The organism is uncultured Dysosmobacter sp. (assembly GCF_947631635.1).
GTDB lineage: Bacteria > Bacillota > Clostridia > Oscillospirales > Oscillospiraceae > Oscillibacter.
The window spans coordinates 168,895-335,571 of sequence record NZ_CANRMB010000001.1 but is presented as its reverse complement, the minus strand read 5'-3'; the positions used below and the strand labels follow the sequence as shown (position 1 = coordinate 335,571).

159 protein-coding genes, 4 pseudogenes and 1 other annotated feature are annotated in these 166,677 nt (G+C 62.1%); of the genes and pseudogenes, 81 read left to right on the top strand and 82 right to left on the bottom strand.

Features of this window, described 5'->3' with window-relative positions:
- Positions 1–157: 157 nt before the first annotated feature.
- Positions 158–1,738 carry a peptide chain release factor 3 gene (locus Q0Z71_RS01690; RefSeq protein WP_298017281.1) on the top strand — a complete coding sequence of 527 codons (1,581 nt, stop codon included), beginning with the start codon at positions 158–160 and terminating at the stop codon, positions 1,736–1,738.
- A 217-nt stretch (positions 1,739–1,955) separates the two neighbouring features.
- Here the strand turns inward: Q0Z71_RS01690 and Q0Z71_RS01685 are convergent, their stop codons facing one another.
- The 11 genes from Q0Z71_RS01685 to murI all read right to left on the bottom strand — a co-directional run bounded on the left by Q0Z71_RS01685 (position 1,956) and on the right by murI (position 13,636).
- Positions 1,956–3,077, bottom strand: coding sequence for a YgcG family protein (locus Q0Z71_RS01685; RefSeq protein ID WP_298017278.1), 1,122 nt, complete (start codon positions 3,075–3,077; stop codon positions 1,956–1,958).
- A 668-nt stretch (positions 3,078–3,745) separates the two neighbouring features.
- The gene (locus Q0Z71_RS01680) at positions 3,746–4,933 is read right to left on the bottom strand and encodes a toxic anion resistance protein (protein ID WP_298017275.1); all 1,188 of its coding nucleotides are present in this window, start codon (positions 4,931–4,933) and stop codon (positions 3,746–3,748) included.
- A gap of 261 nt (positions 4,934–5,194) precedes the next feature.
- Positions 5,195–5,908 carry a 5-bromo-4-chloroindolyl phosphate hydrolysis family protein gene (locus Q0Z71_RS01675; RefSeq protein WP_298017272.1) on the bottom strand — a complete coding sequence of 238 codons (714 nt, stop codon included), beginning with the start codon at positions 5,906–5,908 and terminating at the stop codon, positions 5,195–5,197.
- A gap of 317 nt (positions 5,909–6,225) precedes the next feature.
- Complete coding sequence (locus Q0Z71_RS01670) at positions 6,226–6,756, bottom strand: DUF6512 family protein (protein ID WP_298017269.1); 531 nt, start codon at positions 6,754–6,756, stop codon at positions 6,226–6,228.
- A gap of 311 nt (positions 6,757–7,067) precedes the next feature.
- Positions 7,068–7,475 carry a hypothetical protein gene (locus tag Q0Z71_RS01665; protein WP_298017266.1) on the bottom strand — a complete coding sequence of 136 codons (408 nt, stop codon included), beginning with the start codon at positions 7,473–7,475 and terminating at the stop codon, positions 7,068–7,070.
- Positions 7,476–7,549: 74 nt separating this feature from the next.
- Positions 7,550–8,686: a hypothetical protein gene (locus tag Q0Z71_RS01660; protein WP_298017263.1), complete on the bottom strand. Its 1,137-nt coding sequence runs from the start codon at positions 8,684–8,686 to the stop codon at positions 7,550–7,552.
- 231 nt (positions 8,687–8,917) lie between these two features.
- Entirely contained in the window at positions 8,918–9,253 is a 336-nt protein-coding gene (locus tag Q0Z71_RS01655) for a branched-chain amino acid transporter permease (RefSeq protein ID WP_298017259.1), read from the bottom strand.
- Complete coding sequence (locus tag Q0Z71_RS01650; protein WP_298017256.1) at positions 9,244–9,951, bottom strand: AzlC family ABC transporter permease; 708 nt, start codon at positions 9,949–9,951, stop codon at positions 9,244–9,246. Before Q0Z71_RS01650 ends, Q0Z71_RS01655 begins: the two co-directional genes overlap by 10 nt.
- A gap of 262 nt (positions 9,952–10,213) precedes the next feature.
- Positions 10,214–11,959: an arginine--tRNA ligase gene (gene argS, locus Q0Z71_RS01645; protein WP_298017253.1), complete on the bottom strand. Its 1,746-nt coding sequence runs from the start codon at positions 11,957–11,959 to the stop codon at positions 10,214–10,216.
- Between the two features lie 431 nt (positions 11,960–12,390).
- Positions 12,391–12,834 carry a DUF1934 domain-containing protein gene (locus Q0Z71_RS01640; protein WP_298017250.1) on the bottom strand — a complete coding sequence of 148 codons (444 nt, stop codon included), beginning with the start codon at positions 12,832–12,834 and terminating at the stop codon, positions 12,391–12,393.
- Complete coding sequence (gene murI / locus Q0Z71_RS01635; RefSeq protein ID WP_298017246.1) at positions 12,821–13,636, bottom strand: glutamate racemase; 816 nt, start codon at positions 13,634–13,636, stop codon at positions 12,821–12,823. The genes Q0Z71_RS01640 and murI overlap by 14 nt, the downstream gene beginning before the upstream one ends.
- Before the next feature lie 204 nt (positions 13,637–13,840).
- On the opposite strand from murI, the gene Q0Z71_RS01630 reads away from it, so the two are divergent.
- Both Q0Z71_RS01630 and Q0Z71_RS01625 read left to right on the top strand, forming a co-directional pair.
- Complete coding sequence (locus Q0Z71_RS01630) at positions 13,841–14,254, top strand: hypothetical protein (RefSeq protein WP_298017242.1); 414 nt, start codon at positions 13,841–13,843, stop codon at positions 14,252–14,254.
- 52 nt (positions 14,255–14,306) lie between these two features.
- Positions 14,307–15,428, top strand: a complete 1,122-nt coding sequence (locus Q0Z71_RS01625; RefSeq protein ID WP_298017239.1) for a DUF362 domain-containing protein — start codon at positions 14,307–14,309, stop codon at positions 15,426–15,428.
- Positions 15,429–15,486: 58 nt separating this feature from the next.
- On the opposite strand, the gene Q0Z71_RS01620 is transcribed toward Q0Z71_RS01625, so the two are convergent.
- Both Q0Z71_RS01620 and Q0Z71_RS01615 read right to left on the bottom strand, forming a co-directional pair.
- Positions 15,487–16,095 carry a DUF4358 domain-containing protein gene (locus tag Q0Z71_RS01620; RefSeq protein ID WP_298017236.1) on the bottom strand — a complete coding sequence of 203 codons (609 nt, stop codon included), beginning with the start codon at positions 16,093–16,095 and terminating at the stop codon, positions 15,487–15,489.
- 403 nt (positions 16,096–16,498) lie between these two features.
- Complete coding sequence (locus tag Q0Z71_RS01615; protein WP_298017233.1) at positions 16,499–16,795, bottom strand: hypothetical protein; 297 nt, start codon at positions 16,793–16,795, stop codon at positions 16,499–16,501.
- A gap of 241 nt (positions 16,796–17,036) precedes the next feature.
- Between Q0Z71_RS01615 and Q0Z71_RS01610 the strand changes: the two genes are divergently transcribed.
- From Q0Z71_RS01610 to Q0Z71_RS01580, 7 genes are all read left to right on the top strand, one after another.
- Complete coding sequence (locus tag Q0Z71_RS01610) at positions 17,037–17,423, top strand: BlaI/MecI/CopY family transcriptional regulator (protein WP_298017230.1); 387 nt, start codon at positions 17,037–17,039, stop codon at positions 17,421–17,423.
- Positions 17,420–19,786 carry a M56 family metallopeptidase gene (locus Q0Z71_RS01605; protein WP_298017226.1) on the top strand — a complete coding sequence of 789 codons (2,367 nt, stop codon included), beginning with the start codon at positions 17,420–17,422 and terminating at the stop codon, positions 19,784–19,786. The genes Q0Z71_RS01610 and Q0Z71_RS01605 overlap by 4 nt, the downstream gene beginning before the upstream one ends.
- A 240-nt stretch (positions 19,787–20,026) precedes the next feature.
- Complete coding sequence (locus Q0Z71_RS01600; protein ID WP_298017221.1) at positions 20,027–20,392, top strand: hypothetical protein; 366 nt, start codon at positions 20,027–20,029, stop codon at positions 20,390–20,392.
- 178 nt (positions 20,393–20,570) lie between these two features.
- Complete coding sequence (locus tag Q0Z71_RS01595; protein WP_298017217.1) at positions 20,571–20,891, top strand: hypothetical protein; 321 nt, start codon at positions 20,571–20,573, stop codon at positions 20,889–20,891.
- A 39-nt stretch (positions 20,892–20,930) separates the two neighbouring features.
- Positions 20,931–21,689 (top strand): 4Fe-4S binding protein, encoded by a 759-nt coding sequence (locus Q0Z71_RS01590; protein WP_298017214.1) that lies wholly within the window; start codon positions 20,931–20,933, stop codon positions 21,687–21,689.
- A 435-nt stretch (positions 21,690–22,124) separates the two neighbouring features.
- Positions 22,125–22,508 (top strand): PH domain-containing protein, encoded by a 384-nt coding sequence (locus Q0Z71_RS01585; protein ID WP_298017211.1) that lies wholly within the window; start codon positions 22,125–22,127, stop codon positions 22,506–22,508.
- A gap of 111 nt (positions 22,509–22,619) precedes the next feature.
- Positions 22,620–23,234, top strand: a complete 615-nt coding sequence (locus Q0Z71_RS01580; RefSeq protein ID WP_298017208.1) for a sugar O-acetyltransferase — start codon at positions 22,620–22,622, stop codon at positions 23,232–23,234.
- A 61-nt stretch (positions 23,235–23,295) separates the two neighbouring features.
- Here the strand turns inward: Q0Z71_RS01580 and mreB are convergent, their stop codons facing one another.
- From mreB to Q0Z71_RS01550, 6 genes are all read right to left on the bottom strand, one after another.
- Positions 23,296–24,321, bottom strand: coding sequence for a rod shape-determining protein (mreB, locus tag Q0Z71_RS01575; RefSeq protein ID WP_298017205.1), 1,026 nt, complete (start codon positions 24,319–24,321; stop codon positions 23,296–23,298).
- A 450-nt stretch (positions 24,322–24,771) separates the two neighbouring features.
- Positions 24,772–25,428, bottom strand: a complete 657-nt coding sequence (locus Q0Z71_RS01570) for a ComF family protein (RefSeq protein WP_298017202.1) — start codon at positions 25,426–25,428, stop codon at positions 24,772–24,774.
- A complete protein-coding gene (locus Q0Z71_RS01565; RefSeq protein ID WP_363316661.1) occupies positions 25,425–25,682 on the bottom strand; it encodes a helix-turn-helix transcriptional regulator in 258 nt (85 codons plus the stop codon). Before Q0Z71_RS01565 ends, Q0Z71_RS01570 begins: the two co-directional genes overlap by 4 nt.
- A 1,052-nt stretch (positions 25,683–26,734) precedes the next feature.
- Positions 26,735–28,939 carry an ATP-dependent RecD-like DNA helicase gene (locus tag Q0Z71_RS01560; RefSeq protein WP_298017197.1) on the bottom strand — a complete coding sequence of 735 codons (2,205 nt, stop codon included), beginning with the start codon at positions 28,937–28,939 and terminating at the stop codon, positions 26,735–26,737.
- A 21-nt stretch (positions 28,940–28,960) separates the two neighbouring features.
- Positions 28,961–29,284 (bottom strand): hypothetical protein, encoded by a 324-nt coding sequence (locus Q0Z71_RS01555; protein ID WP_298017195.1) that lies wholly within the window; start codon positions 29,282–29,284, stop codon positions 28,961–28,963.
- 1,102 nt (positions 29,285–30,386) lie between these two features.
- The gene (locus Q0Z71_RS01550) at positions 30,387–30,593 is read right to left on the bottom strand and encodes a helix-turn-helix domain-containing protein (protein WP_298017192.1); all 207 of its coding nucleotides are present in this window, start codon (positions 30,591–30,593) and stop codon (positions 30,387–30,389) included.
- 88 nt (positions 30,594–30,681) lie between these two features.
- On the opposite strand from Q0Z71_RS01550, the gene Q0Z71_RS01545 reads away from it, so the two are divergent.
- The gene (locus Q0Z71_RS01545; protein ID WP_298017189.1) at positions 30,682–30,891 is read left to right on the top strand and encodes a hypothetical protein; all 210 of its coding nucleotides are present in this window, start codon (positions 30,682–30,684) and stop codon (positions 30,889–30,891) included.
- Between the two features lie 4 nt (positions 30,892–30,895).
- Here the strand turns inward: Q0Z71_RS01545 and ybeY are convergent, their stop codons facing one another.
- From ybeY to Q0Z71_RS01520, 5 genes are all read right to left on the bottom strand, one after another.
- Complete coding sequence (ybeY, locus tag Q0Z71_RS01540; protein WP_298017185.1) at positions 30,896–31,387, bottom strand: rRNA maturation RNase YbeY; 492 nt, start codon at positions 31,385–31,387, stop codon at positions 30,896–30,898.
- Positions 31,388–31,399: 12 nt separating this feature from the next.
- Entirely contained in the window at positions 31,400–31,795 is a 396-nt protein-coding gene (locus Q0Z71_RS01535) for a hypothetical protein (protein WP_298017181.1), read from the bottom strand.
- Positions 31,785–32,768, bottom strand: a complete 984-nt coding sequence (locus Q0Z71_RS01530) for a PhoH family protein (protein WP_298017178.1) — start codon at positions 32,766–32,768, stop codon at positions 31,785–31,787. The genes Q0Z71_RS01535 and Q0Z71_RS01530 overlap by 11 nt, the downstream gene beginning before the upstream one ends.
- 103 nt (positions 32,769–32,871) lie before the next feature.
- Entirely contained in the window at positions 32,872–34,074 is a 1,203-nt protein-coding gene (locus Q0Z71_RS01525) for a sporulation protein YqfD (protein WP_298017173.1), read from the bottom strand.
- A gap of 4 nt (positions 34,075–34,078) precedes the next feature.
- Positions 34,079–34,369 carry a YabP/YqfC family sporulation protein gene (locus Q0Z71_RS01520; RefSeq protein ID WP_298017170.1) on the bottom strand — a complete coding sequence of 97 codons (291 nt, stop codon included), beginning with the start codon at positions 34,367–34,369 and terminating at the stop codon, positions 34,079–34,081.
- 90 nt (positions 34,370–34,459) lie between these two features.
- Here Q0Z71_RS01520 and Q0Z71_RS01515 point away from each other — a divergent pair, with 90 nt between their 5' ends.
- On the top strand, positions 34,460–35,383 hold the full coding sequence (locus Q0Z71_RS01515; RefSeq protein ID WP_298017167.1) for a nucleoside recognition domain-containing protein: 924 nt from the start codon (positions 34,460–34,462) through the stop codon (positions 35,381–35,383).
- A gap of 155 nt (positions 35,384–35,538) precedes the next feature.
- Here the strand turns inward: Q0Z71_RS01515 and Q0Z71_RS01510 are convergent, their stop codons facing one another.
- From Q0Z71_RS01510 to Q0Z71_RS01495, 4 genes are all read right to left on the bottom strand, one after another.
- On the bottom strand, positions 35,539–36,480 hold the full coding sequence (locus Q0Z71_RS01510) for an ABC transporter permease (protein ID WP_298017164.1): 942 nt from the start codon (positions 36,478–36,480) through the stop codon (positions 35,539–35,541).
- Positions 36,477–37,619: an ABC transporter permease gene (locus tag Q0Z71_RS01505; protein ID WP_298017161.1), complete on the bottom strand. Its 1,143-nt coding sequence runs from the start codon at positions 37,617–37,619 to the stop codon at positions 36,477–36,479. The genes Q0Z71_RS01510 and Q0Z71_RS01505 overlap by 4 nt, the downstream gene beginning before the upstream one ends.
- 3 nt (positions 37,620–37,622) lie before the next feature.
- Positions 37,623–39,131: an ABC transporter ATP-binding protein gene (locus Q0Z71_RS01500; protein ID WP_298017303.1), complete on the bottom strand. Its 1,509-nt coding sequence runs from the start codon at positions 39,129–39,131 to the stop codon at positions 37,623–37,625.
- A gap of 164 nt (positions 39,132–39,295) precedes the next feature.
- Positions 39,296–40,459, bottom strand: a complete 1,164-nt coding sequence (locus Q0Z71_RS01495; RefSeq protein WP_298017157.1) for a BMP family protein — start codon at positions 40,457–40,459, stop codon at positions 39,296–39,298.
- Positions 40,460–40,830: 371 nt separating this feature from the next.
- Between Q0Z71_RS01495 and Q0Z71_RS01490 the strand changes: the two genes are divergently transcribed.
- Positions 40,831–41,814 (top strand): hypothetical protein, encoded by a 984-nt coding sequence (locus Q0Z71_RS01490; RefSeq protein ID WP_298017154.1) that lies wholly within the window; start codon positions 40,831–40,833, stop codon positions 41,812–41,814.
- Between the two features lie 234 nt (positions 41,815–42,048).
- Here Q0Z71_RS01490 and deoD read toward each other — a convergent pair whose 3' ends face one another.
- Entirely contained in the window at positions 42,049–42,765 is a 717-nt protein-coding gene (gene deoD / locus Q0Z71_RS01485) for a purine-nucleoside phosphorylase (protein ID WP_298017151.1), read from the bottom strand.
- Between the two features lie 4 nt (positions 42,766–42,769).
- Entirely contained in the window at positions 42,770–43,426 is a 657-nt protein-coding gene (deoC, locus tag Q0Z71_RS01480; protein ID WP_298017149.1) for a deoxyribose-phosphate aldolase, read from the bottom strand.
- 170 nt (positions 43,427–43,596) lie between these two features.
- Here deoC and Q0Z71_RS01475 point away from each other — a divergent pair, with 170 nt between their 5' ends.
- On the top strand, positions 43,597–44,886 hold the full coding sequence (locus tag Q0Z71_RS01475; RefSeq protein WP_298017145.1) for a trypsin-like peptidase domain-containing protein: 1,290 nt from the start codon (positions 43,597–43,599) through the stop codon (positions 44,884–44,886).
- Between the two features lie 35 nt (positions 44,887–44,921).
- On the opposite strand, the gene Q0Z71_RS01470 is transcribed toward Q0Z71_RS01475, so the two are convergent.
- The 6 genes from Q0Z71_RS01470 to rlmB form a co-directional block, all read right to left on the bottom strand.
- Positions 44,922–45,584 (bottom strand): HAD hydrolase-like protein, encoded by a 663-nt coding sequence (locus Q0Z71_RS01470; protein WP_298017142.1) that lies wholly within the window; start codon positions 45,582–45,584, stop codon positions 44,922–44,924.
- A 37-nt stretch (positions 45,585–45,621) separates the two neighbouring features.
- Positions 45,622–46,620, bottom strand: coding sequence for a helix-turn-helix domain-containing protein (locus Q0Z71_RS01465; RefSeq protein WP_298017139.1), 999 nt, complete (start codon positions 46,618–46,620; stop codon positions 45,622–45,624).
- 284 nt (positions 46,621–46,904) lie between these two features.
- Positions 46,905–47,471: an NADH peroxidase gene (locus Q0Z71_RS01460; protein ID WP_298017135.1), complete on the bottom strand. Its 567-nt coding sequence runs from the start codon at positions 47,469–47,471 to the stop codon at positions 46,905–46,907.
- A 221-nt stretch (positions 47,472–47,692) separates the two neighbouring features.
- Positions 47,693–49,765: an elongation factor G gene (locus Q0Z71_RS01455; RefSeq protein ID WP_298017132.1), complete on the bottom strand. Its 2,073-nt coding sequence runs from the start codon at positions 49,763–49,765 to the stop codon at positions 47,693–47,695.
- A 745-nt stretch (positions 49,766–50,510) separates the two neighbouring features.
- Positions 50,511–52,658 (bottom strand): hypothetical protein, encoded by a 2,148-nt coding sequence (locus Q0Z71_RS01450; RefSeq protein WP_298017130.1) that lies wholly within the window; start codon positions 52,656–52,658, stop codon positions 50,511–50,513.
- A gap of 23 nt (positions 52,659–52,681) precedes the next feature.
- Complete coding sequence (gene rlmB, locus Q0Z71_RS01445) at positions 52,682–53,452, bottom strand: 23S rRNA (guanosine(2251)-2'-O)-methyltransferase RlmB (protein ID WP_298017127.1); 771 nt, start codon at positions 53,450–53,452, stop codon at positions 52,682–52,684.
- A gap of 189 nt (positions 53,453–53,641) precedes the next feature.
- Here rlmB and ftsH (Q0Z71_RS01440) point away from each other — a divergent pair, with 189 nt between their 5' ends.
- Both ftsH (Q0Z71_RS01440) and Q0Z71_RS01435 read left to right on the top strand, forming a co-directional pair.
- Positions 53,642–55,804, top strand: coding sequence for an ATP-dependent zinc metalloprotease FtsH (gene ftsH / locus Q0Z71_RS01440; protein WP_298017124.1), 2,163 nt, complete (start codon positions 53,642–53,644; stop codon positions 55,802–55,804).
- Between the two features lie 157 nt (positions 55,805–55,961).
- A complete protein-coding gene (locus Q0Z71_RS01435) occupies positions 55,962–57,191 on the top strand; it encodes a helix-turn-helix domain-containing protein (protein WP_298017122.1) in 1,230 nt (409 codons plus the stop codon).
- A 44-nt stretch (positions 57,192–57,235) separates the two neighbouring features.
- On the opposite strand, the gene Q0Z71_RS01430 is transcribed toward Q0Z71_RS01435, so the two are convergent.
- The 3 genes from Q0Z71_RS01430 to Q0Z71_RS01420 all read right to left on the bottom strand — a co-directional run bounded on the left by Q0Z71_RS01430 (position 57,236) and on the right by Q0Z71_RS01420 (position 61,312).
- Positions 57,236–59,044 (bottom strand): ABC transporter ATP-binding protein, encoded by a 1,809-nt coding sequence (locus Q0Z71_RS01430; protein ID WP_298017300.1) that lies wholly within the window; start codon positions 59,042–59,044, stop codon positions 57,236–57,238.
- Between the two features lie 70 nt (positions 59,045–59,114).
- Entirely contained in the window at positions 59,115–60,878 is a 1,764-nt protein-coding gene (locus Q0Z71_RS01425) for an ABC transporter ATP-binding protein (protein WP_298017119.1), read from the bottom strand.
- A complete protein-coding gene (locus Q0Z71_RS01420) occupies positions 60,875–61,312 on the bottom strand; it encodes a MarR family winged helix-turn-helix transcriptional regulator (RefSeq protein ID WP_298017114.1) in 438 nt (145 codons plus the stop codon). The genes Q0Z71_RS01425 and Q0Z71_RS01420 overlap by 4 nt, the downstream gene beginning before the upstream one ends.
- A gap of 448 nt (positions 61,313–61,760) precedes the next feature.
- Between Q0Z71_RS01420 and Q0Z71_RS01415 the strand changes: the two genes are divergently transcribed.
- The 9 genes and pseudogenes from Q0Z71_RS01415 (at position 61,761) to Q0Z71_RS01380 (ending at position 66,430) form a co-directional block, all read left to right on the top strand.
- Positions 61,761–61,940, top strand: coding sequence for a hypothetical protein (locus Q0Z71_RS01415; protein ID WP_298017111.1), 180 nt, complete (start codon positions 61,761–61,763; stop codon positions 61,938–61,940).
- A gap of 213 nt (positions 61,941–62,153) precedes the next feature.
- Positions 62,154–62,747: a DUF2975 domain-containing protein gene (locus Q0Z71_RS01410; RefSeq protein WP_298017108.1), complete on the top strand. Its 594-nt coding sequence runs from the start codon at positions 62,154–62,156 to the stop codon at positions 62,745–62,747.
- Positions 62,748–62,758: 11 nt separating this feature from the next.
- Positions 62,759–63,127 (top strand): DUF2975 domain-containing protein, encoded by a 369-nt coding sequence (locus Q0Z71_RS01405; RefSeq protein WP_298017105.1) that lies wholly within the window; start codon positions 62,759–62,761, stop codon positions 63,125–63,127.
- Between the two features lie 18 nt (positions 63,128–63,145).
- A pseudogene (locus Q0Z71_RS17050) lies at positions 63,146–63,334 on the top strand (DUF2975 domain-containing protein); the annotation flags it as partial.
- Positions 63,335–63,345: 11 nt separating this feature from the next.
- A complete protein-coding gene (locus Q0Z71_RS01400) occupies positions 63,346–63,567 on the top strand; it encodes a helix-turn-helix transcriptional regulator (RefSeq protein ID WP_298017102.1) in 222 nt (73 codons plus the stop codon).
- Positions 63,564–63,914, top strand: coding sequence for a hypothetical protein (locus Q0Z71_RS01395; protein WP_298017099.1), 351 nt, complete (start codon positions 63,564–63,566; stop codon positions 63,912–63,914). Before Q0Z71_RS01400 ends, Q0Z71_RS01395 begins: the two co-directional genes overlap by 4 nt.
- A gap of 46 nt (positions 63,915–63,960) precedes the next feature.
- Entirely contained in the window at positions 63,961–65,481 is a 1,521-nt protein-coding gene (locus Q0Z71_RS01390; protein ID WP_298017096.1) for a DUF4153 domain-containing protein, read from the top strand.
- 13 nt (positions 65,482–65,494) lie between these two features.
- A complete protein-coding gene (locus Q0Z71_RS01385; protein ID WP_298017092.1) occupies positions 65,495–66,001 on the top strand; it encodes a hypothetical protein in 507 nt (168 codons plus the stop codon).
- Between the two features lie 15 nt (positions 66,002–66,016).
- A complete protein-coding gene (locus Q0Z71_RS01380) occupies positions 66,017–66,430 on the top strand; it encodes a hypothetical protein (RefSeq protein WP_298017090.1) in 414 nt (137 codons plus the stop codon).
- A 102-nt stretch (positions 66,431–66,532) separates the two neighbouring features.
- Here the strand turns inward: Q0Z71_RS01380 and Q0Z71_RS01375 are convergent, their stop codons facing one another.
- Positions 66,533–67,426, bottom strand: a complete 894-nt coding sequence (locus Q0Z71_RS01375) for a GDSL-type esterase/lipase family protein (protein ID WP_298017087.1) — start codon at positions 67,424–67,426, stop codon at positions 66,533–66,535.
- A gap of 238 nt (positions 67,427–67,664) precedes the next feature.
- Complete coding sequence (locus Q0Z71_RS01370) at positions 67,665–68,582, bottom strand: sugar phosphate nucleotidyltransferase (protein ID WP_298017084.1); 918 nt, start codon at positions 68,580–68,582, stop codon at positions 67,665–67,667.
- A gap of 345 nt (positions 68,583–68,927) precedes the next feature.
- Between Q0Z71_RS01370 and Q0Z71_RS01365 the strand changes: the two genes are divergently transcribed.
- From Q0Z71_RS01365 to Q0Z71_RS01310, 12 genes are all read left to right on the top strand, one after another.
- Entirely contained in the window at positions 68,928–69,344 is a 417-nt protein-coding gene (locus Q0Z71_RS01365; RefSeq protein WP_298017081.1) for a Fur family transcriptional regulator, read from the top strand.
- Positions 69,331–70,044, top strand: a complete 714-nt coding sequence (locus Q0Z71_RS01360) for a metal ABC transporter ATP-binding protein (RefSeq protein WP_298017078.1) — start codon at positions 69,331–69,333, stop codon at positions 70,042–70,044. Before Q0Z71_RS01365 ends, Q0Z71_RS01360 begins: the two co-directional genes overlap by 14 nt.
- Positions 70,041–70,850 (top strand): metal ABC transporter permease, encoded by an 810-nt coding sequence (locus Q0Z71_RS01355; protein ID WP_298017075.1) that lies wholly within the window; start codon positions 70,041–70,043, stop codon positions 70,848–70,850. The genes Q0Z71_RS01360 and Q0Z71_RS01355 overlap by 4 nt, the downstream gene beginning before the upstream one ends.
- A 239-nt stretch (positions 70,851–71,089) precedes the next feature.
- Complete coding sequence (gene rimP / locus Q0Z71_RS01350) at positions 71,090–71,551, top strand: ribosome maturation factor RimP (protein WP_298017072.1); 462 nt, start codon at positions 71,090–71,092, stop codon at positions 71,549–71,551.
- A gap of 61 nt (positions 71,552–71,612) precedes the next feature.
- A complete protein-coding gene (nusA, locus tag Q0Z71_RS01345) occupies positions 71,613–72,773 on the top strand; it encodes a transcription termination factor NusA (RefSeq protein ID WP_298017068.1) in 1,161 nt (386 codons plus the stop codon).
- 23 nt (positions 72,774–72,796) lie between these two features.
- Positions 72,797–73,078 carry an RNase P modulator RnpM gene (locus tag Q0Z71_RS01340; RefSeq protein ID WP_298017064.1) on the top strand — a complete coding sequence of 94 codons (282 nt, stop codon included), beginning with the start codon at positions 72,797–72,799 and terminating at the stop codon, positions 73,076–73,078.
- On the top strand, positions 73,065–73,730 hold the full coding sequence (locus Q0Z71_RS01335; protein WP_298017060.1) for a 50S ribosomal protein L7: 666 nt from the start codon (positions 73,065–73,067) through the stop codon (positions 73,728–73,730). The genes Q0Z71_RS01340 and Q0Z71_RS01335 overlap by 14 nt, the downstream gene beginning before the upstream one ends.
- A gap of 57 nt (positions 73,731–73,787) precedes the next feature.
- A complete protein-coding gene (gene infB, locus Q0Z71_RS01330; protein ID WP_298017057.1) occupies positions 73,788–76,175 on the top strand; it encodes a translation initiation factor IF-2 in 2,388 nt (795 codons plus the stop codon).
- Between the two features lie 307 nt (positions 76,176–76,482).
- On the top strand, positions 76,483–76,872 hold the full coding sequence (gene rbfA / locus Q0Z71_RS01325) for a 30S ribosome-binding factor RbfA (RefSeq protein WP_298017054.1): 390 nt from the start codon (positions 76,483–76,485) through the stop codon (positions 76,870–76,872).
- 2 nt (positions 76,873–76,874) lie between these two features.
- Positions 76,875–77,831, top strand: coding sequence for a bifunctional oligoribonuclease/PAP phosphatase NrnA (locus Q0Z71_RS01320; RefSeq protein ID WP_298017051.1), 957 nt, complete (start codon positions 76,875–76,877; stop codon positions 77,829–77,831).
- A 191-nt stretch (positions 77,832–78,022) separates the two neighbouring features.
- Positions 78,023–78,889, top strand: a complete 867-nt coding sequence (gene truB / locus Q0Z71_RS01315; protein ID WP_298017048.1) for a tRNA pseudouridine(55) synthase TruB — start codon at positions 78,023–78,025, stop codon at positions 78,887–78,889.
- A gap of 5 nt (positions 78,890–78,894) precedes the next feature.
- Positions 78,895–79,800, top strand: coding sequence for a bifunctional riboflavin kinase/FAD synthetase (locus tag Q0Z71_RS01310; protein ID WP_298017044.1), 906 nt, complete (start codon positions 78,895–78,897; stop codon positions 79,798–79,800).
- Between the two features lie 91 nt (positions 79,801–79,891).
- On the opposite strand, the gene Q0Z71_RS01305 is transcribed toward Q0Z71_RS01310, so the two are convergent.
- The 3 genes from Q0Z71_RS01305 to Q0Z71_RS01295 form a co-directional block, all read right to left on the bottom strand.
- Positions 79,892–80,164 (bottom strand): hypothetical protein, encoded by a 273-nt coding sequence (locus tag Q0Z71_RS01305; protein WP_298017042.1) that lies wholly within the window; start codon positions 80,162–80,164, stop codon positions 79,892–79,894.
- A 133-nt stretch (positions 80,165–80,297) separates the two neighbouring features.
- Positions 80,298–82,340: a SpoIIE family protein phosphatase gene (locus Q0Z71_RS01300; protein WP_298017039.1), complete on the bottom strand. Its 2,043-nt coding sequence runs from the start codon at positions 82,338–82,340 to the stop codon at positions 80,298–80,300.
- Between the two features lie 195 nt (positions 82,341–82,535).
- Complete coding sequence (locus Q0Z71_RS01295; protein ID WP_298017036.1) at positions 82,536–82,751, bottom strand: hypothetical protein; 216 nt, start codon at positions 82,749–82,751, stop codon at positions 82,536–82,538.
- A 181-nt stretch (positions 82,752–82,932) separates the two neighbouring features.
- Here Q0Z71_RS01295 and dusB point away from each other — a divergent pair, with 181 nt between their 5' ends.
- From dusB to Q0Z71_RS01275, 4 genes are all read left to right on the top strand, one after another.
- Positions 82,933–83,901, top strand: a complete 969-nt coding sequence (gene dusB / locus Q0Z71_RS01290; RefSeq protein WP_298017034.1) for a tRNA dihydrouridine synthase DusB — start codon at positions 82,933–82,935, stop codon at positions 83,899–83,901.
- The gene (locus Q0Z71_RS01285; RefSeq protein WP_298017032.1) at positions 83,898–84,512 is read left to right on the top strand and encodes an RNA polymerase sigma factor; all 615 of its coding nucleotides are present in this window, start codon (positions 83,898–83,900) and stop codon (positions 84,510–84,512) included. The genes dusB and Q0Z71_RS01285 overlap by 4 nt, the downstream gene beginning before the upstream one ends.
- Positions 84,509–85,315, top strand: coding sequence for an anti-sigma factor (locus tag Q0Z71_RS01280; RefSeq protein WP_298017030.1), 807 nt, complete (start codon positions 84,509–84,511; stop codon positions 85,313–85,315). Before Q0Z71_RS01285 ends, Q0Z71_RS01280 begins: the two co-directional genes overlap by 4 nt.
- Before the next feature lie 384 nt (positions 85,316–85,699).
- A complete protein-coding gene (locus Q0Z71_RS01275; protein ID WP_298017028.1) occupies positions 85,700–86,218 on the top strand; it encodes a QueT transporter family protein in 519 nt (172 codons plus the stop codon).
- A gap of 50 nt (positions 86,219–86,268) precedes the next feature.
- Here Q0Z71_RS01275 and Q0Z71_RS01270 read toward each other — a convergent pair whose 3' ends face one another.
- The 4 genes from Q0Z71_RS01270 to Q0Z71_RS01255 form a co-directional block, all read right to left on the bottom strand.
- The gene (locus tag Q0Z71_RS01270; protein ID WP_298017024.1) at positions 86,269–88,572 is read right to left on the bottom strand and encodes a polysaccharide pyruvyl transferase family protein; all 2,304 of its coding nucleotides are present in this window, start codon (positions 88,570–88,572) and stop codon (positions 86,269–86,271) included.
- Between the two features lie 18 nt (positions 88,573–88,590).
- Positions 88,591–89,091: a deaminase gene (locus tag Q0Z71_RS01265; protein ID WP_298017022.1), complete on the bottom strand. Its 501-nt coding sequence runs from the start codon at positions 89,089–89,091 to the stop codon at positions 88,591–88,593.
- 228 nt (positions 89,092–89,319) lie between these two features.
- A complete protein-coding gene (locus Q0Z71_RS01260; protein ID WP_298017020.1) occupies positions 89,320–90,321 on the bottom strand; it encodes an XdhC family protein in 1,002 nt (333 codons plus the stop codon).
- Between the two features lies 1 nt (position 90,322).
- Positions 90,323–91,663: a sodium-dependent transporter gene (locus tag Q0Z71_RS01255; protein ID WP_298017019.1), complete on the bottom strand. Its 1,341-nt coding sequence runs from the start codon at positions 91,661–91,663 to the stop codon at positions 90,323–90,325.
- 185 nt (positions 91,664–91,848) lie between these two features.
- Here Q0Z71_RS01255 and Q0Z71_RS01250 point away from each other — a divergent pair, with 185 nt between their 5' ends.
- The 4 genes from Q0Z71_RS01250 to Q0Z71_RS01235 are packed head-to-tail and all read left to right on the top strand — an operon-like array spanning position 91,849 to position 94,048.
- Positions 91,849–92,367 carry an RNA polymerase sigma factor gene (locus Q0Z71_RS01250; RefSeq protein WP_298017017.1) on the top strand — a complete coding sequence of 173 codons (519 nt, stop codon included), beginning with the start codon at positions 91,849–91,851 and terminating at the stop codon, positions 92,365–92,367.
- Positions 92,348–92,824 (top strand): hypothetical protein, encoded by a 477-nt coding sequence (locus Q0Z71_RS01245; RefSeq protein WP_298017015.1) that lies wholly within the window; start codon positions 92,348–92,350, stop codon positions 92,822–92,824. Before Q0Z71_RS01250 ends, Q0Z71_RS01245 begins: the two co-directional genes overlap by 20 nt.
- On the top strand, positions 92,821–93,429 hold the full coding sequence (locus Q0Z71_RS01240; protein WP_298017012.1) for a hypothetical protein: 609 nt from the start codon (positions 92,821–92,823) through the stop codon (positions 93,427–93,429). The genes Q0Z71_RS01245 and Q0Z71_RS01240 overlap by 4 nt, the downstream gene beginning before the upstream one ends.
- Positions 93,416–94,048, top strand: coding sequence for a hypothetical protein (locus Q0Z71_RS01235; RefSeq protein ID WP_298016995.1), 633 nt, complete (start codon positions 93,416–93,418; stop codon positions 94,046–94,048). The genes Q0Z71_RS01240 and Q0Z71_RS01235 overlap by 14 nt, the downstream gene beginning before the upstream one ends.
- 171 nt (positions 94,049–94,219) lie before the next feature.
- Here the strand turns inward: Q0Z71_RS01235 and Q0Z71_RS01230 are convergent, their stop codons facing one another.
- The 3 genes from Q0Z71_RS01230 to Q0Z71_RS01220 are packed head-to-tail and all read right to left on the bottom strand — an operon-like array spanning position 94,220 to position 99,252.
- Entirely contained in the window at positions 94,220–96,382 is a 2,163-nt protein-coding gene (locus Q0Z71_RS01230; protein ID WP_298016991.1) for a Tex family protein, read from the bottom strand.
- Entirely contained in the window at positions 96,361–97,716 is a 1,356-nt protein-coding gene (locus Q0Z71_RS01225; protein ID WP_298016989.1) for a hypothetical protein, read from the bottom strand. Before Q0Z71_RS01225 ends, Q0Z71_RS01230 begins: the two co-directional genes overlap by 22 nt.
- Positions 97,717–97,767: 51 nt before the next feature.
- Positions 97,768–99,252, bottom strand: a complete 1,485-nt coding sequence (locus Q0Z71_RS01220) for a DUF1846 domain-containing protein (protein WP_298016986.1) — start codon at positions 99,250–99,252, stop codon at positions 97,768–97,770.
- A gap of 305 nt (positions 99,253–99,557) precedes the next feature.
- Between Q0Z71_RS01220 and Q0Z71_RS01215 the strand changes: the two genes are divergently transcribed.
- The 7 genes from Q0Z71_RS01215 (at position 99,558) to Q0Z71_RS01185 (ending at position 109,364) form a co-directional block, all read left to right on the top strand.
- On the top strand, positions 99,558–100,832 hold the full coding sequence (locus Q0Z71_RS01215; protein WP_298016983.1) for an adenylosuccinate synthase: 1,275 nt from the start codon (positions 99,558–99,560) through the stop codon (positions 100,830–100,832).
- 14 nt (positions 100,833–100,846) lie between these two features.
- Positions 100,847–101,278, top strand: coding sequence for a hypothetical protein (locus Q0Z71_RS01210; RefSeq protein WP_298016980.1), 432 nt, complete (start codon positions 100,847–100,849; stop codon positions 101,276–101,278).
- 20 nt (positions 101,279–101,298) lie between these two features.
- On the top strand, positions 101,299–102,714 hold the full coding sequence (gene purB / locus Q0Z71_RS01205) for an adenylosuccinate lyase (protein WP_298016977.1): 1,416 nt from the start codon (positions 101,299–101,301) through the stop codon (positions 102,712–102,714).
- A gap of 138 nt (positions 102,715–102,852) precedes the next feature.
- A complete protein-coding gene (locus tag Q0Z71_RS01200; protein WP_298016973.1) occupies positions 102,853–103,212 on the top strand; it encodes a BlaI/MecI/CopY family transcriptional regulator in 360 nt (119 codons plus the stop codon).
- A gap of 4 nt (positions 103,213–103,216) precedes the next feature.
- The gene (locus tag Q0Z71_RS01195) at positions 103,217–105,103 is read left to right on the top strand and encodes a M56 family metallopeptidase (protein WP_298016970.1); all 1,887 of its coding nucleotides are present in this window, start codon (positions 103,217–103,219) and stop codon (positions 105,101–105,103) included.
- A gap of 507 nt (positions 105,104–105,610) precedes the next feature.
- Positions 105,611–107,191 carry an asparagine synthase B gene (asnB, locus tag Q0Z71_RS01190; protein WP_298016966.1) on the top strand — a complete coding sequence of 527 codons (1,581 nt, stop codon included), beginning with the start codon at positions 105,611–105,613 and terminating at the stop codon, positions 107,189–107,191.
- 85 nt (positions 107,192–107,276) lie between these two features.
- Positions 107,277–109,364 (top strand): glutamine synthetase III, encoded by a 2,088-nt coding sequence (locus tag Q0Z71_RS01185; RefSeq protein ID WP_298016963.1) that lies wholly within the window; start codon positions 107,277–107,279, stop codon positions 109,362–109,364.
- An 86-nt stretch (positions 109,365–109,450) separates the two neighbouring features.
- Here Q0Z71_RS01185 and Q0Z71_RS01180 read toward each other — a convergent pair whose 3' ends face one another.
- On the bottom strand, positions 109,451–110,140 hold the full coding sequence (locus Q0Z71_RS01180; RefSeq protein WP_298017297.1) for an LrgB family protein: 690 nt from the start codon (positions 110,138–110,140) through the stop codon (positions 109,451–109,453).
- The gene (locus Q0Z71_RS01175) at positions 110,140–110,511 is read right to left on the bottom strand and encodes a CidA/LrgA family protein (protein ID WP_363316664.1); all 372 of its coding nucleotides are present in this window, start codon (positions 110,509–110,511) and stop codon (positions 110,140–110,142) included. The genes Q0Z71_RS01180 and Q0Z71_RS01175 overlap by 1 nt, the downstream gene beginning before the upstream one ends.
- A 328-nt stretch (positions 110,512–110,839) precedes the next feature.
- On the opposite strand from Q0Z71_RS01175, the gene Q0Z71_RS01170 reads away from it, so the two are divergent.
- The 9 genes from Q0Z71_RS01170 (at position 110,840) to aroQ (ending at position 119,896) form a co-directional block, all read left to right on the top strand.
- Complete coding sequence (locus Q0Z71_RS01170) at positions 110,840–111,388, top strand: zinc dependent phospholipase C family protein (RefSeq protein WP_298016958.1); 549 nt, start codon at positions 110,840–110,842, stop codon at positions 111,386–111,388.
- A gap of 321 nt (positions 111,389–111,709) precedes the next feature.
- Positions 111,710–112,723: a 3-deoxy-7-phosphoheptulonate synthase gene (gene aroF, locus Q0Z71_RS01165; RefSeq protein WP_298016955.1), complete on the top strand. Its 1,014-nt coding sequence runs from the start codon at positions 111,710–111,712 to the stop codon at positions 112,721–112,723.
- Between the two features lie 4 nt (positions 112,724–112,727).
- Entirely contained in the window at positions 112,728–113,564 is an 837-nt protein-coding gene (locus tag Q0Z71_RS01160; RefSeq protein WP_298016952.1) for a prephenate dehydrogenase/arogenate dehydrogenase family protein, read from the top strand.
- A 46-nt stretch (positions 113,565–113,610) separates the two neighbouring features.
- A complete protein-coding gene (gene aroB, locus Q0Z71_RS01155) occupies positions 113,611–114,681 on the top strand; it encodes a 3-dehydroquinate synthase (protein WP_298016950.1) in 1,071 nt (356 codons plus the stop codon).
- A gap of 1 nt (position 114,682) precedes the next feature.
- On the top strand, positions 114,683–116,017 hold the full coding sequence (gene aroA, locus Q0Z71_RS01150; RefSeq protein ID WP_298016947.1) for a 3-phosphoshikimate 1-carboxyvinyltransferase: 1,335 nt from the start codon (positions 114,683–114,685) through the stop codon (positions 116,015–116,017).
- On the top strand, positions 116,007–117,098 hold the full coding sequence (gene aroC, locus Q0Z71_RS01145) for a chorismate synthase (protein ID WP_298016944.1): 1,092 nt from the start codon (positions 116,007–116,009) through the stop codon (positions 117,096–117,098). Before aroA ends, aroC begins: the two co-directional genes overlap by 11 nt.
- Positions 117,085–118,221: a bifunctional chorismate mutase/prephenate dehydratase gene (locus Q0Z71_RS01140; protein ID WP_298016940.1), complete on the top strand. Its 1,137-nt coding sequence runs from the start codon at positions 117,085–117,087 to the stop codon at positions 118,219–118,221. Before aroC ends, Q0Z71_RS01140 begins: the two co-directional genes overlap by 14 nt.
- Positions 118,222–118,224: 3 nt before the next feature.
- A complete protein-coding gene (locus tag Q0Z71_RS01135; RefSeq protein ID WP_298016937.1) occupies positions 118,225–119,469 on the top strand; it encodes a shikimate kinase in 1,245 nt (414 codons plus the stop codon).
- The gene (gene aroQ, locus Q0Z71_RS01130) at positions 119,450–119,896 is read left to right on the top strand and encodes a type II 3-dehydroquinate dehydratase (RefSeq protein ID WP_298016934.1); all 447 of its coding nucleotides are present in this window, start codon (positions 119,450–119,452) and stop codon (positions 119,894–119,896) included. The genes Q0Z71_RS01135 and aroQ overlap by 20 nt, the downstream gene beginning before the upstream one ends.
- Positions 119,897–120,187: 291 nt before the next feature.
- On the opposite strand, the gene Q0Z71_RS01125 is transcribed toward aroQ, so the two are convergent.
- Complete coding sequence (locus Q0Z71_RS01125; protein WP_298016931.1) at positions 120,188–120,871, bottom strand: FadR/GntR family transcriptional regulator; 684 nt, start codon at positions 120,869–120,871, stop codon at positions 120,188–120,190.
- Between the two features lie 184 nt (positions 120,872–121,055).
- Between Q0Z71_RS01125 and Q0Z71_RS01120 the strand changes: the two genes are divergently transcribed.
- The 6 genes from Q0Z71_RS01120 to Q0Z71_RS01095 all read left to right on the top strand — a co-directional run bounded on the left by Q0Z71_RS01120 (position 121,056) and on the right by Q0Z71_RS01095 (position 125,820).
- Positions 121,056–121,733 carry a hypothetical protein gene (locus Q0Z71_RS01120; RefSeq protein WP_298016928.1) on the top strand — a complete coding sequence of 226 codons (678 nt, stop codon included), beginning with the start codon at positions 121,056–121,058 and terminating at the stop codon, positions 121,731–121,733.
- A 33-nt stretch (positions 121,734–121,766) separates the two neighbouring features.
- Entirely contained in the window at positions 121,767–121,979 is a 213-nt protein-coding gene (locus tag Q0Z71_RS01115; RefSeq protein WP_298016925.1) for a 4Fe-4S dicluster domain-containing protein, read from the top strand.
- 17 nt (positions 121,980–121,996) lie between these two features.
- The gene (locus tag Q0Z71_RS01110) at positions 121,997–123,067 is read left to right on the top strand and encodes a 3-methyl-2-oxobutanoate dehydrogenase subunit VorB (RefSeq protein ID WP_298016922.1); all 1,071 of its coding nucleotides are present in this window, start codon (positions 121,997–121,999) and stop codon (positions 123,065–123,067) included.
- 1 nt (position 123,068) lies between these two features.
- Complete coding sequence (locus Q0Z71_RS01105) at positions 123,069–123,818, top strand: thiamine pyrophosphate-dependent enzyme (RefSeq protein ID WP_298016919.1); 750 nt, start codon at positions 123,069–123,071, stop codon at positions 123,816–123,818.
- A 1-nt stretch (position 123,819) separates the two neighbouring features.
- Positions 123,820–124,356 (top strand): 2-oxoacid:acceptor oxidoreductase family protein, encoded by a 537-nt coding sequence (locus tag Q0Z71_RS01100; RefSeq protein ID WP_298016916.1) that lies wholly within the window; start codon positions 123,820–123,822, stop codon positions 124,354–124,356.
- A 390-nt stretch (positions 124,357–124,746) separates the two neighbouring features.
- On the top strand, positions 124,747–125,820 hold the full coding sequence (locus tag Q0Z71_RS01095; RefSeq protein ID WP_298016913.1) for a branched-chain amino acid aminotransferase: 1,074 nt from the start codon (positions 124,747–124,749) through the stop codon (positions 125,818–125,820).
- A gap of 84 nt (positions 125,821–125,904) precedes the next feature.
- Here the strand turns inward: Q0Z71_RS01095 and Q0Z71_RS01090 are convergent, their stop codons facing one another.
- Positions 125,905–126,471, bottom strand: a complete 567-nt coding sequence (locus Q0Z71_RS01090) for a GNAT family N-acetyltransferase (protein ID WP_298016910.1) — start codon at positions 126,469–126,471, stop codon at positions 125,905–125,907.
- A 56-nt stretch (positions 126,472–126,527) separates the two neighbouring features.
- Positions 126,528–126,959, bottom strand: a complete 432-nt coding sequence (locus Q0Z71_RS01085; protein WP_298016905.1) for a hypothetical protein — start codon at positions 126,957–126,959, stop codon at positions 126,528–126,530.
- 181 nt (positions 126,960–127,140) lie between these two features.
- Here Q0Z71_RS01085 and htpG point away from each other — a divergent pair, with 181 nt between their 5' ends.
- A complete protein-coding gene (gene htpG / locus Q0Z71_RS01080; RefSeq protein ID WP_298016902.1) occupies positions 127,141–129,024 on the top strand; it encodes a molecular chaperone HtpG in 1,884 nt (627 codons plus the stop codon).
- Positions 129,025–129,075: 51 nt separating this feature from the next.
- On the opposite strand, the gene Q0Z71_RS01075 is transcribed toward htpG, so the two are convergent.
- From Q0Z71_RS01075 to Q0Z71_RS01055, 5 genes are all read right to left on the bottom strand, one after another.
- Positions 129,076–129,615, bottom strand: coding sequence for a GNAT family N-acetyltransferase (locus tag Q0Z71_RS01075; protein WP_298016899.1), 540 nt, complete (start codon positions 129,613–129,615; stop codon positions 129,076–129,078).
- A gap of 35 nt (positions 129,616–129,650) precedes the next feature.
- Complete coding sequence (locus Q0Z71_RS01070; RefSeq protein WP_298016896.1) at positions 129,651–129,944, bottom strand: NifU family protein; 294 nt, start codon at positions 129,942–129,944, stop codon at positions 129,651–129,653.
- Positions 129,937–131,469 (bottom strand): AAA family ATPase, encoded by a 1,533-nt coding sequence (locus tag Q0Z71_RS01065; RefSeq protein WP_298016893.1) that lies wholly within the window; start codon positions 131,467–131,469, stop codon positions 129,937–129,939. Before Q0Z71_RS01065 ends, Q0Z71_RS01070 begins: the two co-directional genes overlap by 8 nt.
- A gap of 177 nt (positions 131,470–131,646) precedes the next feature.
- The gene (locus Q0Z71_RS01060) at positions 131,647–133,011 is read right to left on the bottom strand and encodes a DUF2201 family putative metallopeptidase (RefSeq protein ID WP_298016890.1); all 1,365 of its coding nucleotides are present in this window, start codon (positions 133,009–133,011) and stop codon (positions 131,647–131,649) included.
- Between the two features lie 125 nt (positions 133,012–133,136).
- A complete protein-coding gene (locus tag Q0Z71_RS01055; protein WP_298016887.1) occupies positions 133,137–134,114 on the bottom strand; it encodes a hypothetical protein in 978 nt (325 codons plus the stop codon).
- Between the two features lie 149 nt (positions 134,115–134,263).
- On the opposite strand from Q0Z71_RS01055, the gene Q0Z71_RS01050 reads away from it, so the two are divergent.
- Genes Q0Z71_RS01050 through Q0Z71_RS01035 form a run of 4 tightly spaced genes read left to right on the top strand, consistent with a single transcriptional unit; the run spans position 134,264 to position 136,339 of the window.
- Complete coding sequence (locus Q0Z71_RS01050; RefSeq protein WP_298016884.1) at positions 134,264–134,641, top strand: GntR family transcriptional regulator; 378 nt, start codon at positions 134,264–134,266, stop codon at positions 134,639–134,641.
- Positions 134,641–135,495, top strand: a complete 855-nt coding sequence (locus Q0Z71_RS01045; RefSeq protein ID WP_298016881.1) for an ABC transporter ATP-binding protein — start codon at positions 134,641–134,643, stop codon at positions 135,493–135,495. The genes Q0Z71_RS01050 and Q0Z71_RS01045 overlap by 1 nt, the downstream gene beginning before the upstream one ends.
- The gene (locus tag Q0Z71_RS01040; RefSeq protein ID WP_298016878.1) at positions 135,492–136,103 is read left to right on the top strand and encodes an ABC-2 transporter permease; all 612 of its coding nucleotides are present in this window, start codon (positions 135,492–135,494) and stop codon (positions 136,101–136,103) included. Before Q0Z71_RS01045 ends, Q0Z71_RS01040 begins: the two co-directional genes overlap by 4 nt.
- Positions 136,104–136,117: 14 nt before the next feature.
- On the top strand, positions 136,118–136,339 hold the full coding sequence (locus Q0Z71_RS01035; protein WP_298016873.1) for a hypothetical protein: 222 nt from the start codon (positions 136,118–136,120) through the stop codon (positions 136,337–136,339).
- Positions 136,340–136,548: 209 nt separating this feature from the next.
- Here Q0Z71_RS01035 and Q0Z71_RS01030 read toward each other — a convergent pair whose 3' ends face one another.
- The 6 genes and pseudogenes from Q0Z71_RS01030 to Q0Z71_RS01005 form a co-directional block, all read right to left on the bottom strand.
- Positions 136,549–138,165 carry a putative manganese-dependent inorganic diphosphatase gene (locus Q0Z71_RS01030; protein ID WP_298016870.1) on the bottom strand — a complete coding sequence of 539 codons (1,617 nt, stop codon included), beginning with the start codon at positions 138,163–138,165 and terminating at the stop codon, positions 136,549–136,551.
- Between the two features lie 117 nt (positions 138,166–138,282).
- A pseudogene (locus tag Q0Z71_RS01025) lies at positions 138,283–138,408 on the bottom strand (TipAS antibiotic-recognition domain-containing protein); the annotation flags it as partial.
- 183 nt (positions 138,409–138,591) lie between these two features.
- Entirely contained in the window at positions 138,592–138,753 is a 162-nt protein-coding gene (locus Q0Z71_RS01020; protein WP_298016867.1) for a TipAS antibiotic-recognition domain-containing protein, read from the bottom strand.
- A 19-nt stretch (positions 138,754–138,772) separates the two neighbouring features.
- Entirely contained in the window at positions 138,773–139,846 is a 1,074-nt protein-coding gene (locus tag Q0Z71_RS01015) for a Xaa-Pro peptidase family protein (RefSeq protein ID WP_298016864.1), read from the bottom strand.
- Between the two features lie 395 nt (positions 139,847–140,241).
- On the bottom strand, positions 140,242–141,849 hold the full coding sequence (locus Q0Z71_RS01010; RefSeq protein WP_298016861.1) for a CTP synthase: 1,608 nt from the start codon (positions 141,847–141,849) through the stop codon (positions 140,242–140,244).
- 17 nt (positions 141,850–141,866) lie between these two features.
- Positions 141,867–142,091: a hypothetical protein gene (locus Q0Z71_RS01005; protein ID WP_298016858.1), complete on the bottom strand. Its 225-nt coding sequence runs from the start codon at positions 142,089–142,091 to the stop codon at positions 141,867–141,869.
- A gap of 451 nt (positions 142,092–142,542) precedes the next feature.
- Between Q0Z71_RS01005 and Q0Z71_RS01000 the strand changes: the two genes are divergently transcribed.
- From Q0Z71_RS01000 to Q0Z71_RS00970, 7 genes are all read left to right on the top strand, one after another.
- Positions 142,543–143,562 (top strand): ABC transporter substrate-binding protein, encoded by a 1,020-nt coding sequence (locus tag Q0Z71_RS01000; protein ID WP_298016855.1) that lies wholly within the window; start codon positions 142,543–142,545, stop codon positions 143,560–143,562.
- A 104-nt stretch (positions 143,563–143,666) separates the two neighbouring features.
- Entirely contained in the window at positions 143,667–144,590 is a 924-nt protein-coding gene (locus Q0Z71_RS00995) for an ABC transporter permease (protein ID WP_298016853.1), read from the top strand.
- Positions 144,583–145,377, top strand: a complete 795-nt coding sequence (locus Q0Z71_RS00990) for an ABC transporter ATP-binding protein (protein WP_298016851.1) — start codon at positions 144,583–144,585, stop codon at positions 145,375–145,377. The genes Q0Z71_RS00995 and Q0Z71_RS00990 overlap by 8 nt, the downstream gene beginning before the upstream one ends.
- A 501-nt stretch (positions 145,378–145,878) precedes the next feature.
- Positions 145,879–146,125: a binding site (T-box leader), on the top strand.
- 144 nt (positions 146,126–146,269) lie between these two features.
- Positions 146,270–147,289: an ABC transporter substrate-binding protein gene (locus Q0Z71_RS00985; protein WP_298016849.1), complete on the top strand. Its 1,020-nt coding sequence runs from the start codon at positions 146,270–146,272 to the stop codon at positions 147,287–147,289.
- A gap of 23 nt (positions 147,290–147,312) precedes the next feature.
- The gene (locus tag Q0Z71_RS00980; protein ID WP_298016847.1) at positions 147,313–148,173 is read left to right on the top strand and encodes a fumarylacetoacetate hydrolase family protein; all 861 of its coding nucleotides are present in this window, start codon (positions 147,313–147,315) and stop codon (positions 148,171–148,173) included.
- Positions 148,174–148,195: 22 nt separating this feature from the next.
- The gene (locus tag Q0Z71_RS00975; protein WP_298016845.1) at positions 148,196–149,134 is read left to right on the top strand and encodes an ABC transporter permease; all 939 of its coding nucleotides are present in this window, start codon (positions 148,196–148,198) and stop codon (positions 149,132–149,134) included.
- A complete protein-coding gene (locus tag Q0Z71_RS00970) occupies positions 149,127–149,900 on the top strand; it encodes an ABC transporter ATP-binding protein (protein ID WP_298016843.1) in 774 nt (257 codons plus the stop codon). The genes Q0Z71_RS00975 and Q0Z71_RS00970 overlap by 8 nt, the downstream gene beginning before the upstream one ends.
- 122 nt (positions 149,901–150,022) lie before the next feature.
- Here Q0Z71_RS00970 and Q0Z71_RS00965 read toward each other — a convergent pair whose 3' ends face one another.
- The 4 genes from Q0Z71_RS00965 to Q0Z71_RS00950 form a co-directional block, all read right to left on the bottom strand.
- A complete protein-coding gene (locus tag Q0Z71_RS00965; RefSeq protein WP_298016841.1) occupies positions 150,023–151,228 on the bottom strand; it encodes a dicarboxylate/amino acid:cation symporter in 1,206 nt (401 codons plus the stop codon).
- A gap of 74 nt (positions 151,229–151,302) precedes the next feature.
- Positions 151,303–152,496 carry a threonine ammonia-lyase gene (gene ilvA / locus Q0Z71_RS00960; RefSeq protein WP_298016838.1) on the bottom strand — a complete coding sequence of 398 codons (1,194 nt, stop codon included), beginning with the start codon at positions 152,494–152,496 and terminating at the stop codon, positions 151,303–151,305.
- Between the two features lie 498 nt (positions 152,497–152,994).
- Positions 152,995–153,186, bottom strand: a complete 192-nt coding sequence (locus tag Q0Z71_RS00955) for a helix-turn-helix transcriptional regulator (RefSeq protein ID WP_363316660.1) — start codon at positions 153,184–153,186, stop codon at positions 152,995–152,997.
- A 95-nt stretch (positions 153,187–153,281) separates the two neighbouring features.
- A complete protein-coding gene (locus tag Q0Z71_RS00950; protein ID WP_298016834.1) occupies positions 153,282–153,530 on the bottom strand; it encodes a helix-turn-helix domain-containing protein in 249 nt (82 codons plus the stop codon).
- A gap of 107 nt (positions 153,531–153,637) precedes the next feature.
- On the opposite strand from Q0Z71_RS00950, the gene Q0Z71_RS00945 reads away from it, so the two are divergent.
- The gene (locus tag Q0Z71_RS00945) at positions 153,638–153,829 is read left to right on the top strand and encodes a hypothetical protein (protein WP_298016833.1); all 192 of its coding nucleotides are present in this window, start codon (positions 153,638–153,640) and stop codon (positions 153,827–153,829) included.
- Positions 153,830–153,881: 52 nt separating this feature from the next.
- Here the strand turns inward: Q0Z71_RS00945 and ftsH (Q0Z71_RS00940) are convergent, their stop codons facing one another.
- From ftsH (Q0Z71_RS00940) to Q0Z71_RS00910, 7 genes and pseudogenes are all read right to left on the bottom strand, one after another.
- Positions 153,882–155,687, bottom strand: coding sequence for an ATP-dependent zinc metalloprotease FtsH (ftsH, locus tag Q0Z71_RS00940; RefSeq protein ID WP_298017293.1), 1,806 nt, complete (start codon positions 155,685–155,687; stop codon positions 153,882–153,884).
- 126 nt (positions 155,688–155,813) lie between these two features.
- Positions 155,814–155,894 (bottom strand): annotated as a pseudogene (locus Q0Z71_RS00935) (hypoxanthine phosphoribosyltransferase); the annotation flags it as partial.
- Positions 155,895–156,046: 152 nt separating this feature from the next.
- Positions 156,047–156,127: pseudogene (locus Q0Z71_RS00930) on the bottom strand (hypoxanthine phosphoribosyltransferase); the annotation flags it as partial.
- Between the two features lie 152 nt (positions 156,128–156,279).
- The gene (gene hpt, locus Q0Z71_RS00925) at positions 156,280–156,831 is read right to left on the bottom strand and encodes a hypoxanthine phosphoribosyltransferase (protein WP_298016831.1); all 552 of its coding nucleotides are present in this window, start codon (positions 156,829–156,831) and stop codon (positions 156,280–156,282) included.
- Positions 156,821–158,185 carry a tRNA lysidine(34) synthetase TilS gene (gene tilS / locus Q0Z71_RS00920; RefSeq protein ID WP_298016829.1) on the bottom strand — a complete coding sequence of 455 codons (1,365 nt, stop codon included), beginning with the start codon at positions 158,183–158,185 and terminating at the stop codon, positions 156,821–156,823. Before tilS ends, hpt begins: the two co-directional genes overlap by 11 nt.
- Positions 158,175–159,527: a replicative DNA helicase gene (dnaB, locus tag Q0Z71_RS00915; protein ID WP_298016827.1), complete on the bottom strand. Its 1,353-nt coding sequence runs from the start codon at positions 159,525–159,527 to the stop codon at positions 158,175–158,177. The genes tilS and dnaB overlap by 11 nt, the downstream gene beginning before the upstream one ends.
- 1,295 nt (positions 159,528–160,822) lie before the next feature.
- Positions 160,823–161,032, bottom strand: coding sequence for a helix-turn-helix domain-containing protein (locus tag Q0Z71_RS00910; protein ID WP_298016825.1), 210 nt, complete (start codon positions 161,030–161,032; stop codon positions 160,823–160,825).
- 68 nt (positions 161,033–161,100) lie between these two features.
- On the opposite strand from Q0Z71_RS00910, the gene Q0Z71_RS00905 reads away from it, so the two are divergent.
- Positions 161,101–161,355, top strand: a complete 255-nt coding sequence (locus Q0Z71_RS00905; protein WP_298016822.1) for a hypothetical protein — start codon at positions 161,101–161,103, stop codon at positions 161,353–161,355.
- Position 161,356: 1 nt separating this feature from the next.
- Here Q0Z71_RS00905 and rplI read toward each other — a convergent pair whose 3' ends face one another.
- The 4 genes from rplI to Q0Z71_RS00885 form a co-directional block, all read right to left on the bottom strand.
- Complete coding sequence (rplI, locus tag Q0Z71_RS00900; RefSeq protein WP_298016819.1) at positions 161,357–161,806, bottom strand: 50S ribosomal protein L9; 450 nt, start codon at positions 161,804–161,806, stop codon at positions 161,357–161,359.
- Positions 161,807–162,041: 235 nt separating this feature from the next.
- Positions 162,042–164,036 (bottom strand): DHH family phosphoesterase, encoded by a 1,995-nt coding sequence (locus Q0Z71_RS00895; protein ID WP_298016816.1) that lies wholly within the window; start codon positions 164,034–164,036, stop codon positions 162,042–162,044.
- 144 nt (positions 164,037–164,180) lie between these two features.
- Positions 164,181–165,386: an MFS transporter gene (locus tag Q0Z71_RS00890; RefSeq protein ID WP_298016813.1), complete on the bottom strand. Its 1,206-nt coding sequence runs from the start codon at positions 165,384–165,386 to the stop codon at positions 164,181–164,183.
- Positions 165,387–165,474: 88 nt separating this feature from the next.
- Positions 165,475–166,500, bottom strand: a complete 1,026-nt coding sequence (locus Q0Z71_RS00885; RefSeq protein WP_298016809.1) for a substrate-binding domain-containing protein — start codon at positions 166,498–166,500, stop codon at positions 165,475–165,477.
- Positions 166,501–166,677: the final 177 nt, after the last annotated feature.

The window sequence follows — 166,677 nt, the reverse complement described above, 5'->3', positions numbered from 1 at the left end:
CGCTCCAAACATCCAGGGATTGCTGTGCCATTTTCTCTCTTTGACTTCCTTTAACTGCGTGTTTGGACACTCCCGAGCAATGCGCTGCGCTTGCAAACTTCCCCCTTTTGTGGTAAATTATATAAATCTGTACATTTGTAAACAAGGAGGCGCTTTTATGCCCACCCTGAATGAAGAGATCTCCCGGCGGCGGACGTTTGCCATCATCTCCCACCCCGACGCCGGCAAGACCACACTGACTGAAAAATTTCTGCTGTACGGCGGCGCCATCGCCCAGGCCGGCGAGGTCAAGGGCAAGCGTGCCCGGGCCGCCACCAGCGACTGGATGGAGATCGAAAAGCAGCGCGGCATCTCCGTCACCTCATCCGTCATGCAGTTCCAGCACAACGGCTTCTGCATCAACATCCTGGACACCCCCGGCCACCAGGACTTCTCCGAGGACACTTACCGCACGCTGATGGCGGCGGACTCCGCCGTGATGGTCATCGACGGTGCCAAGGGCGTGGAGCCCCAGACCCGGAAGCTCTTCAAGGTCTGCGCCCTGCGGCACATTCCCATCTTCACCTTCATCAACAAGATGGACCGGGAGACCCGGGACCCCCTGGAGCTGTGCGAGGAGGTGGAGCGGGAGCTTGGCATCGACACCTACGCCGTCAACTGGCCCATCGGCTGCGGCAAGGAGTTCCAGGGCGTCTATGACCGGGAAAAGCAGCGCATCCTCTTCTTCCAGGCCGAGGAGCGGGGCAAGAAGGTCAGCTCCGCCGAGGTGGCGCTGGACGATCCCGCCCTGGAGGACATGATCGGCGAGGCCAAGGCCGCCGCCCTGCGGGACGAGGTGGAGCTGCTGGGAGCCGGACGGGAGTTCGACCTGGAGGCCGTTCGGAACGGCACCCTCTCCCCGGTGTTCTTCGGCTCCGCCCTCACCACCTTCGGCGTGGAGCCGTTTTTGGAGGAGTTTCTCCGCATGACCACCGCCCCTCTCTCCCGCGTCTCCGACCAGGGCGAGGTGGATGTGTTCTCCCCGGACTTCTCCGCCTTTGTCTTCAAGATCCAGGCCAACATGAACAAGGCCCACCGGGACCGTCTGGCCTTTATGCGCATCTGCTCCGGCAAGTTCCAGCGGGACACCGAGTACTTCCACGTCCAGAGCGGCAAAAAGCTGCGGCTCTCCCAGCCCCAGCAGATGATGGCCGCGGAGCGGGAGATCGTGGAGGAGGCCTACGCCGGCGACATCATCGGCGTGTTCGACCCCGGCCTCTTCTCCATCGGAGACACCATCACCGTGCCGGGCAAGAAGTTTCGCTTCTCCGGCATCCCCACCTTTGAGCCGGAGCACTTCATGCGGGTGGCCCCCAAGGACACCATGAAGCGCAAGCAGTTCATCAAGGGCACGGAGCAGATCGCCCAGGAGGGCGCCATCCAGATCTTCAAGATCCCCGGCGCAGGTCTGGAAGAGGTCATCGTGGGCGTGGTGGGCACCCTGCAGTTCGACGTGTTCGAGTACCGCATGAAAAACGAGTACGGCGTGGACCTGTATATGACCGGCCTGCCCTACGACCACCTGCGGCTCATCACCAACTGCCCCTGCCCGCCGGAGGACCTGGTGCTGTGCACCGGCTCCGCCATTCTGGAGGACTTCAAGGACCGCCTGCTGGTGGCCTTCGGCGGCGAGTGGAGCGTGGGCTTCCTCACCAAACACAACCCCGGATTGGAGCTGGCGGACTCCCTGTCCGTCTGACCGGGAACCGATATACGGAAAACAGCGGTTTGAGCCCATCGTCTCAAACCGCTGTTTATGTTTTCATCCCGTCGATCAGATGGAGCAGGGCCTCCGTCTGATCTTCCGTCCGGGCGGCGATGCGGACCGCCTGCCGCGCCGATTCCGCTATCACCTTTGGCGCAAAAAAGCCCGCCCGGAAGCATGTGCTTTCAGGCGGGCCACTCTGATGCGATTTTTATCGGCGTCCGCCGAAGCCCCCGCCGCGGGAGCCTCCAAAGCCGCCTCCCCGGGAGCCGCCGAAGGAGCCGCCTCCGCCGAAGCCGCCCCGGCTGCCGCCGAAACCGCCGCCGAAGGAGCCTCCCCCGCCAAAGCCGCCGCGGGAACCGCCGAAGCCGCCGCCAAAGGAGCCGCCGCCAAAGCCGCCTCCCCGGGAGCCGCCGGTGGGCGGCCTGCGGCTGCCGCCGCTGCGGGGCGGCTGGGGCGGGCGTCCGCCTCTGGGCGGCTTGGGACCTCTCCCGCCAGTGGGCGGTCTGCGGGGCGGTCTGCGCCGCCGGGGCCGCCCCCAGAACACCGGGTAATACCGCCGGGTGGGGATGCCCATGCCGGGCATCATGTACCGCCGCCGGTAGCGTCTGTACCGCATGCCGTCCAGGATCACCCAGATGACCAGCAGGACCACCAGCAGAACAATCAGCTGCGCCACCAGTGTTCCGAAGGCGGGGGCGATATAGCCGGTGGTCTGGGTGTGATACCCGCCATTGGTGGAATAGCTCTCCCGGACGGCGGGGATGTAATTTTCCCGGATGGTCACGTCGTAAAAGTCCGCGAACCAGTCGATGTAGGCGTCAAAGGTCCGCTTTACGCCGGCGTCATAATCCCCCGCCGCGAAGTCGGCCTCCATATAGGTATACAGCAGACCGGTCAGCTCCTGGCCGTAGTCATACAGTCCGTCGCCGCCGGAGACGCCATAGTCTCCCCGCAGGCCGTTCTGGGCGATATCGTCCAGCGCCAGCACCAGCACCAGGCCGTTGTTCCGCTCCTTGGAGCCTACGCCGTACTGGTTGCCCAGGTCTGTGGCGTACTCCACGATGTCGGTGCCGTTGGTGCTGTCCACCGTCACCACCATGATCTGCGCGCCGGTCTGGGCAAACAGGGAGGCGTTCATGGCGTCGATATGTTTCATGGTCTTGTCGGTCAGCACACCGGCATGGTCGTAAACATAGGTGTAGCTGCCCACGATGGCCGTGGACGGCTCGCTGGTGCTGTCAGGCTTTTTGGCCTGGCCCAGCAGGAGCCCGGCCACAATGGCCAGCACCATGACGGCTGCGGCCACCGGGCGTTTTTGGAAAATTTTCATAGGCAATACCCTTTTTGAATTAGGAATGGAACCGAAGATAAGAGATAAAGGATATCGGAATCCCGCGCCCGCAGGCGCTCAAGGGAAAGGGCCAGGGAAACCCGTAGGTTTTCCAGTTCTTTCGCCGGAGGCGAAAGAAGCAATTCCAATCATTTTCGGCAGGACATGTGCCTACCGAAAATTCCCCGACCCAGCCGCCTTGGGCGGCGTCCACCAGTGACCGACGTCACTGGTGAGGGGGAATCTAAAGGGGGGACGAAGTCCCCTCTTTAATTGTGCAGCTCCATCAGTTTCTGCTTCAATTCACCTTCAATGCGGCCCGCGGCGTCACTTGCTCCATATCCCTCGATCCCGCCTTCCGGCGAGATCTCGCTCATTCCGCTGCTCCGCCTTCCCCAGCCAAACCCGCTCCGCTGGGCTTTGGCCGGGAACCCTTGGAACTGGGCCGGCGAGCCGTTCAATGTCCTTTTTTAATTGTGCAGCTCCATCAGCTTCTGCTTCAATTCACCTTCAATGCGGCCCGCGGCGTCACTTGCTCCATATCCCTCGATCCCGCCTTCCGGCGAGATCTCGCTCTTTCCGCCGCTCCGCCTTCCCCAGCCAAACCCGCTCCGCTGGGCTTTGGCCGGGAACCCTTGGAACTGGGCCGGCGAGCCATTCAATGTCCCTTAATTGTGCAGCTCCATCAGTTTCTGCTTCAATTCACCTTCAATGCGGCCCAGTTCCGCTTCGGCGGCTTTGCGCTTGGCCGCGCCGTCCCGCTGGATGGTCAGCACCTCGTCCAGGGTGGAGATCAGCTGCTGGTTCGTGTGCTGGAGGGTCTCAATGTCCACGATGCTGCGCTCCGCCTCCTTGGCGGTCTGGATGGTGCCCATCTTCAGCATGTCCGCGTTCTTTTTCAGCAGCTCGTTGGTCATCTCCGTGACGGCGCTCTGGGCGGCGGTGGCCTGACGGCCGTGCTCCAGCCCCAGGGCCAGCACCATTTGGCTCTTCCACAGGGGGATGGTGTTCACCAGGGAGGACTGGATCTTCTCCACCATCAGGGTGTCGTTGTTTTGCAGCAGGCGGGTCTGGGGGCCCATCTGGATGGAGATCATGCGGGTCAGCTCCAGGTCGTGGAGCTTTTTCTCAAAGCGCTCGCACATCTGCACCATGTCGTTGTACTTCTGGGCGTCCTCCTGGGCGCCGGTCTGCTCCGCCTTGGCTTTCAGCACCGGCAGCTCGTTGGCCCGGACATCCTCCAGCTTCTTTTTGCCCGCCAGGATGTACATGGTCAGTTCCTTGTAGTACTTCAGGTTCAACTCATACATCTGGTCAAACATCGCCACATCCTTCAGCAGCGTCACCTGATGCTGCTCCAGCTCCCGGGCGATCTTGTCCACGTTGGTCTCCACCTTGGCGTACTGGGCCTTCATGGTCTCCAGCTTGTTGCCGGTCTTTTTGAACATGCCGAAGAGGCCCTTCTTCTCCTCTTCCTCGCCGAAGCCCTTCAGCTCCACCACCAGCTCGGAAAGGGACTTGCCCACCTCGCCCAGGTCCTTGGTGCGGACGGAGGACAGTGCGCTTTCGGAGAAGCCGGCCACGTTCTTCTGGGCGGCGGCGCCGTATTGCAGGATCATGTTCGAGTCCATGATGTCAATCTTCTTGGAGAAGTCCGCCACCGCCTGCTTTTCCGCCTCGGAGAGCAGGTTCTCATCCATCTGGACAGGGGTGACTTCGGGCTTTGCGGGCTCGGGAGCGGGCGCTGCGGGCGTGGCCGGGGCCACAGGCTCCAGGGTCAGTTCCGGAACGGCCTCCGCGGCAGCGGCGGCCGTATCCGGGGTCAGGGTCAGCTGGGGGATGTTGTTCTCACTCATGGCGTTTTCCTCCGTTTATCATACATGATTTGTTTCATCAGTTGTCTCTTCCGCTTTTTTCTGGAACTCCCGCGCGGCACGAACGGCCCAGATCACGGCTCCGGCCAGCCACGCGCATCCCAGAACCACATAGAATATCCGTCTCTGCGTGAACGCCTTGTACAGCCAAATGGCTCCACAGCCCCCATAACAGGCTATACAAAGAATATTTCCGGCAGTATGCAGGCCGTCTTTCACCCTTTGCCGCACAGTGGACCTCCTTTACAGCTCCAGCTTGATATCCGGGTCCTCCCTGGGCAGGGTCTCCGCTTTCAGCTGGTCCCCGGCCAGGCCCTCCCGGGCCATCATGGTCTCCAGCACGGTGATGTCCGTGGAGATGTCCAGGGCCTCGGAACCGTACAGACTGTCCAGCTGCTTTTCAAAGGCCGCCACGATGGTGCGCATCATGCCCTCCACCTTGGCCTTGGTGGCGTCCACGTTCTCACCGGAGATGCCGGCGGCGCTGGCCCGGTCATAGGCGTTCAGCAGCTTCAGGGTGGTGGGCAGGTAGTAATCCAGGAACCGCCGGATCTGGGACAGCTTCTTGGGGTCCCGCTTCACCTCGTCGAAGATCTTCTGGGACACCTGCTCCAGCCGCACGATATCGGCGGAGATGCCGGGGTCCGCGATGTTGTTGTCCAGCCGCTTCATCTCCGCGATGGCCAGGCGGCCGTCCTTCAGCATCTTGTCCAGCTCGGCGTTGCCGGTGGTCTCCTCCTTGGGCTTCTCCGCGGCCTTGGGGGCCGCCTGCTCCGTGCCGCCCACGGTACCGGCATTTTGACAGACGGCGTTCACCCCGAAAAACACCGCCGCCGACACCGCCGCCAGCAGGGCGTAATGGACAGGCGCGTACAGGGGGAACAGCAGGCCGTATGCCAGCCACAGCACCGCCACCGCGTAAAACGGCGCCACGGGCTTCCGTTTGCTCGTCTCCATAAGCAGACCTCCTTCGGGTCCGGAGACCCATAATAAAGATATTATACCTCTCCACAGGCGGCGCGGTCAAGGCGGGAAGGCTGTAAAATATCGTCAATTCACTTGAAAAATAGAAAAGCTGTTTTTCAAGCGGGCAATGCCCGCTGTGCGCGAAGCGCACGGTGAATGACTATGAAATCTAAATCAAGGCCGCTTTCGCGGCCTGTCACAGCGCAGGCGCTGTGACACTTGAAAAGTGGTTTTACCACTTTTCAAGTTATTTGATTATAGTTGTGAACAGAAAAAAGCGCCTCTTCTGCAAGAGGCGCTTTTTTCTTTCAGATGCCCAGCCGCCCTGTCAGCGGGTCCCGCCACAGCGGCAGCGCCACCGGGCGGAAGGTGCACCAGACGAAGCAGAAGGCCAGCCCCCACAGCACCACCAACCCCAAAATCTGCTGCCACAGGGAGGTGAAGCGGCCCCTGCCCAGCAGGTGGAAATCCAGGGCAAAGGCTCCCAGGTCCGCCAGGAAGAACACCGCGATGTCCGCCCACATCACATGAAAGCCCAGGGCGCCGGTATAGGTATAGAACAGGATGGGAACCAGGGCTACCCCCGCCAGGGTGCTGACCGCCCGCACGGCCAGAAAATTGGGATAGTTCTTCCCCATGACGCACACCTGGACCACGGAAAACAGAAACAGCGGGACAAACAGCAGCTTCATGTGCTCCCAGGTGGACTCGTTGACAGCGGAGAACGCTGCCGCCAATACGCTGCCGCCGCTCCACTCATATACGAAGTGCAGCAGCGTCCCCGCCGCTCCCGTGAATACAAAACCCGCCAATTCCCAGAAAAACAACCGTTTTCGCATAGTGACCTCCCCATCGGCAAACAAAGACCACGGCGGTATGCCGTGGTCCCAGTTTGTGCGGAGTTTTCCAGATTTATTCTCTTTATTTTTACCTCCAAAGCGCCTTGCGAAAACGGATCAGGAGCGGGTTCGATCCCCGGCGCCGCCCAGTCACCTGGAAAAGCGCATGGGATCTTTCAGGCGGGCGATGCCCGCTGTGTGCTAAGTGCGCAGGGACGGACAATGAAACGCAAACCAAAGCCGCGGCCTGTCACAGCGCACATGCGCTGTGACACCTGAAAAGTGAATGGACGATAAGGTCCCGTTTCTCTTCAACCATATCCCCAGGTCTGCAGGGTCCATCTTTCATCGGCGTTCCGCGTCAAGATCCACTGCCAGCCGTCATATGTGGTATTGGGATTCAGGCTGCCGTCTCCACCCGAGGCATCCACATCGAAAGAGGAGGTCAAAACGATCGCCTGTTCCGCGTCATACTGCTCAGCCCACTCCGCGAACACCTCGGCGGAATCATCCCCCATATATCGCATCTCCGTCAATACGCATCCGCCAAAATGATCCTCAAAGTATTTCACAACCGTATCAGCCGCCGCGTCGATCTCAGACTTCGTATACAGTTCAGAATCCGCGCCGATAACATCCACGTTTTTCACAGGATTTCCGCACGCCGCCAGGGACAGCAGGGAAACAGCCACGATCAGGGAAGCCAATATCTTTTTCATTTGTTTTCTCCTTTTTTGTTTTTGCTGCAAGCCCTCGAAGATCCGAGCCATGCGCGGGGATCTGAAGGATGCCATTACTCCACATAGGCGGCGTAGCGCCCCATGACGCTCTTCAGGCTCTCCGGTGTCCAGCCGCCTTCATACAGGCCGTTTTCCATGGCGGCAGCCAGAGCGCGGCAGAGCCGGCGGGCCTCTCCGTCCGTCCGCTTTTCCAGCAGCTGGGGCAGAACCCGCAGGCTGTCCGCAGGCCTTTGCAGGATGTAACCCGGCAGGACGCTGTCGTGGGCCAGACCCTCTGTCAGATAGAAGGCCTCCACCAACTCCTCCAGCAGGGCGTCCTCCCCCCGCGCAAAGGGCAATTCCACCCGGCAGCCGCCGGTGCCCCAATCCACGCAGCGCCAGTCCCCGTTTTGATCCTTCATCACCCGGACCTCATGGTCCCAGTGCCAATATCCGTCCGGCTCCCGGTCCCGGATGCCCGCGCCCCCGTTCCAGTAGACGCTGCCCAGCGCCGCCGGCTCTTCCAGCAGGACCAACAGGTCCATGTCAAAGCAGAACTGTTCCGGCTCTCCCCGGTAGACGTCGTACACCCTGCACCCGCCAGCCTGTACATCCAAGGGCTTCCATACCACCCAGTCCGGCACGTTCCGGTAGTTCTCCGCCACCTGCTCCGCCAGCTCCGCCGCCGCTTTTTCCAGATCCGTCCCGCTCCCGTCCGCGGCGGCGTTCCAGACACCGGCGCTGACCGCATCCCGGGCGATAATCTCCAGAGCGTCGTAAAGCTTGCCCTCCAGCGGCTCCCCCTCCCTGGGATTCACCGCCCGGACATAGGTCTCCGCGCCGTTTTGGGACAAAAAGACGATGTCGCCGCCGGAGCAGCACTGCAGCATGGTCTTGCCATCCGGGGACCGCAGGGTCAGCAGGCGGCCCCGCTCTTCCCCCATCTGCGCCTCCCAATCCGCCCTGTCCGCGGCGGACCATTCATAGCTGACGGCGAAATACTCCTCCCGCCCCGCTGCGTTCCGGGCGTTTTCCGGGGTGACGTCCAGTGCGGTCACGGTGCCGTCCGGCTCCTCCACCTCCACAGTAAAGGTCTCGTTTTCGGAAATGGCCTCATAGACCTCCGCCGCCAGCGCCTCCGGCGTCTGGTGCGGCCCGCATCCGGCCAGCAGAACGGCCAGTATCAGCATCCACATGCAGCAGCGTTTCATGGCAATATCCTCCTGTCCTCGATCCAGTCCGATCATGATGAAGCTGGGAGTAATCAGGCCCGCTTTCCTCAGTCCGCCGCGGCGGCCGGAAAAGCGGTGAACCCTTTCCACCTGTTTGCTCACAGATACAGGATACACGTTTTCCGCTGTCAATTCCCGTCAATTCTGCTACAAATAGTAACAATTTAAAAACAAAAATCCGGAGCGGTTCCCCCGCTCCGGATCACAGCGTCACACAAATACCACGCGGATCAGCAGCATATAGAGGGCCGTGCCCCCGGCGATGGACAGCAGCACATTGTCCTTCCACTTGTGAAGGACCACCACCGCCGCGATGCCCAGCAGCTCCGGCGCGCCGTGGGGCGCCGCCAGCCAGGCCACGCTCTTCAAGCAGTAGACCACCAGCAGGCCCATCATGGCCGCCGGAAGCACCCGCCCCAGGTATGTCACGATGACCGGCGGCTGCTTGCTCTCCGGGAACAGCCAGAAGGGCAGCCAGCGCGTCAGCTGCACACCGGCGGCCAGCGCCAGAATGGTGATCAGGGTCTCAACAGGCGTCAGATGCACAGCTTTTTCCTCCCTCCCAGCAAGACGATCAAAATCAGGACCATGGCGGGGATCACCAGATTGTCCGCGCCGAATACCGCCAGACTGACGCCGGTGCAGACCAGGCCGATCACTCCGGCGGGACGATTCTCCGCATGCTTCCACTGCTCCATGAACAGCACCACGAACAGCGCCGTCAGCGCAAAGTCCAGTCCCGTGGAGTCAAAGGTCAGCACGGAGCCGATGACCCCGCCCAGCACGGAGCCAACGGCCCAGTAGCCGTAATCCAGCAGGGAGATCCAGAAGTAAAAGTCCTTCCGCTCCACGCCGGCGGGCGGCTCCAGGGTGGATACCAAGGAATAGGTCTCGTCCGTCAGGGCAAAGATCAAAAACGGGCGCACCTTTCCCATACCGCGGTACTTTTCCAGCAGGGACAGTCCGTAAAACATATGCCGGGCATTGACCATGATGGAGATCAAAAGCGCCTGCACGGGGGCAAAGGCCGTGGTCAGCAGGGTGATGGCCACGTATTGGATGCTGCCGCCGAAAACCAGCAGGCTCATCAGCAAGGCCCACAGCGGCCCATAGCCGTTGGCCGCCATCAGCAGTCCGTATGCCATGCCCAGGCACAGATATCCCGTCATTACCGGAATGGTGGCGGGAAACGCGGCACGCAGCGCCGGATTTCCCCGCCGCCCCATATGTTCGATTTGTTCCATTGTGTCCTCCTTTTTCTGATCCTCGTCTGTATGGGCCGATCAGCAGCCCGCCCCAACAGGGCAAAACCAGCGCCGTGAAACCGGCAGACACCCGTCAGGTGCAACGCCATGGTCCAAGAGGCCGGTGCGATAACATTGTATATAAGGTCAGCCGCTTCCGCGGCCCGCAGAGCCGCCAGACGCTTCTGGTATTTCGGAGCCAGCTTTTTCACAGGCGTCCCTTCAAGTGGGGAGCCGCGCCGCACGCGGCGCGGCTCTGGTCTTACATCTTCTCCGGCGCGTCCACGCCAATGAGCTTCAGGCCGTTTTTCAGCACCGTCCGGGTGTCGTCCGCCAGCTTCAGCCGGGCTGCCTGCACGGCAGGCTCCTCGCCCTTGATGCGGCAGGCGTTGTAGAACCGGTGGAAGCAGGCCGCCAGCTCCTGGAGATAGCGGTTGATGTGGCTGGGGTCGTAGTCCCGGGCCGCCAGCTTGATCTCCTCGCAGAACTGGGCGATCTGCTTGATGAGGGCCCGCTCCGTCTCGCCGCTGAGCAGGGACATGTCCACATCGGCCTGGGCGGGGACGGACACGCCCTCCTCCCCCAGTGCCCGCAGCAGGGAGCAGATACGGGCGTGGGCGTACTCCACATAGTAGATGGGGTTCTCGCTATCCTCCCGGACAGCCAGCCCCAGGTCGAATTCCATCTGGGTGTCCGGCTTGGCGTTGAAATACCAGCGGGCGGCGTCCACGCTGACCTCGTCCAGCAGGTCGGAGAGGCTGATGGCCTTGCCGGTGCGCTTGGACATCCGGACCACCTCGCCGTCCCGCAGCAGCTTCACCAGCTGCATCAGCACAATGTCCAGCCTCTCGCTGCCGTTGAGGCCCAGGGCGTCCAGCGCGCCCTTCAGGCGGGCCACATGGCCGTGGTGGTCGGCGCCCCAGACGTTGATGACCTTGTCAAAGCCCCGGACGGCGAACTTGTTGCGGTGGTAGGCGATGTCGGCGGCAAAGTAGGTGTAGAACCCGTTGGCCCGACGGAGCACGTCGTCCTTCAGCTCCAGCTTTTCGATGTCCTTCTCCTTTTTGCCCGCCTTCAGCAGGTTCTCCCGCATGATCTCGGCGGTCTTGAGCCACAGCGCGCCGTCCTTCTCGTAGGTCCAGCCCTTTTCCGTCAGCAGGTCCACGGTCCCGGCTACGTAGCCGCTCTCGTGGAGGGTGGACTCGTAGAACCAGTTGTCGTACTCGATCTTGTACCGCTGGAGGTCCGTCTTCATCTTGGGCAGGTTCACGCCAAGGCCGAACTGGGCCAGGGCCGCCTGCCGCTCCTCCGGGGAGACGTTCACCAGCTTGTCCCCGTTCTGGTCATAGTAGGCCCGGGCCAGGTCCCGGATGTCGCCGCCCTGATAGCCGTCCTCCGGGAAGGGCACCGCGTCCTCGCCCTGGATGATCTGCAAGTACCGGGCCTCGATGGAGTGGGCGAACTTGTCGATCTGGTGTCCCGCGTCGTTGACGTAGAACTCCCGGGTCACGTCCGCGCCGCAGGCGGCCAGCACGGCAGCCAGGGTGTCTCCCAGCACGCCGCCCCGGGCGTTGCCCATGTGCATGGGGCCGGTGGGGTTGGCGGAGACGAACTCCACCATGTACCTCTTGCCCTTCAGCCCATCGTTGGTGCCGTAGTCCCCGCCCTCGCGCTCCACGGCGGCACAGACGCCCTCGTACCAGCTGTCGTTCAGGCGGAAGTTCAAAAAGCCGGGCCCCGCGATCTCCGCGGAGGCAAAATAGGTGCCGTTCAGGTCCATGTGGTCCAGCAGAGCCTGGGCGATGTTCCGGGGCGGCTGGCGCAGGGCCTTGGAGGCCGCCAGGGCAAAGGTGGTGGTGAAGTCGCCGTTGGCGGTGTCCTTGGGGATCTCCACCGGGGCGGTCTTCACCGCCGCCTGGGGCAGGGTGCCGTCCTTTACCGCGGCCTCGTAGGCGGCCATCGCCAGGGAGGCCGCCTGGTCTTTTGCGTTCTGGATCATGTTGATCATATTGTCATATCCTCTTCCGTTGATATTGATTTCAGCTTTTCCGCCTGACGCGGATCTTAAAACAGTTCCGCCCTGTAACGGTGTGTTTTCCCATGGCGCCTGCGCCATGGGAGCCCTTTGATGGAACATCCTCGGCAGGCAAAGCCCGCCTCCGGCAAGATTTCGGCTCTGCCGAAATGTTTGGACGCGCGATCGCGCGGCGGAACACACTCTGCCAGCAAGCTTCCAGGTCTATGCCTTTCTTTTAACGCGGATCTTAAAACAGTTCCGTCCCGTAACGGTGTGTTTTCCCATGGCGCAGGCGCCATGGGAGCCCTTTGATGGAACATCCTCGGCAGGCAAAGCCCGCCTCCGGCAAGATTTCGGCTCCGCCGAAATGCTTGGACGCGCGGTCGCGCGGCGGAACACACTCTGCCAGCAAGCTTCCAGGTCTATGCCTTTCTTTTAACGCGGATCTTAAAACAGTTCCGTCCCGTGACGGTGTGTTCCACTGCGATGGAGTACTTGATCTCCAGCACGCCCCCCCGCTGGGACAGGTTGTGCTTCAAGACGCTGGTCTGGATATCCACCGTCAGTTCCCCAAAGGGCGTCTCATAGAGGGACGTATGCTGCCGCCCCTCCTCAAAGATCATCTGGGCGTTCACCTTGCCCATGCGGGTCAGAACCACCCGGGGGCCCTTCACCTCAAAGGTCGTGGTGGTCCCCTCCATCCCCGTCAGCTCCGTCTCCTGGTAGGACAGCACCATTCCCTCTTCGGTCAGCTCCATGGTGCCCTCCGTCATCAGCTCCGTGGCGTCGGGGTCGATGCCGTCAAAATACTGCTCGCCCCGGATGGACAGCAGGACCGGCAGCTTTTCCTGTTCAATACTGGTCAATGTCGATCCTCCGTGCCGCGTGGCGCAGGTCCTCCTGAAGGAACACCGACGCGATGCGCTCAAAATCCTCTGTCCGTTCGCTGACATAAAACTCCGCCTCGCCCTGGCGGCTCTCGTCCGCCCGCAGGTCCCGGGCCTTCAGCATCCGCTTCAATTCAAAGGCGGACTCCTCCCCGGCGGAGACCAGCGTCACCTCCGGTCCCATGATATCCGCGATGATCTCCGTCAGCAGCGGATAGTGGGTGCAGCCCAGGATCAGGGTGTCGATGCCCGTCTCTTTCAGCGGCTCCAGATACTCCCGGGCCACGGTCTCGATCACCGCGTCGCCCCGGCGGATGCGTCCGTTCTCCACCAGAGGCACGAACAGCGGGCAGGGCTTGCCGACGACCTCCACCGCGGGGTCCAGCCGGCGGAGGGCGGCCTCATAGGCGCCGGAGCGGATGGAGGCCAGGGTGGCGATGATGCCCACCTTCTTCGCCCTTGTCACCTGCACGGCCCGGCGGCAGGTGGGTTCCACCACGCCGATGATGGGCAGGTCGTTCTCCGCCTGGAGCACGTCCAAGGACGTGGTGGAGATGGTGCCGCAGGCGATGACCATGGCCTTCAAGTCAAAGGAGCGCAGAAAGCGCACGTCCTGCCGGGCATATTTCAGGATGGTGTCCCGGCTCCGGCCGCCGTAGGGGACCCGGGCCGTATCGCCAAAGTAGATCAGGTTTTCCTCCGGCAGGATCTGCCGGAGGGCGCGCACCGCCGTCAGACCGCCGAGGCCGGAGTCAAACACGCCGATAGGCCGTATATCCATAGTCGTTCCATGCTCCTTATCCGTTTTCTGGGTGCTGTTTGCACCCGGTTGACATCCGAGTTATATATTATACTATGACAGCGGTTGCGCCGCAAGACAGATTTTAGTCTTTTTACCCTGTTTTTTATATGGAATTTCGCGCAGGACTTTGTTATAATCTTTGCTGTAAGCCCATCGCATAAACTGTCTGGGAGGTGTTTGCCCATGAAGATCGAATTGACGGAGCAGCAGTACCGGTATCTGCTGGACCTTGTGTACATAGGAAACTGGGTGATGAACTCCACCCGGGAGAACGACCGCATCCAGGAGTATGACCAGGTGGAGAGCCTGGTGTTCTCCCACTGTCTCCAGCACAAGATGAGCAAGCTGGTGGAGCTGTACCGCGGGGAGCTGATCCCCTCCCGTGCCTTTGCCGACGGCGGCATCCACGAGGCCATTGAGAATTACGAGGATGTGGTGTTCTACGAGATCCTGGCGGAGGAGCTGGCCCTGCGGGACATGGACGGGGAGCCCCTGACGCGGGAGAACTACGGCGCCCTGATGGACCGCATTGACACCTACCTCTCCGAGTTTGACGAGCACGGCACGGACAATATCTCCGTGGACCTGGACGAGTAAACGGCGGCGCCGACGGCTGCCGCATCTATAGAGAGAAAAAGGAGAAACGACTATGGCCGAGAAATCGAAAGTCTATTTCGCGGACTTCCGCTGCCCCAGCTGGCGGGAGAACCTGCCCCAGAAGCTGGCCCGCCTGATGATGACCGCCGGATTCGGCGACATCGACATGGAGGGCAAATACGTCGCCATCAAGATGCACTTCGGAGAGCCGGGGAATCTGGCCTACCTGCGCCCCAACTGGGCCAAAGTAGTGGCGGACCTGGTGAAGAGCCAGGGCGGCAAGCCCTTCCTGACGGACTGCAACACCCTGTACGTGGGCGGACGGAAAAACGCCCTGGACCACATCGAGTCCGCCTATGTCAACGGCTTCACCCCCTACTCCACCGGCTGCCACATCCTCATCGCCGACGGCTTGAAGGGCAACGACGAGGTGGAGGTCCCGGTGGCGGGCGGCGAATATGTGAAGGCCGCCAAGATCGGCCGGGCCATCATGGACGCCGACGTGTTCGTCTCCCTCACCCACTTCAAGGGCCACGAGCAGGCGGGCATGGGCGGCACGCTGAAAAACATCGGCATGGGCTGCGGCTCCCGGGCCGGCAAGATGGAGCAGCACAACTCCGGCAAGCCCTTTGTCAAGCAGAAGAACTGCGTGGGGTGCAGAGCCTGCGCCAAGATCTGCGCCCACGGCGCGCCCCAGTTCGGCCCCGACGGCAAGGCCTCTATCGACACGGACAAATGCGTGGGCTGCGCCCGGTGCATCGCCGTGTGCCCCAAGGACGCCATCCAGTGCATGTACGACGAGGCCCCCGCCATCCTGAACAAGAAGATCGCCGAGTACACCAAGGCGGTGGTGGACGGCCGCCCCTGCTTCCACGTGTCCCTGGTGGTGGACGTGTCCCCCAACTGCGACTGCCACGGGGAGAACGATGTGCCCATCGTCTCCGATGTGGGCATGTTCGCCTCCTTTGACCCCGTGGCCCTGGACCAGGCCTGCGCCGACGCGGTGCTCTCCCAGACCGCCGCTCCCGGCTCCGTGCTGTTCGACAGGGAGTGCGCCTGCAACGAGGGCGATTTCTTCAAAAAGGCCCATCCGGACACGGAGTGGCAGGTCTGCCTGGAGCACGCGGAAAAGCTCGGCCTCGGCAGCCGGGCATACGAGCTGGTGAAGATCTGACCTCCATACTGCGCCAAAAAAAGAGGCTTCCGTTGGAAGCCTCTTTTTTGATGCCGGATCAGGTGAACAGGCCGTTGAAAGCGGACACGATGTCGTCCGACTTCTCATAGGTGGCCGCCAGCATGACGTAGTTCCCATGGGAGACGATGCGGGAGCCGCTCTTCCAGCCCTCGATGGTGTCGGGATACCAGGCGCCGCCGGGGTTGTTCTCGTCGCCCACCTGGTAGTCGATGCGGGCCTGGAAGATGTCCTTCACCTTCTGCACGTCGTCGGCGTTCTGGACCTCCACCAAGGCGATCTCTCCCACTGTGGCGGAGATCATGGCGGTGTACACCACGCACTGGTTGGCGGCAATGTCGGACAGGCCGGGATAAAAGCTGTCCAGCACCTCGCCCTCGGCCTCCATCATGGCGGGCCACTCCTCGTCGCCCTCCCCCAGCGTCTCATAAAAGGCCGCCAGGTCCACATGGGGCGCAGGCTTGCTCTGGCTGTCCTCCGGCTCCTGGGCGGCGCCGTCCTCCGGTGCCTCCTGGGGCGCATCCGTGGTCCCGTCCTCCGTGATCGCTTCCTCCGGCTTTCCCGCATCCTCCTTCTTCTGACTGCCGCAGGCGGCCAGGGACGCCAGCATCACCAGCGCCAGGAGCAGGGAAATTCCTCTTCTTTTCATATACGTTCTCCTCTTTGTCGTTCTTTCAGAAGGCGGTCCTGTGCGCCTTCTTTGGTCTTTTGGACGGAAAGGCCGGAGAAAAAGTTCCCCCTGCCTCCGCCGATTTTTCCGCACAGCATTAACGTTGCCGCCGGCCCGTGATATCATACGCCATGCATAAACGATTTTGCGGAAAACCACCCTCCCTTTTGCGGCAGCGCCTGTTCCCGCCATGAACCGCCGGCACCTGCCGGCGGCTTTTTCCGCTCCGGTCCGGAGCTTTCATCCCGTTTACCCTTCGTGCCACTGCTGCCCGGTCCTCCAAAAACCCTCGTCGAAATATCCAAAGAGGCGGCTATCCAACATGGATAGCCGCCTGGCCAACCGGAAGCCGGCGAGTGCGCCTTATGCCAATAAGGCGTACTTACACATTTGAGGTGCTTTTAAATTCGTGAATTAGACTAAAAAATCTCTCGATTAAATTGCAATCTGCTTCATTTTCTTCAATAAGCGAGGCCCAATCAAGACTGCGACAATCTTTGTATTTTTCGGATAAAAAGACCGTAAAATCTGAAAAAAGCCAATCCTGATATGTAGGAAGATGCTCTTTTTCTGACATAATATAGCCACACAAAAAATGCCTAAGTCCACGTATCCCATCATTTCCGACAAATAGCTCTGGACGAGCTTCTATTGTGCGTAAAAGAGTATCTAACTTCATTTCTTTACCTCCAAATAACCGTCTTATCCGTCAAAGGCGCACAAAGTAACCCCCGGTTTATCGCACCAATTTTATCACAGCCGGTTCCAAGGGTCAAAGTACAATTCGTAAAATCGCCGGTGTCCCGCATAAACAACGCAAAAGGGAAAAGAAAGGATTTTTCTGCAAAGCCTCTTGACAATTATACGGTTGTATAATATTATTCAATTATACGAGCGTATAATATCAACAGGAGGTACTTATGGAACAGGAGATCAAACGGCTGGGCGACGCCGAATTGGAGATCATGCAGGCCATCTGGGCGGCTGGGGAGCCGGTCTCGTCCACCTGCGTGCAGTCCGCCCTGCGGGGCAGGCGGAATTGGGCCCTGGCCACCCTGATGACCGCGCTGAACCGTCTGTGCGACAAGGGCTTTCTCCGCTGCGAGAAGCAGGGCCGCAACAACCTTTACACCGCCCTCATCGACCGGGAGGCCTATCAGCAGCAGGAGGGCCGCACCATGCTGGAAAAGCTGTACGGCAACTCCGTCACCGGCCTGGTGGCGTCCCTGTACGCCGGAAAGTCCATCAACGACGCGGACCTGGCGGAGCTGCGCCGGTTTTTGGCGGACTGGGAGGAGCGCCTATGAGCCGGGAGCTGTTTTTCGACCTGCTCCGCACCTCTGCCGCGGTGGGTGCCGCCGCACTGGTGCTGGCCCTGCTCTCCCCCCTGTGGGACCGGAGGTTCGCCGCCCGCTGGAAAAGCTGGCTGTGGTGCGTGCTGGCGGCGCTCCTGCTGGCGGGTCCCTTCCTGCACCTGCCGGCGGGAACGGCCCCCTGGACCATCTCCGTGCCGGAGGAGGTGCTGGTGGAGCGGGCGACCGGGGATTATGAGCCTGTCCCCGCCGAGCCCTCTATCCACCCCGAGGATATCGTCAAAAAGAACCCGGACGGCACCATGCTGGTCTTTCCGGTGGGACATGATGTGCCCTATCCCGCCCTTCCGGTCCTGTCCCCGGTGACGGAGACCGTGGACCTGCTGTCCTTGGCGGAGCTTCTGTGGGCGGCAGGCGTGCTGGCATTCATTCTTTGGCAGGCGGGCGGCGAGCTGGTCTTTCGCCGCCGGGTCCGCCGGTGGGCCAAGCCCGCAGGGGACAGCGCCCTGCTGGCGCTTTATCAAAACACCCTGCCGGAGGTCTCCCATCCCCCGCTGTATATCTGTCCCGGCATCGAGACCCCCGTGCTGGCCGGGCTGCTGCGGCCCAGGCTGTTCCTGCCCCGGGAGGACTATGCCCCCGGGGAGGCGAACTGTATCCTCCGGCATGAGCTGACCCATGGGCGCCGGGGCGATCTGTGGCGAAAGCTCCTGCTCCTGGCCGCCAACGCGGTCCACTGGTTCCATCCCGCCGTCTGGCTGCTGCGCCGGAAGGCGGAGCAGGACATGGAGCGGGCCTGCGACGAGCAGGTGGTGCGGGGCGCGGCGCCGGAGGAACGGCGGGCGTATGGCGCGGTCCTGCTGTCCATGGCGGGCGCCGGAACGGCTCCGGCCCTGTCCACCCATCTCTCCGGCAGCGGGAAACAGCTGAAACGGCGGCTGGAAAACATTCTCTCCGGCGACAAGCGCCGGGGCGCTGTCCCGGCGGCGGTCTGTGCCCTGCTGGCGGTCTGCGCCGTCGGATTGGCGGCCTGTACCAGCGCTCCGGCGGAGACCACACCAGACGCCCGCTTGCCGGAGACGGAGGCAACGGAGGCCTATCACATTCTGGTTTTGGGAAGCACCGATCCTGAAAGCTTCTATGACACGATCCTTCTGCTCACCTATGACCCGGCGGCGCCGTCCCTGGACGTTTTGAGCATCCCCCGGGACACCTATGTGGCGGAGCTGCCCTGGGATATCAAGAAAATCAGCACCACCCGGCCCGGAGAGGCCCAGGCGGGCGCTCCCTCCATGGAGACGGCGGTCTCCGCGCTGACAGGCCTCCCCGTGGACCACGTTGTTCAAATTGGCCCCGCAGCGGTGGAACGGCTGGTGGACGCCATCGGCGGCGTGGACTGCGAGGTGCCCATGCGGATGGACTATGACGACCCCTATCAGGATCTGTCCATCCATCTGGCGGCTGGCCCGCAGCATTTGAATGGGGAACAGGTCATGGGCCTGCTCCGCTACCGAAGAGGCGCCGCCCCGGCCGACAGCTATCCCCGCGGTGATCTGGACCGCATCGCCGCCCAGCAGATGGTCATGCGGGCTCTGTTGGAGAAGCTGCTGGACAACGGCGGCTCCCTCTCCGAGCTTTCCGATTTGGCAAAGCTGTTTCAGGAGTCCGTTACCACGGATCTCTCCGCCCAGGATCTTCTGCGGCTGGGCAAATCTTTGCTCTCCGGCGGCCTTGCGGATGTCACCTTCCGCACGCTGGAGGGCCGGTATGGGGCCCTCTGGTGCGAAACCCTTCAATGTGACCTAGCCTATTGGGTCCCCGCCTCCTATGCCTACGATCTCGCCATCGGGGAGGATGCCTATCTGGAGCTGGCGCAGCAGCTTCTGTCAGCGGCCTTCTCCTTTGACGCCAGCCAGCTCACTCCACAGGCCGACGCCGGTCCCGGCCAGCTGACGCTCTCCTATAAGCAGGCGCAGTCCCATGCGTCCTACCTGGTGGAATTCGCCCAGGATTCCCCCTATCCCACCATCCTGTATCACTTCTGCCATCCAGTCCCGAACGGGGCGCCCGCCGGGGATGCCACCGGCCTGTCCATGGACGCCGAATTCCTCAGTCAGGCCGCCTCCCGTGCCCGGGACTTTGTAAAAGCCGTCTACGGCGTGGACTGCTCCCAGATCGAGGCTGACCTTTACGGGAACGGATACAAGATCTCCGTTCAGCTCCCCGTTGCGGAGGATCAGATCTTCGATGTCCGCTTTTGTGACGGTCCGGACCCTGTGGGCATCCTCTTCTTCACCACCCCCGAGGCCGCCGCAGGCGCCCGGGAATCGGCAGCATACGCCGGACTGCTTTCCTGAAATTTGTACCCCCGGCTGCCTCGCCATAAAACACCTTTTCGCAGCGGTCTCGCCTGACTGCACCGCCAATACAGCGGGGCAAATCACATGCGGAAGCTCAGAAATTCCCTGTTTGGCACGAAATCCCATTTTGCGGTGGGGCTTCTCAGCCAAGCAGGGAATTTTTGAGCTGTCCTATATTGCCGAAGAAGATATACCAAATTTTGATATTTTATTCTATGGCTCCATGATGGAGACTTTATGGTTGATCAGGAAGCGGAGCCGGAGCACGGCGAAAATGACGGCAGCCAGTTCTGGCAGCCAAATGAAGTGTCAAACAAAGCCGATCCGGTCGATTCCTGGCAGCAAATAGGCGCAGGGAATCAGCGGAACGAACTGCCGCAGGAACGCTCCGGTCATGTTTGTTGCACCATCCTCAAGCCCGGAAGCAAAGCAGCCGGTGAGCATCGTGACGGATGCCGCCGCAAAAGAAACGGAAATGATCCGCAGAACAGGGACACCCAGCGCCAGCATTTCCCTGCTGACAGAAAACAGATGGAGGAACTCCGCGCCGAAAAGCCGGAATATCGCGGTGCCGTCCAACGAAATAACGGCCTTGCCGAATAGACCGCGGCCTGAAGGATGCGCTCCTTGTTTTGGGCGCCGGCCTTCTGACAAATGACACACGGCAGATCAGGCAGGCTGTATCAATCTCGATGAACCCAATTTGCTTTATCAATGTTGCCGTGATCGTCCGGGACTGATATAATGGTCCACAGAAATTGACCATAGGGGGGTGGATCGCATGACGGTTTCTACCTGTGGACAGGCAGAGCAGCGGCAGCGTTTCCTCGAGCAATTCAAATTGTGTCAGCCGGTTCTATCGGCACTGGGTGATCCAAATCGGCAGTTGATCATTCGAACCCTCATAGAGAACTGCGACAAAGGCGGACTACGGGTCGGAGAGATTCAGAAAAGCTCCCATATCTCCCGCACAGCGGGCATCGCCCTCTTGAAAAATTGCGTGCGTTTTTTCAAGTTAATGGACTATATTACCACATCCATGCAGAAAGCAGCGGCTTGCGCCACATGGCGTCACTTTGGCAGAATGCGGTGGCTGTCATGAACCTCTGTCCGCTTGCGCAAAAATGGAAGGAGGAGCACAATGGTATATCATGTGATATTCAGCCCAACAGGAGGAACCATGCAGGCAGCGGAGCTGTTGGCCGACGCATTTCAAGAGCCTGCAGCGCAAATCGATCTAACGGATGTTTCCGTGGATACACAACAGTATCCGTTTTCTGAGGGGGATATCTGCATCGTGGCTGTACCCTCCTTTGGCGGGCGGGTACCCAATGCCGCAATTGCGCGGCTGGGCCGGATGCGTGGGAACGGCGCCCGAGCGGTTCTTCTTGTGGCCTATGGGAATCGCGCCTACGAGGATACGCTTCTGGAGCTGAAAAACACGCTGACAGACGCTGGCTTCTGCTGTGTCGCGGCAGTGGCGGCAGTAGCGGAACACTCCATTATGCGGCAGTTCGCCTCTGGCCGCCCTGACCGCCAGGATGAAGCGGAATTGCGGAACTTTGGCCGGAAGATCTGGCAGAAACTTCAGGCAGGAACAAAAACGATCGTATCTGTTCCGGGAAACTTCCCTTACCGGGAGTATGGCGGCCTGCCCATGAAGCCAAAAGCCGGAATGTCCTGCACAAAATGCGGCCTTTGCGCGGAGAAGTGTCCAGTCGGTGCGATCCCCAAAGAATCGCCTGAAAAAACAGACACTGCCGCATGCATGACCTGTATGCGCTGTGTCTCTATCTGCCCACAGCACGCCAGAAAATTAAACTCGCTGCTGGTAGCGGCAGGCGCTCAAAAGCTGAAAAAGGTCTGCATGGAGCGAAAAGTGAACGAGTTATTTCTGTGAGCCGGTCCATATGATATAGTCAATTCACTTGAAAAATCGCATGGGATTTTTCAAGCGGGCGATGCCCGCTGTGCGTAAAGCGCACAGCGATTGACTATGAAATGCAAATCAAGGCCGCGGTCCGCGGCCTGTCACAGCGCATATGCGCTGTGACACTTGAAAAGTGAATATCACTTTTCAAGTGATTTGATTATAAAAGTGGTCACAAACCACGGCGCGCAGTACGGATCTGTATGGATCGCCCGTACACCCGGCCGGGATCATTGCGGCGGCATAGTTCAGATGAGGCAGGTCGTTTCATCTGCATGAATCCCCCTTGTTGGAAGCCGCTCCGTGTGGTAGAATCAACATAATGGTCCCCCCATGTACCAAGAGAATAAGAATCATGCAGGGAATGGCGGGAACATCCCCTGTGCGGAATGGAGACGGAATAGCATGAAAGACGCAAAATTGGAAAAGCAGAAAAAGAACTTGATGGAACTGGGCCTGATGGAAGAGACAGATACACTGGTCGATTTCTTCCAGGCCAATTATGTGGAGCGGCTCATTGGAAAGTGGGGCAAATGGAAGCAGGGCTGGGCCTATTTTACGGAGGAACGGCTGATCGTTATAACAGGGCTCCTGGAGGATAACATCGTGATCCCCTACCAGAAGATCCAGACCATGGAAAAATGCTCCCAGGGCGTGATGCCGCTCGGCATTGCCATCACCTATACCCATGCAGAGACCGGCGAGACGGTGACCGACAAGGTCTCCATGATGAAGCGGGAAAAATGGATGGCTTTCATGGCGGAACGGGCGCATATCGCGGCGGATTGATCCGTGTGGCGATGGCGCCGCCTCTTCCGGCGGAAGTTGCGAAAGCCTTGAAGCCAACGGGAATATTCAGAGTGATTTCAGCGAAATACACGAAAAAAGAAGGGATACCCTATGACGGAGCGGGAGAAGATGCTCGCCGGAAAATTATATGACGCCGGAGATCCGGAGCTGTGCGCCGGCCGGGACCGGGCCAAACATCTGACCTGGCGCTACAACCAATTGGCCCCCACCGACTGGACTGGCCGGACCGCCATCCTGCAAGAGCTGCTGGGCCATCTGGGGGAGGACAGTTGGATCGAGCCCAGCTTCCGCTGTGACTACGGCACCCAGATCTCTATCGGAGACCATTTTTTCGCCAACTATGACTGTATCTTTCTGGATGTGGCCCCCATCACCATCGGGGACCATGTGCTGTTCGGCCCCCGGGTATGCCTTTACACCGCCGGACATCCCACGGTACCGGAGGTCCGGGACACGGGTCTGGAATATGGCCTGCCCATCACCATTGAGGACAGCGTGTGGATCGGCGGCAGCACCACGGTCCTGCCCGGCGTCACCATCGGCAGAGGTTCCCTGGTGGCCGCCGGCTCTGTGGTGACCCGGGATATCCCCGCCGGGGTCATCGCCGCCGGTGTCCCCTGCCGGGTCCTCCGCCCCCTGACGGAGGTGGACCGGGCCAAGTGGGAAGCCCGGCGCCGGGAATACGAGGCCGGACGGGAGCGCTGACCGCAGCCAGAAAAAGGAGAAGCCCCATGGGGCTTCTCCTTTTTTGTCATGGTTTCTAAAATCAGTTCATCTGCTTTCTGCGGGACAGGTTCATGGTGCCGTCCTGCATACTGTTCAGAGAGTCCAGGCTCTTGCCGGTGCCCAGCGCCACACAGGAGATCGCGTCCTCCGCGATCTCGGTGTGGATACCGGTGCGGGCGGTGACCAGCTTGTCAAAGCCGGAGACCAGACTGCCGCCGCCGGTCATGATGATGCCGTTGGTGGAGATATCCGCCACCAGCTCCGGGGGCGTGCGCTCCAGCACGGCGTGGATCGCCTCCATGATGCGCTCCACAGGCTCCTCAAAGGCGTCCATCATCTCCGTGGAGCTGACCGTGACCACCTTGGGCAGGCCCGTCAGCAGGCAGCGGCCCTTGACGTCCATGGTCTCCTCTTCCTCCTTGGGGAAGACACAGCCGATCTGCTTCTTCATCTCCTCGGCGGTGCGCTCGCCCACCAGCAGGTTGTGCTTGCGGCGCATATACTTGACCACAGCCTCGTTCAGCTGGTCGCCGGCGATCTTGATGGAGGCGGACTCCACCACGCCGCTGAGGGAGATGACGGCGATATCCGCCGTGCCGCCGCCGATATCCACCACCATGTGGCCGTCGGGCTTGGCGATATCGATGCCCGCGCCGATGGCGGCGGCCACAGGCTCCTCGATGAGATACACCTTCCGGGCGCCGGCCTGGATGCCCGCGTCGATGACGGCGCGCTCCTCCACCTCGGTGATGCCGGAGGGCACGCAGATGATGACCCGGGGCTTGAAGAAGGACACGCCGGCCACCTTGTGGATGAACTCCTTCAGCATCTTCTCTGTCATGTCATAGTCGGAGATCACGCCCTCCCGCAGGGGACGGATCGCCACGATATTGCCGGGTGTGCGGCCCAGCATGGCCTGGGCCTCGGTGCCCACCTTCAGCAGCTTGCCGGTGTTCTTGTCCAGCGCCACCACGGAGGGCTCGTTCAGCACGATGCCCTTGCCCTTTACAAATACCAAAACCGACGCGGTACCCAGATCGATACCAATATCCTTTGCCATGGACATATATTCCACCTCATTGATCTTTCTGTCATGATCCTTATTATGAACGGTTTTCCCGTATGCAATCATACAGTATGTATTATACTGGTACTTTTTTACGATTGCAACCCTATTATGTTTCGTTTTCCCCTGTTTTTGCCGCCCCAAAGGCGTCCAGGTCCCGTTCCGCCTGGTCCTGAAACGATCCCGCCGTATCTCCGGTGCGTCCGGCAGAGGCCGCAGCCGCCCGGGGTTCCCGCCGGGACAGGTCCGGGCCATGGGCCAGCCTCTGGGCGCAGTCCTCCGGGAACAGGTGCTGGAATAGCAGTACCCGGCAGCGGTCCGCCTTTCAGAGCACACGCATTGCACGCATACGCTCCCTTTCGGGTATGGGGCGAATCCAGGTATGATAACAGATCCCGCTACTCATCCGCATCCATCAGCTCCGCTCCGAAAAAGGGCGGCAAATATCGTTTATTTCTTCTCCCTGGTCAATGCCACGGCGGCGCACACCACATCCGCCGCTCCGGCATCCTTCAAAACCCGGGCGCACTCTGTCAAAGTGGCTCCGGTGGTGCAGATATCGTCGATCAGCAGGACCCGCTTTCCCTGAATCTTCTCCGGTCCCACCGCCTCGTAGACGCCCAGGACATTGGCCCGGCGGGCGGCGGCGTCCTGGATGCCGGACTGGGGCGGGTTGTTCGTCGTCTTGTTCAGCAGGCGCACCGGCTCCGTGTCCCACAGGCGGCAGGCGCTCTCCGCCAGCAGCTCCGCCTGGTCGTATCCCCGCTTCCGCAGGCGCCTGCGGCTGACAGGCACCCAGGTCACCGTGTCGAACTCCCCGGAAAACTGCTCCGCCGCGCACCGCGCGATCAGCTCTCCCATGGGTCCCGCGGCTGCGGAGACGCCCTGGAATTTGAGGCGCAGAAGGCCGTCCCGGACTTTTTCCTCATACCACAGCGGCGCGGCACACCGCAGGCCGCTGGAGAGCCTCCGCAGGCTGTCGGCGCCCTCTGTCCAGGGGAGCTCCTTTTCACATGGGCCGCAGATGCCGTGGGTGTCCTGGACTTTGCCGCAGAAGGGGCATTTGGGCGGGAAGAGCAGGTCCAGAAGGGATTCCAGCAGATTCATGACTGCCTCCGCCTTCTGGGATATGGACTTGGCTCGTCCGTCAGCCCAACAAGGTAGTCTACACTGACATCATAGTATTCTGCCAGTTTAATGACTAAATCCAGCGGATAGTTGATGATCCCTGTCTCATATTGGCAATAAGTATTCTGTTTTACATTCAGAATTTTCGCTATATCAGTCTGTGTCAGTCCCCTGTCATTACGCAAATCTCGAATTCTGCCATATTTTAAAATTTCTGTTTTCAAGATAATCACCCAAAGCGAGTATATGTATCTTGAAAACAGATAATTGTGAAAAATCTGAAATTCAGATAATTGCAGATATCACCATTTTCTCTTCGAAATGCGACTGACAGTCACGGGGGAATGCACCCCCCATTTTCTTTGGTTGCGCCAAAGAAAACGGGCCGTGCACGGTCCAAAAGAAAAACGCTTTTGGGTGTCCAACTTTGCCCTCTGGGGCAAAGTTGGACGGACGGGGGTTGGTGGTTAGATGTGCCACCAAGCCCGGAAATTTTCTGCTGGGTGCGCTATACCGGATACGAGGGCAGAAGTACGTGCCCGCATTTGGGGGCGCGGGTGCAAATCTGGGGCGGTTGTCGAAAGGCTTTTACCACTGGCCCCGTGTGTTCCGCTTCGCTGCACACTACCTGGGCGGTCAAATTGGCCTCTGCCGAGGGCGTCGGAATTGGTACGAGGGTAGGAGTGCGTGCCCATATTTGGAGGCTTGGGTGCGGATTTGGGGTGGTCATCGAAAGGCTTTCAGCAACAAGCCCTGTGTGTTCCGCTTTGCTGCACACTACCTGGGCAGTTGAATTGACCTCTGCCAGGTGCGCCGGACTTGGTACGGGTTTAGAACTGCGCCGCCGCAAGTTAGGGTGTGGATGCAAATCCGGGTTGGTCATCAAAAAGCTTTCAGCAATGTCTGATCCCATATAAGGCCCACACGCAGGCGCTTCCGCAAGGAACCAAAGAGCGGCAGCGACAGGAGCCGCTGGTCCTTTCAGTCTTTGCCCGACCTCGCAATTCCGATTCGCGTGGCTAAAAACCGAAAGATTCAGCAAAACCATGCCCGCGCCCAACGCTGAATTTGCCCTCGACCACCAACGGTTTCTTTCTGAGACCCCACGTCTCGTCCACAGTTGACCCATTGGGCCAACTGTGGACACCAAAGCGCCTTTTCTTTTGACCGTGAACGGCCGTTTTCTTTTCGGCGCAACCGAAAAGAAAATGGGGGTTCATTCCCGTGCCGCAAAGCGGCACACTCCCCCGTCCCCGCCCGTGGGCGGAACCCGCCGCATAACCCCTTACTCTCCGCTGTGGGCCAGCCGCCACCGCAGGCCGGAATACCGCCTCTGCTGCCGGTCATTCGCCGCCATAGTCCGAATGGCCGCGTCGTCTCCCACCACGATCAGCAGCTCCCGCGCCCGTGTCAGGGCCGTGTACAGCACCCCGCGGGCCATCAGGGACTGCGCCGCCGGCATGGCGGCCATCACCACCGCCCGGTACTCACTGCCCTGGGCTTTATGGACTGTCATGGCATAGGCCAACTCCACCTCGTTCAGCATCTCCACGCCGTAAAGAGCCCCGCGCCCGTCGAAGTCCACCGCCAGCCACTCGCCGGAGGGATCGATCTGCACGATCTTCCCCACATCGCCGTTGAACATGCCGGTGCCTATGGCGCCGTCCGCTTTTTCCCAGACCACATCGTAGTCGTTCCGCGTCTGCATGATGCGGTCGCCCTCCCGGAACAGCCGCTCGCCCCACATGATCTCCCGCTTGTCCGGTTTTGGGGGATTCAGCGCCTCCTGCAAACACCGGTTCAGGTGAATGGTGCCGCTGGCGCCCTTTCGCGTGGGTGTCAGGACCTGGATCTGGTCCGCCGGAATGCCCATTTTCTCCGGCAGGCGGGTCCTGCACAGCTCCACCACCGTGGATACGGTCCGCTCGGCGTCCCGGCGGCACAGGAAGAAGAAATCCCCCTGATTATTGGTCAGTGACGGTGCCTCCCCTATATTCACCGCGTGGGCGTTGCGGATGATGGCGGACTGCTCCGCCTGGCGGAACACCTCCCGCAGGAAGACCGTCTCCACCCGGCCGCTGCGGATCAGGTCGGAGAACACGTTCCCCGCTCCCACGGAGGGGAGCTGGTCCGCGTCGCCCACCAGCACCAGCCGGGTGCCGGGCCGCAGCGCCCGCAAAAGCGCCGAAAACAGGGCAAGGTCCACCATGGACATCTCGTCCACGATCACCGCGTCCGCCTCCAGCGGCTCCTTTTCCGATTTTGTAAACGTCACCTGCCGGGCGGACTCACTCCAGCTCATGCCCAGCAGACGGTGGATCGTCTGGGCCTCCATACCGGTCAGCTCGCTCATGCGTTTCGCCGCCCGGCCAGTGGGCGCCGCCAGCACGATGTCCAGTCCCATTTTTTGAAACAGCGCCACGATGCCCCGCACCGTGGTGGTCTTGCCGGTGCCGGGGCCGCCGGTCAGGATCAGGACGCCCTCCCGGGCCGCCGCCTGCACCGCCTGCCGCTGCTGGGGCGCGTACGTGATGCCCTGCTCCCGCTCGATCTCCGCCACGGTCCTCTCCGCCTGCCGGCTCTCGTCCGCCTCCATCGCCAGCAGATGGTTCAGCCGCACGCAGGCGGAGACCTCCGCCTCCCACAGCCGCCGCAGATAGCAGGCCTCCACATTCGCCACCTGCTCCTGCACCACTGCCCGCCGCTCCACAAGGTCGTCCAGCGCCTGTTCCACCAGCTCCGGCGGGCAGTCCAAAAGCTGGCAGGTGGCGGCCACCAGCTTGTTCCGGGGCAGGAACACATGGCCGTTGTTCTCATTGTGGGACAGCTCAAAGGTCACAGCCGCCCGGAGCCGCTCGCCGCTGTCGGCGGCGATGCCCATGCTCATGGCGATCTCGTCTGTAATGGAAAACTCCACGCCGCAGGCGTCGCTGGACAGCAGATAGGGATTCCCCCGCACCATCTCCAGCGCCGCGTCGCCGTACTGCTGCCGCAGCTGCATGGCAAGCACCGGCGGCAGCTGATACCGCGCCAAAAAGGCCATCAGCCGCCGCAGGCCCATGTGCTGCCGGAACCCGGCGGCGATCTCCTGGGCCTTTTTGGCGGTAATGCCCTTGATCGTCTGCAGGCGCTCCGGCTCCTGTTCCAGGATATCCAGCGTCTCCACGCCGAAGCGGTCCACGATGCGCCGGGCGATGGCTGGGCCGACGCCCTTGCAGACGCCGGAGGAGAGGTAGCTGAAGATCTCCTCCTCATCCTCCGGCAGGGCCCGCTCCAACTCCAAAGCCCGCAGCTGCTCCCCATGCTGGGGGTGGGTCTCCCACTCGCCGGACACCGTCAGGCGCTCTCCCGGCGCCACGCAGGGGATGCAGCCCACCACGGTGATGACCTCGCCCTCCTCCGTCAAAAGGCGGAGGACAGTATAGCCATTTTCAGCGTTTTGAAAAATGACGCTATGTACGGTTCCCTCACAGCAGGTCAGCTCTTCCATGTATGTCCTCTTTCAGGGAATTCATCCCACGTAAAATTCTTTTGCGTTTACCAGATCCGCGTTCCGCTCCCGGTCTGCCAGATACTGGGCCAGTCCCCGGGCGTCCTCCGTCAGCCCGCAGTCCGCCAGAACGATCTTCGCTCCCGGCAGCTGTCCCTGAACGCGCCGCAGCTCCCGCACGTCCGCCTCCATGGCCAGGGCCTCTCCCCGCAGGGGCAGGACCAGCAGCAGGCCTGGGATCGCAGGCCGTCCGGCGTGCAGAAGCGCTCCCGCCACGAACCACACCACGGTTGTCACGCCTACGGCGGAGAAGAATGCCAGTAATCCATCTTGCAGCAATACCATTCCGATCACCTCGAAACAGTCTATGCCGCGGGGGTCGTCCGGGGTTATCCCCTGTGATCGTGCCGCATTCTGGGGAATGGAAGGAGGAGTTCGCCTGCGGGCGGGGCGGGGATTTTGCGCTGCGGGCGGGGGATGGGGATTTTTCCGCCCACGGGGCGGGGACGGGGGTTTGCCGCTTTGCGGCACGGGAATGCGCCCCCATTTTCTTTGGGTCTTGCCCAAAGAAAACCCTCCAGAGGGCCTTCTCGCCGCTGTGCGGCTCACCTTGACGGCCGCGCCCGGTCAAAAGAAAGGCGCTTTTGTGTCCACAGTTGGCCCCTAGGGCCAACTGTGGACAAGACGTGGGGTCCCAGAAAGAGACCGATGGTGGTCGAGGCTGGATTCAGCGTTGGGCGCGGGCACAGTCTTGCTAAATCTTTCGGTTTTTAGCCACGCGAATGGGAATTGCGAGGTCGGTCAAAGACTGAAAGGACCAGCGGGCTCCTGTCGCTGCCGCTCTTTGGGTCCTTGCGGAAATGCCTACAGCGGCGCAGTTCTAAACTCGTACCAAGTCCGGCGCATCCGTCGATGGCCAATTTAACCGCCCAGGTAGTGTGCAGCGAAGCGGAACACACGCGGCCAGTGGTAAAGGTCTTTCGACGACCACCCCGAATCTACGCCTAAGCCGCCAACTTGCAACAGCACAGTTCTAAACTCGTACCCGGCCCGGCGCACCCGTCGATGGCCAATGTAACTGCCCAGGTAGTGTGCAGTGAAGCGGAACACACGGGGCTTGTTGCTGAAAGCCTTTTGTCGACCACCCCAAATTTGTACCTAAGCCCCCAAATGCGGGCACGCACTCCTACTCTCGTACCCTGTATAGCGCACCCAAAAGAAGATTTCCGGGCTTGGTGGCACATCTAACCACCAACTCCCGTCCGTCCACAGTTGGCCCGATGGGCCAACTGTGGACACAAAAAGCGTTTTTCTTTTGGACCGTGCACGGCCCGTTTTCTTTGGCGCAACCAAAGAAAATGGGGGGTGCATTCTGCGGTGATGCACCGCATTCCCCCACGGCAAAGCCGTGCAATCCCCTGTCCCCGCCCGCAGGCGGAACAATTCCTCACCGCTGGTCGGAGCGCCCCACCAGATAGTCAATGGAGACGCCAAAATGGTCCGCCAGCTTCCAGGCGCTTTCCAAATTCGGCAGGTTTGCACCTCTCTCCAACCTTTGATAATGCTGTTCTACCATTTCAACTGCCTCTGCCACCTGGACTTGTGTTTCGCCTTTCTCTTTTCGTAATTCCCGCAATCTGATTTTAATCGTCATATTTTTCTTCCTCTTGACACACCTAACGAGGTGTGTTACTATATAATAAACACATCTAGTTAGGTGTCTATTGAAAGGTGGTAATCAAATGTCCGAATTCATGCTATGGCTCTATACCCATTACATCTCTCCCCATCTGGAGACCATCCCACAAGGCGACTACGAGATCTATTTCGACTCGTTCTTTGAAGAGACGACCTTTCGGGGTGAGCAATACTACAACAAGATCACGGAGTTTACCGCCATCCACGCCTTTCTGCTGGGCCTGCGCACCGGGCGCGGCCTGCCCCAGGCATAGCCCCTCACCGGGTGATGCCCAGCTCCGTCAGAATGGCTTCCTCCCTTGCCCGCATCTGGGCCTTCATCGGCCCCTCGTCCAGGTGGTCATAGCCCAGCAGATGCAGGATGGAATGTGTCACTAAGTACGCCAGCTCCCGGCGGCTGGAGTGTCCATACTCCCTGGCCTGTGCCGCCACATGCTCCATGGAGATCACCATGTCCCCCAGGGGGATCAGCCCGGTGCCGGGGTCGGCGTCCTCCTCCCCCGGCAGTTCGCCGGGATGGAGGTCGAACTCCGGAAAGCTCAGCACATCCGTGGGCCGGTCCACCTTCCGCATATCCCGGTTGATCTGGTGGATGTTCCCATCGTCCGTCAGCAGCACGTCCACCTCGCAGGGGAGCTCCATGCCCTCCGCCGCCAGGGCCGTGCGGATGACCCTGCGGATCAGGGCGCAGTTTCGCTCGTTGGCCGCCCCCGGCACATCGGCGGTGATGGGAATATAGTGGCGTTTCATCTCTCTCCCTCCTCAAAGTCCTTCGGCGATCCAGTCGGGCAGGTTGTCCCAGTCCCAAAAGTCCCCCCCGCCGCAGTCCACGATCCGGGCGTCCAGCAGGTCGCACAAAAATTTCAGCGGGTAGGCCCAGCGCTCCCCGCAGCCGGGGCGGCTGAACATGATGCCGGTCAGGGGCTCGTCCTCGCTGTCCACGGCCAGGTTGAACTCCAGCGCGTAATCCGGGGAAGAGAGAACGGGAAAGTCGATCCCCTCGTCCAAAGCTGCGTAGCCGCTGACAAGGTCCGGAAAGCGGCCCCGGAGCAACCCTTTCAGCTCCCGCCAGCAGGGCATGGGAGCCGCCTCCGTGACCTCGCTCAGGTCCTTCTCCCGGTTCGTGGGGGTTTTCATCAGATAGACCTCATAGCCCATTTTTTCTGCCCTTCTCCCGCTTCCCGCGGTTCTCGTAGTCCTCATAGGCCGCCACGATGCGCTGGACCATCACATGGCGCACCACGTCGGCGTTGGTCAGCTGGCAGATGCCGATGCCCTCCACCCGGCTCAGCACCCGCATGGCCTCCTTCAGGCCGGAGGCCTTGCCGTCCGGCAGGTCGATCTGGGTCACGTCGCCGGTGATGACGATCTTGGAGCCAAAGCCCAGACGGGTCAGGAACATCTTCATCTGCTCCCGGCTGGTGTTCTGGGCCTCGTCCAGAATGATGAAGCTGTCGTCCAGGGTGCGGCCCCGCATGTATGCCAGGGGCGCCACCTCGATGTTGCCCCGCTCCAGGTATTTCTGATAGGTCTCGGCCCCCAGCATGTCGAACAGTGCGTCATACAGGGGCCGCAGGTACGGGTCCACCTTGCTTTGCAGGTCGCCGGGCAGGAAGCCCAGCCGTTCGCCGGCCTCCACCGCCGGGCGGGTGAGGATGATGCGGTTCACCTGCTTGTCCCGGAAGGCCTGGACAGCGGCGGCCACCGCCAGATAGGTCTTGCCGGTGCCCGCCGGACCCACGCCGATGGTAACGGTATTTTTCAGAACGGACTGGATATATTCCTTCTGGCCGATGGTCTTGGGCTTGATGGGGCGGCCCTTGGCGGAGATGCACAGCACGTCGCCGGTCAGTTCCGTGATCTGCTCCTCCCTGCCGGCGCGCACCAGGCCGATGACATAGCGGACGTTCTGCTCGCCGATGGACTCCCCCCGGGAGGAGAGCGTCAGCAGGGCCTGGATGGCCTTTGCCGCCAGCATGGTGTTCTCCGCGTCGCCCTCCACCCGCAGTTCTCCGTCCCGGTTGACCACAGTGACGGAAAATTCCTGCTCCAGCAGGCGGATGTTCTCATCAAACGAGCCAAAGATGTTCACGGCCTGCTCCAGCCGCTCGATGCTGATCCTCTGTTCCAAATGATCGTCACTCCTATACTTTTCACATCCACACGGCGGAGGCACGCATCCCGTGCCGCCGCCGGTCTCATTTTTCAGGATATGCGTTTCCATGGGGCACCGCTCACGTGTCCCCGTCGGACGCCTGCGTGTAAATGGGGACGCTCTCCCCGATCTGCTCCTCGCACTCCGCTTTCAAGGTCACCAGCAGGGTATCCCCCTTCTGGCGGGCTGAGCAGAGGGTGGACTTCACCGTGCCGTAGGGTCCTGCCAGACTGTTCAGGTATTCGGTCAAAACCGCTTCCGCGGCCTTTTCCGCCTGGGCGGGGGACTGTTCCACCAAGTCCGTCTCATAAAAGCGATACCGTTCCGTCACCAGTGTCACCGGCAGGGACACGCCCAGCAGGGACCAGGGATGTCTGTTGGTTATTTTATCATATTCCGCCCCTTCGATGCTACTGTTTCTGAAGAATTTTACGCGGTGGGTGCCGAATATCAGGGAAACGCCCAGTTTTTCCTCCCCGGTATACCGCTTCTCCTCCGCCCGCAGAGGCACGGCGGTGTCCAGGGAGTACCAGGTCCGGGCGGTGACAGTGCCCATTCCCGTCAGGATGCGGGCGCCCACGGTCTCCGTGTCCTCCACGCCGGAGATCAGGATCTGTCCCTCCGCCACAGAGGTCCCCGGCAGCACGCAGGCCACGCCGTCCAGCGCCCGGACTTTCAGCACAAGGCCCGCCCGCCTTGCCACCACGTTGGCGGGCTTCTGCTTGCTCACCAGCTCCGGTACCGGCGTGCGCTCCCGCACCTGAACATTGGCCCGGCAGCCGGAGACGTTGACGGCGATCCAGCTCAATTCCGGAATGTCCAGCAGCACGTGATTGCGGATGTCCTCCCCGTTCAGGGACAGGCCGAAGGTCCCCATCCCCACGCCGTTTTTCTCCAGCGCCCGCAGGATCTGCTCTGTGGGGACCGTCTCATTTCCCTCCACGGAAAAGTCCCAGATAAAAAAGGAGCCCAGAAACAGGCTCAGGGCGCAGGCCACCAGGCCGGTCACCAGCGCCGTCCGGTGGCGGAAGCGGAACAGGAAGTAGGGCGCTCCCTCCCGCCGCACCACCGTCAGCGTGCAGTCCAGATTTTTTGCCGCCCGCCGCAGGGCGTGCCAGTCTCTCCGGCTGAGGCGGCAGGTAAAGGCCGTGGGGGACTCCCACTCCAGATCCCAGAAGGACAGATCTCTGGCGCCGCACAGGTTCAGGATCCGCTCTGGAAAGGCGCTCTCCGCCCGCACGCGGAGCTGTCCCCGCAGGCGGTTGACGATCTCGTTCAGCATGGCGCTACCTCACCCACTCCACGGCGTCGATCCGGCCGCCGATCCGCAGCTCCTCCCCTGTCATGGCAAGGAGCGTCAAGCGCTCCCCTTTCACACGGAGGACCCCCGCGGAGGTATTGGCGTCGATCAGCTCCTGGCTGTATGCCAGGATGCCGGTGTGGTGCTCCAGGTACAGCTGACGGCTGCCCACCATCTCCAGGCGCGGCAGGCCCGCCACCACATCCGCCGGCAGGTCGAACAGCTCCGCCACGGTGCTGAGAACACCGCCCTCTTTTTCCTTCCTGTTTCGTTCCATACAGTTCACCCCATCCCGACTGTATGAGACAACGGCCGAAAACTTGCATGGCATCTGCCGCAGGCGCATAGAAATCTTCTGGTGATGTGTATGAAGCTCCATCGGCGGACCGACATCTGTCTGATCTTATGCGGTGTTTTGATCTGGTTTTTGACCGATGCCGCCCGTGTCCGGGCGGCCGCCGCCGAGGCCCTGATCCTCTGCGGGCGGTCTGTGATCCCAGCGCTGTTTCCCTTTCTGGCGGTTTCCAACCTGCTGATCGCTCTGGGTTTTGGACCTTGGGTGTCGCCCCGCCTGTCCGGCCTGATGGGGCCGCTGTTCCGCCTGCCGGGGCAGGCCAGCAGCGCCCTGCTGCTGGGACTGGTGGGCGGCTATCCCATCGGCGCCAAAACGGCGGCGGATCTCTACCGGGAAAGGCTGCTGACCGCGGAGGAAGCGGAGCGCCTGCTGGCCTTCTGCAACAATTCCAACCCCGTGTTCCTGGTCAGCGTTTTGGGAGCCGGGGTCTTTGGCGATGTGCGGGTGGGGGTGTGGCTGTGGCTCATCCATCTGCTCTCCGCCCTGCTGACCGGGATCCTCTTTCGCGGAAGCGGAAAGCATACCGTTCGAAGGCCCATGACAAGGGGATTCACCTGTCAGACAGTCTCCTTTTCAAGCGCCTTTGTGGAGGCCGTCCGAAACGCCGCCTCCGGAATGCTCTCCGTCTGCGCCTTCGTGGTGCTCTTCTATGTACTGGCCAGTCCGCTGGCGGCCATCGGGGGACGGCTTGGGACCGTGCTGGTGGGGCTGACCGAGCTGTTTTCTCTGACACCGCTGCTCCCGGCCAGCCGGTTCGGCTTTATTCTGGCCTCCGGCTGCGCCGGATGGGGCGGACTTTCCGTCCTCAGCCAGACAGCGGCGGTGCTGGACGGCACCTCGCTCTCTCTGAAACCCTGCTTCTGGGGCAAGGCCATGCAGGGACTGCTGGCCGCGCTGCTGGCGGCCCTCCTGGCCGGATACGTGCTGCCCGGCTGAGATAGCCAACGCAGTTGAAAAGGCGCACAGCAGCGCTGCATGGAAAAGAATTTTTTGGATCCTTTTCCACTGCGGCGACTATAAAACACCCCCTGTTGCCGCCAAATTCGACAACAGAGGGTATTTTTTAGATTCGATATTACAAATTGTTGCTTTTATCGCTGTCCCTTGTCGTAGGGGATGCCCTCAGCCTTGGGCGCGCAGGACTTCTTGGAAGTGAACGCCAGAACGACCAGGGAGATGATATAGGGCAGCATATTGTACACCGCACTGGGCAGTTCCAGAGCTTTCAGGAAGTCAAAGCCGGTATAGACGTTGCCCAAAGCCCGGAAGAAGCCGAACAGCAGCGCCGCCAGGGCGATGCGGGTGGGCTTCCACTGGCCGAAGATCATGACCGCCAGGGCCAGGAAGCCGAAGCCGGCAACGCCGTTCTCAAACTTCCACTCGCTGACGCCGGCGGTGATGTACACGATTCCGCCCAGGCCGCCCAGCACACCGGAGATCAGCACGCCGGCATAACGCATCTTGTACACGTTGATGCCCACGCTGTCCGCCGCCTGGGGATGCTCGCCGCAGGCGCACAGCCGCAGGCCGAAACGGGTCTTATACAGCACCACATAGGACACCGCCAGCGCAACGGCGGCCACCAGCATGAACCAGTTGAATTCAAAGCTCCCGATATTCACCAGGAACGCTTTTTTCGGCTCGATATACTGGATGATGGAGGACACGTTGTCCACGCTCTCGGCGGTGTTCATGGCCTTGACGAACACGGTGGCCGCCGCGGTACCCAGCAGGTTCATGGCGGTGCCCACCAGCGTCTGGTCCGCCTTGAAGTTGACGGCGGCCACGGCCAGCAGCAGGGAGTAGAGCACGCCCAGAGCGATGGCGGCCAGTATCACCAGCAGGATGATCCCGGCGGCCGGCATCCCGGCGGGCATGAATTTCATCATCAGCGCGCCGCCCAGGGCGCCCATGACCATGATGCCCTCCAAACCGATATTGATGACGCCGGAGTGCTCCGAGAAGCAGCCGCCCAGGGCCACCAGCATCAGCACAGAGGCAAAGATCAGTGTATATTGCAGCAGGAGGATCATTCCGCGTCCCCTCCTTCCTGAGCAGTCTGCTCGGCTCTCTTGCGTTTTTCATCCCGGCGGTCCAGATAGCCGTTCAGTGTGACCTTGAAGAACAGCACAAAGCCGCACAGATAGATGATCAAAGCGGAGATAAAGTCAGAGATCTGGGCGGAGTACATGGTCTTGTCCACGTAAGCGCCGCCGTTGGTGATGTGCTGGATGAAGTAGGAGGAGAGAATGGAACCCAGGGGGTTCAGGCCGCCCAGGAAGGCCGCGGCGATGCCGTTGAAGCCCATGGCGGGCACCGCGGACTGGGTGCACTGCCACTGCTCGAACCCGGTGAGGTACAGCAGCGCCGCGCCCATGGAGGCCAGCGCGCCGGAGATGGCCATGGTCAGGATCAGGTTCTCCTTCTCCTTCATGCCGCAGTACTTGGCGGCGAACTTATTGCAGCCGGTGGCCCGCAGCTCGTAGCCCAGCTTGGTCTTTTCCAGAATGACCCACACCACGACAGCCACGAGGATGGCCAGGGGGATCGCCACCGTCACATACTGGTTTTTGCTGAACAGTGCGCCCAGCCCCAGGGAGGGCATGATCGCGCCGGGGTTGGTGCTGGAAAGCGTCAGGGTATAGGGGCTGGCCTCCTCCTTCACCGTGCTCAGCAGCATGTTCACCAGATACAGGCTGATCCAGTTCAGCATGATGCAGGAGATGACCTCGTTGACATTGCAGTAGGCCTTTAAAAGGCCGGAAACCGCGCCCAGCAGAGCACCGGCCACGATGGCCGCCAGCAGGCACACATACCAGGGCATCCCCCAGGCCAGCGCGCAGTACAGGCTGGCGCCCACGCCCGCCACATACTGTCCGGCGGCGCCGATGTTGAACAGGCCCGCCTTGTAGGCAAACAGGACGGACAGGCTGCACATCAGCAGAGGCGCCGTCTTGACCAGCGTGCTGCCCAGGTATTTCAGCTGGGCGGTGGACTTGGAATAGGTCATGAAGTTCTTGATGATCGTCAGGATCGCTTCGCCGGCTCCGGCGGGGTTGATCACAAGCAGCGCCACATAGCCGACCACCAATCCGATCAGGATGCACAGCAGCGAGGCCAGCAGAGACTGGACCGCACCGTTGCGCAGCAGAGAGGTCTTTTCTTTTTTCATGGTTTACTTCCCCTCCCTTTTCGCACCGGCCATATACAGGCCCAACTCTTCCACCGTGGTCGCCTTGGGATCCAGCTCGCCCACGATCTCACCCTCGTACATCACCAGGATGCGGTCGGACAGGGCCATGACCTCGTCCAGCTCCAGGCTCACCAGCAGGACCGCCTTTCCGGCGTCCCGCTGGGCCACGATCTGTCTGTGGATATATTCGATGGCGCCCACGTCCAGGCCGCGGGTGGGCTGAACGGCGATCAGCAGCTCCGGGTTCTTGTCGATCTCCCGGGCGATGATGGCCTTCTGCTGGTTGCCGCCGGACATGCTTCTGGCCACGGTGACAGGGCCTTGGCCGGAGCGCACGTCATACTGTCCGATCAGCTTCGCGGCATACTCCCGAATGGCTTTCCGCTTCAGGAACCCGGCGGAATTGACGAACTGCGGCTCAAAATACCGCTGGAGCACCATGTTGTCCTCCAGGGTGTAGTCCAGCACCAGGCCGTGCTTGTGCCGGTCCTCGGGGATGTGGCTCATGCCCATGGTGGAACGCCTGCGGATGGAGGCGTGGGTGATATCCTGGCCCTCCAGGGTGATCTTGCCCTCCTTCAAAGGCTCCAGGCCTGTCAAACCGTAGACCAGCTCCGTCTGTCCGTTGCCGTCGATACCGGCGATGCAGACGATCTCGCCCGCCCGCGCCTGGAAGGAAACGCCCTTGACAGCGTTGTTGTCATGGGACTTGGAGGCCACGGTCATGCCCTCCACTTCCAAAATGGTCTTGCCGGGCTTGGCGGGTTCCTTATGTACCACGAATTCCACGTCCCGGCCCACCATCATCCGGCTGAGCTCCTCGCGGGTGGTGTTCTTGATCTCCACGGTGCCGATGTACTTGCCCTTCCGCAGGACGGAGCAGCGGTCCGCCACCTCCATGATCTCATTGAGCTTGTGGGAGATAAAGAGGATAGACTTGCCCTCCGCCGCCAGGTTCTTCATGATCTGCATCAGTTCCTTGATCTCCTGAGGCGTCAGCACGGCGGTGGGCTCATCGAAGATCAGGATCTCGTTGTCCCGGTACAGCATCTTCAAGATCTCGGTGCGCTGCTGCATACCCACGGTGATGTCCTCCACCAGGGCGTCCGGGTCCACATGGAGACCGTATTTCTCCGACAGTGCCAGCACCTTTTCCCGGGCCTCTCCCTTCTGGAGGAATCCGTGCTTGCAGGGCTCCACGCCCATGATGATGTTGTCCAGCACGGAGAAGCACTCCACCAGCTTGAAGTGCTGGTGGACCATGCCGATGCCCAGGGCATTGGCGTCGTTGGGATCCTTGATCTCCACCACCTGGCCGTCTTTCTTGATGACGCCCTCCTCCGGACTGTACAGGCCGAACAGCACGCTCATCAGCGTGGACTTTCCGGCGCCGTTCTCTCCCAGGAGGGCATGGATCTCGCCTTTTTTCAGCTGCAGCGTGATATTGTCATTGGCCACGATGCCTGGAAAACGCTTTGTGATATTCAGCATCTCAACGGCATATGGATATTCCAACTTTCAGGACCTCCCCCTCGTTGTCATTGTGCCTTTATTATACTATATCCGCGCCTGCATTTCAAAGTAAATTTGGCATATTTTATAAAAAAAGAGGACGGGAATCGATTCCCGTCCTCTCTGTTTCCGCATGGGAGAACTTATTTGATGTTGCCCTGATAGTCCACCGTGATGTTGCTGACGGCGGGCTCAGCGCTGATGTCGTCGGAGACGGTAATCTTGCCGTCGTACATATCCTTCACCAGGGCCTTGTAGTCGTCCGCCGTGAAGCCCTCACCGAACTGGGTGGTGGCCATGGGGATCTGGACATAGTTGGCCTCGGGGTCGTCGCCGGAGATCAGGCCCAGCGTCTCCACCTTGCCGCCGTAGTTGGCCCAGTTGCCGGCAGCGATCTCAGACAGCATGTGCTGCACGGTGAGGGTCAGGCCCTTCATGGCGGAGGTCAGGGTAATGCCGTCGCCATAGGCGGTGTCCAGATTGCCGGACTGGTCCACGTCGACGCCGATGACCTTGGCGCCCTCGACCTTAGCGGCAGCCTCGCCCACAGAGGTGCAGATATCGCCGCCGCAGGCAAAGATGACCTGCACGCCCAGGGTCTGATACCAGTTGTCCGCGTAAGCGGTGATGTCGGGATCGCCGAAGAACTGGTTGCCATAGACATACTCCACAGAGGCGTCCACACCCAGCTCGCCGGCAGCGGCGTCAATGCCCTGCACGTAGCCGTAGCCGAAGCGCTGGACAGCGGGAACGGCCATGCCGCCCACGAAGCCCAGGTGGGTGTAGCCCAGCTTCACAGCGGCGTAACCGGCCATGTAGCCGCACAGCTCTTCCTGATACACAGCACAGTACACGTTCTCGGGCAGGGTGTAGTCGCCCAGGTCGCCAGCGCTCACGTCCAGAGCGATGAAGGTGACGTCGGGATACACGTCGGCGACCTCGGTGATGGTCTCACCGAAGGCAAAGCCGGGCATCACGATGACGTTGTAGTCCTCGTCCACGGCCTTCTCGACCATGGCGACACGCTCGGCAGTGGAGTCACCGGCGGGCTTGTAGTAGTTGAACTGCACGCCGTTGGCATCGCAGTAAGCCTTGCAGGCCTCGTATGTAGTCTGGTTGAAGGACTGGTCGGTGATGTCACCGTAGTCGGTGATCATGGCGACTCTGAACTCAGCGCCTTCTTCAGCAGGCTCAGCGGTCTGCTCGGGCTCTTTCTGATCCTCTTCAGCAGGCTTGTCACCGCCGCCGCAGGCGACCAGGGACAGGGCCATGACCAACGCGAGAATCAGAGCAAGAAACTTCTTCATTGGAATCAACCTTCCTTTAAAAATTTTCCCCCTCGACACGCGGGGGATTTTGACCTTTCCAGGTCGGAGCCATTATATCAAGTCCTGCTGCCGATTTCAACCGGATTTTACAATTGTTTTCGATTTTGCAACATTTTGGTCAAAACGGAGAAAAGGCCGTCCTTTTCCAGCAATGTCATGAAGTTAATCTAAAAACACAAAATTATTCTACATCACCCTATCACTTTAATTTCAAAGGTGATATAATACATTTATATCTGAAATAGAAAAAGCAGTTGTAATTTGCACGAAGAACAGTGTTATACGATTACAGGTTAATGACGCAGAATTTACAAGCCCTATTATAGATTAAAACTCGGAGGAATCGTATAATGGAGAAAAAATTAAAATTTGAAGCATTAGTCTCAGGGGCTGGAAAAACCGCCAAAAACTTATTCGATAATGCAATTCAAGCCGTTGACCAGAATGATGATGGTAAGTTCGATTTTTCGGATGTCTCAGTAATTGCGGAGTCCATGGGAAATGCGGTAAAAAAGGGCACACAAACAATAAAAGATAGTGCTGGCGAAAAAGCTCGGCAGCTTGAGCTAAAATCCCTGCAGCCAATATTCGCAGACTCACTAGATCATGCGGATTTTCTTATGCCGAAATTCATAAGAATAGTGAACCGGGGCAAAAAACACGCCGAAAAAGAAGTATGCCATGGGTCTATTGGTTATACATCTAACCAAAAGGGACTACATATCGTGAACATCTTTCGAGATTCGATTGAAGCATTTGGATTGATGTTCTATCCAGATTGCGATTGTGAATTCTATTACGTTGATCCCAGTGAGAGAGATAGATATATAGCGCTGGATGAATATTTCAGTTACTTAAAAATAGCTCGAATAAATGAGTTGCAGAAAATTGCACAGGATCTTGGCGCAAAACACTTTAGAGTCACTTATAAGGAAGAACAGGCAGCATTTTCTGAGAAGAAGGTTAAAGCTCACGCAAAAGCAGTAGCAGCAACAGCCGATACAGAACACAATTCCACGGAGAAGAAGTATTCCACGGTTGAAATCGCAGCGGAGATGGAATTTCCCGGACACTCACCCATTAAGCCTTGGCTAAAATACCTACAGAGAGACCCGAGTATTCAAACACTCGTCTCAATGAGATTAAACGAGAAGACACCTTTGCTCCATCAGAAATTTATGCTAAAACTCAGCAATTCTTCCGGCATGAAAGAAAGCGACGCAATGAAAATCGATGCAGTATTAAAAGGGCTGAAATGTGCGGGCAATGCAACGGTTGCAAGTGAAGCAAAAAATGAGTCGAGAAGATATCTTGAATACGACATAGAATTCTGATTATTAGGATAAAAACAAATCTCAGCTTTATACTGTATTCTTAATTCTTAACTTAACAGGCAACATAAAGTGCGGAATCTTACATTCATATTGCAAAAGAACCCACCCCATTTCAAACAGGGTAGGTTCTTTTTTTGCGTGCGTTCAAGACTTAGCTTCATGACATTGTCTCTTCCAAACGGTCTTTCCCCCATTCCCCCGCCCGCCGGGCGGGGGCCATATGCCGTTATCCGGTCACTTCTCTGCCATCTCCACGGCCACCCCCAGGGCAATCTCCATCATCTGGGTGAAGCTGGTCTGGCGGTCGGCGGGAGGCAGCTCCTCGCCGGTGACAAGGCTGTCGGAGATGGTGCAGATGGTCAGCGCCCGCTTGCCCGCCTCGGCGGCGTTGCAGTACAGGGCCGCCGTCTCCATCTCGATGGCGAGGACGCCCATCTTGCCCCAGTCCATGGTGTTGCCCGCCTTGTTGTAAAACACATCGGAGGACAGCAGGTTGCCCACCGGCGGCTCCACGCCCATCCGCCGGGCCACCGCCACGGCGGTCTCCAGCAGCGTGAAATCCGCAATGGGGGCAAAGGTGCCGGGCAGGCCGTACTGGTGGGCGTAGTCGGAGTCCGTGCAGGCGCCCTGGGCCATCACCACGTCCCGCAGCTTCAGCTTGGGAGAGATGCCGCCCGCGCTGCCCACCCGGATGATGTTGTCCACATCGTAGAAGTGGAACAGCTCATGGGAGTAGATGCCGATGGAGGGCATCCCCATGCCGGAGGCCATCACGGACACCGGCGTTCCCCGATAGGTGCCGGTATAGCCCTGGACGCCCCGGACGTTGTTCACCAGCCTGGCGTCCGTCAAAAAGGTCTCCGCGATAAATTTGGCCCGCAGAGGGTCGCCGGGCATCAGGACGGTCTTGGCGAACGCGCCCTGGGCGGCTTCGTTGTGGGGGGTGCCCATGCCCTCAGCCCTCCATGGCCTTGACGGCCTTGACGATGCGGCTGGTGCCCAGGCGGGAGGCGCCCAGGTTGATAAAGTCCTCGGCGTCCTGGAGATTTGCGATGCCGCCGGCGGCCTTGATCTTCACGTTGGGGCCGATGTGCTTGGCGAACAGGGCCACATCCTCCCGGGTGGCTCCGCCGCCGCCAAAGCCGGTGGAGGTCTTGATATAGTCCGCGCCGGAGGCGGTGACGATCTCGCACATCTTGATCTTCTCCTCGTCGGTGAGGAAGCAGGTCTCAATGATGACCTTCAGCAGCTTGCCCTTGCAGGCGGCCTTGATGGCCTTGATCTCCGCCAGCAGGTCGTCCCACTTCCGGTCCTTCACCCAGCCGATGTTGATGACCATGTCCACCTCTTCCGCGCCGTTGTCCACGGCATCGGAGGCCATGAAGCACTTGGCGGCGGTGGTGTCATAGCCGTTGGGGAAGCCAATGACGGTGCAGATGGCCAGCTTGCCCGCCACATACTCCGCCGCCTGCTTCACATAGGAGGCGGGGATGCACACACTGGCGCACTCATATTTCATGCCGTCGTCGCAGATGGCCTTGATCTCGTCCCAGGTGGCTGTCTGGGCCAGCAGGGTGTGGTCGCACTTGCTCAAAATATTTTTCAGTTCCATTTGAGATCTCTCCTTTATTTTATATTGTGCCGCCGGACGCGGCAAAAGCTCCTGATCGCTCTATATGGAGATTGTAGCAGATTTTCTCCCGTCTGTCCAGCGGTCACAGCCTTGCAAGGTCCACCTCACCGTGTTAAAATAGCATCACTTTGAACAGTTGGAGGCGCCCCATGAAAAAAAGACTCCTTTCCATATTCTGCGCGCTGGTCCTGCTGGCCGGTGCGGCCCCCTCCGCCGCCGCGCTGGAGGGAGAGTCCGCCCGCGCGGCGGACACCCTGGCCGCGCTGGGCCTGGTCAAGGGCTATGACGGCAGCTATGCCCTGAACGAGCCTGCCACCCGCGCCCAGGCCGCGGTCCTGCTGGTCCGTCTGGCCGGTGCGGAGCAGGAGGCCGCCCGTACAGCGGCGTCTGCCGGCTTCCGGACCGCCCCTGCCTGGGCCAGGTCCTCCATCTCCTACATCTCCAAACAGGGCTGGGCCTCCAGCACCACCGCTCAGGCCTACCGCCCTGACAGCGCCATTACCGCCGACGGCTGGTGCACGCTTCTTCTGCGGATGCTGGGATACTCCGACAGGGACGGTGACTTTGCCGCGGAGCACGCGGCGGTGTTTGCTCAGCACATCGGCCTGGTCTCCCGGTCCTATTCCGGCCCTCTGCTCCGGGGAGACCTGTTCCAGGCCATGCGGGACGCTTTGACCTTCTCCTACAAGGGCAGCGGCGAAACGGTTGTGGAGCGCCTGATCCAAAAGGGCGTCTGCTCCCAGGCCTCCGCCGGCGCCCTGGGGCTTCTCTCTCCGGAGCTGACCGCCCGGCAGGCGGCGGACCGTTACAGCGCCGCCGTGTTCTGCCTGAACGTCTACGCAGCGCAGAGGGACATCGACCTGCAGATCCCCTCCGCCCGTGCCAGCGGCTTCTTCATCTCCACCGACGGCCTTGCTGTCACCAACTATCATTCCATTGAGGGCGCCGCCTATGCCGCCGCCATCCTCTCCACCGGAGAGGCCTACGCCGTGGAGTCCGTCGTCTGCTGTGACCCGGACGCCGACCTGGCGGTCCTGCGCGTCTCCCGCACCTCCGCGGACGGCAAAACCGCCTCCGCCTTTTCCGCCCTGGAGATGGCGGGCACGGAGGATCTGCGGGCCGGAGACACGGTGTATGCCCTGGGCAATCCCCTGGGCATGGGGCTGGCTGTCAGCTCCGGCATCATCAGCGCCGTGGAGCGCGATGTGGACAGCTACGCCCTGCCCTGTATCATGAACACCGCGGATATCTCCAGGGGCAGCAGCGGCGGCGCTCTGCTGAACGTCTATGGGCAGGTCATCGGCGTCACGTCCGGTGCCTTTACATACGGCAACAGCATGTATCTGGCCGTCCCCGTGGCCCCGCTCATGGAGGCCGACCTCTCCGGCGAGGGCCTGACGCTGCAAGAGCTTTCGGCGCAGGAAAAAAGCGCCTCCTGAATACGAAAAGACATCCCCATACAGGGGATGTCTTTTTATATACCGTGTTCCTGAATAAAGCGTTCCAGCTCCTCTGCCGTCCGGACCACCGCCACGGCGCCGGCCTTCTCCAGCTCTCCCGGGCCGGCGTAGCCGAAAAACTCCACGCCCACGCAGTCGATGCCGCACTCCTTCGCGCCCAGCACGTCGAACTCCCGGTCGCCCACCATCAGGATGGACGGCTTGTCGGCCTCTGTCAGGCCCAGGCGCCGCATGGTCTCCCGGATCACGTCGGCCTTGCTCCAATCCCCCAGGGGCGGGCTGCCTGTGATCGTCTCCATGGAGGGCGTGAATCCGAATTTCCCGCAGATGGGCACGCACAGCTCCTCCGGCTTGGAGGACGCCAGCGCCAGCACATAGCCCTGCGCCTTCAGCCGCCGGCACAGCTCCGGCATCCCCGGCGCGGCGGCGTTTTCAAACTTGCCGATGGGAGCGTACCGCTCCCGGAACAGCGCGATGCCCCGCAGGGCTTTATCCTCGTCAAAGCCGCAGAAGCGCATAAAGGAATCCTGCAGCGGCGGACCGATGAACTGGATCAGGGTCTCCTCCGGCGGCACCGGCTCCCCCATTTTCTCCAGGGCATACCGCAGGCAGTTGAGGATGCCCTCCTTGGAATCGGTCAGCGTGCCGTCCAGATCAAAAAAGATATAGTGATACATGACGATCTTCCCTTCTATTATGGGGAAAATTCTATCATCATTTCTGCGGGGCCGCAAGAGGTTCTTTGGGTTTTTTGCGGCGGCTCCATCTGCGCGCTGTCCAGCCCAGCAGGCCCAGTCCGGCGGCGGTCCCCGCGGCCAGCACGCCCCGCCGCGCCCAGACATAGGGCAGCAGCTCCTCGTCCCGGACTGCCCGCAGTTTGGGCCAATGCTCAAAGCGGCTGTCCTGGAATACATCCATGCCGTATTTGTTGATCCAGGGCGTCATGGCCTGGTCATACCGGCCGTCCGCCAGGGTCCACAGCGCCAGAAAGCACACTGCCCAGAACCCCCAGGCCAGCCACATCTTCCACGGGCCGGGCAGCAGCTCCGCCCCCGCCGTCCGCTTCAGCCTCCATTGGAATACGGCGTACAGCGCCAGCAGTCCGGCGCAGAACGCCACCGGCTTCCAGTCGTCATAGGCCCAGACAACGCCGCCCCTCTCCCAATCCATCGACTGGCTTCCATAGTGGCTCCGCGCCAGAAACGCGCCCCACTGGACGGCGGAGGCCGCCAGCAGCTTCTGGTAGAGATTCCGCCACAAGTCCGCGTCCGCTTTTACATCCCCGTAGCGGATGGGATGGGAGACCAGGATGTACCCCACCCATACCGCCGCGGCAGAGAGGGGCAGCGCCGCCAGGGAGACGTAGGGGAGCGCCAAAAATGCCAGCCCCGCCAGCGCCAGGGAGATGGCAAGGCACACGTCGAACCGCGTCCGCAGGCGGACCAGCAGGCGCTTTTTCCGGGCCGCCGTCTCCCCCTCCAAAAGGGTCCGCCGCCGCTCCGTCAGGGTCTCCCCCGCCAGGATGTCGTCAACCGTGATGCCGTACAGCTCCGCCAGGGCGGGCAGCACGGTGATATCCGGAAGTCCGCCGCCGGATTCCCATTTGCTGATGGTCTTGTTGGAGACGCCCAGCTGTTCGGCCGCCTCCTGCTGGGTCTGTCCCCGGGCCTTGCGCAGCATCGCCAGGTAAGCCCCTGTCTTCATGGTGTCCATCGCCCCACGCTCCTTTCCTTTCTGCTCCCAGTATGGCATATCCGGCAGGATTTGACCATCCCCGGGGGCTGGATTTTGTCTGCGGAACGTAGAATTGCCGGTCCTGCTGGCTTTTCAAGCATGAAAAATGGGGGCGGCGCCTGACTCGCCCCCCACGTTCATTTATATTCCGCCTTTTCAAAATCCACTTTCCCCTGTTTCATTTGAGCGCCGAAATGGAAAGCGCACTTTTTTCCGCAAAAAGAAGGCGGGCATTTCTGCCCACCTTCCAGATGTAGATAAAATCAGCCGAAATAGCGCTTCAGCAGGCCGGCGAAAGCCTTGCCGTGTCTCGCTTCGTCGCGCGCCATCTCATGAACGGTATCATGGATAGCATCGAGATTGTACTGCTTCGCCAGCTTGGCCAGCTGGAACTTGCCCTCGGTGGCGCCGTTCTCGGCCTCCACGCGCATCTCCAGGTTCTTCTTGGTGCTGTCGGTCAGGACGTCGCCCAGCAGCTCGGCAAACTTGGCGGCGTGCTCAGCCTCTTCCAGGGCGGCACGGCGCCAGTACTCACCGATCTCGGGATAGCCCTCGCGGTGGGCCACGCGAGCCATGGCCAGATACATGCCAACCTCGGTGCACTCGCCCATGAAGTTGGCGTTCAGACCGTCGATGATCTCCTTCTTGACCTCCTCGGGAACGTCGGCGCCGAAGGACTTGCCCACGCCCAGAACATGCTCGGCAGCCCAGCTCATCTCGCCCTTCTGCTCGGTGAACTTAGAGGCGGGAACGCCGCACTGGGGGCACTTCTCGGGGGGATTCTCGCCCTCGAACACATAACCGCAAACCTGGCAGACCCATTTTTTCATAACAATGATCCTCCTTATTATTTTAATAATCGTCTGATCAACTTCTTGTGTTGTCTCTTTTTGAGTGATATGAGTATATCAGGATATTTGAATATATGCTAGTTGCTTTTGCAACTTTTCGCAAAATTTGGCAGGATTTCATAAAAAGTTCAAAAACAGCGATCTTCCTCTTTTCAAAAACATGGGAAGCCCTGCGGCTTCCCATGTTTTTAGACATATCCTTATGCCTCAGCCAGTGCCTTGGCCTCAGCGATGGCTTTCTCCTGTGCCGCGGGGGGGCAGTCCTCGTAGCGGATGAAGTGAAGGGTGAAGCTGCCGCGGCTCTGGGTCATGGACCGCAGGTCGATGGCATAGCTGCCCATTTCGGCCATGGGGACCTCGGCGGAGATCACCTGGCTGCCGTCGCCGGTGGGGTCCATGCCCATGACACGGCCCCGGCGCTTGTTCAAATCGCCGATGACGTCGCCCATGTAGCTGTCAGGCACGGTGACCTTCAGCTCGCCCACGGGCTCCAGCAGAACGGGGCTGGCCTCGGGCAGAGCGGCCTTGAAGGCCAGCTGCGCGGCGGTCTTAAAGGCGATCTCGGAGGAGTCCACGGGATGGTAGGAGCCATCGTACAGGACCGCCTTCAGGTTCACCACCGGATAACCGGCCAGCGGACCGTGGACGCAGGCCTCCCGCAGGCCCTTTTCCACCGCGGGGAAGAAGTTCTTGGGCACGGAGCCGCCGAACACTTCCTCGGCGAAGATCATGTCGTCCTGCTCCGTCTGAGGCTCAAAGCGGATCCACACATCGCCGAACTGGCCGCTGCCGCCGGTCTGCTTCTTGTGGCGGCCCTGCTTCTGGACGGTCTTGCGGATCTTCTCACGGTAGGCCACGCGGGTGGGCTTCAGCTCCGTCTCCACATTGAAGCGGCTCTTGAGCTTGCTGACCAGCACGTCGATCTGCATGTCGCCGGCACCGGAGAGGACCATCTGGTGGGTCTCGGCGTTGTTGACCACGGAGAAGGAGGGGTCCTCCTCATTGAGGCGGGCCAGGCCCTGGGCCACCTTGTCCTCCTGGCCGCGGGTCTTGGGGGAGATGGCCACAGAGTAGCAGGGCTCCGCGAAGGGGATGCTCTTCAGGGCAACGACCTTACGGGCGTCGCACAGGGTGTCGCCGGTCTTGACCTTGTCCATCTTGGCGATGACGCCGATGTCACCGCAGTCCAGCTCCTTGACCTCGGTGGTCTTTTTGCCCCGCATGACATACAGGCGGCCCAGCTTTTCAGACGCGCCGGTGCGGGAGTTGACCATGGGCATATCGGGGGTGATATTGCCGGAGAGGACCTTCACGAAGGAGTACTTTCCGTACTGGTCGGAGATGGTCTTGAACACGAACGCGGTGGGCACGCCGCCGGGAGAGACCACGAATTCCTCGGTCTCGCCGTCGGCCTTGGTGGCCTTGTGGTAGTTGCCCTCCATGGGGTTGGGCAGCAGGTCCACGATGTTGTCCATCAGCATCAGGGAGCCCATGCAGTTGACGGCGGAGCCGCACAGCACGGGGAACAGGCTCAGCTCCCGCACGCCCTGGCGCAGGCCCTGGATCATCTCGGCGTAGGTGAAGTCCTCGCCGCCGAAGAACTTGTCCATGAACTCCTCGCTGGTCTCGGCCACGGATTCCTTCAGGGCGTCGTTGAACTCGGTGATGACGTCCACCTTGTCGGCGGGGACCTCGATCTCCACCCGCTTCAGGTTCTGCATCTCATAGGCGCGCTTGTTCAGCACATCGATGATGCCGGTGACCTTCTTGTCCGCGTCCCAGATGGGCACCACCACGGGGGCGATCTTCTTGCCGAAGCGCTCACGCAGGGCCTCGAAGGTGGCGTTGTAGTCGCTGTTGTCCTCGTCGGTCTTGGAGATATAGACGAAACGGGGCATATTCCGCTCCTCGCAGTATTTCCAGGCCTTTTCCAGGCCCACGGAGATGCCGTCCTTGGCGGAGCAGACGATAACGGCGGCGTCAGCGGCCCGGAGGGCCTCCATGACCTCGCCGGAGAAATCGAAGGCGCCCGGGGTGTCCAGCACGTTGATGCGGCAGCCCTTGTACTCCAGAGGCGCCACAGCGGTGGAGAGGGAGATCTGCCGCTTGGTCTCCTCGGGATCGTAGTCGCAGACGGTGTTGCCGTCCGCCGCGCGGCCCATCCGGTCGATGGCGCCGGTCATATAGAGCAGGCTCTCCGCCAGGGCGGTCTTGCCGCTGCCGCTGTGGCCCAGCAGGCAGACGTTACGGATGTTTTGTACTGAATAGCTCATGATCTTTCCACTCCTTATGTGATACTGTCAAAGCGGGCCGCCGTTATGGGCGGGCCGCAATAGGTTCATTCGACGGTCGTCCGAATTGCCTAATGTAGAAATTATACAACGTTTGCGGAGGCAATACAACTAAAATTTTGGCAGGTTCCACATTTTGGGCAGGAACGCAAAAAAACTCCGCAAAATTTTGTCACAGACGCAAAAGAAAAAGCCGCTGACAGCGGCTTTTTTCAGGAAAATATAGTCCATTCACTTGAAAAATCCCATGGGATTTTTCAAGCGGGCGATGCCCGCTGCGCGGAAAGCGCACAGCGATTGACGATGAAATGCAAATCAAGGCCGCGGACCGCGGCCTGTCACAGCACACATGCGCTGTGACACTTGAAACGTGAATTGATCACGTTTCAAGTAATTTGATTATAAAATCTGTCCCGGCCAAGTTTCGCTTGGCCGGGACACCGGTATCCAAAAAGCGGTGCCCGCACCCGCTATAGTTCGGGGGATCCTGCGGTCTCTTTGATATCCCGCGGGGGTAGATACGGCCTCTGCCGGACGGTCAAACCCTCCACACCTGTCTCGGCTCTTAGAGCCTATCCTTAAATAAGGCATATGCGGATTGCGAGACAGATTTTTCGCCAGATAAGGAGATTTTCCGCAGGCGGGCTATCGCCCGGCAAGGAAAAGCGACGCAGTATGACGCTAAATATGGCCGCAAGACGTATACGCATTATTTGCGGATAGGCTCTTAATATCTCCCCGTCCAGTCCGCCATCACCAGCACCGGCAGGGTCCACAGGAGCAAAAACATCTCCAGCGCCAGCGGCGTCAGCAGGTCGTACTTTCCCTGGAACACCAGATAGAAGGCCAGCAGCGTTCCCGCCGCGCTGCCCAGGATGGACAGCGCCGTGGCCCGGCGGACGGACTTGCACAGGCGGCGGCTTCCAGCCACCGTCTCCGCATAGGGCAGCAGGCCCTCCCGGAACAGCAGCGCCCGGGGCAGTCCCCGGTCCTGCTCCACCTCGCTGAAGGCCACCCGGGTGGTCAGGTCCGGATACTCCACCTTCACGCCCTTGTGGAATTTGCGCTTCAGCAGCGCCGGGGTGATGTTGGGGTCCCGTGCCGCCAGGATGGGCGTGATATGGCTGCGCCTCATCATCCGCAGGGCGAAGTCCACGTTTTCCGACGGATTGTACTTCACCGCGAATACCGCGGCCAGCTGGCGGTCCACCGCCAGGAAAATGCCGGTCTTTAGGTTGATGTCGCCGGGCAGGCGCACCTCCATCTTCCGCATGAAGGACGCGGTGCCCAGCAGCACCGACTCTCCACGGATCGCCGCGGAGTAGCCGCCCTCCTCATAGAAGCTGAAATCGTCCACCTTTTCATAGTGGCCCAGCTCTCCCCGCAGCAGGCCGTCAAACAGCCGCTCCAGGCCGCAGCCCGCAGCCCGGGCCATGGAGGCGGCGTAGGACACCGCCTTCTGCAACTCCTCGCCGTAGACCTTCACGCCGTTGAGCTGCATGGTCCCCGGCGGGAACAAGTCCGTGTCCGTCACGATCATGCTCCTCCGGCGGCTGACCTTCTCCGCGCCGGACCAGCCCGCCACGGCACAGCCGGCCTTTTGCAGGTGCCGGGCCAGCTTCGACCAGGGCAGGCCCCAGCAGAGGGGCAGCGCAAAGGTGGCTCCCCCCGCCAGGATGGCGGACCAGTTCAGCAGAAAGTCGCTGCCCCGTCCCTGCCCCAGGGAGCTGAGGCCGGCGAACACGATAGACGCCACCAGGACCACCGGCAGCATGGCCGTCTGCCACAGGGTGGCGGCGTCATCCCGCATGGCGGTGGTGTAAAAACCCGGGACCGCCCCCCGCTGCTTGCAGGCCCCCCGCTCCGTCTCCGTGACCAGATACGGCGGCTCGTCGTCCACCGCCGCGGCCCGGAAGGTGTCGTACATCCCCCGGCTCTCCCGGCTGTCTCCCCACAGGGCGAACACCAGGGCCAGGCAGCTGATGGACGCATAGGGCATGGCGGCGCTCCGCTCCGGCAGCAGCAGGCGGGCCGCGCAGTCCGCCGCCGCCGCCAACGCCGATACGGAGATCAGCAGCTCGCTAGTGCAGCGCTTCCGCGCCAGCATCTCCGCCCCCTTGGCGAATACCTTCCGGCACAGCAGCGACACCAGGGCCAGGCACGCCAGCAAAAACAGGCTCTGGACCTTTGCGTCCCCCGACCAATAGGGGACTGTGACGCCATACCGCTCCGCGCTCAGCAGGGCCGTGGGCACCAGGGCCAGGAACGCCGCCAGAGGCAGCGTGCTCTTCCGGCTCTTATATTCCGCCCGGTAGTCCGCCGACGCCTCAAAGGGCTCCAGCTCCGGTCCGATCTCCTCTGCTTCCGCCGCTTCCTCCTCCGACTCCGGCCGGGCGTAAAGCTCCTCCGTCTCCTCCAGCTTCCGCCGGGAGAACAGGCCCCGCCGGGGTTTCAGCAGGGGTTCCGCCTCCCGCTCCTCCATCACGGCTTCCACCGTATTGCCCACGACCTCCTCCAGGGAGATGGGCCGCGGCGCCCGGGGCAGCTCCCGCTCCAGCTTTTCCAGGTCCACCGCCTGGGCCAGCAGCTTGTCCCTGGCCTCCTGGCGCAGGCGCTCTGCCTCCAGCGCGGGGTCCGGTTCCTTCTCCGGCGCGCTCTCCTGGCGGGGCGGTGTCCGGGAGGGCCGCGCCTCCGGCGCTTTGGGAGGGGCCTGCTTTGGTGCCGTCTCCCGGTCCGCGTCCTGCAGCAGGTGCTGTTCCAGGCTCCCGCCGTACTCCGCCAGGATCTCCTCCAGGGAAAACTCCTCCGCCGCGGGAGGCACGTCGGTCCCGCCCGTCAGTGTCTCATATAAATCATTCGTATCCTTCGGAGCCATGTCGTTCCTCTTTGTCCTTCCGTTTATCCAAGCCGCTGCCGCACCGCCTCGTACAGCAGAATCGCCGCTGCGGCGGAGGCGTTCAGGGAATTCAGCCTGCCCCGCATGGGGATACTGACCAGGAAATCGCAGTTTTCCGCGGCGAGGCGGGTCATGCCGTCGCCCTCGCTGCCGATGACGATGGCCGCCGGACCCTTCAGATCCGCGTCGTACAGGGTGGTATTGCCGTCCGCCGCCGTGCCGAACACCCACATGCCCTGCTTTTTCAGATCCTTCAGCAGCGCCGGGATGTTGGGCACCCGGGCCACCGGCACATGGGCCACCGCGCCGGCGGAGGTCTTGGCCACCACGGCGGTCAGGCCCGCGCTGCGGCGCTTGGGGATCACCACGCCGTGGGCCCCGGCGCACTCGGCGGTCCGGATGATGGCCCCCAGGTTGTGGGGGTCGGAGATCTCGTCGCAGACCACGATGAGGGGCTTCTCCCCCCTGTCCGCCGCCGCCTGCAAAATGCTCTCCACGCTGACGTACTCCCGCACCGCCGCCAGGGCGATGACGCCCTGGTGGGCGTGGGTGCGGCTCATGGCGTCCAGCTTCCGCCTGTCCGCCTCCACCACCACGACGCCCGCCGCCCGGGCCTTGGAGGCGATGTGCCCCAGGGTCTTGTCGGTCTCGCCCTTCTGGAGGTAGATCTTGTCGATGGCCTCCCCCGCCCGCAGGGCCTCGATGACGGCGTTGCGGCCCTCGATGATGCCGTCCGCCTCGGCGGTGAGGCTGTTTTTCCTCTGCTCGTCCATAGTTTCTCCCTCAAACGAAGATTTTGTCGCATTCAGGTGATAGTATACCACAGGAGCTGGATACAATAAAGTAGGAATTTACAGAAACTTCATCAAAAAAGTGGGCCTTGTCCTTGTGGCCCCGCCGCTTTTATGGTATACTGCGTTATAATTTTGGAAGGTTCTTTCCCTGGAAAGGAGTCCCGATACATGGACCAAAACAACAAGAACAAAAAACCGAACGGCAGCAAGAACAACAGCAACTGGCGGGGCGTGCTCTCTCTGGTGTGCTGGGCGCTGCTGCTGACCATCGGCATCAGCTATGCCAGCACCTACATGAACAGCGCCGCTCACTCTGCCTCCTCGGTGGAGCTGGAATACAGCGACTTTGAGGCGATGGCGGAGAGCCAGCAGGTGGAGGAGGTCGCCTTTGACACCGACGAGGCCATTCTCCACATCACACCAAAGGACGGCTATACCTACACCGCCGAGGACGGCACCGTCTTCCTCAAACGCACCGACGAAGAGGGCCGCGCTGTCTATTCCACCACTGACAAAAACGGCACGCCCCTGCCGGACACCACCCTGGACCTGTTCACTGTCCAGATCGAGTCCAACGACGCCACCCGCGCCTATCTGCGGGAGGTGGCCCCCTCCGTCCGTGTCGACAAGGCCTATCAGCCTCCCATGAGCACCCTGATGGTGTTCCTGATTCAGCTGCTGCCCTTTGTGGTCATTCTGCTGGTCATGTCCCTGCTCATGGGCTTCATGGCAAAAAAGGGCGGCATGGGCGGCATCGGCGGCGTGGGGAAAGCCAACGCCAAGGTGTATATGGAGAAATCCACCGGCGTCACCTTCCGGGACGTGGCGGGCCAGGATGAGGCCAAGGAATCCCTGACGGAGATCATCGACTTTCTCCACAACCCCCAGAAATACACGGAGATCGGCGCCAAGCTCCCCAAGGGCGCCCTGCTGGTAGGCCCTCCGGGCACGGGCAAGACCCTGCTGGCCAAGGCTGTGGCCGGGGAGGCCAACGTGCCCTTCTTCTCCATCTCCGGCTCCGACTTTGTGGAGATGTTCGTGGGCGTGGGCGCGTCCCGTGTCCGCGACCTGTTCAAGGAGGCCAGCAAGGTGGCCCCCTGCATCGTGTTCATCGACGAGATCGACACCATCGGCAAATCCCGGGACAACCGCATGGGCGGCAACGACGAGCGGGAGCAGACCCTGAACCAGCTGCTGGCGGAGATGGACGGCTTTGACCCCACCAAGGGCGTGATCCTGCTGGCCGCCACCAACCGCCCGGAGGTGCTGGACCAGGCGCTGCTGCGCCCCGGCCGGTTCGACCGCCGCATCACCATCGACCGGCCCAATCTGGCGGGCCGCATTGCCACTCTCCAGGTCCACACCCGGAATATCAAGCTGGGCGAGGACGTGGATCTGAAAAAGGTCGCCCTGGCCACCGCGGGCTGCGTGGGCGCGGATCTTGCCAACCTGGTGAACGAGGCCGCCCTGCGGGCCGTCCGCAAGGGCCGCAGGCTGGTGACCCAGGAGGACCTGCTGGCCGCCTTTGAGCTGGTCATCGCCGGTACGGAGAAAAAGGGCAGCGTCCTCACCGAGTTTGAAAAGAAGCTGGTGGCCTATCATGAGGTGGGCCACGCCATGGTGGCCTACAAGCAGAAGAACACCGAGCCGGTGCAGAAGATCACCATCGTTCCCCACACCCAGGGCTCTCTGGGCTATACCCTGCTGATGCCCGAGGAGGACAAGACCGAGCTGCGGACAAAGGAGGAGCTGATGGCGAAGATCGCCGTCTCCATGGGCGGCCGTGCCGCCGAGGAGGTGGTGATGAACACCATGACCAACGGCGCCTCTCAGGACATTCAGGACGCCACCAACGTGGCCCGGAACATGGTTGCCATGTTCGGCATGAGCGACGAGTTCGGCATGATGGCCCTGGCCTCCCGCCGGAACCAGTACCTGGACGGCGGCTACGGCATGGACTGCGCCCAGGACACCGCCGCCCGGATGGACCAGGCGGTGAAGGAGATCCTGGACCAGTGCTACCGGCAGGCCGTGGAGACCATTCGGAATAACCGGGAGGACATGGACAAGGTGGTGGCCTATCTGCTGGAAAAGGAGACCATCACCGGCGCGGAGATGGTGGCCATCATCGAGGGCCGGGACCCGGCGCTGGTGGAGGACGCCTATGCCTCCACCGTCACCCGCCCCCCCGAGATCGAGGCCCCTGCCAAAAAGGTGCACATGATCTCCCAGAAGATCGAGGCCCCGGCGGAGGTGGCCCAGGAGGAGCCGGAGGCGGAAGCCCCCTCCGGGGATGCGGAGCCTCCCGCGGAGGAAAAGCCCCAGGAATAAAAAGCATCAGGCGTGCCGGAGACGGCATGCCTGATGCTTTCTGTATCTGCAAGGCTTTCCTCCGCCTGCTAACCGCCGGTTGACGAAAAGAAAGCCCCCGGTTGGTGGAAATTCTCCCCCGTTTCCGCTATACTGTCCGTAAAAGGAGGCTGATCCTATGACCATCGGCCAGCGCATTGCCCAAAAGCGAAAGGAGCTGGGACTCTCCCAGGAGGGCCTTGGGGACCGGCTGGGCGTCTCCCGCCAGTCCATCTACAAATGGGAGTCCGGCACCGCCCTGCCGGAGATCGACAAGCTGGTGGCCCTGTCGAAGCTGTTCGGTGTATCCGTGGGGTGGCTGCTGGGGCTGGAGGACGCGCCCTCCGCCCCGCCGAACAGCGAACTGACGGAGGCCCAGCTTCAAATGGTGGAGGAGATCGTGGGCCGCTATCTGACGGCCCAGCCCAAACCCATGTCCCAAAAGCGCCGCCTGCTCTTCAAAACCGCCATGGCCACAGCCGCCGTGTGCCTGGTCTTTGTGCTTTGGAGCCTGTTCGAACGTCTGGACCGGGTGGATGGACAATATGCCAGCCTGCAGGCCGCCGTGTACAGCGTCACTGATTCCGTCAATCGGCAGATCGGCGGCATCTCCGCCCAGGTGGAGGAGATCCTGATGTCCCAGAACGGCCTGACGGCGGATCACAGCACGGAGATCATTGCCACGGACTACGTCCAAAACACGGTCACCTTCTCCTTCCGGGCCATCTCAAAGACCTTCTCGGAGGACATGACGGCCTGGCTGGAGGTACAGAACGAGGAGGGGTCTGTGAGCTTTGGCCCCTATGCGCCCCAGGGGCAGACCTTCACCGGCGAGGTCACGGCGGCGCTGACGGATGACATCCGCCTCTACATCGTATTTGAGACCGGCGGCAGCCGGGAAATGCAGCTGCTGGATACCTATTCCGGCCTGTACAGTGATTCCATCCCCCAGGTGAAGCTTCAAACGAACTTTATGTGGGGCGCGCTTCCCGAAGACAGCACACTGGTCCTGGAGGAAGCGTCGGTGGGCCGCTACCTGTATACCACCCGGTCATATCATTCCGTCCCAGTCCAAATCCGGGCCGGCCTGTTTAAAAACCGAAAGCTGGTGGCCTGGGCGGAGCCCTGCGCGGTGCCAAGCAGTTTTCGGGGCTTTTCCCCCCACGACTATAACTTTTTCCGCCTCCCGGACTTGACCGTCCCCCTGACGGCGGGCGACGAGCTCTGTTTAGCCGCCGTCGTCACCGACCAGTACGGCAGGGTCTTTGTGGAAACAGGCGACACCTACACCCTGGATGAGGCAGGCACCCGGCTCGTCCTAGGCGATACCTATGTGATCTCTTCCGCTGACGGATGGCAGCTTGACTGACCGCAAAACAAAGCGCCCGGACTTTCGTCCGGGCGCTTCTGGTTTCAATCCAGCTCCAATTGTCCTGTATACAGCTGATAATACCGGCCGTGCTGCTGGATCAGATCGTCGTGGTCGCCCCGCTCGATGATCTCGCCCTGCTCCAAAACCATGATGGCCTTGGCGTTGCGGACGGTGCTCAGCCGGTGGGCGATGACGAACACCGTCCGGCCCGCCATCAGGCGGTCCATGCCCCGCTCAATGATCTTCTCTGTGCGGGTGTCGATGGAGCTGGTGGCCTCGTCCAGGATCAGCACCGGCGGATTGGCGCAGGCCGCCCGGGCGATGTTCAAAAGCTGCCGCTCGCCCTGGCTCAGGTTGCCGCCGTCTCCGGAGAGCACCGTATCATAGCCCTTGGGCAGGTGGCGGATAAAGCTGTCCGCTCCCGCCAGCTTGGCGGCGGCCTCCACCTCCTCGTCGGTGGCGTCCAGCCGCCCGTACCGGATGTTGTCCGCCACGGTGCCGGTAAACAGGTGGGTGTCCTGCAGTACCACGCCCAGAGACCGGCGCAGGGAGTCCTTTCCGATGTCCCGCACGTCGATGCCGTCATAGGTGATGGTACCGCTCTGGATCTCGTAAAAGCGGTTGATGAGACTGGTGATGGTGGTCTTTCCAGCGCCGGTGGAGCCCACAAAGGCGATCTTCTGCCCCGGCTTGGCAAACAGGGAGATGTCGTGGAGGATGATCTTGCGGGGGTCGTAGCCAAATACCACATGATCGAACCGCACGTCGCCCCGCAGGGGCGTCAGCGTGCCGTCCGGGCGCTTCCAGGCCCAGGCGCCGGTGTCGAAGTCGGCCTCCGCCAGTCTGCCCGCCCGGTCCTCGGTGACCCGGACCAGCTGGACCTTGCCCGCATTCACCTCCGGCTGGGCCTCCATGGCCTCGAACACCCGCTCCGCGCCGGCCACGGCGGAGAGGATGGTGTTCACCTGCTGGGAGATCTGGGTGATGGGCTGGCTCACCTGCCGGGTGTACTGCAAAAACGCCGCCAGACCGCCCAGGTCGCCGCTGCGGATGGCCAGCAGGCCGCCCACGCAGCAGGTGATGGCGTAGTTGATATAGTTGAGGTTGCCCATGGCGGGCATCATCATGCCGGAGAAGATCTGGGCGCGGGTCCCCGCCTGCCGGTAGACCTCATTTCTCTGGTAAAAGCCCTCCTTGGCCGCCTGCTCGTGGTTAAAGACCTTGATGACCTTCTGCCCCTCGATCATCTCCTCGATATAGCCGTTGACCTGGCCCACGGCCTGCTGCTGGGCCGCGAAATACCGGCGGCTGCGGCTGCCGATGGTCTTGACCACCAGCAGCATCACGCCGATCATGGCAAAGGTGATGAGACTGAGCACCGGGCTGAGAACAAGCATCATGATGACCGTTCCCGTGAAATTCAGGGAACAGGAGATCAGGTTGCCAAAGCTGTTGTTCAGCGCCTCGGAAACGGTCTCGATGTCGTTGGTGTAGTGGCTCATCAGCTCGCCGTGGGTGTGGGTGTCAAAGTATTGCAGCGGCATGGACTGCATGTGGCCGAACAGATCCGTGCGGATCTTCGCCACGGTGTTCTGGGACACGTGGACCATGATGCGGGCGTAGCCAAAGGAGCAGGCCGCGCCGGTGATATAGACCAGCGCCATCATGCCCAGCATCCGGGCGAGGCCGGCAAAATCACCGGGCAGGATATAGTCGTTGATCAGCGGCTTGATGAGGTAGGAACCGCCCACGGTGCAGGCGGAGCTGATGACCAACAGGCACGCCACCAGCACCAGGTGCGCCTTGTACCGTCCCAGATACCGCATCAGCTTGCGCAAGGTGCTCCGCATATTCTTCGGCTTGCGGAAGCCGCCCTTCGGGCCGTGACCGGGGCCGCGGCCCCGGGGAGTTGTGTTCTGTTCAGCCACCGATGCTCACTCCTTCCTGCTGGGACTGGTAGACCTCGCGGTAGATCCCGCAGGTCTCCATCAAGGTCTCATGGGTCCCCTGGGCCACGATGCGGCCCCCGTCCATCACCAGGATCAGGTCCGCCTCACAGACGGAGGCCACCCGCTGGGCGATGATGATCTTCGTGGTGTCCTTCAGCTCCTGGGCGAACACCTTGCGGATCTTGGCGTCCGTGGCGGTGTCCACGGCGCTGGTGGAGTCGTCCAGGATCAGGACCTTGGGGCGTTTTAAGATCGCCCGGGCGATGCAGAGGCGCTGTTTCTGCCCGCCGGACACGTTGACGCCGCCCTGGCCCAGATCCGTGTCCAGGCCGTCCGGCATCCGCTCCAAAAACTCGTCGGCGCAGGCCGCCCGGCAGGCCGCCCACAGCGCCTCCTCCGTGGCGTTGGGGTCGCCCCAGAGCAGATTCTCCCGGATGGTGCCGGAGAACAGTGTGTTCTTTTGCAGCACCATGCCCACCGCGTCCCGCAGGTGCTCCATGGTGTATGCCTTCACCGGCCTGCCGCCCACGGAGACGGTGCCCTCCGTGGCCTCGTACAGCCGGGGGATCAGGGACACCAGGGTGGTCTTGGCGCTGCCGGTGCCCCCCAGAATGCCCACGGTCTGCCCAGATCGGATGTGGAGGTCGATATCCCGCAGGATCCATTCCGGACTGTCGGCGTTATACTTGAAGGACACCTGGTCGAAGTCGATGCTGCCGTCCGCCACGGCGGCGGGCGTCTCGCAGCCATCGGCGTCCGTATCCGTCTCCGCCTCATCGTCGGTGATGGCGGGCCGCTCCTCCAGCACCTCCACGATGCGCTTGGCGCAGGCCACGGAGCGGGTCAGCATCATGAACACCATGGACACCATCATCAGGGAGGTCAGGATCTGGGTGATATAGGTGAAGAAGGTGATGAGCTTGCCGGTCTCCAGCGTTCCGGCATAGACCATTTTGCCGCCGAACCACATGACGGCGATGATGGTGCCGTAGATGATCAGCATCATGATGGGCATGTTGACCACCACCGTGCCGAAGGCTTTTTCCGAGGTTCCCTTCAGGTCCTGGTTCCGCTGGGCGAATTTCTCCTCCTCATACGGCTCCCGGACAAAGGACTTCACCACCCGGATGCCGGTCAGGTTCTCCTGCACCACCAGGTTCAGCGCGTCGGTCTTCTCCTGGAGGGAGCGGAACATGGGCCCGACCCTTTTCAAGATCCCCGCCACCACGATCAGCAGCAGGGGCAGCGCCACCAGGAACACATTGCTCAGCTGGAAGCTGATGCGGATGGAGAGGAACAGCGCCGAGACCAGCATCACCGGAGCGCGCACCAGCAGCCGCATCCCCATCATCAGGGACATCTGCATGGCCTGCGCGTCGCTGGTCAGGCGGGTCACCAGGGAGGCGGTGGAGAACTTCTCGATGTTGGAGAAGGCATACTCCTGGATATGGTCATACTCCGCCCGCCGCAGATTGGAGCCAAAGCCCTGTCCGGCCACGGACGAACACACCGCCGCTCCCAGGCCGAACGCCAGGGATACCATGGCCATGGCGACCATCAGGCCGCCCTTCTGCATGATAAAGTTCCTGTCCCCGCTGGCGATGCCGATATCCACGATATCGCTCATGACCAGTGGGATCAGCAGTTCAAAGACGGCCTCCGCCGCGCTGCACGCCACACCGGCAGCGATCCATTTGGTGTAAGGCCTTGCGTAGGGCCACAGTTTTCTGATCATAGGTTCCGGTCCTCCTCTAAATTGCGCATGATCCTGTCCAGCAGTCCCCGCAGCGTCTGTTCCTCCTCTGGGGTAAAGCCCCGGAGAAGTGCCCGCTCCGTGTCCAGAAGCCGCTCCTGGAACAGCGCCTGCTGTTCCTTCCCCTTCTCCGTCAGCGTGATGAGGCGCTTCCGGGCGTCGCTGCCGCTGACCGTGCGCCGGACCAGCCCCTTTTCCTCCATCCGGTCCAAAATCCCGTTGGCTGTGGAGGGCTTCACCTTCCAAAACGCCGTTACCTCGCATTGGGGCGCCTGCCCTCCGTGGCGGTGGAGGTACAGCAGGGCGTGTGTCTGTGCGGGGGTCACGTCACAGCCGGACAGCCTTGCGTCCATCCGTTCCCTTGCCAGACGCGCGCAGCAGCCCAGCATCGGACCCAGGGCCTTGGGATATTCCATACGCCGCCTCCTTTCCATTTAATATTTAGCAGGCTAAAAATTAGTGTACTAAATACTAACACAGTTCTCCTATGCCGTCAATATGTAAAATGCTAATATTTTTTGAACGATTTGTGAACAAAAAATGTCGAAACCCGGCTGGTTGTAAACAAATTGTGAAGGTTCCCTTTCAGCCGTTGACTTTCGTTTTTCCACCCGCTATGATAAAACCATCAAGCGGGAAGCTTGATTGACACACACCATTTTCCCTCTCCTTTCTCTATATCATACAGCAAGGCGGACGGTCCGAAAGGCCGTCCGCCTTGCTGTTTTTTCCGTTAGACACGCCTATCCGGACCCGCCTTGCAGTCTCATCCTTCTGTCCCCCACGTTTTTATTGAAAAACGATAAAAAATAATTGACATTCAATAATCTATGTGGTAGGATACCAGAAAAAGGAGGCATTGCCATGGGACTCACCGCCTACTGGACCCCCATCTCCCTGCTGCTGTTGCTTCTCGCGGCCGTCCTGCTGGTCCAGGGCGTCCGCCAAAGGCGCAAAGGCCGCCTGCTGGCTTCCGCCGCCATATTTCTGCTTTTCCTGGCAGGGTATGCCGTGCTGATGGAGTTTATAATCAGGAGTTTATAATGAAATAACTTGAAAAGCGGCAGATCCACTTTTCAAGTGTCGCAGCGCATGTGCGCTGTGACAGGCCGCGGACCGCGGCCTTGATTTGCATTTCATAGGCAATCACTGTGCGCTTTACGCACAGCGGGCATCGCCCGCTTGAAAAATCCCGTGCGGTTTTTCAAGTGAATGGACCATATCACCCGCATGTAACGCCGAATGGAGGAACCGCTTATGGATTCGACCGCTGTGCAAAAAATCGCCAAAATCCTGAATATCCTGGTCATCATCGCGCTGGTCTGCAACATCGTTATTTTGTACCTGATCCCCACCGCCGTATTCGTCAGCGGAAAGGGGGGGCTTCTGGAGGGCGTCCGCGCCTATCTGGGCGGCATCCTGTTCCCCGGCGAGGACGATATCGTGATGGCGGGTATCGCCGGCAGCGCCCTGATCTGGCTTTGGGGATGGGCGGAGATGGATGCTTACAGCATCGTTCTGACACTGTTTCTGCTCTTTGCAGGCATCTGCACCGCCGTCATCCTCTGGCAGGCCCGCCGGGTGCTGAAGACCATTCTCCAGGGAGAACCGTTTTCCACGAAAAACGCCGTCTCTTTGAAGCGGGCCGCTGTGGCCGCCTTCCTCATCGCCGCCGCGGCTTTGGCGCGGGTGGTCTGGAGCGTCTGGCACTACCGCTCCGCCGCGCCCCTGGCCACCTACAACGCCCTGTTCGTGCCGCTGTTCGCCATGTTCGGCCTGCTTTGCCTGGTGATGTCCGCCCTCTTCCGCCAGGCGGCGGAGCTGAAGGCGGAAAACGACCTGACGATTTAAGGAGGGAGCCTATGAAACCGCTTCCTGTACAAAAGCTGTCCGGCTGGCTGGTCGGCGTGCTGGCGCTCCTGCTGTGCCTGGATGTTCTGGTGGTCCCCCTGGCTCCGGCCTTCGCCTATATCCGCAGCGGGAATCCCGAGGGACTCACCTTTGCCGCTCTGTCCGCCACCTTTGACTATGACTTTGACGACGGCCTGGGAAATCTGCTCCGCATCCTTCTGCGGGACGTCTGGCAGACGCCCCGCACCGCCGTGCTGGCCCTGTTTCTGACGGTCTGCGGCGTCTGCGGCGCGGTGATCCTGGTCCAGGGCATCCGCCTGCTGGCCTCCGTGGCCGACGGCCAGCCCTTTTCCGTCCGCAATGCCCGCTGCCTGCACTGAGCCGCCGCCGGCTGCTTCGTCATCGCCGGAGCCGCCCTGGTCAAGACCATCTGCGTCTGCCGGCTGCTGGCCTCGCTCCATCCCTGGCTCTCCTACACGGCTCTGTTTATTCCCCTCTTCGTCATGCTGGGGCTGTGCTGTCTGGTGGCCGCCGGTCTCTTCCGCCAGGCGGCGGAGGTAAAGGCCGAAAACGACACGATCATATAAGGGGGCGCACAATGGCAATTATCGTCAATCTGGATGTGATGATGGCAAAGCGGAAGATGTCCCTCTCCCAGCTCTCTGAAAAGGTGGACATCACCCTTGCCAATCTCTCCATCTTGAAAAACAACAAGGCCAAGGCCGTCCGGTTCTCCACGCTGGAGGCCATCTGCTCTGCCCTGGACTGCCAGCCGGGGGACATTCTGGAATTTGTGCCGGAAAAGGAGGAGCCATCATGAGGGCGGCGGGCCGAAACCGCCGCCGGGCCATGCTGCTCTGCGGCGCCCTCCTGTTCTGCGCCGTCTTTTACTGCCGCCACCACTTCACGCCCGCCCGGTGGGAGGCCATGCACAACCGGGGCAATCTGGTGGGCAGCCTCCTCCGGCAGTACGACGGGCTGATGGGGATGCAGGAAGCGGAACTGGACGTCCTCCTTGGCCCCGTCTCAACGGAAGCATGGCAGGGCGAGCTGCGCCGCTGCTACTGGATCGGCAGCGGGCGGGGCCTGGAGTGGTTCCCGGAATATATGATCGTCTACCTGCTGGAAGACGGTACTGTTGGCCGCGTGGAATACGAATGGGCCTGAAAAAAACGTCCGCTTTTGACGGACAGTAACGATAGGAGAATTGGATATGTCTGCATTTGAAAAAGCCCTCCCGGCGGAGGGCCTGGTAAAGTCTGCCCAAAATCCCGCCAAAACCTATGAGGCCGCCCCCCGGGACCGCCTGTTCCTGTTCTTTACAGCCGCGTTTTGTGTCCTGCTGACGGACACGCTGATCTGGCACGGCCCCACCGCCGGACTGACCGCCGCGGTGTTCGCCTGGTATGTCCTGGTCCTGTGCTACACCGGGACCGCCCCCCTGTCCCTCCGTTCCAACCGCGTGCTCCTGCTGTTCAACCTGTTCCTGGCGGCGGCCATGGCCCTGGGCTCCAACTGGTATTTCCGCCTCTGGAACCTGATGGCCCTGCTGGTGCTCCTGCCGGTCCACGCCCTGGCCCTCTCCGGCGCGGCCCAGCTGCCCTGGTGGCGGCCCATGATGCTGTGGGAGCGCTTCCTATTGCTGCTGCGGGGGCTTTTCTGCCATCTGGGAGCGGTGCCTGCCGCGGCCGCGGCGGGAAAGAGCCGGGACCGCCGCAGGGTCCTGCCCCTGGCGGCGGGAGCTGTCTGCGCCCTGGTCCTGCTGGCGTTCCTCATTCCCATCCTGGCCTCGGCCGACGCGCTGTTCGCCGCCGCCACGGCGGACCTCCGGCGGTTCATGCAGGCACACTTCTCCACTGCGCTGTGGAAGCTGATCTGGGGCCTGGTGCTGACGCCCTTCCTCTTCGGACTGCTGTACAGTCTCCGCCATCCCGTCCCTTTGAAGGCGCGCAACGGCGAAAAGCAGCCCGCCGCCGACGCCCTGGGCTTTGCCATGGTCCTGGCGGCCCTGGACGCGCTGTATCTGCTTTTTCTGGCAATCCAGTCCGCCGGGCTGTTCGGCGGGGCAGACTATCTGGCCCAGCGGGGCATCAGCTATGCCGAGTGGGCCCGCAGCGGCTTTTTCCAGATGGTGGGCGTCACCGCCGTGAACCTCACCGCCGTCATGGCGGCGCTGTCCTTCTCCCGGCAGGAGGGGCGGTGCTGGACGGCCGTCCGCCTGCTTGCCGCCCTTCTGGCGCTGGAGAGCCTGGTGCTGCTGGCCTCCGCCGCCTGGCGGATGACCCTGTATGTCTCCGCCTATGGCCTCAGCTTCAAGCGCTGTATGACCTACTGGGGCATGGTGATGATGGCCCTCTTCCTGCTGGCGGCTCTGCGCAAGGTCCAAAGGCCGGACCGCAGTTTCTGCAGGCTGGCCTTTCCCCTGGCCCTGGCGGGATGGCTGGTCATCAACTGCGTCCCCGTGGACTATCTGGTGGCAAAGGACCAGGTGGACCGGTATCTGGCCGGTGAAAGCGCCGCCATCGACGTGGAATACCTGCTCTATGACCTGTCCTATGATACTCTCTCTCAGCTGGAGCGGCTGGATGGCGGCCTGGCCTGCTGGGACCGGAACGGCGGCCAGCGGCGGCTGGATACTTTGATCCTCAACCGCCGTATCAGCGCCTGCCGGGAGTGCGCCGACTGGCACACCTGGTCCCTCTCCGCCTGTCTGGCCGCGGGCCAGTCCTCGTGAAAGGAGTCCTTTGATGCACCGTTTGATCCCGTTTTTTCTGGCAGTTCTCCTCCTGCTCTCCCTGTCCATGCACCGAGCCCTGTCTGACGCGGTCTCGTCTCTCAGCGAGACCGCCAAGATCTCCCGCGCCCTGGGCACTGACGTCTCCGGCGGGACCGTGGCCGCCTCCTCCGACAGTCACGGCGGCTTCCACGGAGACGGCCTGACCTTCGTGGAGCTCACCTTTCCCGACGACAGCTTCGGCAGCCGTGTTCAAAACCGCTGGCGCTCCCTGCCTCTCAGCGGCAATTTACAGGCGTTTGTCTACGGCGTCTCCGGCACGGGGCCCTATATCACCCAGGACGGGGTCCGCTGTTTCCCCCTCGTCGAGAACGGATATTACTATTTTGAGGACCGGCAGGCCGAGGATACCGACCCCCACAGCGATCTTCATCTCTTCCGGCGGTATTCCTACAACGTCACCATTGCGATCTATGACGCCGATGCCAAGGCCCTGTACTACTGTAAATTCGACACCTGAAAGCCGGAGGTCTCTATGCCCAAAAGGAGTTTTCTTCTGCCTGTTTTCTGCGTGCTTTTCTCCGGTCTCATCCTCACCTGCTGTACCCCGGAACGGCGGGCGGCCCGCTATGTGGAGGCCCACCATGGGGAGCTGCAGTCCGACATGGACGGCTATTTCAGCGGGGAGATCCCCCTCACCTACCGCGGCTCGGCCTTCTCCGCTGTAAACCACTGGGACGGCCGCCACCCCATGGTGGAATACCTGCTCACCGGCCCCGGCTATTATGGCTTCTACTACTCCCCGGACGACGTGCCCCTGGCCTTCCAAAACGCAGACCTTCCTCTGGCGGAAGCGGACGGCGGCTGGCAATGGCGCGGCGAGGGGGACAACCGCGGTTTCACCCGCCGCCTGTCCCCCTGCTGGTACTACTTTGAAGCGCAATTTTGAAGTCCTTCCAAGGTGTAAAATAAGCGGCCCTGCCCGTTGGGCAAGGCCGCTTCCGCTTATCAAATCATAAAAGCACAATCCCTGGCTGAGTGGGAGGCCGCGTCATGCCGCGTCCGCGGTCCCACCCGCCTCCGCTCCTGCTTCCGCCTGCCCCACGGGATGGGTCCGCAGGTATTCCAGCCAGGCCTGACAGCCTGTCACATTCAAGTGCACGCCGTCAAAGGTCCAGTCCGCCCGCAGGCAGCCGCTCTCGTCCGCCACGGCCTCCGCCACGTTGATGTAAGGGCACTCCTTCTCCTCCGCCAGCGCCAGGAGTACCTCGTTGTAGGCCGCGATGCGCCCGTTGTTCACATAGCTGCCCTTGGCGTCCTGCTTGGCGCTGACCGGAAGGATGGACTGGAGCACCACCTCCGCGCCGGGGTGGTCCTCCCGAAGGCGGTCGATGACCTTGGCACACTGGTCCCGGAAAGTCTCCGTCTTGGCCCAGCCCAGCTCGTTGACGCCCAGCATCACGTACACCTTGCCGCAGGGCGCCGCCGCCACCGCGTCCAGCAGGGGCACCTTGCCCTTGGGCGTCTCCCACGCCTTTTTGGTGAACACGGATTCCACCGTGGCCCCCACCGCGTAAAAATAGGTCCCTGTTTTCAGGCCGCTGTAAAGGTGAAAGCCCTCCGTGCGGGAATCCCCCAGGAACACCACGTCGTCAAAATACGCATCCTCCACCGGGGCGCTCTCCGCCACCGGGGCAAAGGGCGCCTTCTCCGGCTCCGCCGGGACATCGGCCTCCTCCGGCTGTTTCTGCGGTGGCTCCGCCGCCTGCATCTCAGGCGCATGCTCCGCCGCCGGCAGCAGCTGCGCCGTGATCCGCTCCACCGGCGAATCCGCCGCCGCGCCCGCCGGTCCCGCCGATGTCAGCACCACCGCCGCCACCGCCAGCAAGGCCACGATCCCCGGCAGACGCGTTCTGCCGTTTGCTTTCTCTCTCTTTCCCGCCATATATGTCCGCTCCTCTGGCCGCATTGTTGATCCGCTTTCTATTATAGACGAAACAGGGCGAAAAAAGTCGAAACAATTTGTTAAAATTTTGGTATCAAATTGTTTCAAAATCACCAAAGGGTTTGAATCCCCGCCGCCCGGCGGAAAAACAGTGTTTGCGGCAAAAAAAAGCGCGTACGGCATGCCGTACGCGCTTTTTCACAGGTCGATCCGGCCTTTTCCGCCGGGCGGATAGGTCTCATTTCCGCAGGTCCTCCGGGTAGGCGCCCGTCTCATGGAGCTTTTTCAGCTCCGCGGCCACCACCTCCCGGTCCTGCTGGTAGGTCATGCCAAACCACCTGTCCGTGGAGTGGAGCACGGACACCTCCAGCTTTCCATCTTGCATCTGCTGGTCCACCATCACGGGGAGCAGGCACTCCGCCTTGATGTTGTCCCCCGCCTCATGGCGCAGGAAATTTTCAAAATACGCCCGCAGGGCCGGGAAGATGGAGGGCGCAAAGCCCCAGAAGTTCATGGACACCACGGTGTCCGGCGCCAGGTCCCGGTCCTCCGCCAGGTCCTTCAGGGAGCCGTCGGGATACATCTGGACCTTCAGCGCCTCCCGGACGGACTGGAGCTTTCCATCCGCCACGGTGCAGATCCCCCGGGAGACCGTGCCGTGGAGACTGGCGGTGTTTTTCAGCAGGTAGCCCACCATGGTGGCCTTCCCCTCCGCGGGCAGCCTGACCAGCTCGTCATAGATGGTCTGGTAGGCGTCGATGCCATAGTAGTCGTCCGCGTTGATGACGCAGCAGGGCTCCCGCACCGCGTCCGCCGCGCACAGCAGGGCGTGGACCGTGCCGAAGGGCTTGGTCCGCTCCGGCGGGATGGTATAGAAATCCGGCATCGAGGAAAAATCCTGAAAGACATAGGCCACTTCCACAGGACTGCCGTCCCTGGCCGTCTTTTTCTCCAGATAGTCCCCGCACAGGCGGCGCATCATCTCCTCCATCTCCGGTTTGATGATGAACACGACCTTGTTGAAGCCCGCCCGCAGGGCGTCGTAAATGGAATATTCCATCAAAATCTCATGGTGCGGACCAATCCCGTCCACCTGCTTGCTGCCGCCGTAGCGGGACCCCAGTCCCGCCGCCATGATGACCAGAGATACTTTCATGCGATCTTCTCCTAATCTTGTTTTTGCGCACCCTTACGCAGCGGGTTTTCTATTCTGATAGCCGGCACAGTTGAAAAGACTTCCAAAAAGTCTTTTCCATGCAGCGCTGTGCAGCGCCGCAGACCGCCTATGCGGTCCTCTGCGCCTGACTTCATGGGAAACGCATGGGCGCCTTGTGCGCAGGCGGACCATCCGTCCGCCGCTTGAAAAGGAGCCTGCACTCCTTTCCAACTGCGTTGACTATACCATACCGCACTTCCCCATTTTTTGCAACTACTCTTGACTTTTTTCCATCCCTGTCTATAATATGAAAATGATTCTCATTTTTATATTGGAGGCACATCCATGCCGTACACCACCAAACAGCACCAGGCCATTCTGAACTGCCTGTCCCGCCGGGCCGAGGAGGCCCTGACCGCCGCGGACCTGGCAGAGGACCTGCGCCGGGCGGGCAGTCCCGTGGGACTCGCCACCATCTACCGCCAGCTGGAAAAGCTGGAAAAGCTGGGCCGCATCCACAAGGTCAGCACCGAGGAGGGCGCGTTCTATCAGTACTGCCCCCATCCGGCGGAGGGCCGGGACTGCTTTCTCCTCCGGTGCGAGGCCTGCGGCCGCATCGTCCACCTGGACTGCTCCCACCTGCGGGAGCTCTATACCCATCTGGAAACGGACCACCACTTCCGCATCGACCCCCGCCGGACGGTGCTGACCGGCCTGTGCGGGGCCTGCGCGGAGAAGGAGGCTGTTCATGGGAACAACTGAACTCATCGTCTGCCGGGACGTCTCCCTGGGCTATGAGGGACAGAGCGTCCTGTCCCACCTGGACCTGACCATCCGGGCCGGAGACTACCTCTGCATCGTGGGCGACAACGGCTCCGGCAAGTCCACCCTGCTGCGGGGCCTGCTGGGGCTGCTCACGCCCCAGTCCGGCGAGATCTGGCGGGCGCCGGAGCTGCAAAAGGGCGCTGTGGGCTACCTGCCCCAGCAGACCCGCGCCCAGAGGGATTTTCCCGCCACCGTGTTTGAGGTGGTCCTCTCCGGCTGTCTGAACCGCAAGGGGATGCGCTTTTTCTACTCTGCCGCCCAGAAGTCCGAGGCGCTGATGAACATGGGCAAGCTGGGCGTGCTGGAACTGAAGGACGCCTGCTACCGGGACCTCTCCGGCGGCCAGCAGCAGCGCGTCCTGCTGGCCAGGGCCCTGTGCGCCGCCAGCCGCCTGCTGATCCTGGACGAGCCCATCACCGGCCTGGACCCCGCCGCGGCCCAGGACCTCTACAAGACGCTGGCCTACCTGAACCAGAAGGAGGGCATGGCGGTGGTGATGGTGACCCATGATCTGAAGGCCGCCCTCCGCAGCGCCCGCACGGTCCTCCACATCGGGCGCAGGGGCCTGTTTTTGGGCACCGCGCCGGAATATCTCGCCTCCCCCCTGGGACGGCGCTTCCAGGAGGCCGACCTATGAGCATTTTGCAGATGTTTTCCTTCCCCTTCATGCAGCGGGCGCTGGTCGCCGGGGTGCTGGTGAGCCTGTGCGCGGCGCTGCTGGGCGTCTCCCTGGTGCTGAAGCGGTACTCCATGATCGGCGACGGCCTCAGCCACGTCTCCTTCGGCGCCCTGGCCATCGCCGTGGCCCTTGGCGTCACGCCGCTGTATTTCTCCATTCCTGTGGTCATCCTGGCGGCGTTCCTGCTGCTGCGGGTGGCGGACCATCCCCGCTGGAACAGCGACGCCGCCATCGCCGCCATGAGCGCCTCCTCCCTGGCCGTGGGCATTCTGGTCATCTCCCGCACCACGGGCATGACCACCGATGTGGACAACTACATGTTCGGCAGCGTCCTGGCCATGTCCAAGGCGGATGTGGCGCTGTCTGTGGTGCTGTGCGCCGCCGTGCTGGTGCTCTTCGTCCTGTTCTACCACAAGCTGTTCGCCGTGACCTTTGACGAGAACTTCTCCCGGGCCACCGGGCTGAAGGTGGACTGGTACAACACCCTGCTGGCGATCCTGACGGCCCTGACCATCGTGCTGGGGATGCGGATGATGGGCGCCATGCTGATCTCCTCTCTGATCATCTTCCCCGCCCTCACCGCCATGCGGCTGTTCAAGAGCTTCCGGGGCGTCATTCTCTGCGCCGCCGTCACTTCAGTGACTTGCTTCTGTGTGGGGCTGACGGTGTCCTTCACCATGTCCACCCCCGTGGGCGCGTCGGTGGTCTGCGCCAACCTGGCGCTGTTTCTGCTCTCCTGCCTGCCGGCCGCCTTGAGGCGGTAAAGCGCCCCGCGGGCGGGAGGGGCGCGCCCGCAGGCGGAAAAATCTCCGCTCTGATCCAAGGGATCCTGCACGATTGCTGTTTATTGTAAAGAAAATACTTGCACTTTTTTATAAGATGTGTTATAAATACATATATTAGAGAGTGTAAGGTATGGAGTGGACCTGCGGTCCGCTCTTTTTCTTGGCCTTTTTCCATCTCTCAAAATTCGTAAAATCTGGCAAATGAAGGGAGCCTTCCCATGAAAAAGATCACGGAACTCACTGCCGAGCTTGCCGCGCCCGCTATCGCGGAGGCCGGATGCACCCTCTGGGACGTGGAGTATGTCAAGGAGGCCGGCACCTGGTATCTGCGGGTGCTGCTGGACAAAGAGGGCGGCGTGGACATTCTGGACTGTGAGAACGTGTCCCGGAAGCTCTCCGACCTTTTGGACGAGGCGGACCCCATCGAGGGCAGCTACACCCTGGAGGTCGGCTCCGCCGGAGCGGAGCGGGCGCTGAAGCGTCCCTCTGATTTCCAGCGGTTCCTGGGCAGTCCCGTGCTGGTGAAGCTGTACCGCAGTCAGGATGGCCGGAAGGAATTCGCCGGCACCCTCACCGCCCACGATGCGGACTCCGGCGCCGTCACCATCACAGTGGGCAGCCGGGAGATGACCTTTGAGAAAAAGGACGTCGCCCTGGTCCGCCTGCGTGTGGAATTTTAAAAAAGCCCGCAGCTGTCAATGATTTATTATCAATTCATATCATAACAAGGAGAATCGACCGATGAAAGGCAAGAAGCAGAAAGAGCCCGCCGGGATGAATCCGGCGGAGATCTTCGCCGCCCTGGCGCTGCTGGAAAAGGAGCGCAACATCCCCCAGACCTTCATGATGGAAAAGATCATCCAGGCCATCACCACCGCCTACAAGCGGGACCACGAGGGCGTGGAAAACGTCATTGTGGACGTGGATGAGGCGCATCAGGACCTGCGGATGTATGTCCAGAAAAATGTGGTGGACGAAGAGGACTATGTGGACCCCGCCAACGAAATGACGCTGGAGGAGGCCAAGGCCCTCTCCGCCAAGTATGAGATCGGCGACATCGTCAACATCCCCGTGGACAAGATGGAGTTTGGCCGCATCGCCGCAGGCAACGGCAAGCAGGTGATCATCCAGGGCCTGCGGGAGGCCGAGCGGGGCCAGGTGTATGACGAGTTCAACTCCAAGCAGCATGAGATCCTCACCGGCGTGGTCACCCGCATCGACCCCCGGAACGGCAACGTGTCCCTGCGCATCGGCACCGGCACGGAATCCACGGAGGCGCTGCTGATGTCGGGCGAGCAGGTCCCCGGCGAGATGCTGGAAGAGGGCATGCACGTCAAGGTCTATGTGGTGGACGTCCGCCGCTCCACCCGCGGTCCCCAGATCCTCATCTCCCGGACCCATCCGGGCCTGGTGAAGCGTCTGTTCGAGCTGGAAGTCCCTGAGATCTACGACGGCACCGTGGAGGTGAAGTCCATCGCCCGGGAGGCCGGCAGCCGCACAAAGATGGCCGTCTGGAGCAACGACGAGAACGTGGACCCCATCGGCGCCTGTGTGGGCCCCAAGGGCCAGCGTGTCGCCGGTATCGTGGAGGAGCTGCGGGGCGAGAAGATCGACATCATCAAGTACAGCGAGGACCCCGCGCAATTCATCGCCGCCGCCCTGGCTCCCGCCGACGTGGTGGATGTGTGGATGGCGGACGAGGGCAAGGCCTGCCGCGTCCTGGTGCCGGACGACCAGCTGTCCCTGGCCATCGGCAAGGAGGGCCAGAACGCCCGTCTGGCCGCCCGCCTCACCGGCTATAAGATCGATATCAAGCCCCAGAGCTATCAGGACCCCGAGGAGGGTGTGGACGAGGATCAGGTGGAGATCATCGGGGAAGACGACGCCCCCGCGGAAGAATAATCACAGGAAAGGCGGCCTGACAGATGCCGAAAGTAAAAAAGATCCCCCAGCGGCAGTGTGTGGGCTGCCGGGAAATGAAAGATAAGAAGTCCCTGCTCCGGGTGGTCAAGTCCCCGGAGGGGACCGTCAGTCTGGACTTTGGCGGCAAGAAGCCCGGCCGCGGCGCCTACGTGTGCCACGACGTGGCCTGCCTCCAGCGGGCCAGGAAAACCAGAGCGCTGGAGCGTGCCTTTGAGACGGCCATCCCCGCCGAGGTCTATGACGCCATGGAGGCGGAACTGCGAGGTGCGGATGAACAGTCATAACAACATTCTCTCCCTTCTGGGTCTGGCCCTCCGGGGCGGCAACCTGGTCCTGGGAGAGGAGCCGGTGGAGGCCGCGGCCCGCGCCCGGGACGCCCGGGTGCTGCTGCTGGCCGCCGACGCGGCGGACAATACCCGCCGCAGGACGGAGCGCTTTGCGGACGCCGGACAGTGCCTGTGGCTGCGCCTCCCCTTTACGAAGGCCGAACTGGGCCGTGCCCTTGGCCGCACCTCCGTGGCCATCGCGGCGGTGACGGACATCGGCCTCGCCAGCGCTGCCGTCCGCCGTCTGGCGGAGCTGGACCCCGCCCGGTATACGGAGGCCGCCGCCCGGCTGGATGTCAAGGCCCAGCGGGCCGCTGAACGGAGAGCCGAACAGGCGGCTCACGAAAAAAATCTCCGGCAGGGCAGGAAAAAGTCTCCCAAGGCCGTCTCCGCCCCAAAGGACAGTCCCGGCGGGAGCGCTTCGCCGGAGGACGTTCCCCACAGGGCGCCCCAGCCCCCTGCCGCCGCCCCCAAGGGCGCGGCTCCCAGGAAGCCGCGCTCCCGCCCCTCCAAGGAAAACCGCCCCAAGCCGCGGGCAAAGCCAAATCCCTACGCCCACAGCCGCCCTGTGAAAAAGGGCAAGGGCTCCTTCCGGAAGAAGGAAGGCTGAGCGTATTGATCCAAAAATTTCCCAGCCCCCGGGTTGGTGCATAACGAGGTGTTTTTATTGGGTATTGAAAAATACAGGGTCCATGAGGTGGCAAAGGATTTCAACCTGCCTACCAAGACCATCACCGAGATCCTGACCAAGTACGTGGCCGCGCCGAAGAACCATATGCAGGTGCTGTCCGACCACGAGCTGTCTGTGATCTTCGACTATCTGACACAGCATAACCAGGTCTCCAGCATCCAGGCCATCTACGCGGACATCGAGCAGGAGAAGCCCAAGCCGGCCGCTCCCGCCCAGCAGCCTGCGCCCCAGGCGGCCAAGCAGGCGCCTGCCAAACAACAGAACGCCGCTCCCAAGGCCGCGCCTGCCCAGCAGGCAAAACCCGCTCCCGCTGCCGGAAAGCCCGCGCAGCAGGGCGCGAAGCCTGCCGCGCAGCCCATCCAGCAGCCTGTCAGCCGTGTGCCCCAGAAGAAGATCGTGGACACCCGCAAGGGCGGCGACGTGAACCTGGCCAAGTACGACGAGCGCCTGGAGGATCTGGGCGGCCAGCGGGGCGAGCGGATGCAGCAGAAGGGCGGCAAGGAGAAATTCCGCAACAGCAATCAGCGAAGGGGCGGCATGACCTTCTCCAACAAGCGCCGCCAGGACGAGGCGGAGAAAATGCGCCGCCTCCAGCTGGAGATCGCCAAAAAGGCCCCCGTCAAGGTCCAGATCCCCGACGAGATCTCTGTGGGCGAGCTGGCCAGCCGCATGAAAAAGACCGGCGCCGAGGTGGTCAAGTGCCTGATGAAGAACGGCGTCATGGCCTCCCTCTCCCAGATGATCGACTTCGATACCGCCGCCATCATCGCCGAGGAGATGGGCTGCAAGGTGGAGAAGGAAGTGGTCGTCACCATTGAGGAAAAGCTCATCGACGTCCACGAGGATAAGCCCGAGGACCTGGTGCCCCGTGCCCCCGTGGTGGTGGTCATGGGTCACGTGGACCACGGCAAGACCTCCCTGCTGGATACCATCCGGAACACCTCCGTGGCCGCGGGCGAGGCCGGCGGCATCACCCAGCACATCGGTGCCTATCAGGTCCAGGTGAACGGCAAGCCCATCACCTTCCTGGATACGCCGGGCCACGAGGCCTTCACTTCCATGCGTGCCCGCGGCGCCATGATCACCGACATCGCCATTTTGATGGTGGCGGCGGACGACGGCATCATGCCCCAGACCATCGAGTCCATCAACCACGCCAAGGCCGCCAACATCCCCATCATCGTCGCCATCAACAAGATCGATAAGGAGAACGCCAATCCCGACCGGGTCCTCCAGCAGCTCACCGAGCACGGCCTGGTGCCCGAGGACTGGGGCGGCGAGACCATCTGCTGCAAGGTGTCCGCCAAGAAGAACATCGGCATCGACAACCTGCTGGAAAACCTGGTGCTGCTTGCCGAGATCCAGGAGCTGAAGGCCAACCCCAACCGGGCGGGCCAGGGCACCGTCATCGAGGCCCGGCTGGACAAGGGCCGCGGTCCCGTGGCTACCCTGCTGGTGCAGAACGGCACGCTGAAGCAGGGCGACATCATCATCGCCGGCACCGCCGTGGGCCGTGTCCGCACCATGCTGGACTACAAGGGCAACCGCCTCACCGAGGCCGGTCCCTCTGTTCCCGTGGAGATCGCGGGCCTCTCCGAGGCCCCCTCCGCCGGCAGCCCCTTCTTCGCCGTGGCCGACGAGCGCATGGCCCGTGAGCTGGTGGAGCAGCGCAAGGCCGAGGAGAAGGCCAAGGCCGCCGCGCCGGTCCAGAAGGTCTCTCTGGAGAATCTGTTCGACCAGATCCAGGCCGGTGAGCGCAAGGAGCTGGCCCTAATCGTCAAGGCCGACGTTCAGGGCAGCGTGGAGGCCGTGAAGGCCTCTCTGGAGAAGCTCTCCAACGAGGAGGTCAACGTCCGCGTCATCCACGGCGGCGTGGGCGCCATCAACGAGTCCGACGTGATGCTGGCCGCCTCCTCCAACGCCATCATCGTGGGCTTCAACGTCCGGCCCGACGCCGCCGCCCGGGACGGCGCCCAGCGCCAGAACGTGGATATGCGGATGTACCGCGTCATCTACGACTGCATCGACGAGATCGAGGCCGCCATGAAGGGTATGCTGGCGCCCAAGTTCCGGGAGGTGGTCCTGGGCCATGCGGAGATCCGCCAGACCTACAAGGTCTCCGGCGTGGGCACCGTGGCCGGCTGCTATGTCCAGGACGGCAAGATCGTCCGGGCCTGCTCCGTGCGGGTGGTCCGGGACGGCATCGTCATCCACGAGGGCAGCCTGGCCTCCCTCCAGCGCTTCAAGGACTCCGTCAAGGAGGTCGTGCAGAAGTATGAGTGCGGCCTGACCATTGAGAAGTTCAACGACATCAAGGAAGGCGATATCGTTGAGGCATTCACCATGGAGGAGATCCCCCGCTGACACACATACCAGGGGCGGCGACCACGTCGCCGCCCCTGGTTTCCTCTATTGGACCGCAATGAAGTGCGCCTGCTGTGTCTGCCGCTTATCGCAATTTGAGCCGCTGGTTCAGCGCTGATGGGCCTTGCGATCCTTTGGGCCATGCTGTTCCGCGCCATGTCTTTTACCATGTGATTACCTGCTCCGCCAATCTGCTGCCGGATATTCTGCACAGGGGATCGTCCCGGCTCGTGCGGCTGCCCCGGCGGTATGCCTGCATAAGCCCTCTCAAACGGGTAACCTTAAGTTCCAAGAGGAGGTTTTGATAATGTCCAGCAATCGAATCGGCCGTATCAATGAAGAGATCCAGCGGGAGTTGGCCGGCCAGCTCCGCCGCTTGAAAGACCCCCGGGTATCCGGTACCGGCATGGTATCCATCACCCGGGTGGACACCACCGGCGACCTGCGCTACGCCCGGGTCTATATCAGCGTCCTGGACAAGTCCCAGGAAAAAGAGGTCCTGAAAGGACTGAAGTCCGCCGCCGGGTTCCTGCGGCGGGAATTGGGCCATGCCCTGCAGCTGCGGTACACCCCGGAACTGCAATTCATCGCCGACGACTCCATCCAGCACGGCGCCCACATCCTGGAAGTTCTGCGGCAGGTGGAGCGGGCGGACGAGGCCCGCGGCCCCGCTGAAACTGCCAAAACGGAGGACTGACTATGCTCACTGTCGCTCAAACCGCCGCCCTGCTGCGGTCTCTTGACCGGGTTTTGATCCTGACCCATGTCCGGCCCGACGGCGACACCGTGGGCTGCGCCGCCGCCCTGTGCGCCGGGCTGCGCGCCCTGGGGAAAACCGCCTATCTGCTGCCCAATCCGGAGCTGACGGACACCACGCGGCCCTATTTCATTCCCTATTCCGCTCCGGCGGGCTTTGTGCCGGAAGCCGTGGTCTCCACGGACATCGCCACGCTGGGCCTGCTGCCGGAAAACGCCAGGCCCTATGCCGGGCGCATCGACCTTGCCATCGACCACCACCCCTCCTTTGAGCACTTCGGCAAGGCCAACATCGTCCGTCCCGAGGCCGCCGCCTGCGGCGAATTGGTGTACGACATCCTGGCCGCGCTTGGACCCATCACGCCGGAGATGGCCCTGCCGCTGTATGTGGCGGTGTCCACGGACACTGGCTGCTTCGCCTATGCCAACACCACCGCCCAGACCCACGCCGTGGCGGCGGCGCTGATGCGCACCGGCATCGACTATCAGACCGTCAACAAGGTGTTCTTCCGCACCAAGAGCCGCAAGCGCATGCAGCTGGAGGGCGCCATGCTGGACACGATGGAATTCTATGACCGGGACCGGGTGGCGGTCCTGTCCGTTCCCATGTCCCTGATGGAGCGGGTCCAGGCCACGGAGAGCGACGCCGAGGACCTCTCCGCCCTTGGCGGGCAGATCGAGGGGGTGGACTGCGCCGTCACCATGCGGGAGCTGCGGCCCAATGTGTGGAAGCTGTCCGTCCGCACCGGGGCGCGGATCAACGCCACCAACGTCTGCCGGATGCTGGGCGGCGGCGGCCACGCGGCGGCGGCGGGCTGCACCGTGGAGTCCTCCTGGCTGGATGTCAAGCTGCGGATCCTGGACGCCATCGCCCAAAACGCCCCGGACTTTGTCCAATGACCCCTGTGTCTCACGCATACAGCGTATAACGGAGGAGCTGCCGCGAGCTGCTGCCTCCCGGCCCGCAGGGCTGTCCCTGACCGGTAAGCCCTGCGGCAATTCGGAATTAGGAGTTAAGAATCAGGAATTGGCGGGACCGGAATGGAAAATCTGATTTCTCATCCCGCATTCCTGATTTCGCATTGATAAAAATGCCTAACGGAATCATCATCATCGACAAGCCCGCCGGATGGACCAGCATGGACGTCTGCGCCAAGCTGCGGGGCATCCTGCGGGAAAAGCGGGTGGGCCACGGCGGCACCCTGGACCCCATGGCCACCGGCGTTCTGCCCGTGTTCGTGGGACAGGCCACCCGGGCCGTGGAGTTCGCGGAAAACAGCCGCAAGGAGTATGTGGCGGGGCTGCGCCTGGGGCTTGTGACCAACACCCAGGACACCACCGGCGAGACCCTGGAGACCCATCCCGTCTCCGTCTCCCGCGCTGATGTGGAGGCCGCCCTCGCCCGCTTTCTGGGGGACATCCAGCAGATCCCTCCCATGTACTCCGCCATCAAGATCCATGGTCAAAAGCTGTATGACTTGGCCCGCAGGGGCCAGGAGGTGGCCCGAAGGCCCCGGCCCGTCACCATCTATGCGCTGGAGCTTTTGGAACAGGCGGGCGAGACGGACTTTCTGTTCCGCTGCGTCTGTTCCAAGGGCACCTACATCCGCACCCTCTGTCACGACATCGGCCGGACCCTTGGCTGCGGCGGCGCCATGTACCAGCTGCGCCGGACCATGGCGGCGGGCTTTTCCCTGGAGCAGGCCGTCACCATGGAGGATGTACAGGAACAGGGGGAGTCCCTGCTTCTGCCCACGGACAGCCTGTTCGCCCAGTATCCAAGCCTGCCGCTGAAATCAGCCGGGAGGGAAAAGCGGGTCCGCTGCGGCAATCCCATTACGGAGGCCTCCCTCCCCGACGGGATCTACCGCGTCTACGGGCAAAATCATGACTTTTTGTGCCTCTCCCGTGCCGAACACGGCACGCTGACTTCCATCAAGAACTTTTTTGGAGCGTAACCGATATGTCCAGTAAGGAAAAAGTCATCGCCCTGGGCTTCTTCGACGGAGTCCATCTGGGCCACGCCGCCCTGCTGCGGCGCACCGCGGAGGAAGCCGCAGCCCGGGGCGTTGCCTCCGCTGTGTTCACCTTCGACCGGGTGCCGAAGGAGGTCGTCACCGGCATCCCCTGTCCCCTGATCAACTCCCCGGAGGACCGGCGGGACCTGATCCGCCGCCTGTACGGCATCCAGGAGGTCATCATGGTCCCCTTTGACCAGGAGATGATGACCACCTCCTGGCAGGATTACATCACAGAGATTTTGGTGAAGCGGCACCATGCCGTCCACCTGGTGGCGGGCCACGACCACCACTTCGGCCACAAAAATCAGGGTTCTCCGGAGCTTCTGGCGCAGAAATGCGCCGAGCTGGGCCTTGGCTGCGACATCATCCCCAAGGTGGAGGTGGGCGGCATCACCGTCAGCTCCACTTACATCCGCCGCCTGGTGGAGCTGGGGCAGATCGACCGGGCCAACCGCTTTCTGGGCCACCCCCATGTCCTGACCCAGGAGGTCCGCCATGGGCGGCGCATCGGCCACACCATCGGCATCCCCACGGTGAACCTGGCGGTGCCTCCCCATGTGCTGGTGCCCAGCCACGGCGTCTACGCCACCCGGGTCGTCCTGCCGGACGGCGCCGGCTATGCCGCCGTCACCAATGTGGGCACCCGCCCCACGGTGAACAACGGCTCGGATATCACGGTGGAAGCCTGGCTCCTGGACTTTGACGGCGACCTGTACGGCCAGACCGTCCGGGTGGAATTCTACCACCACATCCGGGACGAGGTCCGGTTCGACTCCCTGGATGCTTTAAAAGCCCAGATCACCGCCGACGCGGACACCACCCGCCGCTATTTTGCGGCTCAGCCCTGACGCCGCCCGGCTCCTTGGCATCTCTTCTCTGAAACAAAACAACACACCTTCCGGCTTTGCCGGAAGGTGTGTTGTTTTGTTCATTGCAGTGTTAGACCAGCGCCGCGACCATCCAGAGCAGGCCGATCCCGGCCGCGCCCATCATCGTATATACCGCCGGAGACAGCTCCCGCCAGGACCGGCTGAACCGGCCGTGGTTTCCGCCCGCGTAATTCCGGGCCACCCGCCTGGCCTCCTCCACCAGCTCCCGGGCCGTGACGCCCTCACCGGCGGCGTCATTCCGCACGATGAAGATCGCCTGCTCAAAAAAGCGCTGATCCGGAGAATCCACCACCACAACTCTTCTGGAAATTCCTTTGACCATCTGTCTTGCCTCCTGTTGTTGATATTTCCATTTTGCCGCGGAGATGGAAATCTTATACGGGGAACCGCCAAAAATCAGCCGCCGGTATCCGACTTTTTAAGGTGCCGGAAAATCCGCTGCCGCGGGCCCGCGCTCACACCTTTTTCGCACCGGGGAGCGGGCGGTACAGCACCTGGACGCCGCAGTCGTCCTGCAGCCGCTCCCGCTGGATACTCTCCGACAGGATCAGTCCCGCCAATACCTGGGGGTCCTCTCCGCTCCAGCCCGCCAGCAGATTTTGCAGCCACTCATCCCGGCCGGGGTCCGCCACGCCGTCGCTGATCATCACCACGAAGCCGCCGGGGTCCAGCGTCACCCGGGTCACATCCGGCGATGCCGGCGCGCCCCGCAATCCCGCCGGCAGGCTGGCTCCCGTGATCCGCCGCACGATGCCCCCCTTTTTCAGATAGCTGGGCGCCGCGCCGAACTTATAAAAGGCCGCGCCGCCGGAGGCCGGGTCCAGGACGCACAGGTCGATGGTGGTGAAGCTCCCCGTCTCCGCGCCCCGCAGAGCCATGGCGGAATTCAGCGTTTTCAGGGCCGCCTCCGGTTCGATGCCCGCCTCCAAAAACTGCCGCAGCAGGCGGCAGGTCAGGGCGGACTCCTTCCGGGCGGCCTCGCCGCTACCCATGCCGTCCGCCAGCAGAAGGCACCACTGCCCCCGCTCTGTCTGGAAGGACACCACCGTGTCCCCGCAGGCCGTCTCTCCCTCCTTGGGCCGCAGGACCGCCCCCACCCGGCAGGCCGGGGCGGCCCCCGCCGTTGTGACAGCCTCTCCCAGCCCCGCAGCGGTGGCGGTCAGCAGCTCGGAGAGCTGGGCATACTGCCCCCGGGCGCTGCGGCGGGTCTCCTCCAGCTGCCGCCGGTACTGCCGCCGCAGCAGAAAGGCCGACAGCTCTCCGTTCACCGCCGTCAAAAAGTCCGGCAGATGGATGCAGCGGTCCGCGAAATACCGGGGAAAATCCTTGGGCACGGCCCGCCCGCGCTCCAAGAGATAGGGGGTGGCGTCGTTGAGGGCGTTGAAGGTCCCGGTGTACTCCTTCTGCCAGCACAGCTCGCACAGGGCGCAGCCCCGGCACACCTTTTCCGCCGCCCGGTCAAAGACGATGGCCGGATTCTCATCGGTGGACTGGGGCGCTCCCCGGCCCATGCTGTCGTACAGGTCCCGCAGCGCTCCCGCCGCCTTGGTCAGCTGTTCCTTCAACCGGTTTCCCGCCGCAGCGTTCTCCGCCGCAGGCTCCAGCCGCTTCACCCGCTTGCCGCCAAACAGTCTTCCGGGCAGCAACAGGAAGATCCCCGTTCCAATGACCGCCTCCATCATCAGGGGCTGGGCCAGCGGGTCCCGCACAGGCAAAAGTGCCGCCAGACACGCCGCCAGAAATGCCAGCGCCGCGCTGCTTCTGCGGCACCCCTTTCGGCTGCCCGCCAGCAGGCCCGCCAGCCCGAAGCCCGCGGTGAAGAGCCCGCTGCCCGTTCCGGCGCAGAGGTCCGCCGTCAAGCCCAGGCCCAGCCCCGCCGAGGCCCCGGCCACGGTGCCCCGGTCATAGGCGGTGTAGGCCAGCAGGACGCACAGCAGCATCCGCCCCAGGGACAGGCCCAGGACCTCCAGGTCCGCCAGTGCCAGCAGCAGAGCCGCCGCCAGAAACAACATGCCGTCCGCCAGCGACTGATCGCCGCCAGGGGAAAACAGTGGCCGGAAAAACCAGGCCGAGGCCCCCGTCAGCCCCGCCGCGGCCACGCAGGGCATCAGGTGGTCCAGCGGGGCCAGGGACTGGATGACATAGATGCCGCCCACCGCCATGGAAAAGCCCGCCGCTGTCAGCGCGGTCACCTTCGGCCGGTTCAGCGCCCTGCTCCCCTGGAAGGCGGTGGCGGCGGTAAAAATGAGGATCCCTGTGGCCAGGCAGGGCAGGGCGTCGGAAAACTCCAGAAACAGCGCCGCCCCCACACCGGCTCCCGCCAGGGCGGCGATCCCCCCGGCCCCTGGCCCCGCCGCCGCGATACAGCCCAGGGCAAAGGGTGCATATCCCCCCGGCGTCTGACTGGCGGTCAGTGCCGCTGTCAGGAAAAAGCGAATGCCCCAGGCCAGCAGCCGCGCCGACTGCTCCCGTCCCAACGTGATTTGACCGTGCTCCACAGCCTGTCCCTCCTAAGTCCAATTTTTTCCACCATTTTACCGGGTTGGAGGAAAAAATCCCGTCGGGAAAAGAGACCGGGGCATTTCCCATGGAGATCCCAGGCGCCTTGCCGGTCTCCGGCCTCCGGGAGACGCCTTCGGCCGGCGGAGCGCCGCAAAATATAAACCGGGCAGTCCCGGTCTGGGACCGCCCGGTCAGCCGGCAGTCGACTGCCGGCTTTTGATCACCTCTTCTATGAGGTAATTTGCGATCTCAAAGGCCTTTATCCGCCTTTCTGCCAAGGTGATCTGTGATCGGTACCTCTCTGGTCTTTCCTTTGCCTCTAAGGTTCTGACCACCTCTCTCAGTTTGCGCAGCGTCGAGTCGATCTGTCTCTTTGCCTCGGCCAGTTCCTCCGTCGTATACGCCATTCTCATCACCTCCAAATGCCAATCTATCAAGTTCATTCTATCCTGTCAAGAAGAGTCCCCTTGTAAAGCCGCCGGAGTCTCCGCCATACGCCGAGCTGGGACGGCCCGCTGTTTGTGGTGGACTTTTCCGCGGTTTCATGGTATGATAATTTGAATTTTTGTGGACAAAGGACGGTGCTCCATGCGCATTGGAACGGTAGAAATCGACTCTCAGCTGGCTCTGGCCCCCATGGCAGGCGTCACGGACGTGGCCTTTCGGCAGATCTGCGCCGAGTGCGGCGCCGGCTATACCGTCACAGAGCTGATCTCTTCCAAAGCCCTGTGCTATCATGACAAAAAGACCCTCTCCCTGCTCCAGCAGTTCCCCGGCGAGCATCCCGCCGCGGTGCAGATCTTCGGCAGCGACCCGGCCTGCATGGCGGAGGCCGCTCAGATCGTCCTGGAACACACCCAGGCGGATATCATTGATATCAATATGGGCTGCCCCATGGGAAAGATCGTGAACAACGGGGACGGCGCCGCCCTGATGCGCGACCCGGACAAGGCCGGGCGCATCGTAGAGGCGGTGGTGAAGGCTGTCCCGGTGCCCGTGACCGCCAAGTTCCGCCGGGGCTGGGATATGGGCAGCTGCAACTGTGTGGAGTTCGCCCAAACGCTGGAGGCCGCCGGGGTCTCCGCCGTAGCCGTCCACGGCCGCACCCGCGCCCAGGTCTACGGCGGACAGGCGGACTGGAACTGCATCCGGCAGGTGAAGGAGGCGGTCTCCATCCCGGTCATCGCCAACGGCGATATCTGGAAGCCGGAGGACGCCCTCCGCATCCTCCGGCACACCAAGGCGGACATGGCCATGATCGCCCGGGGCTGCTTCGGCAACCCCTGGCTGTTCCAGCAGGCCAAGGCCGCGCTGGAGGGACGGCCCATCCCCCCTCTGCCCAGTCTCGCGGAGCGGTGCGACACCGCCGTCCGCCAATTTGAGCTGGCGGCCGCCGCCAAGGGGGAGCGGGTGGCGGTGCTGGAGGCCCGCAGGCACTACTGCTGGTATCTCAAGGGCGTGCCTCATTCCGGCTATTACAAGGAGCAGATCGTGAAAATGAACACCCTGGAAGATGTGTACAATGTGACGAAAGGGATCAAAAGGGACCTGATATGAAGGATTTACAGGAGCAAAACTGGATCCAGGCAGCCCGGCAGGGGGACCAGGACGCCTTTGAGCAGCTGGTCCGGCTCTATGAAAAGCGGGTCTTTGCCCTGACCCTGCGGATGTGCCGGAATCCGGAGGACGCCGCCGAGGCGGCCCAGGAGGCGTTTCTCGCCGCCTGGCAGGGGCTGGCCTTCTTCCGGGGCGAGTCCAGCTTTTCCACCTGGCTCTACCGCCTGGCGTCCAACGCCTGCGTGGACCTGCTGCGGCGGGAGGGCCGCCACCGGACCGCCGCAGGGCCATCCCTGAACGACGAGGAACAGAATTTGGACATCCCGGACCGCGCCGCCTCGCCCCAGGAGGCGGCGGAGCAGTCGGAGCTGCGGGGCCAGATCGAGACCGGGCTGCAGGCCCTGTCTCCGGAGCACCGGGAGGTGCTGATCCTGCGGGAGCTGCACCAGCTCTCCTACGACGAGATCGCGGACGCCCTGTCCCTGGATATCGGCACGGTGAAATCCCGCATCAGCCGGGGGCGGAAGCAGCTGCGAAACTTTTTGCTGAAAAGCGGGAACTTTTCCGCCGCCCCTGCGTCCAAAGAAGCAAGAGAGGAGGGCTGCAAATGAAATACTGTGACGACTACGCGGCCCTGCTGGACCTGTATGTGGACGGAGAGCTGTCCCCCGATGAGATGGCCCGGGTGCAGGCGCACCTGGACGTCTGTCCCGGCTGCCGCGCCTATGTGGACGACGCGCTGGCCATCCGCGCCGCCTTCCCCGGCCTGGATGATGTGGAGGTGCCCGCCGGATTTGCCGGGGGCGTGATGAGCGCCATCCGGGCGCAGTCCGCGCCCCGGCAGGCCAAAGCCGCGCCGCAAAAGCAGCGGAAGCAGCTGTCCAAGCTCCTGCTGCCCCTGGCCGCCTGCTGCGCCATCGTGGTGCTGATCCGGGGCGCGGCTCTTGGCGGCGGCCATAAAGCCCCCGCCGCCATGGATACCACAACCTGCACGGAGGCCCCCGCTGAGGCGGAAGAATCCTGGATCGACGCCCAGAGCGATGACGCCCTGGCAGAGCCCGCCTCCGGCGAATGCAGGACCACCCTGGAGGACTCCCCTGTATCCAACGACGTCGCGGAGGCCCCCGCCGCTGCCGCCGCCTTCAAATCGTCGGAATACGGCACACTTGAGGCCGCTCAGGAGTCCAAGGCGGAGGATGCGCTCTACTTTGCCACGCTGTTTCTGCCCCGGGAGGCGGAGGACCTGCTGGCAGATTACACGCCCTTTGCGGAGGCGGATACGTCCGCCAGCTACGCACTGCCAAGAGAGGCATATGAGGACCTGCTGGCGCAGCTGTCCGCCGTGGACTTTGAGGAAACGCTCCATCCGGATGTGGACTCCGACGTTTTTCTGGTGATCCTGGATCGCTTCTGAACGGTGAAGAGCCGCCCCTTGGGGCGGCTCTTTTCAATGGTATTTTTAAGAGCTTATCCCCAAATTACCCGCCCCCCGCTTGCACTGCATTTTTCCATCATACTTTGTCCAGCGAAAAGCTTCGGCACAATCAGGGCGCGGTTAATCTCGGGATAAGCTCTAATTTTTTCGGAACCTCTTGTATTCTTTTCTCCCCTGTGGTATAGTTCCCTTTGACAGGTGCCATCTCCCTGTCCAAGCGCCCGCTCTGGGCGTTCGTTCGGCAAAACCAGATGGGTTTGCCGTTCTCTAAACAAAAAAATGGAGGCTGCGCGGGCCTTACCCTGCGCTTTTTGCCCTTTTCGCAAAAATGACCTCCAACACATCAGAAGGAGGTCTTTTTTCATGTCCGGATCCAAATTCACCACCCGCCAGCTGGCCACCGCCGGCATCATCGCCGCCCTTTACACAGTCCTCTCCCTGTTTGCCTCTGTGTTCGGCATCGCCTACGGTCCTATCCAGTGCCGCTTCTCCGAGGCTCTGACGGTCCTCCCCTTCTTTCTGCCGGAGGCCATCCCCGGTCTGTTCGTCGGCTGTCTTGTCACCAATCTCATGAGCACCGTCGGGCCGCTGGATATCATCTTCGGCTCTCTGGCCACTCTGCTGGCGGCCCTGTGGACCCGCCGGATGCCCAACAAGTGGCTGGCCCCCCTGCCTCCGGTGCTCTGCAACGCCGTCATCATCGGCGCCATGATCGCCTGGTACGAGGCGGGCTTTTCCGGCGCCTTCCTGGGGCTGTTCGCCTACAACGCCTTTACTGTGGGCCTGGGCGAAGCCATCGCCTGCTATGTGCTGGGCCTGCTCCTGCTGGCGCTTCTGCCCCGGGTCCCCGCTCTTCGCGGCCACCTTTCCGCCCGGGTCTGAGCCTATCAAAAACGCTCCCGTGTCCGCCGGTGCGGACGCGGGAGCGTTTCTCATTTTTTGAGCTTTTTTCGGAGCTTTGCCTTGACCTCCGGGGACAGAAGCTTTCCCGCTGCCCGTACAGGCAGGGGCGGCAGGGCGCAGAACTTCTTCCGCACCTGCTCAAAAGGCTCCAGCGCATAGGCCGCGAAGAATGCCGTCCGGTCAGGGGGCTGCTCGATGGGCGACGCCAGCCGGGGGTTTCCGGCGATGGCCCGTTCAATGGGAAATGCCTGCCGGCTCAGGGGCAGCTGGTCAAAGATGTGGCTGCCGTGGGCCGTGTTCACCAGCAGCAGATTGATACCCTTCTCCTGCTGTTCCGGCAGCTCGTCCGGCCGCAGGCCCCAGAAGTCCCCCAAAGTGAAATCGCCGGGGCGGTTCAGATTGGTGTAGGCGCAGTGGTGGCAACTGGGCCGCAGGAACAGCGCCCTGCCGAAGGCCCGGCCGTATTCCGTGCGGAACAGGGGGGCGGAATCCACGCTGCCGTCGTCATACACGACGGTGAAGTGGCTGTCCTTCCAGCCGGTGACCTTGTTGCGGAACCGCACCGCCTGCAGTCCCTGGCGCTTGCGCCGCTCGATGGAGCGGGCCATATCCTCCCACACGCCGGGGGAGGGCACGCCGTGGCACACCAGGTCGCAGGTGATCAGATTTTCAGGGCGGCAGCCCAGATAGCGGTACAGGCCGTCCACCTGGCAGGGCGTGCCGGAAAACAGCACGGTCCGGCTCTCCAGGGCGGTCCGGACCTCCCGGAAGGTCTCCCCCAGGTCGCTCTGGACATATTTGGCCCCCCGAAGCCGCCACAGGTCCTCCTTCCGGAAGCAGGCCGCATGGCGCAGGAGCTGCCTGCCGTCGAAGGCCGCGCCAAACACGATGCCGCCCCCCTCCAGCACATAGTCCGCCAACGCGGTAAACGCGCCGCCGGAGGTGGAGTCCTTGCGCACACCCTCGTCCCGGTTCCAGGCGGCATAGGCCGCCGGCAGGGGATGCGGCTCCCGCTCCCGCAGGATGGGGCAGATGGCGGTACAATGGCCGCAGTGAATGCACTTCTCCAAATCGGCCACGGGATAGGCAAAGCCCTCCTTGTCCCGCTCCATGGAGATGGCGTCTTTGGGACAGCCGCTGGCGCAGGCGCCGCAGCCGGTGCAGTGGGTGTGGTTCGCCAGAACAGGCGCGCCGTCCGCCGCAGGCTCCCCGGCAGGCGGGGCCGCTTCACAGGGCTCCCCTGTCAGGGCGGCGCGGAGATAGTCCAGCGAGGACTGCCGCGCCCCGCAAAGCCGCCGGTCCACCGCCGCCCAGTCCACGGTCCCATCCAGTTCCGCGGTGTCGCCCTTGCCGATGATGCGGTCTGCCAGACCCAGGCGGCTGAGGATGCTGAAGGTCCGGGAGCTCTCCGGCTCCGCCAGCTCGCCGGGCGCCACAGCGGTGAAGAAGGGCTTTTGGAACTGGACGGAGAACACGGTCCCGTGGAAGGAGTTGGTGCAGACATAGCTGGCGTGCTGGAACAGGCCCAGAAACTCCGCCGGTCCGGCGTCCAGCACGCATCTGGCCTTAGGGTGGACCCGCTGCCGGATGCCGCACAGCTGCACCACCGGCAGCCCCGTCCGCTCCGCCAGCTGGTGGATATAGGGAGCCAGGGCGCCGGGCCTGCTGATACAGTAGCAGAGGATATATCCCCCGGACAGGTCCGGCGGCGCCGCCATGGCGCTCCACTGCTCCCGCGTCAGCAGCAGCGTGGGGTCCAGCACCACCGGGACCTCCTGTCCGGTGATGTCCCTGACGATGGTCTGGCCCTGCCTCTCCCGAACGGAGATATGGGAGAACTGCTTCAAATAGCCCCGCAGCTCCTCCTCCATCCCCTCCGGGATGTGGGGGACGCCGAAGGAGGGCGCGTAGGCGATCTTGCGCCGCTGGGAAAACGCGCCGAAGAACACCGGATCAAAATGCCCGTCCGGAAAGATCTTGGGATTCCAGATCTGGTCGCTGCCGGAGAGGATCAGATCATAGGGCAGCTGGGCGCTCCGCAGCTCCTCCAGGCTCTCAAAGCGGTGGGCGGAGATGCGCAGATGGTCCTTCGCAAACTGCTCGAACCGCTGGTAGCGGGCCTTCAGAGGCCTGTAGTGCAGGGCGGTGTGCGCGTCGGCGGCAGCGCTGCCGATGCCCGTGGGCTTTCGGAACAGGTCGTTGTTTTGGTTGACATAATAATCAATGATCTCACACTGGCCGCCCAGGGATTCCACCGCCCGCTCCGTGGCCGCCGCCTGCAGCAGGGCCCCATAATGGTGGATGTGGTAAAAAGTGACAAGTCCTGTCTTCAAAAAAAGGCTCCCTTTCCGTTACTTCAGGTCCATAATGACGTTTTCCGGGGTCAGCAGGTCGTCCTCCGCGATCCAGTCGGACACGGGCACCACGTCGAACTCCGTCTCCGTGCGGCGGATGACCACCTTTTCCAGGCCGGCATTGATGACCATCCGGCGGCACATCAGGCAGGATGTGGCGTCGGCCAGCAGTTCGCCGGTGCGGGCGTCCCTGCCCACCAGATAGATGGTGCCGCCCACCATGTCCCGCCGGGAGGCGGAGATGATGGCGTTGGCCTCGGCGTGGACGCTGCGGCACAGCTCATACCGCTCGCCCCGGGGCACCTTCATGGCCTCCCGGGAGCAAAAGCCCATGTCCACGCAGTTGGCCCGGCCCCGGGGGGCGCCGTTGTACCCCGTGGAGATGATCTCGTCGTTCTTGACAATGATGGCGCCGTAGACGCGGCGCAGGCAGGTGGCCCGCTCCAAAACGGTCTCGGCGATGTCCAGATAGTAATTTTCTTTGCTGATGCGGTCCATAGGCAGCCCTCCGATTCTCTATGATGTCTGATTGTATCACGGAACCCCTGTACTTTGCAAGAAAAGCGGGCGCAATGCGCCCGCTTTTCCATGATTTTATAGTCGGCACAGTTAAAAAAATTCAAAAGGCTCTTTTCCATGCAGCGCCGCAGACCGCACATGCGGTCCTCTGTACCCGACTTCATAGGAAACGCTCACGCACCTTGTGCTCCTTTTCAGCCGCATTGACTATATCACACCGGCCCGGACGGCGATCAGCTCTGCCGTCACGGAGACCGCGATCTCCTCCGGCGTCTCCGCGCCGATGGCAAGGCCGATGGGCGCATGGACCCGGGCGTATTCCCCCGCCGTAAAGCCCGCCTCCAGCAGACGGTCCCGGCACAGGGCCAGCTTCCGCTTGGAGCCGATGCAGCCCAGATACCTTGCCCCGCTGCGCAGGAGCTGGGCCAGGACCTCATAGTCCGCCTGGTGGCCCCGTGTCATGATGACCACATAGTCGTCGGCCGTCACCGCCACCTGGCGGGACAGCTCCTCAAAGGAGCCGCAGAGCGCCGCCTCCGCCTGGGGGAACAGGGTCATGTCCGCGAACTCCGGGCGGTCGTCATACACCACCGGGCGGAAGCCCACCGCCGCGATGGCAGGCACCAGCGCCTGGGACACATGGCCGCCGCCGAAGATGTAGACCCGTCCGGCCTTCACAACCGGGACAGCGAACCAGCCCTCCTGATAAACCGCCTTGTTTTGCAGCAGCTCCGGCAGTTCCGCCGGAGGCATGTCCAGATGGCGGAAGCCATTCCGGTCCGCCAGGCCCATGGCCGTGATGCGCTCCTCCCGGATCTGCCGCACCAGCCAGGTGTCGGCGTTCCTGCCCGTGGCCTCCATCAGATCCCGCAGGACGGCGACGGCCTTTGCGTCTCCGGCGGGCAGGTGCTGGAACTGCACCGTCACATCGCCGCCGCAGACCATGCCCAGGCTTGCCGCATCCCCCTGAACGAACCGGAAATGCCGCAGGGCGTCCCCGCCGCTCTTCAAAAGGGTCCCTGCCAGCTGCTGCGCCTCATACTCCGCATTGCCGCCGCCGATGGTCCCGACCGTCCTCCCATCCGGAAACACCGCCATCAGCGCTCCGGCCCCCCGGGGCGTGGAGCCGCCGGAGGCCACCAGGCTGACCAGCTCCACAGGCTGCCCAGCCTCCAATGCGTGAACAATCTCCCGAATCAATTCTCTCATATCAACCGATCCCTCCTAAAACAGCGCCTACAATCAACACAAAAACGGTAATCCCGCAAAAGCCATACTTTGCCAGCGGATAGAACCAGCCGCCCAAGGGCCTGGCACGGGCCAGACTCACCTGCTCCAGGCAGTATTCCCGCCTGCACACCCAGAAAAACATGACAGCCGCCAGCAGCGCGCCCACCGGGCAGGCGTAGATGGAGCAGACGTCCATCCATCCGGACACGATCCCCTGGATGGAGAGCCCCACACCCAGGCCCACAGCGCCGATGATACAGACTGCGGGCGTCCTGCCCAGGTGGAATTTCTCCTGGATCGTGGCGGTGGGTGCCTCAAAGAGGTTGATGAGGGAGGTCAGTCCCGCAAACAATGCCGCCGCAAAGAACACCGCCATGATAATCCTGCCGCCGGGCATGTTCTGAAAAAGATTGGGCAGGAAGATGAACATCAGCCCCGGCCCGCTCTTGTCCAGCTGCTGCCCCGCCGTCGCCATGGCCGGGATGATGACCAGGGCCGCCAGCAGCGCCGCCGCGGAGTCAAAGAAGGCCACGGTCCTGGCGCTGGCGGGGATATCCTCCGTCTTGGCAAGGTAGGAGCCGTAGATCAACGTGCCGTTGCCCGCGATGGACAGGGAGAAAAAGGCCTGCCCCAGGGCATAGACCCAGATCTCAAGATCCAGCAGTTCCCGGGGATCCAGGACGAACAGGTACCGGTAGCCGTCCGCCGCGCCGGACAGGGTCGAGATGTACACCGCCAGCCCCAGAAACAGCAGAAAGAACAGGGGCATCATCACCTTGTTTGCCTTTTCGATGCCGCCGCCGATGCCGAAGATCATGATCGCCAGTGTGATCAGCATAGCCAGCGTCTGCCACAGCGTATTGCCCCAGGCGGAGGCCGTGGCGCCGAAGAAGGCGTCAAAGCCCTCCACGCCCCGGTTTGCCATGACGGCGCCGGTGAAAGCGCCCACGGCGTATTTCAGCAGCCAGCCCACCACCACGGAATAGCCGATGGCCATGGCCAGAGAGCCGGCCACCGGGATCAGTCCCAGCGCCTCGCCCCAGGCGCGGCGGCCCGTGCGCTGCTCCGCTGCCGTGCCAAAGGCGGTGATGGGGCCGCCTCCGGCGGCGCGGCCAAAGGCCATTTCGCCGATGACGCCGGTGGAGGCGATGAGGATCACAAACAGGATGTAGGGGATCAGAAACGCCGCGCCGTAGCGGGACATCCGGGTGGGGAACAGCCAGATATTGCCCATTCCCACGGCGGAGCCGACACAGGCCAGCTTAAAGCCCCATCTGGAACGGAATCCGTCCCTGTCCGGGGTGCGGTTTTGGTCAGACATATGCTTTTCTCCGATTCTCCAAGTTCTGGCGTCCGCGCCATATGGCCTATTGTACCATAGCTCTGCGGCTTTTGGAAGAGGGTCCTTTTTCAGAAAAATTCACGCCATGTTGAAGAAATCCGGCGGCCTGCGCCGTAGTATAGATGTCGGACGGCGAAAGGGGGTGGCGGCGGAACGTGACAGGCATGACAAAGGAACATTTTTCGGATCTGGTGGTCCGGTATGAGCGGCTGGTCTACACCATCTGTTTCCAGCTGGTGCGGGACCCCGCTGCCGCGGAGGACCTGACCCAGGAGACCTTTCTCTCCGCCTACCTCCACCGGGACGCGATCCCGCCCGGATATGAGCGCCAGTGGCTGGGCCGCATTGCCGCCAACAAGGCAAAGGACCACCTGCAAAGCGCCTGGAGCCGCCGCACCGTGCTGCCGGGAGACGAGGAGATGCCCCCCGGCCTGGCCCCGCCCGCCGAGGAGGTGGCGCTTCGCCGCTCCGGGGCGGAGGAGATCCGGCAGGCGATCGAACAATTAAAGGAGCCCTACCGCCCTGTCTGCCGCCTGTGCCTGCTGGAGGAGCGATCCCCGGAGGAGGCGGCTTTGGTCCTGGGCAGGCCGGTCAAAACGATACACACCCAGCTGGCGCGGGGCAAGCGCCTGCTGCGGGAGCAATTGGAAAGGAGTGGAGCGCATGGACCGATTTCGCGCTGACGGACATCTGACAGACGAGATCCTGACGGCCCTGGCACAGGGCCGGGAGCTGGACGAGCTGGGCCGGCTGGAGGCCGCTGAACACCTGGCGTTCTGCGATCTCTGCCTTCAGCGGTACACGGACCTGCTGGACGGCGCCTCCCTGCTGGCGCCGGAGCATTCCTGTCAGGAGCGTCTCTGGGTCCGTGTCAGAGCACGGACCCTCCGGCTGGTCACCAGCCGGTATGCCACAGCGGCCGCCGCCGTGGCCCTGGCCCTGACTGTGGTCTGGGGCAGCGGACGGATCGACTTCGTCCGAAGGCCGTCCCTGCCGGAGGACCGCCCCTCCGTCTCCGAGGGACTGCGGACATGGTCCGCGAAATGGAATGATTCCCTGGACAGCGCCATGTCCGGGCTGAACGATTTTTTTGACGGGCTTGGGCGTGTCCAGGCCCCACAAGGAGGAACCAACACATGAAACGCAAACACGGACTTTCGCTCTTTATCGCGTCCTGCATCCCCGGATGCGGACAGATGCACCAGGGTTATATGAAGCGGGGCGCCTCCCTGCTGACGGCTTTCTGCGGTCTCTTCGTCCTGGCGGTGTTTTTGGAGATCGGCGCATTGGCGGTGCTGATGCTGCCGCTGTGGCTGTACTCCTTTTTTGACAGCTACAACCTCCGTTCCCAGACCGACGAGGAGGCCGCCGCCAACCCGGACGCCTACCTGTTCGGCCTCTCCGACATGGATTCCCAAAAGATGGCGGTCCTGCTCCGCAGGCGGCACAGCGTCATCGGCTGGGGCCTGATCGCTCTGGGCGTCTATGTGCTGTGGCAGCGGGTGGGCAACTGGCTGTACGACGTATTCTCCCTCTATGACAAATATTTTCCGATTTACCATCTCCTCCGCTACGACATCCCCCGGCTGGCGGTGAGCCTCGGCATCATCGCTCTTGGCATCTGGTTCATCCGCAGTCCCAGGCATAAGGCTTCGGAGGACATTCCCGCCTTTGTGCCGCCTGTGGAGCCGGAACCGAAAACCGCCGAGGCGCGGGAAGAGGAGGCGCCCCATGGAGATGACTGAAAAGGCCGCTGTGGAAGCGCCCCGCCAGCGCCGGGTGGGCACCTTCACCCTGGGCGTGACCCTGCTGGCCGCCGGCGGCCTGATGCTGGTCTCCATGTTCTTCCCCAAGGCGGACCTGAACTGGGTCTTGAAAGGCTCGCCCATCATCCTCATCCTCCTGGGCGTGGAGACGCTGACCGCCGCCAGGGGCGGCGGCAAGGTGAAGTACGACTGGGCTGGGATGCTCCTCTGCTTTGTTCTGACCGGCGCGGCCCTGTGCATGTGCGCCGCGGCGTGGTATATGGCCTATTGGCCGGAATACGGCCGCTATTTCAGCGGCAGCCGGACTGGAGATGAGAGCAGCCTCCTGCTGGACTACTCCGCCTTCAACGGCACGGAGTTCCAGCTTCTGGAGCTGGAGGAAGGCGACATCCTTCAGGCCGATATCGTCAGCAGGCGGGGCAGCATCGACGTGGAGATCATTGAGGACGAGGAACGGGAGACCATCTTCGAGAGCGAAAATCTGGCCACAGGCGTCTATTCCATCGAGATCCCTGACAACGGGAGCTATGAGCTGTGGGTCAGCGGATACCAGGCGGAGGGCCGCGCCCATTTTCAGCGGCAGTCCACGCTCCCCTGATATAGTCAGGCACAGAGGGCCGCATACGCAGCCTGCAACACCGTACAGCAGCATTGCATGGAAGAGAATCTAAAGGGTTCTTTTCAACTGTGTCGGCTATAAACAGCAGCCCCGGGCGGAAACCGCTTTCCGCCCGGGGCTTTCCTTTGCGGCCTGTCTGGCAGGCCGGTTTTATTTTGCCTGCCGCATGGACAGGGAGATGCGCTTTTTCCTCTCGTCCACCTCCAGGACCACCACCTTCACCACATCCCCCACGGAGACCACCTCCGACGGGTGCCGGATGAATTTGTCCGCCACCTGGGAGATGTGGACCAGGCCGTCCTGGTGGACGCCGATATCCACGAACACGCCGAAGTCGATGACGTTGCGGACCGTGCCCGTCAACACCATGCCGGGCTTCAGGTCCTTCATCTCCAGCACGTCGGTGCGGAGGATGGGCTTGGGCAGGTCGTCCCGGATATCCCGGCCGGGCTTCAGCAGTTCAGCCACCACGTCCCGCAGGGTGGGCACGCCTACGCCGATGGCCTGGGCGGCTTTTTCCTCGCCGTAGGCCCGCACCTGGGCGGGCAGGTCCGACAGGCTTCCAGCCTTCACATCCGCCAACGTATGGCCGGTGAGGGTCAGCAGCTGCTGCGCCGCGTCATAGCTCTCCGGATGGACGGCGGTATTGTCCAGCACGCTCTTGCTCTCCGGCACCCGCAAAAAGCCCGCGCACTGCTGGAAGGCCTTGGGCCCCAGCTTGGGGACTTTTTTCAGCTGGCTGCGGGAGGTGAAGGGACCGTTTTCCTCCCGGTAGGCCACCACGTTTTTGGCCGTGGCGGCGGTCAGGCCGGACACCCGCTGCAACAGGGACGGCGACGCGGTGTTCACATCCACGCCCACGGCGTTAACGCAGTCCTCCACCACGCCGTTCAGCGCCTCGTCCAGCCGCTTGGGCGGCATGTCGTGCTGGTACTGGCCCACGCCGATGGCCTTGGGGTCGATCTTCACCAGCTCCGCCAGGGGGTCCTGGAGCCGCCGGGCGATGGACACGGCGGAGCGGAGGTTCACATCGTACTGGGGAAACTCCTCCGCCGCCAGCGGGCTTGCGGAGTACACGGAGGCCCCCGCCTCGGAGACGATCATATAGCTGACCCTGCACCCTTCGGCGCCCACCTGACGGATCAGCTCCACCGCCATCTGCTCCGTCTCCCGGCTGGCGGTGCCGTTACCGATGGCGATGTGCTCCACGCCGTGCTTCCTGATCAGCCTGGACAGGGCGGCGATGGCCTCGTTCTTCTGGCGTTCGCCGTAGGTGGGATAGACCACGGCGGTGTCCAGCACCTTGCCGGTGCCGTCCACTACCGCCACTTTACAGCCCATGCGGTAGCCCGGGTCCAGGCCCATGGTGACCTTGCCCTTCACCGGCGGCTGCATCAGCAGGGGCCGCAAGTTCAGCGCAAGCTGGCCGATGGCGCCCTCACTGGCGGTCTCCGTCAGGGTGGAGCGGGCCTCCCGCTCCAGAGAGGGAAACAGCAGGCGGTCATAGGCGTCCTCCGCCGCGTCCCTGATGAACGCCATGGCGGCACTGCCGGGGACCACCACATGGCGGCGGACAGTCCGCAGGGCCAGTTCCCGGTCCAGCTCGACGGACACCTTTAGTTTTTCCTCTTTCTCGCCCCGGTTGACGGCCAGGACCTGATGGCCCTGGAGCTTGGACAGGGGCTGGGAGAAGTCATAGTACAGGCGGTAGACGGTGTCCTCATCGGTGGCGGCAGCGCTGTTGAGCCGCCCGTTTTTCATCAGCAGCTCCCGCAGCTTTTTCCGCAGATCCGCGTCATCGCTGATCTGCTCGGCGATGATGTCGCCGGCCCCGGCCAGAGCCTCCTCCGCCGTCTCCACGCCCTTTTCCACATCGATGTACTTCGCCGCCTCCGTCAGCGGGTCCGGGCAGTCCGGCCCCTGTGCGAACAGCACCTCCGCCAGCGGCTCCAGGCCCTTCTCCCTTGCCGCAGTGGCCCGGGTGCGGCGCTTCTGCTTATAGGGCCTGTAAAGGTCCTCCACCTCAGCCAGGGTCCTGGCGGCGTCGATGGCCTTTGAAAGCTCCTCCGTCAGTTTCCCCTGCTCCCCGATGGCGGCCTTCACGGTCTCCCGCCGCTCCTGGAGGCCCCGCAGGTAGTTCAGCCGCTCCTCCAGCGTGCGGAGGGACGTGTCGTCCATGGCGCCGTGGAGCTCCTTGCGGTAGCGGGCGATGAAGGGAATGGTGTTGCCCTCGTCCAGCAGCCGGACCACGTTCTCCACGTGCTCCGGCCGTTTGTCCAGTTCTTTTGCGATCAGTTCAATGATGGGTTCCATAGCGTATCCTTTCTATTCCAAAAGCTGTGAGCGATCTCCGTCAGGATATCCGTGCCGCGGGGCCGGTCCTGGGGAAGTGTTTCCAAATCGATGAAATATTTTACAAAAAAGTCCTCCACGTCCGGGTCTCCGTGCATCTCTGCCAAAACGCGGAATGCCTCCTCCTTCAGACTGCACCATCGGTCCTGGACAGCGGCACAGCGGAGTGCCAGATCTTTCAGACGGCAGTCTCCTCCGCTTCGCAGAAGCACCAGCGCCGCCCGAAGCTGGGGGCGGTATTGATGCGGCTCCGCCAGCCACCGGGCCAATTCCCCATCCGTGGGATACCCGATCTCCGCCGCCGTTACCAGTGCATATTCCCGTGCAGTCGGATAGTTTGCTCCGGCATCACGGTATATGGCGGGCCACTCCCGGTCCGCCAGACGGCCTGTCTCTAGATCCCTTTGGGTCCCCTTGCAGCGGACCCATGGTTTTTCCGGCAGCCATTTGGCCGGAATTGCCGCTGTGGGAATGAAAAACGGACCGAAAACAGCACGATCTCTTTCCGGCTTTCCCACCACACGGCCGTCCCGCCATTGATAACACTGCAGTGGAATGACCGTCAGACACGGCAACGCCCGCCTCAGCCGGGCAGCGGCCGCAGCCTTGTGATGGCCGTCCAGCAGGATGGAGAGTCCCTCCTGCACATAGAGAGCGATCCCCCGGGGCAGCGGGCCATCCCGCTGAAAACGCTCCTCATAGTACGCCTCCCGGTCCGGATCGAAGCGGGAGCGGCGCTGGGAGGGATACAGAAACACCGGCGCGCTGCCGGGATACTCATATTCGTAGTCGTCGTCCGTCAGGCCCGTCTGCTCTGTGGCAGGTGCGGCCATCCATTCATCCGGCGCATCCCAGAAGAACCGCCCGCCGCCGTCGGCGGGATAGGCCTCCCCGTCCGCCACCACATACAGTCCTGGTTCCAGCAGGCCCAGCAAGGGAGCCAGAGCTGGAACGGCGTCTTCCAGCCGGGTAAAGCCGCTGTTCAAGGTCTCTCGAACCGCCTCCAGTTCCGGGGCATCGGCCTCCGCCAAGCCCCATCCGGCGGCCAGCAGGCCGGCACAGGTGGGACAGCCCGGGTCTTTCCAGGACAGCAGAGGCGTCCCCCGGAGCATCAGGCTGGTGAGATACCAGCGTCCCCAGTCAGCGTCCTCCTCCCAGCCCCGGCTTTCCCAGCGGAGCGCGCCAACGCCGTCCACATGCAGCACCCTGGCGTCCCGGCACCAGGCCAGCTTCTCCACGTCCAATTGTATCGGAAGGATCTCCACATCCTCCCGCTTCCGCCGGAAAAGCCCCATGGGGCACCTCCTTTGAAAAGGGGCAAGGGCATGGCCCTTGCCCCTTTCTCTTTATTTGTGATACAGCTTCTTCGTCTCGTACCGCGGCTCACAGCTGACGTTAATGCCCAGGCGCTTGAGCAGCTTTTCGTCCACGTCGCTCAGCACCACGGAGAAATGGGCGTCGCAGCCCCGGAGCTTGGGCAGCTGCTGCTGGGCCATCTCCGCCAGGGGATTGGTCAGGGCGGAGATGGTCAGGGCCATCAGCACCTCGTCGGTGTGCAGGCGGGGGTTCCGGTGGCCCAGATACTGGGTCTTAAGGCGGCACACCGGCTCCAGGACCTGGGCGGAGATCAGCTCAAACTGGTCGTCAATGCCGCCCACGGCCTTCAGGGCGTTCAGCAGCAGGGCGGACGCGGCCCCCAGGGTATCGGAGGTCTTTCCGGTGACCACCCGGCCGTCCGGCAGGACCATGGCGCCGGCGGGGCCGTTGGTGGTCTCAGCCTTCAGCCGCGCGGCGGACACCGCCGGGCAGATATCCGGCGTGACGCCCGCCTGCTGCATCACCAGCTCCAGCTTCCGCACCGGCTCGTCGCCGCACTTGCCCTGGAGCCTCTCCACGCAGGCGGTATAGTACCGGCGCAGGATCTCCTGCCGGGACGCGGCGCAGCAGACCGCGTCGTCCATGATGCAGCTGCCGACCATGTTGACGCCCATGTCCGTGGGAGAGCGGTAGGGGGACTTCCCCTGGATCTTTTCAAAGATGGCGTTGAGCACCGGGAAGATCTCCACATCCCGGTTGTAGTTCACAGCGGTTTTGCCGTAGGCCTCCAGGTGGAAGGGGTCGATCATGTTCACGTCGTTCAGGTCCGCCGTGGCGGCCTCGTAGGCCAGATTCACCGGGTGCTTCAGCGGCAGGTTCCAGATGGGGAAGGTCTCGAACTTGGCGTATCCGGCGGAGATGCCCCGCTTGTCGTCGTGGTACAGCTGGCTCAGGCAGGTGGCCATCTTGCCGCTGCCGGGACCGGGAGCCGTCACCACCACCAGGGAATGGGTGGTCTCGATGTAGTCGTTCTTCCCCAGGCCCTCGTCGCTGACGATGTGGGGCACGTCGGAGGGATAGCCCGCGATGGGGTAGTGGCGGCAGCACCGGATGCCCAGGGACGTCAGCCGCTTCAAAAACGCGTCCGCCGCCGCCTGGCCGTTGTACCGGGTCAGCACCACGCTGCCCACGTACAGGTCCATGCCCCGGAAGATGTCGATGAGCCGCAGCACGTCGTCGTCATAGGTGATGCCCAGGTCCCCCCGGACCTTGTTCTTCTCGATGTCCGCGGCGTTGATGGCGATGACGATCTCCACATCCTCCTTCAGCTGCTGGAGCATCCGGATCTTGCTGTCCGGCTCAAAGCCGGGCAGGACCCGGGAGGCGTGGAAGTCGTCGAACAGCTTGCCGCCGAATTCCAGATACAGCTTGCCGCCGAACTGGGCGATGCGCTTTTTGATCTGCTCCGACTGGGTGGTAAGGTACTTTTGGTTGTCAAATCCGATGGCTCTCATATGTGCATTCCCCTTTTCTCCATTCTCTCAAATCCTGGCCCAGTATATCACACGCGGCCAAATTTGCAAAGTGGAAATCCATCTTTTCCCCCTTTCCCCGCGTCAATGCGTCCGGCCTGCCGTCCTCCAGCGCCATAACCTTCCGCCCCCTGCGCGGCTCCCAAAAGGTCGACCTATAAGAAAAAATAATGTCCGATATTATCACTTTGTGCTTTACTTATGGGAAATGCGCAGATATAATATTTTAGGTTGGGCTTCCGCGGCCCGGCCTGTTTCCGCGAAATCATACCGGGAGGTTTTTGAGTATGTCAAATTGCGCCATCGTAGGCATCAACTGGGGCGACGAGGGCAAGGGCCGTATGGTGGACCTGCTGACCCGTGATTATGATGTGGTCATCCGCTATCAGGGCGGCGGCAACGCCGGCCACACCGTCGTCAATGAAAAGGGCAAGTTTGCCCTGCACCTGCTGCCCTCCGGTATTTTCCGTGACGGCGTGGTCAACATTCTGGGCAACGGCGTTGCCATGGACTGCGAGAGCCTGTGGACCGAGATCCAGGATGTCACGGGCAAGGGCGTCTCCATCACGCCGGAAAACCTGAAGATCAGCGACCGCGCCTCCCTGCTGCTGCCCTGGCACCGGGACCTGGACTCCCTGGAGGAGGCCCGTCTGGCCGACAGGAAATACGGCTCCACCAAGCAGGGCATCGCCCCCTTCTACTCCGACAAATACCAGAAAAAGACCGTCATGGCCGGTGAGCTGCTGTATCCCGAAAAGCTGTGGCAGCACCTGGAGGGCATCCTGGAGTGGAAGAACCTGACCCTGGAGAAGGTCTACGGCGCCAAGCCCTACACCATGGACGACCTGCGGGCCTGGGTGGCGGACTTCGGTGAGAAGATCAAGCCCTTTGTCTGCGACACCGGCGCCTTCCTGCGCCAGGCCCAGGCGGAGGGCAGGAGCATCCTGTTCGAGGCCCAGCTGGGTTCTCTGCGGGACCTGGACTACGGCATCTATCCCTACACCACCTCTTCCAACGCCATCGCCGCCTATGCCCCCGTGGGCTCCGGCCTGCCCTCCGTCAGGATTGACGAGATCGTGGGCGTGGTGAAGGCCTACTCCTCCTGCGTAGGCGAGGGGCCCTTCACCTGCGAGTGGTTCGGCGAGGAGGCGGACAAGCTCCGGGAGGCCGGTGCCGAGTACGGCGCCAAGACCGGCCGTCCCCGCCGGGTGGGCCCCATCGACATCGTGGCCACCCGCTACGGCGTGCAGTGCCAGGGCGCCACCAACATCGCCCTGACCAAGCTGGACGTGCTGAGCTACATGGACAAGATCCCCGTCTGCGCCCACTACACCCTGAACGGGGAACAAATCGACTACTTCCCCTTCCCCGCCGTGCTGCCCGATGCCAAGCCCGTGGTGGAATACATGGACGGCTGGCAGTGCGACATCTCCGGCGTCCGCACCTGGGAGGGCCTGCCCGAGGCCGCCCGGAAATACGTGGAGTATGTGGAGCAAGAAATCGGCTGCCACATCGGCTATGTGTCCGTGGGGCCTGAGCGGGACAGCATCATCCTGCGCTGAAATGGAGATTCCGTATGGGACTATTTCACTTTAAAAAACAACCCGAAAAAAAGCAGCCCGAAAAACAACCTGAAAAAAAGATTCCCAGTCAAGAGGAAGTCGTTCAGCTTTGGAACAACGCTTACCGGGCAAATCCGCAGATATACCAGAAGAAGGACAGCGACGCCCTGCTGGGGAGCTGCGCTCTGTCCGAAGGCGTGGACACCCTGCTCCCCCTTCACCCGGAGAGCACGTGTACGGCCAACGGCAAACCCATTCACGAATGGATCCTCAGTCTGGTCAGTATCACAGAACAGCGCATCCTTGGGCAGATGGAATATCAGGAGGCCATGAAGCGCCTCCGCCCCTTCTCCCTGGCGATGTCGAAGGATCTGATTTTGATTCGGGCCATGACCCACAAGGAGCTGGACGGGCTGTTCGAGGGCCTTCCCCGGCAATTAGTTTAAAGCAACTCGGAGGTACGCCTATGAAAGACCGCTATGAATCCCCCCTGGCGTCCCGGTACGCCTCTCCCTTCATGCTGCACCTGTTCTCCGCCGATATGCGCATCCAGACCTGGCGCCGCCTGTGGGTGGCTCTGGCCCGGGCGGAGCACAACCTGGGCCTGCCTGTCACCGCTGAACAGGTGGCGGAGCTGGAGGCCCATCTCACCGACATCGACTATGAGATGGCCGCCGCCCGGGAGAAGGAGGTCCGCCACGACGTGATGGCCCACGTCTATACCTACGGCAAGGCCGCTCCTTCCGCCGCCGGCATCATCCACCTGGGCGCCACCAGCTGCTATGTCACCGACAACGCCGACCTCATCATCTACCGGGAGGGCCTCCGGTATCTCCGGGGCCAGCTGATCGCCGTGCTGGCCAATCTCTCCAAATTCGCCGCCCAGTACAAGGCCACCCCCACCCTGGGCTACACCCACTACCAGCCCGCCCAGCTGGTGACGGTGGGCAAGCGGGCCACCCTGTGGATGCAGGACCTGCTGGCCGACCTGGAGGAGCTGGACTTTGTCCTTGCCAACCTGAAGTTCCTGGGCTGCCGGGGCACCACCGGCACCGAGGCCAGCTTCATGGACCTCTTTGAGGGCGACGGCACCAAGATCGATGAGATGAACCGTCAGATCAGCGCCGAGTTCGGCTTCGACAAGTGCTTCCCCGTCTGCGGCCAGACCTATCCCCGGAAGGTGGACAGCCGCATTTTGAACGTCCTCAGCTCCATCGCCCAGAGCTGCTACCGGATGGCCAACGACATCCGCCTGCTCCAGCACGACCGCCAGGTGGAAGAGCCCTTTGAGAAGAACCAGATCGGCTCCTCCGCCATGGCCTACAAGCGCAATCCCATGCGGTCCGAGCGCATCTGCTCCCTCAGCCGCTACTTGATGGCGGACGCCATGAACGCCCCCATGACCGCCTCCGTCCAGTGGCTGGAGCGGACCCTGGACGACTCCGCTAACCGCCGCATCTCCATGCCCGAGGGCTTTCTCTGCGCCGACACCATCCTGCGCCTGGCCCAGAACGTCACCGACGGCCTGCATGTGAACGAAAAAGTGGTGGACCGCACCTGCCGGGAATATCTGCCCTTCATCGCCACGGAGAACCTGATGATGGAGGGCGTGAAGCGGGGCGGCAACCGCCAGGAGCTTCACGAGATCATCCGCACCTGCTCCATGGCTGCCACCGCCAAAATGAAAGAGGGCGAGCCCTGCGACCTGCTGCACCGCCTGGCGGCGGAGCCCGCCTTCGGCATGACCGAGGCCGAGATGGAGGCCGTGCTGGACCCGAAGCTGTACATCGGCCGGTGTGACCAGCAGGTGGACGCTTTCCTTCGCCAGGTGGAGCCGCTGCTGGCGGACGCCTCCGCCGAAAAGCCGGAGATCAATCTGTGACCCCCTTAAAATCTGCCGGGAACGCATCGAACGATGCGTTCCCGGTTTTTTTGCCGCTTTGGCTTGACAGATTGGTTTACTTATTGTAAACTATCAATAGGCTACAAATTGTAAACCAACGATTGGAGGTGCATTCCCATGGGAGAGTACAAGCTGGGCGCCATTGAGCGGAAATTCGCGGAGCTGATCTGGCGGCACGAGCCCCTGTCCTCCGGCCAGCTGGTGAAGCTGTGCCAGCAGGAGCTGAACTGGAAAAAATCCACCACCTATACCGTCCTGCGCCGCCTCTGCCAGCGGGGCATTTTCCAGAACCGGGACAGCGTGGTGACCTCCCTGCTGACGGAGCAGGAATTTGACGCCCGCCAGAGCCAGCAGTTCGTGGAGGAGGCCTTTGACGGCTCCCTGCCCAAATTCCTGGCGGCTTTCACCCGGCAGAAGAAACTGACGGAGCGGGAGATCGAGGAGCTGGAGCAGCTCATCCGGAAAAACGGGAGGTGAGGGCATGAAGCTCTTGGGTCTTTTTCCCCAGGTGCTCTCCATGAGTCTCACCGCCGGTGTGGTCATCCTGTTCGTGCTGGCGGTCAGGCTCCCGCTGAAACGGGCGCCGAAGCTCTTCTCCTATCTGCTGTGGGCGGTGGTGCTGTTCCGCCTGCTGTGTCCCGTCTCCTTCTCCTCCGCCCTCTCCCTGTTCCGCGCGGTGGAGGTGCCGGAGGTCTCCGGCGCGGTCTACGGGCAATTCCAGCAGATGGCTGGCGCACCGGCCCAGGCCCTGCCCGCCTCTCCCCTCCCCGGCACACCGGCGGCAGCTGTGCCGGAGACTGCGGCCGACCCCTTGGCCGTCCTCTGGCTGGCGGGTGCCGCCGCCCTGCTGGTATACGGCGCCGTCTCCCTGCTGCGGCTGCGGCGCAGGCTGGCGGAGGCCGTGCCCCTGGAGGGCCGGGTCTATCTGGCGGACCATATTCCCTCTCCCTTTGTGCTGGGGGTGTTCCGCCCCCGAATCTACCTGCCCTCCTCCCTGCCGGAGGCGGAGCGGGGGTACATCCTTCTGCATGAGCGGACCCATATCCGCCGGGGCGACCACCTCTTCCGCCTCCTGGCCTTTGCCGCCCTGGCGGTCCACTGGTTCAATCCCCTGGTGTGGCTGGCCTTTTTCCTGTCGGAGCGGGACATGGAGATGGCCTGCGACGAGGCGGTGATGCGGCGGAGCGGACAGGATATCCGGGCGGCATACGCCGCCTCCCTGCTGCGGCTGTCCACCGGCCGGCGCTTTGCGGCGGGCATTCCCCTGGCCTTCGGCGAGGGAGACCCCAGGGGCCGCATCCGCAATGTGATGCGGTACAAAAGGCCCCTGCTGGGAGCGGCGGCGGTATCCCTGGCCGCGGTGGCGGCGCTGGCGGTGATCCTCGCCGCCGACCCGCCGGAGGCGCCGGCAGGCCTGGACAGCCTGTCCGGGAAGGTGTATCAGGTGGATGAGATCCTGTATCACGCCCCGGTGTACTCCTTCACCTTTACCCCGGAGACCGCGCCCCAGTATCTCGTCAGCGGTGAAAACATTCTGTCGGAGGGCCCCTCCGTGCTCTCCTTCTCCCCCTGGGCGGATGTGGGCACGCTGACCCCGGTGGTATACAGCCGGGAAGAACTGCATGGCTTGTTTATGTCCCTGTATAGCTCCCTTTACAGCGGTGCCCGCGAAGCGCTGGACAGCGTGAAAGCGGTCTGGCGGGCCGAGGCCCAGTGGGAGGATGACGACCGTTTTTACCTGCTGATGCAGACCCAGTCCAACGACCTCCTGCTGGCCTATGGCTATCAGGGGGAGGAGGGCAGCCATGTCCGCTGGCTGTTCCGGCTGGGGGACAGCGGACAGTCCTATGAAGACGCAAACAAGGTCCGGCAGGCCATGGAGACGCTGGAGGCCCAGCTGCCTCAAGAGGAGGTCTGGGGTGCTCAGGTCGCCGGGGACACCGTGGTCCTGCTGTCCAGCACCAGGATCGTCGGCATGCCCCTGTCCTCCGGCGGCTTTCTCACCACCACCATCCTGGACCCGTCGGACGCGGGATACGCCGTCACGGCCACCCACTGCCACGAGGCGGTCAAAGCCGTGGGGTTCTCCGCCGCCGCGGTGCGGGGCAGCGGCCTGACGGTGGTGTTCGGCCTGACATGGGACCGCCTTTGGAACTTCCGCACCGACGAGGTGACCGAACCCCGCTATACCCGGGCCAGGGTGCTGTACGGCGGCGGGGAGGTCTCCATCGGCGTCTCCAACAACAGCAGGTACTTCACCGTCATCGACAGGCTGGTGGATATCACGGATATCGAGTATTACGAGGACAACACCCTTCTGGCCCGTTACTCGGAGTTCATCGGCGAGATGGAAAACCAAAAAGCATAGAGCCATCCGCCGGTTCAGGGACAGCTGTTTTCATTTCAAAAACAGCTGTCCCGGTTTCCTTTTTGCCGGGCTTCTGACTCTGCCGGAAAAGGTTTTTGAAAAAGAAACCCAGATTTTGTACGTTTTGACGTTGACAATTGCCCGTCCACGGTGGTACACTCCAAGCATCAATTGAAACATCGACAACGGCGTTGATGGAGAAAAGTACCGCAGAAGTTCCGTTTCAGTGAGCGGGGGACAGTGGAAACCTCGTAACAAAGAGTCTGTGGGAAGAACACTCCGTAGCTGCAATCTGAACGCGGGCGACCGCCAGTAAGTGCGACGAGTTGTGATCGTTACATCACACGGGCTTGTTGGAGCCTTGAAGGTGACCGTCCCCGTCAAAGGGGAGGTAAATTAGGTGGCACCGCGGATAGCAGCTATTCGTCCTAAAATTTAGGATGTAGCTGCGTTTTTTATTGCCGTCCGGCCAAAGGGCCGGGGCATGAATTTCCGGAGGTGCTTTTTATGTGCTCGATCATGGGATTTTCCAAAAAAACCTATACCAAGGAAGAACTGAAGCCCTACTTTGACCGCACCATTTCCCGCGGCCCCGATATGTCCCGCATCGTGGAGACCCCGTCCGGCTACCTCTGCTTCCACCGTCTGGCCATCATGGGCCTGACGGAGGCCGGTATGCAGCCCTTCCACCTGGGCGGCGACTATGTGGTGTGCAACGGCGAGATCTACGGCTTCCGCCCCCTGAAACGGCAGTTGTCTGAAAAGTTTGAGTTCCATAGCGGCAGCGACTGCGAGATCCTGCTCCCCCTGTTTCAGGAATACGGCCTGTCCATGTTCTCCCGACTGGACGCCGAATTCGCCCTTATTATCTACGACTCCATCACCGACTCCCTCATCGCGGCCCGGGATCCCATCGGCATCCGTCCCCTGTTCTACGGCTACGACAAAGACGGCGCCATCATGTTCGCCAGCGAGGCCAAAAACCTGGTGGGCCTGTGCGACGAGGTGTGCCCCTTCCCTCCCGGCCACTATTACGCCTTCGGCAAGTTCGTCCGCTACGCCGACCTGACCACTGTCAAGGAGTACTCCCAGGACGATTTGGAGACCGCCTGTAAGCACATCCGCGATAAGCTGATCGCCGGCGTGGACAAGCGGCTGGACGCCGACGCCCCCTTGGGCTTCCTGCTCTCCGGCGGCCTGGATTCCTCTCTGGTGTGCGCCATCTCCGCCGTCGTGCTGGGCAAGAAGATCCGCACCTTCGCCATCGGCATGGATCAGGACGCCATTGACCTGAAATACGCCCGGGAGGTGGCCGACTACATCGGCGCCGACCACACGGAGGTCTATATGACCCGCCAGCAGGTGCTGGACTCCCTGGAGGAGGTCATCGCCATGCTGGGCACCTGGGACATCACCACCATCCGGGCCAGCATGGGCATGTACCTGTGCTGCAAGGCCATCCACGAGCAGACCGACATCCGGGTGCTGCTGACCGGCGAGATCAGTGACGAGTTGTTTGGCTACAAGTACACCGACTTTGCCCCCAGCGCCCAGGCCTTCCAGGAGGAGTCCAAGAAGCGCGTCGATGAGCTGTATATGTACGACGTGCTGCGGGCGGACCGCTGCATCTCCGTCAACTCCCTGGAGGCCCGGGTCCCCTTCGGCGACCTGGATTTTGTGAAATACGTCATGAGCATCGACCCCAGGCTGAAGATGAACACCTACGGTATGGGTAAATACCTGCTGCGCCACGCCTTCGAGAAGGACCACCTGCTGCCGGAGGACATCCTGTGGCGCCAGAAGGCCGCCTTCTCCGACGCCGTGGGCCACTCCATGGTGGACGATCTGAAAGCCTACGCCGAGGAGAAGTACACGGACGAGGAGTTTGAGACTCTGCGCCAAAAATACGACTACGGCACGCCCTTCACCAAGGAGAGCCTGCTGTACCGGGAGATCTTTGAGAAGTACTACCCCGGCCAGGCCAGGATGATCAAGGATTTCTGGATGCCCAACAAAGCGTGGGAGGGCTGCGATGTGGACGATCCCTCCGCCCGGGTTTTGGCAAACTACGGTGCCAGCGGCCAATAATCACTGGAAAATATAGAAGTATTACCTATTGTGTTTCCGCGGATTTATGGTACTATTCTGTTAGAAATATAGGAGGATGAAACGTATGAGTACACCTGCGAAACTCCCAGAGCTGTTCGGCAGCATGGTCTTTAATGAGGAGACCATGAAGGAGCGCCTCTCCGCCGCGTCCTACGGCGCCTGGAAAAAGTGCGTTACCGAGGGCACTTCCCTGGACATCTCCACCGCCAATGAGATCGCCGAGGCCATGAAGCAGTGGGCCGTGGAAAAGGGAGCCACCCATTACACCCATTGGTTCCAGCCCATGACCGGCGTCACCGCCGAGAAGCACGACAGCTTCATCTCCCCTGCGGGCGGCGGCAAGATCATCATGGAGTTCTCCGGCAAGGAGCTGGTCCGCGGTGAGCCAGACGCCTCCTCCTTCCCCTCCGGCGGCCTCCGCGCCACCTTTGAGGCCCGTGGCTACACCGCCTGGGACCCCACCTCCTTCGCCTTTATCAAGGAGGGTTCCCTGTGCATCCCCACCATCTTCTGCTCCTACTCCGGCCACGCGCTGGACAAAAAGACCCCCCTGCTGCGCTCCATGGACGAGGTCTCCCGCCAGGCCATCCGCATCCTGCGGCTCTTCGGCGATACGGAGACCAAGCGCGTCACCGCCCAGGTGGGTCCCGAGCAGGAGTACTTCCTGATCGACAAGGAGCTGTATAACCTGCGCAAAGACCTGCGGATGACCGGCCGGACCCTGTTCGGCGCCAAGCCCCCCCGGGGCCAGGAGCTGGAGGACCACTACTTCGGCGCCATCAAACCCCGGGTGGCCGCTTACATGAAGGACCTGGACGAGACGCTGTGGGCCCTTGGTGTTCTCAGCAAGACCAAGCACAACGAGGTGGCCCCCTCCCAGCATGAAATGGCCCCCATCTTCTCCGACGCCAACACCGCCTGTGACCACAACCAGCTGGCCATGGAGATGATGAAGAAGGTGGCCGACCGCCACGGTCTGGTGTGCCTGCTCCATGAAAAGCCCTTCGCCGGCGTCAACGGCTCCGGCAAGCACGACAACTGGTCCCTGGGCACCGACACCGGCAAAAACCTGTTCAAGCCCGGCTCCACCCCCAGCCAGAACGCCCAGTTCCTGCTGTTCCTGGCCGCTTTCATCAAGGGCGTGGACGACTATCAGGACTTCCTGCGGGCCACTGTGGCCTTTGCAGGCAATGACCACCGCTTGGGCGCGCAGGAGGCGCCTCCCGCCGTTATCTCCATCTTCCTGGGCGACGAGCTGAACGGCGTGGTGGAGTCCATCATCAAGGGCACCCAGCACAAGGACTCCGGCAAGCGCACCCTGGAGATCGGCGTGGACGTTCTGCCCGCCATCCCCCAGGACAACACCGACCGCAACCGCACCTCCCCCATGGCCTTCACCGGCAACAAGTTCGAGTTCCGCATGCTGGGCTCCTCCCAGTCCATCTCGGGCCCCAACATCGCCCTGAACACCATGATGGCGGAGGAGCTGAAGCAGTTCGCCGATGAGCTGGAGAAGTCCAGGGACTTCCAGGCCGATCTGCAGAAGCTCATCAAAAAGGTCTTTACCGAGCACCAGCGCATCATCTTCAACGGCAATGGTTATGACGACGCCTGGATCCGCGAAGCCGAGAAGCGGGGCCTGTGCAACCTGACCTCCACCGCCGACGCCCTGCCCATGTACACCGCCAAGAAGAACGTGGACCTGTTTGTCAAGCACGGCATTTACACCAAGGAGGAGATCAACGCACGCGCCGAGATCCATGTGGAGAACTACTCCACCGTCATCGGCATCGAGGCCAATACCATGATCGACATGATCCGGCACGACATCCTGCCCGCCGTCTCCGGCTACGCCGCCGACCTCTGCGAGCGCGCCGCCAGCAAAGAGGCCCTGGGCGTCTCCTGCAAGTACGAGACCGCCACCGCCAGGGAAACCGCCAAGCTGACAGACGCGCTGATGTCCGCCTGCGACAAGCTGGAAAGGGATCTGGCAAAGATGCCCGCCGACGCCAAAAAGGCCATGGTCTACGCCCACGATGTCATCGTGGCCGACATGGCCAAGGCCCGGGAGGCCGCCGACAAGCTGGAGGCCATCACCGCCTCTGAATACTGGCCCTTCCCCGTATACGCCGACCTGCTGTTCTCCGTGTAAACTGTCCAGCAAACTCTTTCATAAAAGCGAGTGCTCCATGGGAACAGTCCCAAGGAGCACTTGCTTTATGTACGAGGTTCTCTGTCTCAAAGCAGAAAATCAAAAAACAGTGCCGCGATGGTCGTCAATACGCCGCACAGGCCGATGGCCAAACTGCTCATAGCTCCCTCGGTCTCTCCCAGTTCCAGCGCTTTGGCAGTCCCGATGGCATGGCTGCACGCGCCGATGCCCAATCCGGCCGCCACCGGGTCCTTTACCCGAAACAGCTTCACCATGGCCGGAGCGCACAGGTTGCCCACCATTCCTGTGATGATCACCACTGCCACGGTGATGGACACGATGCCGCCGTGGCCCTCCGAGATCGCGGAGGCAATGGGCGTCGTCACGGACTTTGGCAGCAGAGCCGCCGTCAGGGCGCTGTCCAGCTGGAACAGGCGGCAGATCCCCCAGACGCTGAGGACCGAGGTCACGGTCCCCGCCGCGCAGCCCGTCAGGATGGGCAGCCAGTTTTTCTTCAGGAGATCGATCTTGCTGTAAATGGTCATCGCCAGGCAGACCGTCGTGGGTCCCAGAAAGAGGTTGATGATGCTTCCGCCCGCATTGTAGGACTCATAGGGAATATGGAACACCGACAGCACCGCGATGATCATCAGCACCGCAAGGATCATGCTGTTGCAGACCACCAGGCCCGTCTTTTTCTGGATCCTGCTGCCCATCCAGTAGGCAGCCACGGTCAGGGTCACGCCGAAGAAGGGGGATTGCACCGCTTCCTGCATCATCTCCGCTTCCTCCTCTCCATCAGGCGGTATGTGAGCTGCACCACACCGGCTGTGACGCCGAACACCAGAAACGTGGGGACCACGCACACCACCGCCAGGGCCGCCAGACTGCTCTTCAGCACGTCCAGATAGTTGATGATGCTCACCGCGGCGGGGATGAAAAAGAAGGGCAGGTTTGCCAGCAGGTAATCGGACTTCTCCTGGATATGTTCCGGCTTCACCACGCCGGATAACAGCAGCAGCAATAGCAGCAGCATCCCGATGATGCTGGCAGGCACGGTGAAGGGAAGCAGCTTTTCGATCCACACGCTTACCCAGCAGATGCCGAAAACGATCCCCACCTGCGTCAAAATTTTCAAACGGATCACGTCCTTTTTCATATCGTTGAGATCCATTGTAAGGACCCAGCGGCCGGAAGTCAAACCAAACCATCGGCATTTTCCGGATTTTGACCGGCTTTCGGCAAAACGCAGCAAGGCCCCGGCTCCCAAACAGCGGCGTCCTGGCCAGATCTCAGACCAGGTCTCCACCGCGGCCGTTCCCCTCCGGGCGTCCTCATATCCCGCCCAAAAATTCCATTTTTTTCAAAATATGACCGAATTTTCCTGTTTTTTTCATTTTTTCCTGCTTGCGCACCGTTTAAGGCCGTGGTATACTGGGTCCGTTCCGATGGATCATACGCTTGGAGGTAGCCCCATGCAAAAACGCAGCCACACGCTTTTGGCATCCGCCCTTCTCCGCGGCCAGCACGGATTTCGCGCCAGACGCTTTGAGCTGGCCTTTCTATTCGGCTCTTTCCAGCCGGACTGCAATCCCCTGAGCTATCTGAAAGGCTCCCTGCGGGCCTATAAATTCCGGGGACATAACTATACCAACTCTCAGCACTACATCAATGCCCACATCGAAAGGCTCCAGAGCCGGTCCAAGTGGACGGTCTGGCAGTACTATACCCTGGGCAAGCTGACCCACTACCTGGCCGACGCTTTTACGTACCCCCACAACGAGACCTTCCCCGACAGCCTGATGGACCACCACCGCTATGAGCGCGAACTGCGGATGTATCTCGCCGCCTATCTGGCCGGCCGCGCCCTGCGGCGCGAACAGGTCTGCCGCGATCTGACCGCCGCGATCGGAGAGCTGCACCGCCAGTACATGGCCGCCTCCGCCGGGCTCCAGCGGGACGTTCGCTATATTTTGCAGGCGACAGAGCTGCTCATGGCCGGATGCCTTCCGGCGGCCGTTTGATTTGGCGGAATCTTCCTATTATTTTCAAAATTCCCCGCTTCTCTTTGTATGAACTCACAGTTTTCTTTTGATTGTCAAGGTGCTATGCTTTAAATATCTAAAGAGACTGAAAGGGACCACGACAATGACCAACATCGCCCGTGCAGCTGAATACCGCTACTTTAGCTTTACCTACTTTTATGGTAAGGCTTATTTCGGTTTGGCTGAAAGCACTCGGGTGTAAGGCCGGTTTTGTCAAAAACTGTCCGTGCATCATGACCCGCAGCCGAACCGGCTGCGGGTTTTTTTGTACGATCCGAACTTTTTAAGGAGGAATTTATCATGATCGTCATTTTGAAGCACAATCCCAACCGTGACCAGCTGGAAAACCTGATCTCCTGGCTGCAGGAGAAGGGCATCACCATCCACACCAGCATCGGCGAGGCCCATACCATTCTGGGCCTGGTGGGCGATACCTCCAAGCTGGATATCGACCTGATCGCCGCCCTGGATATCGTTGACGATGTGAAGCGCGTGCAGGAGCCCTATAAAAACGCCAACCGCAAATTCCATCCTGAGGACACCGTCGTCCAGGTGGGCAGCACCCAGATCGGCGGCGGCAATCTGACCATCATGGCAGGTCCCTGCTCTGTGGAATCCGAGGAGCAGGTGGTGGCTATTGCCAAGGCCGTCAAGGCCAGCGGCGCCACCATGCTCCGGGGCGGCGCCTTCAAGCCCCGCACCTCTCCCTACTCCTTCCAGGGCCTGGGCGCCACCGGCCTGGAGTACCTGAAGATCGCCCGGCAGGAGACCGGCCTCCCCATCGTCACCGAGCTGATGGACCTGAGCCAGCTGCCCCTGTTCAAGGATGTGGATGTGATCCAGATCGGCGCCCGGAACATGCAGAACTTCGACCTTTTGAAGGCCGTGGGCCATCAGGACAAGCCCGTTATGATCAAGCGGGGCATGTCCGCCACCTATGAGGAGTGGCTCATGAGCGCCGAATATGTCATGGCCGGCGGCAATGAGAACGTCATCCTCTGCGAGCGCGGCATCCGCACCTTTGAGTCCTACACCCGCAACACTCTGGACCTGGCGGCCATCCCCGTTCTGCGGAAGCTGACCCACCTGCCCATCATCATTGATCCCAGCCACGCCACCGGCAAGAGCTGGCTGGTGGAGCCGCTGGCCATGGGCGCTGTGGCCACCGGCGCCGACGGTCTGCAGATCGAGGTCCACAACGACCCGGCCCGCGCCCTGTGCGACGGTCCCCAGTCCCTGCGGCCCGAGGTGTTCGACCCCCTGGCCAAAAAGCTGCTGAAGCTCCACGAGATGATGAAGACTCTGGAGGATTGATCGTATGAATGTCGGTATCGTCGGCCTGGGCCTCATCGGCGGCTCCATGGCCAAGAGCATCAAAGCCCGCACCGCCCACACGGTCTGGGGCGCGGACCTGGACACGGAGACCATGACCATGGCCCGGATGTGCGGCGCCATCGACGCGCCTCTGACGGATGACAACCTGCCCCAATGTGATCTGATCCTGGTGGCGATCCGTCCCGGCGCCGCCGTCGAATGGGTCCGCTGCCACGCGGAGCGCATCGCCAAGTCCGCCATTCTGGTGGACCTGTGCGGCGTGAAGCGGACGGTGGTGGCGGCCATCGCCCCCATCGCCGAGCAGTACGGCTTCGCCTATATCGGCGGCCACCCCATGGCGGGCAAGGAGCGGGGCGGCTTCACCGCCGCCTCCGACAGCCTGTATGTGGGGGCCTCCATGATCCTGACGCCGGACAAGCGGACGGATATGCAGCTGCTGGAGACCCTGAAGGATTTCTTCCTGGACATCGGCTTTGCGGGGCTGACCTTCTCCGACCCGGAGGAGCACGACCGCATCATCGCCTTCACCTCCCAGCTGGCCCACATCGTCTCCAGCTCCTACATCAAATCCCCGGAGGCCCAGCGCCGCCGTGGCTTCTCCGCGGGCAGCTTCCAGGACATGACCCGTGTGGCCCGCCTGGACGAGGACATGTGGACGGAGCTGTTTCTGGACGACGCGGACTATCTGACCTGCGAGCTGGAGGAGATCATCCGCCACCTGTCGGAATACCAGGAGGCCCTGAAAGCCAAGGACGCGGAAAAGCTGCGGGCCCTGCTCAGGGACGGCCGGGAGAAGAAGGCCTCCGCCGGCGGCCATTGAGATCCGCCTCCCGCCTGTATTTTAATCTGTAAGAAGGAGCATCTCTATGTCGGACTCCATTCAAACCATCCAGGTCTGCACCTCTCCCGCCTATACGGTCTCCATCGGTCCCGGCCTGCTGCGCATCTGCGGGCAGCGCCTGCGGGACGTTCTGGGGACCTGCCATGTGGCGGTCATCACCGACAGCACCGTGGCCCCCCTGTATCTGGGCGTGGTGACCGGCAGTCTGCAAACGGCCGGATTTGCCGTCAGCTCCTATGTCTTTCCCACGGGAGAGGCCCGTAAAAACTTTGACACCCTCTCCGGCATCCTGGAATTTCTGGCGGAGGAGCGCCTGACCCGCACAGACTGCGTGGTCGCTCTGGGCGGCGGCGTCACCGGCGACATGGCGGGCTTTGCCGCCGCCGTGTATCTCCGGGGCATCCGCTGTGTCCAGCTGCCCACCACACTGCTGTCCGCCGTGGACTCCTCCGTGGGCGGCAAGACCGCCATTGATCTGAAAGCGGGCAAAAACCTGGCCGGAGCCTTTTTGCAGCCCGCCGCCGTTCTGTGCGACACAGACTGTCTCCGCTCCCTGCCCCCCGACGTCTTTGCCGATGGCGCTGCCGAGGCCATCAAGACCGGCGTTTTAAGCGACGAGGGGCTGTTTTCCCTGTTCGAGGACGGCACCCTGACCGCCGCCCCTGGGGAGGTCATCGCCCGGTGCGTGGCCTACAAAGCAGGTGTCGTGGAGCGGGATGAAAAGGAGCAGAATGAGCGCCGCCTTTTGAACCTGGGCCACACCGTGGGCCACGCCATTGAGAAATGCAGCGGCTATGCCATCCCCCACGGCCACGCCGTGGCGGCGGGCCTTGCCGTCATTGCCCGGTCCGCGGAAAAGCTGGGGTGGACGGAGTCCCCCATTGCGGACCGCATTGCCGCCTGCCTTGCCAAAAACGGCCTTCCCACCGGAACGGAATACCCCGCAGAGGTCCTGGCCCACGCCGCCTCCGCTGACAAAAAGCGGACCGGCGGGGATATCACTTTGGTCATACCCAGGCGCATGGGCGCGTGTACGCTGAAAAAGATGCCGGTCTCGGAGCTGCTGCCCGTGATCGCGGCGGGACTGGAGGGCTGAGATGGACGTTCTGATCGAACCTGTGAAATACCTGGACGGCTCTGCTGCCGCCATTCCCTCCAAATCCGATGTGCACCGCAAGCTGATCTGCGCGGCGCTGGCGGACCGCCCCACAGAGCTGATCCTGTCAGAGATCCCCCATGTCCGGGTCTCCGCGGATATCGAGGCCACTATGGCCTGCCTGACGGCGCTGGGGGCCTCCTTTCGGCTGGGTCCCTCCGCGGGTCCCTCTGACGTAGAGGACCCCCAGGTCCATCATCCGGGCGCCTCCATTTTTGTCACCCCCATCCAGGAGGTCCCGAAGGATCCCCTGCTGGACTGCGGGGAATCCGGCTCCACCTTCCGCTTCCTGCTCCCGGTGGCCGCGGCGCTCTGCGGCCATGTCCGGTTTACCGGCAGCGGCCGCCTGCCGGAGCGCCCCATCGGGGACCTGATGTCCGCGATGACGGCCCATGGGGTCTCCTTCTCCGCGGAAAAGCTGCCCTTTGAGACCCATGGGAAGCTCACCGGCGGGGACTATGCTCTGCCGGGCAATATCAGCTCCCAGTATATCACCGGCCTGCTGCTGGCCCTGCCCAATGCCGCGGAGGACAGCACGCTGACCCTCACCACCAAGCTGGAATCCGCCGCCTATGTGGATATCACGCTGGCCGCCCTGCGCCGGTTCGGCATCTCTGTCAGGCCCACCGGCACCGGATGGGCCATCCCCGGAAAGCAGGCCTTCCACGCCGGAGAGCGGTGCCGGGCGGATGGGGACTGGTCCAACGCCGCCTTTTTCCTGACAGCGGGCGCTCTGGGCAAGGTCCGCGGCCACCACGTCGCGCTTCTGTATGCCGACGATGCCTCTCCCCAGGGGGACAAGGCCATTGTCCCCCTCCTGCGGAAATTCCGCGCCGACGTCCGCGGGAGCGGCAGCTTCTTTCTCTCCGCTCCCTCCCAGCTCTATCCGGCGGAGATCGACGTATCCGAGGTTCCCGACCTGCTGCCCATTTTGGCGGTGGCGGCGGCCTTTGCCAAGGGGAAAAGCCATTTCACCAATGCCGCCCGACTGCGGCTGAAGGAGAGCGACCGGCTCAAGACCACCGCCGCCATGCTGAAAGCGCTGGGCGGCAAAGCCGTGGAGCAGCCCGCGGGACTGATCGTCCACGGGGGCCGTCCCCTGACCGGCGGCACGGTGGACGGGGCCAACGACCACCGCATCGTCATGGCGGCGGCCATTGCCGCCGCCTACTGCAAAGGCCCCACCGCCATCCTGGGTGCCCAGGCGGTGAACAAATCCTACCCCGGCTTCTGGGAGGACTATAAACAGTTGGGAGGTGTGGTCCATGTCCTCTGAATTCGGAAAGCTTTTGAAGGTGTCCGTGTTCGGCCAGTCCCACGGCAGGGCCATCGGCGTGAATATGGACGGCCTGCCCGCCGGGGAGCCCATCGACCTGGAGGAGCTGAACGCCTTTCTGGACCGGCGGAAGCCCGGCAAAAGCCCCCTCTCCACCGCCCGGCGGGAGGCGGACATGCCCATCTTTCTCTCCGGCCTGGAAAACGGCGTCACCTGCGGCTCTCCCCTGTGCGCCATCATTGAGAACGGCGACCAGCACTCCTCTGATTATCAAAATCTGGCGGACCACCCCCGCCCCTCCCACGCGGACTACACCGCCCAGGTGAAGTGGGGCGGCCACGCGGATATGCGGGGCGGCGGGCACTTCTCCGGGCGGCTGACGGCCCCTCTGTGCATCGCCGGCGGCATTGCCAAGCAGATCTTGGCCCGCCGGGGCGTCTATGTGGGAGCCCATCTGGCGGCTGTCGGCACGGAGGACGACGATGCCTTTCCCCTGCGCCCCACAAAAGAGCTGTTTGATGCCGTCGCCGCCAAGACCTTTCCCGTGCTGAACGACCAGGCGGGAGCGCGGATGCAGGCGCTGATCCTGGCGGCCCGGGAGGCCCAGGACTCCGTGGGCGGCATCATCGAGTGCGCGGCCACCGGCCTTCCCGCCGGGCTGGGCGATCCCATGTTTGACGGCATCGAAAACCGGCTGGCGGCGGCGCTCTTCGGCGTTCCCGCCGTCAAGGGCGTGGAATTCGGGCTGGGCTTCGGCTCCTCCCGGCTCCACGGCTCGGAGAATAACGACCCGTTCACGGTGGAAAACGGGGCCATTGTCACCGCATCCAACCGCTCCGGCGGCATTCTGGGCGGCATCACCACCGGGATGCCCCTCACCCTGCGGGCGGCCATCAAGCCCACGCCGTCCATCAGCCGTCCCCAGCGGACGGTCAGCCTGTCGGCCATGGAGCCAGCTGAACTGGTCATCCACGGCCGGCACGACCCCTGCATCGCCCATCGGGCAGTCCCCGTCATAGAGGCGGTGACCGCCGTTGTTTTACTAGATCTATTATTGGAGGGAAATCATGGAACTTTCTGAGATCCGCACAAAAATCGACGCTGTGGACGACCAGCTTTTACAGCTGTTCCTGGAGCGCATGAGCCTGGCGGAGGACGTGGCCGCCTACAAAAATGAACACCACCTGCCTATCCTGAACAAGGAGCGGGAGCGCGCCGTCCTGGCAAAGGTCACGGAGCGGTCCGGTGAAAAGGAGCGCTATGCCTATCACCTCTTCTCCACCCTGTTCGAGCTGGCCCGCTCCCGCCAGGCGGAGCTGATCGCCTCCCCCACCAAGGTCGCGGCCAAGGTGAAGGCCTCCCTTGCCGCCGGCAGCGAGATCTTCCCCCAGACCGGCCTGGTGGCCTGCCAGGGCGTGGAGGGCGCCAACTCCCAGGTGGCCTGCGACCGGCTGCTGCCCCGGGGCAACGTGGTCTATGTCAAGACCTTCGAGGCCGTGGTCTCCGCCGTGGAGTCCGGCTTCTGCAAATTCGGCGTGCTGCCCATTGAGAACAGCTCCAACGGCTCCGTCCGCGCGGTGTATGAGCTGCTGCAGGAGCACAACCTCTCCATCGTCCGCTCCACCCGCCTGTGCATTCGCCACGAGCTGCTGGCGCTGCCCGGTGTAAAGATGTCCGACATCACAGAGATCTACTCCCACGAGCAGGCCATCGGCCAGTGCAGCAAGTTCCTCAACGGCCTGACCGGCATCCGGGTCATCCCCTGCGACAACACCGCCGTGGCCGCCAAGATGGTGGCGGAGAGCGGCAACCGCCACGCCGCCGCCATTTCCTCCCATCCCTGTGCGGCGCTGTACGGCCTGGAGTGCATCGACGACCACATCCAGAACAGCGACAACAACTACACCCGCTTCATCTGTGTCACCAAGGACCCGGCCATCTACGCCGGCGCCAACCGCATCAGCCTCATCATCGCCTTTGAGAACCGCCCCGGCGCCCTGTATGAGCTGCTCTCCAAGCTGGCGGCGCTGGATATCAACCTGACGAAGCTGGAATCCTGCCCCGTGGCCGGCAGCGACTTTGAGTTCATTTTCTTTCTGGAGCTGGACGCCTCCGTGCAGGACCCCAGCGTGCTGGCCATGCTGGAGGAGATGGAGCGCAGCTGCGCCCAGTTCCAGTTCCTGGGCAACTACGCCGAGATCTGACCCATGGCGGAGAAGGTGTACGGCCTGCTGGGCCGAAAGCTGGGCCACAGCTGGTCTGTTCCCATCCACGCCGCGCTGGGCTGCGGCGGCTACCGGCTGATCGAACTGGAGCCGGAGCAGCTGGGGCCCTTTCTGGCCCGGCAGGATATCGGCGGATTGAATGTCACCATCCCCTACAAGCGGGATGTGATGCCCTATTGTGATGTGATCGATGAGGCCGCCCAGGCCATCGGCAGCGTCAACACCCTGGCCCGCCGGGCCGACGGAAAGCTCTATGCCTGGAACACGGACGCCGCCGGTTTCTGCTGGATGGCCCGGCGGGCGGGTGTCGAACTCTCTGGCCGCAAGGTGGTCATTCTGGGCAGCGGCGGCGCGTCCCTGACAGCCCAGGCCATGGCCCGCCGCCTGGGGGCGAGGGAGGTCGTGGTAATCTCCCGCTCCGGCGAGAACAACTACGGCAATCTGGAGCGCCACGCCGACGCGGAGATCGTGGTGAACACCACCCCGGTGGGGATGTATCCCAACAACGGAGCCGCCCCGGTGGACCTGGCGGCATTCCCCCGCTGTCAGGGCGTTCTGGATGTCATCTACAATCCCCGGCGCACCGCCCTGCTGCTGCAGGCAGAGTCGCTGGGCATCCCCTGCTCCGACGGACTGCCCATGCTGGTGGCCCAGGCCAAGGCGGCGGAGGAGCACTTCTTTGACCGGTCCATTCCAGACAGCGAGAATGCGCGCATCCTGTCCATGCTCCGGCGGGACTCCGCCAACATCGTCCTGATCGGTATGCCCGGCTGCGGCAAGACCACGGTGGGCCAGGCTCTGGCGGCCCTCACCGGCCGGGAGGCTATCGACATCGACGCGCGCATCGTATCCCGGGCCGGGTGCTCCATCCCCCAGATCTTTGCCCAGGGCGGCGAGACCTCCTTCCGGGCCCTGGAGCGGGAGGAGACGGCGGAGGCCGGAAAGCTGTCCGGCAAAATTATCCTCACCGGCGGCGGCGTGGTGAAGGACGCCCGGAACTACGGGCCGCTGCATCAAAACGGCCGCATCTACCATCTGATCCGGGACCTGAACGCCCTGCCTACCGAGGGACGGCCCCTCTCCCAGGGGGCGGACCTCTCCGCCATGTGGGCGGAGAGGGCGCCGCTCTATGCCCGCTTCCGGGATACCGCTGTGGAGAACCGCGGCACCGTCGCGGAGACCGCCGCCATGATTTGGAGGGATTTTTGTGAAAATTCTGGTACTTAACGGCCCTAACATGAACATGCTGGGCATCCGCCAGCCGGAGATCTACGGCAAGGCCACCTATGAGGACTTGAAGGCCATGATCCAACAGGAGGCCGACTCCCTGGGCGTCCAGGTCTCCTTCTTCCAGTCCAACCATGAGGGCGCTCTGGTGGACGCCATCCAGCAGGCCTATTTTGACAAGGTGGACGGCATCATCATCAACCCCGCCGCCTATACCCACACCAGCGTGGCCCTGCTGGACGCGGTGAAGGCCGTGGGCATCCCCACCGTGGAGGTCCATGTCTCCGACCCGGACAGCCGGGAGGAGTTCCGGCATGTGTCCTACATCCGCGCCGCCTGTGTGGGGACCATCCGGGGCCACGGCCTGCCGGGCTATCTGGAGGCGCTGCACCTGCTCTGCGGCGGCAGCCGGACTGCGGAGCACTGATATCCGTATATGCGCAAAGCCGCCCCGCCTGCTGGCGGGGCGGTTTTTGCGCTCCTCACAGAAAAAAGGACTGCCGCGGATTAGCGGGCTCATGATACGTCTTGGGTCGGACTTTGTTAAGGGGCATTTTGAAATTTTGTGAATAACTTTTCTGATGCGTAACTTCCATCTCCTCCAGTTTTTTGCTGCAATTGATAGATCGCACAAATTTGCTGCTTCTGATATTGCCTTCCCACGCCTCACGGCAGAAAAATATCCCGCCCGGACAACTCCGGACGGGATGTTTTTCCGTTAAGAACCCAGTGTATTGATCAGGTGCCGGATATGGATGCTCATGGCGTGGCTGGCTCCCGCCTCGTCCCGCTGGAGCAGGAATTCCAGAATGACCCGGTTGTCCGCCAGGGCGATCTCCTGCATATGCTGCCGGTTCTGTGAAATCTGCATGATCTCATTGACGGCGCTGTTGATGATCGGATAGAGCCGCCGCATATACTCATTGTGGGACGCCTTGATGATGGCCCAGTGGAACTCCTGGTCCGCCAGAGGCCAGTCGCCGTCCTCCGCTGCAATGCGCTCCATCCGCTCCGCCTTTTTCAGGATCTGGGCCAGTTCCTCGTCCGTGGCCCGCTCGCAGGCCAGCGCCACAGTGGCGGGCTCAAAGATGAGCCGCATCTCAAACAGGTCCTTGGCCCGCACGCGGGAGCGTATCCCCGCAAGACTGGTCAGGTCCAGTCCCTCGGCGGGCAGGTCCTCCGCCACAAAGGTCCCCTTGCCGCGGCGGATCTCCAGCACCCCCTGCGCCACCAGAAAGGAGATGGCCTCCCGCAGGGTGGTGCGGCTGACCTCCAGCGCCGCGCTCAATTCATTCTCGTTTGGGAGCTTGCTGCCGGGCGCATACCGGCGCTCATCCACGATCATCTCATACAGACGGTCGGATATCTGTTCCGACAGCTTTATTTTTTTGACCTCTGCCATATCGTTCCCCCATTCAGCGGGTCGTGGGACCTGCCGCAAGATCTTCCTTTCACAATATATTCCTTTTTTTCGGGAAATACAAGAATCTTCTTGACATCATACTTTTACAGTTGTACAATGACATCATACAATAAGCCAGAAGATAATACAACTATTTTTTCAATCCATATAAGGAGGACCTCTCTTGACTGCTGAATTTTGTTCCCACCGCGTCTCCATCATCACCGGGCATTACGGCACCGGCAAGACGGAATTTGCGGTAAATCTGGCGCTTTCACTGGCGGCGGACGGCGAACAGGTGATGCTGGCAGATCTGGATATCGTCAACCCGTACTTCCGCTCCCGGGAGCGAAAGGCCATGCTGGAAGAGGCGGGCATCCGCCTGATCTCCTCCTCCCAGGCCTGTTCCGACGCGGACGTGCCCGCCCTCCCGGCGGAGCTGCTGACGATCCTGGAAAACCGGGACATCCGGGGCGTTCTGGATATCGGCGGCGACCCTGTGGGCGCCAGAGTTCTGGCCCGCTTCCGGCCGAAGATCATCCAGGAGGACTACCAGCTCATCTACGTGCTCAACGCCAACCGCCCCGAGGTCCGGACCCCGGACAGCGCTGCCGCCTATCTCCGGGGCATCGAGGCCACCACCGGCCTTATCTGCACCGGCATCGTCAACAACACCCACCTGTGCGGCGAGACCACCGCAGCCGAGATCCGCAGGGGCGCGGCCCTTGCCGCCGCTGTCTCGAAGGAGACCGGCATCCCGGTCCTCTGCCACGTGGCGGAGGCGCGCTTTGCCGCCGATCTCACCGACCTGCCGGAAACCGTGTTTCCGATCAGCATTAAAATGAAAAAGCCGTGGGAATGACCGCGGCACCAGGGGAAGGAGGACCACATCACCATGTCTGCGAAAGTCACATTCAATTCCGACCGCTGCAAAGGGTGCGAGCTATGCACCACCGTATGTCCCAAGCACATCGTCGCCATTGATACGACCGTCATCAACCGCAAGGGATACCATCCCGCCACTGTGACGGACATCTCCCAGTGCATCGCATGTGCCAGCTGCGCCAAGATCTGCCCTGATTCCATCATCACCGTGGAAAAATTCTGAAAAAGGAGGTCATTATCGTGCAAAAGGAACTTTGGAAAGGCAATGAAGCCATCGCCGAGGCCGCGATCCGCGCGGGCTGCGACTGCTTCTTCGGTTATCCCATCACCCCCCAGAGCGAGGTCCCTGAATACATGTCCGTCCATCTGCCCGAACACGGCGGCGTGTTTGTCCAGTCCGAGTCCGAGGTCGCCGCCATCAACATGGTCTACGGCGCCGCGGCCTCCGGGATGCGGGCCATGACCTCCTCGTCCTCTCCCGGCATCAGTTTGAAGCAGGAGGGCATTTCATATCTGGTCGGCTCCGAGCTGCCCGCCGTCATCGTCAACTGCATGCGGGGCGGGCCGGGCCTCGGCACCATCCAGCCCGGTCAGGGCGACTACTACCAGGCCACCCGGGGCGGCGGCAACGGAGATTACCGCACCGTGGTCCTCTCCCCCTCCAACGTGCAGGAGGCTGTGGACTTCGTGCAGGAGGCCTTTGACATCGCCGACCAGTACCGCAATCCCGTCATGGTCGTCTGCGACGGTCTGATCGGCCAGATGATGGAGCCCATCGAGTGGCACCCCGTCCCCAAGCGGGACCTGCCGCCCAAGGACTGGGCCACTACCGGCCGCAAGGGCCGCGACCACCACAATATCATCAACTCTCTGTACATGGACCCCGAGGTGTGCGACCAGCACAACGCCAACCTGGCGAAGAAATACGCCCTGATGGAGCAGAACGAGCTCCGCTGGGAGGAGAAGGAGTGCGGGGACGCGGAGGTCGTCATCACCGCCTACGGCACCCCCGCCCGCATTGCCCTGACCGCCATCGAGGCCCTGCGGGCCGAGGGCATCAAGGCCGGCCTGTTCCGTCCCATCACCCTGTGGCCCTTCCCGGAGAAGGCGCTGCATGAGCTGGCGGGAAAGACCCATGTTAAGGCCTTCCTGGACGTGGAGATGAGCTCCATGGGCCAGATGATCGACGACGTGCGTCTGGCTGTGGAGGGGCAGAAGCCCATCCGTTTCCTGGGCCACGCCGGCGGCGTGATGCCCACTGTGGAAGAGATCATCGAATCGGTCAAGAAGGCCCTGAAGGAGGTGCAGTGATATGGCGATCGTATATGAGAAATCCAAAGGCCTGACGGATGCGGAACTGCATTACTGTCCCGGCTGTCACCACGGCATCATCCACAAGCTGGTGGCCGAGTCCCTGGTGGAGCTGGGTCTGCTGGACGAAGCCATCGGCGTCTGCCCCGTGGGCTGCTCCGTGTTTGCCTTTAATTACTTCTCCTGCGACATGCAGGAGGCCGCCCATGGCCGCGCTCCCGCCGTGGCCACCGGCATCAAGCGCACCCATCCCACCCAGGCCGTGTTCACCTATCAGGGCGACGGCGACCTGGCCTCCATCGGCGCCGCCGAGATCGTCCACGCCGCCATGCGGGGCGAGAAGTTCACCACCATCTTTGTCAACAACGCCATTTACGGCATGACCGGCGGCCAGATGGCCCCCACCACCCTGATCGGCCAGCGGGCCACCACCTGCCAGTCCGGCCGCACCGTGGAACAGGCCGGTATGCCCATCCGCATGGCGGAGCTGCTGTCCACGCTGGACGGCTGCGTCTACGCCGAGCGGGTCTGCGTCACCGATATCGCCAACATCAACAAGGCCAAGCGGGCCATCAAGAAGGCCTTTGAAAAGCAGATGAACCGGGAGGGCTTCACCTTTATCGAGGTCCTGTCCACCTGCCCCACCAACTGGGGCATGACGCCGCTGAAGGCCAACGCGTGGCTGAAGGAGAACATGGCGGCCTACTATCCCCTGGGTGTCATCAAGGATTCCAGCGCGGAGGTGAAGTAAGATGAAGAAAGAGATCATCATTTCCGGTTTCGGCGGCCAGGGCGGCCTGGCCATCGGCAAAAACCTGGCGGAGGCCGGCATGGCCGAGGGCCTGAACGTCACCTGGGCCCCCTCCTATGGCCCCGAGATGCGGGGCGGCACCGCCAACTGCTCCGTCGTTCTCTCCGACAAACCGGTGGGCTCCCCGGTGTTCGCCCATCCCACGGAGTTGATCGCGCTGAACGAGCCCTCTCTGGAGAAATTTGAGGCAGGCGTCCAGTCCGGCGGCACGGTGTTCGTCAACTGCGACGTGGTCACCGACAGGGTGCAGCGCGCCGACCTGACGGCCTTCTACATCCCCTGCTCCAAGATCGCCGAGGAGGTGGGCAATCCCAAGGTGAGCAACATGGTCATGCTGGGCGCCTATGTGGCGGCCACCAAGGTCCTGAAGCCCGAGACCATTGAGAAAATGATCCAGGAGATGTTCGCGGGAGCCAAAGCCAAATTCATCCCCCTGAACATTGAGGCCTTCCGGCGCGGCATGGCCTGCGTCCAGTAATCCCTCCCTTTGTGAAACTATGCGGCGGACTGACACTTTTTCGGTCAGTCCGCCGGGCTTTTTCCGCTGACAGCCGCCTTTCTGTGCATTTTAACGATTGACTTTGCCCCGCTATCAGCGTATAAAAGAGAACAAGAAATAGCGAAAAAGTCAACCGCCAAATAGACGGAGCGCACGGATCTTTGACTTTCGCCCTTTCCGCGGCGGGCGGAGACGTGGGAGAGTCTTTTTGCTGTTTTCCGCCGCGGCCTCTGATCATGGAGATCCCCCAGGAGCCTGTGCGGAGGGACAGCATGACGCGGCCTGTGTGTGGCCGTGTACCGCGCGGCCTGCCTGATAGCGTATTTTATCCAAAAGCGTCAATATCGAATTGGAAGGGAGAGTATCGCAATGTTGGATATCAAGATCACCAAAACCACTGCCCCCAAGGAAAAACCGGACGAGAGCAAGCTGGGCTTCGGCAAGGTCTTTACGGATCATATGTTCGTCATGGATTACACCGAGGGCCAGGGCTGGCACGACGCCCGCGTCGTGCCCTACGCCTCCTTCCTCCTGGACCCCGCCACCGTGGTGTTCCACTATGCCCAGGAGGTCTTTGAGGGCCTGAAGGCCTACCGTTCCACCGACAACACCATTCAGCTGTTCCGCCCCGACTGCAATGCCAAGCGGATGCAGGATTCCTGCGACCGCCTGTGCATCCCCCGGATCCCCGTGGAGGACTTCATCCAGGCTGTAAAGACCCTGGTGGAGGTCGACAAGGACTGGGTGCCCCATGTGGAGGGTGCCACCCTGTACATCCGCCCCTTCGTGTTTGCCAACGACGTGGGCCTGGGCGTGCACGCCAGCAAGCACTACATCTTCTGCATCATCTGCTCTCCCTCCGGCGCCTACTATGCCGAGGGCATCAACCCCGTCCGCATCTACGTGGAGGACGAGTACATCCGCGCCGCCCCCGGTTTGACCGGCTTCACCAAGTGCGGCGGCAACTACGCCGCCTCCATCAAGGCCGGCGATCTGGCTGCGGAGCAGGGCTTTGCCCAGGTCCTGTGGCTGGACGGCGTGGAGCGGAAGTATGTCGAGGAAGTCGGCAGCATGAACATCCTGTTCAAGATCGACGGCAAGATCTACACCGCGCCCTGCACCGGCACCGTTCTGCCCGGCGTCACCCGCCGCAGTTGCATCGAACTGCTGAAGGACTGGGGCTATGATGTGGTCGAGGAGCATCTGGCTATTGCCGACATCATGCAGGCCGGCCACGACGGCAAGCTGGAAGAGGTCTTCGGCACCGGCACCGCCGCCGTCGTCTCCCCCGTCAAGGAGCTGGACTGGAAGGGCGACAAGATCTTTATCAGCGAGGGCAAGATCGGTCCTGTCACCCAGAGGCTGTATGACACCATGACCGGTATGCAGTGGGGCAGGATCGCCGATACCAAGGGCTGGATCGATCCCATCTGCAAGGGCTGATCCTATCCATCACATGGAAGGGGGGGCCGCGCTTTGAGCGCGGCCCCCTTTTCCTCTCCCCGGTACGGGTCCGTTTTTTGGGGTCTATGCGTTCGCCAAAAGCGCCTCCAGCTCCGCCTCCGGCAGTTGGCGGATGGACAGGAGGGGAGCCGGCTCTTTTCCAAAGGGCGCGATGTGCTTTTCAAACCAGGCCACGTCGTGCCACGCGCCGCTCTTGTATCCCGCGCTGTGCCAGGTCCCGGCGCGGTGAAAGCCCATGGACAGGTGGAGCTGTTCGCTCCTCTCATTGGGTACGGTGACGATGCCGCAGACCGTCCGGACCCCCTGGAGCCGCAGGATCTCCATCAGCAGGCCGTACAGCCGCCTGCCCAGTCCCCGGGCCGTATGCTCCCTGTCCAGATAGATGGACAGCTCCGCGTTCCACTGATAGGCCGCCCGCTCCATTTGCCGGTGCGCGTAGGCGTACCCCACGATCCTGCCGTCCTCCTCGCAGACCAGATAGGGGTACGCGGCGCCGATGTCCCGGATCCGCGCCGCGAATTCCGCCTCCGTGGGGAGCCGGTATTCAAAGGTGATGGATGTGTCGATATACTGGCCGTATATGGACAACAGCGCCTGGGCGTCTGTCTCCTTCGCAAATCGAATGTGCATCTCTCTCCTCCTCAGGGACAAAAGCAGGGACGTACCGCCTTGTACGTCCCTGCCGCTCATGTTTTTGCGTGGATCTGCGCCCCGCATTTGGGACAGGTGATGATGATTTTGCCCTTTCCCACCGGAACGCGACAGATGGTCTTGCAGTTTTTGCAGGTGAAATACTTGTGCTCCTTATCCGCGTGGCGCTCTCTCGCTCCCGTCCGGCGGTTTTTCATCCGCCAGATCCTCTGCATGAATTTGGAGTTCTCCTCCCGCCGCTTATACAGGTTTTTGGAGAACATCCGGAACAGGATCAGGAACATCAGCGGCCACATCAGGATCTCGCAGACCAGCGTCGGTACATACAGCTTCGCAAAGGAACAGACGAGCTGCGCCACGAACAGGGCCAGGTATCCCCGCAGCAGCATCACGTTCATCTGGTCCATCCCGTTGCGCCCGTACATGAACCGCACAATGGCGTTTCCGACTTTCCGGAAGAAATTCATAGATTCCAGGCTCCTTTGCCGGCATCCCCCAGGGAACCGGCTTGTTTTTCTATATTTTACTCGCAAACCCCTTGACAGGCAACCACTTGTTGGCAGAATTTACAAAATGGTCATTTATTTTTTCAATTTCCTGTGCTATATTTTACCGTTGTGAAAAAATATATAAAGGAGTGCATTTCCCATGGCAAAAAAGCAATTCAAGGCGGAATCCAAGCGCCTGCTGGACCTGATGATCAACTCCATCTACACCCACAAGGAGATCTTCCTGCGGGAGATCATCTCCAACGCCAGCGACGCCTGCGACAAGCTGTGCTACCTGGCCCTCACCGACGACCAGGTGAAGATGAACCGCAAGGATTTCAAGATCGAGCTGAAAGCGGACAAGGAGGGACGGCTCCTCACCGTGTCCGACAACGGCATCGGCATGGACAGGGCGGACCTGGAGAACAACCTGGGCGTCATCGCCTCCTCCGGCTCCTATAAGTTCAAGCAGGAAGTGGGGGACGACGCCAAAAACACCGACGTCATCGGCCAGTTCGGCGTAGGCTTTTACTCCGCCTTTATGGTGGCGGACCACATCACCGTCGTCACCAAAAAATACGGCGGCGATACCGCCTATATGTGGCAGTCCTCCGGCGCCGACGGCTACACCATCGCGGAGTGCGAAAAGGACACTGTGGGCACCGACATCATCATGCACATCAAGCCCAACACCGACGATGAGAAGTACAGCGAATTTCTGGAGTCCTGGCGGCTCCAGGAGCTGGTGCGGAAGTACTCCGACTACATCCGCTTCCCCATCCGCATGGAGGTCAGCAAAACCCGGAAGAAGGAGGGCTGCCCCGACGACAAACCGGAATATGAGACCTACACGGAGGTGGAGACCCTCAACTCCATGGTGCCCATCTGGCAGCGCCGGAAGTCCAGCGTGAAGCCGGAGGAGTACAACAAGTTCTACCGGGACAAGTTCCACGACTACGCCGACCCCCAGCGGGTCATCGCCGTGTCCGCCGAGGGCGCCGTGACCTACAAGGCCCTGCTGTTCATCCCCGGCGCCACCCCCTTCGACTACTACACCAAGGAGTATGAAAAGGGCCTCCAGCTCTACTCCAACGGCGTGCTCATCATGGACAAGTGCGCCGACCTGCTGCCGGAGCACTTCCGGTTCGTCCGGGGCGTGGTGGACTCCCCCGACCTCAGCCTGAACATCTCCCGGGAGCTTTTGCAGCACGACCGGCAGCTGAAGGTCATCGCCGCCAATCTGGAGAAGAAGATCAAGAACGAGCTTGCCAAGATGCTGAAGGATGAACGGGACGCCTACGAGACCTTCTGGAAGAACTTCGGCCGCCAGCTGAAATACGGCGTGGTGGGCGAGTACGGCGCCCACAAGGACCTGCTCCAGGACCTGCTGCTGTTCTACTCCTCCACGGAGAAAAAGCCCGTCACTTTGGGCGAATATGTGTCCCGGATGAAGGAGGACCAGAAGTATCTCTACTTCGCCGCCGGCGAGAGCCTGGACAAGATCGACAAGCTGCCCCAAACCGAGGGATTGAAGGACAGCGGTACGGAGATCCTCTACTTCACCGAGGAGGTGGACGAGTTCTGCGCCCAGATCCTCCACACCTATCAGGACAAGGAGTTCCGCTCCGTGCTGGACCAGGAGATCGAAGAGGGCGCTGAGAAGAAGGCCGAGGAGGCCGCCGACGCCCACAAGGCCGCTTTCGACTTTGTGAAGGAGACCCTGGGCGACGCGGTGAAGGAGGTCAAGGCCTCCACCCGCCTAAAATCCCACCCCGTCTGCCTCACCGCCGGAGAGGGCCTGAGCTTTGAGATGGAGAAATACTTCCAGGCCGTCCAGCCGGATTCCGCCATCAAGGCCGACCGCATCCTGGAGCTGAACGTGGAGCACCCCGCCTTCCAGGCGCTGGAGGCCGCTGTCTCCGCTGACCCCGAGAAGGCGAAAAAGTACGCCTCTCTGCTGTATAACCAGGCCCTGCTGATCGCGGGCCTGCCCCTGGAGGACCCCTCCGGGTACACGGACCTGGTGTGCGAGCTGATGAAATGATCCGTTAAAAACATCAAACGAGCCGGTATGCTAAACGCATACCGGCTCGTTTTACGTTCCGTTCTCCGGATCTTCCAGCCGCTTTTCCAGGCACACCAGATGTACATCCGGGATGCCGTTGAACACACAGGGAACAACGCCCGCCTCCCGGTAGCCCAGTTTCTGATACAGCGCCCGGGCGGCGGTGTTAATCTCATTCGTATCCATCCGCAGATACCGGCAGCCCTTTTCAAGCGCATACTGCTCATAAAACCCGACAAACTGCTCCCCGTATCCCCGGCGCGAACAGCTGGGATGGACCGCCAGCGTATGGAGGACCATCACCTGCTCCTCCGGCGCCTGATACAACCAGCCGCAGCCGGCGTATGCGGGGACCTGCGTCCGGTCGATCTTGGCCGCCGCCACGATCGTCCCCTCCTCCTCGCACACGAAAAGCGTCTGCCGCGCGAGGGCCTCCGCCGCCGTTGCCTCTGTGGGATACACGCCTCTGATCCAGCCGATCTGCGCTCTGCCGGACTCCTCTTCTCTCAGCACCGCGTCATAGATCTGCACGATCCCGCGGATGTCAGCCTGTACCGCTTTACGGATCACCTTCCATCTTCCCCCCTTTTGGATTCAGGCCCATCTCACAGGTGATGGTCCCGCAAAAGCCGTTTCGCCTGCTCCCACAGCTCGTCGCTGACGGTCTGGACCACCGTCACCTTCCGTACCAGCTCCGGCAGGGCCTTCACCAGCTCCGCCTCCACCAGCGTCTCATTGGTCAGGTCCGCCGAGGGGCACCCGGCGCAATGGCCCAGCAGCTTGACATACAGGACCTGGTTTTCCAGGTGGTCCACCTGGATGTCTCCGCCGTGGGCCCGCATAGCGGGCCGGACCCTCTCGTCCAAAACCGCCTCGATCCGCTTCAATTCCTCACTCATGATTTTTTTCCTCCCTCTCTGCCGCTCTGGCCGCGGCGATCTCCTCCCGGATCCGGTGCCGGGTGTCGTCAAACAACAGTTCCTTGTTGTGGCGGAAGTAGGCGTCACAGCCGAAGTTCTCCACGAACCAGCTGGTGTCATAGCCCGCCGTGACCTCTGTCACGAAGATCACCAGCTCCTGGCTCTGTCCAAAGGTCTCCTCCAAAAAGCGGAAGGCGCTGTCGAATTGGACGCCGGTCCCGCTCCCCAGCGCTCCGCGCTTTTCCACCTCTCCGCCGAACCAGCTCCGCACCGCGTCCATGGCCTCCGCCGGGGCGGAGATGTCCTCCTGCTGGAGGCGCTGGCGGTAATCCTCCAGCGCGTTGATCTCCCGCTGGGCCAGATCCCGGGACTCCTTGTCCAGCCGGCCCGCCTCCCGGGCCTGCTTCAGCTTCTCCTGCCGCTGCCAGACCAACTGGGCCAGCACGGCCTGGGGCTCCGCCTCCGGGAGCTTTGCCTTGAAATCCGTCAGGGCGGCGTGGAGGGCGGTGGTCAGCGCGTCCTGCCGCCTGGTCTCCCGGGCGGCCTCCGCCAGGCGGGAGAGGACCAGTCCCATGACGGACAGCTTCTCGTCAAAGGGCGCCTCCCGCAGCTCCAGCATGGTGATGTTCTGCCACTGTCCCCGCAGGATATCGTCCACATGGTAGGTCTTTTGGTATTTGTAGTACAGCTCCAGATAGTTGGCGAAGTCCTTGGCGATGCGGGGAAGCTGGATGTACTGCTCCACCACCTCCCGGTCCGCCCGGAGGCCCAGCGTCTCATAGGCGCACAGCAGCTCGCTGAGATCCTCCCAGCCCCGGGCGGTGGCGAATTGCAGCCCGTCCACCGTGGTCTCGATGCGGTAGAAGTTCTCCTTTTTGATATCCAGATAGGAGATCACCGCGCCATGGATGCCCTTCCGGCAGGCGTACTCCTTCCACACCGCGAAGTCCTCCGCAACGTCGATGCGCTTCACCCGGTCCAGCGTCACCACGTCGAAGTCCCGGACGGACTTGTTGTACTCCGGCGGGTTCCCCGCCGCCACGATGAGCCAGCCCTCCGGCAGGCGCTGGTTGCCGAAGGTCTTGCACTGCAAAAATTGCAGCATCATGGGGGCCAGCGTCTCGGAGACGCAGTTGATCTCATCCAGAAAGAGGATGCCCTCCCGCAGGCCCGTCCGCTCCATCAGGCGGTACACCGACGCCAGGATCTCGCTCATGGTGTACTCAGTAACGGAGAACGCCTCTCCGCCGTAGGTCCGCTTCTCGATGAAGGGCAGGCCGATGGCGCTTTGGCGGGTGTGGTGGGTGATGGTGTAGGCCACCAGGCCCACGCCGTTCTCCGCCGCAATCTGCTCCATGATCTGGGTCTTTCCGATGCCCGGAGGCCCCATCAGCAGTACGGGCCGCTGCCGGACCGGAGGGATCAGGTAATTCCCCAGGGCGTCTTTCGCCAGATATGCCTTCAAGGTGTTGGCAATCTCCTGTTTTGCCTGTTTGATGTTCATATCGGTATCTCCTCTTAGAACCTGTATTCATAAGCGTTTAACACCGTCTGGGCGGGTCTTTCCCCGCCATACTGCGTTGCTTTTCCTTGCAATACACAAACTTCCTGCGTCAAAGCGCCTTGTCTGCCGGGAAAATCCCGCGCCCATCCGGCATTTCCCGCTTGTGAATGCAGGTTCTTACAATTGGGGAAGTTCATCCAGATCGATGAGATCCTCTTCCGCCGCCTCCCGGACCGCCCTCTCCAGTCCCGGCAGGTCCAGCACCAGCCGGATGGCCCAGGGCGGCATTTTGACGGACATGGGCGGCTCCTCCAGCAGCACGAAGGCCGTGTCATAGGGCGGACGCTTTTGGGGATAGACGCCCATGCCGTCGGTGAAATAGATGAGGCCCCGGAGGCTGGTGAAAACTCCCGCCCTCTGAAGCTGTTCCACGTGCCGGAACACCGGGCGGAAGTCCGTGGCGCTTCCCCCCGCCAGCTCAAAACGGTCCATATAGTCCCGCAGCTCCTCCAGGTCATGGATGGCGGTGTCGGACCGGAGCTGGTCGTCGCACTGGAGGATGCGGATGTTGACCTTGCGGGTAAATGTCTCGGTGCTGCGCAGGATGGCATAGGTGCAGGCCAAAAACTGCCGCACCAGCCGGCCGGAGGTGGACATGGAGGTGTCCACGGCGATGACGAAATCCTCGATGCGCTTGTCCTCCCTGGTCTCCGGCGGCTCCACCAGGGGCATGTTGCCGTAGAGCTGGAGGCCGTAGGTGTAGAACCCATAGTCAAAGGCGTCGCCGTCCACCGCCATGACCTCCCGGGGCACGGCGAACCGCCGCAGGAAGGCCCGGTAGTCCACATCGTCCCGGACGGCCACCCGGATCTGTTCCAGCACCGCCTGGCCACCGCTCCCCTGTCCCGCCAGCACGGTCTCCATGCCGGTCCGGGTCTTTTCCGAGAGGTCCTGCCACCGTTGGTCCTGCCGCTGGGACTGCTCCTGGCCATCCTGCTTTTCGGGGTCCCACAGCCCATGGTCATCCACCAGAAAGGCCCGTTGGAGCTGGGCCAGCTCGTATTCAGACAGGTCCAGCCGCAGCAGCCGGCGGTAGATGCCCTCGGCGGTGAGCACCGGCATCGCCCCGCGGCACTCGCCGTAGAATTTCCGCTTTGCCGGAGGGTCTCCGCCGTCCAGGCAGGGGTAGTCCAGCCCGTCCAAAATGCTCTCCACCGCCGCATCGCAGGCAAGGTCCCACAGCTCCGGGGCCTTGCCTCTCTTTTTTGCCAGGTGCCGGAGCATACAGTGGAGGATGACATGGAGATAGGCCCGGTTGGTGAACACCCGGCTGCGGAGATAGCGGTCCGCCAGCCAGTTCCCGTCGTAATAGAGGGCCTCGCCGTCTGTGGCCAGGGACAGCGTGACGCCGCCCCCCGGCTGGAAGCACAGGGCGCACAGGGCGGCGTCCAGATAGGGCAGGTTCATATACAGTTCATTCCGGGCCGTATACAGGATCTCCTGCCCGATGGCCGTGAGGTCCTTTTGCGGCGTATCCGCCATGTTTTGCGCCTCCTTCCGCTGGAAATCAGAACCAGGCGTTTGGAATGGGAAATTCAGGCGTCCGGCTCCGGCGGGGCAAAATCATTTCCCCGGCGGCATACAGTCCTTTCTCATTTCTCATCTGCTCAAAGGTCAAAGCTTTTTCCGATCCCGCCTGAAAATCGCCTGTGCTGCTCCTCCAGCAGCAGGGCCAGGGCCTCCGGCGCTTCCGACCGGCGGGCCAGCCCGCACAGCTCCGTGAGGGCCTCCCGGCTCAGCGGTGCGCGGGAGAGCAGGAACCGCAGCCCAGCCGCGTCCCGCTCCGCCAGCAGCCAGCGGGCGGCGGACAGGGCGTTTTCCCGCAGATAGGCCAGGTAATCCGCCTCCGCCCGCGCCGACAGCTCCGCCGGATACCGCAGCCGCCACCAGGCCAGCCGCATCGCGCAGTCCGCATCATGCTCCATGCCCAGCATGGGCCGCCACAGCTCGTCATAGGCTTTCAGGCTCAGCTGTTTCCGATAAAAGCAGTGGTGATAGGAATAGCCCGCGCCGCAGATATTATAGTCAAAATGGTGGGCCGGACAGTTCTCCTCATAGACCTCCACATATTCCGGGAAGATCAGCCGGGCCAGCGTCCCGTCCGTCCAGTGCAGCGTCACGTCCAGCTCCCTGGGAAGCTCGTCCGCCAAATAGGCCAGCAGCTCCCCCTCCTGTCCCGTGCAGGTGAGGTGAAAGGCGGCCAGTCCCCGGCAGTTCATCAGGGCGCCGCCGCCCCAATAGCGCACCGTGTCCCGCAGGCGGAGCGTCTTGAGGGCGGCGCAGTTGAAAAAGGCGTAATCCCCTGCCCGGAGCAGGCTGTCCGGCAGGCGGAGATCCTCCAGGCCGCTGTTGTCCCAGTCCTCCCCGTCTCCGGCGGGTCCGCAGGTGACCAGCACCTCCTCCCCCTCCGGCGGGCGGCGGCCCGGCGCCAGGGCGTGGTCCCCCAAAGCAGTCACCGGCAGGCCGAACAGCGCCTCCGGCAGGGCGGCGCGGCGGTCACAGGTGGCGGCCCGCAGAAGGGTCACGCCCGCTTCCTCCCGGCGGATGGTCAGTCTCCAGTTGTTGACGCCGCCGATGCGCTCCAAAAGCCCCGCTCCCTTTCTGTTATCTGGATATGTAGTGTATCACAAATCCCCGCGGTTTCCTAGGCCGGAAAAGAAATTTTCAAAAACCTCTTGACATTCTGTTTATACTGTATATACTGTACATGTACAGTACGAACGGAGGAACTTCCATGGAACTCATCATCCGCAACACCGTGAACCAGCCGATCTACGATCAGATCTGCGCCCAGATCAAGGCCCAGATCATCGCTGGACAGCTGGCGCCTGGGGAGGCCCTGCCCTCCATCCGGGCGCTGGCAAAGGACCTGAAGATCTCCGTCATCACCACCAAGCGGGCCTATGACGAACTGGAGGCCGAGGGCTTTCTCTTCACCGTGGCTGGCAAGGGGTGCTTTGTGGCGGAAAAAAATCTGGATATCATCCGGGAGCAGCAGCTCAAGGAGCTGGAGGGCCACCTGGCCTCCGCCGTGGACCTTGCCAAAACCTGCGGCGTCTCCCAGCCCGAGCTGCACGAAATGCTGCGTATCCTGTTGGAGGAGGAATCATGATGAACGCCATCGAGCTATCCCATATCAACAAATCCTTCGGCGGCTTTGCCATCCAGGACCTGTGCCTGACGGTGCCCAGCGGCACCATCTGCGGCCTGGTGGGCGAAAACGGCGCCGGAAAATCCACCACCATCCGCCTTTTGATGAACGCCCTGCGGCCCGACAGCGGCACCGCCCAGGTGCTGGGGGTGGATGTTACCTCCCCTGAATTTCAGGCGGTGAAGGAGGATGTGGGCGTGGTGCTGGACGAGGCCTATTTCCCCGAAGTCCTGAACGCCGCCCAGGTGGGCCGGATCATGGCGGGCACCTACCGCCGCTGGGATGCGGCGCTGTACCAGGACTACCTGCGCCGGTTCGGCCTGCCGGAAAAGAAGTCCTTCAAGGACTACTCCCGGGGCATGCAGATGAAGCTGGCCATCGCCGTGGCGCTCAGCCACCAGCCCAAGCTGCTGGTGCTGGACGAGGCCACCGCCGGACTGGACCCCATCGTCCGGGACGAGGTGCTGGACATCTTCAACGAGTTCACCCGGGAGGAGGACCACTCCATCCTGATCTCCTCCCACATCCTGTCAGACCTGGAGAAGCTGTGCGATTACATCGCCTTCCTCCACCAGGGGAAGCTGCTGTTCTGCGACGAGAAGGACCAGCTTCTGGAGACCTACGGCATCTTCACCGACAGCTCCGAGCAGCTGGACTGCCTGATGCCCGAGGCCATCGTGGCCCGGGAGGCCAACGGCTACGGCGGCGTCCGGGCGCTGGTCCGCCGGAACCTGGCCCCCAGCGGCTTCCAGCTGGAACGCCCCTCAGTGGAGGATATCATCCTGTTTTTGGTGAAAGGAGCGAAAGAAGCATGAGTGCGCTTGTAAGAAAGGACTGCTGTGTCCTGTGGAAGCAGATGCGGATCTTTTTGGTGGTCATCCTGTTCATCGCCGTGTTCAACGGGGCCTTCGGCAATGTGTTCATCGTCGTCTGGGCGTCCATGATGCCCTTCACCGCCATGGCCTACGACGAGCGGAGCAAGTGGGACCAGCTGGCGGCCATGATGCCCTATTCCGTCCGGGACATCGTGCTAAGCAAGTATGTCCTGGGCTGGCTGTGCATGGGCGCGGCGGCGCTGGCCTCCCTGGCGATCCAGGGGATCCTGACGGCTGTGCACGCTCCCATGGCATCTCTGGACCCGGTGGGGAACCTGCTGGGCCTCTGCGCCAGCGCCTGCGTCCTGGCCATCACCCTGCCCATCATGTTCCGCTTCGGCGTGGAGCGGGGCCGGCTGGTGATGTTCCTGATGATCTTCCTGGTCTGCGGCAGCGCCGGGGCCGTCAGCTCCATCGCCGTGGAGATCGGGGACGGCCTGCTGCACGTTCCTGCCCTGGTGCTGGCCGGTCTGTTCATCGCCGCCCTGGCATCGACCGCCGTCTCCCTTCCTCTTTCCATGAAGATGTACCGGAAGCGGACCTATTGAGGGAGGCAGGCGTCATGAAAAACACCCCTGCCTGCCCCAAATGCGGTTCCCGGAACATTGTCCGGATACCGGACAATCCAAACCGCCACGCCAGCGGCAACAACATCTACACCACTACGCTGACCCTGTTTGGAAAGATCCCGGTCATCCGCTATGTCTGCTGTGACTGCGGCTATGTGGAAAACTGGGTGGAGGCCCAACGGGAGCTGGAGGAAATCGGGCGGACCTTCGGCTGAACAAAAGAAGCTCCCGGATGCCAGCGCATCCGGGAGCTTTTATATTGGGATCTGTTTTGCCGGAATTTACTCTCGGCAAAACGCCTCTGCCCGCCGCGGCGGCACGTCCGCCGTGGGGACGCGAGGGGGGTGTCGAAATCGCAGTGCCGTCTTGCCGGCACTGTGATTTTTCGTATCCAGGGGGGACAAAGTCCCCCTTAGAACAGCGTTTAGCCCCACAGGGCGGACAGCATCGGAATGACCTGCTTCTTCCGGGACATGATCTTGGGCAGGAACGCGGCGTTTTCGCCGTCATTGCGGATGTTGAACGCCTGACGGATGGTGTCCTCGTCGCCCACATACAGCAGCTGGGTGCCCTCCAGCAGCACGTCGGTGATCATCAGCACCACCGTGTCCAGATGCTTGTCCTTGCGGATGCTCCGCATTTTCTCCAGGAATTCCTCTTTTCGGGCCATCAGCCGGTCGGAGTCCATGCAGGTAATCTGGCTGACCGCCAGGTCATGCCCCGCGATGTGGAATTCCTTGTAGTCCGTTAACAGCATGGCCTCCACGCTCTTGTCGTCGCCGCAGGTGGCGGAGAAGATGGCCTTGCCCAGCTCATCCAGGGACACGTTGGCAATGCGGGCCATGCGGTTGGCCACGTCGATGTCCCGCTGGGTGCAGGTGGGGGACTTGAACATGACCGTGTCGGACACGATGGCGGCGGCCATCAGACCCGCCATCTTCGCCGTTGGCATCAGGCCCTTTTCCTGGTACATGCCCGCCACGATGGTGGTGCTGCTGCCCACCGGCTCATTCCGGACATAGATGGGATTCTTGGTCTCAATATCCGCCAGGCGGTGGTGGTCCACGATCTCCAGGATCTCCGCCTGCTCCAGCCCCACAACGGACTGCGCCCTTTCGTTGTGGTCCATCAGCACCACCCGCTTCCGGCGGGGGCGCAGCAGATGGAAGCGGGACAGGGTGCCCACCACCCGCTCCTCGTCGTCCAGGATGGGATAGGCGCGGAAGCGGCTCTCCAGCACCGTGTTCTGCACATCGTCGATATAGTCGTCCAGGTGGAAGCAGACCAGGTCCTTGCTCTTGCAGATGTGGCCGATGGGCAGCGCGTGGCAGATCAGGCGCACCGTCTGATAAGCGTCATAGGGCGTGGAGATGATGCAGGTGTCCGTGTCCATATCCAGCAGCTCCTGATTCACCTCCGCCTGGCAGACCACCACGCAGTTCACCCGCAGCTGTAAGGCCCGGCGGATCATCTCCGGCTGGTCGCCGCAGATGACGATGCTGTTGGGGTCGGAGAACATCAGGTTTTCCCGCCCAGTGGGCAGGGCCACCGTCACCTCGCCGGAGACGACGTCCTTCATCTCGCCGCCCTCGTTCAGGACCTTGCCCTCCAGCACGGACAGCAGGTTGTAGACCGGCACCTCTCCCACCCGGGGATTCCGGACGGAGCTCATATCGTAGCTGGCCACGTCTCCCGCGGAGAGCATGCCATACAGGGTCCCATCCTCGTTGGCCACGGGGATGACGGAGATGCGGTGCTGCTGCATGGTCTGCCAGCCCCGGCTGATGGTGGCGGCGGCGGACAGCGTGGGCGGCGTATCGTAGTTGAGGTCCCGCACCTGGGTCCGGACGTTGGTGATGAGCTGGGGCGGCTGAAAGCCGAAGCGGTCCAGCACAATCTGCGTCTCGTCGCTGACCTGGCCCAGGCGGGCCGCCTGGTATTCCCGCTGGCCCAGCGCGTTTTTCAGGGCGGCATACGCCATGGCGGACACGATGGAATCCGTGTCCGGATTGCGGTGTCCGGTGATATAAATGGTATCCATAGATGATTCTCCTTTGGACATACTCTGATAGTTTGATTATGCTGGTTTTCAAGGGCTTTGTCAACGGTCCATCTGTGAAAAAAGCACGCGGAAACGATTGCTTCCGCGTGCTCTTTGTCATTTTTCCAGATACGCCTCGATGGCCTCGCCCATAAAGTGGGCCGTGCCGTCTCCAAAGCTGTCCAGATGCTCGGCAAAGCGGTCGTCGGCCCCATACAAACCGGCCAGGCGGCGCAGCTTTTCCCCGTCACAGCCGTTGTGGTATAGTCAATTAACTTAAAAAATCGCATGCGATTTTTTAAGCGGGCGATGCCCGCTGTGCGCTTTACGCACAGCGATTGACTATGAAATGCAAATCAAGGCCGCTTCAGCGGCCTGTCACAGCGCATATGCGCTGTGACACTTGAAAAGTGAATTTATCACTTTTCAAGTTATTTGATTATACTTCGCCAGATGGTCCCGCCAGCGGATCACCAGCGCCTGAGCGGCCTCGCTGGACGGATCCCCGCGTTTTGCCTCCGCCGCGAAATCCACCAGAATGGCGTCGGCTTCCTCCTGCTCCAAACTCGCTCCAATATAACTCGCCATGTTTCCTCCTAATACACCCTCACAGGACGAGCAGGTCCTTGGGGGCCTTTGTGATATTCCGGCACCCGGTTTCCGTCAGCAGGATGACATCCTCAATGCGGACACCCATCTTTCCCGGCAGGTAGATGCCCGGCTCCGCCGAGATCACCGCTCCGGCGGGCAGCGGCTTGTCGTTCATGGGGGAGGCGTTGGGGGCCTCATGGATCTCCACGCCCACGCCGTGGCCAAAGCTGTGGCCGAAGCGCTCGCCGTACCCGGCAGCCTCAATGACGGCCCTGGCCGCGCCGTCCACCTCCCGGCCCGTGCGTCCGGCCCTGGCCGCGGCGATCCCCGCCAGCTGCGCGGAGAGCACAGTCTGATACACCCTATGCATCTCCTCCGTGGCAAAGCCCACGGCCACGGTCCGGGTCATGTCGGAGCAGTAGCCATGGTAGATACAGCCGAAGTCCATGGTCACAAACTCCCCCTGCTGGATAGTCTTTTCAGAGGGGACGCCGTGGGGCAGGCTGCCGTTGGGCCCGGAGACCACAATGGGATCAAAGGACATGTCCGACGCGCCGTAGTGGAGCATCAGATATTGGAGCCGGGCGGCGATCTCCTTCTCCGTCACGCCGGGGCGGATCTCCTCCAGGATGTCCGTCAGCGCCCGCTCCGCGATGCGCTGGGCGCCGACCATGGCCTCCAGCTCCTCGTCATCCTTGACCATCCGCAGCTGCCATAAGAGGTCCGTGGCCGGGACCAGGTCACAGGGCAGCGCCTCCCGGTAGCGCTCCCAGTCCTGGACGGTCATATAGGCATCCTCAAAGCCCATGCGGCGGATCTGGTGGGCGGCGACGGCCTCCCGGATCAGGGCCGCATAGCCGCGGCCCCGGCCGATCTCCCGCAGCTCCGCCCCCTGGACCCACCGGGCCGCGGCCTCGGTGTACCGGGAATCGGTGAAATAGTAGGCTTTTTTGCGGGTCACCAGCGCCACGCCGTCTGTTCCGGCGGAGTGGAAGCCGGAGGCGTAAAAGCGGTTGGCCTCCCCGGTCAGCAGCATGGCGTCCAGATTATTGGCCTCCAGCTGGGCTGCGATCTTTTGAAAATGATTCACTGAGGAACTCCTTTCTATCATGGGAAATTCGATGCAAAAGGGCCTCCCGGCCCATGTTTCTTTACTGCCGCTCCGCCGTCTCCGCCGCGGCCTTTACGAATCCATAGAACAGCGGGTGGGGCCGGTCGGGACGGGCACCGCGGCGGGTGTCCGGTGATGCCGCTCCGGCTCGCCGCTTGCGCGGCAACCGCCGGAGATGGCAGAAGAGCCGTCCCGACTGATATTCCTTTACTGCCGCTCCGCCGTCTCCACCGCGTCCTTTACAAATCCATAGAACAGCGGGTGGGGCCGGTCGGGACGGACACCGCGGCGGGTGTCCGGCGATGCCGCTCCGGCTCGCCGCTTGCGCGGCAACCGCCGGAGATGGCAGAAGAGCCGTCCCGACTGATATTCCTTTACTGCCGCTCCGCCGTCTCCACCGCGGCCTTTACGAATCCATAGAACAGCGGGTGAGGCCGGTCGGGACGGCTCTTGAACTCCGGGTGGAACTGGGCGCCCACGAACCAGGGGTGGTCCGGCAGCTCCACGATCTCCACCAGGCGCTTGTCGGGGGACAATCCCGCCAGGACCATGCCCTTGGCCTCCATCTCCGCCCGGAAGGCGTTGTTGAACTCATAGCGGTGGCGGTGGCGCTCGGAGATCTCCTCGGCGCCGTACAGCTCTGCGCTGCGGCTCCCCTCCGTCAGCACGCAGGGATACCTGCCAAGCCGCATGGTGCCGCCCTTCTCCGTCACATGCACCTGGTCCGGCATCAGGTCGATGACCGGATGCCGGGTCGCCGCAGAAAACTCGGAGGAGTTTGCGTCCTCATGCCCCAGCACATGGCGGGCAAATTCCACCACCGCCATCTGCATCCCCAGGCAGATGCCGAAATAGGGGATGCGGTTCTCCCGGGCATAGCGGACGGCGCAGATCATGCCCTCGATGCCCCGGTCTCCGAAACCGCCGGGCACCAGGACGCCGGTGCAGCCTGCCAGCCGCTCCGCCGCGTTGTCGTCGGTCAGATCCTCGGAATTCACCCATTCAATGTCCACGATGGCATCGTTGGCGGTGCCGGCGTGGTTCAGGGACTCCACCACGGAGAGATAGGCGTCATGGAGCTGGGTGTACTTGCCCACCAGGGCGATGCGCACCTTCCTGTGGGCATTCTTCTCCCGCTTGACCATGGCGCTCCACTCCCGCAGGTCCGGCTGGTGGGTGATAAGGCCCAGCTTGCGGCAGACCACCTCGTCCAGGCCCTCCTTGGCCATCAGCAGGGGGACCTCATACAGCGTCTCCGCCGTGGTGTTCTGGATGACGCAGTCCGGCTCCACGTTGCAGAAGAGGGCGATCTTCCGGCGGACATCCTCGGTGATGGGCTGGTCGCAGCGGCAGACCAGCACATCCGGCTGGATGCCCAGGGACAGCAGCTCCTTGACGGAGTGCTGGGTGGGCTTGCTCTTCAGCTCGCCGGAGCCGGGGATCTGCACGATCAGCGGCACATGGATAAACACCACGTCGCCGTGGGGCCGCTCCGCGGCCACCTGGCGGATGGCCTCCAGGAAGGGCTGGGACTCGATGTCGCCCACGGTGCCGCCGATCTCGGTGATGACCACGTCCACATCCTCACTGGCCATGGCGTAGACCCGGTCCTTGATCTCGTTGGTGATGTGGGGGATGATCTGGACCGTGGCCCCCAGATAGTCGCCCCGGCGCTCCCGGTTCAGCACGGACCAGTAGATCTTGCCGGAGGAGATGGAGCTGTTGCCGGACAGGTCCTCGTCCACGAACCGCTCGTAATGGCCCAGGTCCAGGTCCGTCTCCGCGCCGTCGTCGGTGACGAACACCTCGCCGTGCTGATAGGGGCTCATGGTGCCGGGGTCCACGTTGATATAGGGGTCGAATTTCTGGTTGCGCACCCGGACGCCCCGCTGCTTCAAAAGCCTTCCCAGAGACGCCGCGCAGATGCCCTTGCCCAGTCCGGAGACCACGCCGCCGGTCACGAATACGAATTTTGTCGACATGCCGCTTCACCTTTCCTTTACACACAACAGTTTTCACCTGGAAAGGGCTTTGTACCCATGAAATGGACAAAACCGCGCTTTTTGAAAAACAAAAAAGCACCGCCGGACCATTTTGCGGTGAAAAGTCCCAGCCTCTTTCGGGACTCTTCGCTGCGATCCGCGGTGTCGCTCGCCTGTTCGATTATCGCTCTGCGGCTCCCGCCGCAAACCGCCGCCAAAGCGTTTCCAAAATACTGTTTCAATATATCACCCTCTTTTTTCCTTGTCAACGGTCCTCTTTTTCCTTCGACAAAGGAAATCTCCGCATTTCGCACAAGCGCCGGAACCGCCGTGGGGCAGCGCTTTTCCCCTCTTTTCGGGCCGAATTGTAAGCAGTGCCAAATAATTTCGGATTTATTTTGTAAAAAATGACGGTTGACTTTATCCCTTTAAAGCTGTATGTTGTAAAAGTAATCTGACAGACATCTCAAACGAGAGAAAGGAGTTCCCATGATGCGCTGTATCGCTGCTCTGTCCCCGCGGCCCGCGCTGGGCTCCTATTACTTTATGAAGGTCCGCTATGCGGGCCGTTTTCAGCACGCCAAAGGGCAGTCCGTCTGAACCATGACCGTTGTATGAAGAGCGGCCCTGTTCACACGGACAGGGCTGTTTTTTATAATGTCCTTGCAAATATTACATAAGGAGATCTGAACGATGAAAAAGAAGCTGCTTGCACTCATTCTGGCAGGCGCCATGACCCTGAGCCTGGCCGCCTGCGGCGGCGAGAAGGAACCCGCTCCCGCCGAGAACACCACGCCCCCTGAGACTGAGACCCAGGAGCCTGCCGAGGCCGAGACCTATAAGGTCGGCATCTGCCAGCTGGTCCAGCATGACGCGCTGGACGCCGCCACCCAGGGCTTTATCGACGCGCTGAACGAGAAGCTGCCCGGCCAGGTGGAGATCGACAACCAGAACGCCTCCAACGACATCCCTATGTGCTCCACCATCGTCAACCAGTTCATTTCCAATGATGTGGATCTGATCATGTGCAACGCCACCCCCGCCCTGCAGGCTGCCGTGGCCGCCACCACCACCATCCCCATCCTGGGCACCTCCGTCACGGAGTACGGCGTGGCTCTGGGCATCAGCGGCTTCACCGGCACCGTGGGCGGCAACGTCTCCGGCACCTCTGACCTGGCTCCTCTGGACCAGCAGGCCGCTATGATCCAGGAGCTGTTCCCCGACGCCAAGACCGTGGGCCTGATCTACTGCTCCGCCGAGGCCAACAGCCAGTACCAGGTGGACGTGGTCAAGGCCGAGCTGGAGAAGCTGGGCTACACCGCCACCCTGTACTCCTTCTCTGACTCCAACGATCTGGCCGCCGTCACCGAGAGCGCCGCTGCCGCCTCCGAGGTGATCTATGTTCCCACCGACAACACCGTGGCCGCCAACACCGGCATCATCGACAACATCTGCCGTCCCGCCGGCATCCCCGTGGTCGCCGGTGAAGAGGGCATCGTCAAGGGCTGCGGCGTGGCGACCCTGTCCATCAGCTACTATGACATCGGCTACAAGACCGGTGAGATGGCCGCTCAGATCCTGACCGGCGAGGCCGATATCGCCAGCATGCCCATCGAGTATGCGCCCCAGTTCACCAAGAAGTACAATGCTGAGATCTGCGAATCTCTGAACCTGACCGTGCCCAGCGACTATGTCGCCGTGGAAGTCGGCTGAGATTTTTCGGCAAAATTTTTAAAAAAAGCGGGAAAGGCCTTTCCTTTCCCGCTTTTTTTTGATAAAATGTTGGTATCTATCAACACTTTTGGGGGAAGATTGTTATGAATCCAATCGCGCTTCTCAACTCGCTCCCCGGTGCGGTCTCGCAGGGACTGATCTGGGGCATCATGGCCATCGGCGTCTATCTCACCTATAAGATTCTGGACGTGGCCGACCTGACGGTGGACGGCACCATGTGCACCGGCGGCGCTGTGTTCATCATGCTGACCATGGCTGGCTGGTCCATTCCCGCCGCTCTGCTGGCCTCCTTTATCGCCGGCATGCTGGCGGGTCTCGCCACCGGCCTGCTGCACACCGCCTGCGGCATCCCCGCCATCCTGTCCGGCATTTTGACGCAGCTGGCCCTGTATTCCGTGAACCTTCGGATCATGGGAAAGGCCAACCAGCCCATCAACGCCAACAACTACCGCCTGCTGGTGTCCTCCCGGAACGTGAAGGTCCTGTCCGCGGAGAACCCCATTCTGGTGGTGGGGATCCTCTGCGTGGTGCTGATCGCCGTTCTGTACTGGTTCTTCGGCACAGAGCTGGGCTGCTCCCTCCGCTCCACCGGTTCCAACTCCGCCATGAGCCGGGCCCAGGGCATCAACACCAACTTCACCACCGTGCTGGGCCTGATGCTCTCCAACGGACTGGTGGCCCTGTCCTCCGCCCTGCTGAGCCAGTATCAGGGCTTTGCGGACGTCAGCATGGGCCGCGGCGCTATCGTCATCGGCCTGGCGGCGGTCATCATCGGCGATGTGGTGTTCGGCAAGATCTTCACCAACTTCGCCCTGCGGCTCCTCAGCGTGGTCATCGGTTCCATCATCTACTACGCCGTGTACTCCCTGGTCATCTGGCTGGGCATGAGCGGCGACGACATGAAGCTCATCACCGCTCTGATCGTAGCCCTGTTCCTGTCCATTCCCTATTGGAAGGGCAAGTATTTCAGCAATCCCGCCAAGAGAGGAGGCGCCGCAAATGTTTGAGGTCAAAAACATCCACAAGACGTTCAACGCGGGCACGGTCAACGAAAAGCACGCCCTCCGCGGCGTGAGCCTGACGCTGAACGACGGCGATTTCGCCACGGTCATCGGCGGCAACGGCGCCGGAAAATCCACCCTGCTGAACGCCGTGGCCGGCGTCTGGCCCGTGGACAGCGGCAGCATCTCTATCGACGGCATGGACCTGACCCACATGCCGGAGCACAAGCGGGCCCAGTATATCGGCCGCGTGTTCCAGGACCCCATGCAGGGCACCGCCGCCACCATGCAGATCGAAGAAAACCTGGCTCTGGCCGCCCGCCGGGGCAAGCGCCGCACCCTCCGCCCCGGCATCACCAAGGCCGAGCGGGCGGAATATATCGAGCGTCTGAAGATCCTGGATCTGGGCCTGGAGGACCGGCTCACCAGCAAGGTGGGCCTTCTGTCCGGCGGACAGCGGCAGGCGCTGACGCTGCTGATGGCCACCCTCATCAAGCCGAAGCTGCTGCTGCTGGACGAGCACACCGCCGCCCTGGACCCCAAGACCGCCGCTAAGGTGCTGGACGCCACAGACCGGCTGGTCTCAAAGGACAATCTCACTACTCTGATGATCACCCACAACATGAAGGACGCCATCGCCCACGGCAACCGGCTCATCATGATGTATGAGGGGCGCATCGTCATCGACGTCTCCGGCGAGGAGAAGAAAAAGCTGACGGTCCCCCAGCTGCTGGAGCTGTTCAGCAAAGTCAGCGGCAGCGACGAGGCTGACGACAAACTGCTGCTCTCCTAAGCCGCTGACTGGGGCCCCGCACAGCGGGGCGCGCCATCGGCGCGTACAAGCGTTTGCCCCAGGAAAACCTTGGAATGGGCGGGCTCTGCCCGGCCATTCCAGTCCTGTCAAAGGGCTCCCAGACGGCCCAGCCGTCTGGGAAACAGCGGCAGCGACGAGGCAGACGACAAACTGTTGCTCTCCTAAGCCGCTGACCAGGGCCCCGCACAGCGGGGCGCGCCGTCGGCGCGTACAAGCGTTTGCCTCAGGCAAACCTTGGAATGGGCGGGCTCTGCCCGGCCGTTCCAGTCCTGTCAAAGGGCTCCCAGACGGCCCAGCCGTCTGGGAAACAGCGGCAGTGACGAGGCAGACGACAAATTGCTGCTCTCCTGATAACCCATGTAAACGGGCGGATGGGATATCCGTCCGTTTTACTTTTTCCCATTAAATTGCAAAGGCAAATTTGTGCATTTTCACGGTTGACAATCGTCCGCTGGTTGCGTATAATGCAAAGCAATCAAACAAAAACCGATGAGCAAGAGGAGTAACCGGCAAGGCTACCTTTCAGAGAGCCGTGGGTGGTGGGATCACGGCAGAGAACTTTCCGGCGAATGGACTTGTGAGGGCAGAGCGAACGGGCTTTCGGCTTTAGTAGTATATGACGGGGACCGCACCCGTTATCAGGGCGGCACGGATGGAAGTCCGTGAGATGAGCGGGCGCTATGCGTCAACTTGGGTGGTACCGCAGGACCGAAGTCTTGTCCCAATTTTGGGATAGGGCTTTTTATTTTTTTCCAGGAGGTCAATGGACATGAAGCTTTACACAAAACGATGGCGCGGCCGGCAGTAAACAGCTTTCCCTTCCGCGCGATCTATCAACATCATAATCATCATAAAGATTGGAGAAATTACCATGAAAACTTTGAAGAAGATCACTTCCGCCGTTCTGGCGCTGACCCTTGCCCTCTCCCTGACCGCCTGCAGCGGCAAGACCGACACCCCTGACACCCCCGACGAACCCGCCAACACCGAAGAACCAGCCAAGGTCTACAAGATCGGCATCTCCCAGTACGGCGAGCACGGCTCCCTGGACAACTGCCGCGAGGGCTTCCTCCAGGGCCTGGCCCAGGCCGGTCTGGTGGAAGGCACGGACTTTGAGGTGGACTATCAGAACGCCGGTTTTGACGACGCCATCGCCACCCAAATCGGCCAGAGCTTCTCCGCCGAGGATGTGGACCTGATGGTGGGTATCGCCACCCCCTCCGCCGTGGCCTGCTTCAACGCCGCCGAGGACAAGGATATCCCCGTTATCTTCACCGCCATCACGGACCCTGTCCAGGCAAAGCTGGACGCCGGCAACGTGACCGGCACCTCCGACAAGCTCCCCGTGGAGGCCCAGCTGGACCTGATCCGCCAGCTGCAGCCCAACGCTAAAACCATCGGCATCATCTACACCACCAGTGAGCCCAATTCCGTCTCCACCATCGCTGAATACAAGGAAAAGGCCGGTGACTACGGCTTCACCATCGATGACATCGGCGTTACCGCCCAGTCCGAGGTCACTCAGGCCGCCGATACCCTGATCTCCCATGGCGTGGACGCCTTCTCCAATCTGACCGACAACAACGTGGTGGGCGTTCTCTCCGCCATCCTGGAAAAGACCGACGCGGCCGGGATCCCCGTATACGGCTCCGAGGTAGAGCAGGTCAAGATCGGCTGCGTGGCCGCCGCCGGCATCGACTATATCCAGCTGGGCATCCAGACCGGCATGATGGCCGCCAAGGTCCTCCGTGGCGAGACCACCTGCCAGGAGCTCCCCTATGAGACCATTTCCGAGTACGGCATCTATGTGAACTCCGACGCGCTGAATTCCCTGGGTGTCGTCCTGCCGGACGCTGTGGCGGAAAAGGCCGTGGAATCCACGGAAGCCTGAATTTCCCGTAAAGGAGCTGTCCCATGAAACTCGTCACTTACCGCCACGACGGCAAGGAACGGACTGGCGTCCTGACAGCGGATGAGACCGCCGTCCGCCCCCTTCCCTATGCCGACATGAACACCCTGATCGAGACCGCGCCTTTCGCAGAACTGCTCTCCGCCGCCCACGCGGCGGAGGGCGCTTCTGTGCCGTTGTCCCAGGTGTCGCTGTGCGCCCCCATCCCCCGGCCCCGGCAGGACGTCATCTGCCTGGGCATCAACTACAAGGCCCACGCCGACGAGTCCACCCGGTATGACGCCTCCGCCTTTGGCGGTGAGCGGCCCGTCCCCATCTACTTCTCCAAGCGCGTCAGCGAGGCCGTGGCCCCCGAGGGCTTTATTGAGAGCCATCCCGGCCTGGTCCAGCGGCTGGACTATGAGGCGGAGCTGGCGGTCATCATCGGCAGGACCGCCCGAAATGTGAAGGCCGCCGACGTTCAGGACCATCTCTTCGGCTACACGGTTCTCAACGACATCTCCGCCCGGCTGCTGCAAACCACCCATAAGCAGTGGTACTTCGGCAAGGGCCTAGACGGCTTCACCCCCATGGGCCCCTGCATCGTCACGGCGGATGAGGTCGCCTTTCCTCCGGCGCTGGCTATCTCCTCCCGCGTCAACGGCGAGCTGCGGCAAAATTCCACCACGGACCTGCTGATCACCGGCATTGCGGACATCGTCGAGGAGCTGTCCTCCGGTATGACCCTGCTGCCCGGCACCATCATCGCCACCGGCACCCCCGCCGGTGTGGGCATGGGCTTTGATCCCCCGAAATTTTTAAGTCCCGGCGATGTGGTGGAATGCACCATCGAGGGGATCGGCACACTGCGGAATACCGTCCGCTGACTTCCAAAAGGAGGGTTTCTCTATGCAGGACCTGCTTATCAGCACCCTGATCCAGGGACTGATCTACGCGCTGATCTCCTTCGGCGTCTACATCACCTATTCCATCCTGGACTTCCCCGACCTGGGCGTGGACGGCACCTTCCCCCTGGGCGCCGCCATCACCGCCGTGCTGCTGACAAAGGGCGTCAGTCCCTGGCTGACCCTGCCCCTCTCCATGCTGGCGGGCACCCTGACGGGCCTGTTCACCGGCTTCATCCATGTGCGGCTGAAGATCCGGAACCTGCTGGCGGGCATCATCACCATGACCGCCCTGTTCTCCGTCAATCTGCAGATTGCGGGCTCCAACCTGGCGGTGGACCGGGGCACGGACACTATCTTCACCTCCCCCGCTGTCATGGCCCTGTTCGGCAATATGACGCTGATGGGCCGGAAGCTGGTGGTCTCCCTGCTCCTGGTGGTGGTCATCAAGGTGCTTCTGGACCTGTATTTCCAGACCAAGTCCGGCCTACTGCTGCGGGCCGTGGGCGACAACGCCGGTCTGGTCACCACCCTGGCGAAGGACCGGGGCAATGTGAAGATCCTGGGCCTGGCCATCTCCAACGCCCTGGTGGCCCTGGCGGGCTGCGTGGTCTGCCATGACCTGCGGAGCTACTCCGCCACCATGGGCACCGGACAGCTGGTATACGGTCTGGCGGCGGTCATCATCGGCGTCTCCACCTTCCGCTTTTACGAGGGTTCCCGCCTGGCCCAGTTCTGCCGGAGCCGGAAGGCCCTGCGCTGGCTGGGCGCCCCCGCCGGGACCACGGCGGTCGTCGTGGGCAGCGTGCTCTATAAGCTGTGCATCCAGATCGCCCTGAGCATGGGCCTGCCCGCCAATATGATGAAGCTGATCACCGCCATGCTGTTTTTGCTGGTGCTGGTCCTTTCTGGACGGAAGGGAGAGGAGATCATCCATGCTTGAAGTACGGGACATCACAAAGATCTACAACCCCGGCACCATCACGGAGCAGCGCCTGTTCGACCGCTTTTCCCTGACCGTGGAGGAGGGCCAATTCGTGGCCATCGTGGGCAGCAACGGCAGCGGCAAGACCTCCCTGCTGAATATCATCTGCGGCTCCATCCCCATTGAGGGCGGCGACGTGCTGGTGGGCGGCAAGAGCATCTCCAAACTGAAGGACTTCCAGCGCTACGCCACCATGGGCCGGGTGTATCAAAACCCGGCGGCCGGCACCTGCCCCAACCTGACCATGCTGGAGAACCTGTCTCTGGCGGACAACAAGGGCAAAACCTTTGGCCTGGGCCGGGGCGTGAACCGGAAGCGCGTGGACTTTTACCGGGAGCAGCTCCGCTCCCTGGGACTGGGCCTGGAGGATAAGCTGCATGTGAAAATGGGCGCCCTGTCCGGCGGACAGCGGCAGGCCGTCTCCCTGCTGATGGCCACCATGACGCCCCTCCGCTTTTTGATCCTGGACGAACACACCGCCGCGCTGGACCCCAAGACCGCGGAGATCATCATGGAACTGACCGACAAGGTGGTGCGGGAAAAGCATCTCACCGCTATGATGGTGACCCACAACCTGCGCTATGCCGTGGAATACGGCGACCGCATTCTGATGATGGACCGGGGCCATGTGGTCCTGGACCGGGCCGGGGAGGAGAAACGGAACACCTCCATGGACGATATCCTCAATATGTTCAATCAGATCTCCATCGAGTGCGGAAATTAAAAGAGAGAAAGCGGGCCGTCCCAGACGGCCCGCTCTTTTGGTGTCATATAACAGTGCCAAGCAGGCGGTCCTTTCGGACCGCCTGCTTGTTCTAGGGAAAGAGGATGGAAGTTCCTGCTTGCTTATTTCGCAGCAGCAGCCTTTTTCTTGCCGGTAATGGCGTCCATCAGGACAGCGATAGCGCCGTCGCCGGTGACGTTGCAGGCAGTGCCGAAGGAGTCCTGGGCGATGTACAGGGCGATCATCAGACCGCACATGGTCTCGTCAAAGCCCAGCATGGACTGCAGGATGCCCAGAGCGGCCATAACAGCACCGCCGGGGACGCCGGGAGCGGCGACCATGGTGACGCCCAGCATCAGGATGAAGGGGAACATCTTGCCGAAGGTGGTGGGCTGACCCATCATCATCATGACTGCGATGGAGCAGCTGGTCAGGGTGATGGTGGAGCCGGACAGGTGAATGGTGGCGCACAGGGGGCACACGAACTCCGCGATGGAATCGGACACGCCGTTCTTCTTGGTGCACTCCACTGTGACGGGGATGGTGGCGGCGGAGGACTGGGTGCCGATGGCGGTGGTGTAAGCGGGGATCATGTTCTTGATCAGCGCGAAGGGGTTCTTCTTGGCAGCGGAGCCGGCGATGGTGTACTGGAACAGCAGGATGATCACATGCAGCACGATGATGACGGCGAAGACCTTGATGAAGGAGGTCATCAGCTCAACGATGGTGCCGGCATAGGCCAGCTTGGCGAAGATGCCGTACACGTGGAAGGGCAGCAGGGGGATGACGACGCTGGCGACCAGCTTGCTGATGATCTCGGAGAAATCATTCACAGCGTTCTTCAGGGCGTCGTTCTTGATAACGGCCATGCCCAGGCCCAGGATGAAGGCCATCAGCAGAGCGGTCATAACGCCCATGACGGGAGGCATCTCGATGGTGAACAGAGAGCTGACCACGGTCTCCTCAGCGTTCTCAGCGTCGGCCATGAACATGTCGGCGTGGACCAGCATGGGGAACAGCAGCTTGTCAACCACAAAGGCCAGCGTGCCGGCGATGATGGTGGACGCATAGGCGATACCGGTGGTCTGGGCCAGGGTCTTGCCGGCTCCGGCGCCCAGGTCTGCAATGCCGGGGGCCACGAAGCCGATGATGATCAGAGGAATGACGAAGTTCAGGAAATTGCCAAAGATGCTGTTGTAGGTAGCACCGATGCGGATGATGATCTCACCGATGTTTCCCATGGGCTGGGCAACGAAACCGACGACGATACCGAGGACGATCGCGATGACCAGTTTGGGCAGCAAGCCCAGCTTTTTCTTCTTTTCCATGTTTTCCTTTGGTCCCCGGCCTTTCTCTCCAGGGACCCCCTCCTTATTATTTTTATTAATTGCCGAACCAGCTCTTACTTGTCCAGCAAAGAATAACCCTTGGAGGACAGCGCCTCCTTGATCTGCGCCACATGCTCGGCGTTGCGGGTCTCCAGGACCATGGACACGATGCAGGCGCCCACGTCGGAATCCTTGTCCTCACGGGCGTGGCTGACGCTCAGGATGTTGGCGCCGCAGTCAGAGACCACCTGGAGCACCTGGATCAGGCTGCCGGGCTTATCCACGACCTTGGTGGAGATCTCGGCGATACGGCCGGACTTGGTCAGGCCCTTGGTGATGATGCGGGACAGGGTGGTGACGTCCACGTTGCCGCCGGACACCACGCACACGGTCTTCTTGGAAGAGGTATCCACCTTACCGAACATGCAGGCTGCCACGGTGGTGGCGCCGGCGCCCTCGGCAACGGTCTTCTGGCCCTCCATCAGCGCCAGGATGGCGGCGGCGATCTCGTCCTCGGTGACGGTGACGATCTCGTCCACGTACTTCTGGCACATCTCGAAGGTCATATCGCCGGGGGTCAGGACGTGGATGCCGTCGGCCAGGGTGTCGCCGTCGGGCACCGTGGTGACCTTGCCGGCCTTGCGGGACTCAAACATGGAGGGCACGGTGGCCGCCTGAACGCCGATGACACGGCAGGAGGGCTTCAGGCTCTTGATGGCCAGGGCGATGCCGCTGATCAGGCCGCCGCCGCCGATGGGGCAGACCACCTGCTCCACTTCGGGGAGCTGCTCTAGGATCTCCAGGCCGATGGTGCCCTGACCGGCCATGACATAGGGGTCGTTGAAGGGATGGGCGAAGGTGTAGCCGTGCTCCGCGGAGAGGCGGGCGGCCTCGCGGGCGGCGTCGTCATACACGCCGGGGACCAGGACCACTTCCGCGCCGTAGCCCTTGGTGGCCTCCACCTTGCTGATGGGGGCGCCGGCGGGCATGCAGATGATGGACTTGATGCCCAGCTTGGTGGCGGACAGGGCGATGCCCTGGGCGTGGTTGCCGGCGGAGCAGGCGATCACGCCCTTGGAGGCCTCCTCCGGGGTCAGAGAGCGGATCTTGTTGTAAGCGCCGCGGATCTTGAAAGCGCCGGTGAGCTGCAGGTTCTCAGCCTTGATGTACAGATTTTCGCCGATCCTCGGCGCGCTCTCCAGAGGCGTCCGCCGGGCGATCCCCTTCAGCGCGGTCTGCGCCTCCTGGATCATTTCCAAAGTCAGCATAAAAAAACCTCCCAAATAAGTATTTATTCACTCCTGTGTTTTGCGGTCCATATGTCGCTGCTGCGGGGAAATGCATTCGTCGTTTTCATTAAACTTTTGAGGGGTATCCCAAAAGTTTTTATATGTTTTGTTTTCAGTCCACAGTCAATGAACAATTCGGGCATATTCGTCCTTTTGTCTGCTACAATTATACAAGTTGGGCTTCGCGAATACAATGCACAAATCTCCCAAATGTTTCTCATTCAAATACTGCTTTTTGACGAAACGTCTTTCTGTCGCGTACAAATGAATGCTATCTGCAAATAGATGAATGTTTCGCCCCCGGCCGCTGCTTTCCTCTCCTTTTTCGCGCTGCCCTTCGGACGGTCCCCCGCTCCGGCCGCTCTCTGCCGCCGGAGGCAGAAAAACAGGGCGGAGCCATCCGCAAAAAACGGTCATGGCTCCGCCATCTGTCCATTTTGTCCTCGCATACTGGATGTCTGCTGTGTGTATAAAGCGCTATGGTTCCCGCAGCAGTTCGTCCGCTGTGACGCCCAGGGCCTGAGCGATCACCTTCAATTCGATATCCGAGACCGTCCGCTTTCCGCACTCCATGCGCTGGACCGCGTTCTTGTCCACATCCAGTCCCAGGAGCTGCAGCCGCCCCGCAAATCCCGCCTGTGAGCATTTGGGACGCAGCTCTTTTCTCATGCGCCGGATATTCCTTCCGCAGATGTTTGCCCGGCCATCGGCCGTTTTGGCTTTGTGCATACAACTCACCGCCTCTTCCGCCTGTCAGCTGGGTGTCACTCCGCAAGCAGGTCGTCCGTCGTGACGCCCAGCGCCTGGGCGATCGCCTTTAATTCAATGTCCGTAACAAAGCGGTTCCCGCTCTCAATGCACTGCACGGTATTCTTGGTAACTTCCAGTCCCAGCAGCTGCAATTTGTCGGCAAACGCCTTTTGGGAACACCTGGGGCGCATTGCCATGCGCAGTTTTGCGATCTTCAGCCCGCAGAGATTCAGCCGCCCGTCCGGCCCCTTCGTCTTATACATGACCATGCCTCCCTTTGACCTTTTGTGCTTGTCATTGGGGCTATTTTATGGTATGACAGGAGCAAATTTGACCAGCAGTGCTGGTCTTTTGGGAAGGAACAACATGGATGACCGACTGTTTTTTGCAGCGCATTGCAAAGATGATGGAGGAACAGGGGATCGTTTGCAGCTTTGACTGCTGTATGCCCCAGCTGGACCGGGCGTTTTGGGAGCGGCTGGCGGTGTGCCGGCGTACCGATGACCACAAGCTGTTGGAGAAAGCCGGCCTCTCCACCGTTCCGCGCCACGACTTTGGCTGAAAAAACGCCCCCTGTGCATTCCGCACAGGGGGCGCGCTTTTATTTATCTATGTCAGGCGGGCGTGTCCTCTTCGCCGAACACAGCCAGGAACGCCTCCCGCTCCATGGTCTCGTTGGCCAGCAGATACTCCGCCACCGCGTCCAGCTTGTCGCGCTGGCTCCGCAGGATGGCCTCGCACCGCTCATAGGCGGCGCCCACCACGGCCTTGACCTCATCGTCGATCTGGGCCGCCACGGCCTCGGAATAGCTGCGGCCCTGGCTCATGGTCCGGCCGATGAACACCTCATCATGGCCGGACTCAAAGGAGACCGTGCCGATCTTCTCGCTCATGCCGTAGACCGCCACCATCTTGCGGGCGATGGCGGTGGCCCGCTGGATGTCGTTGCTGGCGCCGGTGGAGATATCCCCCAGGCACAGCTTTTCCGCCACCCGGCCGCCCAGCAGCGCCACGATCTGGTCCTCCATATAGCGCTTGGAGAGGTAGGAGCGGTCCTCCTCCGGCAGGGAGATGGTCATGCCGCCCGCCTGCCCCCGGGGCACGATGGTGATCTGGCTCACCGGGTCGTGGTCCGGCAGGGCGTGCATCACCACGGCGTGGCCCGCCTCATGCCAGGCGGTCAGGCGCCGCTCATGCTCCGGAATGACCCGGCTCTTCTTCTCGGGACCCGCGATGACCTTGATCTCCGCCTCTTTCAGGTCCCCCATGGTGATGAACTTCCGGTCCTTTCGGGCCGCCAGCAGCGCGCCCTCGTTGATAAGGTTCTCCAGGTCCGCGCCGGTAAATCCGGCGGTGCCCTGGGCCAGCTTTCTCAGGTCCACATCCTCCGCCAGAGGCTTTTCCCGGGCGTGGACTTTCAAAATCTCCTCCCGGCCCTTGATGTCCGGCAGGCCCACGTAGATCTGCCGGTCAAACCGGCCGGGGCGCAGCAGGGCGGGGTCCAGCACATCCGCCCGGTTGGTGGCGGCCAGGACCACCACGCCCTCATTGGCGGCGAAGCCGTCCATCTCCACCAGCAGCTGGTTCAGGGTCTGCTCCCGCTCGTCGTGGCCGCCGCCCACGCCGGTGCCGCGCTGGCGGCCCACGGCATCGATCTCGTCGATGAACACGATGGCGGGAGCGGTCTTTTTCGCCTGGTCAAACAGGTCCCGGACACGGCTGGCGCCCACGCCCACATACAGCTCCACAAAGTCGGAGCCGGAGATGGACAAAAAGCCCACGCCGGCCTCCCCGGCCACGGCCTTGGCCAGCAGCGTTTTGCCGGTGCCCGGAGGGCCCACCAGCAGCACGCCCTTGGGGATACGGGCGCCCAGGGAGATAAAGCGCTTGGGGTCCCTCAGGAACTCCACGATCTCCTGCAATTCCTCTTTTTCCTCGTCCGCTCCGGCCACGTCGTCAAAGGTGACCTTCTTGTCCTTGTCGGAGAGGGTGCGGGTCCTGGCCGCGCCGAATTTCGCCATCCGGTCGACCCCCATGCCGCCGCCCTGGGCACGGATCACGAAGAAATACCACATGACCCCCAGCAGAAGCGCGGTGAGAAGGACGGGAAGCAGAATTTCCAGCCAGTCGGTGGTGGGTGCGGGCGGGTAATCGTAGGTCGTGATAATGCCCTTTGCCTTCTGCTCCTGGATCAAGTCGTTCAGATCCTGGAAGAACAACTCAAAGTCATACATGTCATACCGGACGACCTTGCTGTGCTCCACCTCTCTGCGGAGCGTCAGGACCAGGGTGTGCTCGTTGGGGAAGTCGAAGGACTCCACATTTTCCTGCTCAAACTGCTGGCGCACCTGGGCATAGTCCAGCTGGGGCGATTTATTCTCCATCTGCCACAGCCAGCTGAAGCACGCCAGGATCACCATCGCCAGGAGCAGGAAGCTCAAATTAGATCCTCTTTGTCTTGTCAAATAGGTCCCTCCTTTGGGAGTATTGCCGTTTTCAAAATGAAATGCCCCCGGGTTCAAATTCCGGTCCCGGAGAAATGGGCCTTATTTGGAATAGACCTCCGGCTTCAGCACGCCGATGTACGGCACGTTGCGGTACTGCTGGCAGTAGTCCAGGCCATAGCCCGTTCCCACTGGGCGCCGCCCAGCGGGAGCCCTTTGGTATTCCATTGGGCCCGGCCAAAATGAATCCGGCCCGGCCCGAGGTTTTGCGTCCCGCAAAACGCTCGTACACCGTTCGGTGGTCCCGCTCTGCGGGACTGTGGTGGTCTATGGCCTTATTTGGAATAGACCTCCGGCTTCAGCACGCCGATGTACGGCACATTCCGGTACTGCTGGCAGTAGTCCAGGCCATAGCCCGTTCCCACTGGGCGCCGCCCAGCGGGAGCCCTTTGGTATTCCATTGGGCCCGGCCAAAATGAATCCGGCCCGGCCCGAGGTTTTGCGTCCCGCAAAACGCTCGTACACCGTTCGGTGGTCCCGCTCTGCGGGACTGTGGTGGTCTATGGCCTTATTTGGAATAGACCTCCGGCTTCAGCACGCCGATGTACGGCACGTTGCGGTACTGCTGGCAATAGTCCAGGCCATAGCCCACCACGAATTCATCAGGCACCACGAAGCCCGCCAGGTCCGCGGTGACGGCCTTGGTGCGGCGGGAGGGCTTATCCAGCAGGGTGACGATGGTGATGGAGGCCGCGCCCTTGGCTTTGAAGTAATCGCTCAAAAACGCCAGGGTGTTGCCGGAGTCCAGAATGTCCTCCACGATGATCAGGTGCCGCCCGGTGATATCCTGCTGGATGTCATGGTTGATCTTCACCCGGCCGGAGGACACGGTGGCGTTCTCATAGGAGCTGACCGCGATGAACTCCACATCGCTCTTCAGCTGGCAGGCCCGGACCAGGTCCGCCATGAACACGAAGGACCCCTTCAGGACGCTGAGAAACAGCGGGTCCTTGCCCTGGAACCGCTCGTACAGCTCCTCTCCCATCTCAGCGATGCGGGTCTTGATCTCCTCCTCTGTCACCAGGACCTTCAGGATGTCGTTTTCCATCTCACTTCTCATGATCGTTCTCCTCTGTTTGTTTGATTTGAATGAACCGGCAGGGCTCCCCCTCCGGCAGAAATTCCAGGTCCACGCCAAGCCGCCAGACTGCCGCCAGGCGGCCCGCCGCGCAGATGGCGGGCAGACGGTCCCGCTCCTCCGGTGCAATATGACGGTCCAGGCACAGCCGCTTGACGCTGCGCGCTCCCCGGGTCCCCGGCAGGGTCATCCGGTCCCCAGGGACACAGGGCCTCACCGTGACCTCGCCGCTTTCCGACTTGGTCCGCGCCCGCAGGGCCAGGCCCTCTCCCTCCAGGCGGTCCAGCAGGGTCAGGCGAAAGTCCCCCCACCGGAGCGTCTCTCCCGGCAGCAGCCGTGCCTCCGTCAGAGGCTGGGGCCGGGTCTCCAGGATCAGCCATCCCCGGCTGCACCGGGCGGTGACGCCGTGGGGCAGGCTGGCGCGGCCTTCCTTCCCCGGGTCCGTATGGCCCGCCATATCCAAAAGCGCCTGGAGATGAATGGCGCCGATATCCTTCCGTCCCACGCCCAGCAGGTCAAACAGCCGCAGCAGCATCCGGGGCCGCACGCTTTCCGGCGCGGCGCGCAGCTCCTCCAAGGGCAGCGCCGCTTGGCCCTTCCGCGTCTCCGCACAGGCGGTGCGGCGGCGGGCCTCCTCCTCCAAAAAGCAGTCCAGGGCCTGCAATTGGCGGGCGGTTTGGTTCATGTGCTCCACCGCCCGGGGATTCGCCTGTTTCAGCAGCGGCATCACCTGGAGCCGCAGGAAATTCCGGGCGGCGGCGTCCGGGTCGGCGTTGGTCTCGTCCTCCACGTGGGGGATGCTGCGGGCGGCGGCGTATGCCTCCAGCTCGTCACGGGAGATCTCCAGCAGGGGGCGCACGATCCCGTCCCGGCTGGGCATCATCCCGGCGAGACCGGTCAGGCCGGTGCCCCGCACCAGGTTCATAAGGATGGTCTCCGCGTTGTCGTCGGCGTGGTGGGCGGTGTAGATCCGCGCCCCGCCCTGGTCCGCCGCCGCCTCCCGCAGGAAGGCATACCGCAGCTTCCGGGCCGCCTCCTCCAGAGAGAGGCCCTCCAGCGCCGCCGCAGCCCGCACGTCTCCAGAGCCGGACACAAAGGGCACGCCGTTTTCCGCGCACCAGTCCCGGACAAAGGCCTCGTCCCGGTTCGCCGTGGAACGGAGCCGGTGGTTGAAATGGGCGGCGATCACGCGGCAGTCCTGCCGCCGGCCGCACCACCGCACCAGCAGGTCCAGCAGGCACATGGAATCCAGGCCGCCGGAGACGGCGCAGACCACCGTCTCCCCACATTCCGGCAGAAGCCGCGGGGACACCCCCGCCAGCAGGTCACTCCTCATCGTCGTAACGCCTGTCTAATGTGGAGAAGGTGGTATACTCCGGCATCCAGCGCAGCTCCACCTTGCCGGTCTCGCCGTGGCGGTTCTTCGCCACGATGCACTCGGCAATGTTGTGCTTATCAGAGTCCTCATTATAATAGTCGTCCCGGTACAAAAACAGAACGATGTCCGCGTCCTGCTCGATGGCGCCAGATTCCCGGAGGTCCGACAGCATGGGCCGCTTGTCGTCCCGCTTTTCATTGGCACGGCTGAGCTGGCTGAGGCAGATCACGGGAACGTTCAGCTCCTTGGCCATGATCTTCAGCATACGGGACATATCGCTGACCACCTGCTGGCGGTTCTCGCCGCCCCGGCTCTGCCCGCCTGCGGAGGTCATCAATTGCAGGTAGTCGATGACCACCAGGCCCAGGTTGTCCAGGCGGCGGCACTTGGCGTTCATGTCCGCCACGGAGAGCATGGGGTTGTCGTCGATCCGGATATCCATCTTATTCAAAATCGTGGCCGCGCCGGCGATCTTCTCCCAGTCGGTCTCCCGCAGGTAGCCGGTCTTAAGGCGGTTGTTCTCCACCAGCGCCTCAGAGGACAGCAGACGGGTGGCCAGCTGTTCCCGGGACATTTCCAGAGAGAACACCGCCACCGTCTTTTGGGTGCTCTTCGCCACGTTCAGGGCGATGTTCAATGCGAAGGAGGTCTTGCCCATACCGGGGCGGGCGGCCACCAGGATCAGGTCGGATTTATTCAGGCCGGTGATCTTCTGGTCCACGGCGGAGAGGCCTGTGGAAAGACCGGGCAGGTGATTCTCATTCTCGCTCATCTCGTTGAGGCGGTCCAGCACATCCGGCAGCACCTGCCGCAGGGGAACCATGTCCTGGGCGCTCTGGCCCCGGCGGATGGCGTACACCTTCTGCTCCGCGGCCTCCAGGATCTCACCGGCCTCGCCCACGCCCTCCTGCACCAGCGCGATGATGGCGTCCGCCGCCTCCGCCACGCCCCGGAGCAGGGCCTTGTCCCGGACGATGGCCACATACTCCATCACGTTGGCGCTGGTGGGGGTGATCTCCATCAGCTGGGCGAGGTACGACCGGGTGGTGTTCTCATCATAGGTGCCGGCCTTCTGCATCTCCTCGCAGACGGTGATGCCGTCGATGGGCTTGGAGTAGGAGAACATGGAATAGATGGTCTCAAAGATCTCCCGGTTCTGCCGCAGGTAAAAATCCGATGGACGCAGCTTGTCCATCACATCCTTGACGCAATTGGAGTCGATGAGCATGGAGCCGAGGACGGCTTGTTCGCCCTCCAAACTGTGGGGCCGCTGCCGGGTGAGCAGGTCTTCTATTGCCATAGAGGGAACCTCCTTTGTGGGGATACCTGGCAGGTATCCGGGGGAATGAACCCCCATTTTCTTTTCGGTCGCGCCGAAAAGAAAACGGCCGTTCACGGTCAAAAGAAAAGGCGCTTTTGGTGTCCAGCTTTGCCCCTTTGGGGTAAAGCTGGACGGACGGGAGTCGGTGGTTAGATGTGCCACCAGGTCCGGAAGTCTTCTGCCGGGTGCGCTATGCCGGATACGAAGGTATGCGTGCATGCCCGCATTTGGTGGCTTGGGGGCATATTGGGGATGGTCACTGAAAGACTTTCAGCAGTAAGCCCCGCTGCCGCTGCCTGGTCCGCATCGGAGGACAGGTCCCCCAAAAATGCGCTTCCGCAATTGGCCAGGACTTTCTCCATTGAGAGAATGGGGGGAACCCACCCACGGGGTGGGACGGAGATGTGCCGCTTTGCGGCATGGGAATGCACCCCCCATTTTCTTTGGTTGCGCCAAAGAAAACGGGCCGTGCACGGTCCAAAAGAAAAACGCTTTTGGTGTCCAACTTTGCCCCTCTGGGGCAAAGTTGGACGGACGGGAGTTGGTGGTTCGATGTGCCACCAAGTCCCGGAAGCCTTCTGCCAGGTGCGCTATACCGGGTACGGGGGTAGGAGTGCGTGCCCGCATTTGGGGGCTGGGGCACAAATGCGGGGTGGTCGACGAAAGGCTTTTACCGCTGGCCCCGTGTGTTCCGCTTCGCTACACACTACCTGGGCAGTTAAATGCGCGCCGAGTTGGGTATGAGTTCAGAACTGCGCCGCCGCAGGTTGGTGGCTTGGGGGCAAATTGAGGGTGGTCGATGGAAAGCTTTTACCTCTGGCCCCGCTGCCTGGTCCCACACAAAGCACTTCTACAAGGAATCAAAGAGCGGCAGCGAAAGGAGCCGCTGGTCCTCTCAGTCTTTGCCCGTTCCCGCAATTCCGATTCGCGTGGCGCAAGACCAAAAGATTCAGCAAGGCCATGCCCGCGCCCAACGCAGAATCTGACCTCGACCTCCATCGGTCTCTTTCTGGGGCCCCACGTCTCGTCCACACTTGGCCCTAACGGGCCAACTGTGGACACATGAGCGTCTTTTCTTTTGACCGTGAACGGCCGTTTTCTTTTCGGCGCAACCGAAAAGAAAATGGGGGTTCATTCCCGTGCCGCAAAGCGGCACATCCCCCGTCCCCGCCCCGTGGGCGGCGACCTTTTGTCCCTCGCCCGCAAGCAGCAGCGGCCTCATCCTGTTTCAGTCTCCGCTCTTTACACAGTGACAACAGTTTTGCAGAAAACACTCATGCGTTCTTTGTATGGCCAACTAAATCGTCCAATGTCACTTGAAAATAATCCGCCAAAGCGATTAGCTTATCGATTCCAGGTTCATGGATTCCCTTTTCATAGTTCTGATAGGTTCCTACGCTGACCTGCAAGTATTCTGCCATCTCTCGTTGGTAAATTCGCTGTTTTGTCCGCAGTTCTTTCAAATTTTCTGCAAACCGGTTCATCCCGCACCTCTTGACACCAGTTTTTCTATATGTTAACATATAGAAAACTTATATATGGAGTTGATTTTATGTCAGACTTAGTCCAAGTCCTTCTGGAGTATATTGAGCGCACCCGCCTGCCGGACCTGCTCCATGCAAATGGCTACTGGTCCGCCGCCCGGCTGTCGGAGTCCCGCTGGGACGCATTCCGCGAAACGCTGAGCGCAGAACAGGGCCAGCGCCTGGAGGTCCTGCTGGAACAGGAGGCCGCGCTTCAAATCAAAGAGCTGAAAGCCACCTTCCAGTCCGGCCTCTCCCTGGGCCTGGAACTAAGCCGCCTGTGATTTACTTCTCCTCAAACACGGACACATACACCGTGCCGCTGACCTCAAAGCCCAGCTTGGCCTTGACCTGGTAGGAGCCGAAGGCCTTGATGGGCTCCTCCAGCACCAGCTTCTGCTTGGGGATCTCGATGCCGTACTGCGCTTTCAGGCCGTCGGAGATCTCCTTGGTGGTGACGGCGCCGAACAGCCGTCCGCCACTGCCTGCCTTGGCGGTCAGTTTCACCTGGCACTCCTTCAGTTTTTCCACGGTGGCCTCCGCCTCGGCCTTCAGGCGGGCCTCCTCGGCCTTCCGGGCTTTTTCCTTCAGGTTCATGGTGTTGATGGCGTCCGCCGTGGCGGCGATGGCCATTTTCCGGGGCAGGAGGAAGTTGCGGGCGTAGCCCTCGGAGACCTCCACCATCTGGCCCTTCTTGCCCTGGCCCTTCACGTCCTGCTGTAAAATCACTTTCATAGGTCTTTCTCCTTCTTTTCTAATTCTTCGATCCGCTTTTCCAACTGTTCCATTCTTTCCTCCTGAGCACTCCAAACACTGATGAGCACTGCCAAAAGGAACGCGGCAAACCCGCCTGAGAGGAAAGGGTGTCGTAAGAAATCAATTAAGTTGTATCCGCCGAAAAAGAGGAACGCCTCTGCGGCGAGCGGACAGATCACAAATGTTTTGATAAATTCGTTCCTGGAAAAATCACTTATTTCTCAAAGTAGGCGTCAATGGCCTCCGTCAGCTGTTCCCGCACGGTCAACAGATCGCCGTTGGCCACCCGTCCGCCGGCGGTGGAGGAATTGCCGCCGCCGCCCAGCGCCTCCAGGATCACCTGGACGTTGATCTCCCCCAGGGAGCGGGCGGACATCAGCACGTCCTCCCCATTGCGGTAGAGCACAAAGGACGCCTTCACGCCCTTCAGCGTCAGCAGCTCATCTGCCGCCTGGGCCGCTGTCACGCGGTCCACGCCGTCCTGGGGCACCACCGCCAGGGCGATGTCCTCCCGGTACAGCTCCGCCCGGCGGATGATGTCATAGCGGGACACCATGTCGCTCAAGTCGTTCTGGAAGAATCGCTGGACGTCCACCGTGTCGGCGCCCGCCCGGCGCAGGAAGGCCGCCGCCTCAAAGGTGCGGCCGCCGGTGCGGAGGGTGAAGTGCTTGGTGTCCAGCACGATGCCCGCCAGCAGGGCCTCCGCCTCCTCCCGCATCAGGTCGGCGGGCTCCACCAGGTATTGCAGCAGCTCCGTCACCAGCTCCGACGCGGAGGACGCATAGGGCTCGTGGAAGCTGAACGCGGCGTTTTCGATGTAGCTGGCCGCCCGGCGGTGATGGTCGATGACCGCCACCCGGTTGCAGGATTCCAGCAGCTGAGGGCTCTCCACGATGTCCGGCCGGTTGGTGTCCACCACCACCAGCAGCGCGCCGGGGCGCATTTTCAAAAACGCCTCGTTGGGAGAGGTGAATACATCCTCATATTCCGGCAGCGCCCGCAGGCGGTCCAAAACGGCTTGGGCGGCGTTGCGCTCCAGGTCGATGACGATCTGGGCCTTTTTGCCCCGCTTCCGGGCGGCGCAGCACATGCCCGCGGCAGCGCCCACGGCGTCCATGTCCGCGAAGCTGTGGCCCATGACATAGACCTGCTCCGCGTCCGCCAGCAGCTCGCTGAGGGCGTTGGCCATGACCCGGGACTTGACCTTGGTGCGCTTTTCCGTGGTCTTGGCGCGGCCGCCGTAAAAGGCAAAGTCCACCTTGTTCCGCACCACAGCCTGGTCGCCGCCCCGGCTAAGGGCCATCTCCAGGGAGAGGTTGGCGTTCTTATACAGCTCCGGGATGCCGGAGGCGTCCTTGCCGATGCCGATGGAGAGGGTGGGATGGCTGCCCTCTCCCACCTTGATATCCCGGATGGCGTCCAGGACGGAGAATTTCTCCTCCACAAAGTGCTCGTAGTGCTGCTCTTCAAAAACAAAGAGGTAGCGGTCCCGCTCGGTTTTCAGCAGCAGGCCGTCGCCAGCGGCGGCCCAGTTGTTCAGCTTCTCGTCGATCTGGGCCAGCACGGCGCTGCGCTGGGTGTCCGCGCAGGCCTTCATCAGGTCCTCGTAGTTGTCCACCATCAGCAGCGCCAGCACGGGCCGGGTGGCGGTGTAGGTCTCCTTCAGCTCGTCGCCCTCGGTGGTGTCCACCCAGTAGGTGGTGGCCACCAGGTTCTGCTCCCCATTGCGGCCCTTGGCCCGGACCAGGCTCCCGTACACCCGGAAGCGGCGGCTGTTCATCAGAACGCGCTCCGGGCACTCCTGCTTGCCCTCCAGCAGCCACTGGACCGGGAAGTCCGGCACCGCGTCCTCCACCTTCATCTCAAACAGGTGCTCCCGCACGCCTGCCAGCTGGAGGAAATTCTCATTGCTCCAAATGACCTCCCCGGTGTCCGGCCGGAACACCATGATGGGCAGCGGGGAGTTGATGAGCGTGGATTTGCTGGCGGTGTCCACGCTGCCGGTCACGCTATCGATGTATTGCAGGATGCCCTGGCGGCGCTTTTTGCCCGCCTGCCGGGAATAGACATACAGCGCCAGGGTGAGGCCCCCCTCCAGGACGGCCAGCAGGGGGCTGGCCGTCACGGCGGCCAGGGAAAACAGCACCAAACAGAGGAAATACAGCTGCAAATTGGGTTCCAGCAGCCGGGAGAGTTTTTTATTATTCATATTCAAAAGCTCCTTCTACCGGAAAACATACTAATAGATTCTATTAGTATAGCAGTTTTGCGGGAAAGACGCAACCTAAAAAAGCAGCACCGCCGGTATTCAAACGGCGGTGCTGCCCGAAAAGGAGAAACGGCAGGGGCAATATCAATTTGTCCGTCTGGAGATCCGTTCCCCGGCGCGGTCCGCGCGGAGCAGGGCCAGGTTCAGCGCCAGTCCCGCCAGAGCGACCCCCGCGGCCGGCAGCCCGAGATTCTGCATCCCCACAACCTCCTGCAGTCCGCTGCCTGCAAAGGAGCCGGCGGCGATGCCAATGTTTCCGGCCACAGACAGCGTGGAGGCGCAGAGGCTGGATGCAAACGGGTACTCCCGCTCCGCCAGCGCCATCGCATAGACTTGAACGGGCGTACTCAGCAGATACATGAGCAGCGCCATCAGGAATACCGCGGCCAGCCCTGTCCAGGGCCGCCCCAGCAAAACCGGCATGCCGGCAAACAGCAGCGTCTGCAAAAGCAGGCAGACCGGCGTCCTTGTCACGCCGCCCCTGGCGCCCAGCCAGCCGGCCAGGAGGTTGCTTCCCATGCAGCACAGGCCCACGGCCATCAGCAGGAAGCTGACCGTGGTCTCCGGGCTATGGAGCACATCTGTCAGGATGGGCGTCAGGTAGGTATAGACCACATAGGTGGCGGCGTAGGCACAGATGGTCATCAGCACGCACAGGGCGTAGCGCCGGTCCCGCAGCACAGTGAACTGGTGAAAAAAGCCGGTCCCCGCCACCGGAGCCTCCGCCGTGCGGGGCAGCACCCGCGCCAGGACCGGGAGCAGAACAACGCCCAGCAGCAGGATCACGGCAAAGGTCGCCCGCCATCCCGCCAGGCGGCAGATGGTCTTGTTCAAGGGGTTCCCCAGCACAGTCGCCAGAGACATCCCCGTGTAGACCATGGCCACGGCCTGGGATGTGCGCTCCGGCGGCGCTACCTGGTGCACAAAGAGCAGTGCCACCGCAGTCAGCGTTCCGGTGAGCATGGCCGCCAGGGTCCGGGCGAGATACAGCACCCAGATGTTTGGCGCCAGCATACTCAGGGTATTGGCCGCCAGGAACAGCGCCATCAGGACCATCAGAAGACGAAACCGCGGGAGCCGGGCCGCAGCGGCCATGATGACAGGCGTACCGATGGCATACCCGGCAGCGAAAACACTCACCAGCCGTCCTGCCGCACTGAGAGAAACCCCCAAGTCCACGGCAATATCCGGCAGAATGACCACGGAGACGAACTCACAGGCCCCCACCATGACGCCCAGTCCCATCAGGGCCCATACCGCTGCCGGCATCGCATGTTTTTCCTTCATCATATCCGTTTCTCCCCTCCCCTGTGTGCGCACACAGGTTTTCTTGGACAAAAGGGGGACCGCAGTCCCCCGGCGTGTTCCCGCCATGTCTTTACAGCGTCTCCGCGTTCAGGATCGGGCTGGCGGAATAGAAGCAGTCCCGCTCCGGCGGCTTGTGCTCCGCCACCAACTGGAACAGCAGCGTCAGCGATTGATAGTTCTGGTAGGCCAGGTCCTGGTCGATGGTGAAGTCCACCAGCCCCTCCTTCAAAAACCGCTGGATCTCCGGCCCGCTGTCGTGGGACAGCACCCGGACGCTCCCGGTGCGCCCCCGGCGGCGGATGGCCTCCACGCAGGCGGGTACACTGTTGTTGGCCATGTAGACATAGCCCAGCTCCGGGTCCTCCTCCAGGGCGGTGCTGACCGCCGCGAAGGTCTTTTCGTAATCGTTATAAGTGGCGGCGATCCGGCAGTCCTCCCGCCGGAAGCCCAGCTCCTCCAGCCGCTCCAGAAACCCGTCCGCCCGGGCCTTGTGGCCTGCGTAGGCCGGACCGGCGTACACCAGCAGCAGCGGCTCTCCGGGCCGCAGGAACTTGGCGGCGATCTCCCCCGCCACCCGGCCGGCGTGGTGGGCGTCCTCGCCCACATAGCACAGGCGGGGCCCGGCCGGAATGTCGGAGTTGAAGGTCACAACGGGAATGTGCCGTTCCGCCAGCTCCGCCAGCTTTGCCCGGACCTCCCCGCAGTCAAAGGCGCACAGGGCGATCCCCTGGGCGCCGTCCTCCACGGCCCGGCCCAGCAGCCGCAGGCACTCCGCCGTGCTGTCCGGCGCGTAACTGTGCACGTCCACCGTCACATTGTAATCCCGGCGCTCCTCCCGAAAGCGGGCCACGCCCTCCGCCATGGCCTCGCCCACATACGGCACCCACTCCGGCTGGACCACCGCCAGCCGCCGGGCCGTGCCGCTGGTAGCCAAGGCGCTGGCCATCCGGTTGGGCCGGTAATCCAGCTCCTCCAGGACCTGCAGCACCCGCGCCCGCACCTCGGCCTTCACATAGGGGCGGTCATGCAGCACCCGGTCCACCGTGCCGATGGACACCCCGGCCCTTTCCGCGATCATCTTGATGGTTGCCCGCATGGGATCCGCCTCCTCCGCATTTCCGTTAACGTGCACATGATAGCATTTCCAGTGGTTTTGTCAAGCCGGTTTTCCACTTTTTGTATAGAAAGTTACCATAACGCAAAAATTTTTGTATACAAACACGGGGGACTGTGCTATACTATACCAAGTTAAGCGTCGAGGAGCTTGGCTTCT

Excerpts from the sequence above, each read along its gene's own strand:
- Q0Z71_RS01400 (WP_298017102.1), top strand. The coding sequence starts at position 63,346 with ATGGCAATTATCGTCAATCTGGATGTGATGATGGCAAAGCGGAAGATG.
- Q0Z71_RS01065 (WP_298016893.1), bottom strand. The coding sequence starts at position 131,469 with ATGAACATCAAACAGGCAAAACAGGAGATTGCCAACACCTTGAAGGCA.
- Q0Z71_RS01385 (WP_298017092.1), top strand. The coding sequence starts at position 65,495 with ATGCACCGTTTGATCCCGTTTTTTCTGGCAGTTCTCCTCCTGCTCTCC.
- Q0Z71_RS01535 (WP_298017181.1), bottom strand. The coding sequence starts at position 31,795 with ATGGGCTATGAGGTCTATCTGATGAAAACCCCCACGAACCGGGAGAAG.
- Q0Z71_RS01010 (WP_298016861.1), bottom strand. The coding sequence starts at position 141,849 with ATGTCGACAAAATTCGTATTCGTGACCGGCGGCGTGGTCTCCGGACTG.
- Q0Z71_RS01195 (WP_298016970.1), top strand. The coding sequence starts at position 103,217 with ATGAAGCTCTTGGGTCTTTTTCCCCAGGTGCTCTCCATGAGTCTCACC.
- Q0Z71_RS00905 (WP_298016822.1), top strand. The coding sequence starts at position 161,101 with ATGTCAGACTTAGTCCAAGTCCTTCTGGAGTATATTGAGCGCACCCGC.
- Q0Z71_RS01240 (WP_298017012.1), top strand. The coding sequence starts at position 92,821 with ATGAAACGCAAACACGGACTTTCGCTCTTTATCGCGTCCTGCATCCCC.
- Q0Z71_RS01140 (WP_298016940.1), top strand. The coding sequence starts at position 117,085 with ATGGAACTTTCTGAGATCCGCACAAAAATCGACGCTGTGGACGACCAG.
- htpG (WP_298016902.1), top strand. The coding sequence starts at position 127,141 with ATGGCAAAAAAGCAATTCAAGGCGGAATCCAAGCGCCTGCTGGACCTG.
- Q0Z71_RS01615 (WP_298017233.1), bottom strand. The coding sequence starts at position 16,795 with ATGAAGTTAGATACTCTTTTACGCACAATAGAAGCTCGTCCAGAGCTA.
- Q0Z71_RS01035 (WP_298016873.1), top strand. The coding sequence starts at position 136,118 with ATGAAAAACACCCCTGCCTGCCCCAAATGCGGTTCCCGGAACATTGTC.
- Q0Z71_RS01450 (WP_298017130.1), bottom strand. The coding sequence starts at position 52,658 with ATGGCTCCGAAGGATACGAATGATTTATATGAGACACTGACGGGCGGG.
- Q0Z71_RS01620 (WP_298017236.1), bottom strand. The coding sequence starts at position 16,095 with ATGAAAAGAAGAGGAATTTCCCTGCTCCTGGCGCTGGTGATGCTGGCG.
- aroF (WP_298016955.1), top strand. The coding sequence starts at position 111,710 with ATGATCGTCATTTTGAAGCACAATCCCAACCGTGACCAGCTGGAAAAC.
- Q0Z71_RS01185 (WP_298016963.1), top strand. The coding sequence starts at position 107,277 with ATGAGTACACCTGCGAAACTCCCAGAGCTGTTCGGCAGCATGGTCTTT.
- Q0Z71_RS01435 (WP_298017122.1), top strand. The coding sequence starts at position 55,962 with ATGACCATCGGCCAGCGCATTGCCCAAAAGCGAAAGGAGCTGGGACTC.
- Q0Z71_RS01420 (WP_298017114.1), bottom strand. The coding sequence starts at position 61,312 with ATGGAATATCCCAAGGCCCTGGGTCCGATGCTGGGCTGCTGCGCGCGT.
- Q0Z71_RS01465 (WP_298017139.1), bottom strand. The coding sequence starts at position 46,620 with ATGGACACCATGAAGACAGGGGCTTACCTGGCGATGCTGCGCAAGGCC.
- Q0Z71_RS01590 (WP_298017214.1), top strand. The coding sequence starts at position 20,931 with ATGGTATATCATGTGATATTCAGCCCAACAGGAGGAACCATGCAGGCA.
- Q0Z71_RS00945 (WP_298016833.1), top strand. The coding sequence starts at position 153,638 with ATGACCGACTGTTTTTTGCAGCGCATTGCAAAGATGATGGAGGAACAG.
- deoC (WP_298017149.1), bottom strand. The coding sequence starts at position 43,426 with ATGGAACTGAAAAATATTTTGAGCAAGTGCGACCACACCCTGCTGGCC.
- Q0Z71_RS01610 (WP_298017230.1), top strand. The coding sequence starts at position 17,037 with ATGGAACAGGAGATCAAACGGCTGGGCGACGCCGAATTGGAGATCATG.
- argS (WP_298017253.1), bottom strand. The coding sequence starts at position 11,959 with ATGATCAACATGATCCAGAACGCAAAAGACCAGGCGGCCTCCCTGGCG.
- truB (WP_298017048.1), top strand. The coding sequence starts at position 78,023 with ATGCCTAACGGAATCATCATCATCGACAAGCCCGCCGGATGGACCAGC.
- Q0Z71_RS01135 (WP_298016937.1), top strand. The coding sequence starts at position 118,225 with ATGGCGGAGAAGGTGTACGGCCTGCTGGGCCGAAAGCTGGGCCACAGC.
- Q0Z71_RS01500 (WP_298017303.1), bottom strand. The coding sequence starts at position 39,131 with ATGCTGAATATCACAAAGCGTTTTCCAGGCATCGTGGCCAATGACAAT.
- Q0Z71_RS01460 (WP_298017135.1), bottom strand. The coding sequence starts at position 47,471 with ATGAAAAAATGGGTCTGCCAGGTTTGCGGTTATGTGTTCGAGGGCGAG.
- Q0Z71_RS01680 (WP_298017275.1), bottom strand. The coding sequence starts at position 4,933 with ATGAGTGAGAACAACATCCCCCAGCTGACCCTGACCCCGGATACGGCC.
- Q0Z71_RS01105 (WP_298016919.1), top strand. The coding sequence starts at position 123,069 with ATGGCGATCGTATATGAGAAATCCAAAGGCCTGACGGATGCGGAACTG.
- Q0Z71_RS01545 (WP_298017189.1), top strand. The coding sequence starts at position 30,682 with ATGTCCGAATTCATGCTATGGCTCTATACCCATTACATCTCTCCCCAT.
- Q0Z71_RS01115 (WP_298016925.1), top strand. The coding sequence starts at position 121,767 with ATGTCTGCGAAAGTCACATTCAATTCCGACCGCTGCAAAGGGTGCGAG.
- Q0Z71_RS00950 (WP_298016834.1), bottom strand. The coding sequence starts at position 153,530 with ATGTATAAGACGAAGGGGCCGGACGGGCGGCTGAATCTCTGCGGGCTG.
- Q0Z71_RS01585 (WP_298017211.1), top strand. The coding sequence starts at position 22,125 with ATGAAAGACGCAAAATTGGAAAAGCAGAAAAAGAACTTGATGGAACTG.
- Q0Z71_RS00975 (WP_298016845.1), top strand. The coding sequence starts at position 148,196 with ATGCAGGACCTGCTTATCAGCACCCTGATCCAGGGACTGATCTACGCG.
- Q0Z71_RS01690 (WP_298017281.1), top strand. The coding sequence starts at position 158 with ATGCCCACCCTGAATGAAGAGATCTCCCGGCGGCGGACGTTTGCCATC.
- dusB (WP_298017034.1), top strand. The coding sequence starts at position 82,933 with ATGCGCATTGGAACGGTAGAAATCGACTCTCAGCTGGCTCTGGCCCCC.
- Q0Z71_RS01095 (WP_298016913.1), top strand. The coding sequence starts at position 124,747 with ATGTTGGATATCAAGATCACCAAAACCACTGCCCCCAAGGAAAAACCG.
- Q0Z71_RS01285 (WP_298017032.1), top strand. The coding sequence starts at position 83,898 with ATGAAGGATTTACAGGAGCAAAACTGGATCCAGGCAGCCCGGCAGGGG.
- Q0Z71_RS01560 (WP_298017197.1), bottom strand. The coding sequence starts at position 28,939 with ATGGAAGAGCTGACCTGCTGTGAGGGAACCGTACATAGCGTCATTTTT.
- Q0Z71_RS01365 (WP_298017081.1), top strand. The coding sequence starts at position 68,928 with ATGCCGTACACCACCAAACAGCACCAGGCCATTCTGAACTGCCTGTCC.
- Q0Z71_RS01410 (WP_298017108.1), top strand. The coding sequence starts at position 62,154 with ATGGATTCGACCGCTGTGCAAAAAATCGCCAAAATCCTGAATATCCTG.
- rimP (WP_298017072.1), top strand. The coding sequence starts at position 71,090 with ATGAAAAAGATCACGGAACTCACTGCCGAGCTTGCCGCGCCCGCTATC.
- Q0Z71_RS01395 (WP_298017099.1), top strand. The coding sequence starts at position 63,564 with ATGAGGGCGGCGGGCCGAAACCGCCGCCGGGCCATGCTGCTCTGCGGC.
- Q0Z71_RS01505 (WP_298017161.1), bottom strand. The coding sequence starts at position 37,619 with ATGAAAAAAGAAAAGACCTCTCTGCTGCGCAACGGTGCGGTCCAGTCT.
- ftsH (WP_298017124.1), top strand. The coding sequence starts at position 53,642 with ATGGACCAAAACAACAAGAACAAAAAACCGAACGGCAGCAAGAACAAC.
- Q0Z71_RS01600 (WP_298017221.1), top strand. The coding sequence starts at position 20,027 with ATGGTTGATCAGGAAGCGGAGCCGGAGCACGGCGAAAATGACGGCAGC.
- Q0Z71_RS01235 (WP_298016995.1), top strand. The coding sequence starts at position 93,416 with ATGGAGATGACTGAAAAGGCCGCTGTGGAAGCGCCCCGCCAGCGCCGG.
- Q0Z71_RS00890 (WP_298016813.1), bottom strand. The coding sequence starts at position 165,386 with ATGATGAAGGAAAAACATGCGATGCCGGCAGCGGTATGGGCCCTGATG.
- Q0Z71_RS01225 (WP_298016989.1), bottom strand. The coding sequence starts at position 97,716 with ATGGGGCTTTTCCGGCGGAAGCGGGAGGATGTGGAGATCCTTCCGATA.
- Q0Z71_RS01430 (WP_298017300.1), bottom strand. The coding sequence starts at position 59,044 with ATGCGGAGCACCTTGCGCAAGCTGATGCGGTATCTGGGACGGTACAAG.
- Q0Z71_RS01050 (WP_298016884.1), top strand. The coding sequence starts at position 134,264 with ATGGAACTCATCATCCGCAACACCGTGAACCAGCCGATCTACGATCAG.
- mreB (WP_298017205.1), bottom strand. The coding sequence starts at position 24,321 with ATGTCCATGGCAAAGGATATTGGTATCGATCTGGGTACCGCGTCGGTT.
- Q0Z71_RS01030 (WP_298016870.1), bottom strand. The coding sequence starts at position 138,165 with ATGGATACCATTTATATCACCGGACACCGCAATCCGGACACGGATTCC.
- Q0Z71_RS00955 (WP_363316660.1), bottom strand. The coding sequence starts at position 153,186 with ATGAGAAAAGAGCTGCGTCCCAAATGCTCACAGGCGGGATTTGCGGGG.
- Q0Z71_RS01280 (WP_298017030.1), top strand. The coding sequence starts at position 84,509 with ATGAAATACTGTGACGACTACGCGGCCCTGCTGGACCTGTATGTGGAC.
- Q0Z71_RS01360 (WP_298017078.1), top strand. The coding sequence starts at position 69,331 with ATGGGAACAACTGAACTCATCGTCTGCCGGGACGTCTCCCTGGGCTAT.
- Q0Z71_RS01670 (WP_298017269.1), bottom strand. The coding sequence starts at position 6,756 with ATGCGAAAACGGTTGTTTTTCTGGGAATTGGCGGGTTTTGTATTCACG.
- Q0Z71_RS01260 (WP_298017020.1), bottom strand. The coding sequence starts at position 90,321 with ATGAGAGAATTGATTCGGGAGATTGTTCACGCATTGGAGGCTGGGCAG.
- Q0Z71_RS01515 (WP_298017167.1), top strand. The coding sequence starts at position 34,460 with ATGAAGCTCCATCGGCGGACCGACATCTGTCTGATCTTATGCGGTGTT.
- Q0Z71_RS01490 (WP_298017154.1), top strand. The coding sequence starts at position 40,831 with ATGGAGAAAAAATTAAAATTTGAAGCATTAGTCTCAGGGGCTGGAAAA.
- Q0Z71_RS01475 (WP_298017145.1), top strand. The coding sequence starts at position 43,597 with ATGAAAAAAAGACTCCTTTCCATATTCTGCGCGCTGGTCCTGCTGGCC.
- Q0Z71_RS00970 (WP_298016843.1), top strand. The coding sequence starts at position 149,127 with ATGCTTGAAGTACGGGACATCACAAAGATCTACAACCCCGGCACCATC.
- Q0Z71_RS01370 (WP_298017084.1), bottom strand. The coding sequence starts at position 68,582 with ATGAAAGTATCTCTGGTCATCATGGCGGCGGGACTGGGGTCCCGCTAC.
- Q0Z71_RS01405 (WP_298017105.1), top strand. The coding sequence starts at position 62,759 with ATGAAACCGCTTCCTGTACAAAAGCTGTCCGGCTGGCTGGTCGGCGTG.
- Q0Z71_RS01180 (WP_298017297.1), bottom strand. The coding sequence starts at position 110,140 with ATGCAGGAAGCGGTGCAATCCCCCTTCTTCGGCGTGACCCTGACCGTG.
- Q0Z71_RS01245 (WP_298017015.1), top strand. The coding sequence starts at position 92,348 with ATGGACCGATTTCGCGCTGACGGACATCTGACAGACGAGATCCTGACG.
- Q0Z71_RS01215 (WP_298016983.1), top strand. The coding sequence starts at position 99,558 with ATGTCAAATTGCGCCATCGTAGGCATCAACTGGGGCGACGAGGGCAAG.
- Q0Z71_RS01100 (WP_298016916.1), top strand. The coding sequence starts at position 123,820 with ATGAAGAAAGAGATCATCATTTCCGGTTTCGGCGGCCAGGGCGGCCTG.
- ilvA (WP_298016838.1), bottom strand. The coding sequence starts at position 152,496 with ATGCTGACTTTGGAAATGATCCAGGAGGCGCAGACCGCGCTGAAGGGG.
- Q0Z71_RS01340 (WP_298017064.1), top strand. The coding sequence starts at position 72,797 with ATGCCGAAAGTAAAAAAGATCCCCCAGCGGCAGTGTGTGGGCTGCCGG.
- Q0Z71_RS01375 (WP_298017087.1), bottom strand. The coding sequence starts at position 67,426 with ATGGCGGGAAAGAGAGAGAAAGCAAACGGCAGAACGCGTCTGCCGGGG.
- Q0Z71_RS01605 (WP_298017226.1), top strand. The coding sequence starts at position 17,420 with ATGAGCCGGGAGCTGTTTTTCGACCTGCTCCGCACCTCTGCCGCGGTG.
- ybeY (WP_298017185.1), bottom strand. The coding sequence starts at position 31,387 with ATGAAACGCCACTATATTCCCATCACCGCCGATGTGCCGGGGGCGGCC.
- Q0Z71_RS01415 (WP_298017111.1), top strand. The coding sequence starts at position 61,761 with ATGGGACTCACCGCCTACTGGACCCCCATCTCCCTGCTGCTGTTGCTT.
- Q0Z71_RS01000 (WP_298016855.1), top strand. The coding sequence starts at position 142,543 with ATGAAAAAGAAGCTGCTTGCACTCATTCTGGCAGGCGCCATGACCCTG.
- Q0Z71_RS01045 (WP_298016881.1), top strand. The coding sequence starts at position 134,641 with ATGAACGCCATCGAGCTATCCCATATCAACAAATCCTTCGGCGGCTTT.
- deoD (WP_298017151.1), bottom strand. The coding sequence starts at position 42,765 with ATGGGCACCCCCCACAACGAAGCCGCCCAGGGCGCGTTCGCCAAGACC.
- Q0Z71_RS01525 (WP_298017173.1), bottom strand. The coding sequence starts at position 34,074 with ATGCTGAACGAGATCGTCAACCGCCTGCGGGGACAGCTCCGCGTGCGG.
- Q0Z71_RS01160 (WP_298016952.1), top strand. The coding sequence starts at position 112,728 with ATGAATGTCGGTATCGTCGGCCTGGGCCTCATCGGCGGCTCCATGGCC.
- Q0Z71_RS01060 (WP_298016890.1), bottom strand. The coding sequence starts at position 133,011 with ATGGCGGATACGCCGCAAAAGGACCTCACGGCCATCGGGCAGGAGATC.
- Q0Z71_RS01220 (WP_298016986.1), bottom strand. The coding sequence starts at position 99,252 with ATGAGAGCCATCGGATTTGACAACCAAAAGTACCTTACCACCCAGTCG.
- Q0Z71_RS01335 (WP_298017060.1), top strand. The coding sequence starts at position 73,065 with ATGAACAGTCATAACAACATTCTCTCCCTTCTGGGTCTGGCCCTCCGG.
- nusA (WP_298017068.1), top strand. The coding sequence starts at position 71,613 with ATGAAAGGCAAGAAGCAGAAAGAGCCCGCCGGGATGAATCCGGCGGAG.
- Q0Z71_RS01685 (WP_298017278.1), bottom strand. The coding sequence starts at position 3,077 with ATGAAAATTTTCCAAAAACGCCCGGTGGCCGCAGCCGTCATGGTGCTG.
- Q0Z71_RS01425 (WP_298017119.1), bottom strand. The coding sequence starts at position 60,878 with ATGATCAGAAAACTGTGGCCCTACGCAAGGCCTTACACCAAATGGATC.
- Q0Z71_RS01320 (WP_298017051.1), top strand. The coding sequence starts at position 76,875 with ATGCTCACTGTCGCTCAAACCGCCGCCCTGCTGCGGTCTCTTGACCGG.
- dnaB (WP_298016827.1), bottom strand. The coding sequence starts at position 159,527 with ATGGCAATAGAAGACCTGCTCACCCGGCAGCGGCCCCACAGTTTGGAG.
- Q0Z71_RS01665 (WP_298017266.1), bottom strand. The coding sequence starts at position 7,475 with ATGAAAAAGATATTGGCTTCCCTGATCGTGGCTGTTTCCCTGCTGTCC.
- rbfA (WP_298017054.1), top strand. The coding sequence starts at position 76,483 with ATGTCCAGCAATCGAATCGGCCGTATCAATGAAGAGATCCAGCGGGAG.
- Q0Z71_RS00910 (WP_298016825.1), bottom strand. The coding sequence starts at position 161,032 with ATGAACCGGTTTGCAGAAAATTTGAAAGAACTGCGGACAAAACAGCGA.
- murI (WP_298017246.1), bottom strand. The coding sequence starts at position 13,636 with ATGGATATACGGCCTATCGGCGTGTTTGACTCCGGCCTCGGCGGTCTG.
- Q0Z71_RS01265 (WP_298017022.1), bottom strand. The coding sequence starts at position 89,091 with ATGGACCGCATCAGCAAAGAAAATTACTATCTGGACATCGCCGAGACC.
- Q0Z71_RS01510 (WP_298017164.1), bottom strand. The coding sequence starts at position 36,480 with ATGATCCTCCTGCTGCAATATACACTGATCTTTGCCTCTGTGCTGATG.
- Q0Z71_RS01650 (WP_298017256.1), bottom strand. The coding sequence starts at position 9,951 with ATGGAACAAATCGAACATATGGGGCGGCGGGGAAATCCGGCGCTGCGT.
- Q0Z71_RS01295 (WP_298017036.1), bottom strand. The coding sequence starts at position 82,751 with ATGGCGTATACGACGGAGGAACTGGCCGAGGCAAAGAGACAGATCGAC.
- rplI (WP_298016819.1), bottom strand. The coding sequence starts at position 161,806 with ATGAAAGTGATTTTACAGCAGGACGTGAAGGGCCAGGGCAAGAAGGGC.
- Q0Z71_RS00995 (WP_298016853.1), top strand. The coding sequence starts at position 143,667 with ATGAATCCAATCGCGCTTCTCAACTCGCTCCCCGGTGCGGTCTCGCAG.
- Q0Z71_RS01630 (WP_298017242.1), top strand. The coding sequence starts at position 13,841 with ATGAAGATCGAATTGACGGAGCAGCAGTACCGGTATCTGCTGGACCTT.
- Q0Z71_RS01595 (WP_298017217.1), top strand. The coding sequence starts at position 20,571 with ATGACGGTTTCTACCTGTGGACAGGCAGAGCAGCGGCAGCGTTTCCTC.
- Q0Z71_RS01230 (WP_298016991.1), bottom strand. The coding sequence starts at position 96,382 with ATGGAACCCATCATTGAACTGATCGCAAAAGAACTGGACAAACGGCCG.
- Q0Z71_RS01675 (WP_298017272.1), bottom strand. The coding sequence starts at position 5,908 with ATGGAGACGAGCAAACGGAAGCCCGTGGCGCCGTTTTACGCGGTGGCG.
- Q0Z71_RS01390 (WP_298017096.1), top strand. The coding sequence starts at position 63,961 with ATGTCTGCATTTGAAAAAGCCCTCCCGGCGGAGGGCCTGGTAAAGTCT.
- Q0Z71_RS01170 (WP_298016958.1), top strand. The coding sequence starts at position 110,840 with ATGCAAAAACGCAGCCACACGCTTTTGGCATCCGCCCTTCTCCGCGGC.
- Q0Z71_RS01020 (WP_298016867.1), bottom strand. The coding sequence starts at position 138,753 with ATGGCGAGTTATATTGGAGCGAGTTTGGAGCAGGAGGAAGCCGACGCC.
- Q0Z71_RS01255 (WP_298017019.1), bottom strand. The coding sequence starts at position 91,663 with ATGTCTGACCAAAACCGCACCCCGGACAGGGACGGATTCCGTTCCAGA.
- Q0Z71_RS01625 (WP_298017239.1), top strand. The coding sequence starts at position 14,307 with ATGGCCGAGAAATCGAAAGTCTATTTCGCGGACTTCCGCTGCCCCAGC.
- Q0Z71_RS01125 (WP_298016931.1), bottom strand. The coding sequence starts at position 120,871 with ATGGCAGAGGTCAAAAAAATAAAGCTGTCGGAACAGATATCCGACCGT.
- Q0Z71_RS01070 (WP_298016896.1), bottom strand. The coding sequence starts at position 129,944 with ATGAGTGAGGAATTGAAGCGGATCGAGGCGGTTTTGGACGAGAGGGTC.
- Q0Z71_RS00980 (WP_298016847.1), top strand. The coding sequence starts at position 147,313 with ATGAAACTCGTCACTTACCGCCACGACGGCAAGGAACGGACTGGCGTC.
- Q0Z71_RS01580 (WP_298017208.1), top strand. The coding sequence starts at position 22,620 with ATGACGGAGCGGGAGAAGATGCTCGCCGGAAAATTATATGACGCCGGA.
- Q0Z71_RS01570 (WP_298017202.1), bottom strand. The coding sequence starts at position 25,428 with ATGAATCTGCTGGAATCCCTTCTGGACCTGCTCTTCCCGCCCAAATGC.
- purB (WP_298016977.1), top strand. The coding sequence starts at position 101,299 with ATGAAAGACCGCTATGAATCCCCCCTGGCGTCCCGGTACGCCTCTCCC.
- hpt (WP_298016831.1), bottom strand. The coding sequence starts at position 156,831 with ATGAGAAGTGAGATGGAAAACGACATCCTGAAGGTCCTGGTGACAGAG.
- asnB (WP_298016966.1), top strand. The coding sequence starts at position 105,611 with ATGTGCTCGATCATGGGATTTTCCAAAAAAACCTATACCAAGGAAGAA.
- Q0Z71_RS01470 (WP_298017142.1), bottom strand. The coding sequence starts at position 45,584 with ATGTATCACTATATCTTTTTTGATCTGGACGGCACGCTGACCGATTCC.
- Q0Z71_RS01555 (WP_298017195.1), bottom strand. The coding sequence starts at position 29,284 with ATGGTATTGCTGCAAGATGGATTACTGGCATTCTTCTCCGCCGTAGGC.
- Q0Z71_RS01495 (WP_298017157.1), bottom strand. The coding sequence starts at position 40,459 with ATGAAGAAGTTTCTTGCTCTGATTCTCGCGTTGGTCATGGCCCTGTCC.
- Q0Z71_RS01210 (WP_298016980.1), top strand. The coding sequence starts at position 100,847 with ATGGGACTATTTCACTTTAAAAAACAACCCGAAAAAAAGCAGCCCGAA.
- Q0Z71_RS01200 (WP_298016973.1), top strand. The coding sequence starts at position 102,853 with ATGGGAGAGTACAAGCTGGGCGCCATTGAGCGGAAATTCGCGGAGCTG.
- Q0Z71_RS01310 (WP_298017044.1), top strand. The coding sequence starts at position 78,895 with ATGTCCAGTAAGGAAAAAGTCATCGCCCTGGGCTTCTTCGACGGAGTC.
- Q0Z71_RS01275 (WP_298017028.1), top strand. The coding sequence starts at position 85,700 with ATGTCCGGATCCAAATTCACCACCCGCCAGCTGGCCACCGCCGGCATC.
- Q0Z71_RS01085 (WP_298016905.1), bottom strand. The coding sequence starts at position 126,959 with ATGAATTTCTTCCGGAAAGTCGGAAACGCCATTGTGCGGTTCATGTAC.
- aroA (WP_298016947.1), top strand. The coding sequence starts at position 114,683 with ATGGACGTTCTGATCGAACCTGTGAAATACCTGGACGGCTCTGCTGCC.
- Q0Z71_RS01380 (WP_298017090.1), top strand. The coding sequence starts at position 66,017 with ATGCCCAAAAGGAGTTTTCTTCTGCCTGTTTTCTGCGTGCTTTTCTCC.
- Q0Z71_RS01250 (WP_298017017.1), top strand. The coding sequence starts at position 91,849 with ATGACAAAGGAACATTTTTCGGATCTGGTGGTCCGGTATGAGCGGCTG.
- Q0Z71_RS01305 (WP_298017042.1), bottom strand. The coding sequence starts at position 80,164 with ATGGTCAAAGGAATTTCCAGAAGAGTTGTGGTGGTGGATTCTCCGGAT.
- Q0Z71_RS00895 (WP_298016816.1), bottom strand. The coding sequence starts at position 164,036 with ATGAATAATAAAAAACTCTCCCGGCTGCTGGAACCCAATTTGCAGCTG.
- Q0Z71_RS01520 (WP_298017170.1), bottom strand. The coding sequence starts at position 34,369 with ATGGAACGAAACAGGAAGGAAAAAGAGGGCGGTGTTCTCAGCACCGTG.
- Q0Z71_RS01355 (WP_298017075.1), top strand. The coding sequence starts at position 70,041 with ATGAGCATTTTGCAGATGTTTTCCTTCCCCTTCATGCAGCGGGCGCTG.
- aroB (WP_298016950.1), top strand. The coding sequence starts at position 113,611 with ATGTCGGACTCCATTCAAACCATCCAGGTCTGCACCTCTCCCGCCTAT.
- Q0Z71_RS01040 (WP_298016878.1), top strand. The coding sequence starts at position 135,492 with ATGAGTGCGCTTGTAAGAAAGGACTGCTGTGTCCTGTGGAAGCAGATG.
- Q0Z71_RS01550 (WP_298017192.1), bottom strand. The coding sequence starts at position 30,593 with ATGACGATTAAAATCAGATTGCGGGAATTACGAAAAGAGAAAGGCGAA.
- Q0Z71_RS01090 (WP_298016910.1), bottom strand. The coding sequence starts at position 126,471 with ATGCACATTCGATTTGCGAAGGAGACAGACGCCCAGGCGCTGTTGTCC.
- rlmB (WP_298017127.1), bottom strand. The coding sequence starts at position 53,452 with ATGGACGAGCAGAGGAAAAACAGCCTCACCGCCGAGGCGGACGGCATC.
- tilS (WP_298016829.1), bottom strand. The coding sequence starts at position 158,185 with ATGAGGAGTGACCTGCTGGCGGGGGTGTCCCCGCGGCTTCTGCCGGAA.
- Q0Z71_RS00985 (WP_298016849.1), top strand. The coding sequence starts at position 146,270 with ATGAAAACTTTGAAGAAGATCACTTCCGCCGTTCTGGCGCTGACCCTT.
- Q0Z71_RS01660 (WP_298017263.1), bottom strand. The coding sequence starts at position 8,686 with ATGAAACGCTGCTGCATGTGGATGCTGATACTGGCCGTTCTGCTGGCC.
- aroC (WP_298016944.1), top strand. The coding sequence starts at position 116,007 with ATGTCCTCTGAATTCGGAAAGCTTTTGAAGGTGTCCGTGTTCGGCCAG.
- ftsH (WP_298017293.1), bottom strand. The coding sequence starts at position 155,687 with ATGGTGATCCTGGCGTGCTTCAGCTGGCTGTGGCAGATGGAGAATAAA.
- Q0Z71_RS00990 (WP_298016851.1), top strand. The coding sequence starts at position 144,583 with ATGTTTGAGGTCAAAAACATCCACAAGACGTTCAACGCGGGCACGGTC.
- Q0Z71_RS01455 (WP_298017132.1), bottom strand. The coding sequence starts at position 49,765 with ATGAGCTATTCAGTACAAAACATCCGTAACGTCTGCCTGCTGGGCCAC.
- Q0Z71_RS00965 (WP_298016841.1), bottom strand. The coding sequence starts at position 151,228 with ATGGAAAAGAAGAAAAAGCTGGGCTTGCTGCCCAAACTGGTCATCGCG.
- Q0Z71_RS00885 (WP_298016809.1), bottom strand. The coding sequence starts at position 166,500 with ATGCGGGCAACCATCAAGATGATCGCGGAAAGGGCCGGGGTGTCCATC.